Consider the following 230,686-nt stretch of genomic DNA (forward strand, 5'->3'; position numbering starts at 1 on the left):
GATGGTAAGATGGATTGTGTGTCAGGATTCCCAGTATCGCCGTTAGGCATTGCCGTTTCTACCCCGTTTGTCGAATCCAATCCTGAACTAGCAGCTGTCTTTGAAAAGGTGCAATTTACCTCTGATGAGCTCAACGGTGCTATCTTGGAGATGAGCGAAAGTAAACGCACTGGCGATGAGCAAGCCATGGTGTTTTTGCGTGACAACCCAGAGGTTTGGCAAGCATGGTTATCCGATGAGGCCGCTACCAACCTCGCTACCAAGTTAGGTCTTAGCTCAACGGGTGCTACCTCTACCGGTACAACTGCATCTAATATCAATGCGTCAGCGCTTGCATCAAGCTTTCCTTCATGGTCGCTTGAGACCCCACTTAATAATGCTTTAGCAAATGTTGTCCAAAACTATGGCGATGTATTCCGTACTATTAGCACGATGGCACTTACTTACCTGCTATTACCTATTGAGAGATTATTAACGGTTATCCCGCCTTGGCTGATTATTGCATTTGTGACTGTGCTTGGCTGGTTTGGTGTCCGCAAGATTTGGTTCGCGCTGGCATGTGGTGCAGGGCTGTTTTTGATTGGCGCTTTTGGTTTATGGGGCGCACTGATTGATACTTTAGCGCTGCTTATCGTATCGGTACTGGTCACGGTAGTGATTGGTATTCCTATTGGTATCGCTATGTCAGGTAGCAAACTGCTACGCAAGATAGTGACGCCAGTGCTAGATATCATGCAGACCATGCCGAGTTTTGTATATCTCATACCAGTGCTGATGCTGTTTGGTATTGGTAAAGTGCCTGCATTATTCGCGACTGTGATTTATGCGCTGCCACCCTTGATTCGTCTGACGACATTAGGGATTACACAAGTCAATCATGAAATGGTTGAGGCAGGACGCTCTTTTGGTAGTACGCATTTACAGCTACTTCTCTGGATTAAATTGCCACAAGCGTTGCCCAGTATTATGGCAGGTATCAATCAGGCTGTGATGATGTCACTTGCCATGGTGGTACTGGCCTCAATGATTGGTGCTCCGGGGCTTGGTGAAGATGTATTGCAGTCTATCCAAACGCTCAATATCGGTCAGGGTTTACAAGCAGGTACGGCCATCGTTATCGTTGCTATTATTATTGACCGTATCACGCAAGCATTCGGTCAAGGTAAGCGTACCCGTCAAAAAACCATCGAAGCAGGCAGACGTCCGATTGGGTAGAAGGTTGTGTAATGGTGGTATACGATTGAACCCATGGTAATCGACCGAAGCCCTAATAATAAAAACCACGTGAATAGTGAGATCACCGATGAATCATATCCAATTAAAAAATATCAGTAAGATTTATAATGCCAGTAGTACGCAAGCACAGTCTGCATTGGCATTGCTGGCTGAGGGTATGGATAGCATCAAAGTAAAAGAGCAAACGGGCTATTCAGTGGGTCTTTATGATATCAATCTAGATATCAAGGCAGGCGAGTTGCATTGCATCATGGGTCTATCAGGCTCTGGCAAATCAACGCTGATACGCCATATTAACCGTTTGATTGATCCAACCAGTGGCGAGATATGGGTAGATACTGCTCTGAATAGAGAACATGCGACTCATACAATGACTGATAGGCAATCAGCGACAGCTAATATGAGTACGGTAGTAGAAGAGCGTTCTGCTACGGCTATTAATATTTTAGCGCTCAACGATAAGCAGTTGCAGTATTATCGTCAGCAGACCGTCAGTATGGTTTTTCAGCATTTCGGCTTAGTGCCGCACATGACAGTCATACAAAACGTCGCTTATGGGCTGCGTGTCCGAAAAATGAGCGTAAACGGGCGACATGAAACGGCTCGGCATTGGCTCAATGAAGTAGGGCTATCAAATTTGGAAAACAGCTACCCTGACGAGTTGTCAGGGGTATGCAGCAGCGCGTCGGTCTGGCTCGTGCTTTAGCGACGGATAACCCAATTTTGCTAATGGATGAAGCGTTCTCTGCACTTGATCCGCTCATTCGCGCTCAACTGCAAGACCAACTACTTGAACTACAAGATCGATTGAACAAGACCATTGTATTTATTACCCATGACATCGATGAAGCTGTCAAAGTAGGTCAGCGTATCAGTATGCTAAATGGCGGTCGACTCATACAAACGGGGACGCCAAGCGAGTTGCGGCATAATCCTGCTGATGACTACGTCGAGCAGTTTATGAGTGCAAAATCATAGGTTGTGCTAACCATTTATGAATAGATTTTCTGGATAGACTTGTGCGTTGTCTTTATAAATATTCAACAGACCCTATTAATCGTAATCGTTTTATTAGCATTTCACTGTCATTTCACTGCAATCAAAAGTGAACTCTGAAATAAATACCAAACTTCGTTATACTGAACGGCTTATCGATGGCTCATAATGAATGAGCGTGTATTGTTTATCGTCCACATATGATGTCGCTTTGTCTATCAAATGACGTTTGTTTCTTATTTTGCACTTTTAAGGCCATAGCATGACCGTTTCTTATGCACCTATTATTACTTCATTACTTGATAATGATTTGTACAAATTTACGATGTTACAAGCTATGCTGCATCAGTTCCCGCAAACCCATGGTGTTTATCGCTTTCGCTGCCGTAATAACAAAGATGCAGCCTATCCATTGGCTGATATCCAAAAAGATCTAGAGCAGCAACTAGACAGCTTATGCGAATTGCGCTTTTTGCCAGATGAGCTAGAGTACTTACGTAGCCTACGCTTTATTCGCTCAGATTTCGTTGATTATCTAGAATTATTTAAGCTAAAACGTCGTTTTATTACGGTAAGTACAGACGATAAAGGTCGCCTGTTTATCGATATCGAAGGGCCAATGATTCAAGCGATGTTCTTTGAAGTATTTGTACTAGCCATTGTCAATGAGCTGTATTTTAATGCGCTATCTAATGACAGCGTGATTGAAGAAGGACAACGTCGCCTCGATGCAAAAGTAGCGCTATTACATCAGTATGCCGAAGAGCAAACCCAGTACGATCAGGATACACCGCCATTTATCGTCGCTGATTTTGGCACGCGTAGACGCTTTAGTCGACGCTGGCAAGCACATGTTGTAGAGACACTACATAAAGCTGAGCCAAAGATAGTCGGTGGTACATCTAACGTGTATTTGGCCAAGCAGTTAGGAATGACGCCAATAGGCACGATGGCGCACGAGTTTATGCAAGCATTTCAGGCATTAGATGTGCGTCTGCGTGACTCACAAAAGGCCGCGCTTGAAGCATGGGTGCATGAGTACCGTGGCGACTTAGGTATTGCATTGACAGATGTAGTCGGCATGGATGCGTTCTTACGTGATTTCGACTTGTATTTTGCTAAGCTGTTTGACGGTCTGCGTCATGATAGCGGTGACCCTTACATCTGGGGTGATAAGGCGATTGCCCATTATGAGAAGCTAAAAATAGATCCAAAAACCAAGATTCTAACTTTTAGCGATGGGTTAAATCTAGAGAAGGCGTGGGAGCTGCATCAATATTTCAAAGGTCGCATTAGAACGAGCTTTGGTATTGGCACTAATTTGACTAATGATATGGGCATTACACCGATTAATATCGTGCTTAAATTGGTAGAGTGCAATGGTCAGCCAGTGGCCAAGCTGTCTGATAGCCCAGGCAAGACCATGATCAATAATGATACGTATCTTGCCTATCTGCGCCAAGTCTTTGAGGTTGATGAACCAGAGTAAACAGAATATCAAACTGTTGCGTTGCCAAATGAGCTTGATGCGCTTGATTTGACTACTCAACTGCTATTTATTGGCTGCTTTTCGTTTAACTATCAACACTGCTGGTAGATTTTTCTTCGGCAAAGGCCGCATCTAGTGCTTGCTGTACAGCATTGATACGAGTCTCGCAAACGCGATAAGCGGCAATAGATTCTTCGACCGTTGTCATTAGATTATCAATATCAGGCTCATCCTGTTGCTGTAGTTCAGCTGCATTGGTTTTTAAGATATCGTAAGCCGCCTTAAAGGTTTTTGGGGCGGCTTTTTTGCGTCTGCGAGTAGGGGTAGTCATAAAATTTCCTAATTTTTAAAGGTAAGTCGGTGAATAATCGTTAGATATTATTATTTGGTTAATTTAGAGTGTCTGAGTTTTTCGTCGCTTCTTTATCCATATTGACATCGATAATCTGTGCTTTTGCGTTGCCATCTTTTAAAATAATATTGACGGTTTGCTCAGGATACAGTTGGGTACTACTAGTGAGTGTTTGCTTGTTTTTAGCATCCGTGAGCATGGTGTAGCCTTGCTTGAGCACGCGAGCGGGGCGATGTAATAGCACGATGTCACGTAGATGTTCGCTATCGCGCTGTGCTTGCACAATTTTCTGCTGTGCGTTTTGCATGATTGATTCTTGATAACTTTTGCTATTGGTAGCGACTTTTGCGAGCTGTTGATGCGCTAAGGTTTGCGTTTGTGTGTATCGCTCAGCCGTCAGTCTGACTGCTTGCTTTACTTGGCGCTGGGCACTTTGTTGAATACTGCGCCATGCATAGTCACTGTCTTTTCGTAGAGCGGTGAGCTGCCCAATCGTTTGCGACTGTATTTGGCTCAATTGGCGTGCGGTTTGTTGCTCAGCAGTATTCAATTGACGCTGAGCCGCTTGCTTAATTTGTGCTTGATATTGTAGCGTCTGAGTGACGAGCTGGGCCAAGTAGCTATGAATAGCAGCAATCACCTTTGAGGGTGTGTCAAAACTGGTATGTGCCACTTCATCTAAGATGACTTTGTCACGCTCATGACCGATACCTACCCAGACAGGAATAGGCTGCTCGGCAACCAAAGCTGCCAACTCATAATCATTGAGATAAGCCAAATCACCAACCGCACCGCCACCACGAATAATAACCAACAAGTCTGGTAGACGCTGATAAGTATCGTAAAACTGCTGCTGGGCGCTAACGATTGCTTGACGGATTTCAGCGGGTGCATGATTGCCCTGAAAAGTCGCACTATGGTAGTGGAAGTGACACGCACCTGTACTGGCTAAGCGATCGGCATCTGCTTGAAAATCACCCAAGCCTGCTGCTTTTTCAGGGGCGATGACTAGCACATGCTCGATATCAAAAGGGGCAGGTAGCTGTTGATTAAGATGTAATAGCCCTTCACCTGTTAGGCGGTCAACCATTTCTGCATATTGCCGTGCCAAGTCGCCTAGCGTATAGCTGGGATCAATATCTTCAATGGTGATTGAAAAGCCGTACTGAGCATGGAACCCTGCCGATACTTTAAGAAGTACGGTCAAATCACGCTCAAGCGGCATACCAGTCGCACGTTCAAACTTAGCTAATACACGAGCAGCTTTAAAGCGCCAGAGATTGCCACGGCAGCTGGCGACTACTTTGCCATCGTCGTCTTTTTCTGCCAGTTCAAAGTAGTAATGACCACCTTTACTCGACAGATTACGGATTTCAGCTTTTACCCAGACACGGTGGTCAAAAGTTTGTTTGATGACCATCTCAACTGCTGATAAATAATCACTTAGGCGTAGGACGGTATCCTCTAGATGGTCTTCCTGCTCAGCGAGTTCCGCCTCTAGAGTGGCCAAATCTTTGGCAGGTGCTAATACTTTGGCCTGTTTAATATTTGAAAGATTGGGTTTGCGCATAATATTAGACCAAAGATAATGAAAATATAAAGACTGACGAGGATGTGCTGAATACGATAGCGGATAGTTTAACTTAAAAAGGAGAGCACAAAAGCGAAGCCAACAAGCTTTGATTGATATATTATCTATATCGCAGTTTGTTGGCTGTTCAATCAGAGAAGAATTGTATCTCACTTAATGTTAGCGGTTAGATCGTAAACCTGTTTCCGTCTAACAGAGATTGTCGTGTAGAGAAAAGTAGATAGATATTTTTAGCTAGATATAGTCGGTTCGAGATAATTTAGATACCAGGAAGGCAAGTGAAAGTGCTACAAATATTAGGCTGAGTGAGCCTGACACTGTATCTGATTTATATGGTATTGATGATGTTTATTGGCAACGGAAGTTAACGGTGTATTCATAATCATCGCTACGTGACAAATCTGGTGTACCCGTGCCAAATATCGAGCCAACGACAGCACCTACTTGGCCAACCATACGGCCAGTGCGTTCGTTTAAGATACCGTTATATTTTACGTTGTCATCAACGATAATCACTTGCTTGCTTCGACAAGTTTTTTGAGCACTATCGATCGCATTTTGTTGTGCTTTGACCTTGGTATCAGCGATACCGGTTGTCTCATAGATAGAGTTGGCACGCTGAATCACGGGTGAGGAAGGCGTACTTTGACAGGCGCTCAAAGCAAGTGCAGCCACTAACGTTGCCGTCAAACTGGCAGTTTTATTAAAAGTATTCATAAATAATTCCTGATTTATATAAGCAGAACGTCTTAGCTATAGGCAAAGCTTTATGAATGTAGCTTATCTAGATATTACCTGTCTAGACAGTTATTGTGTGCTGTATTACCGGTATATTGCCGATGAACCATGCACTAGATATAAACAAGTTTAATATCTTAAGAACAGCAATATTCCAAAACGGCAGACAACCGTTATTGACCAAAAATAAAACAAGTCGCATCCGTACACAGCAAATCACTTGAAATATAAATTGTATCTAGGATAATTGAGCCATTCATTTTTTATTAATAAGTAATACTATGCAATTGATTCCTGCTCCTGCTGGCGTGCTCGAGGTTGACGCACTGTGGCAAAATGACAATCCTAATGACCCAAATACAGACACGGTGGCGCTGCTGTGCCATCCCAATCCGTTGTTTGATGGTACGATGAATAACAAGGTGGTCACCACCATGTATCGCTTTGCCCGTGATAATGGTATGCATGTGGTGCGCTTTAACTTTCGCGGCGTTGGTCAATCGACAGGCGAGCATGATTATGCGGAAGGTGAAGTGGTCGATGCAATGACCGTGCTACAATGGATTGCTGAAAAAACCAACGCTCGAAAGCTATGGCTGGGTGGTTTTTCTTTTGGTGGCTATGTTACTGCACGAGTGGCTGAGCAAGTGCTTGAAGCCTCACATATATGGGGATTGGGTGACTTTGAAGTAACGAAAATCGCCCTTATCGCACCATCAGTCGAAAAAAATGACAGTACTGATATTAATTTGCCTGCGGATAGAACTTTTGAGATTTATGGTAATGCGGATGAGGTGATTGAACCTGATAATATGCAGGCATTTGCAGACCGATTAGGCATTGAAGTCAGCGTGGTCGATGGCGCGGGTCATTTCTTCCATGGTCGCTTATCAGAGCTCAAGGGTTTATTAGACAAGCATAGCTTTGGGCAGGACAGCTAAGTTTATTCATAGCTAACTTAGCTTGATGGTTTCCGTTTTGATATGGTTTAGCATGGTTTGCTTGGTAGCACTAGCATTATGCTAAATTATCCTACTATTTTGATATTTATTTAATCCAACGATGAGTCGTATTATGAGTTTATCTCCATTGCAACGTTACGAGAAAGCCGTCAGTACAGATGAGTTTACTCGGGATGAGCAGCAATTTCAGGCCATGAGCTATCTTGATGAGATATACCATCAGCTCATCAATAGCGCACCGCAAAAGAAAGGTTTTTTGGCTTTTTAAAATCTAAGCCAGTCGCGCCAACGGGTCTTTATATGTGGGGCGGTGTCGGCCGCGGGAAAACCTGGATGATGGACATGTTTTATGACTCGTTGACGATCGAGCGCAAGATGCGTCTGCATTTCCATCATTTTATGCAGCGTGTCCATAGAGAGCTTAACAAACTACAAGGTGAGAGCGATCCGTTAGAGAAAGTCGCTGATATTATTTATAAAGAAGCGGTTATCATCTGTTTTGATGAGTTTTTCGTTTCTAATGTCTCTGATGCCATGATATTGGGCGATTTGTTCACTATGTTGTTCAATCGCGGTATAACTTTGGTTGCCACCTCAAACATTGAGCCAGCTGGACTGTATAAAGATGGCTTACATCGTGACCGTTTTATGCCTGCCATTGCGGAAGTTGAGCGTCATACGACGGTCATGAATATCGACTCGGGAATTGATTATCGTCTGCGCGTATTGCAGCAAGCAGAGCTATACGAAGCGCCGCTTACTAAGGCGAACTACCATTGGTTAGCCAACCGTTTTGCGAGCTTGTCGAATAATCAGAAAATTAGTAAAGAGCCCATTACTATCAATGGACGAGAAGTAAAAATCAACGCTTGTACCGAAGATATCTTATTCTGTGACTTCCGTCATCTCTGTATGGCACCGCGTTCAGCCGCTGATTTTATTGAGCTTGCCAAACGCTTTAGCACCGTTTTAGTTGACTCTGTGCCAGCACTAGATGACGACTTGCGTGATCCAACGCGCCGTTTCATTTATCTCGTCGATGAATTTTATGATCGCCGTGTGAAATTATTGGTACGGGCAGAGCAGCCGATTCTAGATTTGTATCAAGGAGAAAAATTGGCGTTTGAGATTGAACGTACTCGTTCACGCCTGCTTGAGATGCAGTCAGAGGACTATCTACGCATGGACCACCGAGTCGAAGATGTTGCGTAGTTTATCGCTGAATTGAGACTGCCTATGTGTAGCTCTCAACTGCTCTATAACTGTTAAAAAATAAGAGAATAATATTATAAATAATAAGTAGTGATAGATAATAATAAATAAGGATAAAACAATGACTACAACTGACAATGCTGATAATGAAAGCCAAGAAATAGAAGGCAAAAAACTGCCTGTGAAGAACGTAGCAGCGAATGATATCTCATCTACCAGTGATGAGCTGATAGGTTGGATAAATTCAAGACGCAGCATGGGCAATCTAGATGAGCCAGCACCGACGCGTGCGCAGATTGAATCTGCCATTGAATGTGCGGCAACTGCGCCAGATCATAAAAAATTGCGTCCTCGGCGCTTCATCGTGACGCAAGGTGAGGCGCGCCATGACTTAGGCCGTGCCTTGCTCGAAGCGGCCCAAGCAAAAGCGCTAGAAGATGGCGAAGAGTTGTCTGAAAAGACCATCACTAAAACTCAAAATATGCCGCTGCGAGCGCCGTTGATCATAACGGCTGTGACTCAAATGCAAGAACACAAAAAAGTGCCACCTTTTGAGCAGATGCTCAGTGCGGGCGCTGCTGTACAAAACCTAATTTTAGCATTAAAAGCCCAAGGGTTTAGTACCGTTTGGCGCACTGGGCTGTTATGCAATGAGCCTGCGGTAAAAGCGTATTTTGGTGTAGGCGCAGATGATTATGTGACCGCTTTTGTTTATACTGGCACAAGTCCCAAGGATGAGTCCAAACGCAAACCTATTGATATCGAGCCGCTAGTTCGCTTCGAGTCGTAATGTAGCTCAGTATTGTCTATTATCAATATTATAATTGCACAAAGTTGTAATTCAAAGATAATAAGGCCAGTAGCTGAGCACGATAGATTCTATTGATAATACGTCAGTCAACACGGATAAAAGAACATGACAAGCCCTAACAATAGTAATAAAAACAACACCAGTGCTAATAATGAAACGGACAAAGAGTCGTCTGAAAAGCAGAATGGTATGCTTGCAGGTATTCTTGAGCGAGCAACCAAGTCAGGCCTCGGCCGTAAAAGTCAAATCCTAGTCCTGTTGAATCAGCTGTGGCAAAGGATATGGCCGACATTCATAGCAATCCAACCAAGCTGCGTTTGGCGTTTTTAGGTGGTGGTAGCTTCGGTACGGCAATGGCAAATTTAGCCGCACGTAATGGCTGTGATACTACGCTGTGGGTACGTAATAAACGTACCGTAAAAGCGATGGCGAAAACACAGACCAATAAAAAGTATCTACCAGGCTATAAGCTTGATGATCGACTGAAATACAGCCATGATTTGGCGGCAAGCGTCAAAGATAAAGACATTATTTTTATTGCTGTGCCAGGTTTGGCCTTTCGCGAAACGCTAAAAAATATCGCACCTTTTATCAGTGGTCAGTCTATTGTATCGTTGACCAAAGGTATGGAAAAAGATACCTTTGCGATGATGAGTGACATCATCAAAGAAGTGCTGCCAGAAGTGAACTTTGGCGTCATGTCAGGGCCGAACCTCGCTATCGAAATCATGAAAAATATGCCGTCTGCTACGGTTATCGCAAGTGAATCGGAACCATTACGTCATGCCGTACAAGCAGCGTTACACAGTGCCTTCTTTAGAGTATTTGCTAGTGATGATATACGCGGCGTCGAGCTTGGCGGCGCGCTAAAAAACATCTACGCAATTGCCATGGGTATGGCGGCAGCTTATGAAGTAGGTGAAAATACTAAAGCGATGATTCTTACTCGTGCTTTGGCAGAAATGAGTCGTTTTGGTGTTGAAGAAGGCGCCAATCCGCTCACTTTCTTGGGCTTATCAGGGGTAGGCGACTTATATGCTACTTGTAGCTCAGAGCTAAGTCGTAACTATCGTATCGGTAATATGCTTGGACGCGGCATGAGTATTGATGCCGCGGTCAAAAAGCTTGGCCAAACTGCTGAAGGGGTAAATACTATTCAGCAAGTTCATGAAAAAGCGACCAAAGCGGGTATCTATATGCCAATTACCCATGCGCTCTATGCCGTCATTTATGAAGACAAGGCCGCTCTAGGCGTTGCGCTACATCTAATGGAAGCTGGGTTCCGTAGCGATGTTGAGTTTGTCATGGCGCATGATCATAGCAATGCAGCACTTACCGCTCATATGAAAACCTCGGGCAGTAATACCAAAAACAAAGACAGCGATGCTGATAAGTAAGATATATTACTAGAAGACAGTATTGAGACAGTCGAACTCAGCGCTCCAAGGAAGGTTATGAAAATTATATTAGTACGTCATGGTCAAGCAGAATACGAGACACGTCCAGATAGTGCACGTCAGCTGACGGACTTTGGTCAGCATCAAGCAGCGCAAACGGCAGAGTATGTGACCACTCACTATAGCCCAGATCGTTTTGTGGTTAGCCCTTATACGAGAGCGCAGCAAACTTTATCTGCGTTCCAGTCGCGAGCGCCGCAAGTACCATCATCTGTGCAGGACAATATCACGCCATCGGATGACGCTCGCCAAGCTTTGATAGATATTGCCAATATTGAAGCTGAGTGTTTGGTTGTTGTTTGTCATATGTCTATCGTCGCCTATATCGCGGGATTGCTGACAGGTGATTATCCTGAGTCATTTCTCTAGCGGAAGCCAGAGTGTTTGACATGGAGTTTGTGATGACTGGCATGGCAACGGAAGTTGATCGTTTTGTTCCTGACCAGCCGTACTAGACTAGATATTCTAATATTTTGCTTAGGAACGCTTTGCTAGAGCATAGTTGATTGAATATAACGGATTTAAAATGGTATTGGTACAAAGTTCAGCCCTTTATTAATCATATAAAATCATCCAGCTGTTTCAAAAACCGCATCAATCCTTAACGATATTTTGATAACCGCAGCAATAATTGAGGACACGTTTAGTGTTACATGTTTGGTTACGAGCGCAGCATAGCCCGCTAGCTGTCTGGCACGAAGATGTACAGCAATGGCAAATGGTTGACGGTTGGCAACAGCTGCAAACAATCTATGGTAACTATAAGTCCAATAGCCAAAAGGCACTTTGTCTATATTTTCCATCAAGTCACGCATTACAAGTGGATACGGCGCTCAATGCTGCTCAGCTTAAACAGCTGGGTAATAGCGGCAAGCAATATTTATTTGAAGAAACTTCATTAACGCCTATTGAGCAATTAAACATCCGTCAATTGAGCCATACTGATACGACGCAACTGTACGCACTGGCACAAAACGACATTGAATCCTGGCAACAAAGCGCGCAGCTAGCCGGTATGAATATAGTAGCGTTACTGCCAGACTTTTTATTGTTGCCACCGCCAGAAGAGGGCGCAGGTCAACAAGTGACCCTTTATCAAGATTCACAGACTATACTGCTGAGCCAATCATTGCATCAGGGTATGGCCGTCAGCTATTTACCACTAATGTTTGAGCGTTTCCCGCATTTAAGTGAGGTAATGGTGTTGCCTTCTATTGAGGCAGCTATTGACGTATCGCTTGACTCGCTAGATTCCTCATCATCCACGGATTTAGTGGCGCAAACTAAAGCGTTGATCGCTGATCATCAGCTGCTACTGACGATCCTACCTACAGTACCTAAGCCAATTGACAGTCCCGAACGTCACGCGCTTAATTTCTTTATGAAATCTACTGACTCACAATTATCACCATACCTACGGGTGGCGATGATGGTTGCGCTATCAGCGTTAGTACTGCAAATGGCAACCGATGGTGTGCAGTGGTACAAGTATAATCAAGCAACCGCAGCAACCAAGACTGCAATTGCAGCACAGTATCAATCTTGGTTTGCCGATGAGCCACTGAGTACGCGCACCAAACTGCAAGTACAGCTGCAACCAAAACTACGTAGCGATAGCCAAGCGCCTGCATCACATATGGCCGCACTGTCACGCATATCACCATTAATCAAGCAGTCTTCATTGCATGCACAATCATTAGTAATGCAACCATCGGCGCTCAGTTTTACCTTGATTGCTCCAGATCGCGGTAGCCTTGATAAATTTACGAGCACACTGGTAGCACAAGGCTTAAATGCCAAACTTGCGCAAGTGAATAGTAATGAGCAAGGTCAGTTTAGTGGTCAAGTCACTGTCAACGTAGTAGAAAATAATATTGTAGAAAGCAGCGACATGGCAAATAATGCGGCAGCGTCGTAACTCATCAAGGTATTGGTAATAAAGGTCAAAACATGAAACGATTACAACGCCGTACCAAACGTAATGCAGCTATTTCTGCAACCAGTACTAAGGCTCAAGTATTGTCAGAGCGTATGAACAATTATCAAAATGTACTAATGACGCGCTGGCAAACATTGCCTCCCGTGATCAGCTAGCATTAGCTATATTGTCTATATTTTTACTGTTGTTTATTGGCGGCTATGGTGGCTATAGCGTTCATCAAGCAGCGAGCGATAGTAAAAACGACTATCAGGAGCAAGTGGCGGATTATTTTTGGTTGCGTGCTCAAGCAGGTAATATTGATAGTAGTGCATTGAATACTGGGAATAACGCTACTGGAGAGGCTGATATGCTGCCTGCTAGTCGTATCAATGCGCTGCTCAATAACTCAGGTATAGCAGGTGCTCAGGTGATTGCGACTGGCGATGCAGTGCAACTGAGCTTTACGCACCCTAGTCAAGCGGTTGTCAGCACTGCACTGGGTAAGCTTGAACAGCAAGGTTGGCAATTTACACAGCTATCTATGCAGCAAGACCTGACCAATAAATCTATTCAGGTACAAGCAACGGTCACTTCTTAAAACGCGTCAGACTGTGATAGAAATTTTAGATACTTATAACACTGTGTGCCTTTTACTCGACACTCAATCCTCGACAGCAAAATAATGCTTTATCGTTGGTATCATTGAAAAGCCATTTATCTGGCTCCATTAAATAGTTAATCATATGACTATTGAATAAAAATATTACCAGTAAGGAAAACCTCACATAATGCGGGACAGTATGAGCAACGATAAGCGCCGTTCTTTAATTACTTATAACCACATCACTTATTTCTTATATGTGATCAGCTACTTTACTGCAGGTCTGTTGTGGGTTGTGCCGATTGTCATGAACTATGCCAAGCGCCATGATGCTAGTGGGTCATGGTTGGCCACGCATTTCGATTGGCAAATCAAGACCTTTTGGTACAGTGTTGTTTGTTTCGTCATTGGCATTATTTTGATTACCTTTGCATTAGGCGGCTTTGGCGTTAGCTTATTGGCGGATAGTGGCAATATCGCTATTGGCTCAATATTATTGGCTGGTCTTGGTTTGCTGATTATGACCTTTACCTTTATCTGGCATTTATATCGCATTATACGTGGTTGGATTGCGTTGACTGATGGGCGTCCAGTACCGTAGATGTTTAAGAGTACCTTCGTGCTATGTCTTCAACTTAGAAAGCTGCAGCTTATCGTTACGTAGTAGAGACTCATCAGTATTGGTTACTGCTTAAATGTAGAAATTTAGCGACTGAAACTTTGCTCTTATTTCTGTTAAGCTGATATAATCGCTGCGCTCGATTTCATTCGCATTTTTTATTCACTATTTCTTCCAAGCAGGGTCTGCCATCACTATGTCTTATGCCTTACTTCGTCCTTTTTTGTTTAATATGGATCCCGAACACGCCCATGAGATGACGCTATCTTTATTGGATAAAGCGCATAAAGCGCGTGTTTTAGGCTTGGCGTATGGTCAGTCAATGCAACCAACAGACTGTATGGGTTTGCAGTTCTCTAACCCAGTCGGTCTGGCAGCAGGCTTGGACAAAAACGGCGATTATATTGATGCGCTGGCTGAGTTAGGATTTGGTTTTATAGAAGTAGGAACCGTCACGCCAAGACCGCAAGTAGGCAACGACAAGCCAAGGCTGTTTAGAATCAAGCAAGCAGACGCGATTATCAATCGTATGGGCTTTAACAATGAAGGCGTTGATTATCTGATCGACAATGTCAAACGCTGTAAATATAAAGGCAATATTGGTATTAATATTGGTAAAAATGCCGATACGCCAGTAGAGCAAGCCGCTGATGATTATGTGTATTGCTTAGAGCGTGTGTATCCGCATGCCTCATACATTACGGTCAACATCTCCTCGCCAAACACTAAAAACTTACGTGATTTGCAAAGTGGTGAAGCACTGACTCAGTTAATGGATACGATTAAAAATCGTCATAGTCAGCTGGCTACTGAATATGGTTTTTATGTCCCATTAGTGCTTAAAGTTGCTCCAGATCTAGAGCCATTACAAGTTGATTATATCTCGCAGCAATTAATAGACTTTGAGATTGATGGTTTGATTGCGACCAATACAACACTAAGCCGCATAGGTGTCGAAGACTTGCGTGATGGGGACCAAATGGGCGGCTTATCTGGTCGTCCTGTGAGTCATATTAGTACCCAGATTTTGCAACAATTCTCTGATCAGTTAGATGGTAAAGTCGCTTTGATAGGCGTAGGCGGTATTGATAGTGGTGCTAAAGCCGTCAAAAAATCGAAGCAGGCGCAGACATGGTACAGCTCTATACGGGGCTTATCTATCGTGGCCCTGGGCTGGTGCAGTCTTGCATTCAGGCAATCGGTGGCTATTACGATGCCATGGAAAGCTAATCCAATAAACAAGGTAATAAGGCGTAAAGCATGAGTGGTTTAGATATTGTGATTGCTATCGTTGTCTTGATTGGCTTATGGCGAGGCTTTCAAGTAGGACTGATTAAAACAGCAATAGGTTTGGTAGGTTGGTTTATCGCTCTTATCACTGCTACTAGGCTGGCGGGAGTAGTGTCACCCCAATTGACGGGTATCGTACAAAACCCTGTGTTACAGATGGCCATGGCCTTTTTATTGGTAGTGATTGCCATATTGGCAGTCATGCATCTGATGGCGTTTGTATTCTCAGGCGTGCTCAAAACCTTACGTTTGGGCGTCTTGGACAAAATGGCGGGCGGCGTATTGGGTGCTGCCAAAAACGTATTGATGGTCTTGGTTGTACTGAGCGTCAGTGCGCCATTGCTAGTACAGATGCCGCAGTGGCAAACCTCAGTACTAGCGCCAGAGCTAATGCCATATGCACCGATGGGCAAGGCGTTGGTATCAGATGTGTTAGGCATGGCTTGGGATCAGGTCAATCAGTCGTAATTGTTTAATTGCCTATTATTTTATCTAATTGTCTATTATTTTACTTCTTTTTATACTTCTAAATGTTTGCACGTGTCATTGATAATCAAAAACAGATTATCGAAAAATCTCGTTAAGTTTCTTACAATATCATCAGGTTAGCGGCGTGCGACAGTGAGTGATTTTAGCAATATACTGTCGTTAAGTTTGCCGTTATTGTCGTACTAATGTATGAGTCAAAATAGGATATAGCTATTATGTGTGGAGTCATTGGAGTTGCAGCTCACGAACCAGTCAATCAGATTCTTTATGACGGTTTGACGATGCTACAGCATCGCGGGCAAGATGCAGCAGGTATTGTCACTTTGCAAGATGGGCGACTCTATCTACGTAAAGAAAACGGCATGGTACGTGACGTATTTATGAATCGTCATATGATGAAACTGGTTGGTAAGTTCGGTATTGGTCACGTTCGTTACCCGACAGCTGGTACTTCTAGCAGTGCCGAAGCTCAGCCATTCTATGTCAACTCACCATATGGTATTACCCTTGCGCATAATGGTAACTTGACCAATGCTGAGAGTTTGGCCAAATCTTTGTACATCGAAGATCGCCGCCACCTTAATACTGACTCAGATTCTGAAGTACTGTTAAATGTACTGGCACATGAGATGCAGAATCTAGGCAAAACACATCCAACGGCTGATGATATCTTTGAAGCGGTCAAAGCTGTATATAAACGCTGTGAAGGCGCTTATGGCGTAGTTGCTTTGATTACTGGTCATGGCCTGCTAGCATTCCGCGATCCAAATGGTATCCGTCCACTTATCTTTGGTAAGCGTATGGCACCGAATGGCGGCACTGAGTATATGGTTGCCTCTGAATCAGTTGCATTGACAGGTTCTGGCTTTACTATCGTTCGTGATGTAAAACCAGGCGAAGCAATCTTTATCGATTTAAACCATAAACTACATACGCATCAGTGCGTCGAGCAAAAAGAATACACGCCTTGTATCTTTGAATATGTTTACTTTGCTCGTCCAGATTCGATTATGGACAATATCTCAGTTTATAAATCACGCCTACGTATGGGTGAAAAACTGGCAGATAAAATCCTTGCTGAATGGGGTGATGATCATGATATCGATGTGGTCATTCCAATTCCAGACACCTCGCGTACTTCAGCGATGGAGCTGGCGCTAAAAATGAACGTCAAGTACCGTGAAGGGTTTATGAAAAACCGCTACATCGGTCGTACGTTTATTATGCCAGGTCAGCAGCAACGCAAAAATCAGTTCGCCAAAAGCTGAGCGCTGTGCCGTTAGAGTTCAAAGGCAAGAACGTCCTATTGGTTGATGATTCTATCGTTCGTGGTACGACCTGTCATGAAATTATTCAAATGGCACGAGATGCTGGTGCTAACAAGGTGTTTTTTGCCAGCGCTGCGCCACCGGTGAAATTTCCAAACGTATATGGCATTGATATGCCAGTACGTAGCGAGCTTATTGCTTCGGGCAATAGTGTTGAAGAAGTGCGTGATATCATCGGCGCAGATCGTTTGATCTTCCAAGATTTGGATGATTTGATCGACGCAGTAAAAGATACTAAACATAGCCGAGTGGAAGGTTTTGATTGTGCGGTATTTAACGGCTGCTACATCACTGGTCAGATCAATGAAGCGTATCTTGATCACTTGCAAGAGCAGCGTAATGATACTGCCAAAACTGGTAAAAAAGGCGTACAAATAGTGGCTGATACCCCAGTTGATATGATGGGTGTAGAAGAACTTTAAGTAGTATTGAAGTCATTATTTTCAGATAACAAAAAGCTAGATTCTATTTAGAATCTAGCTTTTTTATGTTTAAGGTATAGCTAAGAGTACTGACGTTTATATAAATGGTCAAAACAGTTTTAGCCTAAGAAGCTGTTAAATAACCAAAACAGACCATTGATTGCTGCTATACCAACAACCATACTGACCAAAAGCTGACGGCTGATATGATAGATAAATAATACCAAAATAAGTGCACCGACTTGTGCCATTAATAGATGTAATTCGGTATCGCTGAAAGCAACAGTCGTCGATATGTCTTGATAGGAGAGGCTAGTCAAAATAAGCAGCACCATCACTGATAATGGCAAACTCTCATTTAATCGATGTAGCCAAGGTGTATCGAGCAGCTTTCTAGGTATCAGTGCGGGTAGCGCACGAGTGATAAAGGTCACTGCTGCCATGGCAAGCGTAGCAAAAATAAGATAACTACTGGTCATAAGAGTCTCCCGTCTTTTGACGCTCTATCCAAAACCCACGTACCAAAATCATAAACATACAGATAGTGATGGCTACTAGTAGCAACCAGTCACTGGTAAATAGTGAAGCAATGATTAAGCCAAGCACGGCAATACCAATTGGGAAGTAGCGTTTGATACTTTGAAATTGCTCATACGCGAGAATTGCAAACAGACAAACCAAAGCAAAATCTAAATTTGGCACCAAATCACTGAGCGTACTGCCAATCATGACGCCAACCGTACTCGCCAGTACCCACCAGCTTTGGTTAAATAGGCTGATAGGAAGTATCAGGGCTCGTCGCGACTCATTTGGCAAGCTGGTCATGATCGAAAAAGTCTCATCAGTCAAAGCGAACAGACAATACGTCTTGGCCAGCTTATTTTTCGGTAAATACTGTAATAACGGCATACCATAGAATACATGACGTAGATTAATCGCAGCAATATTGGTGGCGATATTGCCAATCGGTAGGCCCGCGCTCAGCATTGGCAGACAAGCATACTGAGCTGCACCAGCATAGAGAACGATACTGAGCATAATCGTTGCCCATATCGGGATACCTGCTACCTGTGCGAGTACACCAAAGGCAATACCGGCAGGCAAATAGCCCATAGCAACTGGCAAGCTTTTCTTAAAGCCCTCAGCCCAGTGGTAACGGTTTTCATGTTGATGGCTTAATTCATTTGAATGAGTATTCACATAACATCCTAAATTTTTCTTATGATATTTTTATAAATCTATTGATATAAAAATTATTGATTCAAACGGTATTGCTGCAAAATTAAAAAGTGCAAAACGAGCTTAATAAAAACGTTCTATCGAAAATTGATAGAGCAAATATAATATAAAACTAACTAAGCTTCAGGTTGTAGTTTCTCATAACTGCCAGTCTGATTAGCACGGTACAAAAACCCACCTAGGATGACTAGTCTCAATAATAATAGACACCACACGCTAAGCCAAATACCAGTCATATACCATTGCTGATAGAGCAACCAGCTTAACGGAAAGAAAATAGCAGCCAGTATCAGCGCCGCATTACGGATCACGCTACCAGCCGTCAAACCGAAAAATATCCCATCCAGCCAATAGGCACCAACACCGACAAGAGGCAATAATACGGCATATAAATGGTAGTCATAGGCGAGGGTAAACACCGACTCAATATTGGTCATAAATCCTAAATAAGTAGGCATTGCAAGCCACCAAATGGCGCTCAACATGATAGCAAGACCATAACTAACTATGCCTGTACGCTTTATGATAATACGAAAACGTGGCCAATCACGTCGCCCTGCAGCTTGTCCACTTAACGTTTCAGCAGAAACAGCGACGCCATCTAAAGCGAAGGCAGATATGCTTAATACTTGCAATAAAATAGCGTTAGCAGCCAGTATGACATCTCCGCTTTGCGCAGACAGTCGAGTAATCCAAGCAAAGCTTAGCGTTAAGATGAGGGTGCGTACAAAGATATCTTTGTTTAAAGAAAATAGCCTAAGCATTTTTTCTTTCGTAAAATACTGTCGATCCGCTTTGAATAATACAGTCCATGATATTTTTAAATGTTGGCGGCTCAACCATAATGCCATCATTATCCCAAACCAAAATGCGATAGTGGTTCCTAGTGCGACACCAGCCAATCCCATCTGCATTGCAAATACAAAAAACAGAGTCAGTACGATATTAAGTACGGCAATAAAACCCTGCTGGTAAAGCATATAACGGGTCTTGCCTTGTCCTGCAAACCAACCAATAAATGCAAAATTCATCAGCTCTGCGATCACACCCCAAAAGCGTACGTCTAAATAGGTTTTCGCCGCGCGTCCACTCTCAGGATTGGCTGACAGTGCTTGTAAGCCAAAATCAATCAGCCATGGCTTTGCGAGTAGCAATATTGCTCCGATAACAAATGCCAATAGCAACGCGCGCTGTAAGATAGACAGCAAAGGCGTGGGCACTGTTACGGCTGATGTATTGCTATTATTAGCTAATTGTCCCAATGCCTGCGCAGCAAGTCCAGATGATGCATATTGCAAAAAGTTAAAGCTAACAAGCAATAGCGACAGCAGTTGTATGGCTAGACCCATGCCAGCAAGTTTCGCCGTGTTATTCATATTGCCTACAATGGCCGTATCAATCACGCTTTGCAATGGCATAGCCAAATTAGCCAGCAGTACAGGCAATGCAATCGCGACAATACGTTTATAGCTTGTATCAATAGGTGGCATCGCGTGAGAAGTTGCGGAATTAGCTGACATGGGTAACTCGTTTATACGTGAACGATAAAGAGGTGTGTTCGTTATATGATAATAAAACTGTAATGCAGTATATTTAATATAAGAGACAAAATAGCTATAAAGACAAAAGCACCTAGACTCATTATTCATGAGTCAGGTGCTCTTATTTAAACGTTGTAGCTGTGCACTCAGTAATTATATAAAAAGTGATAACAAGCTAGTTCAACGTAACAATCCATCTAATATACCTTACTAAACGTTGTCTTGCTCAAACATTTTTGGATCACTGAAAGTAACGATTTCTTCTTCAAACTCTGGTTTTACCTTTACGATAAAGTCATCACGCGATAGACCCATGCGTAGCGGAATCGAACTGGCGATATAAGTCGATGAGTAAGTACCCGCAAGCAAACCAATAAACAGAGCTACTGAGAACCAGTATAATCCATCACCGCCCAAGAAGAGCATGGCTAGTACGACCAACAAAACAGTTGAAATGGTCATAATCGTACGGCGTAGCGTCTCGGTCAATGACAAATCAATCGTCTGTTCTGGCGTAATTCCACGAACACGGCGGAAGTTTTCACGAATACGGTCATAGACAACGATGGTATCGTTCAATGAATAACCAATCAATGCCAATACCGCAGCCAATACCGTCAAATCAAACGGGAAGCCGAATAACGCAAATACACCGATGGTTACGACAGCATCATGGAATAGTGACAGTACAGCACCTAGAGACAGTTTGAACTGGAAGCGTAGGGCAACATAGCCAAGCATACATACTAGTGCCAATACCAATGCCATGACTGAGTTTAAATAAACCTCATTACCAACTTGGCTACCAATGATATTTACGTTGCTAATCGTAGCGGTGTTGCTAGGTAATGCCAGTGCTTGCGTCAGATTTGCGCTTAGTCCATCGACGTTATCAGACTGAGGGGCAGACGTACGAGTAGCTCTTCACGCGTACCTAGGTACTGTACAACTGCATCATCGAAGCCATTGTCTGCCAGCGCTTGTACAACAGCAACTTGCTCAACAGGCTGCTCATAACGGACATCAGCAGATACACCACCAGTGAAATCGAGGCCTAAGTTCAGACCATTTACCGCGATAGCAATGATACTACCGATCACCATAAACAAAGATAGTAGGGCCATCGGCTTTTCTATCTTCATAAATGGAATGATACGCTGGTTACCAACCGCTTTGATGCCACCTTCAGCGACAGCTGCGGCATCATCAGCGGCGTCACCTGATATTACGTCAGAATCAACAGCGGTAGACAGTGCTTGACTGTCTTTGGCATTTTGACCTTTACCACCGCGATGACTAGAGCTTTTGCCTGACTTTGCGGTAGTAGGGTTATTGGTTTTAGTATTGCTACCTTTACCATCACGACGCGGTTTGTTACGGCGACGCGTACTTGCATTGGTCATGTCACCGTTTGAGCCATTTCGATCAGGATTATTCTGCTGTTCTAAAGGGTTGTTATTATCGATCGCCATAATATTCTCCTAACCGATGCTCAGACTTTTGATGGATTTACGCTTACCATAAGCAATTTGTACCAGTGCACGTGTCACCAAAATTGCGGTGAATAGCGAGCTGACAATACCAATAGCTAGCGTAATCGCAAAGCCTTTAATCGGACCAGTACCAATCGCAAATAGGATAAACGCGACCAATAAGGTTGTAATGTTGGCATCAAAAATACTGCTAAATGCGCGATCAAAACCTGCCACGATGGCTGATTTTGGCCGTACACCGTTGGCAATCTCTTCTCGTATTCGCTCAAAAATCAGTACGTTGGCATCAACCGCCATACCAATGGTCAAAACGATACCTGCGATACCCGGTAGGGTAAGTGATGAACCCAAAATTGACATAATCGCAATGATAATAATAACATTAACGGCTAGCGCAACGTTGGCAATCACACCAAACAGACGATAGAAGATAATCATAAACGCGAAGACTAATAGATAGCCGACTTGCGTAGAGAACAATCCTTTATCAATGTTTTCTTGACCGAGTGATGGACCAATAGTGCGCTCTTCTACGAAGTACATCGGTGCGGCAAGTGCGCCTGAACGTAGCAATAGCGCAAGCTCGGCAGCTTCAGCACTACTGTCTAGACCAGTAATACGGAATGATGAACCCAATACCGCTTGAATGTTGGCGCGGTTGATGACTTTGGTTTCAGCATAAGGTGTGCGTACTTCAGTCGTCTCACCAGTGGCTGGATCTTCTTCGTAAGTGATTCTTTGTTTGTTTTCTATGAACAATACAGCCATCTGTTGACCAACCGCTGTACGAGTGGCGTTCTGCATGAGCTTACCGCCAGCACTATCCAAGGTAATACTTACTTCAGGTAGACCGCTTTCATCCAAGCCAGTTTGCGCGTTGGTTACTTTGTCCCCGGTAACGATCGCTTGACGATCTAACAATACAGGCGGGCCATCGAGTGTTTCGAATGGGAATGCTTCTGTGCCCGCTGGTGGTATGCCACCAGTATAGGTATCGGCATCTTCTGCTACCATACGGAACTCAAGGTTAGCAGTACGACCAAGCACACGTTTTGCTTCAGCAGTATCTTGTACACCAGGTAGCTCAACGACGATACGGCTAGCACCTTGCGACTGTACCAAAGCTTCGGTAACACCCAACTCAGCAATACGGTTACGTAAAGTCGTTAAGTTCTGGTTGACCGCGTAGCTATTGATTTCGTCAAGTGTCGCATCGTTATACGATAAGACCAATGCAGGACCTTGATCATCAATAGAAGACTGCAAGTTAAACGTATTGCTCATTGAGCCTTGTAATACGTTTTGGGCACGGTTACGAGTATCAGTATCAGCAAAATGCAATACCACGCCGCGATCTTCGGTCTTGATACCTTTAATTGCTACTCGCTCAGCACGTAGCTCACGTCGCATATCACGACTGGCACTGGTCAAACGCTGTTCAAGCGCCTTGTCCATATCGACTTCGAGTACAAAGCGTACACCACCACGCAAATCGAGACCAAGCTTCATCGGTCTTGCACCGATATCGCGTAGCCACTGCGGGGTAGTCTGTGCTAGGTTAAGGGCAACGACATAGTCTTCGCCCAAGTTTTGACGTAGCACTTCTTGCGCTTTTAGCTGATCGACTGGGTTGTTGAGGCGTACCAGCGCGCTGTTGCCCTCAAACGTACCATCGTGGTTATCTAGACCTGCCTCTTCGAGTAAGCTTTGAGACTCGGTTAAGATACCTTCAGATAGCTGAGTTCCTGCGGCTGCGCTCGTAATCTGCACAGCAGGTTCGTCAGGATAAAGGTTGGGGGCAGCATATAGACCGGCAACGAGTAGCACGACGGCAATTAGTAAGTATTTCCAAGCGGGATATTGCATAATCACTTCTTTAAGTTGATAAACGACTGGCGACGTAGGCCACAAGTTAGCAGATGGGAAGTTAGCGATAGCAACGGTCGAGTGCTATGTTCAGCAGCCGTCATCATGCACCATTGCGATCATCCGCGATGATAGTAACGCATAAAACAGTAAAGCAAATAATACAGATGTCTGTTTATCTGGTCACCTAAAATCATAGGGCTAGATTGGATAAAGATAGGACATCTAAACAGTAAGCCTAATTTATATAGCAATTTTACCTTACTGTGTTAATAGTGAAAAATGACCGTAAATTATATACGGTCATTTTTTAGTCATTACATTCATTAATGTGACGACTATCGAATGTTCACTAATAAATTTTCACTAATAAAAGCTAGTGAACATTCTAATTAGACGCTTTCGATCGTGCCAGCAGGCAATACTGAAATAACAGAAGCACGTTGTACTTTCACGTCAGTATTGTTGTTTAGGCTCACAACGGCATAATCGCCTTCGATTGCTTTGATACGACCCATTAAACCACCAGCGAAAATGATTTCACTACCAACGGTTAATGCGTTAACCATGGCACGGTGTTCTTTGGTACGCTTAGACTGCGGGCGAATGACCAAGAAGTAAAAAATCGCAAAAAACGCAACAGGCAGTAAAATCTGACCGAATAGACCTGCAGCACCTGCAGTCTCTGGTGCAGCATGGGCAGCTTGAATAAATAAGCTCATAATATCTCTCAGTAAGTCATAGACAATAATAAAATTAGACGCATAGTAACAAAAAATCCCAGACTTGGTAACTGTTAATCATAGGCTGAGCGTGTTTTTCTTAGCGTAAGGCATACTATCAGCCAACGGATAGGACAACAATGTTTTTACTACATTCAGATAACCTATATAAAGCGTCAGGCTAAATAGCTGTCATGAATTGGCTAGTAAAGATGTCGTCATACAACCGTTAATAGTAGGGCAATAAAAGTCATCAAAAAACAAAAACTTAAAAATGGTGACTTATTGTGAAATGGTATCATCAATGCTACTATCAAATGGCAATGATTGCATGGATTTAGTATGCTACATATTGAACCATATTACGGCTTATTGAAGCATAGTATGGCTTTGAAATAGCGATTAAATCAGCTTTGAGTAACTATTTATACGATAGACAGATGTCTTTTATTACTTTGTTAAAGATAATCTAAAAATCAATATAAATTGCTCATGACATTATCTTCCTTTTACTCTTTTTAGGTTACCTAACTTGTTCACCACTTTTATGTTTGTACCTCGTTTATGTCGTCCGCGCGCTCATCGTAAAGACGCATCTGCAGAACCTCCCCGAGAATGACTACTAGTTCTCGATTTGGTTATACTTCTTTTTCAGCACTATCTGCATTGGCAATTCTTATGCTACCGCAGGCAGTGTGGGCAGCTGGTGCTGTATCAACATCCAGCGAGGCGGCAGCACCAACTGCGCTTAGCGTTTCTTTATTGATATTTTTTGTCTTACTCGCTATTGGCGTTTCTTTTGTCTGTTCATTAGCAGAGTCTGTTTTGCTGAGCATGACGCCATCGTTTATTGCGGATGTGCAAGAGACCAGTCCCAAAAAGCAGAAATGCTTAAAAGCCTGAAAGTGGACAATATCGACCAGTCACTAGCCGCTATTTTAACGTTGAATACCGTTGCCCATACACTTGGCTCTATCGGTGCGGGTGCACAGGCCACAATCGTCTTTGGTAGTGCGTGGTTTGGTCTGTTTTCTGCCCTCATGACGCTTGCTATCTTATTCTTGTCTGAGATTATCCCAAAAACTTTGGGTACAGTTTACTGGCGTCAACTAAGTGGTCTGGTTGCTTACTTCGTTCGCGGCATCATCATGCTCTTGTATCCATTAATCTGGTTCTCAGAGCGTCTGACGAAACTATTAGTACGCGGTAAAGAGCCGCAAACATTTAGCCGCCGTGAGTTTGCTGCTCTTGCTAGTATCGGTGAAGAGTCGGGTCAAATTGACCCACTAGAGTCGCGTATCATTCGTAACTTGCTCGCGTTTGGCGCTATTAAAGTCGAAGATATCATGACACCGCGCTCGGTGATGCTCGCATTCGAAGAGAATAAGACCGTCGCTGAGCTATTGGTTGATCGTCCAAAGCTGACGTTTTCTCGCTTGCCAATCTATGATGGTGATTTGGATAACATTACAGGCTTTGTCCTAAAAACGGACATGCTACTGGCTAAAGTTAATCATGCTATGCACAAGCCGTTGACGCAGTTTCAACGAGACATCACTTTTGTCTTCTCTAAAATGAAGCTGTTTGACTTGTTAGAGTTGATGCTAAAAAACCGTATTCATATTGCGATTACAGTCGGCGAATATGGTGAAGTTAAAGGCTTAGTCACGCTAGAAGATGTGTTTGAGACATTATTAGGTCTTGAGATTGTTGATGAGATAGACCGCGTCGAAGACATGCAGGCCTTGGCTCGTCAGATGATGGATAGACGGGTAGAGCGTTTAGGCATGAAGCTCAGCGATGATGAACAGTATGAAGACAGTAACAGCGAACCTAAGTCCTAACGAAGCTTTAACGATGCCTTCATGAAGCCAAACTATAACGTTGACAGTTTAACCATAAGTATTGATGGTTCTAAAGATTGATGGTTCTAAAGATTGATGGTTTAAAAATGGTCAGCTCATTATGGGCTGACTATCAAGCTAGAGCCACAAAGTATATAGTTATTATGGCTAGAGTCTGCAGTATAAATGCTTATGGATATTTGATTTGATAGCCTGTGTTTTTATTCGCAATAATTACACAGGGTGTCACATGGCTGTGAGAATTCGATGATAGGCTCGGCATATGATATGAGTATACTTATATAGATATATCTATACAGACACACTGCCAAAATAAATGATAAAAGAGCGTTAATCGTCACTATATGACACTAACGAAAAAATATCGCTAAGGATTATCATGAAAAAATTATTGGGAAATAGGCTATTAGCTCTATTGGTGAAAAGCGCCAGCATCACTGCAATCGTAGCAGTAGCCAGCACCATCAGTATCAATGCACAAGCGGCAACTATGACCGAAGGTTTGGTACAGAATTATGCCGCCGCAATGAAAGCATCAGCGAATAGCCAAAGTATCAATCAGGTATCGCGCCTTGTATCAGATGACGCGCTTATTTCTTTATCTAGAAAAGGCAAATCTACCAGTCTAGACAAAGACGCGTACTTAAAGCTGCTTCAAAACAGCTGGAATGATACGTCTAATTATCGCTATGATATTTCGGTAGATAATGTGGTGATTACTGGTTCACAAGCCAAAGCCAATGTGACGACCAATGAGAGCTGGGTAAAAAATGGTCAGCAAGTATCATTTGTTACCACATCTCGTGTGACCTTAACCTTGTCTACTGGTAATGCAGTGCTCTTGCGCGCAGTATCACAGGTGGCTATTAATTAAGTCATCATCGATCAAGCAAGACTCAAAATACAATAAGTCATATAAGCAATAGCTAATCTAACTGGCTGAGATTCTAACTTATAAAGGGTTTTAGTTGGTTAAACAGTTCTTACTTAATTTTATAGGCTACTTGAGCGTCTATTATTATCTTTTATATTAGGCTAGTCTTTGCTTTACATTGCATACTATACTATCCATCAACTTTATCTTATTAATTTCTGTCGTTAGGAAACCTCCAATATCATGTCTACTGTGCTATCACACTCTCGCTCATTTATTGCGTTGCCATTGACGCTTGCGGTATCCACTTTACTGATTAGTGCGTGTAGCAATACATCAGCGGTAAAAAACAAAGGTGCGACCAATAGCTCATCTGTCATCACCAAAAGTCCTGCCAATCAAGGGGCTAATACAGGTAGTGCAGACTACTCAACTGCGTTTTTGGACGCAGAGAGTTTGGATGAGTTGGCTGACTTGTTAGAAGCCACTGACATGACCATGGTAGAAGGTAACCAGCTTGCTATTCAGCAATATGGTGATTTGTGGAATCGTCTACGCGCAGGCTACCGCATGAATGGTGGTAAGCCAATCTACAATCAGCGTATTGAAGGTCAAAAAAGCTGGTTTACCAGTAGACAGGATTATCTAAATCGCCTAACTGCACGTGCCAGTCGTTATATCTATCATACGGTACGAGAGGCAGAGCGTCGCAATATCCCAACAGAGCTTGCCTTGTTACCAGTTATCGAGAGCTCTTACGATCCAAGTGGTACGAGTAGTGCGGCAGCTGCGGGTTTATGGCAGTTTATCCCAAGTACAGGCCGTATCTATGGCTTGAACCAAAGCAGCACTTATGACGGTCGCCGCGATGTTATCGAGTCGACACGTGCTGCCTATGACTTTTTAACAGCATTGCACAACCAGTTCGGTAGTTGGGAGCTAGCATTGGCTGCCTATAACGCTGGACCTGGCCGTGTACAGAAAGCAATCGATGCCAACGCAGCGCGCGGACTACCAACAGATTATTGGTCGCTTCAACTGCCGACTGAAACGATGAACTATGTGCCGCGTTTCTTAGCTGTAGCCGAAATCGTCGCTAAGCCTGAGCAGTATGGTGTGTATCTACCAGCTATCGCTAACCGTCAGCATTTCCGTAGTGTACCAGTTAACTATGGTGTGAGCTTGGCAGAAGTATCGCAGTTAACTGGAGTCAGCTATGATGAGCTAGAGCGTCTAAACACTGCACTGACATCAGGCCGCGTTGATTCTTCAGGTCCACAGCGTGTCATCATTCCTAACGACGTCAGCCTCAATGCTGATGCCAAATTAAGTGGGCTCAGAGGTAACGGTACAGGCAATGTACTCGCCTTAAACAACGCAGGTAGCTCAAGCACGACAGCGACTACGCCAATCTATAATAACAAACCCTATACTGCCTCATCACTACCGTCTACTGGTAGTGCATTGGCTGATTATGCCGCTAACGCAAGTGTACCTCAGCAGACTACCAGCTACATCTCACCATCTGCGACGCCAACTAGCAGCTCGGTATACAGTGGCAATTCTTCAGCTCGTACTGAGCCACCACTGACCACAGCAGAGACTAACAAAATCAATGCTGAGCTTAAGAGCAGTAACAGTCTACCGACTACCTCAGCTCAGATTACTCAGAACAATACGATTGTCCAAGAGCCACCGCTTAGCAAAGAAGAGCGTGATTTCATCGCCAATCAAATCCGGAGAAATACCTCTGAGACCAATGTTATCAATGCTGATGGCAACATTAATCTATCAGCCGTACAAACACAGCAGTCTATCTTAGAAGCGAGTGGTGCAGATAAGAAACTTAGCTTTGCTAAAACCTCGGTAAGTAAGCCAAAACCTCAAGGCACTCGTACCACTTATACGGTCAAACGTGGCGATACGCTCTCGAACATTGCGAGTCGAGCAGGGGTTAGCTGGCGTGATATCGCAGAATGGAACCAGATAGATGCCAGTGCCAATTTGCTCTCTGGCAGTACGTTATATCTATATAATGCCAAGACTATCGAGCCATTGAGTACTGCTAATAACGCCGCCGCTAGTCAGCCTGACAGTTACGTCGTACAAGGCGGTGATACGCTTATCGGTACGGCTAATCGTTTTGGCTTATCGGTCACTCAGCTAGCCAGCTATAACAACCTGAGCAGCCGTGCTGATCTGCTCAGAGGTCAGAAACTATGGCTCATACCGGGTAAAGTGACTACACCTGCGACGACACCTGCAGCGCCTTCTACCAAGCCGAGTAAATCAAGCACTGCGACCAAAAACTATAAAGTAAAAGCAGGGGACGGATTAATTGCATTGGCACGTCAATTCAATGTGTCGACAGATACTTTAGCCAGTCTCAACGGTATCAACAGCACAAGTTCGCTATATGTTGGTCAGACGCTTAAAGTGCCAGCCAGTGTTGATTTCGATGCTACAAGTACGACAAGTGCGAGCAGTAGTAACAGCTCAAGCTCGGTCGCGACCACCAATTACAAAGTAAAATCAGGTGATACGCTGATTGGTATTGCGAACAGCATCGGAGTGAGTGCAACGGAGCTGGCTGCAGTAAATAGCAATTTTGATGCAAAGGCTCGCCTGCAACGTGGTCAAACGATTAAAGTACCTGCTTCTAAAGAATTGGTCGACCGTCAGTTAAATGACAAAGCGGTCAGCTACAAAGTAAAATCAGGTGATACATTAACGGGTGTCGCTAAACGTTACAATATTGGCTTAAGTGATTTGGCATCAGCGAATAACTTGAATACCAATTCGAATCTGATACTGGGCCGTACTATCACCATCCCTGCTAGCGGCAGTGTGGCAAGTGCATCTAGTAGCAGTCAAAGCAGCAGCTCTGCTGCTAGTAGCAATAGTAGCTCAGCAAGTAGTGGTACGAAATTAGGTAACACTGAAAGCTACAAAGTTAAATCTGGCGATGGTTTGATTGCTTTGGCACGTCAGTTTGGCATCTCAGTAGAGGATTTGGCGGCGACCAATGATCTAGCGACCAATGCTCAGCTACAACGCGGCCAAACACTTAAAGTACCAAAAGCGACAGTAAGCTACACGGTTGGTTCGGGCGACAGCTTGATTGGTCTAGCACGTAAATATGGTGTCTCAACCCAAGAGCTGGCTGATATGAACAATATCGCCGCTGATACTATGTTGCAGCGCGGTCAGCGTCTGACTGTACCTAATCGTTAATGAATAAAGTATTAATGAATGCTGTTTACATAAGACGTCGTTAATATTAACTATTAATCGTATCGCACAAAAAAAGCTGCTCTTTATAAGAGCAGCTTTTTTTATTTAACAAGAATAAATAACTGTGAAGGTTTAGCTTGCAAATCGCCTAATAATAGCTACAAATTAGACCGTCTGAGTTTTAATAGTTTCAAGATAGCTTCGGATATTACTGACATAGTGCATGGCTTGACCATAGCGGCTATTCGACGCTCTATTATCTGCTAAATAAGCATAGACGTTCGCCCAACTCTTATCATCGATACCTTGAGCTCGTAGTTCGCGTTGGATTCTTTTTACCGCATTGGGACCCATGTTATAACCTGCAAGGGCAAACCAAATACGGTCAGTTTTTGGCACGTCAGAGAAGTCTGCTTTCACTTGCTCTAGATAGCGTGCACCGCCACCAATACTTTGGTAAGGATCAACGCGGTCTGAGACGCCCATCGCTTTTGCAGTGTTGTTGGTCAGCATCATTAACCCGCGTACGCCAGTCGGCGAGACAGCGTTGGCATCAAGATGTGACTCTTGATAACCCATCGCGACCAGTAGTTCCCAATCATGATTATAATTACGTGCTTGCTCTTCAAACGAAGATTGATAGTCCGGTAACTTTTCCGTCAACGTCTTCTGGAAATGATCCTGACTATAGGCGTCTTTAAGCAAGTTTTGATTGTAGAACGCGGCAAGTTTTTGTGTGTTTTTTAGCTTGATGCTATCGCACAAAAAGTAACTGGCCTTTCTTGATAGTGGGTCATTGGATGAGCTAAACGTCCAACTTACCTTAGGATGTAGACCATTCTTAGTCAGACTAGAGTCATAACCACAGCTGACATTGATAGACGATAGGTTCAGCTGGCTTTTTAGCTTGGTGCTAGCCGTAGTCAATGCCATGTCAGCGTTGCCGGTTCTTAGTGCTTTTAGTGCCGCTTCTTCACTGGCGTAGGCTTTTAGATTGATATCGACACCGAGCTCGTCGGCATAAGTGCGCACCAGATCAAACCCAAAACCATGTTGGAAGCCATCGGTAGCAAAGTAAGTGCTATCGCCTGGTACCGCAGCAATGGTCAAGGTATTTTCCAGCATGACATTGTCATAGGCTGGTACCGATGTGTTCATGGTCGTCAAACTCTCAGCGGGCAACGAGAGTAGAGCGATGCTAGAGATTTGTGCCAGCTTCTTGGTTCTGGCAAAACGATTAGACGCAATAGGGGTAACGGATGAAACGATGTTACTTTTGGTGTTTAGTAGGCGTTTAGATGGACGCAGTAAATAAGAAATACGGCGTCTGGCCCCTTGCGCAGATACTTTTACACGATAAGTAATACGCTGCATGGATGTCTCCTGATTTTAGCCATCCTTCTTACCGCAAAAACACGTATACATATATGTGCATAATATTGACATATATCGATATCGTATCTTAAATAGAGTGGCATTTTTAATAGGATAAATGCCGCTCTATCTTGTTTGACTATAGCGCCACTAGCGTACTCTCTCTAAGAGTTAGTGGGATAGTTTGTCGTCAGCCAGCTATCAATATGTCATAAAAGCGTTCTAAACCGTATTTATTAGTACTGGTTTAAAATACTGAACGCACAACAACGCGAAGGATATAAATCAGATGATTCCTTCATCGATAACTAAATATGGCTAGTGGCCAAACAACTATATATCAAACATAGGTAAGGTCATGATTAAGTTATTGAGACAAAGACATCGCTTGAAACATTGATGTAAGGTTTTGCCAATGAGGCAAATACATTCATCTGTTTTAACTATGCTAACTTTGATGGCTGGCTATACTTTGAATCACTAATATTAAGTTACTAGTAATAGGATAGCTGGCTACTAAAGTTGTTTGTCCAGCAATGAGGGTAAGCAAAATAACCAGAATTGATAGTTTATAGCTGTCTATCAAACTGGCTAGGTCATACCGTCATCGCGACACCAAAAATAAAAAATACCATGCTGCTAACATATATAGTGCAAACATAGTATTTCAATGGGTAGCGGTTTAAAACCTCATCACTGATATAGCATGATAAAGTCTTAAACAACTACCAGCATTATTTTAGTGCCATAACCGGAAGCTGTAATAATGGGAAGTTTCATGACAAAACGTTCTTTCTTACGAGTAGTAATATGCGGTTACTAATTGCATTATTCAAGTGGAGTTAAGAAAAAAGCGATAAAACTTAACAATTGAGATATAAACGGTTAATTTTCCAGATATTTGGTACATAATAATCAAAAATAGAATAACAAAGTTTAAATAGTAGTCAAACTAGACTTTATGCTTATGGTGTGACTATAGTATTAGCAAGTCTAGTTTGGCTTTTAAATTATCATTTCCTTTATAAGTTTTTCTCTATCAATGACAACCGTTTAAAATGGCTTTTTAAGTGGTTAGTTTATGCTGGATTTTCGATATCGATAAAAGTAACTGGCAGACCAAATTTTTGAGCGACTATCTCTCCTAACGCCTGAATACCGCCACGCTCCGTTGCATGATGACCACAAGCAAAATAATCAATCCCAAGCTCACGCGCGCTATGCGTGGTACGCTCAGATATCTCACCAGATATAAATGCATCACAGCCCATAGTAGCCGCTTGTTCAATCATATCCTGCGCACCGCCCGTACATATACCCACACGTTCTATCAGCCTACCATTTGTCTGAGTAGAAGAGTCTGCATGATACTCAGCTGAGATATGTAATGGCGCGCGACCTAAAGCTTGAGTAATGGTGGCAATGAGATCGTCAGCAGTTTGCGGTGTGCAAGTAGCGATATTGCCCACAGGATTTGACTCGGTAGGATAGAGAGCACCGTTGATCGTCATGCCGAGCATGTCAGCAAGTTTTGCGTTATTGCCAGAGATTGGGTGTGCATCAAGCGGTAGATGATAGCCAAGCATAGAGATACCGTGTTGCATCAGCTTGCGCACGCGTCGACCTTTCATACCAGTAAGCGTAGCAGGTTCGCCTTTCCAGAAGTATCCATGATGCACCATAATCGCATCGGCATTGTCAGCGACCGCAGCATCTATCAAGGCTTCACAAGCCGTGACACCAGTGACAATACGTTGAATCGGTTGTCCACCATCGACTTGTAGGCCATTTGGCGCATAGTCTTTAAACGCACTAGTAGATAAGTAGTCGTCACAGAACTGTGTCAATGCCTGGGCGCTGATGCTTTGAGTATTGGATTCAGCTGTCGTATGATTTGCAGTCATTATGTTTTCCTGTCATCAATAAAATGTAGGTCGTAAGGTGCTATAGATTAACTAAGCAAAAATTATGTATTATCTATCATGTTTGAGAATATTTGGTTTTGAGCTTCTATCTTTATGTTCAATTCTCGAAATGCTGAAGTGTCGAGTATCGTAAAAGCTATTTTAACATGCCGTTGTAAGCAAGCAGACAAGCTGGATAACTGAAATGGTACACGATACGTTACTATTTACTGGTATTGCGGTTATAATTTATATACGTGAGTCTGCCTAGCTGTATAGCATTTGACCATCTGATGAATGGGTCAACACTAGCTAAGCGGTCGCCATTATCTCACTTCGTTTTTCACTGTCTGTTTGCAATAAATTTATAGAGGTTTTATATGTCGTCATCCCGGAACACCAATAACAAGACGTCTTTATTAAAATGGTTACCTTGGGTCTTATTGCTGCTAGTGTTGGCAGCGTTTATCTGGTTGTTCACGAGTATGAAATCGACGTCGGAGGCCACATGGGAGCCGCCGAGAACCCCGCCTGCGGAGCAGCAGGCAGCAGAGCCAGTGTCGGACACGCCAGCGCCTATTTCTTCTTATCATAATGCGGTGGCGCGTGCATCGCAGTCTGTGGTCAATATCTATACGACGCAAACGATGACCGAGCATCCTTATATGGATGATCCTGTACTGCGCCGGTTTTTTGAATATCATGGTGGTCCATCACAAGAGCAGGGCAATACCAATTTAGGCTCTGGTGTGATCGTATCAGAAGACGGCTATATCGTGACCAATGCCCATGTGATCGAAAAAGCAGATGAGATCACAGTCGCGTTCAATGATGGTCGTAAGAGCCGTGCCAGAATCATTGGTACAGATCCTGATAGCGACTTAGCTGTGATCAAGGTCGATATGACAGGGCTGACACCACTTGGCTTCCGCGAAGATCCGATTCGTGTGGGTGATTTAGCCTTAGCGATTGGTAATCCATTTGGTGTGGGTCAGACAGTGACGCAGGGGATTATCTCAGCGACTGGTCGTACTGGACTGGGCGTCAATAAATTTGAAGACTTTATCCAGACTGATGCGGCGATCAATCCCGGTAACTCAGGCGGCGCACTGGTCGATGCTCATGGCGAGCTAGTCGGTATCAATACCGTCATATTCTCGCGCTCTGGTGGCTCGATGGGCATTGGCTTTGCGATTCCAACCGCGTTGGTTGAGCAAGTGATGAATGCCTTGATCAAAGACGGCCGTGTCAGTCGTGGTTGGTTGGGTATCGAGATTCAGTCACAGCTACGTGACCCAACACAGTTAGAGACGTCAACAGGCGTAGAAGTATTAAACGTCATTGATAACAGTCCAGCGGCAAAAAGTGGTCTACGCGTCGGTGATATCGTCCTAACCATCGACGATGTCGAGATGACAGATGCCAATACTTTGATTCAGTATGTTGCTCGTAAGCCACCAAACACTGAACTGGATGCGCAGATATTGCGTCAAGGTAAAAATGCTCAAGTAAAAATCACGCTAGAAGAGCGTCCAGCACAAGAGCCACTTGAGCGTCCTGTCGTACTACAAAACGAGAGCATGGGCGGAATGGAGCAGCCAACCATCCAAGGCGATGAAGAAACGCCAATGATGTCAAAAGCAGAGCGTGATCGTATGCGCGAAGAGCTGATGAAACTGTTTGAACAAGATGCCGCGTCGCAGTAAGTCGTGGTGGTTCTTATCACTAGGTGCTGACTCATAATGTATATATGAGTCAGCATTTTTATTTAGCTGATAACAACAAAAAGCGCGCTCCTTATATAAAGGAGCGCGCTTTTTGTTGGAATTGATTTTTCTAAATTTTAAAGGCTAATTTTACTTACTTATAATCCTTCTTGCTTATAACCCTGCTATAACTTTTCAATAGGGTCATGATTGATATAAATAACACCTTGCACACGGCAACAGCAGGGCAGGATTTCATCTTCTTCAATCATCGCCAATGGGTCAAATGGATAGTCGACCGTATGCGAGCTAGCAATACGTTTGACTCTGCAACTACCACAGTAGCCTTCGCGGCATTGATAGTTTACCTCGTGTCCGGTGCGTAGCAGTCCATCTAGCAGACTCTCGTCATCATGCAGATAGAACTGCTTTTTACTGGTCATTACCCAAGTCATCGTGAATCCTATTGGGATATGTCTGTGCTATTGCTATCCCTACTATTAACCCATAAGACGATTACCGCGATAGAAATTTTATAACTTCAAATCTTTACCGCTCAAGCCTTTATCATATAAAGTCTTTCTAGCTCAAAGCTCTTACAACTCAGCTCTTATAATTCAAAGTCATCAAAATCACTGTCTGACAAATCAGAGTCAATCTGACCGACCAAGTATGAGCTAATCTCAGTCTCTTGCGGTGCTACTTGCACATTGTCAGACGATAGCCACGTGTTAATCCACGGGATTGGGTTTGATTTTGAGTTCGGGAACGCTGCTGGCAAGCCGACAGTTTCCATACGTAAGTTAGTGATGTATTCGATATATTGGCAGAGAATGTCTTTGTTTAGACCAATCATTGAGCCATCTTTGAACAGATAGCCTGCCCATTCTTTTTCTTGCTCAGCAGCTTTGCGGAAGATTTCAATACTTTCTTCATAGCACTCTGCGGCAATCTCGACCATTTCAGGATCGTCACGACCATTGCGCATCAGGTTTAGCATGTGCTGTGTACCAGTCAAATGTAGCGCTTCATCACGAGCGATTAGCTTAATGATTTTGGCATTACCTTCCATCAACTTACGCTCAGCAAAGGCAAACGAGCAAGCAAACGACACATAGAAACGAATCGCTTCTAAGACGTTGACCGCCATGATGCACAAGTACATTTGCTTTTTCAGCGATCGTAAATCAACCGTCACTTGCTCGCCATTGATATTGTGTGTACCTGGACCGTACAAGCTATATAGCTGCGAGTTGCGATACAGCTCATCATAGTACTGGGCGATATCAGAGGCACGACCTAAGATGTGCTCGTTTTGCATAATGTCGTCAAAGATAATATTTGGGTCATTGACGATATTACGAATGATATGCGTATAGCTGCGTGAGTGAATGGTCTCGCTAAACGACCATGTCTCAATCCACGTCTCAAGCTCAGGGATAGACACCAGCGGCAGTAACACCACGTTTGGACTACGACCTTGGATAGAGTCGAGTAGGGTCTGGTACTTGAGGTTGCTCAAAAATATGTGCTGCTCATGCGAGGACAGATTGCTAAAGTCGATACGATCGCGTGATACATCGACTTCTTCTGGACGCCAAAAGAACGATAGCTGCTTTTCAATCAATTGCTCAAAGATAGGGTGTTTTTGTTGGTCATAGCGCGCCACGTTGACGGGCTGACCAAAGAACATCGGCTCTGTTAGCGCATTGTTTGGCGTTTGCGAAAAAATCGAGTAAGTCATGGGACTGCCTTTATCATTGATACGGTTATGAAATTATATAAATTGGATATGATTATATTATAAATTTTGGTCAATGGCTTTTTGGGTTAAAGATTCTCTAGCGATATCTGTGAAGGCTCTTTGCCATCGTTCATATAGGCTTTGAATATCTCGCTCAGCTCACTATCATCGAGTGCTTCTAATTCATCAAGTGCGCTTTTGCGTAGGGTACTCACATCAGACTCTTCTGCTGCTGTTTTTAAGTCTTTTTTAGCCGCTCTCGATACGGGTTTTTTGGCTGCTTTTGCCACGCTTTTTTGGCGACAGTTGTCTTTGGTGCTTCATCCACACCTAACTGCTGACGCACCTCTGCAATATCAACCTCGACTTGTACGATATGCGAGCCACCATCGTTTAGGTCTGAAAATACGTTTGGGATAAACAAACCACCGTCTTTGATGATTGCGGTATATTGCACATGACCTCCGTCGTTTTAATTCTATCTGTATGTTTTAATTATAACAGTAGCCAATCCCGCCTACCGCTTGTATCTGCCTTGCCGCTGGCGTGCAGTCTATCGTGTCTGACCGCATTCCTGTTGTCTCGATACTACGTTCAGCCTCAGACTGCATCGCCATCGTCGTCAGCAGGATACCGCTATAGTCGGGGCTAAACGACCGTGTTAAAGCGGCTTTCTTTTTTCTTTAATGATTTTTCCGTTTGGGCGTACCCTACAACTAAGCTTACGCTCGTTAGTCCGACTTCTTATTAAAGAGACCTATCATTCCAGTCAATTGTTCAATTCCGTCAAATGTCGATGGCATTTGGTCTTCAGTAGCTACGATAGGAGCGAAAATGACACTCTCGAACCTTTCGAAGCTTTCTTTCATACCTTCTCTTAACCCCTTAGTGTCAGAGTCGTAGTTATGTATAAACTGACAGAGAGTGAGACGTAAGTCTATTTGTAATATTTGTGATTTGATAGACCTAACGTTAACCAATGATATTTTAAAGAAATAAAGAAGTATGAAAAGAAACAAGATAGTCGAGATAGTAACTATGATAAATATTGGGTTCTCAAAACTATTGGAACTTAAATAATAAGCCGACCAGACAGATTTTAAGACTATAAGTAAAACTATTACAGCCATCAGACCATAATATATATAGCCTTGACTGTTCAATTCTTTTTTCTTCTGCTCTCTAAGTGTTCTAAAACCATTGGACAAGCCGACAAAGTTATATTCACTTTTTTGGTTGTTCAGAGTTTCTTGTATTTCTATAATATCCTTTTTCAGTAGAATGTTTTTTCTATTTTCTTCCTCAATGATGTCTTGATGTTCATGCAACTTATTAATAGTTTGGATGACCGAACTATTAAGACGTCGATTTAAATGTCTTGAGAATACTTCTTGTGGAATGATATACCACAAATAGCAAAGTTTATTTAGACTGTCATATGTCAATGTATAAGAGTAAGACTGTAAGCTTACTACTGCCTGCTCAAAAAAGATCTATGTGTTTCAACAGTAGTTATTAATGAAGCCTCATATATGTCTGCTAGCAATACTATATATATAGACTCTATAACTTTTCTAACTAAACTAGCTCGAGGTTTCTCTTGTTTAGAGAAATCATACAAGCATTTATTGTCTTCCGCTAAGGCGTTATCATTCAGTGCAACACCTATTTTTTCCCAGTTGTGATACTTAAGATTAATACTATCTAAAATAGATAAGTTTTTTTTGTTCTTACTGTCTAATATATTGAGTACGGCTTTAACTAGGTCATTTGTCTCTGTACTCAAATCTAAATATTCAGAATGCTTATGTATCTGGTTTTCAAACCTTCGCTTTAGGTTTTCAAATTGAGGACTTTTATAAGGGAAGATCATAGTTATCTCGATATTAGTAGATAAATATATGATAACAACGCACAGCGGGTCTAACCTAAAAGCCAAACCCGCAACCCGTCAGAAATTCTATTTAAAGAATTTCTCTTGCGAACCTAAAATTGCAATGCAATTTTTTAACGGTTCTTAAATCTTACACGCACCGCCAGCACAATCATCTTCCATATCCGCTTGGGCATCGTTCGCACCATCACGAGTGTTATGGTAGTACAACGTCTTCACACCCATTTTATAAGCGTTTAGCAAGTCTTTTAGCAATATCTTCATCGGTACACGGCCACCAGCATAACGAACTGGATCGTAGTTGGTGTTGGCAGAGATACTTTGATCGACGAACTTCTGCATGATAGCGACCAGCTTTAGGTAACCATCATTGTTTGGCATTTGCCATAGTAGCTCGTACTGATCTTTTAGGGTAGCAATCTCAGGCACGACTTGCTTTAAGATACCGTCTTTTGACGCTTTGATAGAGACCAGACCACGTGGTGGCTCGATACCATTGGTCGCATTGGCGATCTGACTAGAGGTCTCAGACGGCATCAAGGCGGTTAGGGTAGAGTTGCGTAGACCGTGCTCAGTGATCTCGCCGCGTAGCGTTTCCCAATCGAGATGTAGCGGCTCTTGGCAGATTTTGTCCAAGTCGGCTTTGTACGTATCAATCGGCAAGATGCCTTGTGAGTACGTGGTCTCATTGAACGCAGGGCACGCGCCTTGCTCTTTTGCCAATTTGTTTGACGCTTTCAAGAGATAGAACTGCAACGCTTCAAACGTCTGATGGGTCAGACCAAGTGCGCTGTCGTCAGAGTAGCGTGCGCCATTCTTAGCTAAGTAGTAAGCATAGTTGATTACGCCTACACCGAGCGTACGACGACGCATGCTGCCGTTTTGAGCCGCTTTTACTGGATAGTCTTGATAGTCGAGCAGGGCATCAAGCGCCCGCACGATTAGCTCAGCTGGCTCTTCGATGTCGCTAACGTTTTCGACTTTACCCAAGTTGACCGCTGATAGCGTACAAAGGGCGATTTCGCCTTCTTCGTCATTGATGTTGTCCAGTGGCTTGGTCGGTAGCGCGATTTCCATACATAGGTTTGACTGGCGAATCGGGGCAACCGTCGCGTCAAATGGGCTATGCGTGTTGCAATGATCGACGTTTTGGATGTAGATACGACCTGTGCTCGCGCGCTCTTGCATCATTAGGCTGAACAAATCAGCTGCTGGGATCTGACGGCTACGTACGTTAGGATCATTTTCGTACTTGGTATATAACTCTTCGAATTTGTCTTGATCTTCAAAGAATGCATCATATAGGCCTGGCGTGTCACCTGGTGAGAATAGCGAGATATCTTGGCCTTTGATTAGGCGCGTGTACATCGTTTTGTTTAACTGTACGCCGTAATCCATATGACGGACACGGTTGTCTTCGACGCCGCGGTTGTTTTTCAGTACCAGTAATGACTCAACTTCTAAATGCCATAGTGGGTAGAAAAGAGTCGCAGCACCGCCACGGACGCCACCTTGTGAGCAGCATTTAACAGCAGTCTGGAATAATTTGTAGAACGGGATACAGCCAGTATGCTGTGCTTCACCGCCACGGATAGGGCTACCAAGGGCACGGATGCGACCTGCGTTGATGCCGATACCAGCACGCTGTGACACATAGCGTACGATGGCGCTGGTGGTCGCGTTGATAGAGTCTAGGCTGTCACCACATTCGATCAATACGCACGAGCTAAACTGACGCGATGGCGTACGCACACCTGACATGATAGGCGTCGGTAGTGAGATTTTGAATTGTGAGGTCGCATCATAGAAGCGCTTCACATAGTTCATACGCTCTGATTTTTCGTAACGGCTAAACAAGCACATACCGACCAGCATGTACAAGAACTGCGGGCTTTCATAGACAGTCTTGCTCACACGATCCTGTACCAAGTACTTACCAGCCATTTGCTCAACAGCGGCATAAGCAAGGTTCATATCGCGCCAGTGATCAAGATACTCTTCTAACTCATCAAATTCAGCACGGCTATAGTCAGCTAGGATGTGCTGATCGTATTTGCCAGCGTCAGTCAAAGTTTTGACATGGTCATATAGGTGCGGCGGGGTAAATTTGTTATAAGCAATCTTACGTAGATGGAAGATGGCCAAACGCGCAGCCAGATATTGATAGTCAGGCGTGGTCTCAGAGATGAGGTCAGCGGCAGATTTGATGATGGTTTCGTGAATGTCACGCGTCTTGATACCTTCATAAAACTGGATGTGTGACTTTAGCTCAACTTGCGATACCGACACGTTGTCCAAGCCATCCGCAGCCCATGCGATTACCTTGTGAATTTTGTCTAAATCAATAGGCTCTAAACGTCCATCACGTTTGGTTACTTGGATTTTGTCAATATGTGTCATGCTGGCCTCTATTGTGATTGCTTATAGTGATGCTACGCGCCGAGTGGGCGGCAGACATTCTTTATAACGCTATTATGCGGGATTGTGATAGGTCGTTTTTTGGACAAAAGACTGCCACTACTCATAGTGATGGTTAAAATCACTGAGTACTACATATAGCGTGTTTGTTAATTGGTAGGCACAATATAGCGGGAAAATTTTGAAAATACTATATTGATTTTAGAATAAAACTATGTTGCTACAAGGTTGTAGGCAGTCCAAATTTTGGCAAAGGACGATGGGATAAGGGTTAGACGCAAATGCGGTCAATAATAAAATTTTTGTAAAAATTTCGTGACGATTTACTTTTCATTCTCTCGGTTATTGTCGACTGATACTGGGAGTCATAGCGGCAATAATGCGGGCGCAGATTGTACATCAAACCACAAAAAATCGCCACCCATAACTTATTACTAGCGAGTGACGATTTGGACTAAAAAGGCGTGAAAGTTTTCTATGCGACTTATAAAACAATACGAACCGTTTTTGCATTATCGAGTGCCGCATAAAGCGCATTCACTTGCTCAGCAGCCGTTAGGTACAAATTAACCCGTGCTGAGTGAAAACGACCCGTTTTAGACGGCTTAACTTCGATAGACGCCAAATCAAAATCAGGGAACTGGCTACCCAAAATTAGCTTTACTTCATTAAGCAAACTCTCACGCTCGCCTTCATGACCGATGATGCTTAATGGGTAGTTCATCGGGAACTCCCAAAGCTCTGGGTTTTGAATATCAGTCTTTTTGCCTACCAATGCGCCTTTATTTGGCGTCAGGTCAGTGACTTTAACTGACGGCTGATTGCTGGTTGGGTTATTTGTGCTGTTGTCGTTGTTGTCTTTTGAATCATCACTCATGATATGAGCCTCGCTTATATAGGTAAATAGAAAAAGTTAATCAGTCATTAGCGGTAAATAAGTAACTAACATTAAGTCATTCGAAAATCGCTGCTTGCTATAGACATTTAGTTAGTTAGACATCTGCTCAAATCATGCCAAAAGCATAACGCCAGAAACTGAGACAGGCTCAGTATGGTCGTAAGTGGCATTTAAATCGGTCAAGCTATAGTCGATTCAATTTAAAAGTAGTACAAGGCAACCGAGTGTAGATGTACATGTGATACTTCAAGCGAGGTTAACGCTGTCATACTTTTATAGTGGAATGGCTATATTAGGCAGAGAATATATGCACTGTTTATAGTGGTCTATGGACGATTATTCAAGTAAAGTCTGTATTTAGTCCGTTTCATCTTAAAGTAGTAAGTTAAGTGGCTTTTATTAAAACTATTAATGGAAGCTATTATTGCAAATAACCATTGATAGGAGTGATATCAGGCGGAATATCCGTCTCTCCCAATGCCTCTCGTAGATTAATCTCGATAGTGCGTGACAAGGCAGTCAAAGGTAACTGGTTAGCCGCTAAGCCAAAAGGCTCTTCTAACTCTTCACTAAGCGCGTCCAAACCAAAAAAGGTATAAGCAATCACCGCACAAACCAACGGGGTTGCCCAACCGAGTGATGCCACCAAACCGAAGGGCAACATAATGCAATATAAATAGGTCGTGCGATGTACCAGCAGCATGTAAGCAAAGGGCAGTGGTGTGTTATGAATGCGCTCGCACGCTGCCAGTACAATTGTCATAGAGGTCAGGCGTTCATCCATATTTTGTATGACTTGTTCCGATACCAGTCCTTGACGCCGAATATCGCCAAGCTGTTTACCCATTAGGCGCATTATATAATCAGGTACGTTTTTCGCTTGGCGCATACGGTCATGGTGTATCGCTGCAACAAGAGGCTCGATATCCGCCCAAGGTGGCGTACCACGCAATCGGTGGCGCACCGCATGGGCAAACGCAATGGTCAGATATACCATCGTTCGCTGAGTATCGTGTGCAGTCGCATTGTTATCCTCGCTATCATCTATGGCAGTCGCATCGTCCTCATCTATAAAAGACAGTACTTGGCGCGTTAAGCTACGAGAGTCATATACCAGCTGACCCCATAGTCCGCGCGCTTCCCACCAACGCTGATAACTGGCATTGTTTCGAAACCCAAGAAACAACGATAAGGCAATCCCGAGCAAGGTAAACGTTGCCATACCATAATAAGGAAACGAGTCAGGCATCCAGTGCTGAATAATCGTGATGAGCGTACTAAGAATAGTAATCAGCAAAATTTGCGGATAAATTTTTGGAATGATTGATCCACGTAGAGTGAAAAATATCTTAAGGGCATTGGGTGTTTGCCGGACAATCATGTCAGTTTCCTAGCGATGGGGTATATGGAGACACTATTAAATGTCTCGTGTGATTCTAATACAGAATCGAGATCTGTAAAGCCCAAAAGGCTATAAATTTATTCAAACAAAAGAGTAAGGTGATTACTTAAGCTCGGTAATTGGGATAGCTAAAGGAGTTGAATGCTCGGCAAAAAGGGAAATGTTTTTATTAATCTACTTTATGTATGTTAAAATGACGCCAAATATCACTTCTTAACTCTATAAAAGCTGTCACCACAGAGATGAATACGCCACCCTAGCTGTACCCCTCCTCAGTAATGATTGCTTCCTATAGCAATTACTCTCATAAAGCGTCTGACGCTTTTTCTTGTGCGCATGCACTGCTTTAACGTTTGTATCACTATTCGATATATCTAATGGATCGTAAAGATTACCCCACTAAAAGTACGTTATGACGATCACTCGCTAACTATGAACGTTCACATTTTTATATTTGTCATTTGATAGGCAATGGGCAAAGTATCTAGATAAAGATGTACCTAGATCGAGATGCGTCAAACTTTTCATGTGAGCTGATTTTTAACTACTTTTTAGATGCTTTCCAAATAGATGCTTTCTAAATAGTGATTAGATACTTCGTTTATTGACAGACTAAAGCAGTTACCCAAAACTGAGTTAAATACGTTAAATACAATTAAAGAGCATTGGCTATCCAATGCGCGCGGCGATGTCTTGGCTGGCATGGTCGTCGCTTTGGCGCTTATTCCTGAAGCGATTGCGTTTTCTATCATTGCTGGTGTCGATCCCCAAGTAGGGCTTTATGCCTCATTTTGTATCGCAGTAGTGATTGCGTTTGTCGGCGGTCGTCCAGCGATGATTTCGGCGGCGACGGGTGCGATGGCGTTACTAATGGTGACGCTGGTCAAGGATTATGGATTGCAGTACTTGTTAGCAGCCAGTGTGCTGACAGGTGTTATACAGATTATATTTGGCTTCTTAAAGCTGGGGAATCTGATGAAATATGTGTCGCAATCTGTGGTACTGGGCTTTATCAATGCCTTGGCTATTTTGATTTTTATGTCACAGGTTCCTGAGCTGATGCCGCAGGCAGGTTCAAACCTAGTACACGTATACGGTCTTGTGGCGCTAGGTCTAGTCATTATCTATGGCTATCCATATATTCCAAAGATCGGTAAAGTGATTCCATCGCCATTGGTCAGTATTGTGCTGGTTACGGCTATAGCTATCTTATTAGGTGCAGAGGCTCGAACCATCAATGATATGGGTCAGCTACCTGATACCCTGCCGATGTTTTTGATACCTGATATCCTGTTGAACTTAGATACGTTGATCATTATTTTCCCGTACTCTATCAGTTTGGCGATAGTGGGCTTACTTGAGTCTATGATGACCATGACTATCGTAGATGATTTAACTGATACCAAAGGCGACCGTACGCAAGAGTGCAAAGGCCAAGGTATTGCCAATGTTGTTAGCAGTTTTTTTGGCGGGATGGCAGGCTGTGCGATGATTGGCCAGTCGATCATCAACGTCAAATCAGGTGGTTATACGCGTCTTTCTACTTTAGTAGCAGGTGTATTTTTATTATTAATGGTGGTGTTTTTAAGCGATTGGCTAAAGATTATTCCAATGGCCGCATTGGTCGCTGTAATGATTATGGTGTCTATCGGTACTTTTAACTGGGGTTCCTTTAAAGAGCTAAAAACCAAGCCGCTGCAAAGTAATGTGGTCATGATTACGACCGTTGCTGTGGTGGTCGCAACGCATAACTTGGCCTATGGCGTATTGATTGGCGTGCTGCTGTCAGCATTGTTCTTTGCCAATAAGATTGAGCGCTGTATGAGTGTGCATAGTCACATGAATGAAGCAGCGCAAACGCGTTATTATCGAGTGGACGGACAAGTATTTTTCTCATCAGCAGAGCGTATGATTGACTCCTTTGATATTAAAGAATCTGTCTCTAACGTGGTCATTGACGTGTCGCGCGCGCATTTTTGGGACGTGACAGCAGTCGCTGCCATAGATAAAGTGATTATTAAATTTCGCCGTGAAGGCACTGAGGTAGAGCTCATCGGTTTGAACGAGGCGAGCCAGGCGATGATAGACAATTTCGGTGTGCATGATAAGCCAGATGCTGAGCAAAGCTTAGGCGCGCATTAAATTAGCTATGTATCAATAGTGTCATATTGATAAATACAAAAAGGCTGAGTATATCTCGGCTTTTTTTATGCAGATTAAAACCTGATTAGAAGACTATATTCTTTTATGGATAAAGTTTTTACAAGCTAATAGGATGGCAGAAGAGAAGGAATAGCTAGAAGGGAAGAAGTACTGGTTTGGATGATGCGGTATGAAGATAGTTAATCGTTATATTGAAATATCTAGATGTTTTTTAACAAAGAAAAATAGCTCTAAAGATTATGAGAAATTTTTAAAGCTTCAACAGCTCTTTTTCAACTTCATTGAGAAATGCTTCGATGTTAGCTTCATGACGCTGATAAAACGTCCATTGTCCATGGCGTTCGGACGTAACCAATCCTGCTTTTTTAACACACCCATATAGTTTGAAATGGTTGATTGCGACAATCCAGTTTTTTCTTGGATGTAGCTGACGCATACCCCATCCAGATTAGCATGCTCTGGTAATGACGCTGGAAAGTTCGACCTGTCCTTCAACCACTTTATGATTTGACGACGCATGGGGTTGTTAAGTGCAGATATTATGTTTTCTGTATTCATAAAATGTGTGATATCGATACCTAGTTAATAATCAACAACTGTCAGAGTGGAACATTAGATTTTTAGTTTACTCATTATGAGTATAAACACTAAAGCGGAGTAGAATCTATTTACCGCCAATGTGCCAACCATATACAAATAAACGGCTACTAGTAGGATACTGCTTATAACTAGCGTTTATATTCTGACTATACGTTTCTATAACAGTAGAGTATACAGCCAAAACTAGATTAATTATGACAGTTGTACTGTCTAGTCATCGGAATATTGTCGAATAGTAACAATATATGACGGGTAAAAAAGATTGTTTTAAATCGAATCTAACAGTAAACGTTGTTACGACTGACTTATTAAATACACGTTAGTTCTTTGCCAAACCAGCAGTAAAATAGTATTAGAAAGCTTCTGACATGACAAGGGCGTGTTGAATATTCAACACGCCCTTAATGCTTTATGTTCTTAAATTTTATTAAACTTTTTTATTAATCTGGTTAGCGTCGCGGCAGAGTGCCAAAAAATCTAATAAGCATCGTCGTGATATTTTAGCTTTTTAGAAATGCCTCAATTTTTGGTTTAATAGTCATAGAGACAATAACCATTAAAGTCAATCCTACTGGTAATGCAACTAGAAACCCTTCTAACCAACCGTTTAAAAATGCTGTTTGATTAGCAAAACCAATTGTCTTTGTGGCAGTACTAAAGGCCAACATAGACTCCATTATACAAGCCATCAATATACCTGTAATGAGATTGCGCTTGTACGCTTTGGTATTAGGTAACTTATGATTAATAAATTTTGTGACCAGACCCATCGGTAAGAAGCCAATCGGCATAATCGCATACGCTGCTATTAGCGCTCTAGACCAGTCTATAAAAAATGTATCGGAATATCCGACATTCATATAGGTCATCACACCTGTTAAGAGACCACCTATGACAGTCATTAAGGCAAGTATTAATAACACTTTGTAGAGCAACGGTGTTTTTTAGTGCCATCATTCTTAGCGCCACCACTTTTAGAACCATCAATGAGCAGGGTCTCGGTATTTACTGGCATAGTATTTGGAGCCATCGTTATTTTCCTATCATAAAGAGCAATTACTTAGTCGGTGTTTTTTTCTGCTTGTCGATCGCTTACAGACTGGTCTTCTGCAACACCTGCTTTCCAGTAAGAAAAGGCATATAGCTCATCCTTAGACCACTGTTGCTCGACCTTTAGGTAATGGCGTAGCGCTTTGACAGATGAGAGTTCGCTAGCGATATAAGCAAAACGGCTCTGTTCTGCAGTTGGCAAATCGAGAGATTTTACTGTGTCGATTAATTGGCTGCCTTGTGTTGGATCTGGGTTATGTAACCATGTCATGATGATATTGGCTGCTGTCGACAACTTTTGTTCATCTTCTACACCGTGTACTTCGATGATGCATTGACCAGTCGCGCTGGCAGGCAAGGTTTCTAGTATTGAGCCGAGCACAGGTATCGCTGTGGCATCGCCAATCAGTAGAAAATTATCTGCATCAGGACAAAGCGCTTTGGTTTTAGGCTTCATTAAGATACCAATCTCGTCGCCAACCTCAGCATGAGTAGCCCAACCTGAAGCAGGCGCCTCGTCACCATGAGCGACAAAATCAATCCAGATCTGTTGTTTTGCTACATCAGCGCCGCGATGAGTATAAGTGCGAACAACGAATGTAGTATTGTCATTTAGGTCAATTGGCTGAGCTTTATCGACAGGAATAAGTACTTTGTTATTTGCGCCAACTGTCATAGTCGCGATATTGGCAATAGTATCTGTTTGCCCTGTGAGGTATATACGGATGTAGTGCGGAGTAATCATTTGCTTATGAGCAACGGTCATGATTTCGCGTACTGGTTTTTGATTTATTGTGTTATTCATACGGATCTTTCCTTACTTATTTATCGGTAGTCTTGCTGCTGCTAACGTTGTCTATCATGGTGCGACTGACACGGAAAAATAACGCAAGCTCTACGAGGCTTAAATCTTTTGTTAATTGCTGTCTTGTCCATTCTTCCGCTGCATCAAGCTTTGTCATAATCTCTTCACCTTTAGGGGTCAGCTGTAGTAATTGGCTGCGACCATCAAGCGGATTATCTGTCTTCAAGATTAGCTCAGCCGCCAATAGGTCATTTAAGGCACGAGTGATTTGCGCTTTGTCTCGCTGTATATGTTTAGAGATAGATAGCGCAGTGCTATTCGGGTTATAGCAGACACCTTTTAAGGTTCTGATATTGGTTACTGACAACTCTACCCCTTGCTGACGAATGCCTTCTAACAGTAGATTGGTATAGGTATGCATCAATTGATGTAGTGTTTCGCTCAATGAATTGTTAGACATAAAAACTCTTTGATATAGTTGATAGAAGCAACTATATATAATAAAGTTGATAGTGTCAACTATAAAGTGATTTTTGAAGGAGCGTCTGTATCTATAGTTAGATAATTTTCAATGAAATAAGTTATTAGGAAGTAAGAAAAATAAGGGTATATCTTGAAGGAGGAGCTCTTGGATTAAAGGGATTTATGACTAGGACGCTATGCAATTAAGGAGCTTTGTAATTAATAAGCTTTGTAATTAACAAATGCTGTGATTAATAAGTTCTAGAATTAAAAAGCAGGCATAAAAAAGCTGAGATATACTCAGCTTTTTTATTTTTAACGATTATCAAAAGCCTATTAGCTAGGCTCAATATTTTTCTGAAAATTTAGTCATTTTCAAGGAAAGAGCGCAAGTGTTCAGAACGTGATGGATGACGCAATTTACGCAATGCTTTCGCCTCAATCTGACGAATACGCTCACGCGTTACATCGAACTGTTTACCGACTTCTTCTAGAGTATGATCGGTTGGCATATCGATACCGAAACGCATTTTTAGGACACGCGCTTCACGCTCAGTCAGGTTGCCCAATACATCACGAGTCGCTTCTTGCAGACCAGCAGCAGTCGCATCATCGACAGGGCTTGAGATCGTACCATCTTCGATAAAATCACCTAGGTGCGAATCTTCATCATCACCGATCGGAGTTTCCATAGAGATAGGTTCTTTGGCAATTTTCAGTACTTTACGGACTTTAACTTCGTCCATCTCTAAGCGTTCGCCTAATTCCTCAGGTGTTGGCTCGCGCCCCATTTCTTGTAGCAATTGACGTGAGACACGGTTGATTTTGTTGATGGTCTCAATCATATGCACAGGAATACGAATGGTGCGCGCTTGGTCAGCAATAGAGCGGGTAATCGCCTGACGAATCCACCATGTGGCATAGGTCGAGAACTTGTAACCACGGCGATATTCAAATTTATCGACCGCTTTCATCAGACCGATGTTACCTTCTTGGATGAGATCCAAGAACTGTAGGCCACGGTTAGTATATTTTTTCGCGATAGAGATAACCAGACGTAGGTTGGCTTCGACCATTTCTTTCTTAGCACGGCGAGCTTTCGCTTCACCAACTGCCATACGACGTGCCACATCTTTCATATCGTGGATTTTCATGTCGAGCTGCTGCTCATAATCACGAATGCGGCGTTGAAGTAAAATGACGTCGTCTGTGACTTTTTCTAAGGTACCAGCAAAGGCAGGCTTACCTTTGATACGTTCAATCAACCAATCAACATTGGTTTCATTGCTAGGGAAGGTCTTACGGAACTCTTCACGCGGCATACGACCACGGCGAATCACTAAACGCATGATTTGACGCTCTTGCTTACGCACGTCATCATAGACGTCATGCATGATAGCCATGACTTGATCTGACAAGCGGTTGTTTAGCTTCAACATCATAAAGCGTTCAGCAAGTAGGGCATACGCGGTATCAGCCTGTACGCTACCACGGCCATAATCAAGCAATGCTTGCTTGGCTTTAATGAATAGATGCTCGATCTCTTCTAGGCGTAAACGAACTTCTTCTGGATCAAGACCGCTGGTTTCTTCTTCAGCTTCGTCTTCAACGTCATCTTCATCTTCGTCGTCATTATCAAGCGCGGCTGCTTTCGCATTGACCTTAGCTTTGATAACCGGTGGGTTTTCTTTTTCTTCTTTGATGCGTTCACGCTCTTCTTTCGCCGCTTCCTTTGCTTCTTGAGCTGCGATTTTGTCTTCTTCGGTTTCAGGGTCTAAGAAACCTGTGATGACGTCAGATAGCTTTTTTCGCCGTCTTGGACTTTTTGATACTCGTCAAGGACAAACTGTACGGTACCAGGCCAGTAAGACATGGCATGCTGTACATCACGAATACCTTCTTCGATACGCTTAGCAATGGCAATTTCGCCTTCGCGAGTTAGTAGGTCAACCGTACCCATTTCACGCATATACATACGTACAGGATCAGTGGTACGACCAGGCTCAGTTTCAACAGAGGCGAGTACTGCCGCTGCCTCATCTGCTGCCATATCATCATCACTTGAATCATCGTTCATCAAGATGTCATCGGCATCAGGAGCTGATTCAAAGATTTTGATACCGACATCGGTCAGCATTTGCACAATGTCTTCGATCTGATCGCTTTCGGTAATAGAGTCGGGCAGCTGGTCATTCACCTCAGCGTAGGTAAGATACCCTTGCTCTTTGCCCATTTGGATTAAGGTGGCCAGTTGAGATGTGGACTTAGAAACTGACTTATCGTTCATAAATACTCGCTTACTTGCATCGGACATTTTTATATTGTGACACGCTATCGCTCGCTCTTTGCGTTGATCTTATCAATCGATTGATCAAAATATGGCGTAGAGGTTGTCAATAATATCAAAAATGAGTTGATATGAATAAAGGCTCAAAACACTACAATAACAATGCTGATAAACAGCTAAAAATTAGAAAAGCTAAAAAGACTTCAATACAGTACCCAAAAAATATAGTACTTAAAATTTAATACTCAAAAATAGTATCTAAAAGCTGATACGTAAAAATAATACCTAAAATTTGTGCTTAACGATGCATGCTCACAATCATTCACCAAGCAGTGCTGTCAATATACAGCGATACAGTTTAACACAGACCACAGTCGTCAAGCACGAGCTAGTGATAGCTACCGACCATTTTTTACTGATTATTTAATATCAGCTAAATGATTTGGGAGCGACTCATGCTACTGGGCATAATCATTAGTAGTGGGGGCAGCTGCTAGACTTTTAAAGGGTCAACATTTGAAATTAAACATTAAGACTGCACAGTGACCATCTGTGCCGATTGCTCTGCCTGCTGTGCGCGTAGCCAATCATTTAATAATTGGGTTTGTTTACGGACGATCGCAAGCTTAATATGATCAGGGTTCTGTATCAGCTCTTGTATTTTTTCTTCATATTGCGCTCAAGCAGCTGGCTGACTAGCTCTTCGATTAGGCCATCAAGCCCCAGAATATTGCGTGCGGTTAGCGCTTTTATAGAAGCCGCCCCAGTTACGGCTAAGCATATCTTGGGTGGCAGGCTTTACGTTTGATAAGATAAAATGCGCCGCTGCATTGACATCTTTTGGTAGGTAATTAAGACAGCGCTTGATAGTACTTACGATATCTAGCAGAGCAGCATCTTGCAAGTCTTCCCACGCAAGAGGACGCAGCGTATCAGGCGATGCTTTTTGTTTGATATGAGCAGGTAGGTGTAAGCCATTAATACCTGACTGTTGCCAAATCGACTCAATAGGGTCATCGATTAACGCGCGCGGCTGAAACAAAAAGCACAGCTGCAATTGCTGACTGATGGTCATATCACCATCAAAATCTAGCAGCGCATCTTTGGCCTCGACATTCTGACTGCGCCTGCCGCCAAGCTTTTGATAAACGTCATTGTTGAGCAAATAGCGAAAGCTACTGCCTTTGGGTAAGGCGGTCGTCAACGAGCGTACTTGAGACATGAGCTTGGCTTTGCCTTCAGCCAGACTCATGTCATAACGCTCACTCAAATACGCAAAGATATACTGTGATAGCGGCATGGCATTAGCGATTTGCTCACGCATGGCATCGCTGCCCTGACTCTTAATAAAAGTATCAGGATCATGATTGTTCGGCAGGGTTAAAAACCGCAGCTCTTTGTCATCGGCCAGTACAGGCAGCGCAACTTCAAGTGTACGCCAAGCGGCTTTTTGTCCTGCACTATCTCCATCAAAGCTCAAGGTAAGCGTTGGATTGAGTGTCAGTAGACGCGATATTTGGCTTTCATTAATCGCTGTACCCATCGAGGCGATTGCCCCATAAATACCTGCTTGATACAGGGCAATCACATCCATATAGCCTTCGACCACCAGCCAGCTGTCTGCGCGCTGCTGACGTGATTCATAATAGCCGTATAGTACATGCTGCTTATGAAAGACGGGTGAGTCTGAGGAGTTGATATATTTAGGCTTTACTTCGTCATCGAGCGCTCGACCACCAAAACCGATAGTACGACCTTGGTTGTCACGAATTGGGAAGATGACTCGGTCGCGCAATAGATCGTAGTCACGGCCAGACTCTGATTGACGTACCAATCCTAAGGCTTTTAGACCCTCAATATCCTGCGGAAATTGATGTTCAAGATGCTGCCAACCAAATGGCGCATAGCCCAGACCAAAGGTCTCAAAGATATCTTCTGTAATACCGCGCGATAAAAAGTAGTGTTTGGCATGGGGATGCGTGGTCAGATTGTGCTGATAGAACTGCTGGATTTGCTCTAGCAGCTCATACAGGTTGCCATCTTTATCATCGCTTTGCTCAATGTTATGAGCATCATGCATACCAGCGCTAGTATCGGTATCTGTCAGCCATGCTGGCGGATAGCCACTGTCATCTGAATGGTTTGGTGAATACGGCTCTGAGGAATACGAGTCTATCGAATAGGGCGCTGAATCATACGCCTCTAATGGTGGAAAGTTCTCGTAGCCCTGATTGTCATCGTAGCCCTGATTGTCATTATAAATGGGCTGGTCGATGTAGTTTTGGTCACTTTGGACGACATTATTTTGATGACTGTCTTGATAAATGCCTTGACGATTATTTTGATGATTGTCTTTATTTGTACCGTCTTGGCTTACTTTGCTATGTTCTACAGTTGGGCTAGGCACATTGTGAACTGGTGGCGGTGCAATAGGTTTGGGTGCGCGACGTTGATAACTAACGTTTTGCTGTTCTTCTTTGGGTACTTCAATGCCTGTTTGCTTTGATAGTTCATTAACAGCTTCAATAAATGTCAAATTTTCATAATCACGCAAAAAACTGATGGCATTGCCACCGACGCTACAGCCAAAGCAGTGATAGATGTTTTTTGTGGATTGACATAAAAGGAAGGCGATTTTTCACCATGAAAAGGGCAGCAGCCTTTATATTCACTACCAGCGCGTTTAAGCGTGGTGTGTTTGCCAATGATGCTGATCAGGTCAGCTTGGCTATTTAGTTGTTCAAGAATATGGTTAGGAATGCTCATACAAAAAACAGTTTACCATAGGTCGATTATGTTGGGGCAGAGGTAATAAGGTGCTGCTAGAAAAATAAGGCCAACATAATGTTGACCTTATTATCAATGAATACAGACTGTGTTAGTTAGGCTAAAAGACTTAACGTAATCAATTATTATCCATATCATTCACACTGTCGTCATTTAGTGTAGTGCGACGTGTCGGATTGGTATTTAGTGGATCGACGTTGGCTTCTCTTGCAGTTGAGCCAGTACTTGATTGACTGGTTACGCGCTCAGCTGACGCTTCAGGCAGACCTAAGCCTACGCTAATACCATTACGTGCAGCAGCATTATTGGCGACTGGAGTATTGGCAGGCGTCGTGTTAGCCCCTGCTAATCTCAACTGGGCTGCATTACGAATCATTTGTGTCTTGGTGGCGCCGTTATACTCGCCAGATGCGACTGATTTGTCAGTTGTGTTCGAACGACCAAGCTTGCCAAAGGTAATCTTATTGAGCCAAGTACGGTCACGTTTGGTGCTTAATTTCACACTACCGTTGCTGGTTAGCATTTCTGGGTAGTTGATCTGCAATAGCGTTTTGTACTCATTGGCCAAATCGGTTAGACCAAGTTTTTCATGGCTATAAGCTAATACCGCAAGAGCATCTGGCGTTGACTCACTAAGCGGGTAGTACTGGAATACCCATTTGGCACGGTTGACCGCTGCTACATAAGCTTCACGCTCGATATACCAATTGGCTGCACTCATTTCGCTCTCAGCAAACTGGTTATAGATGAACGTCATACGCTGAGCGGCATCTGGTGCATACGGGCTGTTTGGATATTTATTGATAAGCTCTTGGAAGTTGGCAAAGGCAATACGCAAATACGCGGTATCACGCTCAGCTTGGTTCAGTTTAAAGAGCTTTAGGCTCTCAGATGAACCTTCCATATTGGCAACGCCGCGCACATAGTAGGCATAGCTGACTTGTGGATTAGACGGATACAGACGGATAAACTGCTCAGCACTAGCTGCCGCCATCTCATACTTGTCGCCTTCGTATTGTGCATACATCATATCAAGCAAGGCTTGCTCAGCGTACTGTCCGGTTGGGTAGAATGTGCGCAGATTGGTCAGCTCTTCGATACCTTGGATATAGTGACCTTTGTCAATCTGATTGACGGCCTCGTTATAATACCCTTGCTCTGATTTTTCAGCTGTTTCTACTGCCTCACCATCTTTGGCGCCAGTTAGATTTTTGAAAGTCTGGCAACCCACTAGATTGACGCTAAGCGCCAGTAGGGTTATTGAGGACAGTTTGATAAACGTATTGCCAACAGCTTGCATACTTCTTCTCCGACACAAGACGCATAATAGCAGCGGCGCTATCATGCTATATAAAGGTTAGTGATAAAAAACGACGCTAAATAGTCAGCGATCCACCAGCAAAAATTTTTTATCGAATGCAGTTTTTGTTATGACGTATTGTACTGATAGATTGGGTCTGATACATAGTGCTTGTATAGTAAGTCAGTCATAGACCACATGCATTCAACCATAATCAAACGGTTTAAATGGCAAACACGGTCAACAAAACCCAATGCTATTTTCATACTGTATCTAAGTATGGCATTCGCATACGGTGCCATAGCATACAGCAAAACATGGCTATACTTTATAGAATAACATTTGCTACGTCTATTTTTTCGCCATCTATATTGTATAGGCAGTTTAACATGAGCGGCTGTCACGAGCGATATCGAATGTCGCTAGCGTGAGTAAATATACAGTAAATTACAGCAATGTCATGTTCTAGAGAGTTAAGCGAGACGTCTTACAGCCTAAAAGCATGCTCAAAAATTAACAGATAGCATGCAGCTTCTATAGGGCTTATGCCTGCAACATGATACACTAGAGCGGTATTGTCTTCGCTTTTTTGTACCTTGAAGGTGGTTATCTGCCGTTTATAGGCAAAAAACGATAATCAGAAAACGACAATTTTTTATACTGCTATTTATAATACTATCTTCGAAGTCACCTCACAAAACACTGTTAGGGGCTTTGCCACGTATCAATGTATCAATCCGCTATGAATAATGATGCCATGACTACCAATTTATCACCGAATCAATCGCTAGATACTGATTCATCAGCACAAGAGTCACCAATGCCAAATGATGTTTTGAACAATAATGAGCTACCTGATAATCAACCAATGATGAGTGAGCAAGTGCATGATGATGCGCTTGATAATGAAGAGTTGCTCATCGATGATGGTAATGATCTGAACGATAGCGACATTGATGATAATGATATTGATGACAGCGACATGGACGGCGACGACGATGAAGCCCCAGTAGCGGGTCAAGCTGTACCAGTGATTGTAGATATGACGCATGTGGTCACAGAAGATCAAGCTGGTCTGCGTATTGATAAGGTCGCCTCACAAGCGTTTTCAGACTTTTCACGTGTGCAACTCCAGAACTGGATTACTGACGGCAGTTTGCTCTATAACGGCAGTGTTCAAAAACCGAAAGTCCGTGTCAAAGCAGATGACGTATTGCATCTATCAACGACGTTACAGCAGCATGGCGAAGACCAACCAGAAAATATAGATATCGATGTTGTCTATGAAGACGACGACGTATTGGTAATCAACAAACCTGTCGGTATGGTGGTTCACCCAGGCGCGGGTAATCAAAACGGCACTTTGGTCAATGCATTGCTATATCATTATCCTCAGCAGCATCATTTACCGCGTGCAGGTCTCGTGCACCGTATTGATAAAGACACCTCTGGATTGCTATTGATTGGCAAAACCAAACCTGCTCAGATGGCACTAATGGAACAACTAAAAGACAAGTCTGTTTATCGTCACTATAAGTGTGTGGTGGCAGGGGACCAAGCAAGTTTATCTCGTCATCGTCGTATCGATGCACCGATTGGTCGACATCGCAACCAGCGTACTAAGATGACGGTGATGACTGCTGGTCGCGAAGCGGTAACGCATCTACTAAATGTCACACCATTGAACGAAAACTACTGTCTGCTAGATGTTGGACTTGAGACTGGACGTACGCATCAAATTCGTGTGCATCTAAGTCACATTACTTATCCACTAGTCGGTGACCGTGTCTATGGTGGCCGTCGTCAGTTGCGCTCTGGATTGACAGAGGCTCAGCGCCAAGCTATCAATAATTTCCGCGCCAAGCATTGCATGCCTATACGTTAGGATTTGTGCATCCGACGACAGGTGAAGACATTGAAGTAACGACGCCACTACCTGAAGATATGCAAAAACTCATGGCAGTACTAAGCGACGGTTATTATGAAGAGTAAACGCTAACGTTTACTAGATGAGAGGTGAGAGCGAGCAGCCATGACGAACACGTTCCCGATGACAATGATTGCGCAAATTGATGATGTGGCTGTTTTTCAGACGGCTGCTTTTGTGTATGATGATATTGATGATTCTGCTGCTAAAAATCAGCGTACAGGGTATGAGGGTCAGTCAAATTACGGTGAGCTAAATCTAGGTCTGCATGTCAATGATAATGCACTACAAGTATTAGATAACCGCATGAGTCTATTGGCTGCTATCAATGAGCAACTGACAGATAAGTCTGTACAAAATGAGCAGCATGAGGCTATTAATCGCTTGCATTGGGTCAGTCAGGTTCATGGTAAACATATTCATGATGTCGATGCTACTACACTGAATATGGCGCCACTGTCTGCTGATGCGATGGTCAGTCAACAAAATGGTCGCGGTCTGGCAATCATGACGGCAGATTGTGTGCCTATCGTGTTATATCAACCTACCAGTGGCAAAATCGCAGCGATTCATGCAGGCTGGCAAGGATTGGCCTGCGGTGTGATACAAGAAACTGTTAATCGCTTTACCGATTCAGGCCCTATACAAGCTTGGATAGGCGTTTGTATCAGTCAGGAAAACTATGAAGTAAATACAGACGTTCGCGATAAACTATTATCTGGGTGTATAGCTAACCAGACGTTATCACAGGCACATATCGATAACTTTGTGTCGCTATTTTCTATATCGTCTTATGATGACAAGATAAAGTTGGATTTACCGAAGCTTGCTGCCATGCAGTTAGAAGCTGCTGGTGCTACAGTCATGAATGACTTACCTGTTGACTGTAGTTACGCTGATACTCACTATTACTCGTATCGCCGTCAGACTCATATGCAGCAACCTGCAACGGGTCGGATGGCACTGGTCATCGTTCGTCGTTAGCAGCTTTATAGTCAGCGAACTACTAAACCGCTACGGTGTTACCCTCCCTAGATGTACTATATGTACAATCTACGGTCGGCTGCCTTGTAGCTGTTTTAGATTTCTTTGACTATATAATAATGAATAGTAGAAACAAAGTGATAAACAATAAAAAAACAGCAGATTATTCTGCTGTTTTTTATTTGAATGCTACATTTGTATTAATACAAGGTCTGTATTGGTACAAAATCTGTATTAACAAACAGAGTCGCTAGATTTTGGTACTGATAAGCCAAATAGAGGACGTAAATACAGTGCCAAGAACGTACCTGCCATTGCCAGTATGCCCCAGATATAACCATGTAAGCTAAAAGAAGCGATACCACCGAAGTAAGCGCCGATATTACAACCGAACGCGAGACGTGCACCGTACCCCATCATCAATCCGCCAATGACTGACGCTGCAAAGTTACCTGCAGTAATCTTAGTAAACTTGAACAAGCCACCCGCAGCAGAGGCGATAAACGCGCCAATGATAATGCCGATATTTAATACAGTGGTCGAATCTGCAAATATAGAAGCCTCAAGCACTGCTGCATTAGCGCCTTGCCAATAGCTCCAGCTAGCCACATCCATGCCAAAGCCACTTGCAATTTTAGAGCCCCATAATGTGAATGCTGACGTAATGCCCCACGGTTGACCACGTGTAAGTAATGTCAGACCGTTAAGTAAAGCTAAGACGATTGCGGCAGCAAATAGTGGCCAAGAACCACGGAAGATTCGTTTCCAGCCAGACTCAGAAGGTACAGGCGCCATCTTTGGTGCGTTTCTTTTTTCTCAACGACTAACGTCACCCATGCGATAATGCCGAATATTGCCAGCGACACCAGCCACGCCCCTGTATAGCCAAGACCTGTAGAGGTTGCCAAAGAGAAAGGCGCATAAGCGGGCATTTCTTCTGTCCAGAATGGCAAGTGATAAGCACCAATCGTGGCGCCCACTATGAAGAAGATAAAGGTGATGAACATAACAGAGCGTCCACCGCCTACTGCATAGAGCGTACCAGAGGCACAGCCGCCACCAAGTTGCATGCCGATACCAAATACAAATGCGCCTACAACTAGACTGACCCCTAATGGCGCGACATAACCTGCGACAGGACCGCCAAATAGCGTCGTGCCATAAGCAAGGATTGGCGCAAACAGCGTGACAGCAACCGCCAACATTAGCATGTGTGAGCGCATCGCTTGACCGTTGCCCACTGCCATCATACGTCTAAAAGCAGAGGTAAAGCCAAAGCGAGCATGAAAAAGGGTATAGCCTAACAAAAGACCTATGCCAAGTAGCAATGATTGAGAGATATGTTGAGTGACCAGTAGGTACGCAAGCACCATCAATCCTACGATGCCACCACCCATAATCAAGGATTTTTGTGGTGCATTTAAGGCCAAATCATCTCTGATGATAGGATTTTTTGTGTCATTTACAGGTTGAACGAGAGTAGTCAAGGTAATAGCTTCCTTATCCGATGATGTTATCAGATATCATTTTTATAAGAATTTATATGAGTATAGTTGCGCAGGTTTGCAGAATTGGAAACTGTATTTCTGTTAATTCGATTGATTTGGTTAAGCAGTAAGAAGCGTTACATCATAATCCTATTGTCATTAATGTAAATACGAAGTAGTTAGAAAAAGTAGAATTATTATATGATGATATGGAATAAATAAACTGCTGTGTATATGACCTGGTATCAATAGTTGTCTATAGTGCTGATATTTACAGGATTATCAGTTATCACAGAATGGTTTTTACTATTTCAACAGTTAATGCGACTTACCCATTTATACAAAATATATTAAAAGTATATGTGCTCTGATTAGTCAGACTTTAAGAAATAACTTAAAAACAAAAATACGTCTGATACAATGGACTTGAATTCAATGAAGGTCGTCGCATATATACTGGTATGTATACGCTGACGTATAGAGACTATGTAATTAAAGACAGTGCAGTTAAAGACTATGCGATTGCTCTATCATTATTGATGTTTTTACCAGTTAAATTGACTCAAAGAAGCGTTGCTTGATTCTGTTATATCGCCTGAAAGCTTAAGAGCTTGAGCTATCGATAAGCATTTATCGTGAAAGTGAAGTCACTAGCTATCGACTGTGGCTAAGTATCCAATATTTTGTAAGTTTTATATTCAATCAATTATTTATTATTAGAGTACGTATGAATACACCTGCTAAATCGTCTGACACCTCTACATCTACTGATAACGCGCCTAATGTCTCAATCGCTGTTATCTTCCATAGTAATTATGGTCATACCAAGCGTGTCGCTGAGGCGATAGTACAAGGTGCGCATCAGCAATTGCCAGAAGCGCAAGCCAAGGCTGTCGATGTGTATGATGTTGATTGGGATTATTTAGATCAGGCAGATTTGCTGGTTTTCGGTAGTGCAGTGTATATGGGTAGCGTGACAGCTGAATTTAAGACCTTTATGGATGAGACATCCAAGCGTTGGTATCATCGTAAATGGGAAGGCAAGTGGGCAGCAGCGTTTGCCAATTCGGGCGGCCTGAGCGGTGATAAACTTGCTGTATTGCAGCAGATTTCTCTATATGCAATGCAACATGGTATGAATTGGATTGGTCTGCCATTGATGCCGACAGGTCATGAGGCTCACGACTTAAACCGTCTGTCTAGCTTTTTGGGTCTAATGACTCAGTCGCTTGATGGGCCACCTGAAGAGACACCAGGTTCAGGGGATATTGATACTGCTATTTGGTTTGGTGATCATCTAGCCAAAACGATTATTAAGCATCAACCAGCTGATGCTAAGCTATAAAAACAGCTAGAACCGACAGAGCGATCGAATAAAAAAGCAGACATTATTGATGTCTGCTTTTTTGTGCTAATTTTTATTGAGCGGTAAGTGCGATTAAGCGCTAGGCTTTTTATGAAGCAACAAGTTTAGTGGGAGCAGGCTTCACGGGGATAGGACTGTCAACGAATTGAAACGACTGACAACCTCCTAACAGCATCGTTGCTACTAGCAAATAGGTAAAAGCGAATGACTTCATAGTAATATCTCAAAAACGATTTTAGCCCAACGATATGTCACGATTGCTTATCATTAGAAGTCACAACAGTAAAGAGTCAGGCTTATTTGTAGACATTATATATAAAAATCAGCTGCTGATAGCAGTTTAAAGGCGATATATGTATTCGGTACTGTTCTTACGCAGGCTATCTCGCTGTTTGTAATATGGCTTATCTAACGCTTCGTTTGATTTGTCATGTATAAAATTAGAAATATTTATAAAAACAGTGTCTGATTTTGAGTGGCTGAGTAACGAATAAAATCTACAAAACGTATAGGTATTTACTTAGATTTAAATTATTCACCAATTATTTGCCAACTGTTCGATAGTATCTATAGGCATTTTAACGGGTTGTGTTATAAATAAGAATAGTGATAATATGTTGAAAGCTGACCAAATAGTCAAGTATCCTATAGTACGAGTTTTCTAACAAATTTGTTCGATGAATGCTCATATTTGCAACCAGCTTACTTGATATAAAAAAGTGCGTTGTGCTGATTTTTTTATCTCTTAAGAATGTGTTAGCAAGATACAAACCAAGTGCTTACGTTCAGCATTTGAGCCATCAAATTCTTTAAGCCTTATGCTTATCTTCATTATTTTATTTTAGCCGAGTCTTGCTATGATTAGTTTTTACTTAAATGGGAAACGCCACGAGCTAACCCAGCTTAACCCTAATACGACGGTGCTTGAGTATCTACGATTGCATGAAGGCCAAACGGATACGAAGGAAGGCTGCGGCAGTGGTGACTGCGGTGCCTGTACTGTGATGGTTCAGCGCCTGCCTAACGCTAGCCAGCCAGCGCTTAATGATGAAAATGCCGACGAAAAAATGCTACGCCACCGTTCTATACGATTAACTCCTGTATTACGCTAGTGTCGCTCATGAATGGTTATCATCTGATGACGGCTTCTTATTTAGCAGATAATCCTGAGCATCATCCAGAACGTGCTCTGCTGCATCCAGCGCAGCAAGCGATGGTTGAATGTCACGGATCACAGTGCGGTTTTTGTACGCCTGGGTTTGTAATGTCGCTGGCTTGTGTTTACGAAAACAATCGTATGCAGACAAGTCCAGAAGCAGCAAGTCAGAACGATGCAAAGCAGCTGAGCTATGATGAAGTGGTTGCATCAATATCTGGCAACCTATGCCGCTGTACAGGTTATCGTCCAATTATCGAGGCGGGCCTACTGATGAGCGATATCGGTCAGCAGAGAGAAGCAGAGCAGTCGGCGGTGAAAGACTTGACTATCAGTCTAGCCACAGACGCGATGGGTAGTACAAAGGAATCAGCAGTATCTGCAAATGCGCCAGCTGAAGCCGAGTCGGACAATGTAGAGTCAACAGCTATTGCCCCTGCACTCAATGATGCTGGGCGACGGTTATATATACCCAAGTCACTAGACGAGCTTAATCAAATATTAGCAGACAATCCAAAAGCAACGATTTGGGCAGGCGGTACGGATTTGGGATTGAGTGTAACCCAGCATTTGGTTGATCATGAGGTCATTATCCAGCTTTCAGGTGTTGAGGCATTAAAGTCATGGTCATTATTTGACGCCAAGTCTGACTCAAGCAATGAAGAGTCGGATAACGAGCAAGCTTCTAACCAAACACTAGTACTGGGTGCTGGCATGAGCTATCAGCAAATGTTGCCTGTGCTTGAACAGTACTTTCCAAGTTTCGCGCAAGTGTTTGAGCGTATTGCTTCTCCGCAAATCCGTAATATGGGCACCATCGGCGGCAATATAGCCAACGCATCGCCGATTGGTGACTTGCCACCGATTTTATTGGCATTAGATGCGTCAATTCATCTGCGTCATTGCGCGCCTAATCGTAAAGAATCAGGTGAAAATTTAGATAATAGCGATTCGATTTATACGGATGAAATCATACCGTTATCAGAATTTTTCTTAGATTATAAAAAGACCAAACTGCAAGCAGGCAGTTACGTAGTCGCTATCCATATTCCTCTGATGCATGACAATCAGCACTTATTTATTCATAAAATTAGCAAACGCTACGAAGATGATATTTCAGCGTGTCTATTGGCTGCGCGAATCGATGTATCAGCAGATGGCATGATGATAGAGAATGCAAAGCTTGGGCTTGGTGGCATGGCTGCCATACCGTTATTAGCCACAACCTGTCAGCAAGCGCTCGTGGGACAATCTGCTAAAGTTGCGAGTTTTGAGCAAGCAGCACAAGTCTTGTCTGCAGACGTTACGCCTATGACCGATGTCAGAGCCAGCCGTGAATATCGCTCACATGTGGTACAGCGTCTACTGGTGAAGTGCGGTAAGCAATTGGTAGCAGGTAGACAGACCAAGACCGCTTAACTAGCAGAGTTGTAAATTGCTAATACCGCCTAATCGTTATATTTGCCAAGAATAAAAGAGCATTAATCAAAGCGTCCTAATAAAAGAGATCCGCCATGAGCCATCATTCGTCCTTATTTGACAGTTATAGTATCCGCCGCGTGCGTCCGCCAAAAAACAAAATTGGCACCTCGGCTAAGCATGATAGTGCGATCAGCCATGTCATGGGGACGGCGACTTATGTGGATGATATTGCAAAACCGCAAGGCACGCTACATCTGGCAGTAGGTAAAAGCAGCCACGCTCACGCACGTGTATTGAGTATGGATTTGAGCGCTGTCAGAGATGCGGATGGGGTGGTAGATGTTTTAAGTTTTAAAGACTTACCAGCCAAAACAGATATCGGTGCGGTGTTTGATGGTGAGCCACTGATGGTGAATGATATCACAGAGTATGTGGGTCAGACGCTATTCGTGGTGGTGGCGACCAGCCATCGCGCTGCCAAAAAGCCGCCACTAAAGCAGTGGTAGAATATGAGCCATTGCCAGCGGTACTTAGTATTGATAAGGCACTAGAGCAAGAGTTCTTTGTACGTCCGAGTCACTTCATGAAGCGTGGTGACGCGGCGACTACGCTTGAGAACGCACCGATTCGCATTGAAGGTCATATTCATATGCGCGGGCAAGAGCACTTTTATCTCGAAGGCCAAGTATCTTATGTGGTGCCTTGCGATGATGGCGGGTTAGAGGTGTACACGTCGTCACAGCATCCAAGCGAAGTACAGCAGCTCGTCGCCGAAGTGACAGACTTGCCATTTCATGCGGTCAACACAGTCGTGCGCCGTATGGGTGGGGGCTTTGGGGGTAAAGAGACGCAAGCCGCTGCATGGGCATGTCTGTGCGGTATTGTTGCCAAGCGCCACAATGTGCCTGTTAGTATGCGTCTAGATCGTCAAGATGATATGGTGGTGACGGGTAAGCGTCATGAGTTTGCCAACCGTTACGAAGTTGGTTTAGACGAGTCTGGTCGTATATTGGGCGTCGATATGCAATTGGCTGGCTTATGTGGCTATGCACCAGATTTGTCTGATGCCATCGTTGATAGAGCGATGTTCCATTGTGATAATGCCTACTATTACCCAGCAGCTCATGTGGCAGGGCATCGCTGCAAAACGCATACCGTATCCAATACTGCCTATCGAGGATTTGGTGGTCCGCAAGGCCTGATGACCGCTGAATATATGATGGATCATATTGCCTATACCTTGGGGCAAGATCCGCTACAAGTGCGCTTGGCAAACTTATATCAAGATGGTCAAAGCACCCATTACGGTCAGACCATTGAGCATTTCGATTTGGCCACCATCATGACCAAGTTGGCAGATGATTGCGATTATGACAACCGCCGTCAACAAATTATAGAAGCCAATCAAAAAGCTGCCGCTGAAGGCAGTGATAAACGTTTGGGTCTTGCGTTGACGCCCGTAAAATTCGGTATTTCATTTACGGTGCAAACGCTCAATCAGGCAGGTGCATTGGTACATATTTACACTGATGGCAGTATCCACCTCAATCACGGCGGTACGGAGATGGGGCAAGGCCTATATATAAAAATCGCCCAGATTGTTGCCAATGAATTCGATGTTGACTTAGAGACAGTCAAAGTATCAGCGACACGTACAGACAAAGTGCCTAATACCTCACCAACCGCCGCGTCATCAGGGACAGATATTAATGGTAAGGCAGCTCAAAATGCTTGTTTAAGCATTAAAGCTCGCATACTTGAATTTGCCGCTGAGCATTTCGAAGTAGCGCAAGAAGACATACGCTTTGAAAAGAACCATGTCTATATCGGCGATAAAGAAACGCTGACCTTTGCTGAGATGATTCAACTGTCGTACCAGAACCGTATCAGTCTATCGTCTACTGGCTACTATAAAACGCCTAAGATATTTTACGATCGCTCTAAAGCGTGGGGTCGCCCGTTCTTCTACTTTGCTTTGGGTGCTGCCTGCGCTGAGGTTGAGATTGATATCTTGACGGGCGAGTATCAAGTGCTGCGCTGTGATGTGCTACATGACGCAGGGCAGTCGATCAACCCTGCCATTGATATTGGGCAGATTGAAGGTGGTTTTGTGCAAGGTATGGGTTGGCTTACAGCAGAAGAGCTAATCTGGAATGATAAAGGTAAGCTGGCATCTGACAGTCCTGCTAATTATAAAATCCCAACCGCGCATGACTTGCCTAAGCAGTGGAATGTCAAACTGTACGATCGCAAAAACGAAGAACAAACGATTTATAACTCTAAAGCCGTTGGCGAGCCGCCGTTTATGTTGGCAGCCAGTGTTTGGTGTGCCCTTAATAATGCAGTCGCGAGCCTTGGGGAGTATAAGAAGAATCCAGAACTGACTATGCCTGCGACGCCAGAAGCGGTATTAAAAGCAGTCATGCGTATGCAAGGCATGCCGTGGGATTTAACAACTAAAGCAGATACAGATACGGTTGATAGTTTAGTAAAAGGCGCAGAAGAGAACAGTGACCTTTACAACGAAAAAGCAATGCCACAAGACGTACGTCATGCCAAAGACATCGATCCAAAAGAAGTTAAAGGGAAACAAACTGATGACCAGCCTAACGCGATAGAGCATCCAAATGTAGCAGGGGCAAGAGGTCCTGCGCACAGTGAATGAGTCGTTAGCACCGCCAGTCGTTTGGTATGAAGGTCTAGCGCGATATCAGCAGCGAGGTATCGCTCACGTGTTGGCGACGGTCGTGGCTGTGAATGGATCTGCTCCTCGAGCGCTACAGGCAAAGATGATCATCACGCAAGATGGCATCGTAGATACGCTAGGCGGCGGCGGTCTAGAGCACGATGTGATTACCACTGCTCGTCAGCTATTAAATGGCGAGATATCCGCCACGGTATCCAAACAAGTCAAACCAAAAGTCGCTGAAACTGACGGTGAAAGCGCATCAGTACCTTCTAAAGGGGTACGCCGTGATGCTGTCTATACTAAGCACTACCCGCTAGGTGCGAAATTGGCACAGTGTTGCGGCGGTAGCGTCACCGTTATGTTCGAATGCTTCAATGTAACGCCGCCGATGTCAGTACTAGTGTTTGGTGCAGGGCATGTAGCATCAGCGCTAATGACCATCCTCGCTGAGCTACCTTGTCAGGTAGATTGGGTGGACAGTCGCCCAGAGATGTTTAAGCGTCACTTAGTTGATGAATCTACTACTAATCAATCCAAACGTTATAACTTACCAGCGCATATCCGTCCGCATATCGATGATGAGCCTGTAGATTTTGTGCGCCCATTTATCGAGCAGGGTGGTCAGCGTTTTATTCTGGTTATGACTCATGACCATAGTGTTGATTTTGAGTTAGTGCGGGCGGCATTAGATACTATTTCTGACACTAGCTCACCTCATGATAAAAGCTCAGATATTTCAGCACCTTACATAGGCTGCATTGCCTCGGCAACCAAAGCCAAGCGTTTTAGAGATCGTTTGATTCAGCGTGGCTACAGTGAGCAACTGGTGAATCGGTTGGTCATGCCAATTGGATTGCAAATTGGCGGCAAAGAGCCGATGGCAGTGGCAGTTTCTATCGTGGCACAGCTCCTACAACAGTATCATCAGGCTACTCTTTGAACGGCTCACTCCATATAACTTTGACACTTTTCATTAAATCATTAAAGCGCTCAGTACTATTTATCAAAACGCTCAGGACTACTAAGCCATTGTGAGATCTACGAATGCTACATATTTATCAAGCTCGACTGCTGCACTACTTGACCGAAAGCGATCGTACTGAGCGTACAACCTCTGATCATTCACAGACATTAGCTGTGGAACGAGACATTACGTTGCTACCAGTGATTGAAGGTGTACAGGTTTATCCTGAATATATCGCTGATGGTGCATTAGTGGTTGACGATGTGACAAGATGCGTGGTCGAGTACGGTCATAGTGAGACCATACTGCCAAAGTACGCCAATGCAGAGGGCAAGCCAGCAATTAAAGTGCACGACTATCGCGACAAACTTATCATGCCAGGCTTTATTGACACTCATGTGCATTATCCACAGATAGATATGATTGCTGCTTACGGTGAGCAATTACTTGACTGGCTTAACAATTATACTTTCGTCACCGAGGCCAATTTTGGCAATCCAAAAGTAGCACATGATACGGCGCAGTTCTTCTTAAACCAATTGCTAGCTAATGGTACGACGAGTGCCATGGTGTTTTCTACCAGTCACCCTGAATCAGTGAACACATTTTTTACGGAAAGCCACGAGCTCAATACTCGTATGATCACAGGCAATGTACTGATGGATCAAAATGCGCCTGATAATTTGTGTGTGCCTGCTGAGCAAGGCATTCGAGATACCCAGAACATCATTGATAATTGGCATGAGCGCGGACGTCAGCATGTGGCGATTACCCCGCGCTTTGCTATTACTTCGACACCCAAGCAACTACAAATGGCAGGTGAGCTGTATGCCAGTTACGAGAGTGTTTATCTGCAAACGCATCTAGCAGAAAACCATGATGAAATTGCGTTTGTAAAACAATTGTATCCCAATCATAAAGGCTATCTCGATGTCTATGATACGATGGGATTACTGGGTCGACGCACCACCTTGGCACATGGTATTCACCTTGAAATATCTGAGTATGAGCGTCTGCGTGCGACTGGTACGCAGATATCACACTGTCCGACGTCCAATCTGTTTCTGGGAAGTGGACTATTCGATTTGCCCAAGACGTTAAGTTATACCGGTGTCAGTATCGCCACTGACGTTGGAGCAGGGACAAGTCTGTCGATGCTGACGACTCTGTCAGAAGCGTATAAAATCCAACAACTACAAAGCAATCAACTATCCGCTCATCAAGGGCTATATCAAATTACGTTGGGTAATGCCCAGTCGCTATTATTGGACGATAAAATCGGTAACTTTATGCCAAATAAAGAAGCGGATTTTGTGATCATCGATATGGGTGCAACGGCATTGCTTGAGCGACGTATGGCGCAGACCAAAACACTGGAAGAGCAGTTGTTTGTACTAATGATGCTAGGCGATGACAGAGTAATTGATCAGACAGTCATCGCAGGCGTGAGTCGTTATCGTAAATCAACTGCTTAATAAATTAGCGAAAAATATGAATAAAGAAAAAGCCCTGTTTATGTTAAACATAAACAGGGCTTTATCAAATTGATTTGTGCTTAATGACAGCTTAGTTGCATTCGCCTTTTAACTCAATAAACACATGCCAATCCGTGATATCAATCTCATAACAGTTATTACCCTCGCCATTGATACGATCAATAACTAAGAAATCACTGTCACACCCAAGCGCGAGTAGAGGGTGATGCCAGACGTTGGCATCATACTGTACGCCCTGATGAGACATGGCATAAAATACGGCTAGATCGTTAGGAGTTTTCGGCGATGTGCCAGCTTTAGCAACGACAACGATATAATCTTGACCTTCCATAGATACAAACGCCTGTGTTCCAAGCGGATGGTATTCCATGATCGAGAGCGCAATAGGATTGTCACGTTTTTAGCTCGAAAGATACTCATACCGACTGAGCCACCATCAAGCTTGCTTTCGGCAAGTGCATGATGGCGAACCGCGTAGCCATTGTTAATTTCATAAGTATTGTCAGCGGTTTGTTCATCAATACTATAGCGCTCAATGACCGAGCCGTAAGGTGCAAAATTTGCCTTGGTCAAAGGCTTGGCTGTCAGAGTGACACTCATTATTTTGCCTCTTTACTATCAACATCAGTACCAGTATCAATATTAGCCTCAGCAATTTTGCCATATACGCGAACACGGCTAATGCCACCATCTGGGAAGATGTTGACCCGAATATGAGTAATGGGTGTATCAAGTTGAAGCTTGTCTTTGCCAAAGTGATGAACGTCGTCAGCACTGGTTTTTTGTGGTTCAAGCAAGGTATCCCAAAACATGCTTTGAGTCACTAAGGTTTGCTCTGGTGTATTTGGTGAGTAGACGGCTTGAATCGAGACTTTATCAGGATAATTGCCTTTAAAATGAGCAGTATCTATCTCGATAGAATCAACGATACCTGCTTGGCCTAGCGCAATGATACTCCAATCGTTACCTGGTTCACGGCGACGACGAGTCTCCCAGCCATCTCCCATATTAGGCGCTTTAGTCGGCAATAGTAAATTACTAGCAGCACCAAAATGCGCGTCGTTACTGGCAATAGCACGACCACCGTTTAACGCGCCAGCCAAGTCAAGCGTCTCGCCTTGTATGTTTAGGCTGGCATCAAGTTGGATATCACCATAGACACGTATTCGGGCAACGCCGCCATCTGGATAAATGTTTAAACGAATATGGGTCACCGTTGGCTCATGATCAATCTCGATAAGCTCATGATTGTGACCTTGTAACGGGGTCATACCCACTAGCGCCTGCCATTTTTTACCATCCCAGTCTTCTTTGTTTAGACCAGCAAGCTCAGCTTCATCTTGCTGCAGCAGCTCGGGCGCGTATAATGCATCGACACTGGCAGAAGATGGAAAGTTACCCGTAAAATGACTGGTATCAATATCGAGACCGGCTATTTTGGTTGGGCGGGCCAGTTGGATAACCAAGTAATCGTAACCCAAATGACGCTTACGACGTGTTTCCCAGCCGTCCATCCATTTACCATTATTATCGAATTTACCCACAACAAAAATAGGCGCATCAGGGTTTAGAATACGGCTTTTATCTGCAAAGAAATCATCGGTAGCGAATAGGGATTTTGCACCCAAGCGACTGTCGGCTACGTTTGATTTTTTGGTGAATGCTGGCAGAGTATCAGGTAGATTGTTTGCGGAGATAATTTGTCCAACTTCTGAAGTGTTTTGACTCACAATGATTCCTTTTTTAATAATGGTGTTTATTAATAACGTATGGCTTATTTATATATTAACCTATGCTCATTAGTACTCGATTAGCTAAGCAGAACTAGAACAATAGCCTAAGCTTACATCCAGTTGGCAGTATTGTCTGAGGTGGCAGGATGATTTTCGTACCAGTGCTTGGCAATGTCATCACGGCGGCATATCCATACGTCAGGCTTGCTGGTGATATATTGCAAAAACTGCTTTAGCGCTTTGATGCGTCCTGCACGCCCGATAATGCGACAATGCAAGCCAATGGTCAGCATCTTAGGGGTGTGCTCGCCTTCTTCGTATAAGGTGTCAAAGCTGTCTTTGAGATACTGATAAAATGGTTCAGCGTGGGTGAATCCTGGGCTAGAAGAAAAACGCATGTCATTGGTCTCGAGGCTATAAGGGATGACCAAGTGCGGTTTACGCGTGATCAGATTGCCGTCTTGGACCTTTACATTGAGCCAATACGGTAACTCATCACCGTACGAGTCAGAGTCATAGGTATAGCCGCCTTGCTCGGCAACCAGTTCACGAGTATTTGGACTATCGCGTCCTGTATACCAGCCGAGAGGTTGTCCGCCTAGCATACGTTTAAATATTTGGGTAGCACAGCGAATGTGTTCGCGCTCCGTCTCACGGTACATATCCTGATAAGTAATCCAGCGTAGACCATGACTGGCAATTTCATGACCATCTTCTAATACACGCTCGATGATATGCGGGGTCTTTTCAGCAGCGGCAGCACAGGTAAACGTGGTGATTGGCACGCCGTACTCTTTGAATACATCTAATACACGCCATACACCGACACGGCTACCGTATTCGAATGCAGATTCAATAGACTGGTGACGGTTGTTAAATTCTGGTGTGCCTAAGATATCAGACAAGAAACGCTCTGATTGCCCATCGCCATGGATGACGCTATTTTCTGCACCTTCTTCGATGTTTAATACAAATTGTACGGCGATTTTTGCGCCACCTGGCCAGTTCGCTTTTGGTGGGTTGCCAGCATAGCCTTTTAGGTCGCGGGGATACGTACTGATATCAAAGTCACTGGTAATTTTTTTGCTCATTATCTATATTCCTATATCGCTAGAGCCTTAGATATTTATTTAAATATTGCTCATAAAGGACAGTTATTTTTTATCAAAAATTAAAGTGATGATGCATAGGCCACGAGCTGCTGGCGCTCCGCATCCGTCAGCTGAGTAATATTACCAAGCGGCATATAGCCAGTCTGTACCGCAGTGACGATTTTCGCTTTATGAATTTTTAAGTCTTCTGGTGTTTGCAAAATGATTCCTGCTGGCGGCGCGGCAAAGCCTTGCTGTGTCGGTTGTACCGCATGACAGGTGCTACAGCGCGTATGCACGACATCCATCATGGCGTCATCTGCTGACGCGCTCACTGGTACGGCTTCAGCAATAGCGGCATCATTGTTAACGCTATTAGTAGCATTACTATTAGAATTGGTATTAGCGTTAGCAACAGCATCAGTGCTTGAGTTAGTAGTCGCGCTTGTAGCTGGCGGCGTGCTATCAGTTGTCGTAGGCGCTACTGAAGTAGTAGCAGGCATTGCTGGCGCTGGCTCAATCGGCTCAGGTCGCATCCAGATAATTAATAATACAGTTAATACGGCTGGAATGACCAAGTAGCGCGGTTTTTTATGACCCAAATGCTTTTGGTTAAAGTAATGACGGGCAGTCGCGGTGATGATACCGACGAAGACCAATACCAACCAACCTTTCTCATGAGCATACATCATTGGGTAATGGTTGCTGATCATGGTAAAAATCAGCGGTAGGGTAAAGTAGTTATTCATCAGTGAGCGATTTTTGGCTTGTAATGCCAATTCAGCCACTTCTTTACCTGGTTTTTCGCCGCGACGCACACAGTCAACGAGCGCACGCTGAGCCGGCATGATACCGAAGAATACGTTACCTACCATCACCGTGCCCAAGATGGCACCGATATGAATAAACGAAGCGCGATCACTAAACAGCTGATAAGAGCCCCAGCTCGCGATGACCAGCAAGATAAAAATCAAGGTACTAAAGATAAACGCGTTTTTACCCAAATGACTGCGTACGATCACTTCATAAATGAAGTAACTGCCAAATAAGAAAAGCAAGCTGGTGGCAATGGCACCGATACTGGTAAAAGGCACTTTGCTTGGGTCAATTAGGTAGGCAGTTGCATTGGCATAATAGACGATAGACATCATCGCCGCACCCGTCAGCCAAGTGGTATAAGCTTCCCATTTAAACCAATGTAGCGTCTTTGGCATCTCTTCTGGTTCGAGTTTGTATTTGGCAATTTCATAAAACCCGCCGCCATGGACAGCCCAAAGATCACCTGAAATGCCTTTGTCTGTTTTCCACTGTGGCGGTTTGCGTAGGCTTAGATCTAGCCACACAAAATAAAACGATGCACCAATCCATGCTACCCCAGCGATAACATGAAACCAGCGGAAAAATAAACTCAACCATTCGAGAAGATAGGCGCCCATGTAATAAATGTCCTTTAATATGACAGTGTCTTAATAAAATGTCTTGGTAATTTCTTTTGATAGTATTTCTTGCAAGCTAAAAACAAAGCAGAGAGCTAAACAGCACCAAAGCTACGATCCGCGATAAGTGCTATAACCGTGCGCACTAAGCAGAAGCGGCACGTGATAATGACTGGCATCGTTTACTACAAAGTCGATAACCACTTGCGGGTAAAATGCTGTTAGCTGCTGAGCATCAAAATAAGACTGAGTATCGAACGTTACGGTATAGCGTCCGGTATTTAGCTGATGCTCTGTGCTATCGATGGCTGTATCAAATTGCCAAGCATCTGGTATGACACGGCCATCACTATTGGTTGTGCCATGTGCCAATAATGTGGCGACACCATTGTCTTGTACGCGGTGTAAGGTAACGGCGACATCAGCCGCAGGTTTGCCAAGATGAGTGTCTAGGATATGTGATGATAGGGTGGCAGACATAATGCTTCCTTTAAATTTGTGAGAAATATAAATCGGGTAAAAATGCTAGTCTAACTTTGCGACTACTATTTGCTTGTCGAAGCATTACCTAGCAATTTAGTTAAACGTAGACGCGTAATTTTATTTTGTTCAGCGGCTGCATTTGCCAGTTCAGTAGCGCGATCATTAGGCAAGCGCGCTAATAGCAGATCTAGCATTTGCTGCGCGCTTTTACCGGTCGCAAAGACAATAAAAATAAAACCAAATTTATCAAGATAGTCGCGATTGCCTTTGGCAAGTGCTTCGAGGACTTCATCTGCTGCATCATTAGCGCCTGATTGTTCGTGTGCAGCGCTACTTTGTGTGTTGCGATATTTTTCTTTTAGAGATGCCACGTTACCGATTTGCGGATGCCCATCAAACGCTTCTAATAGGCTAGCCTCATCGTTTTGTACTTTGTCCCAGATAGCGTCGCTACTTGCTAACAGTACATCAAAGTCTGCAAAAGGGCGGGCGACTGCAAGCTTATAGGCCCAGCTTTTACTGGTGCAGCAAGTCAATAGCTGAGCGATGGCGACTTCTTGTGATAGGTCGTTGAATTGCGCTAAGGTTAAGCTCACGATGACATCCTTTTCTAATAGGGTAGCCCGTTATCTGTATTGGGCGATAAATGTTTGATAGAGGTTTATACCTTATGATTATTTGCATAAACTTATAGGTACAAGCAGTAATTTTGATAAGTAGCGGTTGCTTCAGCTTCATAGATGATTTGATTAAGCTAGCAGCTATTAATTGGCTTGAAAACAAAAGCCAGTAATCTATGTGTTCGTAGTCAGATCTTTAGCGCTTATATACGCTTTGCATAATTTCAAGTTATAGTGAACTGACAATATGAAACAGATTTGCTAAGGAAACACTGATATTTTAGCCGTCCAAAACGTATGGCAAGAAGTGATTAATGACGGCGTAATTGATTTACAGTTCCCATTTTGCTAAAACCTGACTAATTGGTCAACTGTTTTATGCGAAATATTTTTATTTAACAGGTTATGCTGATCAAATCTATGTATTTATACAAGAATACACAGCAAAATATAGCGACTATTTTGTCGAACCTGTCTCTTAAAGTGAGATACCACTGCTATGACTCAAAATAATCAAAAGGAAGAAACCTCAGTGACTGATACGCCCTCGCACCGTAGCCAACAAGCCATTCGCGCACAGAACCAAGCGCTTATCTTAGCGGCAGCTGAAGAAGAGTTTGTGCTCCAAAGCTATCGCGGCGCTACGATGCAGGGTATTGCCGATAGAGCAGGCTTGCCTAAAGCCAATGTTCACTACTACTTTAAAAACAAAAAGAATCTCTACATGGCAGTGCTACGCTCGATCATTCAAGAATGGAATGAAGGCTTGGTAACCATGACAGTAGATAGCGACCCAAAAACAGTCATCGAAAAATTCGTCCGTACCAAGCTACATCAGGCATTTGTCAATCCAAGTCGCCATAAATTATTTGCGATTGAAGTCATCGGTGGTGCACCGCATTTGCATGAATTTATGTCCACTACGATGAAGGAGTGGGTACACGATAAAGCGCAGGTAATGAAAGAGTGGCACAAGCAAGGAAAAATTGGGATTACTGATCCTCTACAACTACTGATTTTGATTTGGGCGACTACCCAACGTTATGCTGAATTCGAGATTGAAATCGTTGGATTGATGGATAAGACGGCGTATGACGCAGCAGATGAAGCGCGTGCGGCAGACTTTCTGGTGCCTTTTATTTTAAAAGGCTGTGGCCTTGAATGATGACAAGGTGGCTGTTTGATAAGTGAGGTGCATAAACTGTTGCTATTTGCCTGTTTACGCACCTCGTTTACGGCGAAACACTTCGATATGTTCAGCCCTAGCTTACACTTAGCCTTATGCTACTTCTTGCGTTGGTTCCAAGTTGTCTTTTGCATGCTGTGCTTTGGTATCAAACTCGATGCCATAGTTTTTGGGTAAAATCATATCAAGGGTGATAGCCACAATCCCTGCCATCGTTACCGCTGAGCCAAAGATATTCTGAAAGAACTGCGGCGTTTGTGACAGTACGTCAGGGACAAAGGCGATACCCGTTGCCAGACCCAGTGAGGTGGCAATGATTAAGACATTACGATGCGTAAATTGCACGGTAGATAAGATACGAATACCAGCAGTCGCTACCGTCGCAAACATCAGTAGCGTGACGCCGCCAACGACAGGCTTCGGTAACTGCGTAAAAATAGCACCAAGGACAGGGAATAGTCCCATCAGGCATAGAATGCCGCCAACATAGAAACCCACGTAGCGACTGGCAATACCCGTCATTTGGATCACACCGTTGTTTTGGCTAAAGGTTGTCACAGGGAAGGTATTGAATACCGCCGCAATCAGAGAGTTAACACCATCTCCTAGTACGCCGCCTTTGATGCGTTTCTCATAGAGAGGGCCTTTGATCGGTTCACCTGATATCATCGAGGTAGCTGTCAAATCGCCTGAGGTCTCGATACTGGTAATGATATACATAAAGGCAATAGGAATAAAAGCTTGCCAATCAAAACCAAAGCCATATTTAAAAGGGATCGGCACCGTAAAAAAGCCGCTTCAGAAACCAATGAGAAATCGATATGTCCCATAAATACGGCCGCGATAAGGCCAAGCATCAAACCGATAAAGATGGCGCTTGAGCGAATGACTTTATTATTGATGATGCTAATCAGTACGACACTTGCCAGCACACCACCGCCCAAAAGTAAGTTCGGAATGCTACCAAAATCCTTCAGCACCAAACCCGCCTGCTAAGTCAGTCAGACCTACCTTGGTTAATGACAAACCAATCGTGACAATCACGCAGCCTGTAACAATAGGGCTCATAAAAGATTTGAGTTTGGTAATAAATTGACTCAAAAATATCTCAACAAATGCACCGAGAAATGAAACACCAAAAATAACTGATAGAATCTCTTCTGGGCCACCGCCGCGGTTTTTTACCACAAACCCTGCTGTCAGTACCGCTGCCAGAAATCCAAAGCTGGTGCCTTGTAACGCCATGAGACCAGAGCCGATGGGACCGATTTTTCGAGTTTGAATAAAAGTCGCTACCCCAGATACGATCAACGACATGCTAAGAAGATAGGGGATATGCTCTCCTAAACCTAATGTGCCACCTATAATAAGAGAGGGTGTGATGATATCTACAAACGCTGCAAGTACGTGCTGTATAGCACCTAAAAATGCTTTGATGGGGGTAGGACGGTCATGCAGTCTATACAGTAAATCGGTATTCGCTGGAACGTTTTCACTCATGGTGGTTTCCTCCTAAACTAACTGCTTAGTACCCGCTTGACTGTAGATATCAGACAATGTGGTAAATCACGAGATCAAAGTTTTAACCCAATCTTTGACTTGTTTTTTATCGATGTAAACAATAGGGGTACGCATCCGTCTGTAAGATAAACAATGAAAATGACTAATATATGTTGGCTAATATTTGAACAACCTGACCAATTAGTCAGGTCTATTTAGGGTGTAGGTAAAATACAAGTTATTGCAATGTTTTTTTGGTACTAGTGCGTTTACAGGTTTGTTACGAAAGAGGGAGGGTTAGGTAACATTGGAAGGTAGATCAAAGACGAGGGGTGCTGACTATTGAAAGTAAATAAATACTAAGATCTATCGCCAGCTCTATTGCTGTTTTTTAATCAAAAAAGCTCCAACCATAACGAATATGATTGGGGCATTTCAATTTTGCTTACTTGATATTTATTCTACTATAACCAAAATTGCTACTTTGGGCTTGATGACCATACGGGTGAGCGGATAACGCCTTGCCCTGATTTACCAAACGCTTCGCCACCATTGAGAGATTTGATGGTCAGCACCCCTTTGCCGCCTTGGGTCGAGGCGTAGACCACGCGTTTACCGTTTGGTGAGAAGCTTGGAGCTTCGTCGATACCTGTATTGCCAAGATTGGTAGTGATAGCACCATTGCTATTCATAATAGCCGCTGAGCGTCCACTCAAAAAGGCAATTTGTGTACCGTCACTGCTAAACTGTGGACTGGTCGCATAACCTCCATTTGAAACTTTAATGGTTTGTCCCGTGGCAAACTCGTAGCGATAGACTTGCGGCTTGTTAAAGCCAGTTTTATCACTGACAAAAACGAAAGATTTGCCGTCTGGTGCATAGCTTGGTTGTACTTCACTGCTTGGTAAATTGGTAAGCCTTCTAGGTGTACCGCCGCTGGCACTCATCTCATAGATATCAGCGCTACCTTCAAAACTACTAGAGAATAATATCTTGCTACCATCAGGAGAGAACGAGGGGCTTAGGTTACTACCTGAAAAAGGCGTCAGAGCAGTTGCACCGCCGCCACTGACGTTTTGCACGTAGATAACAGGATATGATTTCTCACGTTGTACCGAGTAGGCGATACGGTTGCCATCAGGTGACCATGCTGGTGAGAAGATAGAGCCTGCCACTTCAGTAATGGTTCTAGCGTTTTCGCCATCAGCATCCATTACTTTGAGACGAGAGATCTTTTGTTTGCCAGTTCCTGTTTCTTCAATATAAGCAATGCGTCCTGAGAAATCCCCTGGAATACCAGTAATCAGCTCGTACACTTTGTCTGCGATGACATGACCGGCATAACGCATACTTTCCCTATTATTGTCGGCGGTTAGGCTTTGCTTGCCTTCTATCACACGACCAGATTTGACATCGATGACTTCATAATCGGTGATTATTTTGCCACGATTGGTACGCGTACTGCCGACAACCAGATACGGTATGCCCATGCTTTGCCAAACGGGTAATGTACCTGTCAGCTCTTTACTGCTGTGCGGCTGCTGTGGTAGATCTTGATTGGTTACTTTTAGCTCGGTTTTACTCAAGTCATTTAATACAATCGGTGATAAGACAGAGTCACCCGCAAACGATACAAACGCAACTTGGTTTTGCTGAACAGGAATCTCATAGTCCAATTCTAGTACAACAGGTGCAGCGAGCACGCTTTGCGATATTAGCAATGCTGAGGTACTGGCGAATAATGAGACTAGTAGTTTTTTGTGGGTACGCATGAGTAAAGGGAGCTCCTAAAATTAGTATGATATTCATTTTTTATTTAATGAGACAAGCATCTAGATGAGGCAGCAACCTATGCGAGACAAGCCGCTTAACGTCACGTTACCAATATTATAAGAACCTAGCAACTGATTAATTGCTGCCTTTAAACTGTATGGTAAAAGTCGGGTATTTAGGGTCATCAGCATCAATCGGGAGACTGCCAGTATTGAGTACCGCTTGTTTTGCCGCTTCGTTGACCGTGTTATCAGGTCCAGAGGCGGACACATTGATCACATCGCCATTTGCATTGACAGTGATGGTCAGGGTGGCGCGTTGAGTAGAACCCCGCGCGGCGGTAGGCGGCGTATAGTTGCGCTTAATTAAGTTGATAATTTCGCTGTTGCTGGCACCGCGACTGCCACTGGATGCAGAGCGGCTACTGCCCTTGGACGTACTAGAGGTTGACGTATCACCAGACATAGTAGACTGCCCATCTGATAGGCTAAAGGTTTTTCCTGCATTGCCAGAGCCAGCAGTATCAATCTCAATATTGCGATCGCTAGCAGTGGGACGTTTTATCTTTGGTGGATTGTTTTGCTTCTGACGAAACTCTCCCAGTCTTTTTGTTCTTCTATAAGCTGATCGCGTTTGCTTTGATCGACTTGGTCAAGCTCTTCCATGGCTGACTCGTCTAATTGTGCTGCCCACTCAGCCATTTTTTGCTCATATTCTTGATTTTGCTCAAGCAGACGTTGTTGATGGTCTTCGCTCATCAGTATGGGTTGACCAGTGGGTTCCTCAGATCGTGTAAATACAGGCACGCGCTGAGAGCTTGACTGACTTTGATTTTGCGCACTTACGCTACTACCAGATATTTCTGGCTGGGCACTACTAGACGAGTCGCTAGTGCTACTATCCATCTGCATTGCGCTAGCTGCTGCACGGTTGGCCAATATTTGTCCTTGCATTTCAGCAAGTTGCTCAGGAGATACCATGACCGTCTCAATACTACCAGCAGTCTCGACCTCAATGGTTTGATAGTTGTAAACCAGTATGCCGATGATAAGACCATGCGCCAGTAAGCTTAGCAACGTCGGCAGTCTTAGCCCGTTGCTTTCTGGTTCGGTAGGTACATAGACGGCAGGAGCATTATGCATGGTAAGGATACTCATGAACGTGATTTGTCAGATGGATTACTAGGATTGGCTATTATGATATGAAACGTTTACTAAAGGATATTTATCACTATAAAGAAGGCGTGGGTAGAGGCGCACCGGTCAGTAATCCAACTTTTTCGATACCTGCTTGCTGCAAAGTTGCCATGAGCGTCATGATGGCACCATACTGATTGTTTTGATCGGCATTGATCATCACCTGTACTGGCTCAGCATTACTATTATCGCTCTGAGACTGCAGGTTAGATAATGTATTAATCAGCTCAGACTCACTTACTGGCACGTCAATATTACTTTCATAACTGATAAAAATATCACCCTTGTCAGTCAAAGAAACAATCACAGGTAGTTGGCTTTGATTCATATTATTGGTTTGCTCTTTTGGCAAATCAACATCGACGCCTGTAATCAGCATCGGCGCTGTCACCATAAATATCACCAGTAGCACCAGCATGACGTCAATGTAAGGTACGACGTTCATTTCCGCATTAAGGGTTTTTTTTCACGGCCGTAGGGGTTTGGTTTCATAGCCCTGTCACCTGACCTGCATTAACTTGGGTTTCTTTACTAATAGGCGCTTGTACGCTGGTCTCACGCTGTAGCATGCCTGTCATTTCATCACAAAATAAGGCACGCGAGTCATATAATCGGCTCGATTTTGCTGTGAAGTGGTTGTATGCCAATACCGCAGGGATAGCGGCAAACAAACCCATGGCTGTGGCAATCAGTGCTTCGGCGATACCGGGAGCGACAGAGGCGAGGGTAGCTTGCTCAGTTTGAGACAGTCCCAAAAAGGCATTCATAATGCCCCACACTGTACCGAACAATCCGATGTACGGAGCAACGGAGCCAATGCTGGCTAGCGTCGTCAGTCCCGACTCTAGCAATTGCTGCTGGCGACCTAGGCCGACGCGTAGCTTGCGTTCAACACCATCGATAATGTCGTCTTTAGGTTGACGCTTTTTATGCATTCTTAGGTATTCTGAAAAGCCCACATAAAAAATCTGCTCAAGTCCCTGACGATCAGGAGAGCCTTGAATGCCTTGATATAGTTTGGCCAAGTCTTCGCCTGACCAAAACCAAGTCTCAAACTGTTGATCAAAGTTTTTGGCTGTACCAAGTCGAGCACTCATGCGAAAGATAATAACCCAGCTGAGTAAAGAGGCTAATAACAATAGTGCCATCACAATCTGCACCAATAGACTGGCTTGGGTAATAAGATCGACAATATTTAATGATTCAGGCATGTAATGGACTCACGAATAATTGATAACAGCTGGCTGGAATAGTGGTATCCGAACCAGACAACCCCTAAACAAACACTATTTACTTTTTATTATTTAATACGCAGCACGTTTCTTCACTAAAAATTTGTAACTGTGCTTAGAAAAATGCTGCAACAGTAAGTATCGCGATTTAGGTATCGGTATAATAACCCCTAGTTTACTTCTAAATGAAAGAAACGTCATTATTAATGTGTTAAACGACTATTTGGTTGGGCTACTACTGATTCATTCAATAGTTAGTTGGATAACATGGATAATGACCGAGCAAATACTTATTACCTAAAACTTATGACTCAAACCGAATATTTCCTCAATGACGAGTAGAAAGTAGTTTTTCGAATAGCGTCGAGCAGCATGACTATATATAGCTTTTCATGTGGCTTTTCTGGCCAATAGTCTTGAAGTCTCTCAAAATCCTATTTTGTACGAGATAGATATTATCAACGATTGAGTTTGTAAGATAACTGGTCTAATATGTTACGCTTTGTTACTACATTATTCTTATTGTGGCATCGTTATTTTTTCGCTGAGGTCATGTTTAATTTTAGGTAATGATGACTTTTTATTATCCAGTCGGGGGCGACACTTATGAATGCAATTGAACGCTATTTTGGGATTAATGGTGAAAATACCACGATCAAAACAGAAATCATCGCTGGTATAACCACGTTCTTGACGATGGCTTATATTATCTTTGTCAACCCTAACGTCTTAGCCGATGCGGGTATGGATAAAGGGGCCGTATTTGTAGCGACCTGTATAGCAGCAGCAGTAGGTTGTTTCATCATGGGTATCTACGCCCGACTACCAGTTGCGCTTGCACCAGGTATGGGTCTTAATGCCTTCTTTACCTATGGTGTGGTGCTTGGTATGGGCTACGCATGGCAGACAGCGCTAGGTGCGGTGTTCTTGTCTGGTTGTATCTTCGTACTACTGAGTCTATTTAAGATTCGTGAAGCAATCATTAATGCCATTCCAACGTCTCTTAAAAACGGCGTAGTCGCTGGTATTGGTGCGTTCTTGGCGTTTATTGCATTGCAAAGTGCAGGTATCATCGTCAATCATGATGCAACCTTAGTTGGCCTTGGTGACATGACGTCATTTGGTCCTGTCATGGCTTCATTAGGTTTTGTTGTTATCATTGGCCTGTCTTACAAGAGAGTCCCAGGTGCGGTAACCATTGGTATTTTATTGGTTGCACTGATTAGCTTATTAATGGGCTATACGCAGTTCACAGGTATCCTCTCTTCACCGCCTTCTATTGCACCGACGCTGATGCAGTTAGACATTGCTGGTGCATTTGATGTGGGCATGATCAGTGTTATCTTTGCTTTCTTATTTGTCGATTTGTTTGATACTGCTGGTACTTTGATTGCTACCACTAGCCAAGCAAAGCTAACGGACAAAGATGGCAATATCCCGAACATGGGTAAAGCACTACTCGCTGATTCAACAGCGACAGTAGCAGGTTCTTTACTGGGTACTTCATCGACGACCAGTTATATTGAGAGTATCTCTGGTATCGCTCAGGTGGCCGTACAGGCTTGATGGCTGTTACGGTAGGTGTGTTATTCCTGTTCAGTATCTTCTTCTCGCCACTAGCAGGTATGATTCCAGCTTATGCAACGGCTGGCGCTATCTTTTATGTAGCCGTACTTATGATGGGTACCCTAAAGGACATTAACTGGAGCGACTTAACAGAAGCGGCACCAGTGGTCGTGGTATTGCTATTCACACCGCTTACATACTCTATCGCTGACGGTATCGCACTTGGTTTTATTACCTTTACAGCTGTAAAAGCAATTGCAGGCAAGTTTGCAGATATCAGTATCGCTGTCTGGATTTTGACTGCTATATTGTTGTTCAAGATTATCTTCCTATAATGCAAAGTGTAGTAAGACATTAATAGTGTCTTAAACAAGAAACCCTCCTTATCAGCTGATGATAAGGAGGGTTTTTTTGTCAGCATTATAAGACTATCGTCTTAATTTAATCCCGATATTCTTATGGTTAATGTTTAGTATTTCTGATACCAGTATTAAGTAGGGTGATGCCAAACTATAGACAATAGCAAACAAAAAACGTAACCAAAGAGTCATAGTCAGTAAATTGCTTGTAAGTTATTGTTATTTAGATAGAAATTAATTATTTGAAAATGATTAATTTCGTTAGTTTGAAAAAAATTTCGTGATATTATAGCCGAGTTAAGCGCATCACCTCAATCAACGCCGTAGAGGTTTTTCTTACAGTGAATTAGCATCATCAAAGATGACAGATTTGTAATTATTAGAGCGATTTTTCGGTTCAATAAGGCGATATTTGGTCATCACACTCCTTTCACTACTAACAAGAAGAAGGCACTAATGCCGCTTAGCTTTTCGTTGTTGCCTTTGTATTGTTAACGTAGCCCGTTTAACAGTCGAACGACCTACTTAACCGTCTCCAGCCTATGCTGGATTTTTAGTTTTGTGATGGCGCCGTTTGGTCTTTTGATTATTGCTGTGAATATCCGTCAATAACCACTATTTTTTTGATAGCGGTTATGAGCAGTTATACAGGACGATCAGACTTCCTAAAGCACCATTTATTATGGTTTTTAAACGATAGTTATGGAGTTATTATGAACCCAGTAGACCAGTTTACCCCGCAAGAGCCGATCTTGTTTAATCCTGTTGATATGCTGTCGCCTGAGTATCTCGCCCAGTCAGCAGAAGCGCTAAATGAGCGTATCTCACCGCTATATAGCGCCGATGAAGAACGTTGGTTGTCTGAGTTATTGCCACTTGCCAAACCCAGTATAGAAGAACGCGATGCTGCTGCTGAGCAAACGCGCAAACTGGTCGAGCACGTGCGTAATGATGGTAAAGCCGTCAAGATGGTTGACTCATTATTGCTTGAGTATAGCCTTGATACCCAAGAAGGTATCTTGCTAATGAGCTTGGCAGAAGCCTTGATTCGTGTGCCAGACAACTATACGGCTGATGCGTTGATTCATGACAAAATGAGTGTGGCTGACTGGAAAAAGCACATTAAAAATGACAATGGCTTTATGGTCAATGCCTCTACTTGGGGCATGATGATGACTGGTCGCGTTGTCAGTATTGACAGCAGCATCACTGCATCAGGTTTCTTGGATCGCATGACTAAAAAGATGGGCGAGCCTGTCATTCGTAGTGCGATGCAAAAAGCCATGCGTATCATGGGCCATCAGTTTGTATTGGGCGAGACCATCGAAGACGCCAATAAAAACAGCCAACCATATCGTAATAGAGGCTATACCTATTCATTTGATATGTTAGGTGAAGCGGCGATCACGCATAAAGATGCGGAAAAATACTTCAACGACTATCTACATGCGATCAGAGCTACGGCCAACGTAAAAGTCAAAGAAGGCATGCCAAAGCCGTCAGTGTCTATCAAATTATCAGCACTGCATCCTCGCTATGAAGCCACGCAAGAAGCGCAAGTAATGGGATTATTGCGTCAGCGCTGCCTACTATTGATTGAAGCGGCACGTGAAGTCAATGTCGATATCAGTATTGATGCTGAAGAAGCAGATCGTCTTGAGATTTCTCTAAAACTGTTTGAGTCTTTGTACCGTGATAATTTAACGGCGGACTGGGATGGTTTAGGTATCGTTGTACAAGGGTACTCTAAACGCGCAATCGCTGTATTAGCATGGCTTGCTCGTTTGTCTACTGAAGTCGGTGATCGTATTCCAGTACGTCTAGTAAAAGGCGCTTACTGGGATACTGAGATCAAACTTGCTCAGCAAAAAGGCCTATCAGGCTATCCAGTTTGGACACGTAAAGAAGGTACGGATACTGCATACCTTGCTTGTGCGCGCTTCTTATTGTCAGACCATCTGCGCGGGCTAATCTGGCCACAGTTTGCAACGCATAATGCGCATACACTGTCTTCAATCATGACCATGAGTGCACATAGAGATTTTGAATTCCAACGTCTGCACGGCATGGGCGATGCACTTTACGATCATATTTTGCAAGCTTATGAGATTCCTGTACGTATCTATGCGCCAGTAGGTGCACATAAGGACTTGCTACCGTACTTGGTACGCCGCTTGCTTGAGAACGGTGCCAACAGCTCGTTTGTTCATCAGTTGCTAGATAAGTCTTATCCAATCGAAAAGCTAACAGTGCATCCATACGACAAGCTGCTTGGTAATGCAACATTGCACAATCCAGACATCCCGTTACCGTTAGAGATTTACGGTGAACGTCGTGCAAGTTTTGGCCCTAATATCTTTGTAGAGTCACAATGGTTGCCGTTCAAATCAGCTATTGATAGCCATCTACACAAAACATGGTCAGCAACCTCTATCATTAATGGTAAAGCTGTTGATACCTACGAAGTAGATGGTCAAACGAATCAGCTTGATACGCAGACTGTACTTGCGCCTTGGAACCATGAAGTTAGTGCTGGTGAAGTAACTTATGCCAACGCTGAAGTGGCGCGCCAAGCGATTGATGTGGCTGTAGCGGGTCAAAGCATGTGGCAAAACGTAGCCGTGACCAAGCGTGCGGCAATACTGCGTAAAATCGCTGAGCTATTTGAAGAGAACTATGCTGAGCTGATGGCATTGTGCCAAGTCGAAGCTGGTAAGACCATGCAAGACAGCATCGATGAAATCAAAGAAGCCGTTGATTTCTGTCGTTTTTACGCTGATGAAGCAGAGCGCCTAGACGATGTCGTGCATGAGTTTACAGATTTGTCTGGTAAGCAATCGCGTCAAGTTTATAAACCACGTGGCACTTTTGTGTGTATTAGCCCATGGAACTTCCCATTGGCTATCTATACGGGTCAAATCGTGGCGGCACTGGCAGCAGGTAATACGGTAGTCGCTAAGCCTGCTGAACAAACCAGTTTGGTAGCTCACTTTGGTGCCCAGTTGATGTATCAAGCGGGTATACCTGCAGAAGCACTGCAATTAGTCATTGGTGCAGGCGACGTAGGTGGTGCTTTGACGGCTGCTGATAATATCGCAGGTGTGATATTTACAGGTTCTACTCAAACAGCCCAACGTATCAACCAAAGCCTAAACGACCATGCACAAACCAGTGGCGAATTGCCTGTCTTTATCGCTGAGACTGGCGGTCAAAATGCGATGATCGTTGACTCAACGGCATTGCCAGAGCAAGTCGTTAGAGATGCGGTACTATCAGCATTTGGTTCAGCAGGTCAGCGTTGTTCAGCTTGTCGCATATTGTGCGTACAAGAAGAGATGGCGGATGATTTAATCGAGCTATTACAAGGTAATATGGCTGAGCTGTCTGTAGGTAATCCTTTATATGCTGCGACAGATGTAGGTCCAGTGATTGATGCAGATGCTAAGCATGGTTTAGAGGCGCACATCGAACGTATGAGTGCTGAGCCGACTGCTACTATCTTGGCACAGACGCCGATGAGCTCAAGCTCAGTCGTCAGTCAAGAGAAGTCTACTTTTGTATTGCCAACCGCAATCGAAGTGAAAAGCATTGATGTGATCGGTGGTGAGCACTTTGGCCCAATTCTACACGTACTGCGTTATCAAGCGCGTGATTTGAATAAGCTGATTGATGCTATCAACAATACAGGCTTTGGTTTGACGTTAGGTATCCATAGCCGTATCGAAAATACCGTTGAGCACATTGAGCGCCGTGCATTTGTCGGTAACACTTACATCAACCGTAACCAAATCGGCGCGGTCGTAAACGTACAGCCATTCGGTGGTTGTGGTCTGTCTGGTACTGGCCCTAAAGCTGGTGGCCCGCACTATGTCGCGCGTCTCATGCAACTTAGCTCAGAATCAGTCAATGCTGAACAGTCAGCTGCTCATATGACAGCAACCGAAACCCAAACTACCACTCAAACAGAACTCGCATAAGGAGTAGCAACATGGCGACTGAATTCAAAAAAATCATGCCCAGGTTTGTGAATCTTGGCGATTACTCGGCGCAGTCAACCGCGCAACGTATCTACAAGCAGCCATTCCAAAACTGGCATTGCTCACTGGTGATGCCAATAAAGCAAAGCGTTTATTCAACCATTTGTTGAGCGCTGCGCCTAGCTTGGATGAGATGCATCGTATGACAGGGGCAACAGGCGAGTCTAATGACTTGTATGTGACTGGTCGTGGTAAGACGATGGTCATCGGCGGCGAAACTGCTAGAGCCATGGCAGTATTAGGTCAGCTTATCGCGGCACTCCTAACAGGTAATGAAGTTATATTGCATTGCCCAAGCCAAGATGAGATGTGTAATGAAGCTGCTAAGATATTGCACGATACAGGTATCAGCGAAGATGTATTAAGTGTGGCTAATGATTCGCAAACTGTGACGCTTTTATATATCGATCGTCTAGCGCAAGTGGCTGTCTCTGGTAGCCGCAGCGAAGTGCAAGCCGTCAGTCAAGAGCTTGCCAATACTGACGGTATTTTGACGCAGGTTATTAGTGTTACTGATATGGAAGGCTTGTCAGAAATGCTAACGCCTGACTACCTACATCGTTTTGTTACTGAGCGAGTCAAGACTATCAATACCACAGCAATCGGTGGTAACGCGAGCTTGCTTGAGCTTGGTACAGAGTAGAATCACTGCATTAATTACGAATCCGCTTCGCTTTTATATCAACTTTTATAAAGGCTAAGCGGTGTTTGGTAGCGCTATAACTACCAAACTAGTGATTGCATAAGATGTATAAGAAAAAACCGCTATCTGAGTCATTATCAGTTAGCGGTTTTTTTGTTTGCGTTATTTAGCTGAAGATTGATTATAGAATGTTATTCAGCAATATCAATCCATACCCAGCCGTTCTCTAGCCATTCGCTCAAATCATCTGCATCAACATCGGTGACGTCGCTATGTTGTAATGCTTCACCATTGGCCAAGCGTACTAGTACTGCTATCGCCGATTCATCAAGCCCATCGATACGTTGACCATTAGCATACAGTACAGTGCCATCATCGGTCTGGCTATAGAGTAGGCGGTTGCTATAGTCCGCCTGCAATGTGGCCCCTTCTGATAGGGCCTGTATTAGCTCATCGGTATCTAACGTCTCTTCTGGCATCAGCGCATCATATTGGCGTTTACTAACTACTTCAGAAACTGCTTGGCGAATCATATCATCACCGCGATCAGATTGTAGCATCTCTAGTAATTGCGCCTTGATAGCGGCAATACTATCTGCTTGCAATTCACCTGACGCTTGTAGCGCTTGCGGTAGTAGCATCGGGATAAATAGCTTGCTGTCGTTAGTCGCAATATCGGCCACACTATCGATGATTTGCATCAGGTTTGGACGGCGGCAACCAAAAGAAAAAGTCAGACAGTCATCTTGTGCTACACCGAAATGTGATAATTTAGGCGGTACATAAAGCACATCACCCGCTTCTAGTATCTCATCAAAGATAAGCTCACCCATATCGTCAAACAAGCGCAGAGGCTCATCAGCCACAAACTCTGTCTGCTCATCACAGAATTTGCCCAACTGCCAACGTCTAGAGCCGTATCCCTGTGCCAAAAATACATCATAATCGTCATAATGCTTACCGACCGAACCACCTGCTGGTGCATAAGAGACCATGATATCATCACGCTGCCACTGAGGAATAAAGTCAAACGCTTGCCATAATTGACCTAGCTCTGGTGACCACTGTTCCAGATTCTGCACTAATACAGTCCATTGCTCTGGTAGGTTTTCAAAATCAGTCTCATTCAGTGGGCTTTTTTGAGTTGCCACTGTGCCTGACCTTCTTTCTTACTGGCTGCTTGGGTCAGCAGTCTTGCACTAGCATCTTCTTCAAGTGCAAGACCAATCATGTCATCTGGCTCAAACATATCAACTAGCTGCGGCAACCCTTGCTTAATAAGCAGTGGCTTCTTTTGCCAGTATTCAGATAAGAATTGCTCAGGCGTGATAGAGTCGGGTAAACAAAGAGGAATAGAAGTCATTGATAAATCCATATTTTGGCGGTGTACAAGATTAATAATAAGGGATGCTTTATAGGAAGGTTTTAATAGTTTAAGATTGTCATCTATTTGATGTCTATTATTTTGGTGACGTTTATATAGTACATATAAACAATAACGATTATCAAAATAATAGCTGTCATCAGAGCATCCACTCAATCGTAGGAACGTTATGAAAAAGCTGCATTTTGTTGTCATTATCGCTAGCGTGTTTTTGCTACAAGCCTGTGTCCATAAAATCGTCACAGTACCCGCAAAAATCGCTTATAAAACTACCAAAGGCGTGGTCAAAGGAACCGTTGCTGTGGGTAAAGCCATCATACCGGGCGACAGTGATGACGATGATGATAAAAATAAAACCTTACTTATCAACTATGGGTTTTGAATCAAAAGCAATCGAATCAAAACCAATCATAGCGTTCAAAGTAAGGTTACTGTTTATTCAGATAATAGCTATTAAGATAATAAGTGAATAAGATAAAATTACTATCAAGATAGGAGCGAGTAAATAATACTAGGCGCTCCTACCTTTCTAGACTGATTCCATTATCAGTATGCTCTTATTAGCTATTAAAGCTTGGCAATCCATTCTTTAATAGCGCGTGCTTGCTCAGCGGCATTACCGATATAAGTAGCAGGCGTCAATGCACGCAAGCGTTCTTTATCCGCATCACTAACTGCCGATAGCTCATCGCTTTCGACAAACGTTAGCATGGCTTCACGAGTCATGGCATTACCACGAGTCAAAGCTTTTAGTTTCTCGTACGGATTTTCAACACGATAGCGACGCATGACTGTTTGAATTGGTTCTGCCAACACTTCTTGCGCTTGATTCAAGTCATCATTTAAACGCTGTGCATTTAGCTCAAGTTTACCCACACCTTTTAGGCAAGCATCAAACGCAATCATGCTCTGTGCTAGGCCAACACCGATGTTACGCAACACCGTTGAGTCCGATAGGTCACGCTGCATACGTGAAATTGGTAGCTTCTCACCCAAATGGGCTAGCATCGCATTGGCAACGCCTAAGTTACCTTCAGAGTTTTCAAAGTCGATTGGATTAACTTTATGCGGCATGGTAGAAGAACCAACTTCACCGTCTTTTAGACGCTGTTTAAAATAGCCTAAGCTAATATACTGCCAAATATCACGGTTAAAATCGATCAAGATTGTATTGAAGCGTTTAACAGCATCAAACAACTCAGCGATATAGTCGTGTGGCTCGATTTGAGTCGTATAAGGGTTAAACGTTAGCTCAAGACGCTGATTGATAAACGCTTCAGCATGGCTCTGCCAGTCGACGTCAGGGTACGCTGAAAAATGCGCATTATAGTTACCGACTGCGCCGTTGATTTTACCTAATAGCTCTACTTGATTGATTTGCTTGATTTGGCGGGCTAGGCGATAGGCTACGTTTGCCATCTCTTTACCCAATGTCGTTGGACTGGCTGTCTGACCATGTGTGCGTGATAACATTGGCTGATCAGCGTGAGCAATAGATAAGTCAACGATGCTATCAGTCACTTGCTGCATTTTGGCAACGACTAGCTCGCGGCTGTCTTTGAGCATCAATGCATATGATAGGTTGTTAATATCTTCACTGGTACAAGCAAAGTGAATGAACTCAAGTGAGTCAATCAAGGCATCCTGACCACGGAACTTGTCTTTGATAAAGTACTCAACCGCTTTTACATCGTGATTGGTCGTCGCTTCGATGTCTTTGATAGCTTGAGCATCCGCTTCGCTAAAGTCATCAACGATTGCATTCAAAAAAGCGTTGGTCTGGTCATCAAATGCTGCTAATTCACCAATTGCGCTGTTGTCAGCTAAAGACTGCAACCAGCGAATCTCTACCGTAACGCGAGCTTTGATTAGACCAAATTCAGATAAATAAGGACGTAAGCTGTCAGCCTTTGATGCGTAACGACCATCAATTGGAGAGAGAGCGGTAAGTGGGGTCATGGTTATGCCTCAGTAGTTATGAAATAAAAAACTGCAAGAGTCTAGATAAAAAATTACCATATAATAAACGACGTCGAAATCGTTGCGCGTAATATAGCAGAAATATGATATTAAAAAAGCGGTCTATGCAAATAAAGCGATTTTGACGCTCGTTAAAATTATGTTATTCACTGCATCAACATCTGTACCTTAAGTTGGGTCTTAAGAAGTAATTAAAATCCGCAAGGTGCATCGATAGATTCAATCACGCCGCCGCCTAGACATACTTCATCGATATAAAATACGGCTGACTGACCAGGGGTGACGGCGCGCTGTGGCTCATCAAATACCACGCGCACTTCGCTGCCATCGGCATTGGTCGCAAATACGCGACACGCTTGGTCTGGCTGGCGATAGCGAGACTTTTCCATACAGGCTAGACCTTCGTCGCTAAACACATCCGCATGTGGTAAACCATTAACCCAATCGAGTTTATAGGCTTTTAGCTCGTTGCTCATTAGCATGGGATGTTCATGCCCTTGACCGACGATTAAACGGTTTTTCTCTAAGTCTTTTGCCAATACAAACCACGGCTCCTCGGGACGGTCTTTGACACCGCCAATGCCGATGCCGCCGCGCTGACCCAATGTGTAATACATGAGGCCATCATGAGTACCGATGACTTTATTGTCATCAGTAAGTATCTCGCCTTTTTGGGCAGGCAGATATTGCTGTAAGAAGTCTTTAAAACGGCGCTCACCAATAAAGCAAATACCCGTAGAGTCTTTTTTCTTAGCCGTCGCTAGGTCATGCTTTTCAGCAATCTGACGTACCACCGGCTTTTCAAGCTCACCAACTGGGAATAGCGTTTTGGCGATTTTGTCACCGCCAACCGCATGTAAGAAATAGCTTTGGTCTTTATTATTATCAAGACCGCGTAAGAGCTGAGCAACCTCAGTGCCGTCGTCATTTTTGTAATTCACACTGCGACGCGTATAGTGACCTGTAGCGATATAATCAGCACCAAGGGTCAACGCATAGTCCAAAAACGCCTTAAACTTAATTTCTTTGTTGCACAAGATATCAGGGTTTGGAGTGCGTCCTGCTTTATATTCTGCCAAAAAGTGCTCGAATACGCGATCCCAGTATTCCATAGCAAAGTTGGCCGTGTGCAGCTTCATACCGATTTTGTCACATACGGCTTGCGCGTCTGCTAAATCATCCATCGCCGTACAGTATTCGGTGCCGTCATCTTCTTCCCAGTTCTTCATAAACAAGCCTTCGACCTTGAAGCCTGCCTGTTGAAGTAGAACGGCCGATACAGAAGAATCGACCCCGCCTGACATACCGACAATCACATGCTTGGTACTAGGATTTTCGACATCAGCAAGTGTTAAAGGGCGATGAGCATTAAAAGACTCAGAAACGGTTGTGCTTGAGGTATTTTGTATGGCTGACATAAAACGGCTCAACTATTTATACGTTATCCAAAGTACATGCCGACGCCAAGCGTTATGCAATCACTACAATACGTAGTCTCAGCACAGCAACGTCAGCTTGTCTTTTGGATCTGGTATTATGATAAAATAAACGTCATATTATACCAGTTAATTGAAACTGGTGGCGACCGATGGTGTCTGGCTACTAGTAAAACCACTTTGAAAATTCAGATAGTGGTTTTGAATTATTTTAATCACCTTTAACTCATCTTGGAATAATAATGATAAAAATTGGTCAAGGTATCGACGTTCATGCTTTTCATAATAATGGTCAGCAGCAACAATATGTCATTCTAGCGGGCGTGCCTATTGAGCATACTCACAGTTTGCTCGCACACTCTGATGGGGATGTGGTCTTGCACGCACTTGCTGATGCGCTTCTTGGTGCTTTAGCACTTGGCGATATCGGGCAGCATTTTCCCGATACCGATGCGGCACATGCTGGATTGGATTCACGAGTATTGCTGCGTTATGTTTATAGTAAAGTGCAAGAGGCTGGTTATAGCCTAGGCAATGCTGATATTACCGTGATGTGTGAACGTCCAAAGTTAGCGCCGCATAATCTAGCCATGCGCGCTAATATCGCTAGTGACCTGCAAACGGATATTAGCGATATAAGTGTGAAAGCCACCACAACTGAAAAATTGGGATTTACGGGTCGTCAAGAGGGCATCATGGCCAATGCCGTGGTATTATTAGTCCCTAATGCTGTTGAACCTACATAGATCGTAATTCGTGCTTGTAATACAGCGGCAGTCGCCCCATGTATCAGCCACGTCTTTACACAATTATTTTATATAAATAATCATTTTAATGAACCGCTTTATCAATAGGAGCTTTTATGAGTGAGCAAACCCCAAACACTGCTGCAAACGACGTTGAACAATTGATCCGTGATCAAATCCGTGACAATAAAGTCATTATCTACATGAAAGGCACACCGCAATTTCCACAGTGTGGCTTTTCAGCGCGCTCTATTGAAGTGTTGACTCAGATTGGTCGTCCATTTGCGTTTGTAAACATTTTAGAAAACCCAGAAATCCGTGCAACGTTGCCAAAAATCGCGAATTGGCCAACGTTCCCGCAATTATGGATTGATGGTGAGTTAATGGGCGGATCAGACATCATCTTACAAATGTATCAGTCAGGCGAGCTAAAGCCATTGGTTGAAGCAAACAGCCCTGCTGCTTAATACTTAAAAGTGTGAATTGGATGTCTTTGATGTCTAATTAGCCTTTGTAAGATACGAGCATAGCAAACCCAGATAGTCATTTGATGGCTATTTGGGTTTTTTTATTGTCGCTATTAATGTCGCTAGTAGCGTATCTATTCTTGTCCCTACTAGTATTTCCACGCGCCTATGTCATTATGTCTCGTTGTTTTTATAGGATTTACCCCCATATAGTGTCCAAGATACCAGCGATATAAATAATAATTATCAGATGAGTAAGAGAGCTTTATGAATAACCAAACCAGCGAACAGTCAAACGAGCAAAGAGAAGCGGCTGAGCAGGCAGCGATTGAAAAGCGCCGTGAGCGTCTAAAAAATGAATCTACACGCATTATTGAAATTGCTAACAACGAGTCATATTCAGCACTCAAGTGTATTCATCAGCTTAGTGTGGCGGGCGGTGCAACTGAAGCGACGTATATCGCTATTGAACAGCGCATTGTTGTGGACCAAGATCCTGCAGGTGCTTATCACTTGGCATTATTGGCTCAAAACACGCCAGATTTGCCAATCGATGCTCGTCAGCTTATCGAATTAGTCGTTAATAAAGGTGATAATCATCAGCGCTTGGCCTTGCTCAAAAACTTACCATTACCGCCAGTTGAGCTTATCAAAGCGCAGATTTTAGCGAGTGATGATGGTGAGGCGATTGGTCAAATGAATGCCTATCTACAGATAAACCCAGAAGGATATGGTAGCCATCATATGCTGTCTAGCGGTCAATCGGATCAGATCGTACCCTTGAGCCGTGGAAACAGTAATAACTAAGAGATCATTACGAACTCAAAAGCTAACAACCAAAGTGATGCTGGCGTAAGTATCTTTGCGCTTAATTATAATAGTTTTTATCCTAGCGTTTTTTAAGCGTGAAAAAATTGTTATAATGATGGGTTATTCAGGGCGTGTCCTTAATCTGAACAAAAGCATCTGAATGGGCTAAAAATGGTTAAATATTGCCAAACTATGTCAAATAGCTGGTTGATATCCTGATATTATCTGCGCTACTTTCCTTGTTTGGCTGCAATTTACCTCATTTTTATCACCATTTTCAAAATAAGAACCCGCCCTAACCAATTATGAACGACTTATCTGAGTCGTTATCTTTTTTATAAATACGACTGACGTTTATTTGCTGATTGTTTTCTTATTTGAACATAGGATATGGCAATCAGCAGCGTTATGAGTCAAGTGAGGCACACATGCAATACCCAAAACATTACGACGTGATAGTGATCGGCGGTGGTCATGCTGGTACAGAAGCTGCACTAGCGGCTGCACGTATGGGCGCACAGACCTTATTGTTGACGCATAATATTGAGACGCTCGGGCAGATGAGTTGTAACCCTGCGATTGGTGGTATCGGTAAATCGCATCTAGTACGTGAGATTGATGCGCTAGGCGGTGCAATGGCGCTGGCAACGGACAAGGCTGGTATTCAGTTTCGCGTACTAAACAGCCGTAAAGGGGCTGCCGTTCGTGCCACGCGTGCGCAAGCAGACCGCATTTTGTATAAAGCGGCTATCCGTCATACGTTAGAAAATCAGCCAAATCTGGATATATTTCAACAAGCTGCTGATGATATCTTGGTTGAAAACGGTCGTGCGACGGCAGTCGTTACTTCTACAGGTATTGTCTTTAAGACCGAAACAGTGGTATTGACTTCAGGAACTTTCTTGGGTGGCGTTATCCATATTGGTTTAGAGAACTCAAAGGGTGGCCGCGCAGGGATCAGCCTTCTATCAAGTTGGCAGATCGTTTACGTGAGCTTAAGCTGCCAGTTGGTCGTTTAAAGACAGGTACACCAGCACGTATTGATGCGCGTAGCGTTGATTTTAGTGTAATGACGGTACAGCCAGGTGATACGCCATTGCCAGTGATGAGTTATATGGGTGACGTCTCTATGCATCCTGAGCAGGTCAACTGTTATATCACGCATACCAATGCGCGTACTCATGACATCATTCGTGAAAACCTTGACCGTTCGCCAATGTTCTCTGGCAAAATCGAAGGCGTAGGCCCGCGTTATTGCCCATCTATCGAAGATAAAATTCATCGCTTTGCGGATAAAGACAGCCATCAGATTTTCATCGAGCCAGAAGGTCTGACCACACATGAGTTGTATCCAAATGGTATCTCAACCAGTTTGCCATTTGATGTGCAGTTAGACTTTATTCATAGTATGAAAGGCTTAGAAAACGCCCATATTACTCGTCCAGGTTATGCGATTGAGTATGATTACTTTGATCCACAAAACCTCAAGCCAACGCTTGAGACTAAGTCGATTGATCGTCTGTACTTTGCGGGTCAGATTAATGGTACGACAGGCTATGAAGAAGCGGGCGTACAAGGTTTGCTAGCAGGTACTAATGCGGCATTGGTCACTACTAACAATAGCGAGTTTGATACATGGACACCGCGCCGCGATGAAGCATATCTTGGCGTGCTTGTCGATGACTTGATTACCCACGGTACTACCGAGCCATATCGTATGTTTACGAGCCGTGCAGAATATCGTTTATTGCTACGTGAAGACAATGCCGATCAGCGTTTGACTGAGACTGGTCGTAAGCTAGGTCTAGTAGACGATGTACGCTGGCAAGCCTATCAAGAGAAAATAGAAGCTATCGCGACAGAAACTTCACGCCTAAAAGATATGTGGGCCACGCCTGCTAATGCTTTAGGTAAGCAAGTAGCCGAGCAAACAGGTGAAGTGCTGTCTAAAGAGTCGACTGCCTTTGATTTGCTAAAGCGTCCGCAAATACATTTTGCTGATATCGCCGCTATCACTGACTCAACGGTTGATACACAAGTAGGTGAGCAGATAGAGATTTCTGTTAAATATGCAGGCTATATCGATCGCCAGCAAGAAGACATCGATCAGATGAAACGTCTCGAGAATACCGCACTACCGATGGACTTTGACTATAGCGTCGTATCTGGACTATCAAATGAGATAGTACAGAAACTTACGCAAGTTCGTCCTGCGACGCTAGCTCAAGCGGGACGCGTAAGCGGTGTAACCCCTGCTGCTATTCAGTTGTTGGCGATGACGGTTAAAAAGCATAAAAAAGCAAAAGCTGCATTGGACTCATAACAGCTATGCAATAAAGCCTTTTATAATAAAGCACTTATAGTATAAGAAGCCCGTAACGATGTTTCGTTACGGGCTTTTGTTTATCAAAAAAATAGTCAGTTCTAAAAGAAAGTCACATGTAACCTTGTCCTACCTGCTACTTTGTCTCTATACTAGGTCAGTAAATTTTCTTAATACTTGTTAATTTTTCTCGCTGATGTCCATATATTGATGGGCTTGTCACCGAACTGAGTCTACTTATGATTGATGCTATTGTTTTTGCTATTACTATTGTCTTACCCAACCTTGCCTTAATGTGGTTGGGTTTTTTATGCAAAGACGGGGTGAAGCAAGCCAAACTTTTATCGATCAGGCATCAAGTTTTGTCTTTAATTATTGCTTGCCGTGTTTATTGTTTTTTAGCGTGGTCGATAGCGACGTCGATTATGGTAAGCAAATTACGCTTATTCTTGTTGGTATCTTGGTGACGTTTATATTATTTATTGGCGCAGAGTTTTATGCCAAACGCTTCGTCAAGCGTCCTGAAGACCAAGGTGTGTTTGTACAAGGCGTATTCCGTAGCAACATGGCCATCATTGGCCTTGCAACCGTGGCCAACGCTTACGGCGCGCAAGGGTTAAGTATCGGTGCTGTCTATATGGGCGTGGTGACGATACTGTTTAATATCTTAGCGGTCATTACCCTAAGCCGCGTATCCAAAAGCGTGGATGACACATGGGTTAGTCGCGGCACGATGATTGTGAAAAAATTACTGACCAACCCTCTAATTTTGGCATTGGTTGGGGCATTCGTCTATAAAGCACTGCCATTGCCACCACTTACAGGGGTGATTCATACGACTGGCGACTTATTAGCAGCGGTGGCTCTGCCGTTAGCCCTGATCTGTGCGGGTGCTAGTATTAACCTAAAGTCTATGTTGCACCCTTCGGGCTTATCCATGCAGGCGAGCATTGGGCGAATTGTCATTGCGCCATTGATTGCTATCGCTGTTGGACTTGGGTTCGGGTTGTCAGGCGTGCATATGGGGGTTTTGTTTTTGATGGTCGCATCACCAACAGCTGCAGCCAGCTATGTCATGGCAAAAGCAATGGGTGGCAATGACGTATTAGCGGCTAATATTTTGGCATTTACTACCGTCGTCGGTATGTTTGGTATGGCGATTGGGGCAGCGACGTTACGTGCGCTTGGATTGATGTAATGCAGATTTTATACTATCTTTAAATAAGCAAGTACTTTCGCTTTATCTAATTTTGATAGTCTTAAAAAAGCCCTCTTTTCAAATAAGAAAAGAGGGCTTTTGGTATTAATCTAGCGTTCGCTATTACGCTTGTCTTCACTGCGCTGCTTGCGCTTTGGGCTAGTACGATAGGTCAGATAACCACCGATAGCCATAACGGCAAGAAAGGCGACGATATACATAAATATCGACGAGCCAATCATGAGCGATGCACCGATAATGGGAGTTGCTTCCATGTCAAAAATCCAGTTAAGGTTCATCAATAATTATGCAAGTGTCTCATTTCATTGTAAAGTAAATAAGTTTAGCTCCGGTGTAAGTTCAAGTGAACGGATACGGGCAGCTTGGTCATATATATTGGCCGTCACAATCAGCTCATCTGGCTGATAGGTTGCCAAAAACGCAGCGAGTCTTGGTTTGACCGTGTCGACAGAGCCAATGAATGATACTGACAATGCATTGTCTACCATCATTTTCTCTGCTTGACTCCAGATACTGTCCATATCGTGGGTAGGCTTAGGCATTTGACCTGTTTCGCCACGACGCAGACGTACAAAACTCTGCTGTGCTGAAGTAAAATGATACTCGGCGGTCGCATCATCATCAGCCAGCAATAAGTTTGCAGCTAGCATCACATAAGGCTTATCTAGATAGACAGACGGTTTAAACTGTTCACGGTAAGCCTCAATTGCTTGCCCTAGCATTTGCGGAGCAAAGTGAGAGGCAAACACATAGGGTAGTCCTAAATGTGCAGCCAAGGTCGCACCAAATAGAGAAGAGCCTAATATCCAAATCGGTATGCCTGATTTTGCGCCAGGAAATGCTTGTACAGGACTACCATCTGTATCATTACCTAAGAAATACATCAGCTCTTGCACATCTTGTGGAAAGCGTTCAGCGTCTTTCATTTGTCGACGAAGTGCCTGAAACGTCGCTCCATCAGTACCAGGCGCACGGCCTAGACCTAAGTCTACACGGTCGCCATATAATGCCTGCAAAGTACCAAACTGCTCGGCAATCACGAGAGGGGCATGGTTCGGTAGCATAACGCCGCCCGCACCAATACGGATACGGTCGGTTTGACTACCGATATGCGATAGTAGTACTGAAGTAGCTGCACTGGCGATGCCCGGCATATTGTGATGCTCTGCCATCCAGTAGCGGTTTAAGCCTGACTTTTCTGCTTGCTGCGCGGTTTCGACCGTTTGGGCGATGCCTTCAGCGATGGTTTTGCCTTGAGGTACAGGCGCAAGATCTAAAAAGATAAAGGGATTTTGTTACTCATAAATGTTCCAGTAGTGTGTAAATTATTTTCTACTGATATGCTTATAGACAGTGGTAGTTTCAAGTGCCGCTAGTCACTGTTAATGAATCATAACAAAGTCAGTTAACTATGTTTTTAAGCTCGCTTAACAATTATTAAGGTGTATTTATAAAGGTTGTCGTTTGTCAAAATAAGCGATAAATAAACCATAAGTAAGGTCATAAAAGGATTTAGCAGCATTATACTATGGCATTAAAAAAAGATGGCATTAAAAAAAGCAGGCAACCTAAGTTACCTGCTTCTCTAATTATAAGATTATAATATAATGATAAATTAAATAATCATTATCTTAAGAACCAAATGCAACATTATTTATCTTGGTCGCTAAGTTTGTAAGCTAAGACATAATCACCGATGGTTGTTCCAACTGAACCATGACCACCTGCAACCAATACGACCATTTGCTCACCTTTAGAGTTTAAGTAAGTCATTGGCGTGGCTTGACCACCTGCTGGAATACGGACATTCCATAGCACGTCGCCATTTTTCAAGTCATAAGCTCGGAAGTTGTTTTCTGTCGCCGCTGACAAGAATGCGACGCCGCCTTTAGTGATGATAGGTCCACCGATACCAGGTACGCCCAGTTCCAGTTTGATAGGAATAGGAGACAAGTCTTGTACCGTACCATTTTTGCGTTGATAAGCGATATCACCTGTGGCTAGGTCAGCACCAGCGATCGTGCCCCATGGTGGCTGCTGACAAGGTACGCCTAATGGTGACAAGAAGGGCCCCAATTCTACTGCATAATCTGCACCTTCATTGGCATTGACGCCTTGCTCGCCTTTATTGGTTTCTGCATCGCCCAACGTGTCTCTAGGAATGAGTTTTGAGGTAAATGCCAAGTAAGTCGGCATACCAAACATCACGCCATTCTCAGGATCGACTGCAATACCGCCCCAATTAAAGGTACCAAAGTTACCAGGATAGACCAAGCTACCATTGGTTGATGGCGGGGTATAGCGACCATCATAGTTGAGCTGATTGAACTCAATACGGCACATCATTTGATCGACGAGACTGGCACCCCACATGTCTTTTTCAGTCAGTGGTTCAGGCTCAAAGCTCAAGCCAGAATAAGGCTGAGTTGGCGCTGCGTGCTCTCCCGCTATGAGATAGCCTTGCGGTGCAGGACGTTCTTTAATCGGTACAATAGGCTCACCCGTTGCGCGGTTCAAGACGTATACATCACCTTGTTTGGTTGGTACAACCAGCGCGGGCTGTACACCGTCGGCCGTATCTAGATCAAGTAAGGTCGGTTGAGCAGGTGTATCCATATCCCAAAGGTCATGATGGACAAACTGCTGAACCCAGCGTGCTTCACCAGTTTCGATATCTAGAGCGACAACAGACGTTGCATATTTTTCTTCAGCAGCATTTCGGTAGCTACCTAGCTGATCCGGTGTGCGGTTGCCCATAGGGAAGTACGCTAATCCAAGCTCTTCATCGGCAGTAGCGACTGACCATGAATTTGGTGAGCTGGTCTTGTAAGTTTGAGTTGGATCATTGACATCAAAAGGCGCTGTATTATCAGGATCACCTGAGTCCCAGTTCCAAAGAAGCTCACCGGTATTGACATCATACGCACGGATTACACCAGAAGGCGAGTTGACATCATAGTTGTCATTGACAGCACCAGCTACGATAATGGTATCACCGGCGATGACTGGTGGTGACGTAGAATAATAGTAACCTGCTTGATTGAACGGCATGTTATGCATCAAGTCTAATGCACCATCATCACCAAAGTCTTGGCAGCGTTGCCCAGTATTTGGATCGAGTGCATATAGTTTCGCATCAGAAGTTGGGATAAATATCTTGGCATCACATTGCTTAGATGCGTTTTCAAAGGTATTACCAGCAATTTTTTGTACTTGCACAGGACTGGTTGCTTGACCAGCATAATAAGATACGCCGCGACAGGTTTGGTGCTGACGTTGTAAGTTTTCCTCTACTTGAGGATCAAACTTCCACAGTGTCTCACCAGAGTCGGCATCTAGCGCTAGTACCCAGTTGTGAGGGGTACATAAGTATAAACCGTTGCCAATCTTTAATGGTGTTGCCTGATAAGTGGTCTCACCGACATCGTTAGGACCTTTGACATCACCTGTTTGGATTTGCCATGCTAGCTCTAAATCTTTGACGTTATCAGTATTGATTTTATCTAGAGGTGAGTAGCGCTGACCATAATCAGTACGACCATACGCGCTCCATTCGCCATCTGGCGTTTGCTGACCGTTTGATAATGGGTCACCAAGGTTGGCTGACGCCTCATCTGAGCTGACGTTTTGCTCGTCATCATTTGCAGCAATCAAGTTAAGCTCACCGAGTTTGTCGGTGGCATTGTTGGCTAGACTACCAAAAGAGAGCAGTGCACCTACGACTACGCTTACGAGCAGTCCCCAATAGTACAGAGGACTTTTCTTAACATTGTTTGTGGTTGGTGTGCTATTTGCGGCTATTTGAGTTTTAGGCCCACGCATTTTGTTGGATATCCATGGCAGTAGCATGAGCAAACCAAATATAAGCGGGAAGCCAACTCGAGGTGCTAACGCCCACCAATAGAACCCAGATTCCCAAAGTGCCCAAGCCATGGTCGCTACGATAAATAGCGCATATAACCCGTAAGCACTCCAGTGTTTTTTGAACAATAAAAAAGCTGTCGTTAGTATAATGACGCCAGCAATGAGGTAGTAAGGACTACCGCCTAAGGACAATAAATAAGCGCCGCCAATGAGTAGAGGGGCGGCAAAAATTGCCATAATGATCGCTACGAATTTTTCCATGAGCGGTATCACCTGTTTACAGAAGAGCAAGTTAATATGTATTGATATTTAGTCGCTAATCAATTTCATTCGACCAAATATCAATACAAGTGTGAATAATATATAAAAGAAACATTGAATAACGTTCTAGAATCTATTTTATCATCCACAGCTCAGTCTAGTAAGGGTGAGCAAGTCTGAGATACTTTATTTAACAAATGCTCATTAATTTGCAAATTGCTTTTGGCATAGCTCCATGAACGCGCGACCATACTGACGGATTTCTGCATCATCGCGTACCGCCATCCAACTGGTAAAGCGACCAAAATGATCGACGGGGATGGCCGTCAGGTTTTGATAATGGCTTGGCTCAAATGCCATTTCTGCGATGATACCAATACCTAGGCCTAGACCGACATAGGTGCTAATTACATCGGCATCGAGCGCCGCTAATACGATATCTGGCTCCAGTCCTGCTTCGTCGAACGTCTTGTCAATCGCGCCGCGTCCTGTAAAACCACCGTGATAAGTCACAATCGGATAGCTGGCAAGCGTGGGCAGATCAATAGACTCTTGACTAGCCAGTTCGTGATCACTTGGTACGATAACGCGATGCGTCCAGTCATAGTAACGATAGCATCTAAGATAATTATTATGCAGCAAGGACTCAGTGGCAATACCGATATCGGCTTGACCACGGATGACCATCTGAGCGATGGTCTCAGGATCTGCCTGTTGTAAAATCAAATTTACTTTTGGGAAACGATCTTTGAATTCTTTAACCACTTGCGGCAGTACATAACGCGCTTGCGTATGGGTGGTGGCAATCGTCAACGTACCGATATTAGGATTATTAAAGTCTAAACTTAGGTTTTCAATGGTACGAATTTCAGCAAAGATAGACTCGATATGCGGCATGAGCGCTGTGCCCATAGTGGTCAGTCCCGTCAGGCGTTTGCCTTGACGCACAAACACTTCCGTCTTTAACTGGTTTTCTAGTGCAGCAATATGCTTTGATAAGCTTGATTGACTGGTATGTAGCACGGTCGCCGCTTGGCTTAAGTTATAACCGTTAATCACCGTATGCCATACTGTTTCTAGCTGTTTGAGCTGAATCTGCAAATGCCGTTGGTTGACCACTACGTCGATTGCCATAACTTAATCCTATTGTATAAATATACAAACCTCGTCTGTATATGAAAGTAAAAATGTCTGAACATACAGTAATAAAGTAGTGTAAAACAAAGCTATTATTCTTGTATATAATAAATAGCTATCAATTTATGATAATTATGAATATAGAATTTGTATTTTGCAATGCTAAAAAATTATTCGTTCCGTAAACGCTGTCTAGTCAGTGAAGCCATTTGACCTAACAACTCATAAAGAGCGGTCATTATTAAGCATAAAAAACTAAGCATAAAAAACTAAGCATAAAAAACTAAGCATAAAAAAACAGCTACCTTCTAAAAGATAGCTGTTCATTGATTATAAAGTTATTTATTACTATTAATTAGTGGGTATTGACCAACTTCAAACTTGGTTTATTTAGCAATATCGAAGCGATCTGCATTCATAACCTTGTTCCAAGCGCGGACAAAGTCACGAACAAATTTCTCTAAGTTATCATCTTGCGCGTATAGCTCAGCATAAGCACGTAATATAGAGTTAGAGCCAAATACCAAGTCTACACGGCTTGCTTGCCATTTGACGTTTCCTGTACCACGCTCACGTACTTCGTAGCTATTAGCAGTATTGTCGGCTGCTTTTACAGGATGCCATGTGTAGTTCATGTCTGTTAAATTGACAAAGAAGTCATTGGTAAGCACGCCAGCACGTTCAGTAAAGACGCCATGTTGGCTCTGACCGTGGTTGGTATCAAGCACTCGCATACCACCAAGCAATACGACCATCTCAGGTGCTGTCAATCCCATTAACTGCGTGCGATCAAGTAGCATCTCTTCTGGTGATACCGCGTAGTCGCCCTGAATCCAGTTACGATAGCCATCATGTAGCGGCTCTAAATCAGCGAAAGATTCGGCGTCAGTCATTTCAGCGTCAGCATCACCGCGACCTGGATTAAACGGTACAGTAATATCTACGCCTGCATCGTTTGCTGCTTGTTCAATAGCGGCATTACCGGCCAATACAATAAGGTCTGCTAGGCTAACTTCTTTATCAAAGCCAGATTGAATGCTAGTCAATGTCTCAAGTACACGTTGTAGCTGTTCTGGCTCGTTGCCTGCCCAGTCTTTCTGTGGGGCTAAACGGATACGTGCACCATTGGCACCGCCGCGATAGTCCGAAGCGCGGAAAGTACGAGCGCTGTCCCATGCTGTGATGATTAACTCACGACGACTAAGGTCACTGTCTAATATTTGCGATTTTAGCGTTGCAATATCATCAGCAGTCAAGTTTGCATTACCTGTAGGAATAGGGTCTTGCCATACAAAGTCTTCGCTTGGTACATCGGCACCTAAATAACGAGATTTTGGTCCCAAATCACGGTGAGTCAGTTTGAACCACGCTCTAGCGAATACTTCATCAAAGTACTCTGGGTTGTTATGGAACTTCTCTGAAATCTCACGATAGATAGGGTCTTTGCTCAACGCCATATCTGCATCGGTCATGATTGGGTTACGACGGACACTTGGATCATGAGCATCTAACGGACGATCTTCTTCTTTGATGTCAGTTGGTTCCCACTGCCATGCGCCCGCTGGACTTTTGGTTAGTGCCCATTCATGGTTTAATAGTAACTCGAAATAACCGTGGTCCCACTGGGTAGGATTGGTGGTCCATGCGCCTTCGATACCACTTGAAACGGTATCGCCTGCATTACCACGACCTTTAGGATTGCGCCAGCCTAGACCTTGCTCTTTAATGTCAGCGGCTTCTGGCTCGTCTTCTAGTATCGTCGCATCACCATTACCGTGACATTTACCAACGGTGTGTCCACCAGCGGTTAGAGCGACAGTCTCTTCATCGTTCATTGACATACGAGCAAAGGTAGTACGCATATCTTGAGCAGTTTTTAGTGGGTCAGGGTTACCATCGACACCTTCAGGGTTGACATAAATCAAGCCCATTTGTACTGCTGCTAGTGGGTTTTCTAGTGACGCGCGATCTTCGTCACTATCATAACGGTTTTTGGTAGCGGCTAACCATTCGCGCTCAGAACCCCAATAGATGTCTTTTTCTGGATGCCAGATATCAGCACGACCACCGGCAAATCCTAGGGTTTTGAAGCCCATAGATTCATAAGCCATGTTACCTGCCAAAATCATCAAATCGGCCCATGACAATTTATTGCCGTATTTTTTCTTAATTGGCCACAATAGACGACGGGCTTTATCAAGGTTGACGTTGTCAGGCCAGCTGTTCAATGGTGCAAAGCGTTGGTTACCAGTATTAGAGCCGCCGCGACCATCAGCACCGCGATACGTACCAGCTGAATGCCAAGCCATACGAATCATCAAGCCGCCATAGTGACCCCAATCCGCTGGCCCCCATTCTTGCGACTCAGTCATTAGGTTTTTTAAGTCAGTTTTGACCGCTTCTAGATCTAGCTGTTTAAAAGCTTCAGCATAATCAAAGTCTTCACCCATTGGGTCAGTCTTTTTGTCTTGCTGATGCAATATGTCTAAGTTCAATGCGTTTGGCCACCAATCTGTCGCAGCAGAAGCAGTGGTAGTATGTGCCTAATGCATAACAGGGCAGCCACCCATGCTTGGGCGCTGAGGCTCGTGCGAGTTATCGACGTTTTCGCTATGGATCGTTGGGCCTTGACCATCACCCTGATCATAGGTTGTGTTAGTAGGCGCATTATTATTGCTTTCGTGATCTACAGGACAACGAGCAGCATCTGGGGCAGTGTTTTTGTCGGTGGTGTTATTGGTTGAGTTGGACATGGTATAACTCCTAGGCTATGATAATCGAAAGAACAAACCGTGAATCTCGGTATTCGTTGTTTATGTACAAAGCACAACTAAGCTGAGTGGATTTATAAAACTAATATATAAGAATTATAAGTTTTAAATTACCAATCATAAAATACTTGATGTTTTGTTTATCTCAATCATTATTAACGCCCTTGCTTATCATCGCCAGTTAAGAGTAAACCAATAGAGTGCACCTAACCAATCAAGCCTGCGTCAGTTTTACTACTACCTTTATATTACCTATAAATAATGTCATTGTCAGACATCCTTCAAAATAGAAATTAGCAATAAAAAAGAGAGCTAAGATAACCTTGGTAAAACACTGCGGTTTTTTGCGTTACTATTAAGAAATATAAGCGATTGTACATGGCCTGCAATCGCTAAGTTAATGCAAAAACATCTAGTCAAGATAAAGGTTCTCAAGTACCATAACTGGATTTTGTTGTAATCATAATATTGGTGCAACGTAGAGCAATTTTTATCGATCCTTTTGTCGATAACTGATTCTAAAGATTGATAAAAATTGTGCGCGGTTGTGTTCTTTGTCTGAATTGTTGGTGAGTTATTATGTCTGCTGTCAAATCTGTACCGCCCAATCAACCAATTGCCAAAAAGTCATGGGGCGAGGCTACAAAAGCTTATCTCGATCCTCGTGTCATTATTATGCTGTTTTTGGGGTTTTCAGCGGGTATACCTATTCTGCTGATTTTCTCAAGTCTGTCGCTATGGCTGAGAGAAGCAGGCATTGATCGTAGTGTCGTCACTATGTTCAGCTGGGCGGCACTGGGGTATTCGTTCAAGTTTATTTGGGCGCCATTGATTGATGCGCTCCCTGTACCGTTTTTGACCAAGTGGCTAGGGCGTCGTCGTAGTTGGATGGTGGTATCACAGCTGCTTATCGTGCTGGCAATCTTTTTGATGGCAAGGGTAAATCCTGTTAGCGAAGATGTCTTGGTTTATATGGCAGGCGCGGCCGTGCTGCTTGGGTTCTCTTCTGCGACGCAAGATATCGTGATTGATGCGTACCGTATTGAGCTTGCGCCGCCGTCTATGCAGTCTATCTTGTCCTCTATCTATGTGTCAGGCTACCGTATCGGTATGATTGTCGCAGGGGCAGGCGCGTTATATTTGGCTGATTATTTCGGCTCAAATGAGGCGTTTTATAGTTATGAAGCATGGCGCAATACCTATTACATCATGGCAGGAGTCATGACGTTAGGGGTATTAACGACGTTTGCTAGTTATGAGCCAACCGCTGAGACCCTGCAAAGTAAAAAGCAGAAGGGTAACTTAAAAGTATTCCTAATTTATTCGGCGTTACTGCTTATCCCAGGTCTGCTGTTTGGTGTTATTTACCTGATTAATATTTTGATCAATACAGTATTTGATAGCACAGTGGCCTTGATACCACTAATGGTAATGCCAGCGATTAAATTTTACTTTTTAGCATTGGTCGCGTGCGCGCCATTGTTATTACTTTACTTTATTATTAATCAACCAAAAATCATTAACAAAGCCCCGTTGGTCGCTGAAACTCGTGAAGACTACGTCAGACTGGTAGCGTTGTTTGTATTTTCAGTGATTGCCTTTATCGCTGCTTATATATTGATGGGACAAGTCTTACCAGAGTTCGAAGGCGCGTTTTCTAGTTTCTTTGTAGAAACCTTGCACTTGTTAGTAAGCCTAGGCGCGGCAATGGCAGCAGGTTATGCACTAGTACAAGTAGGACTGGTGAAAAAGAAGTGGCCATGGCAACATGGATCGAGCCTGTCTTAGATTTTTTCCGACGTTATGGCAAAAAAGCCCTGCTACTCTTAGCCTTGATTGGTCTATACCGTATCTCAGATATCGTCGCAGGCGTGATCTCCAACGTCTTTTATCAAGATATGGGCTTTAGCAAAACAGATATCGCCAATGCCGTAAAACTGGTCGGTGTGATTATGGCAATTGCAGGTGGCTTCTTGGGCGGGATTTTGGCTCAGCGTTTCCGTATCATGCATGCCATGATGATAGGCGCGATTTTAGCGTGTGCGACCAACCTGTTGTTTGTGGTATTGACATATAACCCAGGTAGCCTGCCAATCATGTATATGGCAGTGATATTTGATAACTTGGCTGCGGGCCTTGCAAGCGCTGTATTTATCGCTTTCTTATCAGCACTGACATCGATTCGCTTTACCGCGGTACAGTATGCGATTTTTTCCTCATTGATGACCCTGATACCAAAAGTAATGGGTGGTTATTCTGGTGCTATCGTCGATAATATGGGTTATCCGTTTTTCTTTATCTTTACCTTTGCTATTGGTATTCCAATTTTGGCACTGATTTACTTTGTTGATAGACATATTGTCATTGGTGATAACGATGATATTTATGGCGATGATAATAATGATGGCAGCGGTGGTAACGGGATAGGTGACAAGCTGAGCAAAACCAATCATAACCAATCATAACCTGACCGATACCAAAGAGCCACCACGCGCATCAGAGTAGGCTCAGCAGCATTTTACCTTTATCCATCCACTGTTTTTTAAGAGCTATCTATGACCGTATCAACCATTCGTCAAATCAAGCAGCAGATTCAACAACTGACGAATGGTGAGTCAAATAATCGGCTACCGTCATTTTGGCTAACGGATTGGTTGTTGTGTGTCATTGATAAGCCTGCGATAGCGTTGATGACTGATGAAGATTATCAGCTAACTGATAGTGAGGTCGCACGGTTCAATGACGGCGTGGTAAAAATGCAGCAAGGCATACCGCTTGCGTACCTGACTGGGCAGCAGGAGTTTTGGTCGCTTAACTTTAGGGTAAACGAGCATACCTTGATTCCTAGACCCGATACCGAGGTATTGGTTGAGCAAGTATTGAACTGGATAAACGCTCATTCAGCGCAACTTTGTAACAAACGATTGCTAGATTTGGGAACAGGGTCAGGTTGTATCGCTATTAGTCTTGCTCATGAACTCAAGCAAGCTAATTGGCAGGTCGTGGCAGTTGATTTATCGTCAGAGGCGCTTAAAGTTGCTCAGCATAACGCCGTGAGCAATAGCGTTGCCAATGTTGAGTTTGTCCAAAGCAGTTGGTATCAAACGTTACCTACTAACGATGAGCGGCAGTTTGATATCATCGTCTCTAACCCTCCTTATATTGACGAGACAGACGAGCATTTGGCAGGACTAACAGCTGAACCGATCAGTGCGCTCAGTGCACCCAATCAGGGTTTGGCTGATATCGAGCATATCGTCCAGCAAGCAACAAAGTATTTACGTACAGGTGGGCTATTAACTATCGAGCATGGATATGATCAAGGTGATGCTGTTCGCAAGTTGTTTTTGGATAATGGTTTTGAGTCAGTACATACCGTAAAAGATTACGGTGGTAATGATCGCGTCACGCTAGGGCAAGTCCAGTAGATGGTTTTTTGATAGTAGATTTCTTTGGTTATAGGTTGTAGATGAATATGGTAGAAGAGATGGTACAGCTATCAGATGACGAGCTGCTCCGTTATGCTCGGCAAGTATTATTAGATGGTTGGGATATGGACGCTCAGCTGCGATTAAAGACAGCACGTGTGGTCATAATAGGGGCAGGCGGCCTTGGTTGTCCTGCGTCTGAGACACTGGTACGGGCTGGGGTGGGTCATGTCCATCTGATTGATGATGACGAGATTGAAGCGAGTAACTTACAACGGCAAACGCTGTTTTTGCCAGAAGATATTGGTAAGTCTAAAGCACTGACCGCAGCGCATATGTTAGCGCGCATCAATCCTTTGATAAAGACTCGCGGCACAGTCGCACGATTAGATGAAGATAACGCTTATGAATTGCTCGATATGGCAGCAGGCAAGCCTGACTTACTCTTAGACTGTACGGATAATTTTGCCACGCGTGACATCATCAATCGTATTAGTGTACGCTACCAGATTCCCCTGTTATCTGCCTCAGCGATTGCGATGCAAGGGCAGTTAGCACTGTTCGAACCTCAGCTCGACACTGGTTGCTATCATTGCGTGTTTGGATCAGTAGTGCTCGACGAAGCCGCTGACGAACGTACGTGTGCCAATTCAGGAGTGCTGGCTAGTACCACTGCTGTTATGGGTAACCTACAAGCCAATGCTGCACTGCAATATCTAGGATTAACCAAAAATCCGCTGACAAACAAGCTGCTCATATGGGATGGTAGTCAGATGCAGCAGCGGCTGATGGGCTATCGAAAAGACCCGCAGTGTCCTGTCTGTAGTAGTCCTATAGTCAACTCACTATAAATTGGATACGGTGTCAGGCTTGCTTATTCTACGACTTGTAGTACTTTCACTCGCCTTCCTTGTATCCAAATTATATTGAACCTACTATAACTGAGTAATCTGATTTTAACGCATTTTTATATTGTATTGCCTATCTTCAAACATTCTTCTTATTACCATAGTTGTTTTTTATGAAAATTCATCGTCCGCATTTATTAAAACATACTTTTAATGTCGTTAATCGTGTTCGCCAAACAGCGAGCGTGGCAGGTCTGTCTGCGCTAAGAGTGGCAAAAGGTGAGAAACCTGACGCGATGCTACTCAAAGAAACTTTTGAGCAGTTAGGCACGACTTATATCAAAATCGGTCAATTTATCGCCAGTACACCGTCATTGTTTCCACGTGATTATGTCAAGGCTTTCCAGAGTTGCTTGGATCAAACCACGCCATTGTCTTATGCTTATATCGAGCAAGTGCTAAAAGAAGAGCTGGCGACTGATGACATGACCCTTGATGATACGTTTGCGCATATTGACTCAGAGCCATTGGCATCAGCTTCTATCGCTCAAGTGCATGCAGCACGGTTGCACAATGGTGATGAAGTAGTGCTAAAGGTACAAAAGCCTGGCGTCGAGACCATCATGCAGACCGATTTGGGTGTATTACATGGCGTAACTAAGCTACTTGAAATATTGATGCCATCGATGAAATTTGCGAGTATTGCACCGATTATTGATGAGATTCGCCTGCGTATGCTTGCCGAGACTGACTTTATCGCCGAAGCACAGAACATCCGCGATTTTCAGCAGTTCTTAGCGGTATCAGGCAATACTCGTGTCGTTGCACCAACCGTCTATGAGGATCTGACCACCAAGCGTGTACTGACGATGAGCCGTCTATATGGCGTCTCTATGGTCGATGAGTCGCTCATGCGCCAATACTGTGCTGATCCTGCACAAGTCATGGCAGACACTTTAAATACATGGTTTGCCAGTCTCATGTTATGCAATAGTTTCCATGCGGATTTACACGCTGGTAATTTGATGCTATTGACTGATGGTCGTATTGGATTTTTGGATTTTGGTATTGTCGGTAAACTCAAAGCTGAGAGCTGGCGTGCGTGCATGGGCATGATGCAAGCCATGCAAGACAGCGACTATCAAGCCATGGCTCGCCATATGATTGATATGGAAATGACACATGGTGGCAATAAAGTCGATGTGGCTGCATTGGGGAATGATTTGCAGCGTATGATGACAACCATCATGGCAGAAGATAAGACCTTTACGAGCGGTGTACCTTTCAATAGTAAAGAGCAAGCCGATGAGCTTAATAAAATGATGCTGGAGATTGTCGAAGTTGGCAAACGTCATGGTATCCATTTCCCACGCGACTTTGCTCTATTGACCAAACAGATGTTGTATTTTGATCGGTTTATGCGTACGCTAGCTCCAGATATGGATATGTTTAGCGATCAGCGGGTACAAATGCTAGGGCAGGATACAGTAGAGACGACAACGTTAGACGTATCATAGTTTTCGCTAATAACTTTATGCTGGCCTAATATATCTAATAACCTCTCTATTTCTGCGTTTATTTATTACTGCTTTTGACTGTCTAACACAAAGGATTGTGTGCTAATTGCCGCAAAAATGGCTCTGTCATGATGACTGCTTTTAGAAGCCGTATGGTCCCGACAATTACCAACGAAGCTGCCATTGCCTGTATCGGTATGTACTGCATGGCAGTCGTCATGGGTTATGGCCGCTTTCTTTTTACCGCCACCTTACCTGATATTATGGTGCAATTGTCGCTATCAACGACGATTGCAGGCTGGCTGGCATCAATCAATTATATTGGTTACTTTATTGGCGCTCTTATCGCTATGTTTGTACCTCAGCGCTCGACATGGCAGGCGATGACGCTGTGGGCGATTATCAGTGTTGTCACCACGATGTTACTCGTCATACCAAATATGTCGCTCACGCTATGGTATATCATTCGCTTAATTGCAGGTATTGCAAGTGGCGTGGCGATGATTCTAAGCTCATCTTTTGTTATTCAAAATCTTAGCCCTGAGCGCCGTTCTGTATTGTCAGCAGTCCACTATGCAGGTATTGGTGTCGGCATCAGCGCTTCTGCCATCGTGACATGGTGGCTATTAAAACTAGGCTATCACTTCGATGTAATTTGGCTAGTCGCAGGTGTCACCAGTTTGCCACTTGTATGGCTACTTTATGCGATAAAGCCAAGAACAATACAGAGTCTGGACTCGCAACAGATTGATGCCAAACAACACGTGTCAGTGCACCAAACCTATTTAAACTTTAAACGCTCCTTATACGAAGCAATTTCTGGACATCATAAAGCGCTTGCTTTACTTTTTGTCAGCTACGTACTGGCAGGGTTTGGTTATATTAGCTCGGCAACTTTTTTGCCCGTTATGGCAGCACAACGTCTAACAACACAGACGTATGCTGGACTCATGGTTTGGTTGGTCGTTGGTATTTTTGCGATGTTGTCAAACCCCTATGGGGCGCGCTTGCCAAACGTATCGGTGAGATAAAAACCTTAATGGGGCTGACGGTATTGCAAGCATTTGGCATGTGCTTGCCGATATGGTTTGATGGGGCGCTTGGATTATATGGCAATGCTGCGATTTTAGGATTGACCTTCGTCGGTATGGTATCAATGACACTAACGCTGTTTAAAAATATCAATCCGGCCTATTCTAATTTACTGATTGCCCTAGCGACGTTGGCTTATGCATTGGGGCAGTTTTTGGGACCTTTGGTGACAGTGGCACTGGCAGGGAAGGATGGTAATTTCAACGCAGGGTTGCTTGTCGCTGCTATCGGATTAATGATCGGATTTGTACTATTGGTATGGTTTCGTCGACAGTCGCCAAAGACAGCTAAGCTCGTCTAAACCACGCTACGGCTAAATACTTCTCGTAATTCAAAACTGGTATGAACTTGGGCCACGCCTTCGATACGATTGAGGCGATGCAATAAAAACTCTTCGTAATGTGTCATATCACGTACCCTGACCTTAATCAGATAGTCTTCCGTGCGTCCTGTGACAATACTACAGCTAATAACTTCCTCAAAGCTCTGAACTTTGCGTTCAAACTGCTCAAAACGTTCTGCTGTATGTTGATCCATACTAATAGCGATAAACACGGCTAGCGGATAGCCAAGTTTTTGCGCATCGGTTTTGGTGTGGTAGCCAGTGATAATGTTCGCATCCTCTAAGCGTTTGATACGACGTGCGCAAGGGGTGGCAGACAGGTGGACGCGTTCAGCAAGTTCAGTAATACTCATGCGCGCCTGCGTTTGCAGTAAGCGTAGCAACTGTTTATCTATCTCGTCTATATCTGCAGTTCCTGTACTATCAATATAATTGTCTGGCATTTCTCAAGCCTTAATAGTGAATTAATTCGATTATAATGTCTAAATTGTGTTTTTCCACTAAAATAACAGAAAATAAAGTAAAAGAAAGCAGGTTTCTCTCTGTGAAACTTTGATATTATTATGGTATGAACACTAGTTATCTCGTATGATAAATACTGATCTAATCAACAGCTAATCGCCTAGCTAAATATATAAATAACCATATCATCTAAGGATTGATTATGTCTGACCAAGCCACGCACACTGCAGCCACAGGGACTGCAAAGATTACACCAAAAAGTGCCGCTTTTGACTTCCGTAAATACCGTCCATTTGCATTTGCGCCATCGCTGCCAGATCGTACTTGGCCAAGCAAGACGATTGAGAAGTCACCGATATGGGCAAGTGTGGATCTGCGTGATGGTAACCAAGCACTGATTGATCCGATGACCATTGAACAAAAAATGCGCTTCTTTAAGACTTTAGTAGATGTTGGTTTTAAAGAGATTGAGATTGGTTTTCCATCAGCGGCGCAGGTAGAATTTGACTTTGCTCGTAAGCTTATCGAAGAAAACCACGTACCTGAAGATGTAACGCTACAAGTATTGGTACAAGCGCGCGAGCATTTGATTGCCCGTACTTTTGAATCATTAAAAGGTGCGAAACGTGCGGTTGTCCATGTCTATAACTCAACCAGCCGTGTACAACGCGAAAAAGTCTATGGCAAAGATAAAGCCGAAATCAAAGAAATTGCTATTGCAGGCGCCAAGCTATTACAAGAATATGCAGCAAAATACCCTGAGACAGATTGGGTATTTCAGTACTCGCCAGAGAGCTTTAGCCAGACAGAAACTGAATATGCTGTAGAGGTTTGCGATGCAGTGTGTGATGTGTGGCAACCACAGCAAGGTCAGGAAGTTATTTTTAACTTGCCAGCGACGGTCGAGGCTTCTATGCCCAATGTCTTTGCTGATCAAGTAGAGTACTTCTGCCGCAATCTAGCGCAGCGTGAGCATGTGATTGTGAGCTTGCATACTCATAATGACCGTGGCTGTGCGGTAGCAGCAGCTGAATTGGGCGTACTTGCAGGTGCGGATCGTATCGAAGGCACATTGCTTGGTAATGGTGAGCGTACAGGTAACATGGACATCATGGTCATGGCCATGAACTTGTTTAGCCAAGGTATTGATCCTGAGCTTGATTTTAGCAACATGAGTGAAATCGTACAGGTTGTGAGCGAATGCAATAATTTACCATTGCACCCACGTCATCCTTATGTAGGCGAGTTGGTCTTTACGGCCTTTAGTGGCTCACATCAAGATGCTATCAAAAAATCTCTCGATTACAATGAAAGCAATCAGAGCGAAACGGATAACGTCTGGGACGTGGCTTATCTACCCATCGATCCTGCGCATATTGGCCGTAGCTACCAAGATGTAGTACGTATCAATAGCCAGTCAGGCAAAGGCGGCGTCGCATATATCTTGCAGCGTAACTATGGCTTTAACTTGCCACGTTGGATGCAGATTGACTTTAGCCGTGTGGTACAAAAGCAAGCTGAAGCAGCAGCACGAGAATTGCAGAATGATGAAATCCTGCAGACCTTTGAGGATACTTACTTGCAGCAGGGCAAGTTTGAACTACTAGATTATAGCGTCAACAATAAAGGCGGCGCGGTTTACTTTAGTGGTCAAGTACAAATGAATAGCGATACCATCGATATTGATGGCACGGGTAACGGCCCATTGTCATCGTTTATTGATGGACTTGCGCAGCATACGGGCAAATCCTTGCATATTATTAACTATGCAGAGCATGCGATTAACCCGCATCATAACAGCGGAAATGGTATCGATGATGATACCAATAGTGATAACAAAACCAATGCCAATGCCGCCGCTTATATACAGCTTAATGTAGATGGCGAGGTATACTCTGGCATCGGTACTTGTAGCAGTACGGTATCAGCCATGTTAAAAGGGGCGTTATCAGCCTTTGCTCAAGCGCTAAATACAGAAGCTGCTTAATATTAAGTAGTCATTAATATCACGCAAAATTCTGTATGCTAATAACGCCATCGCTCCTTGTCTCTAGCAAGTAAAGCGATGGCGTTATTTTTTGCTATAAATACCTATGACATTCCGACTATAGGTTTATGAGCAATAGCATAATGTTACTTGTGTTTTTAGTGTCTAAGACTTACGCTAATGTATATATTAAAATATTATAAATAAAAGGTTAATTATGGAACCTATCTCATTTGCTTCATTCACGCTAGCATCTATTTTGGCTTCGTTGCCCGCGAACGGTGAGGCTACCAAGCCGACCATTACCACTCATATTAGTCCAGCCATTGCCGGACAGTGGGAAATAGACTTGGACAGCAGCGTTCATTCTACTCACGCCATGATGACCAAGGAAGCGGAAGCTAATCAGTCGGCAAATACTGCGCAACAGCCTAGCAGTGTAGAACCCAAGGTGATAACAGGCATGGACGGCGGCGTACTGACTCAAAGTGAAGAGCGGGTTCTAAACATTCAACCAGCTACTAGTAAGAACTTACTTGCGTCAGTTGATAAGTCTGACCAGTGCCGTGAGCTATATAACTTTGGTGCGGATAATGAGATGTGGTCTGTTAGTGGTAAAGAGTGGACATACGGCCGCTATCTGGTCACTCACCGTGAAGAAGGGCTGCCAGTTATTGCGATCAAGACCGTTTATGACAATAATGAAGTGGATTGCTCAGGCAATCAGATCGACCAGACTGATGAAGCGTTGATTGCATTTATCAATCATGATGGTAATCAGATGCAATGGTGCGCTGATCCTGATGGTAACGAATGCTTTATGAACTTCAATAGAGTGTTGCCATAATTAGAGATGCTCGTTGCACTTTATGTATGATTGATAGCATATTGATGACATAAAAAAACCGCTATATTAATAGCGGTTTTTTTATGTCTGTTTTAATCAAAGTCGCGACTAAATTTAATAAACTTAGCGAACTCTACAAGTATTTTAGCCTACGAGTCTTTTTTGGCTTTATTCGCAGTCAGCAGCTCTCTTTCGAGATAGTGAATATTTTGCGCTTCACGAGTAAAGTTATCATCCGCCAAAATCACATCACGATGCAAAGGTATATTGGTTTTGATACCTTCGATAATCAGCTCATCAAGGGCATGTACTGTCTTAGCAATAGCTTGCTGACGAGTTTGACCATGACAGATAAGCTTACCAATCAACGAATCATAATAGGTTGGTATCTCATAGCCAGGGTATAGATGAGAGTCAAAACGGATACCAGAACCACTTGGCGTGAACAGTTGGCTGATAGTGCCTGGGCAAGGTACAAAAGTTGCTGCATCTTCGGCATTGATACGACATTCGATCGCATGACCTTGGATCTCAATCTCGCTTTGACGATAAGATAGGCCGTAACCGGCAGCAATTTTGAGCTGCTCGACAACAACATCAATACCAGTAATCATCTCAGTCACTGGATGCTCAACCTGTACACGAGTGTTCATTTCAATAAAGAAAAACTCGTTATTTTCAAACAAAAATTCAAACGTACCAGCACCGCGATACTTAACAAGCTCACACGCTTTTACGCAAGCTTTTAAGATTGGCTCACGTACATCATCTGGGATATCTGGGGCAGGTGCTTCTTCTAGGACTTTTTGATGGCGACGCTGTAATGAGCAATCACGATCATATAGATGGATAGCATTACCATTACCATCACCTAGCACCTGTACTTCTACGTGACGCGGGTTTTGTAGATAGCGCTCCATATAGACAGTGTCATCACCGAACCATAGCTCAGCTTCTTGTTTGGCGGCTTGTACCTGACCAATTAGTTCGTCAAAGCGTTCAACCACACGCATACCGCGTCCACCGCCGCCAGAGGCCGCTTTAATCAATAGTGGAAAGCCGATATTGCGTGCTTGCTCTTCAGCATTATGCAGGGTCACAGCGCCAACTGAACCAGGTACAGTTGGTACGCCAGCTTTTTCATAGCGTTGATGGCAGAAACTTTGTTGCCCATAAGGCGAATATGATCAGCATTAGGACCAACGAAGGTCAATCCTGCTTCTTCTACTTGTTCAGCAAATTCAGCATTCTCAGACAAAAAGCCATAACCAGGATGGATAGCATCTGCACCAGTGATTTCAGCAGCAGTTAAGATGGTATTGATATCAAGGTAGCTTTGGTTAGCATTAGGCTTGCCAATACAAATTGCCTCATCAACAAAGCGCAAGTGCATCAAGTTGGCATCCGCAGTAGAGTAGACACCTACCGTTTCGATACCTAGCGCTTTACAGGCGCGGACGATGCGCAGGGCAATTTCACCTCTGTTGGCAATGAGCAATTTTTTTATCATGGGTTCATCCTTGTCGAAGCGTCAGTCATTGACTGAGTTTCGATACATAGCATCATGTTATTTAGCAGTGACGCGGTATATATACCAAAAGTCAGCCATAATGAAATAAAGTATGGCAAATATCGTTACGCTTTATAGCGTATGACAGGTTGACCGAACTGTACGACTTCAGAGTTATCTACCAAGATTTCGTCAACAATACCACTTTGAGTCGCTTCAAGCGGGTTCATGATTTTCATAGCTTCGATGATACCTAAGGTATCACCTGCCTGAACCTTTTGACCGACTTTTACAAATGGTGGGTCATTAGGACTTGGTGCTGAATAGAAAACACCAACCATTGGTGAAGATTCAACGCTACCCGCTTTTTCTGCAGGTTTGCCTTCGACAGCGGCAGCAGGAGCAGCGCTCGCAGCTGGGGCGGCCATCATAGTTGGCGCAGGCGCGTCATAGTGACGAGTTAAGCTAATATGCTCGTCGTCAGAACTGATTTCTAAATTAACCAGTTCACTTTCTTCCATAAGGGCGATGAGGGTGCGTATTTTTTCAATATCCATAGTTTTTATCTGGCCTTGTACTAAATTCGAGAAATAGTGTAACTAAATATTGTCTAATTAATTGCTAATGATACCTAGATTCAGGGCAATGAGCAATCAATGTACAGTTGTTAACTGAGAATTTTTACATATTTTGACGTAAGCCATCTTTTTAGTAAGAAAATCTCCACGATTTTTCATAGTCTGTATGATCAAATGACGCTAACAATGACTATAAAATTCAATCAATAAGCAATTGGCTTAACCCCATAGCATAGTTAAGCGTTTTTGCTGATAGCGTAGACGCAAAGTAAGTAAAATAGATGATAAGAACAAACCTGTAATCAACGCCATCCAAAACCCTTGTGCACCAACGTCAGTGAAACGCACTAGATAGACGCCAAGTGGTAGGGCAACTAACCAATAGCAAAAGAGCGTTACCCACATCGGTATGGTGGTGTCTTGCATACCGCGCAATATACCAGCGACGTTAACCTGCCAGCCATCAAATAACTGATAGGCGAGTGCAAAGATAAGCAAATGCATAGACTGGGCTCTAACTTCTGGATTATCAGTGAATGCTGCTGCCAGTTCTGGTCTGAATAGCCATATCCCAACCATACAGGTTAAAGCGATCAATACGGTCCATACCAGTCCAGTAGCTTGCACTTGGCGCAGTGCCAATAGGTTTTTTGGCCAAATCGATTGGAGACCATGATAGTGAGCGCCATGGCGACCGATATCGGTATCATAAATAGCTGTGAGGTCACTGACAGCGCCACTTGATGCGATGCTGTTGCTAGCTCACCCAATGGACTGATAACGAGTGCGCCTAAGCTAAATAAACTGGCTTCAAAGAAGATAGAGATACCAATAGGGATACCAAGTTTTAACAGCTTTTTGATCTGTGTACGATTAGGGCTAGAGAAGCCATAAAAGAATCGCGTGCTCACAAATTCGCGACGTTTCGTGAAGCTAGTATAGGCTGCAAGCAATAGGACATTTATCCATAACACCAATGCTGTTGCCACCCCGCAACCTGCACCGCCCATTTCCGGCATGCCAAATAACCCATGAATAAAAATATAGTTCAAAGGGATATCTGCGAGCAGGCCAATGATACTAATGACAGTTACAGGCTCAGGACGACCCAATGCCTCACAATAACTGCGCAGGACGGCATATACAGCGAGCGCTGGGAAACCAAATGAGACACCATGTAAATACTGCGTCGCTATCGGCTGAATGTTTTCTGGGACACCCATAATGCCAAGAACATTGGGAGCCAAATTGACAATGATAAAACCGATAATGCCAATGACACCTGCGGTCCATAAGGACTGCTGCGTGATATGCGGTACTTGGCCATGCTGGTCTTGACCAATGGCTTCACCAATTAGAGGCGTGGTTGCGATAAGCACACCTGTGGCCAATAGAAATAGTGGTAGCCAAATGCCAGACCCAACGGCTACTGCAGCCAAATCAAGCGCCGAAACTTGACCTGCCATGATGGCATCGACCACGCCAAGTGCGGCTTGGCAAAACTGAGTGATTAAAATAGGGAGGGCGAGTATGCCTAGACGTAAGCTGTAGCTTTTAAAATCTTTGAAAGACAATGGAAAAACCATGGTAAGCAACTTTTTATTCTTTGCGGTAATTGTTATTAAGGTTATTATTAATAAACAAACACTGCTATCAATCGATTAAGGTTGACGCAGCAAGGAGAGCGTAGTGCCGACGATAATACTCCGATAAATAATATGAGCAAGCTTATAATGTTGCATAAGTAGATAGACAGAGTATGAAAATAAAAGTAAAGACACTAAAATAAAAATAACCCGTCGATCCAAGTAGTGGATTGACAGGTCATATACATAGTAAGATGGTAAAGAAGCCACACTATGATGTCAACGCTTTAGCGCCGCTATACAGGTATTAATCTTAGGTTTTTTGTACTCTATTTTATAGTTGATGGACAACAGCTAATAGCCAATTTAATAAGTTTGCTCCGGTAACAACTCAAGTGTCTCTGCCATATTCATAATCGCCCGCCAATGTTTGGGCTCTAATGGAATCACTGTTAATTGCTGACAGCCTTTCCTTAGTAATAACGAATCTTCCAAAGCTGGCAAAAATTTTAGCTCTGATAGTGGCAATATCTCTGTAAAAGCTTGTTCAAAAGTAAGATCGACCATATACCAGCGAGGTTCCTCTTCAGTCGCAATAGGATCATAATGACGGTGTTCAGGGTGAAACTGAGTAGGATCAGGATACCCTGCTGTAGTAACTGTCATAGTACCAGCGACTCCAGACGGCTTGGCGCTAGAGTGATAAAAGAACACTTTGTCACCAACTTTCATATCATCACGCATAAAATTACGTGCACGATAGTTGCGAACGCCGTCCCAACCGTCGGTGCCCAGGCGCTGCAAATCTTCGATACCAAAAAATTTAGGGTTAGATTTCATTAACCAATACGCCATATACCTATCCTTCGATTTTTTATTTATTTTTCAATTTGTTCTTAAAATTATCAGAGTTAGTTTCTCTTAACTCATTCTCAAACCCGTTTTTAATAGTTTCTGTTCTTAGTAGAAGCTGTTTTTAACATATTCTCTATATATTGCCCATAAGTTGCCATGGTGAATAGGGCGTTTATACGTGTTTTTGTTAATAGTTTTATGATAGATAGGCTTTTCTTTATCTCATCTAGTCGCTATCCTAGCGTTACTTTTGATATCGATCATTATTGCTCACTACAAAATAAGTTTATTTATGCCCAAAGTGAATACAGACAGTATGCCAAATGACCTGAATACGTTAAGTCTTACTGAACCAACGACGGATACTATCGAGGTCAATGTGACAGACATTCCATTGTCTCTTTACATTCACATCCCGTGGTGTGTGAAAAAGTGTCCTTATTGCGATTTTAATTCGCATGAGCTACCGATGGACAGTGAGCTATCCATGTATGAAGAATACGTCGATGCGTTACTGCTAGACGCCGCAATGCAGCAGCCTTTAACTCAGGGCCGAAAAATTGGTTCGATATTTATTGGTGGTGGTACGCCATCTTTGCTACCCATTGCTCAGTATCAGCGACTGTTTACTGGTTTACGGTCATGTTTTGAATTTGCAGAAGACATCGAAGTCACGATGGAGGCGAACCCTGGCACGCTTGAGTATGCACCATTTTCTCAGTATTTAGAGGTCGGTATCAATCGTCTGTCTATCGGCGTACAGAGCTTTGCCGCCGATAAGCTAAAGGTACTGGGGCGTATCCACGATCCTGTGCAAGCGTTATCAGCAATTCGAGCTGCCAAAGCGGCTGGATTTGTACGGGTTAATGTCGACCTGATGCACGGTCTACCGCAGCAAACCATGAATGAAGCGCTAGAAGATATCCAAATGGCGCATGATGCTGGCGCAACGCATATCTCTTGGTATCAACTGACTATTGAACCAAATACCGTGTTTTACCGTAGCCAGCCTATTTTACCCGATGAAGACAATTTGGCAGATATCGAACAAGCAGGGCAATCGTTATTGCAGCAATTAGGCTATAGTAATTATGAGGTGTCGGCATGGACAGGTGCGTCAGATAAACCATGTCGTCATAATATCAACTATTGGCAGTTTGGCGACTATTTAGCAATCGGCGCTGGGGCACATGGTAAAGTAACGATTGGTCGTAACGATAGCAATGGTAGTAACTCGTCAGACGTAAAAGATAAAATGGAAGATGACTTTTTAATAGCGTCAGGTATCTATCGCTTTAGCAAATCACGTTTGCCAAAAGATTATGTAGTAATAAATCCAGATGCCACAGAGAAATCTGACATACGCCAAATCACACCAAAGATGGTTGGCTGGCAAGCGATTGATCAAGAGGAGTTAGTGAGTGAATTTATGCTAAACGCGCTGCGCTTACATGGCGGCGTCGCTTGGTCACTGTTTGAAGAGAGAACTGGATTAACCATTGATAGTATTGCTGAACAAGTAAACAGTCTGGTCAAACAAGGGTTGTTGGTAGATAGTGATACGCAGTTGCAACCGACGGTATTAGGTCAGCGTTATCTCAATCAGATATTACGCGCGTTTTTATAAAATCGTGCTTGAGTAATTGTTTAACAGCAGCGAAGTAAGAACACAAAAAAGGCTTATCAAATGAATGATAAGCCTTTTTAAAAATCTAAAAAAGCAGACCTTAGATTTTATCTTGTACGTCTTGTGCGCCGCCAGTTACAGCATTTCCGGCGCTTGATACGTCTTGGCCAAGGCCTTTGAACGTGTTGCAACCAGTTAGAACGAACATAGCAGTTAAAGATGCGATGATTACTTTTTCATAATAGTATCCTCAAAGATAAATGAATGGTTATAAATAACAACAGTGACGCTAAGCATCGTGCTCAAGCTTCACTGAAGGGGTATTGGATGAGACAGTCATACATAAATGCTATCGCGTTATCCATTACAGACATCATAGTGAAAGTTAAAAACGCTGCACAGTATCAAAATGTAATTATTGGCAGTAAACTGTAACTTTCGATTACCTACCGCTCATAAATTTAAATAATAGAGCGCTGAATATTTGTGGAGTAAGAATGACCATCCATATCGTGCTAGTAGCACCAAAAATGCCAAGTAACACTGGCAATATTATTCGACTGTGTGCCAATAGCGGGGCACAGCTACATTTGGTCAGACCGTTAGGGTTTGAGCTTGATGATAAAAAGCTACGCCGTGCAGGTCTCGATTATCATGAATATGCTCATTTGCAAGTGCATGATGATTGGACGGCTGCGAGACAAGCTCTAAAAACTGCTGATTGCAATGTCGTTACCGCATTGACAACCAAACTGAGCAAACCGTTTTATGATTATGACTTTGGTAAAAACTCAGAATCTGAAGCATCTGATAATGCTGCTATGCCCAATATCGCGCTAGTATTTGGTTCTGAGACAGCAGGTCTGGCAGATGATATACGTGAAGATATCGGTGCGGATAACTGGTTAAGACTACCCATGCTAGCTGACTCACGCAGTTTGAACTTATCAAATAGCGTAGCCATTTGTTTGTACGAAATATGGCGACAGCAAGGATTTACAGGCGATGAGGGTCGTAGTATTGGGTATGAGACATTAACAGTCTATGACCCAAAATAGCGATTTGTTTAAACAATAGCTATAGACTTATTTTGCGTACTTAATGAGCAGTTATACACTGCTCAAAGCATATGATGAGTTTCTAGTGCGACATCGAGCATATCTTATCGTTTATAAAGCACTTATAAAGTACTTATAAACAATTTGGTGGTTTGGGTAATCCTGCCAAGCGATTGACATGACGCGCGACTAAACCTGTATTAAACAATTGCTGTAGCTTTTGATTGCTAATATCGAGTTCTGGCAAAGTCTTTTGTAGCCATTTGATTAATGGACGGGTTGCTGGCGCGTGATTGAATTTGTCAAAAAACGCGCGCACTTGTTGCAAAATTTCTAAATGCTCATCGCTTAGATCAACCTCTAGTGTGTCTGCCAATTGCTGCGCGATAACAGGTGTCCAAATCGTATGGTCACACAGATGACCGTCTTGATCTAATTCGATATTAGCCGCTGATAATGCAGCGTTGTGAGTGGTCATGTCATTACTCATAGGGCAATTGTCACCACTTTATCAAACTGACTGCTCTGAGTCAGTTCGACCCATTCTGCGTCGGTTAAAACAGCAGTCAACTTAGTCTCTAAATTAAGTTTGCCAGTTGTATTTGTTGTGAGCTGGGCTATGTCATCTGCCAATGCGTAAATACCAGCAATATCCTCGATATCGCTATCATTTAAATAAGCATTGAGCCAGTCGATAAAAGCAGGAGTGCTGCCAAGTAGAAGGATACTATCACCTGTGCGCCAAGTGCGAGACATCTCTTCGGTGCTGCGTCTAAGGGTAGCCATCGTGCTATGCAATTGATATAAAGTTGCCATAAAGGTGTCCGATTACGTGCTTTATTATTTTATAAATCTAAGTTATACAGCGTCTTAAAAGGTAAGTATCTGCTCAAAGTCTTGCGAGTTAATGACCTCTGGCACGAGTGTGAGCTGTGATGCCAGATCTGTCGGCAACATACCAGTGACCCAGCCACTAAAGACGTCGTCAGGTAGCCAAGCTGCAGGCATATCGTAAAGCTCAAGTGACTGAATCATGCCATGCAGTCGCGAGTCAGATTGCATCAACAAGCCAAAGACTGGCGCATCTAAGAACAATTGCACCTCATGACCAAATGTCGCTAGAGTTAGCGCAAGCGCACAACCTTCGTAGCTTGCTGCTTCAGTGGGCGTGTGCAGCTGAATTAATAATCTCATTATGTATTCCTAAAAATATTTACCGCTACCAGTGATGTTAATAGACAAACTATCAAACGACATGCTATCAAAACTGTATCAAACGACTGTCATCTTGCATCATCATCGCAAGTTCACTGAGTCCCACTAAGGTAAACCCTGTTGCAAGATTGGCACCGTCAAGCTGATGGCGTGAGCTGTTGTCTACATCACTCACGCCGCGGCTAAGGGCTGTACTGACACAGACAGGTAGGAGTAATTGATACTGCTCAGCCAATGACTGCCATTCTTTGGTCAAGTCTAATTGATCGGCTGACTGCCAACGCAATCGATTGGCTATGTGAGCCGAGTCGCCATAAAAGAAGACATTGAGCAGGGGTTGTTCAGAGGTAGCATTATCGCTTCTGCCTGTACCTGTACTATTAGTGTCATTGTGATCAATATCATGACTATTCGCTGCGCCCTTCAGGTAAGCGCGTGCATAGCGTAACGCCAAGTGTGCCAATGGGTGACTAGGGTCAGCAGTAATCAGTAGTAACGGGGAGTGGTCGTCATAAGGCGCAGTATCACATATTATAAATAAGAGTTTAGAAATTATGGCCGAGTTGCTATAAATGCTTTGTATAAAGTCATTTGGTCGTTATTATTATAGTGCTTGTGTGCAAATTTGCGTGACAGAAAACAGACTTTATACTGATAATGAGACATGCAGCGGATCATACTGTCACATCAAATATCGTTATGTCATAAAAAGAGCGGCGCGTCGTCTCTATCAAAGTTGTTTATGCTAACATAAAGCGCCGCAAACCAAGTAGAGTCACTGTTATTTAACGTGGTTTTATCTCAAGTGTAGGCACATTGAGTATTATTATTTGATGCTGTGACTGCCTCGTAAGAAAAAACAATAAACTTATGAGCTAGGTTCACGTAGTCTTACCATTCTATGTAAGGAGTTTTTGTCACTATGTTACCTGCTATGCCCTCACGTGTGAACAATGGTACAGATTATCAGCCTACCGTAGAACAACTGCAAGTCCTGCAGACAGCGAGCGAATTTGCTTATCAGATTTGGGAGAGTCGGACCGTCTCATGTCAGACGTTTTTGCGTAGCTATCCATTGAATAGTACGCTGACCCGTCAGCAAATCGATGATCTGATACAAGATTATACGCTAGATGAGAACTATCAACTTGCTGATGAAATCAAGGTCATGAGTGGTCTGCGTCACTTGCGCACGCTACTAATGATGCGCTGGATTTGGCAAGACGCCTTGCAAGCGATCAGTCTAGAGCAGCTGACCGATGAGTTGTCTGAATTTGCAGATGGTTGTATCTCTTTTGCTAAGGATTATACCTATCAGCACTTGGTTGCTAAATATGGCGAGCCGACCTTTATCAATGAACAAGGCAATATACAAATCGATGATATGGCAATCATGGCCATGGGTAAACTTGGTGCGCAAGAGCTGAATTTATCAAGTGATATTGACCTAATATTTGTGCATCAAGCACGCGGCGAGACCAATGGCAATAAGGCAAAAGGCACACGTAGCATAGACAACAAACGCTTTATGACCAGATTGGGTCAAGGCATTATTAAACTGCTTGATAACAAGACCGCTGACGGTTTTGTCTTTCGAGTAGATATGCGCTTACGTCCATGGGGTGATGGAAGTGATTTGGCCATTCATCTGTCTGCATTACAAAAATATTTTACGATGCATGGGCGTGCATGGGAGCGTTTTGCTTGGTTAAAAGCGCGCGTAGTCGGACAAATAGACCAGCCATTTTATGAAGAGATACAAGCGCTGATTAAGCCATTTGTGTTTCGTTATTACGTGGACTACAGTGCGTTTTCAGCATTGAGAGAGATGAAGTCTCTTATCCAAAACCAAGTTGCACAGCGTGAAGATCTGGATAATATCAAGCTTGGTGCGGGCGGTATTAGAGATATCGAGTTTATCGTACAGGCTTTTCAGCTTATCTATGGTGGCCGGCATCCACAGTTGCAAATCAAACCTTGCTTGAAAGCGATGCAAGTATTGTGTGAGCTTGGCTATCTGGAGCACTCAACTTATGAGCAGCTACAGGCAGCGTATCGGTTCTTACGCCGGCTTGAGCATGCTATTCAAGCGATTAATGATCAGCAGACCCAGCGCTTACCACACGATGAGCAATGGCAGCATAATCTAGCAGTGACGCTGAATTTTGAAAACTGGCATGCCTTATTAGATCAGCTTAATCGTCATCGCGAAAGTGTCAATGTGCCGTTTGAGCGTATGGTCACTGAGCGCCAAGTACCTGATAACGAAGACACCGACCTAGAACCAGAGCACTTAGATGAGCAAATTGCCCGTTTAAAAGAAGTGCTGACAGAAGAAAATCGCGAGTTACTACAGAACTTTTGGCAATCAAAAATGGTGGCTAACTTAAGTGATGAGGCCAGAGAGCGTTTAGACGACGCATATCCTGTCATTGTCCATGCGTTGTTAGCGCATCAAGAACAGCAGCAACTTGCCAATACTGCTTTACCAAGATTGATCTCACTGCTTGAAGCGATTTGCCGCCGTTCTATCTACTTGGTCATGATTGCTGAAAACCCCAATGCAACGATTGAGCTGATTCCAATGCTATCTGCCAGCCCGTGGATCGCAAAAGAGTTGGCCCAGTATCCTGTATTATTGGATACTTTTTTGCAGCAGCGTTATCGTCATCTGCCAGATAAGCGTGAGCTGCGTGATATCTTGCGCCAACAGTTGCTACGCGTCGAGCCAAACGATGAAGAAGAGCTGTTAAGCGTCCTGCGACTGTTCAAAAAGAATCAAGTGTTGGCGGTTGCTGCTAGCGATGTATTGGCGGAACGCCCGATTATGAAAGTGTCGGATTCATTGACTTATATCGCTGAGGTCGTACTAGAAGCAGCATTAGAGCGCGCTTTTGCAGAGATTGTTAACCGTTATGGATATCCTATTGGCCAAGATGGCGACCCAGTCACTGAAGCGGACTGCGGCTTTGCAATTATTGGTTATGGCAAGCTTGGTGGCTTAGAGCTATCGTATTCTTCAGATTTGGACTTGGTATTCTTACACAAGATAAAAGAGCAAGGTATGACCACTGGTGAAAAATCAGTCAGTGGTATGAAGTTTGCCGCGCGTCTTGTACAAAAGCTAATGAATTATCTCAATACTCAAACCCGTGATGGCCGTGCCTATGAGATTGATATGCGTCTGCGGCCTTCAGGAAATGCTGGCATGATGGTGGTGTCTTGTCATGCGTTTGAAACCTATCAAATGGATAAAGCATGGTCATGGGAGCATCAAGCGCTGGTACGTGCTCGCGCGATTTGTGGAGACAAGCGAGTCACTGCACGTTTTTGTGATATTCGCCGCGATGTCTTGTCGTTGCCACGGACACTGGATCAAGTACGTAGTGAAGTCACTAGCATGCGTATCAAAATGCAAAAGCATCTAGGCACGAGCCAATGGCAGCAGGAGGCGGGCAAGTTTCATCTTAAACAAGATGCAGGCGGGATTGTAGACATTGAGTTTTTAGCACAGTTTGCCGTATTGGCTTACTCACATGAATATCCGAGTTTGACGAAATGGAGCGATAATGTGCGAATTTTTGCAGAAGTTGCCTTGCTTGGTATTTGGGATGACCAAGTCTGTCAGGATTTGACCGATGCCTATCTAAGAATACGTGCTGCCACGCATCAATTGGCACTATCAGAGCAGTCTTTGCTCGTTGATGAGTCATTGTGGCAGGAGACGCGAGCGTTAGTACAGTCACAATGGCAGCATCTTATGGGTGTGGAGACAGACGACGAGTAATATCGTAACTTGTATGATTCAGGCCTTGCCGATAGTCCAAGAGACGCTTAAACTGTAAGGCCTTGTGATAATTAAAAAGCGTAATTAAAAACTATAGGGTCTCAAACCAAAAGATTTCATTTGCCAATACGGCCAGTGATATAATCGGTCACACATCATCTTAATACTGTTAGCTGTTCGTCATAATCAAGCTGTGCTTTAAGCAATAAAAATGGGCACTGCGGTGTTATCATACGATGTTGATCACTACTGTTAAATAAAACCTACCTAAAAAAGTTAGACGTCAGTGCTAGCATAAGGATTATAAAATGAATATGGCAACACAAGATGGTAAGCTTTGGATGAATGGCACAATGATCGAACAGCCAGATGCCAAAATCCATGTGCTTACCCATAGCTTGCATTATGGCATGGCAGTATTTGAAGGTGTGCGTGCTTACCAAACTGCTGACAACCGCACGGCGATTTTTCGCCTAAAAGAACACACTGAGCGTTTGCTAGGGTCTGCAAAGATTTTTCAAATGAGTGTGCCTTTTGATGCAGCGGCACTTGAACAAGCACAAAAAGATGTGGTCAAACAAAATAACTTAGCAGAAGCTTATATCCGTCCGCTGATTTGGTTTGGTGCTGAAAAACTGGGTCTGTCATCGCGTGATAATAGTGTTAATGCGATGGTCGCAGCATGGCATTGGGGTGCATACCTAGGTGAAGACGGTATCAAAAATGGTATTCGTGTGAAAACCTCATCATTTACGCATCACATGACCAATGTGACCATGTGCAAAGCAAAAGCATCTAGTAACTATCCTGTGTCTATTATGGCCAATCAAGAAGTCACGCGTAATGGCTATGACGAAGCCATCCTGATGGATCCGCAAGGTTATGTTTGCCAAGGTGCTGGCGAGAACTTATTCTTAGTCAAAGACGGTGTACTGCATACGCCGGACTTAGGTGGCGGCGCGCTAGATGGTATCACCCGTCGTACTATTATTCAGTTTGCTGAAGACTTAGGTATCAAAGTCGTTGAACGCCGTATCACTCGTGATGAGTTCTACTTAGCAGATGAAATCTTTATGACTGGTACGGCAGCTGAGGTCACACCAATTCGTGAATACGATGATCGTACTATCGGCAATGGTGGCCGTGGTCCGTTGACTGAGAAATTGCAAACCTTGTACTTTGACGTAGTACATGGCCGTAATGAGCAGTATATGGATTGGTTAAGTTTTATCGACTGATAATAAAGTTACTTTAAAGACCAAAAAGGCTGAACATAATTGTTCAGTCTTTTTTGTGCTAATATAGCCATCATATTTATTCATACGATCAAAGTGAGCAGTCAATGCCAATAGATTCTAGTACAGCCGATAATAAAAACCTCAAACAAATTATTTGTATTAAATGGGGTACAAAATACGGTGCTCATTATGCCAATAAGCTATACGGCATGGTTTCTCGAAATATTACGCCACCGTTTCGTTTTATCTGCTTTACAGATGACCCTACCGATGTCAGACCTGAAGTTGAATGTCAGGAATTACCGCTATTAGATGTGACTATGCCCACTAATACGTTAGGCAAGTGGCCCAAGTCTCGTTTGTGGGGTGAGAAGCTAGGTGATGTCACAGGTGTTGTTTTGTTCTTAGATTTGGATGTGGTGATAGTCGATAGTCTTGATCCATTCTTTGAGTATGGTGTGCCAGATGACGTTATCTTGTCATACAATCCAAGTAATCCTTTAGAGAAACTTGGACAGACCTCATGCTTTAGATTTCAAGTGGGTTCAATGGTTTCTTTACAAGAGAAATTTAAGGCAGATCCGCAAGGTATTGCTGATAAATATCGTTTTGAACAACGCTTTGTGACTCGTAATGTGCCGGGGGTGTAAAGATATTTCCAAAAAAGTGGGTCGCTCATTTTAGACGTAAATGTCGCCAACCTTTCCCTCTAAACTATTTTATCCCACCTAAAATCCCTAAAGGTGCCAGAATAGTTATTTTCCCAGGTGGTTTGTATCCGACAAATGCTATCAATGGACAATATACCTCTAAATCTGCTGATAATGCTGCTGACCATTTAAGACAGCTAAAAGACTCTAAAAACCTTAAGCATCCAATACGTCATTTACGTCACTTTATATTGCCAGTAGGTTGGGTTAAAGAGAACTGGAAAGAATAAAAAATTATTGGTACTGATAAACTGTACAACATCCACATATGGCAGGAGAACCTATGAGTAATGAAATTGTAAAAGTGTTTGTTGGCTGCGATCCTAACAATAGTGATCTAGAGCAGATGATGGTGCTAGATCACAGTATAAAAAGCACACGAGTATGGCGGTTGAAATCGTATGGATGCAGCTTTCTCGTGATCCTGACAGCTTTTGGTATTCGAACCCAGAAAAGGGCGAGGGATGGGATACTCGAAAATGGGCAACGCCTTTTTCGGGGTTCCGCTGGGCAATCCCTGAGTATTGTGATTTTAAAGGCCGTGCAATCTATATGGATGCCGATATGGTTGTGCTTAGCGACTTAAAAGAACTGTGGAATCACCCTATCCAAGGTGAGGGTGTAGTCGCGGCTAAAACAAAGGATGCCATTGCCCGTCTTTGTACTTGCGTATGGGATTGCCAAAAATCTCAGAAGGTTTTAACGCCTGTCAGTCAGTTAAAAGCTGATCCAGAAGGGCATAACAAGCTGATGAAACAGTTTAAAGAGCATCCAGAGCTAATCACTCCTTATATAGATAGTTATAACTGTATCGATGGTGAGGATTTAGATATTGAAGATATTAAAATTCTTCATTATTCTGACATGGGAACGCAGTTCAGTCATAAATACTCCATACCACGGTTAGAGAAAGAAGAAGGGAGGCATTGGTTTGATGGTGCAATTATGCCTCACCCCAGGCAAGAGCTTAGCGATTTGTTTGATACTTACTATAATGAAGCTATAGCGGCAGATTATAATTTAGAAGACTATCGTGTAGAGCCATTTGGTGTCATACCCAAGAAGTCACATAAGCGATATAAAGGTAATAAAATAACTCGACCAATAAAGAGTGGATTCTTATCTAAGTTGTTTAATAGATAAGCTTTTATAAAAACTCGCTCTATTGTTAAGTAGAGCGGGTTTTTAGAATGAATGTTATAGTAAAGAAGATAGTTAGTTAAGAGTAGAAATCAATAATCGCTTGTATAACACTTTTCTGCTCATCCCGAGTCAAACCATAAAAAATAGGTAGTCTAAGTAGTCTCTCGCTGTGGTTGGTTGTATAAGTATCTTCACCATGCATCCTGCCACTTTTTCTCCAGCTACTGATGTATGCAGAGGTATGTAATGAAAGACAGCAACTATCTCGCAGTCCTTTAAATGATTTATTAAGTCAGAGCGGGTCTGCATGTCTGATACTTTCATGTAAAACATATGAGCATTACATTTACAGTGGCTTGGTATAATAGCTAGTTCAATTTTACCTTTAGACTCAAGCATCTTAAGGTTTTCGAAGTAATAAGACCAGGAGTCTAGACGATTATTGTTTATCTCATTAGCTTTTTCAAGCTGTCCCCAAAGGTAAGCAGCTTGAATATCACTGGGCAGATAACTGCTGCCAATATCAACCCACGAGTACTTATCTACCATACCTCTAAAAAACTGACTTCGGTTGGTGCCTTTTTCTCTAATTATCTCGGCTCTTTCTTTAAACTGATCATCATTAATAATTAATAAGCCACCTTCGCCACCGCTTGTATAGTTCTTAGTCTCATGAAAACTATAAGTGCCTATATGTCCAATAGTTCCTAAAGCCTGACCTTTATAAGTACTCATCATGCCTTGGGCAGCATCTTCTATAACATAGATATTATGGCGGCTTGCTATATCCATGATGGTGTCCATCTCACAGGCAACCCCTGCATAATGAACAGGAACAATAGCTTTGGTCTTAGAGTTAATAGCTGATTCTATTTTAGATTCATCGATATTCATCGTATCAGGACGGACATCAACAAAAACCACTTTCGCTCCACGTAAGACAAAAGCATTTGCCGTGCTAACAAAGGTGTAGCTAGGCATAATCACTTCATCACCTGGCTGGATGTCTATCAAGAGGGCAGCCATTTCTAATGCAGCTGTGCAAGAAGGGGTAAGTAGCGCTTTTTTACAAGAAAGCTCTTTTTCAAACCAAGAGTGACAGCGCTTAGTAAAGTCCCCATCACCAGACATTTTCTCACTGCGCATGGCTTGTAAAACGTACTGGTCTTCATTACCAGTATATGGGGGTTTATTAAATGGAATCATTAATACTTTCTTCTTCTAAAAATGTCTTTTCTAATAGTAGTAAGTCCTGCTTTCTATCTTTAACTCTTCTAGCAGGGTTTCCTACGTATATACCCCATGCTTCTGTGCTTTTATTAACCAGCGTCATAGCACCAATTGAGCAGCCTTCAGCAATAGTGACACCAGGCATAATAATACTACCAGCACCCACAATTACTTGACGTTTAAGAGTTACCTTCTCCATTTTCTCATTCTTATATTTTTTGGAATGAGAGAGTTTACCATTGTCTCTCCGCTATAGTCGTCAGACTGTGAAAAAACTTTAACACCATATGCAAGCGTACAAAAGTCCTCAAGTTGAATTCCTTTTATGCCACCTGCTAGTAAGCACATAGGGGTGATATGGCAGTATGAACCAATTTGGATATGTCCAGATATGATACAAAAGTCATCAATTCTTGAGTTATCACCGATTTCAATTTGATCGGCATTATAAATACTAGCTTTATCGCTAATTTTTACATTTTTACCAAGAGACTTAAATCCCATCTCTCTTAATTGCTCAGAGTTTAAATAAGCCATCTTAGAAAAGTTCCGTAAGTTGTTGAATTAAAGTCTCTTTGGAAAAATACTGTTTAACTAATAAAACATTGTTTTCATGGTGACGGTAGTTTATATTATTGAAATCTTGAATATTGTAGATTTTTAAGCCTTTGTCCTTAAATAATCTCCATTGGCTGGTATCATCACGCATATATACTGTTTTTCCCAGGCCTAGTAAAGTAATGATATTACCTAATGCCTGCTGTCTACTGTTATTAAAAATCCCAATATCGACAGAACCTTGAAACTTTAGGTAATCATCAAATGGCATGAAGTCTGTCATTGGATAAAACTTATCGCTGAGCAACTCATTTCCTATTTTAATAACTTTTTGGCATGATTTTGGTCGCTATAGGAGAGTGGTGTGTATACTCGAAAATTATTGTCTTCAAATCGGGCTAGTTTTTCAATTATCTCTATATGATTGTTTGTACTATTAGCGGAGTTTCCCAGTTGAATGCTAACCTGGCTATTGGCTGACTTTTTAATTTCAACTGATTTATAGATATTACTGGTATACATTAAGCACTCTTTATACTCGCCCTGAGCGCCATACCACTCCCTAGCTAAATTGATATCACCTTGCATATAGGTAACGAGATAGCCCATTTTCTTAATGACAGGTCGTCTATATACCTCTCTGACACGCCATCTGCGATTGCGCTTGTCAAATTTATAAGTGTATAAGTCGTTTCCCCAAATTACCCAGTAACATTTCTTTAATAGCCAAGGAGATAAAAAAAGTAGTTTCACGATGCTAATATCAACCAGACTATGCAGTATTACTTTGTCGGCTTGATGCATCTTTATTAAAATCTGAGAATAATGCTTTAACTTAGACAGTCTTTTTTGTTAGGAAGTAAGTGTATGTTATCTGATTGAGGTAAGTCTTTTTCAGCCATACCTTTAGACAAATAGAACTCATGGCAATTAAAATCGAAGTTCTCTTTTACCAGCTCTATGAAACTTGGCATAAACTTTTCAGCTGAGCCTATATGTAATATCTTATGACTCATTATTGTGTCACCAGGTCTAATAAATATTGACCATAGCTGTTTTTGCTAAGTGCCTTGCCAATTCTTTCTAAGTCTTCTTTTTTAGCCAGCCATTGTGATAAGCAATTTCTTCTAAGCAAGCAATCTTGAACCCTTGACGCTTTTCAATGGTTTGCACGAACATCCCAGCCTCAATTAAACTTTCATGAGTGCCTGTGTCTAACCAAGCAAAGCCACGTCTTAGCAGTTCAACCTTTAGATCTCCACGCCGCATATACATTTGATTAATAGTGGTGATTTCAAGCTCACCTCTATCTGAGGGTTTTACCTGTTTAGCAAACTCTATAACATCATTGTCATAAAAGTATAGGCCAGTCACTGCGAAGTTCGACTTAGGGTTGGTAGGCTTTTCTTCTATTGAAATTGCTCTTTTATTGTCATCAAACTCGACCACTCCAAAACGTTCAGGATCTTTCACCTGGTAGCCAAATACAGTAGCCCCAGACTTCTGATTCACCGCATTTCGTAATAAGGGAGTTAGACCGGGTCCATAAAAAATATTATCTCCCAGTACTAAACACACGTTACTGTCGCCGATAAAATCTTCACCAATAATAAATGCTTGTGCTAACCCATCTGGGCTCGGCTGCACTTTGTATGTAATTTCAATGCCTAACTGGCTACCGTCTCCTAACAAGCGCTTAAACCCATCGATATCCTCGGGTGTACTGATAACCAGTATCTCTCGAATGCCTGCTAGCATTAAGACAGATAGTGGATAATAGATCATCGGTTTATCATAGATTGGCAAAAGCTGTTTTGAGACACCTTGAGTGATTGGATAGAGTCGAGTGCCTGAACCACCTGCTAAGATAATTCCTTTAGTAGCCATTAAGTTTTTACTCCCAGTCTTTCGCGTTGATAGCTGCCATCTTGAACACGGCGACACCAATCTAAATTGTTTAAATACCACTCAACTGTTTTACGAATACCACTTTCAAAGCTTTCTACTGGAGTCCAACCCAAATCATTCTTAATCTTGGAGGCATCAATAGCATAACGTAAATCATGCCCAGGACGATCTTCAACAAAAGTAATTAATTCTTCATAAGATTGATTGTTCGATTGAGGCTTTAACTCATCTAAGATGTGGCAAATCGTTTTTACGACTTCAATATTCTGCATTTCATTGTGGCCACCAATATTATAAGTTTCGCCAATAGCTCCTTCAGTCACAACTTTATAAAGTGCTTTTGCATGATCTTCAACATAAAGCCAGTCACGTATTTGGTTACCTTTACCATAGATAGGGAGTGCTTTTCCATCTAATGCGTTCAAGATAACTAGAGGTATCAGTTTTTCTGGAAAGTGGTAAGGGCCATAGTTGTTAGAGCAGTTAGTGATAACAATAGGCAGACCATAGGTTCGATACCAAACACGAACCAAGTGATCTGAACTGGCTTTTGAGGCAGAGTAGGGAGAGCTTGGAGCGTAAGGAGTCAACTCAGTAAATAAATCAGTAGTACCTTCTAAATCCCCATACACTTCATCAGTAGATATGTGATGAAATCTAAATTGAGATTTCTTATGCTGGTCTAAGCTTTGCCAGTACTTCCGACTAGCTTCTAGAAGCGTATATGTACCAACGATATTAGTGTTTATAAATTCAGAAGGGCCATCAATTGAGCGATCAACATGTGACTCAGCAGCAAGATGCATGATTAGATCAGGCTGGAATTCACTAAAGGACTGCTCGATAGCTGCCGCATCACATATATCTATTTTTTGAAAAGTATAGTTGGGATTGCTTTCAACTTCGACCAGTGATTCTAAGTTTCCTGCATAGGTTAATTTATCAATATTTAAAATCTGATGGTCAGTATTCTTGATTAAGTAGCGTATAAGAGCGGACCCGATAAAGCCTGCTCCGCCTGTAATGAGAATATGCATATAATATCTTTTAAAATTTAGTTGATATGAAGTTACGTAATCAGTTGCTGTGCAAGAATTTGCAAGACTAAGCAAAGAAGCTTCTTATCAAGAATCTAATTAATCACAGAATATAGGGCAATACCAATGGTAGCGATAAGAACGACACCCGCTATTCTATTACGACGACGAATTTTCTGACGTCTTAATTTAGTTTGCCCGCGGCTGGCTTGATATTGCTCGATATATATCTCACCCTCATAGTCCTTATCAAAGATTTTGATATAGCCAGCAGGTAAAGGCTCAACTGAAATTTTATTTTCAAATTTAATCATTGCTTCATCAAGGCTGTCTTGATCAACCTGAGTTTCTTTGCCATCTACTTGCTCAGCGATCCATTGCTTTACTAACGCTTTGGTTAGCTTAGTGTTTCTAAAGAACATAGTACTAGCTAGGTAGTCGTGCGACATACCTGGCATACCTTTGGTTTTATAAAATGCAACATCTGCAGTTATGTCATTAAAGTAGTCAATCGGTTTTTTAACAATAGCATCTGCATCTAAATACAAGATATCCTTGTTTGTGAACTTGTCTAAACACTCTAGTACAAAATGTGGTTTAAGACATGTGTTAGCTTCCCAATAGCCCGCATCCTCAACTTCACTAAAGTAGTAGCTAATATTAAACTCATCTAGAGAGGACTTTAAACGCATAGCATGCTCTTGATAGCTTGCAGTATAAAAGCAGCAGACAATGAAGCTTTGATTATCGCTAACATTAGTAATAGAGTCGGTTTGAACTAATTCGCTCATAAAATTCTCGATAAGTTAAAAACAAATTGAATGGTTATTTGATAAACTATTAGATGAATAAGGTGGCAGAGTTTCTCTACTAGGTTTTTATACCCACCATTGTGATTTTTCATCTTTATGTAAACTTTTTACTAAAGAAAAGGCGGTGCCTAAGGCCTGAACTTTATCAAATACAAATAATAAAATTTTTGCTGCTAACGGGTCTAACTTTTTAAAACCCTCATAACGTTCTCGCATATTTCTAAGCGTATCGTCTTTACCAATACGGAAGTACGTTAACCCATTATATAAGGTCAAATGCTCGGCATATAGAGCATTTATATTTTCCTCATGGGTGGTCTTTATGTCTTTCAATCCGCACAAGTATGTTTGCGTTTCATATACTTTAAGTGTATTTACCAGTGTAGTCACATTGAGCAAAATCGCAGAGCGTAGAGGATCCGTTGAATGGTCGACAAAAGTATCGCATGCAGATACTATCCAGCGTAAAGATAGACTGTTCAATAAAAATCAGACTCAGCCTCCCATAACCTTTCAAACTCTTTAAAAGTTTCTTGCAGTTTGTATCCACGGCGTAAAAGAATAATTAATGTGGCATGATAAAAACAGATTTCTGGCTGATTAATAAACTCTGCCTTGACCTTATTAAGATGATCAGATAGATTTTTAAACGCGGTTTGTGAGCATCTTCTACCAATTCAACTTCGTTTTCTGTTAGGATTTTGGCTTTCATATCTGCATAGAATTTATTAGAGTAACTCGATAGAGCTTCGCTGGCACCCAACTTTTTTCACTAGCAAATAGTAGAACTGCTTTTCTTTTCCATCCAGACAACTCTTTCATTGAGTCATCACTCCTCTTGTTTATTTTAAAGTTCTATATGTTTCTAAATAAACCCTTAGATACAGGAGACTTATTAGTAACTTTAACCCCATGCTGATTATACACTTTACCCATCAAGTCAAATGAGGGTACGATACGATCGGTGATGGCCTTATCAAGTTTACAAGGGGCAACCTCATCTTTACTTTCATAAAATCTAGGTTGGCTGCTATTAATTAAGTCAATGCCGTATAAGTTAATGTGTTTGGCTCCCAAAGTATAAGCCAATTGGGCAGCGACAAAAGCTACCGTGCCAGCTTCAACAAAGCCATTTTCTATATTTAAAGAAACGCCAATAGGTTTAGGGTAGCTTGTAGAGTCGATTACAAAGTCTTGATGGTCTTTAAACTTATTCAAAGAAAGTTTTTTCTTAGCTACTTTGTCCAGTATAGGAAGAGACTTTAAAAGGCTAGTTTTATTATTAACAAGTAACGGTCTATCTACAGGGTAGATTATATTAATAAAATCGTGATATTTTTCTATGAGTTCAGGTAAGCTCTCTGCAAGCGAATATAGAACTGGCTTAGTAATGAACAAGGGTTGACCAGAATATATATTCTCTATGATTTTGGGATTATGTTTAATGAATCTATCATCACTAATCACATAGCCAATTATTTTAGCAAAGTTAAAATTTTCGAGTAGAGTAATACTGCCATTAACAAAAATAGTAGGGCTATCTAGAAAGTCCTTGTCATAATTCATATTACTTATTGAAGGGCCAGAGGCTATTATATTGACAGACAAATCCTTATAGCTAACTAAATCGTTTTTCTGTGTAAATCTGACAATAGAATATGAATTATTAAAGGCTTTAATTTCAACATACTTTGGAGGTTTCATAAGATAGACTTTTATTCACAGTTTGGCAATCAAATATATTGTTTAGTATATATAAAAGCATTAAGTATAATTATAGTTCCAGTCTACTTTTTAATAAAACTATTGATCGTTACCAAATAAATCTCTGGTAAATACTTTATCAGCCACGTCATTTAGCTCATCTGCCCTACGGTTAGCGACAATGATATCACTGATAGACTTAAATTCTTCTAGATCCCGAATGACTCTTGAGTTGTAAAATAGATCTTCTTGTAAAGCGGGCTCATATACAACTACCTCAATTCCCTTGGCCTTGATTCGCTTCATCACACCTTGAATAGATGAAGCTCTAAAATTATCTGAGCCACTTTTCATTGTCAATCTATGTACACCGACGATCTTAGGGTTTTTAGAAATTATAGTATTGGCTATAAAGTCTTTACGAGTCTTATTAGAGTCAACAATAGCTTTAATTAGATTGCTTGGAACTTCATCGTAATTGGCCAATAACTGCTTGGTATCTTTTGGTAGGCAGTAGCCACCATAACCAAATGAGGGGTTGTTGTAATGACTACCAATACGTGGGTCTAGCCCTACACCTTCAATAATTTGTCTGGTATCAAGTCCGTAAGTTTGAGCATAAGTATCGAGTTCGTTAAAGTAAGCCACACGCATTGCGAGATAGGTATTTGAAAACAGCTTAATAGCTTCCGCCTCAGTTGATTCAGTATAAAGAATAGGAACATCTTTTTAATAGCACCCTCAAGCAATAGCGTAGCAAATTGCTTAGCTTTTTCTAGCTGACCACCGATAATAATTCGAGAAGGGTAGAGGTTATCATGTAGAGCTTGACCCTCTCTCAAAAATTCAGGTGAAAATATAATGTTTTTTGTAGATAGACGATCTTTTAGATTTTCGGTGAATCCAACAGGAACCGTAGATTTAATAACGATTAATGCATTTTTATTGACTGCGAGCACCTCATCGATAACTGATTCAACACTTTTGGTGTTAAAAAAATTTGTCTCAGGGTCATAATCGGTTGGAGTAGCAATAATTATGATATCAGCATGTTTATATGCTACTTTTGCCTCTAAAGTTGCATTAAAGTTAATGCTTTTGTTGGCTAAGAAGTCTTCAATATCTTTATCTTCAAGAGGTGATTGCTTGAGGTTAAGCAGGTCAGCTCTTTCAGGAACAATATCAACAGCTATGACCTCGTTATGTTGTGCAAGCAACATAGCGTTAGATAATCCGACATAACCTGTACCTACTACGGTGATATTCATGAAGAGTCCAATGTTATAGGTGGTTGATTGTTTTCAAGAAGTTATGACTTAACCTGCAGCATCTATTGGCATAGTTTCTTATTTAAACTCATTGCCAATGCTCCTTCAACCAAGGGCTTGGCTTGACATGACGATACCATTTACCACCGTCTCCAGCTATCGCATCTGGTGGATTAATCTCCCCGTGGAAGATGACGATTTTTGCGCCGTCAGGAAGTTTTGGTGCTCGTATCAAATTAAAAGGAAGGGGTGCAATACACTGATATTTAAAGCTGACGCACCATTCCTTATTCCAGTATTCTAAATGGTGATGTTCACGTAAATAGTTTGATAGATAAGCCTGTTCATGGCGTACTTCTGAGCTGATTTTAGCAAAGTTTTGCTCAAAGTTATTTAGCAAATTGGGGTAGGTGTTTTGACCAATTTTAAATCGGTACACTGAGCTGTTACCCACCATGCGCCATGGCTTTTTCCAGTCACGGATAATGACGACACTATCATCATGCTTGGCTTCATAAGTGAAAAAGCATCTATATTATCGACGATAACAATATCAATATCTAAAAATAGTGCGATACCTTTTAGACCATATAATTCAGTTTTAAAGGTAGTAGCTTTTTCCAGCCGCGTTCAGGTAGCCCAGCTGGTAGATTAAGCTCAGGAATAGGATAGCATTGAACGGCAGGGTCAATACCAGTGCTGTCATCGGTGAGACAGAGCATTTGAAAGTCTAAAGTCAAATGTCTGCTGACCATATTGTATAAGCGATTGACATATTCAGGACCATACTTGTCACCCCATTTCATACAGATGATATAACGCTGTTCAGCAGCATTTGTACTGGTTTGCTTAGGGCCTATAGATGAGGTCTTAGTTACGTCAGATGTCATAATGCACTCGTATTGAGATAATAGTCAGATAAATGAAGGACTAATAAAAATAAAAAAATATAGAGTTCAGCCAATATTAACATAGCTGTGACTGATGGTATGTCTAAATAGTGCAACGTTAGGTTAGTGATGACTAATGATTGTCGAGCTTAGTGTTATTATTTTTAACATTGTCGCTTTTAACGTTGTCATTTTTAATGCTATCGTTGATATCGCTAGCAGAACGATTAGAAACGTTAGAATGGTGAGATTGGATAAAGGCTGCTAAAGTCTCTTTATTTTTTCGGTAAGGATTGCCTAAGTTTGGTATACGCTTAAAACGTCGATAGCCCCACATATAATGACTGTAATTGTCTGTAATCATACGCTCCATGGCCTGATTGAGAGCATGAGTCGCCACTTCAGCATTGCGGTCATACAAGGCTGGATCATCGAGTTTGTAGCAGTAAATGTCAAAACCGCGTCCATCGGTACGGCGAATACAAGATAAGCCAACCAGCGCACATTTGGTTTTACTTGCCAACTTGGAGGCAAGGGTACTAGTCAATGTTTTGATACCAAAGAACGGAACGACAACGCCGCCTGATGGCTCTGGAACGTGGTCGGGCAGTACAATACTAAAACCACCTTGCTTGAGTGTTTTAAACACGGCTTTGACGCCGCTCCCATCAGTAGGTACTAAAGTCGCGTTAAGTCGCGCTCGACCCTGAAGGATAAACTCATTAGCGAATTTGCCATCAACTGGCTTATACATAATGGTTGGCGCACCAAACTGGTTGAGCCAAGCATTCATCATCTCCCAAGTGCCGAGATGCGGTACGATAGCAAGCATACCATTTGGATTGGCAAGACCTTCTAAAAAATGTCTTTATTATGGACATCACTAATCTGAGCGATACTCCACTCAGGAGGCATCGCCCAGCTTTTTATAGATTCAATACTGGTCAAACATTGATGATAAATAATGTCTTTGGTCAACGCGCGCTTTTGCTGCTCAGACAGTGTATGAGTAATCAGCGCCATATTGATCTGAATGGTACGCATGATACTTAGACTGGGTATCTTAATGATAACCCACGCAACAAAACGTGCCAGCATCTGCAATACAGACAATGGCACGACTTTGAAAATATGATACGGATTCATGACCACTCACATGGTAATGAATCACGTAACAGGCATTGTAGACAGCAACCGCGCATCATCAAACGATTTATTCAGCAGGCTTGTTGGTATCAGCCTGTGCTTTTTCACGCACACGGATACCAAGCTCACGTAGTTGTTTGCTATCAACGCCAGCAGGTGCTTGGGTCAATGGGCAGTCAGCTGTTTTGGTTTTTGGGAAGGCGATAACGTCACGGATAGAGCTTGCGCCTACCATCAACATAATCAAACGATCCAAACCAAACGCTAGGCCGCCATGCGGTGGCGCACCGAATTTTAGAGCATCAAGTAAGAAACCGAATTTGTCTTCAGCTTCTTGCTCACCAATACCCAAGGCTTCAAGTACAGCTTGCTGCATATCGTAAGTATTGATACGTAAGCTACCACCACCAATCTCAGTACCGTTCAATACCATGTCATAAGCGATAGAAAGGGCAGATTCTGGGTTGTTTTTCAACTCTTCAACTGAGCCTTTAGGCTTAGTGAACGGATGATGCATTGACGTCCAACGACCATCGTCAGTCTCTTCAAACATTGGGAAGTCAGTTACCCAAAGTGGTGCCCATTCACAAGTCGTCATTTCAAGATCTAGACCGATTTTTTGGCGTAATGCACCAATCGCATCATTCACGACACTTGCTTTGTCCGCACCAAAGAAGATAATGTCGCCATCTTCTGCAGCAGTACGCTCGATCAAGCTCACAAGCACATCATCAGTCATGTTTTTGATAATTGGAGACTGTAGGCCAGACTCTTTATCCACACCGTTGTTGATGCTGCTAGCGTCATTGACTTTGATATAAGCCAAACCGCGTGCGCCATAAATACCAACAAACTTGGTATAAGCATCAATTTGCTTACGGCTTAATGATGCGCCACCAGGGATGCGTAGGGCAGCCACACGACCTTTAGGATCGTTCGCAGGGCCAGCAAATACCTTAAAGTCAACGTCTTTCATCAAATCTGCAACATCAACCAACTTTAGAGGAATACGTAAGTCAGGCTTGTCTGATGCATAGTCGCGCATGGCTTCTGCGTAAGTCATACGCGGGAACTGCTTGAACTCAACGTCCATCATTGTCTTAAACAAATGCTTGATAAGACCTTCGTTGATGTTCATGATTTCTTCCTCATTTAAGAAAGAAGTCTCAATATCAACCTGAGTAAATTCAGGTTGACGATCGGCACGTAAATCTTCATCACGGAAGCATTTAGCAATTTGATAATAACGGTCAAAACCTGACACCATCAATAATTGCTTAAATAGCTGTGGTGACTGCGGCAAGGCAAAGAAGTTACCTGGACGAGTGCGTGATGGTACAAGATAATCACGCGCACCTTCAGGCGTTGCACGAGTCAAGATAGGCGTCTCAACATCCAAGAAGCCATGATCATCTAAATAACGGCGAATCGCTGACGTTGCCTTGGCACGGAATACCATACGCTCTTGCATTTGCGGACGACGCATATCAAGATAACGATACTTTAGACGCAGGTCTTCAGATACAGTCGTTTTTCGTCATTCAATGGGAATGGCGGCGTTTCAGACTTAGCCAGTACTTCAATTTCTTTGCCCAATAGCTCAATCTGGCCACTGGTCATATTATTATTTTCAGTACCTTCATAACGGCGACGTACACGGCCAGTTATCTTTAGCACGTATTCAGGACGTACAGCATCAGCAGCTGCGAAAGCTTCTGGGGTATCAGGGTCGACCACGACCTGTAAGATACCTGCGCGGTCACGCATGTCTAAGAAAATCACGCCACCGTGATCGCGACGACGATGTACCCAGCCTACGATACTAATGGTTTGCTCAAGCAAGCTCTCGGTTACGGCTCCGCAATACTCGTCTCGGTATTCGCTATGCGTCATAGTGCTTTGCGTCATAATATGGTTATCCAGTTATCAGCCCAATTCGAAGTACAATAATGCAGCCATTGTTGTGCGTTTCAAGCTATTTGCCAAAAAACACACAAACAACGCGATCAAGACAAAGGGTCATCACGTTGGCTGCAGAAAATTTGATATAAACGCATATTATGCCTAATCTGTCTTTGTTATACAACCGGCTGAGGTCAATCAAAGAACGGGAGTCTGCAAGTATCTGACGTATTTATTCAGTGATATTTATATTGGGTTAAATATTGTCATCATGCTTGAAAACACCGCTTAGTGTGCACATATCAACCGCACGCTAATAAAAACAGCCATATCAATATATTTACTGACTTGAGGATTTGTAACCATGCTATTTCATCCCCTAAAAACCCTGTCGAGCTTAAAATACGCCACTTAAATGATGCTCAAAAGCAGCGCCGTGAAGATTTGATGGAAGCCACCCAAGGCAAAGCTGCCCTCAAACAGTTCAAAAAAGTCATGGCCAAAAAAGCTAAGCAAGCATTGAAAGCAAAAACTAAAAATAAGAAAAAACATACTGATGATAAAGCACAAGTTTTTGTGCTCGATTTTGATGGTGATATCAAAGCAACTGCGGTCAAACATTTGCGTGAAGAAATCAGTACTTTAATTAGTACCGCAAATAAAGGTGACGAAGTTATCGTCCGTCTTGAATCAGGCGGCGGCTTGGTACACGGTTATGGTTTGGCCGCAGCGCAATTGGTTCGCCTAAAGGATGCTGGCTTAAAATTGACGGTCTGTGTCGATAAAGTGGCGGCAAGCGGTGGTTATATGATGGCCTGCGTTGCAGACAAGGTAATAGCCGCACCATTCGCTATCATTGGTTCAATCGGCGTGGTGTCGCAGCTGCCAAACTTTCATAAATGGCTAAAAACCATGACGTTGATTATGAGATGTTTACCGCTGGTGACTACAAGCGTACGGTAACTGTATTTGGTGAAAATGATGCCGAAGACCGTGCCAAATACCAAGAAGAGCTAGAGCAGACGCATGAGCTATTTAAGCATTTCGTTAACACGTATCGTCCAGAACTCGATGTTGCCAAAGTAGCTACGGGTGAGCATTGGTATGGCGAAGATGCATTAAAGCTTAACCTGATTGATAGTCTACAGACTTCAGACAGCTATATTTTAGAGCGTATGGAAGACAACGAAGTGTATGCACTATATTCACGTCAGAAGCCGACGTTAGCAGAAAAGTTAGGATTGCGCTCAAGCAGCAGAAGCGACACTGAGCATGGCCGTAGATAAATTACCTGATGCACTTGCACGTTTTGATTTGAACAGCCGCCTAAATATTCTGAAATAATGTTAGTTATCATTATGATAGTTAAATAATGGTATTTCAGCGCTCAGAAGTTTTTGGATACATTGTTTATATTTTGTAAAAGGCGTGGCCTAGCTGGTCGCGCCTTTTTGCTGTTTATTGACAATTGCTGTGTTATAAATGTAGCACACGGAAAACAGTATACGTGCGTACACTAAAGCTCTAGTAGAGCTTTTTATCAACATTTGATTTAGACAATCAATAAAGAAAAGGAAGTCATTTATGTCTAACGACAATTTAATGTTTACCGCAACAGAACATGGTCAAGCCATGCATGCCAAAGTCAAAGCGTTCATTGAAACGAATATTGAGCCTATCGAAGCCCAATTCTGGGAAGATTGTCATAAGAAAAACCCTGATGGTAATTGGGAAAACTGGGAATGGCCAGAAGCCTACGAAAACCTGCGCAAACAAGCACGTGAAGAAGGCTTATGGAATTTATTCCTGCCAGATGACACACTAGGTGCAGGACTGTCAGTCACTGATTATGCGCCTATTGCAGAATTGACTGGTCGTAGTTTGCTAGCACCTCATGTATTTAATTGTAATGCACCTGATAGCGGTAACATGGAGCTGTTATGGCGCTACGGTACTCAAGAGCAGCAAGACAAGTGGCTTACCCCAATCCTAGAAGGTAAGACACGCTCTGTATTCTGTATGACTGAGCCTGACGTGGCGTCAAGTGATGCAACCAATATGCAAGCAACCGCCGTAGTAGATGGTGATGAGATTGTCATCAATGGTAGCAAGTGGTGGTCATCTGGTCTTGGTGATCCAGCGGTTGATGTCTTGATTGTGATGGCATATACCGCTGATGAAAGTGCAGACCGTCATCATCAGCATTCGATGGTGCTTGTACCAGTCAACACTCCGGGTGTGAACATCAAACGTATGCTGAAAGTGTTTGGTGATTATGATGCACCGCACGGGCACGGTGAAATTAGCTTCGAGAATGTGCGTGTGCCAGTCAGCCACTTTATTGGTGGACCTGGTAAAGGCTTTGAGATTGCACAGGGTCGTCTAGGGCCAGGCCGTATCCATCATTGCATGCGCTGTATCGGTGCTGCCGAAAAATCTCTTGAATTAGCAGTCAAGCGTGGCATGTCACGTACTGCCTTTGGTAAGCCGTTACTACAACTGGGTGGTAACTTTGAGCGTATCAGCGAGGCCCGTATCAAAATCGACCAAGCACGCTTGCTGACATTGTACGCCGCTCAAAAAATGGATGCTCAGGGCACCAAAGCCGCATTGACGGAAATCTCTGCTATTAAAGTAGTGGCGCCAACTGTGCTACAAGAAGTCGTCGATATGGCGATTCAGATTCATGGTGGTATGGGCGTCTGCCAAGATACCTTGTTACCAAACTTTTATGCGCAAGCACGTGTACTACGTTTAGCAGATGGTCCAGATGAAGTACATAAAACCATGATTGCCAAACTAGAATTGAAACGTCAGGGTTTTAGTCGTTCTGCTAAATCTGACAAAGCTTAGTCTTAAGTTTGATCTTAACAAACGGTTGTGTGAGTTAGTTTCGATTTGCTCACGCAACTATCAAGAATAAGCCAATCAACATGCTAATTAAGAATTCACTATTAACGACTTAGTAGTGAATTTTTCATCACTAGAGCGAGTCCTCATCTCCAAAATAGTAAGAAGAATGAGATAAACTGAATTGAGAACTAGCTCTCATATCTGTTATAAAAATAAATGACCACATGATAAGGAATGTCTCATGGCAACTGATAATAAAGTACTAGACAAAGGCGGTGCCGTACGCGAGGGTGAAGAGCTTGATGCCAAAGCAGTCAGTGAATGGCTTCGCGATCAAGGTGTCGACGTGGTAGGCAAGCCTACGGTCACTCAGTTCTCAGGCGGCGCATCAAACTGGACGTATCGACTACAATATGAAGGTGAAGATAAAAACCAAGATCTCATATTACGTCGTCCACCAAAAGGTACCAAAGCAAAATCTGCCCATGATATGGTGCGTGAGTACACCGTTCAAAAAGCGTTAAAAGATGCTTATCCTTATGTACCTGAGATGATTGCGCTATGTACGGATGAAGCTGTTATCGGCGCTGATTTCTATGTGATGGAGCGTATGGAGGGTATTATCCCTCGTGCAGAATTACCAGAAGGTATCGATCTAAATCCTGAGCAAACGCGTCTGCTTTGCACCAATGTATTAGACGCTTTGGTAGAGTTACATCAGATAGACTATACCGAACATCCTGATTTGGTCAATTTGGGCCGCGGTGAAGGTTACTGTGAACGCCAGATTAGTGGTTGGGATAAACGTTATGTCAAAGCAAAGACGCCAAACGTACCGAGCTTTGCACTGGTCAGACAATGGCTTGCTAAGCACACACCAGCTGATAGTAAAACCTGTATTATTCATAATGATTGGCGTTTTGATAACGTCATACTTGACGCAGATGAGCCGACCAAAGTTATTGGCGTGCTTGACTGGGAGATGGCAACCCTTGGCGATCCATTAATGGACTTGGGTAGTGCGTTAGCTTACTGGATTGAAGAAGATGACAATATCATCATGCAGCAATTCCGTCGTCAGCCAACACATTTAGAAGGCATGATGACACGTGATGAAGTGGTTGAATATTATCTAAAACAGTCAGGTTTAGAGATAGATAACTGGACCTTTTATGAAGTGTTCGGATTGTTCCGCCTCTCAGGCATTATTCAGCAAATCTACTATCGTTATTATCATAAGCAAACCACCAATCCAGCTTTCAAAAATGCTTGGCTCGTTATACATGTCATGCATGCTAAATGTTTGAAACTAATTGCGCAATATGAAGGCGAAGCCTTATTCAATGCGTATGTTCAGCCGCATTTAGAAGACATAGGTGTAGATGCTGCTGCTATCGAGCAGTTGCCAAGCCCTGTTCAAAAAGTGGTCAAAAGTATTTTACCAAAAGGTTATTTTGCAAAAGCACCTGACTCTCCTGAAGCGTAAGCATTCAGCAAACTGTACTTTAGCAAATATGATAAAAGGTAATAATTTATGACAACCATACTTTTAGCACGTCATGGCCAAGCGTCTTTTGGACAAGAAAACTATGATCAACTCTCAGAACTAGGCACTGTTCAGGCACAAATGTTAGGTCAGCACTATGCAGCTACGCAGCGCCGTATTGATGCCATATTTACTGGTAGGTTGGTTCGGCAGCAAGACTCAGCACGTCATTTTTGGGAGCGTTACCAATCGTCTGTACATGCCAATAATAGCGATGGCACAGCTACTGCGCCCGCAATCAACTTTGATCAGCCTGATAGTTATATTCTGCCGCAATTTGATGAATTTAATCATAAAGACGTGTTCGTTAAGTCAGCATCGGCATCGGGCAATCGATCTGACATCTCAGCTGAAATTGCCAAAGCAGAATCGCCAGCCACACGACTGGCTGAGCTATTTGATCAAGCGATGCAGCGCTGGCATGCTGGTGACAATGACCAAGATTATCTTGAAAGTTGGCCACAGTTTAATGATCGTGCACAGCAAGCCCTTGAACAAGTACGTACAAAAGTAGCAAGTATGAGCTTAGATCAGGACAGCACCGTACTCGTATTCACTTCAGGCGGCGTCATCGCTGCAATCACTGCACAGTTATTGCGACAAGGCAGTCAGACCGCTTATCAGCTGAATAAAAGCTTGGTTAATACGGGTGTGACCTCTATTACTTTAAAAAATCAAAGTTCTCGCTTATTGTCTTTAAATGAATACAGTCATTTATTCTCTGATGGTAAACCGTTTGTGACATGGCGATAAACTTGCGTGTAATTTTGCGAATAATGTAGTGTCATATCTGCTTAAAGTATAAGCACTATCAGCGTTTATACTAAGAAATACCGATTTGATTCTGTGCAATATCGATATACAAAGGACTGTACATGCAAAACAAATTAATAAAATTGGTTGCTAAAAGTGCGCGCCATAGCAAAAACCAGATAGTAGGCGCGGTTCGACCTGCAAGCTATCTAAAAGGCTTGAGTAAGCAGCAAGTAGGCAACGGTAAAACGGTGCTTATCACAGGTGCCAGTTCAGGTCTGGGCGAGGGTATGGCAAGACTGTTTGCTAGCCTTGGCTACAACTTGGCAATATGTGCGCGTCGCACTGATCGTTTAGAGCATTTAAAATCGGAGATGATGAAGAAATATCCTGATATCCGAGTCGAATACCAAGCACTAGATGTGAGTGATTATGATACGGTTTTTCAAGTATTTGATGCTTTTGCAGATGATTTCGGTAGCATTGAGCGAGTAGTGGTCAATGCTGGCATTGGTGATAGTCGCCGCATTGGTAAAGGGCATTTTGAAACCAATCGTCGCACTGCCGATGTCAATTTTGTCGCCGCACTGGCACAGTGTGAAGCCGCCATGAATATCTTCCGTGCTCAGAACAATGGCCATTTGGTCGTGATATCGAGCATGTCAGCCATGCGTGGATTGCCTAGGCATCTGACAACCTATGGGGCAAGTAAAGCTGGCTTGGCTCATTTAGCAGAAGGCATTCGTGCTGATATGCTTTTGACCAATCTTCCTATCAAAGTTTCTACAATTTACCCGGGCTATATTCGCACCGAAATCAATGAAGGGTCTAAGCCATTACCATTTGAAGTCGATACAGATACTGGTACTAAAGCCATTGTCGCAGCTATCGAAGCGGGCGTAGATGAAGCCTGTGTACCGAGCCTGCCTTGGTCTATGGTCAGTCATGCGATGAAGCACTTGCCATTACAAGTAATGAATAAACTAAGCTAATCAAATTGGTTTTCCTAAGGTAGAAAAGGAGAAGCCTACTACAATAATAGTAGGCTTCTTCTATTTGCTCTGAAATAGCAGAGCAAGTATTACAACGTTTGAGGATTATTTGACATATGCTGTTCACGCAGCTTTTGACGTAGTACTTTACCAACATTACTCTTTGGTAGTTCACTAACAAACTCAATATGACGTGGACACTTATAACCAGTCAAATTGTCCAGCGCGAATTCTTTGATGACTTCTTTAGTGACGTTATTATCGGCAGGTACGATATAAATTTTAACCGCTTCACCTTGATTTTCATCAGGAATACCGATCACAGCACAATCGACAATACCATCACAATCAAGCATGACAGATTCGATCTCATTCGGAAATACATTGAAGCCTGAAACTAAGATCATGTCTTTCTTACGATCTAGTAGAGTAAAGTAGCCTTTCTCATCCATGCTAACGATATCACCTGTGCGGAAGTAGCCATCGCGAGTAAAGTCATTGCTATTGTCTTTATTAAAGTATCCTGACATTACGTTTGGACCTTTGATACACATCTCGCCTGATTGATGCATGCCAACACGCTCACCATTTTCGTCAACCACGATAATATCGACACTCGGTACAGGTATACCAATAGTACCGTTGAACTTGCGATCAGTGATAACGTTGGCAGTACCGCCAGCCACACCTTCAGTCATACCCCAACCTTCAACCATAGGGCAGCCAGTCACTTCTAACCAACGTGCTGCGGTTTGCTCGGTTGCCGCCATACCACCTGCTTGCGTAATACGTAGCGAGCTAAAGTCCAAGTCTTTAAAGTTTGGTTGGTCAAGTAACCCTTTAAATAGAGTGTTGACTGCAGGGAAGATGTGGAACGGTTGTTTTGATAAGGTTTTGACAAACCCTGGCATATCGCGCGGATTAGGCACTAGGATAAAGGTATAACCTGAACGCATACCGAGCAAACTCAGCATAAAGGCAAAAATATGATACAGCGGTAAAGCCATAACCATATTGATGTATACTTCGTTGATACCTGAGGTCACAGGGCGATACCATGCCTCTGATTGCATAGCCGCAGCAACGACATTACGTTGAGTTAGTACAGCACCTTTAGATAATCCAGTCGTACCACCTGTATATTGCAAAATCGCTTTTTGTTGTAGGGTAGTCTTTGGTGCTTGAATAGGTAGGTTTTTTCCCTTTTTTAATACTTCAGGGAATTTAGTGACATTGTACTTAGGGTCATTCAGGTTGTATTTTGGAACCAAGCGTTTAACCTGACGAATCACCGTATTGACCAAAATACCTTTCAGACCCATCATATCGCCCATTTTCGATAGCACGATACGTTTGATATTGGTCTCTTCAATAACTTGCTCAAGCGCTTGGGCAAAGTTGTCAACAACAAAGATAACCTGAGCGCCCGAGTCATTCAATTGGTGACGCAGTTCACGACCCGTATATAGTGGGTTTATCGGCGTACAAACATAACCTGCACGCAGAATACCAATCATAGTCGGTAGGTATTGTGGAACGTTCGGCATCATAAGAGCTACTACGCTGCCTTTAGGTAAACCTTGAGCCTGTAACCATGCTGCGACTGCCAGTGAAGCGTTATCAACATCACCATAAGTATGCGTAACACCCATACAGATAGTCATCGGATGCATACGAAAGCGGTTAAAACACTCTTCATATAACTCTATGAGGCTTTCATACTGATCCGGATTAATCGTCTTAGGTACATTTTCTGGGTATTGAGCAAGCCAAGGTTTATCTACAGTCATGATTAGCGTCCTTAAATATTAAAATAAATTAAGGCTCTATAAAAAAGTAGTCACATCCATGTCAACAATTTAAATCGCTGTTCCGTTAGCAAGAAATTGTCGAGTGCTATCCTATATGTTCACATACTGCTAAAATACGGGGCCCTTATAAAGTTTGATTTAATCACAGAGCATAAATAGCTCATCAGATTAAAAAACCAATTAATGTTTTGGTAATGAAAATAGCTACTAGTAATGCTGCTAATCAATCGATATGAATCATAATTATATAAGATCAAAATAACAGAAAGTATAGTGACACATTTTGGCAATACATTAACATAACTACAACCGTGCCTGTTATTCTTATACAAGAACTTGATAGTTTACAGTTAAATTTGATAAATGAAATAATATATGTTGAATAATCAGAAAATGACTAGACAAATAATTTACTTTCTTATCAAGTAATTAACATGAAATTTATTCAAAAAATGTCATATAACTGAATATAAAAGTAGATTTGCAGTAATTATAGTAGGGTAGTTTCATAATTGGATGACATAAAGTGAATATATAAAAAGAGCATCCTACATTAAATGTAAAATGCTCTTGAGTGAAAATAAAATCATATTTTTGAAAAATTAAAACTTTGGTGTTCGTTTATCTTTGTGGATGGTCTGCATTGTGTTTTTCACGCAATTTTTGACGAAGCACTTTACCGACATTACTCTTTGGTAGGTCACTCACAAACTCGATGTGACGTGGACACTTATAACCCGTTAGATTGTCTAGCGCAAAATCTGTAATGACTTCTTTGGTAACATTATTGTCCTCAGGTACTACATATATTTTGACCGCTTCACCTTGATGACTATCAGGAATGCCAATCACCGCGCAGTCAAGAATGCCGTCACAGTCAAGCATCACAGACTCAATTTCGTTCGGGAATACGTTAAATCCTGAAACCAAAATCATGTCTTTTTTACGATCTAATAATTTGATGTAGCCTTGATCATTCATACTGACGATATCACCAGTACGGAAATAACCATCACTAGTAAAGTCAGCACTACTGTCTCTATTCAGATATCCAGAGGTTACGTTAGGGCCTTTAATACATAGCTCGCCCCCTTCGTTTAAACCTACATGCTTGCCATCTTCATCAATAATGATGACATCGACACCAGGTGCTGGTACACCGATAGTACCGTTAAACTCACGATTGGTAATAACGTTGGCGGTACCAACTGCAACGCCTTCTGTCATACCCCAACCTTCGATCATCGCGCAGCCCGTCGCTTCTAACCAGCGATTCGCGGTTTGCTCAGTAGCCGCCATACCACCAGCTTGTGAGATACGTAACGAGCTAAAGTCCAAATCTTTAAAGTTTGGATTATCGAGCAGTCCTTTAAAGAGGGTATTAACGGCAGGGAAAATATGGAACGGCTGTTTTGACAAGGTTTTAACAAATCCAGGAATATCACGTGGATTAGGTACTAGTATAAAGGTATAGCCTGAACGCATACCAAGTAAACTCAACATAAATGCAAAAATATGATACAACGGCAGTGCCATCACCATATTGATATATACTTCGTTGATTTCTGACGTGATAGGGCGAGTCCATGCTTCTGATTGCATCGCTGCTGCTACGATATTACGCTGTGACAGAATAGCGCCTTTCGAAAGTCCTGTGGTACCACCTGTGTATTGTAAAAATGCTTTTTGATCCAAAGACATTTTTGGTTGCTGAAAAGGTAGATTTTTACCTTTTTCAATACTTCAGGAAGCTTAGTGACATGGTATTTAGGGTCGTTAAGATTGTACTTGGGTACTAAGCGTTTGACCTGACGAATAATCGTATTGACCAAAATGCCTTTCAAACCCATCATATCGCCCATTTTCGATAGGATGACACGTTTGATAGCTGTTTCTTCAATGACTTGCTCAAGCGCTTGGGCAAAGTTATCAACCACAAAAATTGCTTGAGCACCAGAATCGTTCAGCTGATGGCGTAATTCTCGGCCAGTATATAGTGGGTTGACAGGGGTGCACACATAGCCTGCACGCAGTATCCCAATCATGGTTGGTAGATACTGTGGAACGTTTGGCATCATGAGAGCGACGACACTACCTTTTGGCAAGCCTTGATTCTGTAGCCAAGCAGCGACTGCCATTGAAGCGTTATCAATATCACCATAGGTATGAGTCACTCCCATACAGATGCTCATTGGGTGCCCACGGAAGCGATCGAAGCATTCTTCGTACAGCTCCATAATGCTGCTATATCTATCGGGATTAATGGTTTTTGGCACACCGGCTGGATATTGAGAAAGCCAAGGTTTGTTCGATATCATAGTTAGCATCCTTGCGATTTGATATAGGCTAAAGTATTTTGAAAAGGTAGTTATCAATCTATCAATGGTACAAACCACTACTTATTTAAGTGGTATCTACCGTAATCAATAGCATCCCTGTCTCTTGATTAATAGCTAGTTTTTTGCTGCTGTCACAGCATTTTATTCAATGAGTATTTATATAAAGCATTAAATAGAACAAATAAATAAAAAGTTCAGTAATAAAAATAATGCTCGTTCTAAAACTATTTATCTATAGCTTACAAATAGAGTATCAAAAAAACGATACATTTGAGCAATACATTAGCATGAATTTAGTCTAAAACAATAACAGTAAGCAATACTGATCAGTACATATATTAACTTATAAGAATATAGTAACTTTGCTGGCTGACAAAAGAAGGATTAGATAATTAATATTGGTGAGCTGACAAAAAACACAGGAATGTAGATGCTAAGATTATTGCGGTAAAATGAATTGATCTTTTTTATTAAAGAATCTTCGATAAATAAGTAAGGCACTGATGGTGCAGCCAAGCGTGCTGCTGACACATATCAGGAACATAGTGACTATTTGATAGCGTACGGCTTGAGTGGGATCGGCGCCCGCTAGGATTTGACCCGTCATCATGCCTGGTAAACTAACAATACCGACGACTAGCATAGAGTTTAAAGTTGAGTCATGCCATTAGTAATAGCTGCTTTTATCTGCTCATGGACGGCTTCGAATGGCTTAGCAGATAGACTGAGCATCATTTCGATACGTCCAGATTGCTCATGAAAGGATTCAATCAATTGATTGCTTGTCAACGAAATGGCAGTCAGAGAGTTCCCTAATATCAGACCCAATATAGGAATAATGAATTGCGGTGTATACCAAGGGTGAACATTCAAAATCGCTATAATTGCGATCGTCGTTACCAGTATTGCTGAGATACTGACTGCCAATAACGTATCTGTTAATAACCCTTTATAGCTGCGTTTAACGCGATTTTTGGCCGCACTTCCTGCAATTAAAGTCATGACTGTTAAGATAAGTAGCACTTCATACCATTGTTCACGTGCAAAAATCCACGCCAGTATCAGCCCAATAAAGCTAAGCTGTATGATCGTACGAAATGCCGCTATTAAAAGCGTCTTGCTTAGCTTTAAACGTAAGCGCCAAGAGATGAGCAATACGATGATAATTAGGCTGCTAGCAAGAGCGATATCACTATAAGTGAGAAAAATTTGCATATCATTCGTACCACTCATATGAGCTTATTTAGGAAGTAATTACGGTAATAATATAAGGTGGGAATTGAGGTTATTAACGTGCTAAATTGTCTGAGCAACTATACGAAGACTTACGCATTTGATTAAATATTGCCAATCAAGAAGATGTCAAGAGTCTGCAGTGAGCACACCGGCTTGCATGTGCCAATGTCTATTTGCCAAAGGCATGATATCTTTTGTGTCGTGAGTTACCCATAAGAGTGTGCGCTGCGCATCTGCGTGCAACCAGCTGATAAGTAAGTTGACTAGCTGTGCTGAAGTGTCCATGTCCAAAGCAGCAGTTGGTTCATCTAACAATAGAACTTGTGGACTGAGTTGCAATAGACGCAATGTATTGACCAGTTGGCGCTCGCCACCAGATAAGTGCTTGGCGTCTTGTTGCAAAAAATCTGCACTTCTATCCAAATGTTCAAGCTGAGCAACATGCCAGTCTGTGTCAAAAGTCTGCGATTGATGAGCATGCAATTGATAAGGCATTTGTAAGTTTTCAAGGACACTGCCGTCTAGCAATTGTGGATGCTGAGCGAGTAGGGCAACTTGCTTGCGCCACCGTATAGGTGCAGTCTCATGAATATCGTGATAAACATTACTTGACGTGTCATCGCTCAAATGAACAGTGCCGCTGCTCATTGGCAATAATCCTGCCAATACTCGCAGCAGTAATGATTTACCGCTACCAGACGCTCCTGTCAAAACAGTGACTTGCCCTGACAGTAGTGTGCCGCTTGCACCATTTATTAGTGCTCGAGCAGGAGTTGATAGCTCTTTATTCAGTGAAGCGTCTGCGGTTAGCTTGCTTGCCCATTTTTGATAAATGCTAGACGGCATAGAAGGTTTTTTCAGTGCTTCTTTGCTATTTTTAATGCTTTGAGCATTTATCGTCCGTTGGCTATGTACCCATAGGTTATCAAATTCAAGCAACACTCTACCCGTATCTATGCTCATAGCGCTCTACTGCTGACCATTCACTTGCTCGTCGATAGCTTGTTTAATCGTAACGCGCAGTTTTTTTGGTACACGAATAGGACGCATTGGTGGGGTTGTCGCTGCAGTATCTGGTTTATCGCTGTCTATTTCGTCATTACTCATTGGCTCTGGTTTGACGAGGTTTTGTACGCAGGCAATAACGATTTTGGTGCTGCTTAGTAGCTGGCTATTATCTGTTTCGGTAGAGCCATGATTTGGTAAATTGCGATAGATACTTTGGTAAAATATGATGCTGGCAGGTTTTAGCTCCACTTTATCAATACGTACGCTGATCACCTCATCTAATAGAATGGCTCTTTTGTATTGCAAGTCTGCCTGACTCACGACAAAATGCTGTACTTCACCACTGTCAGTCTGCAAAAATATCCATTTAAGCCAAGCTTAGTAAACCAGTCGCGTCGGCAGTTTTCAAAAAACACCAAGTGATTGGCGTGATAGACTATACCGCCAGCATCAGTATGGTTAATATAGACGTTATAATCTTTAGCAAATAATGGTTTGGTGTCATCATTCATGGCTGATGTCGTATTTTTTTGCTTAATTGTTGTCATAGTGATGCTCGATATTCTTAATAAGTATTGTTGAATAAAAGTGTTTCAGATAGACCAATAATAGATAGTGCTTATAATAGAGTTACTCTAGCTCAAGATATCAGGCCATGCAACCGCTAGAACCGCCTACATTTGTTATCATAGCCGTTTATATTTCCCCCATTTATAGAGCGCTATATTCTAACCAATCAGTATAGGACAGTTTATGACCCGTTTTGTCAGTTTTAACATCAATGGTATCCGTGCACGTCAGCATCAGCTCGAGGCGGTGCGCGAGGTAATCGATCCTGATGTCATGGGCCTACAAGAAACCAAGGTTCATGATGATCAATTTCCGCTTAGCGATATCGAAGGACTGGGCTACCACGTCGAGTACTTTGGACAAAAAGGGCATTACGGCGTTGCACTATTATCCAAAGCTGCACCTGTATTTGTACAAAAAGGCTTTCCTGGCGAAGATGAAGAAGCCCAAAAGCGCTTTATCCATGCACGTTATGAGTTTGAAGGTCGTGAAGTGGACGTGCTCAATGGTTACTTTCCGCAAGGAGAAAGCCAAGATCACCCGACCAAATTTCCAATGAAGCGCGCTTATTATGCCAATTTGATGGCTTATATCGATACGCTAAAATCTGAAGGTCGTTCGATTATCGTCATGGGTGATATGAATATTGCACCAGAAGATATCGATATTGGTATTGGTGAAGTTAATGCCAAGCGTTGGCTGAAAAACAGAAAAACCTCATTTCTGCCGGAAGAGCGCGAATGGTATTCAGCATTGATGTCACGTGAGCTGACAGATACTTACCGTCTGCATTATCCAGAGAGTACCGAGTTATACAGTTGGTTTGATTATCGCAGTCGCGGCTTCAATGATGAACCTAAGCGCGGGTTACGTATTGATCATATTCTATGTACCTCAGACTTAATCGATAAATGTATCGATGCTGGTATCAGTTATGAGCTACGTGCTATGGAAAAACCATCTGACCATGCACCGATTTGGTCAGCATTTGACTTAAAGAAACCGTAATACTTATATACTGTAATACCCTATATATAGTCAATCTCATGTCAATTAGAGACGATGCTGAGTTCGCTAATTCTGTTGGTTGTAATGCTGCAGCTAGTTCTTCTTGTATCTGAACTGTCTTGAACTGACTATATATTTATCACTTCGTACTCCGTAAACAACAATAAAAATTGAGAAATAAGGATTTTATTATGGCTGTTGGAAATGTATCAGTACCTGACGTTATCTATCCTATCGATGGTATCAAACTCAGTGCCACAGCGGCAGGTGTCCGTTATAAGGACCGCGATGATCTAGTAGTTATCGAAATATCTGACAAAGCTACTACTGCAGTTGTCACCACTAAAAACACCTTTTGTGCCGCGCCAGTGCGAGTATTGCGTGAGCACTTTGCTAAGGTCAGTCCGCGCTATTTAGTCACCAATACTGGTAACGCAAATGCAGGTACGGGCGCTGATGGAAAGCGCCGAGCCATTGATATCTGTACAGCATTGGCTGACAAGGCTGGTGTAGATAGCAATACGATATTGCCATTCTCTACTGGTGTGATTGGTGAACCGTTAAATAGTGATGCGGTCATCGCAGGTCTGGATAATGCATTGGCTAACCTAGCGTCTGATAGCTGGCTAGCCGCTGCTAATGGCATTCGCACAACAGATACCATTCCTAAATTGGCCAGCCAAAAAATTGATGTAGCAGGTACTAGCTATCATGTTACTGGTATGTCTAAAGGCTCAGGAATGATACGCCCGAATATGGCAACTATGCTAGGCTATGTGGCGACAGATGCTAATATCGCTGCTGATCTACTGCAAGAGATGCTAAGCGCTATCAATGAGCAGTCTTTCAACCGCATTACTGTCGATGGCGATACCTCAACCAATGACTGTTGTGTGTTAATCGCAACAGGTGCTGCTAGCTCAGAGGTGATTGATAGTCCAGAGCATCCACATTATCAGCCTGTATTTGATGCATTGGCTGATGTGTTTGTTCGTCTGGCACAACTGATTGTACGTGATGGCGAAGGCGCTACTAAATTCATGACGGTCAAGGTGACTGGCGGTCAAACCACGCAAGAATGCTGCGATGTGGCTTATGCAGTCGCACATTCACCTTTAGTAAAAACGGCATTCTTTGCTAGTGATGCTAACTGGGGTCGCATATTAGCAGCAGTGGGCTATGCTGGTATCGAAGATCTAGACACAGAGCAAGTCGATGTGTATCTAGACGAGGTAATGATTTGCCAAAATGGCGGTATTGCACCTGACTATACAGAAGAGGCGGGCAAAACAGTCATGAGCCGACCTGAGATTACCATTCATATCGACCTTGCACGTGGTGATGCTAGCGATACCGTATATACCTGCGATCTATCATACGATTACGTCAAAATAAACGCTGATTATCGTAGCTAGTCATTCTTAACAAAACAGAATGTGCATAGTTATATAAGAGCCAGAACAATATTTGTTCTGGCTTTTTAATGTCAAACTTCTGCTCAGTAGCAAATAACTCTGCTATTCAATACGCTTCATTAACATCAGTTGCAAAAGCTGACGTTAATTTACAAAGTAGTCATAGAGGGGAAGACGACTAGCGACCTATACTGGTTTCAGTAAGAAGCAAACAACCTTATTAGCTTGTAGCAAAGCAAGATAAGGTGTTCAAAATAATAATTTTATCTAAGCAACCATAAGTTAGTAGTTAAGCCAGTAACTAAACTATTAATAAAGAATTAATAACAATTATCTGAGGATTGAATAATGAAGAAATTAGCACTTGCAGCATTGATGACAACTTTTGCCCTTTCTGGTTGCTCTACGATGAGTATGGATGATGAGCGCACGATGGTCGTTGAAGGACAACCTATGAATGTAAAAGTAGTTAATATTCCAAGCTTTGAAGTGGAAATTGCACCGCGTAAAGCAGTATGTGACTTGACTGCTACTGATGGCAGCATGGTTGAATCACAGTGCTTGCAGTATCGTCAGACCTATCAGAAAAACTACACCACGCTAAACGGTAATATTCAAGGCTTTACCTATGAGCCGAACTATCGTTATGTGCTAGATGTACGCCAAGAAGCAGTAACCGCAGAAGGCTCAAATGTAGTGCAGCCAGTTTGGATTCTAAATGAAGTGGTATCAAAAACTGCTGAATAATATTGATAGCAATATATAGACAATAAAGCAGTTATACATGACAAAAAGGCCTCTAATTCGTTAGAGGCCTTTTTGTTGTTTTTGTTGTTTTTGTTGTCAGTAAATCATTTTTAAGGGAGTCAACCTAGCACTGACTATAATTAACACTGACACCGCGTGTTGCCGTAGGGATTCTATTATCAGCATAGACCGCCAGACCGCCTCGTGCTGTTTCTTTATATTTATCAGACATATCGGCACCTGTTTGCTTCATCGTCTCTATCGCTTTGTCTAAAGAGACAAAGTGTTGACCATTACCTCTACAGGCTAGGCGCGCTGCATTGATTGCCTTGACTGCGCCCATCGCATTACGCTCGATACAAGGCACTTGTACCAGTCCGCCAATAGGATCACAAGTAAGACCTAGATTGTGCTCAATGCCAATCTCTGCCGCATTTAAACATTTGGCTGGTGTGCCATTCATGATTTCTGCCAGTGCAGAGCCTGCCATTGCACACGCAGAACCAACTTCACCTTGGCAACCGACTTCAGCACCAGAGATTGAAGCATTTTGCTTGATAAGGCTACCGATAGCAGTGGCGTTTAGCAAAAACTTACGAACGCCATCTTGGCTGTAGTTGGGCAAAAAATCACGATAGTAGTGCAGTACGGCAGGAATGATACCTGCTGCGCCATTGGTTGGAGCCGTGACTACTTTGCCGCCATTGGCGTTTTCTTCATTGACGGCAAGCGCGTACAAATCGACCCAGTCCATAGCGGCTAACTTATCAGTTTTGGTGATAGGTTGGTCTTTTTCAGCGCACAGCTGTGTATGTAAATCTTGGGCACGACGCTTTACATCTAATCCGCCCGGCAGGATACCGCCATTTTCACAGCCTTGCTTGACACAGTCTTGCATCACTTCCCAAATGCTATCTAGATAAGCAAAAACTTCTTCTTTGGCATGGAAGTGACATTCGTTTGCCAGTACCAATTCGCTGATGCTCAAGTCATGCTCACGACATTGCTCTAGTAGCTCTGCTGCGTTATTGAACGGGTAGGGAACTCTATCGATGGTCGGGCTGGCATGATCTTCGTTTGGGTTAGTCGCATCTTCTTCATTAATGACAAAACCGCCACCGACTGAATAATACGTCTGCTGATAGCGAACGCCTTCAGTTGAGATAGCGCGTAGCGTCAATGCATTAGGGTGATAAGGTAGCACAGTATCGTCATACCAGTAGATGTCTTGCTCTGTATCAAAAGCAATCGTATGCGTGCCTGATACATTGAGAATTTTGTCAGAGAAGATAGGAGATAGGTAGCTGCTGGTCATGCGTGTGTCTATCGTGCTAGGCGTATGTCCAAGCAGTCCTAACAATATAGCCGTATCTGTTGCATGGCCTTTTCCAGTCGCCGCCAAAGAGCCATACAGTTCAATCTCAATGGTCTTAATTGCAGTCAGTTCCATCTGCTCAGTTAGCGAGGTCAAAAATAAGTTTGCAGCGACCATCGGTCCGACTGTATGCGAACTGGATGGGCCGATGCCGATTTTAAATAAATCAAAAACACTGATCATAATAAGTCACCAAAAATTTTAAGCGCTTTAGCCTATTTTATCTATGGCATTGGGCGCTTTTGTGAAAAATATAATAGACAGCCATCGCTCCTAGTCACCATTGATAGGTGGGCGCGAGACACTATTTATGAAGGTTATAAGGTAAATGAGCACTGAGGGCAGTTGAATAATAACTTTTATTTATTTTGAAACTCCGTTATCATGCTCGCAGTCAACAACTATGTAACATCCTGTAAGTTGGTTATCATCGTAAAATAATACGGATATGTCTGACTGAATTTTCAGTCAGACATATCCGTATTCATACATCTAGCAAGATATGGCTATCATACCAAATAATACTTTTGGTTTGTCATATTACAACATAAATGAATGAATTAGGATGACATATTATAGATAGAAAGACTTAACGTTTTGCTATTTATACAAGCCCTTAGAAATATGTCCATTTATTAATATTCTTATTTTATCAGTTATTCTAGCCTATTACTTTAGCTTAGCTCACATAGGACAAGCGCGCATGCCATCTCAAAAAGACCCTTCATCAGCGTCAGACAATAGCGCTCAAGATCTATCGACTCAAAATGCCTTGGAGTCTGCAGGCATTGATTCAGCCGCTATTAATTATCCGCATAATCCAGATTTTGAAAATGGCCGTTGGTTTCCGACATGGCGTCCTTATAAGGGTGACTTGGATCGTGATCCAGTCGGTATCAACGACTATTTACCTCCATCAAAAAGCGTATTGCTCGGCATACAGCATACGTTTGCCATGTTTGGTGCAACTGTGCTTGCACCTTTATTGATGGGGTTTGATCCTAACTTAGCTATCTTGATGTCTGGTATCTGTACGGTAATGTTCTTTATGATTACCGGTGGGCGCATGCCGAGCTACTTGGGATCAAGCTTTGCTTTTATTGGTCCAGTCATCGCGGTGACCGCTTATGCAGGCGCAGGGTTCAATGACAATCTAAATGTTGCGCTAGGCGGTATTATGGCCTGCGGTATTATTTACGCATTGATTGGTCTGCTAGTGATGAAGACAGGTACAGGTTGGATTGAGCGTTTGATGCCGCCTATCGTGACAGGTGCGATTGTCATGATTATCGGTCTTAACTTGGCGCCAGTGACCATTCAAGGGGTGTCTGCCAATCAGTTTGATGCTTGGATGGCCACCTTGACCGTACTGCTCATTAGTGGTGTGGCAGTATTTACTCGCGGTATGTTGCGTCGTCTGTTGCTACTCGTCGGTCTGGTTCTATCATACGTTGCTTACTTTGTCATGACCAATATTCTAGGCTTTGGTACTGCGATTGATTTTAGTACAGTAGCTGCCGCTTCATGGTTTGGACTACCAAGCATTCATACGCCGCGCTTTGAGATGAGCGCTATTATCCTAATTGCACCTGTGGCCTTTATTTTGGTGGCTGAAAATCTAGGGCACTTTAAGGCAGTAGAGGGCATGACCAAGGCTCGTGTGACCCCTTATATGGGCCGAGCATTTTTGGCGGACGGTTTAGCCACGACTTTTTCAGCAGGATTTGGTGGCACAGGTGTCACTACGTATGCTGAAAACATTGGAGTCATGGCGGTTACCAAAGTGTATAGCACGACGATATTTGTCGTAGCAGGTTTGGTTGCTATCATATTGGGACTGTCACCAAAGTTTGGTGCGATCATTCAGACCATACCAGCGGCTCTATTGGGCGGTGCTTCTATTGTTGTCTTTGGGCTTATCACGGTTGCTGGGATAAAAATCTGGATCGATAGCCATATTGATTTTAGTAAAAACAGCAATCTAATCATCGCGGCAGTGACGGTCATTATGGGTACTGGTAATTTTAGCTTGCACTTAGGCGGCTTTGATTTAGGCGGTATCGGTACTGCTACTTTAGCCGCTATCGTATTGAATGCTTTGTTTAACCAAAGCTCTGAAGCGAAATAAGTAATACTGATGAGATTGAAGTTTGAGCTTATCAAATAAAGATAGTCAAAGCATATCTCATCTAACAAAAAGCGCCCATGCTACCGATAGCATGGGCGCTTTTTTATGGCAGTGTTGAGCAACAGTAGTATAGAACAACAGTATCGGAACTATTTATAATCTCGCTTATAAAATCTTGAAAAAAACGATAGCGGCGAAGTGCACGTGGTTTTGGTTTCAATGAGCCTAAGTAAATAGCAAACATCGTTAATAGTGCGCCACTCCACTGCAAAGTACTAATCGGCTTGTCCAGCCAGCTATAGTCAATGACAAGGGCTGCAATAGGCTCAGTCAACAATAGCAGTCCAGTCAGTGCCAGAGATAGCTTAGGAATAGAGTAGGCAATCAATCCCCATGCTAAGCACTGCATCACCGTACCGTAGATAAGTACCCAGCCAATCTCAGACCATGTATTGGGTAGGATATTACCTGTGTCAAATACAAACATCGGTATAATCATGGCTAAGACGCCGCCGATACTGATTAGCTGCATTAGCATAAATATAGGCGTCGGTTCAGTGTCGTGCGTTTTGCGGATAAATGTCATTGATGCAGCTAACATGGCACCCGATACAATACCAGTGACAAAGCCCCAAGTCGCAGCGGTGTTGTGTGCGAATTCAGGGCTACCTATCATCGCCACGCCTATCATGGCTAAGAACAAACTAATAAGCTGCACGATAGACTGACGCTCATTAAAATACATAAACCCAATCGCAGCCAAGAAAAATATTTGCAGACTATTAAGCAGCGTCGAAATACCAGGCCCAACTGCATAAATACTCTCATGCCACAGCGCCAAATCTAATCCTAAAAACGCCCCTGATAGTAGCGCATAAAAAATGGCGCGTCTTGATTTGGGCATACGTTGGCCCATTATCTTAGCCAATACCGCAAATACAATACCAGAAACAGCCAATCGCCAAAACGACATGGCCCAACCACCAATATCGACGTGAGCGACAATTAAGCTGCCCAATCCAAAAATGATACAACCAATGACTAAGCCAATAGGTGCAGATCGCGTTGAAGCAATAGCCATAATTTATCCTTATAACAGTATTTGAATAACAGCACTCTTATTATCATTGCATCATGTCAGAACTTATGTTGACATAGAGCCATATTGTCGTGGTTTTAAACGCAAAATGAAATGGCAAAACCACAATTTATTATGCTGAATGCAGATGCTATCGCTGTAAGGAAAATTATTGGGCACGTTAGACGCAAATAAATGACCAAAGTATCTGATATAGTTACGTTTTTCACAATAGGATTATGATAATTGGGTAATAGTATTTATATCAAAATATTTGTATCAGGGCGACGATTCGTAGGAGTATGAAAGCGCATAATGTATGCAAGTGATATTTCTGTACGGAGGATATGTGTGTAGCACTTTAAGCGACATTAACGCTGCAACACATGTATAGTAGATTGACGATATAATGTACTTGACGTCTGATTTGTTATACCAAACAATCTATATTATTTGTCTAGGTTTATTTATGCTTCAACGATTGCTATCAAAAAAACAGCCACATACACTGTCTAGTTTGCTACCAAAAATATCGCAATACAGTGTCGTCGTGACGATGCTATCTAGCGCATTGTTTTTAATGCCTAGCGCACATGCGGCTAGTTGTAAAATCCCAAAAAGTTATTACAAAAACGTCTCCTGCACGGCCAGTAGTAATTATTTTTTGGCGATTAAAGACTTTGGTGCGCCGGTGGCGTTAATCGATAAAAAAGGCAAACGAGTCGTGGATTTGTCACGTTATCAAAAAGTCGATGCCGATAAGCTATCGGGCGGTCTGTTGCCTGTACTGCGCAACAGTCGCGTTGGTTATCTTAATATGCAGGGCCGCGAAGTCGTGCCTGCCATGTACGATATATTGACAGAGAGTCAAGGTTGGGCGCGCCCTGTATCGGATGGGCGTATCGTGGTAAAAAAGAGGGTAACTATGGTGTGATTAACACAGCCAATAGTACTGTTGTCTCATTTTCTGCAGCGATTGATGATATTGATAATTATCGTAATGGGGTGGCGCGTGTACGCAAAGGCCGTGCAACCAGTTGGGTGGATAAAAACGGTAATGCAGCGAATGATCCAAATGCCCAGAACGACACTCAGGCAGTGAATAAATCTACTTCTTCTAACGAAAAACCTAGCGCAGCATCACAGTCTGCACCAGCGCGTTTTACGACACTTCAATCGCGTCAGCAAGATGGTAAATGGGGTTTCGTCGATGACAATAATGTCACGATGATTACGTATTCATTTGATGAAGTGCGTCCGTTTTCTGAGGAATATGCTGGCGTGCGTATCGGTGAAGAGTGGGGCTTTGTCAATTTAGGCGGTGAGCTGGTGATTCCTTTTCGCTTTGCTAATAATGGTGTGAACGCTAACGATAGCTATCAGGGCAAACCATCCTTCGTATTTATAGGTGGTAAGGCGTGGATTGGCAACCTAAAGAATGGGAATAAAATGTGTATTGATAAGGAAGGCGCTGGCGTTGCTTGTGATTGATGCAATTGCTAGGGCGTGTCCTCATTTTTAACCCATTTAGATAACTATCGATTGAATTGAGGACACGCCCTAGGATTAAATAAGCAATAAAAAGAGTGTAAAACCTGTGAGTTAGCGATAGGTTTTACACTCTTTTTTAACACTAATGCTTTTAGCTCACTTAGATGACTATCGATTGAATCGAAGACAAGGCTTAGTCTTCTACAGCTATTTGCTCGATAAATGATTACTGATTAAGTCGACCATATAAGGCTGATAATACTCTGGAATATCGTGTGCCATACCTTCGATGAGATGGAACGTAGCATTAGGGATGGTCTTGGCAACGACTCGGCCCTGTGAGGCAGGCAGGAGTCCATCAGCGCTACCATGTAATACAATCGTCGGTGCTTTGACTTGCTTACTAAACCGACTGATAGAGCCTGATGCTAAGATAGCATTGAGCTGCTGTACTGTACCAAGCGGGTGAAAATTGCGCTGATAGCGAATCTTGGCGATTTCACGGACCATACGCACATTCACATGACCTGGTGTACCAACGGTCTTCATAAACCAAACACTATGACGCACGATATCACGCTCAGAGTGGCTCTCTGGACGATTGATAAGGGTGTATAGCTGTTTGGGCTTTGGCGGCTTTAAAAACGCACGATTGGTCGTGGTAAACATAAGCGCCATTCGCTGCACTAAGCTTGGATAACGTGCCGCCACGATTTGTGCAATCATACCGCCCATCGAAGCCCCAAGCAGGTGTGTCTTACCAAGCTTGAGTGCTTTAATCAAACGTGCGGTGTCTTCAGCCATATCCGTCAAGTTATAAGCAACCTGTGTGCTTTTGTTAGACAGCCCTGTCTGTAGACGAACCATCATTTTGAGCTGGCTAATACGCGGCAAGCCTTCTATCTGTACTTTAGAAGACAAGCCGATATCACGATTATCAAAACGAATCACAAAAAAACCAGCATCGATAAAGCGCTTAATAAAATTGTCTGGCCAAAATATCATTTGTGAGCCTAGCCCCATGATCATCAGCAGCGGCGGATTATTGGGATTACCGCCAGCTTCGACACACAACTCAATACCATCACCGATGTCAATCATTGCTTGACGAAGGTGCTTACTCAAGTCAGAGTCGCGCCATTGATGCTCCCCAAACTTGCGCCACTCAGGAGTAGGGTAGTTATTCAGATGATCTTCTAGATTGTTATCTAGCGTTTCAGGCAATTTGGCACTATTGATGTCATTTGATTTTGTCATGAAGTGTCCTAATTAGAGGGTCATCTACTACAGCTCAAGCATCTCAAAATCAAGCTTACCGACACCGCACTCAGGGCAAGTCCAGTCATCAGGGATGTCTTCCCACTTAGTGCCAGGTGCGATACCTTCTTCTGGGCAGCCAAGCGCCTCATCATATATCCAGCCGCAGACAATACATTCATAACGTTTCATAAATAGTCCTATCGATCATTACCAGTATTACAGTTACAGCGTGCTATAAACGCTCATTTTTAATATTACAGCTATTATATTAGACTGCAAAAACGCACGTAGTTTAGCATATAACCGCAATTTTCATAGTTAAGTTTACACTTGTATATTGAGATGACTTTTCTTTTATCAAGTCAATCACATATGTGACCTTATTAGTGCTTAATAACAAGACTGGACGCCAGCCCGCCATACGAAAACCAATTATGCTATAATAATCGCCGCTAAATTCACAGTAATGCTTAGCATTTATCGCTGATATATCATCCAGTTGTTGTCTTATCTAAACTAACTAAACCATCTAAATACATAAGCTAAGGGTCATCATGAGTACCAATGCCGCCGCCACATCCGCCACCAACAATGAGACGTCTCGTGTGCTCAATACTGACCATCCGTTTTGGCAGATTATTCGCACAGTACCAGACTTTCCAAAAGCTGGCATTGATTTTTATGACATTACCCCGTTACTGCGCAGTCATATTGACGCTGTCATTGACGCGCTACTTGCTGCATTGCCAGAAGGGCTTATGGACGAGGTAGATTGTCTGGGTGCAGTGGAAGCGCGCGGTTTTGTATTTGCCAGTATGCTAGCAGGTCGTCTGGGCAAAGGCATGATCTTGCTACGTAAACCAGGTAAGCTACCGCCACCAGTTGCCAACAAAGCCTATGCACTGGAGTATGGTAAAGACACGCTTGAGATGCAAAACAATCTACCGCCTGAGCGCGTACTATTGGTTGATGATATCTTGGCGACTGGTGGTACGTTGACCACTGCCTACGAGCTGTGTCAATCAGCTGACCATACTGTGGTCGGTGCGTTAGTGTTACTGGACTTGGTCGACTTGCATGGCGAGTTCCCAGTACCTGTTTATACGGTACTAAAAGCTTAAACTGAATTGCTATGTTTTTGACTACTAGACAGGTTGTATTGTCGATATAGTTAAACGATTCTCCAAATAAAAAAGCGCCCTGACATAGTATCAGGGCGCTTTTTTAGTACTGTGTTAAGGTATTTTCAATACTGTGTTGAGTAGGCTGTATTTATTGCTCTTCGTCTTGTTCGTAGTCTTTACAAGACTGCTCTATCACCGTACGACCAACTGTCTTTGGTGTGGTGACTTTAAAGTCTTTTGTAGTCAATATTGGTTTTTCTGACTGCCATGACTTGGTTACTTTGCCTTCAGCACCGTAGTTAACAAAGGCTCGTCTATAGTAACTGGCATCTTTGCATGAAATGAGTAGTTGCTGCTCACTATGGTCAATACTGTTTTTTCTTCCTTCGAGTCATCTTTATCGGCATCTTTGTCTTTAGGATAGGTTCTAAGGATAGATACCGTGATATTTTCGAAGTCTTTTTCATCTATGATACTGATGTCAGAGCTTTCAATAGAATCCAAATCTATACTAAAAATTGATCCAGAGCTGCTCTCGGACACCTCTACCCAGTTGACTGCCTGGGCGCTGATTGCTAAAGCACTGCCTGCCAATAATATTGATAGCCGTTTCATATAAGCCTTGCTTCTTGTCATTTGAAGTAGGTAATGATAGCCAACTTACTATTAGTAGGCAAATATCTTTTGTGCCAGCCCAGTATCCGTCGTGTGGCTATTATTGTCCGCGAATGGCTGCTAATGTCTTAGCCAGCTCGTCACGCGCTCCGATAAAACCATCAATACCCTTAGGTAATAAGTCCTGTGTAACCTTGTCTTGCTGATACGCAGCACTAAACTCTTCGTGCGTTAAGCTTACTTGAGTCATCGCCTTCATATCCATCGACATACTCGGAGACAGTTGGCGAGTTACCTCGGTATCCATGGCTGCCAACTCATCAATGAGGTTGGGAGCTATCGTCAATAAGTCGCAACCTGCCAATGCCAAAATCTGCTCGGTAGAGCGGAAACTAGCGCCCATTACTTGTGTCTCGTAACCGTGCTGTTTGTAATACTGGTAAATGAGCTTGACTGACTGTACGCCCATGTCATCAGAAGCCGGTACGTTTTGACGACTTTGTTGTCGTTTTTGCCAATCTAGAATACGGCCGACGAAAGGTGATATCAGGGTCACACCAGCATCTGCACAGGCAATAGCTTGGTGTTGTCCAAACAGTAGGGTCAGGTTGCAGTGAATATTTTGAGTCTCAAGATAGCGCGCCGCCTCAATACCTTGCCAAGTTGCCGCCATCTTGATTAATACTCGCTCTGAATCGACGCCCGCTTTTTGGTAAGCATCCATAAAAGCCAGTGCCTTATCTATCGTCGCTTGAGTATCATAAGATAAGCGAGCATCCACTTCGGTAGAGACTCGGCCTTCGATCAGCTCTAAAATATCGCAGCCAACCTGAATGGTCAGCGCATCGATTACGGCATCCACGTCACCATTGTGACGACTCATGGTCTCTGACAACATGCCTTGATTATCAGGATGAATCAGAGCCTTGGTAATAAGGCTTGGGTTGGTGGTTGCATCGATAGGTTTTAAACGGGCGATAGCGGCAAGGTCACCAGTATCAGCAACAATCGTGGTCATAGTGCGTAGCTGTTGTAATGCGCTCATCAGGTATCCTTTTTCTTATTAATCACATGATGCTCCTCTTATATATAACAGGGTAGGGAGCTGAACTGGAACTGTAACACAGTTTTGGGCAGGTGTTGCCTCATAGTTATGCTATGCATCGCTGTTATCTGGCTCAACTGTGCTAATATTAATAACAGTTGGTATATTTATACGCATTTACGAATGGGCACTGACCTTAGTTTTTGCTATAGTAGAGCCGGCTATGTATCAAGCTGCTGTATTTGGCAGTAAATATAGCATTAACGCCAAATGGCACTAGCAATATAAGGTGTTTTTGATAGACTGTTTTGAGGTTGATTTTGAATATAGTTTCTATTATCAGGCTTAGCCTTTAACTAAAAACAGCAAACAGTCAGATTTGGCAATAGTGCTACCTAAGTAATAGCAATGTAATAGCAGAATTTAAATAATAGTAATATCTAACAGCGATAAAATCTAAAAAGGATGGGCGGTAATGAGCGAGCAGTCACCAGAGCAAACAATGGATAATCTAAATCAAACCACTACAGGCGCTAGCGATACCGCAACTGAAAAAGAGTTTTTAGACAATATTCGCCAAAATATTGACGCAGTAGACTGTGAGATCCAAACGTTAATCAATAACCGTGCAAAGCTGGCTCAGCAAGTAGCCATGGTAAAGAAAAATCATACTGCTGCTGATGACAATAGCAACCCTATCTTTTACCGCCCTGAGCGTGAAGCACAGGTATTAAAAGCTGTCATGGAGCGTAATGCAGGTCCAATCGCTGATGAGAAAATGGCGCGCTTGTTCCGTGAAATCATGTCAGTATGCTTGGATTTAGAAGCGCCGCAGCGTATTGCCTTCTTGGGCCCTGTCGGTACCTTTACGCATGCCGCTGCGCTCAAGCATTTTGGTAAAGCCGCGGATACCGTACCGATGACAACCATTACTGATGTGTTCCGCGAAGTCGAAGCGGGGACAGCGATGTATGGCGTGGTTCCTGTCGAAAACTCTTCAGAAGGCGTCGTCAACCATACTCTAGATGGCTTCTTATCTTCTACTTTGAAAATCATTGGCGAAGTTGAATTGCCAATTCATCAAAACTTCTTGGTTGCTGAACATACTAAGATTGATGGCTTGAGCCGTATTTATTCGCATCAGCAGTCGCTTGCTCAGTGCCGTCATTGGCTAGATGTAAACTTCCCTAATGTTGAACGTGTGGCAGTATCAAGCAATGGTGAAGCCGCTCGCCGCCTCAAAAACGAATGGCATTCAGCTGCGATTGCAGGTGATGTTGCTGTTGCGGAGTACGGCTTGCATAAGCTTTACTCAAACATCGAAGACAATCCAAGTAACACCACACGCTTCCTTATTATCGGTCATGAAGCAATTGCGCCATCTGGTCAAGATAAAACCTCTATCGTCGTCTCAGCTCATGATAAAGCCGGCGCATTGATCGAAATATTGAAACCTTTGTCATATCATGGCGTATCGATGACCAGTATTGAGACGCGTCCTGAGCGTCCTAACAAATGGGCATACGTATTCTTTATCGATATGAATGGTCATGTTAATGATCCAAACGTTAGCGCTGCTATCAATGATATTCGTCCATTAGTCAAAGATTTGCGCATATTGGGCTCATATCCAAAAGCTGTCCTATAGACGATCACCTATAGATAATTACAGGCTTACTCACTGGTATTCATACATAATAGATGGGTCTTAGCTTTTGCAGATAGCATTAAAAAAGCATTTACAGACACCATCTAAGGATAAATCATGCAGACTACTCAATTGACCGCGTCAGATCTATCGCCGTTAACGCCAGCTTACGACAGTATTTTGGCATTGGCACCTTATCAAACTGGTAAGCCAATTGAGGAGCTGACACGTGAGTACGGTGTCTCAGATGTGGTCAAGCTGGCTAGCAATGAGAATCCAATGGGATGCTCACCACGAGTGACGCTAGCAGTGACTGAGCAGCTAGGGCAATTGTCGCGCTATCCTGATGGCAATGGCTACTATCTAAAGCAAGCGCTGGCTGACTTTAACGATGTCAATGCCAATCAAATTACCTTGGGTAATGGCTCTGATGATTTGCTCGATATTTTAGCACGCAGCTTTGTGGGTGCTGATGATGCCATCGTCTATAGCCAGTATGCTTTTGTGGTATATCCTATGCTAGCGAAGATGCAAGGTGCCACGGGATTGGAAGTGCCTGCTCAGCGCTTCGGCCACAATCTAAAAGCCATGAGCCAAGCGGTACAAGATAATCCAAATACCAAAATTGCCTTTATTGCCAATCCGAATAATCCAACGGGTACGCAGCTAGAGCAAAAAGAGCTGCGTCAATTTGTTGCCAGTGTACCAAGCTCAGTCTTGGTGGTACTAGATGAAGCTTATATCGAGTATAGTCCTGAGAGTAACAACCGCGCATTATTGGATGAGTTTGATAATGTCATTATTGTACGTACTTTTTCTAAAGCTTATGGGCTAGCAGGTTTACGCGTCGGTTATGCTCTAAGCTCGGTGGCAGTGGCGGATTTATTGAACCGAATTCGTCAGCCATTTAACGTCAGCCGTGTCGGTTTGGCTGCTGCTGCTGCTGCACTTGCCGATCAAGACTTTATCGAAAAACTCGTCTGATAAACGATGAGCAAATGCGTTGGTTAGAAAAGCAGTTTGACGCGCTAGGATTGGGTTTTGTGAAGTCGCATGCCAATTTTATTATGGTCGAAGTGCAGGTTGAGATGGAAGATATAACCGCTGCTTCTATCCATCAGGCACTACTTGAACAAGGCGTTATTGTCCGCCCGTTGGATGCTTATGGATTGCCTAACTGGCTGCGTATCACAGTAGGTGTGGCTGAAGACAACCTACGTTTGATTGATACTTTGCGTTCTATTTTGACTGAAGACTAAGCGCATCCATTAATATTTTTTAACTTAAAAATTGTTCTTTATTAGCCATTAAAATTTATAACACTAAGACTGGCTCTATCTATGTCTTAGTGTGTCCAACGAGAAAAGCCGTGAGTAGTCAGAAAAATAATAAACTTCAATCGTCTCTAAATATTACGCCACCTATATTTAAACAAGTTTGTGTGATTGGACTTGGGCTGATTGGTGCCAGTTTTGCGCAAGCCATTAAAGATAATGGCTTAAGCGCGCGTCTGGTAGCAGTCGATAGACATGCGCCAAGTATTGCAGAAGCTATGGAGCATGGTCTGCTAGATGCAGGTAGTGCAGACTTACAGGACGTCATCGCTGGCAGTGATTTAATCATTATTGCAGTGCCAGTACAGGCAGTCCAAGCAGTGTTTGTTGATATCAAGCAAGCGATGGATAACGGACAGCTTGCCAGTGACTGCATCATGACGGATGTCTGTAGTACTAAGGTCAATATCATTGATGCCGCTAAAGCAGTGTTCGGCTCGCTGCCGACAGGATTAGTGCCAGCGCATCCAATTGCTGGGGCTGAAAATTCAGGGTATCATGCGCGCCGCGCCAGTTTATTTGTCAATCATAGCGTCATTATTTGCGAGCTACCGACAACCAGTGCAACTGCTATTGCAAAGTTGCGACTATTGTGGGAATCGGTGGGCGCAAATGTCATGTCAATGGATGCTGAGCATCATGACCGCATACTAGCGCACACCAGTCATTTGCCACATTTACTTGCCTTTAATTTGGTTGAGCAATTGGCAAGCCATGATGACAATTTAGATATGTTTCGTTATGCCGCTGGTGGATTCCGCGATTTTACGCGTATCGCTGCCAGTGACCCTAAAATGTGGCATGATATATTTTTTGCCAACCAAAGCGCGATTGTCAGCGCACTTGATGAGTATGGTGTCTATTTACAGACAATGCGCCAGCTTATCATTGATAAAGATTCAACCGCCCTGATGGGACTTTTGGGCCGCGCGCAAGCCGCACGGCGACATTTCGGCCATATGTTAGCCAGCACCCCTTATACGGATACTTCTGCTATGTCAGCTTCTTATAATATTACCCCTAGCAACACTGTTTCTGGCACCATCGCGATTCCTGGTGACAAATCTATCTCGCATCGCAGCATTATGCTGGGTAGTCTTGCCACAGGCGTGACAAATGTTACTGGGTTTTTGGAAGGGGAGGATGCGTTAGCGACGCTGCAAGCATTCCGTGATATGGGTGTGACTATCGAAGGACCTGACAATGGCAACTTGACCATTCATGGTGTCGGTATGAATGGTTTAAAACCTAGCAAGACCCCACTGTACATGGGTAACTCTGGTACCAGTATGCGTCTGCTGTCTGGTATTTTAGCTGCGCAATCTTTTGATAGTGTATTGACAGGTGATACTAGCTTGAATAAACGCCCAATGGAGCGCGTGGCGGCACCGCTACGCACGATGGGAGCTGTGATTCAGAGCACTGGGCACAGTGGTACCGCACCGCTGAGTATCACTGGTCGTGATACAGCTGGTAAGCCATTACAAGGTGCTGAATATGATATGCCAGTTGCTTCAGCGCAGGTCAAGTCTTGCTTGCTCCTAGCAGGTCTATGGGCCGAGGGCACAACAACCGTCACGCAGCCTGAGATCAGCCGTGACCATACCGAGCGTATGTTATCGGCTTTTGGCTATCCTGTGACTGTAGATGGCAATCGTATCAGTGTCACTGGCGGCGGCACGCTAACAGGCGGCGATATCGCGGTTCCTGCTGATATCTCATCTGCAGCGTTTTTTATGGTGGCAGCGGCCATCAGTCAAAACAGTGAGCTGACCTTGACCCAAGTAGGTATCAACCCTACGCGTACTGGCGTCATTGATATTCTAAAATTAATGAATGCAGATATTAGCCTAAGCAATGAGACACATGTGGGCGGCGAGCCAGTTGCTGATATTACGATTCGCAGCTCAAACCTAGTCGGTATTGAAATACCAGAGCATCTCGTACCGTTGGCGATTGATGAATTCCCTGTGCTATTTATCGCAGCTAGCTGTGCAAAAGGCCGTACGGTATTGACTGGTGCTAAAGAGCTGCGTGTCAAAGAGTCAGATCGTATCGCTGTGATGGCAGAAGGGTTACATACGCTTGGTATTGATTGTACTGTGACTGATGATGGTCTCATTATTGAAGGTAAAGGCGTAGCTACCGAAAACGATGAAGTCAACAATGACCAGCCTGTCTTTGGTGGCGGTCATATTGTCTCGCATCATGATCACCGTATTGCGATGAGCTTCTCTGTTGCCAGTCTGCGTGCATCCAAGAAAATTACGATTGAAGGGGTTGAAACGGTTAATACCAGCTTCCCAGGATTTGCTGAACTTGCCAACCAAATTGGTATGTCTATCCAAGTGGATACTGGTGCTGAGTAAGTCGCTAAGCTGCCATTAACTCTTAAAAATTTAATCTAACATCGTTAGCAATGTATTCATGTCACTATTGGCATGAGTACATTGCTTTTTACCTTATAATCTCACTGTAGTAACCCTGCGCTTTCACTATTCAATTGACAATAATAATTAGAATTAGGTGAGAGCGCGCTTTGCTCTAAAAAGTTGTCCTATATTATGACTACCCAAAATGTCATCAAAAACCCCGTTGCCCCGATAACCACAACCAGACGCGGCATTATTACTGCGCTTATCGCGTTCTTTATTTGGGGCGGATTTCCGTTATACTTCAAACAGCTATCTGATTATGATGCAACGGAGATCATTGGTCACCGTATCGTTTGGACGTTTTGTTGCCTATTGATTGTATTAGTGGCTACCAAACGCTGGGGGTGGATAGAAACACTCAAGCAAACCCAAGATGGATTGCACTATCTCTATTGTCCAGTGTGATTATCGCAACCAACTGGCTGACTTATGTATGGGCGGTCAATCAAGACCGTATCCTTGAGGCCAGTTTGGGCTATTTTATTGGGCCATTGGTTGGCGTTGCACTATCCATGATTTTATTCAAAGAGCGTTTGCGTCCTTTGCAATGGGTAGCCATTGGCTTTGCATTACTGTCTGTGGTCATTCAAGTGGTGATGCTTGGTAGTCTGCCGTGGATATCGTTGATTTTGGCATTTAGCTTTAGTACTTACGGGACTATTCAACGACAAACGCCATTGACTGCTGTCGATGCTATGTTTGTCGAGACCGCAATGCTAGTACCGTTATGTCTGTGGTGGTTTTGGCAATCTGATGTAGCAAGTCATCAACTGAGCTTTTGGTTTAGCTCAAATATTTGGCTGCTTATGATCGCAGGTCCGATTACGCTAATACCACTTTTATTATTCAATAAATCTACCAAGCTCGTGGCATACAGTATTCTGAGCTTTATGAATTATCTGACGCCGACCTTTATTTTCTTTTGGCGGTGTTCTATTATAAAGAACCGTTCGATTTGCATCGTCTGGCGGTATTTGGTCTGATTTGGTTAGGTCTGCTATTATTTAGCATCGACCTGTGGCGCCATCGTCCAAGTAAAGTGTTAAAAGCGGCGCGCCTACGTGAAGAAGCGCTAAAATCGGTTAAGTAAACATTAAAAACACGAAAAAATTAGCAAACAAGGATGAAAGCATGTTTCATACTCAGTCTGATGTTGTATTTATAAAAGGTCTAAAAGTCGATGCAGTAATTGGTGTTTATGATTGGGAGCGTGCTATCACTCAGCCATTACTCATTGATATCGTGCTTGAAACGGATATTAGCCGTGCTACTGTGTCAGATGATGTCAGCGATGCGCTGAGCTATAAAGAAGTCTGCGATGATGTGAGCGAGTGGTGCAAAGAGATTCAAGCAAAGCTGCTTGAGCATTTGGCTGGTCAGATCTCTGATAAGATATTTGCAAAATATGACTGTCAAAAAATAACGTTGAGCATTGCTAAGCCTACCGCTATTGCTCAAGCTGATGCGGTAGGGGTGCAAATAACGCGCTATGCGCCAGCATCAACCGACGAGCTAGCTACTAAAGAAGCTGCCAAAGAAGTTAATGACAGCCAAGTCAATGATGCATAAAACGTCAGTGGATTTGAATTTGGCAACGTTCACACAATGCGCACCTGAGACTGTGCAAGCACAGCCCGTGGTAGAGGTAGTGTTAGCGCTAGGTAGTAACTATCAAGCCGACAAGTATCTACCGCTTGCTCGGCAGCGCTTGGCAGCGCTAGGTGAGGTGCGATTGTCTACGGCTTTTCAAAATCCTGATTTTACTGCGACTACCCAATTACCAAAGCCTGATTATACCAATCAGTGTGTACATCTAACATTGATCACACCGATAAGCCTGCAGCAACTACAGCAAACCTTCAAAACGCTTGAAGGAGATTGTCATAGATGTCGACAGACTAAGCCGAATCAAGTACGGCGAGTGACAATGGATATTGATATTTTGATGATTAAATTGGCTAATATAGAAAATAGCCTAAGCAAAGATTCGATATTTAAATCAATGTCTGATTGGATAGTAATGGCAGATCGTTATCCGTTTAAAGCGCATGAGGAAGCGGGAGTTAAAGAATTGATTTTAACCAAGCTCTAATTTGGCTGGTAAGTGACAGTATCTTAATCACAATTGTATCTTGTTATCTGAAACCATCGCTGTTCAGTACTCACTCTGCCTTAACCCATCAGTTTCCTAGACAAAAATCTAATAAAAACTATGCGATTATCTAAGCAGTTGTTAGTATAAGTGACGATGTAATCTTCAAGATACTACTACCTATGCAAAAACCAATGAACTTTTTGAATAGAAAAATAATCAAGAGTTTAGTAGCAATAATCATTATATCTACTTTACCTGCCTGCGATAAAACGCCTTCCGAGCATCTTCAATCTCTTACCGAAGACAAATACCCTGTGGCAAATATGCCAGACGAGCCGTTAGAAACCCCACTTGAGATTAACATTGAACCTAAGCGCCTTGCGATGACCAGCTCATGGAGTGCAGGAGTAAAAGACGATGGTACGCTTTGGACATGGGGTACAGACGGTTTATTGCGTGATACTAAGACAGGACAAGATCCAACGCCTAGGCAAGTCGAGGGTGTCAATGATGCGGTGGCTGTGTCAGGTGCTGGTCATATGTTACTACTACGAAAAGATGGCACAGTGTGGGGTTGGGGTAGTAACTCTCATGGAGAGATAGACCCTAGTGATGGTGACATCTTTATTGAAGAATTGAGACAGATTAAAGGGATTGAGAATGTTGTAGATATCGCTGCTGGTGAAATGGACTCCATATTCTTAACTAATAACGGTGAAGTCTATGTATTAGGCAGTAATGAAGGTGGTTGGGTTAATGAAATCCCAAAGCAACTTATTATCCCAACTAAAGTTCCTAATCTTTCAGATATAATCCGTATTGAATTTAGAAATGGAGTTCTATTAGCGTTAGATAAAAAAGGCGAGTTGTACTCTACAGGAAAATCAGAACGTGCGTTAGGACGTCTTCTCTATCAATCACAAGAACCTGAAATAGAATATCATCCTGCTGCTAAAGTCGCATTACCTAAAAAAACTATCGATTTCTCAGTAACCTCTACAAGCGCAATGGCAGTTCTTGAAGATGGAAGCGTATGGAACTGGGGAAGCAATAGCTCTGCTAACCTAGCCTTATCAGATTCTGAAGATATTAAAATGCCAGAAAAAATCCATATTTACATAAGGTTGTAAATATTGGAATACATGCTGCTGTAACTTCTCAAGGTGACTTATATACTTGGAGTAAATACGGGTTTGGGAAGAATAAAAACTCTATTTCAGCGTATACATATAATAAACCTTTTTTAATAATGCAAAATATTGATCCAGACCAAATAGTTTATGGGTACTTATCATATGCTGTGGTCACAAATGATGGCAATGTCTGGTTTTGGAATTGGAATGAAAATGGGCAACGCGGCACGGGTGAAATTGTAGAAAGCATGGAAAAAGATTATGTATTAACCCCCGAAAAATCACTATTTACGTTAAATTAAACTTCTTAATTATCAGGAAACTTACTATGTCACAGTCCATCAAAGATATCTTTTATCATGCGCTACTAACTCGTGCTGCTTATGAAGACATGGATGAAAATAGTGATAGTAGCTGTTCAAACTAAAAATAAGAGAATCTATGTCTTTTCAAAACCTTACTATGCATAAGTATTCGTCCACACTCTCTGTAGTGGCTTTGATATTATCTTTGACAATGCTGATTGCCTGCGATAAAACGCCTTCCGAACATATCAAGACATTGACCGAAGATAACTACCCTGTGGCAAATATGCCAGATGAGCCGTTAGAAACTCTGCTTGAGATAAATATTGAACCCAAGCGCTTAGCCATGACCAGCTCATGGAGTGCAGGGGTAAAAGACGACGGTACGCTTTGGACATGGGGTACAGATGGTCTACTGCGCGAGACTAAGACAGGACAAGACCCAACGCCTAGGCAAGTCGAGGGTGTCAATGATGCGGTGGCTGTGTCAGGTGATGGGAGTCATATGTTATTACTCCGTAAAGATGGCACAGTATGGGGCTGGGGTAGCAATAACGAACATCAGATAGATCCTAACGATAAAGATACTTTTATTGAAGAGCTAAGAGAGATCAAGGAGATTAAAGATGTAGTAGATATCGTAGCTGGATCTGACAATTCGCTATTCGTTCTAGCCAATGGTGATGTGTATGCATTAGGTAGTAATAATTTTGGTTTAATCAATGGTAGAACTGCTAAGCACTTAGATAAACCGACTAGAATTAATGGGTTTCAAAGTATTGTATCTATTGATTTAACTATTGGATCAATATTAGCTTTAAGTGAAGAGGGTGAAGTATTTACGACTGGATTAAGAACGACTCAAACGGGAATTCTAGATATTGAACCCAAGAGGAACGATAGAGGTGAACTATATTACCCACCTAATAAAGTAGAACTTCCAAGTAAAGCAGTGAGTTTAGCAGATAGTAATGGCAGAGTAGTATTGCTTGATAATGGTTCAGTTTATAGCTGGGGAAATAGTGTAAACGGTGAAACTGCACAGGGTACAACAAGTAAAGATTTTTCAGTGCCAACAAAAATACAAGGTCTGAATAAAGTTGTTGCTATTAGTGATAGTGCTGCAAATACAGTAAATGGAAAACTATTTATTTGGGGAGCATATGCGACTCGTTCAAATAATGGTAGTTCGATGAATTATTATACTAACCCTATAGAAATAATGAATAATATTCATGTTGAGCAGTTTGTAAGAGGAAATAGTTTTCATGGGTTTATTGATAATAACGGATATGCATGGTTCTGGGGCAACAATAGATACGGAGAGAAAGGCACTGGGAAAGTTCAGACTGAAGAGTATATAACCGAAGAAAAACTACTCACTCCTGAAAGATCGCTATTCAATATTCATGCTAATAGATAACTAAATTTTAAAATAGGAAGAATACTATGTCACAGTCGATTAAAGACATCTTTTATCACGCGCTACTAGCTCGTGCTGCTTACTCTGAGATGAAAAGCAACGACTCGCAAGATTGACATTTTCTAGAGAGTTAAGCAGGATTGGATAGAATCTACCATGTATGCGGACATGGTAGATTCTATCCAATCCTGCTTTAATTTCATTGTTTCTTCACTAAAATCTATATAAGCATTTGTTATCAGTCTATACGGCAATAGTACTGCCTACATTTAACGACTGTCTTAGCGATTTTTCTCATTATCTACGTCATTGATATCAGCACGACCAATCACATCTAAATCCTCTAGACACAGCTTATCGTATTTTTTCTTGCAGAAGCTAGGGTCGATATCGCACATTGCTGACTGCAATTGATCTAGGCGATTCTCTGATTGTTGAATGTGCTCAAGCATTTTAGCAAATGCTTCTGCGACAGGGTCTTGTGAATAAGGATCGATACCATAAGCACGGAAGGTATTGGTACGTTTGGCAGTAGGGGTAGTGTCGTTAGTTTGATCGCTGTTCTCGCCAGCTTGCGCAACTTTTTCTTGTTGCTTAGCGTCTTGTACTTTTGTCGCGATTGGGTTGCCTTTTTCATCGTGATGATCTGAGATCATACGCGCGGCACTGCCGACCATTGTGGCGCCTGCTGGTACTGGTTTGACTACCACTGCATTCGAGCCGATTTTAGCGTTTTTACCGACAGTGAATGGCCCCAGTACTTTGGCCCCAGCGCCGACTGTTACACCATCTTCTAGTGTTGGATGTCGCTTGCCATTGTTCCAAGACACCCCGCCTAAAGTGACACCGTGGTATAAGGTCACATCGTTGCCAATCTCAGCGGTCTCACCGATAACGACACCGACACCGTGATCGATAAAAAGCGTCTACCAATCTTAGCAGCAGGGTGAATCTCGATACCTGTCATGATGCGCGAGCCGTAGGAGATCACGCGAGCGGCTAGTTTTTGTTCATTGTTCCAAAGACAGTGTGCACCGCGATGCAAAACAAGCGCATGTATCCCCGGATAAGTTAGGATCACTTCCAGACTATTACGCGCCGCAGGATCTCGGGTGAATACTGCATCAATATCTTCTTTCAAATCGTTCTTGATGGTAACAAGTGATTTGAACAATTTGGATGGCAATGACATAAAGCGTCCTATCTATTCGTCGGTAGAGTGTCGTTGCGAAAACAGCGATGTCTCTAATCTGTGGTCATAAAGTTCGGATAATCAGGAATATATATTTTCGCTAAGCTTCTGCAAGTTATAACAGCTTTATACCGCAAAATATAGTAAAAAGCTGTCAAATAAAAGCGAGCTGATAAGCAATGGCTTGTTTTAGTCTTTTGATAGTTTTGCAATCAAAGCGCTTAATAGCTGATATTCTTTTTGATCAAGCTGTAGGCGTGACCCAAGTCTAGACAAGCGTGATGGCAATGACTTCAGATGTTCGCTATTTGCTAGGCCACGCTGTACCATAAGGTCAGTGGTGCGCTGAGTGAGCTGTTGCAGCTGCTGCTGATTAATAGCAGGCTCATCCCATTGCTGACGCAAATTCACATTGATTGTCGATTGGGCGTCTGTGCCTGTATCCGAATCTAGACTATCAGCTGTCTGAGTGTGCGTTTGAGCATAAGCAAAAATAAAACTGGCGATGACTTGCACCGCTGATGCGACATTTAGCACAGGGTAAGCAGGATTGGCATCGATTTGAATGTGATAATCGGCATAAGCCAATTCTTCATTGGTCAATCCACGGTCTTCACGTCCAAACAGTATAGCAATATTTGGTTTGTTAGAAGTAGCAGCAGATGAGGTATCAACATTACTATCGTCTGCACTTAAAGCTGCCTGTGCATCGATAAAGTCAAACATAATCTTAGCGGCTTGTGTAGGTGTCACGACAGGGCGAGGTAAGTGACGGCTACGACTGCTAGCAGCAAATACCAACTGACACTCTGAGATAGCAGACTCTAAGGTTGGTGCAATCAAAGCTGACGATAATAATTCACTGCCACCCGCTGCATGAGACACACTGGTTTCATCAATCGGTAATTTGGGATCGACCACCGTTAAGCGAGAAAAGCCCATGGTATGCATCGCGCGGGCAGCCGAACCAATATTGGCAGGTAAAGTGGTATTAACCATGACCACTTGTAGGCAATCAAGGTAGTCGTTCACTGTGCGTGATGATACTGCTAATGAAGCGTCGTTACTCATTGTTATCCCAGTCTCTGATTGATTTCTTGTTCAGCACGGTGTAATGCAATGGCAATCTCTTCGATCAGGACGGCTTGCTCATTGATACGGCGCTCACGGCAATATTCTTGTAACTGGCTGCTAAGACGGACTAATTGAGTCGTACCCAAGTTGGCGCTGGCACCTTTTAAAGCATGAGCAGTTTCAAAACCATTGGCATTATCGTCTTTTTGATGAGCAATTCGCAGCGCTGCAACTCTTTGCTTGCTATCAGTAAAATATACTTGTATCAAATCAACAAAGTCTTCTTCGAGCAGGTCACGCATGTCCTCGAACTGTTCATGATTGATAATTTCTTCATCAGTTTGTCCGAGCATATTATTATTTGTAGTGTCATCCATCGTGGTTGTCCAATTTATAAAAGTTAAAGCAATAAGATTACTATAATGAATTTTTAAAACGTAATGTACGTCTTAGCTGTAATGGAAATGTAAGTTCTCTTCACTGACCAAAGTCTTTAATGTCTGCAGGTTGTCGTCATTTGGGTAAACACGCCAGTGCTCAGACAGTCCGACATTTGCGATGCCATAGACCTCATAAATGCTTAGCCCAAGTGGCAGACAATTATCATTGATAGAAGCGTCAGTATTACTCAGGGCGTTATTGGCATAACTGGCTGACATACCGTTTTGATTGGCCGCATCATGGTTCATGTCGCTCTCTAATGCCAATAAATCATTGCCGTTCTCATCATACAAGCTACCACCCATTGCAGGGTCGTAGACATTGTTACTGCTGCTACCTTGCTCGTCTTGCTCTTGGTTATAAGCCAGACGCGGCTCAGGAATAATGTCAGCTTGGGCTGATTTGAGTAATGGCTGTAGACGTGTGAGCAGATTAATATCACTACCGTGAACTTTGATACTGATTTTTTTGAGCCAACGTAGTCTCGCATCTACCATGCTCATGGCACTATCAAGACGTGCAAACAAACGTCCATCACGCTCACGGATACTGCCTTTGATGATGACGACTTCATCGATTTTCAACTGCTCTTTGACACGGTTAAAACGCTCAGCATAACAGCTGACCTCGAGTCTCGATGTACCGTCATCTAAAGTAATCACGTTACGATTACCAAAGTTGGCAATATCTATAATAAGCCCTGAGAAATAGCAACTGCCGTTATAGCCTGTATCGGTTAACTTATCGAGACGCGCACCAGAGGTATAGCGTTTTAACTCATCCAAATACTCATTGATTGGATGTCCCGTTAAGTACAGTCCCAAGGTGTTTTTTTCCGCTTTTAGACGGTGCTTGTCACCCCAGATTAGTTCTGGCGTCATCACTAACGGCGGCGCTGCGACCACACCGTCCATTTCACCAAACAAATCCATCATACCGATTTCGCGGTTTTGACGGTCTTGCTCAGCGGCTTGTACGGCGCTTGGCAATTGACTCATCAAGGCACCGCGAATCTCGTAAGCTTCGTCGGCTGGCAAGTCAGGTCGTAGCGTGGCGGCAAAGTCATCAAAACAGCCAGCACTGACCAACGCTTCAAGCGTGCGCTTATTGACTTTCTTGATGTCCACACGGCGGCAGAAGTCGTATAAATCTTTAAAAGGGCCATCCGTGCGGCGGGCATCTACGATAGACTCTACCGCACCTTCACCCACGCCTTTGATTGCGCCAAGACCATAGATGATATTGGTTGGAGTATCGGCAACGAAGTGCCATTCACTACGATTGACCGAAGGATTGACTACGGTTAACCCAAAGTTTTCACGGCAGTCATTGATAAAGAACACGACGTTGTCGGTGTTGTTCATATCAGAAGTTAAGACCGCTGCCATAAATTCAGCAGGGTAGTATTGCTTTAGATAAGCCGTTTGATAAGCCAATACGCCATAAGCAGCAGAATGCGAGCGGTTAAAACCGTAACCTGCGAACTTTTCCATCAAGTCAAACACACCGCCTGACGTGACTTCATCAATGCCTTGTGAGGTGGCACCCGTGACAAAAATATCGCGCTGCTTCGCCATCTCTTCAGGTTTCTTTTACCCATCGCACGGCGTAGCATATCAGCACCGCCCAAACTATAGCCTGCCATCACCTGCGAGATTTGCATCACCTGTTCTTGATAGACAATAACGCCATTGGTGTTTTCTAAAATCGGCTCAAGATTGGGATGGTCATAAATGACTTCTTCGCGACCATGCTTACGGTCGATATACATTTCTACCATGCCTGCATCGAGTGGGCCAGGACGATACAGCGCACACATGGCGATGACATCTTCGATATTGGTCGGTTGTAATTTGGCCAGATACTTTTTCATGCCCATACTTTCTAGCTGAAAGACTGCTGTGGTTTTGGCATCTTGCAGCAGCTTATAGGCTTTGCTGTCATCTAGTGGCAAACCTTCCAAAACTAAGGCAGGTACGTTTTCTTTTGCACGGCGCAAATTGATGTTTTCAACTGCCGCATTAATGACGGTTAAGTTGCGTAGACCCAAAAAGTCAAACTTTACCAAACCAACAGCTTCTACATCGTCTTTATCAAACTGGCTGACACGGTGACCTTCATCATCACAGTAAATGGCGCTAAAGTCAGTGATCTTGTGCGGAGCAATCAATACACCACCGGCATGTTTACCGACGTTTCGGCAGACGCCTTCCAGCTTAATCGCCATCTCCCAAATCTCGATGGCATCTTCATAATCCATATTATCGGGATTAGAGATCAAGTCTTTGAGCTGTGGCTCTTGCTCAAGCGCTTGGCTCAGTGTGATGCCAGGCGTTTTTGGAATCAGCTTGGATATTTTATTGGCTAAAAAGTACGATTTGCTTTGTACACGTGCCACATCTCGCACGACCGCTTTTGCGGCCATCGTACCAAAGGTAATAATCTGTGAGACGGCATCACGGCCATAGGTTTGCGCGACATAATCAATAACGCGGTCACGACCTTCGATACAAAAGTCGATATCGAAATCGGGCATCGATACCCGCTCAGGGTTCAAGAAGCGCTCGAATAGTAGATCGTAATGAATCGGGTCAAGGTCGGTAATGTTTAATGCGTATGCGACCAATGAACCTGCACCAGAACCACGTCCAGGGCCTACTGGTACACCATTGGCTTTTGCCCAACGGATAAAGTCCATGACGATTAGGAAGTAACCAGGGAAGCCCATGGATAGAATAATATCTAATTCATATGCAAGGCGTTCATCGTATCTCTGACGGAAATCGCTCCAATTATCAGTACGCGCTTCGACAGGAAACAGCTTGTCTAAGCGCTGCTCAAGACCGCGTTGTGACTCGGCACGGAAAAACGATTCAATCGTCTCGCCTTCAGGCACAGGAAAGTCAGGTAGGACGTTAATACCAAGCGTTAAGGTGACATTGCAACGTGTAGCGAGGCGCAAGGTATTATCAATTACTTGCGGAATATCAGCAAATAATTGCTCCATCTGAGCTTGTGTTTTTAGATACTGCTCATCCGAGTAAGTCTGCGGACGGTTTGGGTCAGCAAGAACATAAGAGCCTGCAATACAAACGCGGGCTTCATGAGCATCAAAATCATCCTGCTCTAAGAAACGCACGTCATTATGCGCAATGATAGGGATGTTGTGTTTGGCACCTGAATGGATGGCTGCTCTAATAAAAGCATCTTCGCCTGAACGATTGGTACGCTTGATCGCAAAGTATAAACGATCATCAAATTTTGCCTGCCATTCAGTAAGTAGTTCATCGGCTTTTTCTGGCATCGAGCCGACCAATGCTTGACCCACGTCTGACTTTTCGGTGAGCAGTACAATCACACCTGCTGCATGCTCTAAGATATGACTGCGCTTGATAACTGGCGTGCCATGATTGACAGGATCAGCACGACCTTCGGTAAACCCGAGCGATACGATACGGGTAATGTTTTGATACCCTTCGTTATTCATCGCAAGTAAGGTAAGGCGTGTGTCTTCATTATCCATGATGACTTCACTGCCAATGATAGGCTTGATACCCGCACCTAAGCAGGCACGATAAAATTTCACCGTGGCATATAAATTGGACAAATCAGTCAATGCCAACGCGCGCTGGTTATCAGCCGCAGCAGCTTTTACCAGCGGCTTGATACGCACGATAGAATCGGTAATGGAATATTCGCTGTGGATGCCAAGGTGTACAAATGCCATAGAAGACTCTTACTGGTACGATCAAAGAAATAAGCTACCGATAAAATAATTGATTATTATCAATCAATTATGCTGATATCTAGTGGCCGACAAGACCTCGATAGCTATATTGATACGTTTTAAATGGGGTCGTCAATAATAGCATTATTTGCCGCAGACAGCCACAGGTTCAAAGGGTTTAATCTGAGAGAGTTAAGTCATTAAGGTATAAAAACTCGGTTATAGACAACAGCAAAAAGCCCTCAATACAACGAGGTATAGAGGGCTATGTGATTGATAATTAAAGGCAGTTTTTTAGTAACCAACCACTGCCGCATCGACAATACGTGGATCAGACGATCCATAAACACCGTTTGGTGTGAGCATGATCGATTGCGTAGATCCCATCGCGGATTTTGGACTGACGGTATGACCCATTGATTCGAGCTTTTTGACAGTATCAAGATTCAGTGCTTTTTCGACTCGAATCTCATCAGGTAACCATTGATCGTGGATACGCGGCGCATGTGTTGCCTCAGCGATATTCATATCATGGTCGATGACGTTAGATATAATTTGAGTGACAGTCGTGATGATACGACTACCACCTGGGCTACCAGTAACGATATAAGGTTTGCTGTCTTTGAATACGAGCGTCGGACTCATAGAAGACAGTGGACGCTTATTAGCTTCCACAGCATTGGCATCGCCACCAAGTAAGCCGTAGCCATTTGGTACGCCCGGTTTGGCAGAGAAATCGTCCATTTCATTGTTGAGCAAAATGCCCGTGCCATCCGCAACGAGACCAGTACCATAAGAGAAGTTCAACGTATAGGTGTTGGCTATCGCATTACCATCTTTATCAACGATAGAGAAGTGCGTGGTTTGATCGCTTTCATAAGGTAGCGGGTTGTTCGCTTTGATGGTAGATGCTGGCGTGGCTTTATTGGGGTCAATCAACGTACGCAGTTTGTCAGCATAAGCTTGTGAGGTTAGACCGCTGGCAGGTACATCGATAAAGTCAGCATCACCCAAATACTCAGCACGATCTGCATAAGCCAGTTGCATCGCTTCCGCCATTAAATGAATGGTTTGGGCGCTATTTTGGCCGTAGTCTTTGAGCGGATAGCCTTCTAAGATATTTAAAATCTGCACGATGTGAATACCACCAGAAGAGGGCGGCGGCATAGAGACAATCTCATAGCCACGATAGTCGCCTTTGACAGGTTCGCGAGCGATGGCTTGATAATTGGCTAAATCCTGCAGGCTCATGCTGCCGCCTGCTTCATTGACTGCTTTGACCAGTTTTTGAGCAGTCTCACCCCTATAAAACCCATCCGCACCTTGTGCGGCAATTAGCTTTAGCGAACGTGCAAGCTCTGGCTGTTTTAGACGTTCACCCGGTTGATAGGCGCTGCCATCAGACTTAAAAAACACTTTTTGGTACTTGGCCATTTCTGTAAGCGATCGCTCAGCGCCGTGAGTGACTCTGACAAGCCAGCAGTGACTTCTATACCGTCTTCAGCCAGTGCTATCGCTGGTGCCATAACTTGTCTGCGGCTCATCGTACCATGCTCTTCTAGCGCTTTTAGTAGTCCTGCTACTGTCCCTGGCACGCCAACGGCCAAGCCATGATAGCGAGACAAGTCGCTGACAGCATTGCCTTCTTTATCAAGGTACATATCGCGTGAAGCGCTACTCGGTGCTTTTTCACGGTAATCAAGCGCCACCGTTTTGCCTTGCTTGGCATCATAAATCATCATAAAACCGCCCCCACCGATATTACCTGCGCGCGGCAAGGTCACTGCTAGGGCGAAACCTACTGCAACGCCAGCATCTACCGCATTACCGCCGTCCTTTAAAATCTGTAAACCGATATCAGAGGCAAGCGCTTCTTGGGTAGCGACCATGCCGTTTTTTGCCCAAACTGGATGATGAATGGCGTCTTCAGAATAGATGGCTTGGTCACTATTAGTATTGTTAGCATTGTTCGATGTGGTGTTAAGGGTATTGGCCTTCGCTCGCGTGATGCGCTTGGTTTCAGAGAGTACCGTTGGACTATCAGCCATGATAGCCAAGTTTATGGCACTGGTATTGATTGATGTATTGTTGACTGTCGCATTACTTACTGAGGTCGTTGACTCTACAGCCTGTGCGGATATAGATAGCAGTAGCGTACTGGTAATGAGCACGGCGCTAGATTTGAGTAAGGTATTAGTTTTCGGTTTACGCTGCTGAGCGGTTCGATGGTGGCGAGATAATAACTGTGACATCGCAAAGTCCTTTTTACGCGAGTGGAAAGAATAGAGCTAGGAAATAGATAAGCCTAAATAGTAACGAAAATATGAAATAGTAGAAAGTTGTTTATTATCTTTTGTGGTGTACGCTTTTATAGCGCTTAGCTGTATCAGCTACATTTCAAATAAATGAGGCTAATTTTCAAGTAAATGAAGCTACTGATAAGACAGCAGTTATACAGAGAAAATTATTTATTAATGAAGGAGTTCTTTAAAAATATTCGCTAATATTACTAAATTGTAACGTCTTGTGATATAAATAACGGTACCAATGTACACTCATTATCGACTGTCTATTCATACAAAGAGATTACTATGTCATCACACCATATTAATAACCGCAATCGACAGCGCTACTCTGAGACTGCGCCTGCTTATTTATCTAGCACTGATCATAAAAACTATAATGGTAAAAATAACAATGGTCATCTATATCCAACCAGTAAATTGACTTCTATCGCACTGCTAGTTGGTAGTGCTTCACTTGTACTCGCAGGTTGCCAATCAATTCCAGCCAGCTCAGCTTCCAATCTGTCGTCGAATAGCAGTGCCTCTAGTACCATGATGGACTTTAGTGTTGCAGATGCCGCGCAGAGCCAACGTCAAGGTCAAGCTTTCACTGTCAGTCAAAACGCTCAGGCCGCGCGTTATGAGCAGCTGTTTGATCAAGAGAAGTATCCAAGCACCGAAAACCAAGCCAAATCACACTTGCTTGCAGCCATTCGTCAGCACTTGGCGACCGAGCATGTCGCAGTCGCCACAGCCAATTATCGCTCAGCACCATTCATTGACCCAGATAGTATCGACGCAGGAGCGAGTAGCTTGCTCAGAACGATCATAGAAACCTATGCGTATCAGCCTGAAGGAGTATATAGCGAAAGTGATGATGAGGCGCAAGCTGAGGCTAGAGCAGAAGTAGCAGCGGTAGGTGTAGAGTCGAATAAATGCAATGAAAACGAAGACGATGATGCTTATGAAGTCTGTGTGGTAGAGGGTATTAACTACGATTATGATGACGCAAAAAATTCGATAGAGTCCGGCTATCCTAGTGATTATGATCAATCTAGAGCAGAAGCTGAAGCAGAAAGAAGAGCCATTGCTGCTATATTGGCTGAAGCGGGGAGAATGAGCCGACGAGCAGTGATACCAACAGCGATAACGAGTATGCTTACGATATAGCAGATTATGATAGTAATGACCATGATGAATACAGCAGCAGTGCTGAAGGTATGCTCTCAGGGATGTCAGGGTTAAGTCCCAAGTCAATGGCTGCAAAGTATGAAGCCATGCAAATGGCAAAACAGCAAGCTAAGACAGAGACGGTAAATCGTGGCAGCCTACCAATGTCATCTACAGGTATGATTGGCAATATACTTGATATGTTCCACCGCACTCCTGAGCAAATAGCTGCATCCAATGCTTATCAGTATGAGCATTTAACATTCAATAGTGTCAGTCAATACCGTCCCAAGCAGCGCCAACTACAAAGCGTCTATAGCTACGACTACGCCACACCAACGATTAGCTCATCGATACAGATACCGTTAGCATTTGATTTTAATAGTAGCAGTGTCGTAGTAGATCCATCGGCCATCATGCCGATTGTTGCACTTGTCAACCCTGAGAATACGCCATTACCATCACATATGACCTCGCATACGGTGAGTTTTGGTTTGCCTGAAAGTATCACGGCACAATTGCCACCAACGGTGCTCTACGATGCGGTGCTCAATGCGATACAGAGCAGCATGGCTGAGCTGGCGCCTGAGCATTTTAGCGCAGTAGATATCAGTGGTGACACGTTTGCCAAAGAAGTCGGTGCGACTCGCGCAGTCAAAGTCTATTTTGGTAGTCAGCAAAGCGGTGAAATGATTGGTAAGACGCTCAAATATGTGACGAGATCACTGCAAGAATACGTAGATGCCAATCCAGATAAATATCCTGATGGTGCCGCACTAAAGACAGCACTTGCTAAAGCGCAATTATACAATAAAGGCTATCAAAGCGCGGATGTCGGTTCGCTATTGCAGCTGATCGAAGCTATCGGTCCTATCTCGTTTAATCAAATCAACTACTATTACTTAGACAGCTCAGATCGACTGCTGGCCAAGCAGCAACGTGTCAATATCGGTAGTGATTTTATGGGGTCGACCACAACCATGCTAAACCAAGTACGTTACGATAAAGCCAGCTTCAACCGTCATGCCTTGACTCCATTGCTTGCTCAGTCTTTTGGTCCAGACGCTACGCCTCCTATCGATGGCAATGCATGGATAGCTAAGCAGCGCGAGAAAAAGACAGATTACAAACGGCTCGCTATGCACGCTACGACTATCAAGATAGCGGTGTCGAAGGTGCTTATAGCAGTGATGAGTATGGTAACGATAATGACAATGGCGCAGACGCTGTCGATGAGAGCCGAGTTGACGATGCTCAAGATGATATGAATGAAGAATAGAAGTCAAATGACCTCATCTCATTGCATTTACGCTCATATCTATTAAGGATAAAAAATGAAAACAGTACATCACACCATTGCACAATGTATGCCATTTAAGACTAAAAATAATCTGCTAGTGACCAGCGCATTTTTGACAGGGGCACTGTTGTTAACAGGTTGCCAGTCTACCAGTTTGGGCCAGTCCAACACGGCGGCTGTAAAACAAGCACCTAGCATTGCCAAAAAACACTAGAGACAGCCCTGAAAAAACAGCGACGTCAGTCCTTTAGCTATCATAGCAATCTTGAGATTGGCAATAACCAACAATTTACAGATGCTGATACTGATACTGGTACGGAGAAAATGGCGGTATCAGACTATGTAGATGAACACTGCGAAGAAGCGCATGACCAAGCGTACGCCGCTCTAATCTTGCAAGCCGAACAGCAAAACAAAGATATCTTAGCGGTGGATTACGATACTAAGCGTGACAGCATAAGGCAGTCGTACTTTGAGTGCGTAGATGCCTATCATGCATGGGATGACCATCAATACGATAGCGATGTAAAAGTAGCACCAGATTATCAAGCGCTATTTGATAATTATGAAGATAAACAAAGACCGTTAGATAGGAAGAAAGCACAGTTATTAGATGAGTATCTATTAAAGCCGCTCTCTATCGACTCTCTAGGGATCTACCAACCGATGGCAGGCAAGGCTACGATGCTCGCTAGTGCGCAATATCAAGCACGTAATCATCACAGCAGTATCAACCAGCCTATTTATATGGATTTTAAAAACGGTGATATTTACCTATGGGCAGATAATTTTGCAATTCTAAACTCAGAATTGTTAGATGATAAACTCGGTACAAAATGGCAAAATAAGTGGTTAAAAATAGCCATTGATGATGGTACATTGCCTAAAGGATTTGGTGGTGAAGTGATAAAAAGCCACTTTGCGGCATTAGATGCGACTTATGATGCGGCTCCTGTCAGCCAGTTTAATTATGTTGCCCCTGACTCACTTGCTTCGCTGTCTCCAAAGCTGCCCGCGCACCAGTTATCGGCTATGCTACCAAGCGATCAAATCATTCGCCGAGTACAACGCTTTGGGGATTATCAAGCGTCGCAACAGAAATATATGCAGATTTTCTATGATCGGATCAGTGAAAAATACCCAGAGCTGGTACAAGAACCCGAACCGATGACAGCGTTTGAGTCGATTCAAAATCCAAAGGCATTTACCAGTAAGTCTATTGTACAAAAAATACTGGCTATGATAGAAGATCAAATGAATGAGGAAGCCACGACAGGTGAGGCCGTTGCCAATACAGAAGTACAGGAACTGTACGGGTTTGATAAACGTGGTCAACTCAAATGGGAGCACTTACGTCGTCAGTTGGACAATACTAGCGAAGCGAATAGTAATAAGGGCATGAGGATAGATGTGTTGCAGCAGTATTCTGCTATCAGCACTAAGGACTTGGCGTTTCCTAACTTACCAAGTAATGTGCAGTCGCCGAACGCTAGCAATAGCATTGATTTACGAAAGTATGCTCCAGAGCTGCTGCAATACTACCAAGATGGTAATGGCACGGCAGTAGGTAAAATGGTCTTTAACATGTTGCCGATAGTCAGAGAGCGTATTGGTTCGGTTGAGTAACTGATTAGAGTATTAATAAGTAGATAGAAAGCATTATTAGTTTTTGAACAGGATAATTTTGCATTAAAAAAAGCGCACCTATTAACGGCGCGCTTTTTTAGTTTATACGTATACAGCTGGGTAAAATAACACTTTTCCGGAGTGGTTTATTACATACCTTGCTGTGCACGATCACCACGTTGCTCACGATGGTCTGGACCACGACGGCCTTCGTCGTCACCTTTTCTATCTTCTTTCATTTGTGCAAGTTTTGCACGTTGCTCAGCAGTCAACACTTGAGCGATGGCGTGTTGTGTTTGTACACGTTCGATAAAGCGTTGCTTTTCTTTTGCCGCACGTTGATCAGCCAGACGGTTCAAAGCAGCAGTATTCAAAGTGCTGGCATTGGTCAGTGCTTGTATTTGCTGATCCATTTGCGCGCGTTCTGCTTGATGTTCTGCACGGTCAGCAGTGCGATCGCCACGTTTGTTTTGCATGATGGCTTTGATTTGCGCTTGCTGTGTCGCTGTTAGATCCAATTTTGACATTGGGCCTCTCATCGCGCCATCTTTGTGGTTCTTTTGCATTTGTGCAGTTGGCGTTGTATCAGTGGTTGCGTTAACGCTGGTGCAAGCCGTTACTGTAAATATGCTAGACGCTGCTAATACTGAGCCTAATAGTAATTTTTTCATCATAATATCCTTGATTACATTGAGTTTGGTTTAATAAACACTAAATTTTTATCTCGCAAGTAGCATTTGTTTAACGTTATCGCTCGTTATGGTCAGCCATCTTAGAAATGCAATACTTGCTGTTGATAGGAGTATATTACGACAGTTAAAGGTTACGAACATTTATGAAGTATTAAGAAAGGTAACGTTTCTGGTGAATTGGCAAGTGCTTGCCTGATAATATGGTTAACTACCGTCTACCGACAATAAAAATGCCACGGCGGCAATTTCGCTAACCATATCACAATGACACTTGTACGCGGATTTATTGCGTCATGATTACTATAGAGTGATTGGATTGAGTAAATAGAGATAAATAAAAATTAAAGGAGAGAAGCATGCCAAACATCCTGATAGGCGATGACGACGAAGAGTTGACTCAGTTATTGCAAGAGTACTTGGACAATCACGGTATTCGCTGTGACTGCGTGCATGATGGTGCAGCAGTCATACAACGACTCAAAGCGGTGGCACACGAAGAGACGGTCTATGATTTACTCGTGCTCGATATTATGATGCCAAAACTAGATGGTCTGAGCGTCCTGCGCCAATTACCAAATATTATCGATATCCCAGTCATTATGCTGACAGCAAAAGGGGAAGAGATTGATCGTATCATTGGTCTAGAGCTTGGTGCTGATGATTATATCACCAAACCTTGTAACCCTAGAGAGCTGCTAGCGCGTATCAATGCAGTAATTAAACGTACCAATACGACCGCATCAGAGCATACTCCGTTGCCAGAGAGTCGTTTGCATCTCGATCAAAACCAACGTGCCTGTCAGATAGATGGGGTAACGCTACAAGTCACTGGTACAGAGTTTGATCTGCTCGTGGCTCTGCTCAAACAAAAAGGGGAGGTGGTCAGTAAAGCATGGCTGTCAGAAAATGTCTTGCAGCGTGAGTTGCAGCCATTTGACCGTAGCCTCGATGTACACGTATCTCGCTTACGCAAAAAACTTCAACCTTTTCACGATGAGCCAATAAAAGCGGTGCGTGGTAAAGGTTATCAACTGGTACTGTAATGACGGACATATCGATGAAAGCTTCTGAGCAGACCCTCAAAAAATCACCTAAGTTTAAGGTTCGCATTACTCTGTTTTGGCGTTTGTTCCTGAGCCTATTACTGACGATTTTAATTACCTCTGTACTGTCCATCGTGGTAGAGCGCTGGCTAGCTGAAAAAGAGCTGACCTCTCGTATGGATGTGCAAATCGATAGCCTATTGATAAAGCGTGAAGAGATGGTCGCATCACTACGGGCTGGTGATGTGGAGTCTGTCAGGGAGATGTATCGTCAAGACCGCCAGCTGATGAATCAAATCAGAGTCTATGATGAGCAGGGCGCTATTATATTCCCGCGTTACCGTGACAAAGACGATCGCGCGCAAGGACAACTGCAAAGTGGTCGGCAGCTAATGGATCGTGCAATACAACCGTTGCAGCAAATACCACCTAGAGTAGAGAATAACGCTTATGGTGCAGAAGGTCGCAATGCTGACAATAGACTTCGTGAACACGACAATGAAATACCGAAAATTGAGCCGTCTTTTTGGCAAAAGTTCCTAAGACCAAGAACAGCAAGTAGTGCAGCAGTAGCTGATATCGATACTCGTCCTGAACTGGCCGATATGTCTGTTGAATTACCTGATGGTCAGTCAATTATCATACAGTTGCGTCCGCACTTGCGTTTTTCAGACGTAGTAGAGATACAGCACGGCAATTTTCCAATACGTTTGCTATTGATCGTTATCTTTAGTGTACTGGTCTGCATATGGCTCAGTCGTACGCTAACCCAGCGAATTGGTCGTGTACAACATACCGTACACCGTATGATTGATGGTAATTATCAAGCCAACCCAGAACTGTCCAAGATGGGCGATGATGAGTTGGGGCTACTTGCCAAAGACGTTGCCCATCTCTCGACCAGACTGGTTGACAGTGAGCTGGCACGTAAGCAAATGCTCAGTGATATCTCACATGAGCTGCGTTCGCCACTTGCTCGTCTGGATGTAGCGACTGAGCTGACTCGAGACTTTGCGCCCAATGCCAATCGTTATCTGGACCGTATCGATAAAGAATCTACACGAATGAATGAGCTAATTGAGCAAATCATTCATATTCAGTCTCTACAAATGCAGCAATATACCGTCGATAATTTGGAGAGTGAGGCAGTCGATATATCCGACACTATTAGTAATATCGGAGAGGATGTCTGCTTTGAATTTCAACATAAAGACGTGCATTGGCAATGGCAACCGCCTGTAGCCTCAGCGCTAGATGATTTGGCAGGATTTTGGACAGTCCAAGGTAATGCCGAACAGTTGTATAGTGCACTTGAAAATGTTATTCGCAATGCCTTTATGCACACAGCAGCGGGTTCGACAGTGATTGCGGAAGTCAAAGCAATCAAGATGGACAATAAGGCACCAGCCGTTCAAATTAATATAACAGATGAAGGCGGCGGTGTCGCAGACAAAGACTTAGAACGTATTTTCCATCCCTTTGTGCGGCTCGATACTGCTCGGCATCGTGATACTGGCGGCTATGGTCTTGGATTGGCCATTGTTCATGCTGTGGTCATGGCGCATAAAGGATATATCAATGCTCATAACCGCCAAGATGGTATCCAAGGGTTGGTGGTTCAAATAGTGCTACCTAGCAGATAAAAAGATAAATAATGTAGAAACAAATTATGTAACCAATATGCGCTTATCATGTATTTGCAATGTGTATAAGCGCATATTTAGTAGTAGATAAAAGCTGACTCTTCTTAAAATCGACGTAATTTATTATAAATAGACAAAAATGAAAAGTATTTATATTCGTTTATATGAATATAACCGACGAACGGTATCAAAATACGGATGAACGGCATTGTCTCTCTTTATATATTCGGTAATACTAATATATACAGAGAGTGATAAAGATTATACAAAACAGAACGTCTTATTCCTTAAAGACTAATACAACTGTTATTTGAACAAGGTCTCGTTATTATAAGCATATAACCGTTTTATTTTGTGATATCGACTCTCTGCAAAATGGATTTTAATTCTGATTTTTTAAATCTGACAAGTCTGTAAGGGAGTACGCATCATGAACCGCATCTATAAAGTCATCTGGAATGAAGCCTTAAATTGTTTTACCGCCGTTGGTGAATACGCGAAGGGACGTGGCAAATCTTCCAAATCGAGTGTTAGCTCTAACGCTACCATCAACACAACGTCTAACCTATCCGTTATCCATACGTTACGTCTGAGCACTATAGCGCTTGGGCTACTATCTGCTGGCTTTGGCATGCAGGCAAATGCATTGGGTACTTACTTTGTTGGAGACGACCCAACACCTAGAATACATACCAATTCATTCCTTCATCAAACACTAACGGTGCAGGGTGGAGAAACGGTCATTGGTGATCCAAATACCAAAAATATCAGCGTGACTGCTAATAGGCATGATAAGTCGCTAACGATAAAGCTTGATGAAAATATCGACTTAGGGACTGATGGCAGTCTCAAAACGGGTGATACTTTAGTTGACAATTCAGGTATTAAGATTACAGCCATAAATCCAGCCAATAGTGTCACTTTGAGCAGTAGTGGTCTAAACAATGGTAGTAATAAAATCATTAATGTAGCCGATGGCGACGTTATGGTAGGGAGCAAAGATGCAGTTAATGGCTCGCAACTTCATAGCTTAGCCAGTACGGTTGCGGCTAACAAAACCAAGTACTACAGTGTGAACAGTGGTGCTACAGGAAACAAAAACAACGATGGTGCACAGGCACTAAATGCCATGGCTATGGGTGGTAATGCCTTAGCGACGGGTGGACAAGCCATTGCCATTGGTAGTGGAGAGAGTGGTCAAAATACCGTAGCTAGTGGTGAGCAGTCTATCGCCATCGGTGCCAACGTTGTATCAAGTGGTAACTCGTCTATCGCCATTGGTGGTGATGACTTAGATGACGCCTCAAAGGTAAGTGGGGTTAATGCATTATTCAACACTTATACAGGCAGTACAGGCGGACTTGTTACAGTTGGCGATTACAGTAATCACACTGAATCTAATGGAGCAGCATCTGTTGCTATTGGTGTAAAAGCCCATTCCAAAGGCAATCTTTCTACTGCTGTTGGTGTACGTTCAAGCTCATCAGGACAGGCATCTTCTGCCTTTGGTATGGGATCGTCAGCAAGTAAAGATGGTTCGGTTGCTTTAGGTGCAGGTTCCACCACGCTTAATAATGCCACCTACCAAGAGAAACTTACTATTGGTAATAAAGATTATTTTTATGTTGGTGCGACCAATGATAAAGGAGCACAAGTCTCTGTTGGCTCAAAAGGACGTGAGCGTCAAATCAAGCATGTCGCTAGTGGCGAAGTAAGTTCGGGAAGTACTGATGCAGTGAATGGCAGCCAATTACATGCAACCAATGAGTCTGTTAAAGATTTGAGCACTACGGTTGTGGCTAACAAGACACATTATTATAGTGTTAAAGATGGTGGAACTCCTAAAGCCAACTATAATAATGACGGTGCGATAGGCAATAATGCGATGGCAGCAGGAATAGGTGCTGAAGCGAAAGGTGATCAAGCCACGGCAGTTGGTTATAAGGCGAAAGCAGTCGCTTCAGAGAGCACGGCCATAGGTAGAGAAGCTCTAGCTGAAGGTCATAGATCTGTTGCCTTAGGTTATGCTGCAAAGGCAAAAGGGCATCAAAGTGTCGCAATCGGTGATAATGCAGAGACTCAAGCAAGATCAGCTGTTGCTATCGGTCTTGGTGCAAAAGCTTTCAACGGTAGCTCGACGGCAATAGGTAACGGTGCAGATACAAAGACAGCCACGGACGCCATTGCTTTGGGTACTAACGCTAATGTCGAAAACCGACATGGCATTGCTATGGGTATCGGGGCTACTTCTGTTGGTGACAGTGCTTTAGCTATAGGCAGTGGCTCTCAAGCCAATGGTCTCTATACAGTAGCTATGGGTAAGGATGCGCAAGCATTGCACCGTGAAGCAGTAGCTATCGGTAAAGGCGCAATTGCAAAGAATGGTATAGCCGTTTCTATTGGTTCAGAGAATACCGCTAGTGGTGATGGTGCAGTAGCTATTGGTGATCCAAACGTAGCGACTGGTGCAGGTGCAGTAGCAATAGGTAAGGATAATACGGCCACTGGTATAGGCGCTATAGCACTGGGCAACGAATCTTTAGCAACCAAGGATAGCAATATAGCCTTAGGAAACAAAGCACAGGCGACTGGAAATCAATCCATTGCGCAGGGTAGTCATGCAAAAGCTCTAGGCGACCGTTCAGTGGCTTTAGGTGAACGTGCACAAGCTACTACGTTGACAGGTACTGCTATTGGCTCACGTACGCTCGCTAGTGCAGTACAAAGCACGGCAGTTGGTGTTGGTTCTAAGGCTACTAAGCAGTGGGCAACAGCTACAGGATTTAGTTCAGAAGCAAATGGTATTAGCTCTGTGGCTTTAGGTGATCGAAGCGTAGTGGATGGAAAAGAATCGATTGCGATCGGTAAAGGTAATACAGTGAACGGCACTAATTCAATTGCTGTGGGTACTGGTCATACTATTGCTGGAAATAACTCAGGTGCCTTTGGTGATCCTAATATTATTAGCGGCAGCGGCAGTTATGCGGTTGGTAATAACAACAATATTGCTAATAACAATACTTTTGTTCTAGGTAATAATGTTGGCACAACACAAGACAACAGCGTTGTGCTAGGTAGCTTATCTACTGATCGTGCTGCTACGACTGAAGCTGGCGTTACCATCAACGGAAAAATTACACTTATGTTGGTCAAGGCTCTGCTACAAATGGTGTCATGAGTGTTGGTTTTGTTGGTGGCGAACGTCAGATAATTAACGTAGCTGCAGGTGCTGTGAGTGCAAGTAGTACAGATGCCATCAACGGCAGTCAGTTACATGCCACTAACGAAGCAATTGATGATTTGAGCGGTACAGTTATCGCCAACAAAACCAAGTACTACAGTGTGAACAGTGGTGCTACAGGAAACAAAAACAACGATGGTGCACAGGCACCAAATGCCATGGCTATGGGTGGTAATGCCAGTGCTACAGGTGGTCAAGCCATTGCCATTGGTAGTGGAGAGAGTGGTCAGAACACCGTAGCGAGTGGACAACAGTCTATCGCCATTGGTGCCAACGTTGTATCAAGTGGTAACTCTTCTATCGCCATTGGTGGTGATGATTTAGATGCTGCCTCAAAGGTAAATGGGGTTAATGCATTATTTGACACTTATACAGGCAGCACAGGCGGACTTGTTACAGTTGGCGATTATAGTAATCACACTGAATCTAATGGAGCAGCATCTGTTGCCATTGGTGTCAAAGCCCATTCCAAAGGCAATCTCTCTACGGCTGTTGGTGTGCGTTCAAGCTCATCTGGTGATGCCTCTTCTGCCTTTGGTATGGGATCTTCAGCAACCAAGAAAGGTTCAGTGGCACTTGGTGCGGGTTCAACCACACTCACCGATGCGACTTACCAAGATAAGCTTACTATTGGCAGTAAGGATTATTTATACGCTGGTGAGACAAATGATAAAGGGGCACAGGTCTCTGTTGGCTCAGAAGGAAGTGAGCGTCAAATTAAACATGTTGCTAGTGGTGAGGTGAGTGCATCCAGTACCGATGCGATTAACGGTAGTCAGTTACATGCAACCAATGAGTCTGTTAAAGATTTAAGTACTACGGTTGTGGCTAATAAAACGCACTTCTATAGTGTCAATAGCACGGATTCGACCCGTGGCAATTATAATAATAATGGTGCGACTGGCGTTGATGCGATAGCAGCTGGGGTTAGTGCTGAAGCGGAAGGTGAACAAGCCACGGCAATTGGTTATAAAGCGAAAGCCGAAGGCGACCGTTCAGTGGCTTTAGGTGAACGTGCACAAGCTACTACGTTGACAGGTACTGCTATTGGCTCACGTACGCTCGCTAGTGCAGTACAAAGCACGGCAGTTGGTGTTGGTTCTAAGGCTACTAAGCAGTGGGCAACAGCTACAGGATTTAGTTCAGAAGCAAATGGTATTAGCTCTGTGGCTTTAGGTGATCGAAGCGTAGTGGATGGAAAAGAATCGATTGCGATCGGTAAAGGTAATACAGTGAACGGCACTAATTCAATTGCTGTGGGTACTGGTCATACTATTGCTGGAAATAACTCAGGTGCCTTTGGTGATCCTAATATTATTAGCGGCAGCGGCAGTTATGCGGTTGGTAATAACAACAATATTGCTAATAACAATACTTTTGTTCTAGGTAATAATGTTGGCACAACACAAGACAACAGCGTTGTGCTAGGTAGCTTATCTACTGATCGTGCTGCTACGACTGAAGCTGGCGTTACCATCAACGGAAAAAATTACACTTATGTTGGTCAAGGCTCTGCTACAAATGGTGTCATGAGTGTTGGTTTTGTTGGTGGCGAACGTCAGATAATTAACGTAGCTGCAGGTGCTGTGAGTGCAAGTAGTACAGATGCCATCAACGGCAGTCAGTTACATGCCACTAACGAAGCAATTGATGATTTGAGCGGTACAGTTATCGCCAACAAAACCAAGTACTACAGTGTGAACAGTGGTGCTACAGGAAACAAAAACAACGATGGTGCACAGGCACCAAATGCTATGGCAATGGGTGGTAATGCTAGTGCTACTGGCGGGCAAGCTATTGCTATTGGTAGTGGAGAGAGTGGTCAGAACACCGTAGCGAGTGGACAACAGTCTATCGCCATCGGTGCAAACGTCGTGTCAACAGGGCATTCTTCTATCGCCATTGGCGGCGATGATCTAGATGATGCCTCAAAAGCCAACATCGATGGAACCTCTGTATCCACACTCAATGGTGGTGATGTCAATACTACTTTCTTCTCCTATACAGGTCGTGATTTGGTTGAGACGCCGCGCTACAAGGTAAACACCGAGTCAGGTGGTGCCGCCTCTATAGCTATTGGGGCAAAGTCGTTATCTGAAGGTGCACTATCTACCGCTGTTGGCGTACAGTCCTCTTCATCTGGTGTTGCGTCTTCTGCCTTTGGCATCGGTGCTTCAGCAAGTGAAAAAGGATCAGTCGCACTTGGTGCAGGTTCAGTGGCCAATGTTGCAGGTGGCGCTATAGGTTATGATCCAACAGGTAATAATGATGCTGCAATCATAGCAACCCAAAGTGGCGCAAGTTATGGTGCTGTTTCAGTCGGGACCGGAGAAGCGGGTGGCACTCGTCAGATTGTCAATGTCGCTGCCGGTACCAATGACAGCGATGCAGTGAACGTATCTCAGCTAAAAGTGGTCACAGAAACGGCTAATAGAGGCTGGGATATCAGTGTACAAGGTGACAGTGCTACCGCAAGTACGGTAGAGCCTGGTGACTCAGTGGACTTCAATAGTAAAAATAGCAATATCACCGTCTCCAAAACAGCAAACAGCAATGATGTCTCGTTCGAGCTCAACAACAACCTAGATCTAGGCAATAACGGCAGCGTTACCACTGGTAATACTCAGGTGAATAATGCAGGTGTTACTTTATATAATGGTGATAATAACCAAGTAGCATTGACTAACAATGGTCTGAACAATGGCAACAATAAAATTACTAATGTTGCTGATGGTTTGATTGATGATAATAGTAAGGATGCGGTTAACGGTGGGCAGCTCTTTAAGACTAATAATGAAATTGCCAAAGGTATCAAATTCAACGTCAATAATGGTCTCAATAGAACCTTTGCTTTAGGGGAGGAAATAAAATTTGACACTGATAGCAACTTAATTACAACTCCACTCTCTACAGGCGACGGTATTGAGCTTAGCTTAGCCCCAGTGATGAACATTGGTACTGCTAGTCCAGTACAGATCAATGGTGATACAGGTACGATCTCAGGTCTAACTAATAGAACCTTTGATTCAACGACAACTTACACTGGTGGACAGGCAGCTACTCAAGAGCAGTTATCAGGGCTTAGTGGCACTATCATCGACAAAGGCTTTAGCATCACCGCTGACAACGCTTCATTAGCCCTTGGTGAAACTGAAGACAAAGTCAAACTCAGTGAAACGGTTAAATACACCAGTGCAGATGGCAGTATCGTCACTACAGTGGCAGATAATGAAATCGACTTTGCATTGGGCGACAACCTCAATGTTGGTGGAGCAGGTCAAGACGGTGAAGATGGTGTAGATGGCTTCATCGGTGTGAATGGCGCAGACGGTGCATCTGGCGTGGCGATTAATGGCGCTGATGGCACAATCGGTCTAACGGGTCCTGCAGGGATAGACGGTGTGAGTCCAACGCTGACCATGCGTCCAGAAATCCGGCCTGGCGACGTATTTGATGATGACACAGACGTCACTCGCTTAAGTTACGAAGATGTTGACGGTAACAGTCATACCATAGCGACGTTAGAAGATGATGGTTTACGATTCTCTGGTAATGACAATCCAACTGTTGGTTATGTCACTCGCAACCTAAACAAGGAGATGCAGATTGTTGGTAGTAAAACAGCTATTGGTACATATTCATCAGGCAATATCAATACGATTGCGACACAAGATGGTGGTATTGAGATTCAAATGGCTGATTCACCGAAGTTTGGTGAGGTAGTCATCAATGCTGAAAATACCGGTAAAATCACGGGTCTTGCTGCTGGTGAGGACGATACTGATGCCGTCAATGTCTACCAGCTCAATCAAACCAATTCTACTATCAACCAAGGTCTAGACTTTGGGGGTGACAGTGGTACCGATGTCAACCGTAAACTTGGTCAAAAGCTAACTGTCAAAGGTGGCGATACTATCAATGCTGATCCAGCAACAAAAACATCAGTGTTACCGCTAATGGCGCAGATACCTTGACTATCAGATTGGATAAAGATATTAATCTTGGTAATACAGGCAGTGTTACCACTGGCAATACTCAGGTGAATAATGCAGGTATTACTTTATATAATGGTGATAATAACCAGGTAGCACTGACTAACAATGGTCTGAACAATGGCAAAAACAAAATTACCAATGTTGCTGATGGTTTTTTGAGTGATATTAGTAAAGATGCGGTTAACGGTAGTCAGTTGTTTAAGACCAATAACGAGATTGCTAAAGGTATCAAAATTGGTGACGGCAATAGCGATAATGATCAGCAATTTGCATTAGGCGATACCATAAATGTCACAGGTGATAGTAATCTGACTACTGTCGCTTCTGCGACTGGCATCCAAGTGAAACTGAATAATCAGTTAGACCTCGGAGATGATGGCAGTATACAGATAGGCAATAGCATCATGAGTGATGCAGGCTTTACCTTCGTTGGAAATGGCGTGAATAGAATGGTTTCGCAGGTCTCATTGAGTAGCCGTGGTCTAGACAATGGAGGCAACACCATTCGCAACGTTGGGGAAGGTGTGCTAAATACGGATGCTGTTAATGTTGGGCAGCTAAAAGATGTCGCCATTGCCTTGGATAAAGGTTGGGGCATCACCGCTCAAGGTGATATCGCTACGATGGTAAAACAAGGAGATGCTGTCGACCTTAGTAGTAAAGACGGTAATATCAAGGTATCTCGGAAATCAGTGAGTGATGTGGCTGCTTTCGATAGTAGTCCATCACTACAAGCTGCAGCCATACCTACCAATGCTAATGATATTAGCTTTGATCTGAACCCAGATATTACTTTGAATAGCGTAACCACTGGTGGTACGGTTATGAATGACAATGGACTGACCATTGCAGGTGGTCCAAGTGTTACGAAAAGTGGTATTGATGCCGCTAATACCAAAATTACCAACGTTCAAAATGGGGAAGTTTCGGCGACAAGTCAGGACGCTATAAATGGTGGTCAGCTTTACGCCCAAGGAGCTGGTATCAGTAGTATTATCGGTGGTGACACTGTTTATGATGCCGAAGATGGTACTTTTACCAACAGTGACATTGGTGGAACGGGTGAAAGCAATATCGATGGTGCGATTGCTTCTATCAGACAAGGCACGATTGAAATTAGTGAAAATGTGCAAATTAACACAGAGAGCATTACCACTAATACAACCAATATCGCGACCAATACGACAAATATTGCTACGAATACCAGCAATATCACGACCAATACCACGAATATCAAAACCAATAAAGATAAGCTAGATGCTGGACTCAATTTTGGCGCAGACAGTGGTGCCAATATTAACAAACCAATTGGCGATGAGAGTGTCCTCAGTTTCACTGGTGGCAATAACATCACCACCACAGCAGATGGCAGTAGTATTAAGTTTGATCTAAACGGTAATATCAGCGTTGATAGTGTCACAGTTGGGACAGCGATTATCAATAGTGAGGGCATCAGTATGCAAGATGGGCCAAGTATGACGTCTCAAGGTCTATATGCTGGTAACCAACGTATGACTGGTGTCGCCGATGGGATCGAAGCAACAGACGCCGTCAATTATAGTCAGCTTAGCGCGCTTGATAGTCGACTCAATAACAATATGAGCGATCTTGGCTACAAAATTGACGAAGTAGAAGACGATGCAAACGCAGGTATCTCAGCTGCGATGGCAATGTCGGCAATGCCTCAAGCTTATATCGCAGGTAAGTCATTGATCGGTGGCGGTGTTGGTACCTACAATGGAGAGAGCGCTGTAGCAATTGGTTTCTCTAAATTATCTAATGATGGTCGCTGGGTCATCAAGGTAAATGGTACAGCAGATACTCAAGGCAACGTAGGTGGGGCAGTTGGTGCAGGTTTCCATTTTGATTAACAAAACCTTTCGACTGTAGTTATCGATAGACTATAAAAAAGCAAGACATTGGATGTCTTGCTTTTTACGGCTTGATAAAGGGTGGTTAACTAGGGTATATCATCAATTAGCACATTAATACATTTAGTGGCCTTAAAATAGCAAGTTTTGTCAAACAACGAGTTCTTCTTTGTTTGGCTACAATTCGTCTTATTTTAGGGTCCGTAATCTAAATTATGACATGCCCTAAGAATATAAGTAGCGTGCTGTTCAAAAAACTGTCTCAAATTAGGCATCACGTTTCGGCGCATCAGGTTGCATCATAGGATCCGCATCTGCAAATGCTTTTAGTGTACGGCAATGAGTATCAATAGCGACGATACTAGGATAAGCGCTTAAATCTACTTTGAAGCGGCGAGCAGAAGAGACTTGCGGAATCAAATAACAATCTGCGAGAGTAGGACTGTCCCCATAGCAGAACTGTCCGCGATTGTTATCCGCTGCCAAACGTGTCTCTAAAGCGGCAAAACCTTCACTGATCCAGCGATTGCACCATGCAATCACATCTTTCTCGTCTACTGACAGCTCATTGCGTAGGTACTGTAAAATGCGGCGATTATTAATTGGGTGGATGTCGCAACCAATCATGGCACTCAGCGCGCGCACCTGCATACGCCCAACAGCATCGTTAGGTAATAGTACGTGCTCAGGGTAGACCTCTTCTAACCACTCCAAGATAGCTGGACTTTGATATAATAATAAATCGTCAGCTTGTAGGACAGGTACTAATCCTTGCGGGTTAATCGCTTTAAAGGCAGACTCTAACTGTTCATCCTGTGCCAGATTGATCGTGATATCATTGTAATCTAAGCCTTTTAGATTCATAGCGATACGAGTACGGTAAGACGTGCTACTACGAAAGTAGCCATAAAGTGTCATCATGATTCATGTCCTTATGTAGATGTGTTTTATAAAGATAAACATTATGAAGTAGGATCTGTATCTCATCGATATTTGATCGGGTAAACCCTTATTGAACAAACCACTAACAAGCAAAATTAAAAAATAACCAAGCACACCAGAATCGAGCAAATCATGCCAGCAGACAAACCCCTTATAGACAGTTCTATCAGCAGTAAAAACCAAAGTGGGGTTCAGTCGCTTGAGATTGGGTTGTCGATTCTAGATGTGTTGATCGATCGCAATGAGCCTATGATGCTAAAGGATATCGCTGAAGCCATGCAAATGCATCCAGCAAAATCCCATCGTTACTTGGTCAGTCTCATCCGCAAAAACTACGCGCGTAAGCTTGATGATGGTCGCTATGGGCTTGGCGATAGAGTCAATGCATTGGCATCACTAGGACATACTGGACTCAACCAAAACAATCTTTTGGCACGTCTCACGCAAGTGGCTAACGAAATCAAAGACACGTTAAATTGCGGTGTGCAAATTGCCAAATGGTTTAGCGAAGGCCCAATTATCATTCAGTCCGTTGAGCCAGACAGTCCGATTAGCATCATTACTCGCATCGGCTCACGTATGCCTCTGACAACATCGGCCACAGGGCAGTTATTTGCCAGTTATCAACCTGATGCTGTCATTCAACCATTGGTCACAGCTGAATGGCATGCGAGTAATACCGCCGCAGATATGGCCGAGAAGTGGCAGCACTTTACCCAGCTACAGGCCAAAATTCGTACTCAAGGCTATGCGACAGTGACGGGCGATATGCTTATGGGGATTAACGCTATTACGATTCCTGTTATATTGCCACAGCTTGCCAGTAGTGCTGATAAACCATCTACGAGTAGTGACAAAATTGCTAGTGAAGATCTATTGCTAGAATATGCTATTACTATCATTGGGACGATAGAGCAATTGCCTATGAGTGAGCAACATAACGTGATTAAGCAAATACTGGCGATAGCACAGCGTTATCAAATTGCATAATTAGAGTATCTTTAGAGAATTTATTTCTAAAGATGCTCTAATGTTCTGTGTCACTCGCCGACAGGGGCAACTTCGCGTGCTTCAGCTAACTCATCACTATGCAAAAACTGTGTATGTGCAGGAGCGCGTTTGGTACGAGACCACTCATCTAGCATGTCTTGCTTGATGGCATCTGTAATCATCGAGACTTTATCTTCTGAAGTTGGATCGTCATAGGTTAGCTCTAGACGATGACCATTAGGGTCAAAGAAGTAAATCGAGTGGAATATACCGTGATTGGTCACGCCAATGACATCGATGCCTGCATTTTCTAAATGCTCTTTGGCAACGATTAGCTCGTCACGGTCCTTAACCTTTAACGCTAAATGTTGCACCCAGCTTGGGGTATTCGGGTCAAAGCCCATCTCAGGTTGGTTGGGTACTTCGAAAAATGCTAAGACATTGCCATTACCAGCGTCCAAAAAGACGTGCATATAGGGGTCAAAGGCTTTGGTCGAAGGCACATGGTCTTCTGCGAATGCTAAGATGAAATCCATGTTTAGATTTTTTTATACCATTCGACGGTTTCTTTGGCATCTTTGCAGCGGTAAGCCACATGATGGATTTTCTCAATTTGAAAGCTCATATCAATGTCCTTTTGATAAGTCGTGTCACTCATTTAGCTTTATTCACATAACGATGAGTAGGTGAATGCGTTTGTTTTCCTATCCGCCTGCATGAGAATTTTCACGCCTATTTTGCTATTTCTCTATCTATGTTATTTCTTAAATGCTATTTATCAGTCATTACTTTTCAAATACTACTTGTCAAAATCAAAGCTCAGTGCTGGTAATACCTTGCCGCGTACTTCACCAAAGCCAACACGGATGCCGTCTTTTTCGCTATAGCCTTTCATGATGACCGTGTCACCATCTTCGATGAAGCTGCGCGTCTCACCGCCTTCAAGCGTGACTGGTTTGGTAGCGTTCCAAGCAATCTCTAGCATTGAGCCATAAGAGTCAGGTGTTGGGCCTGAAATCGTACCTGAGCCCATCATGTCACCGACTTCAACTTTGCAACCAGTGATGGTGTGGTGGGTAAGCTGCTGTGTCATTGACCAGTACATGTACTTAAAGTTAGTCTCGCAAATGACCGTCGCTGTCTCTGCATCTTTAGGTAGTAACTCAACCGATAGATTGATGTCAAAGCTGTTGTCGCTCGCTTTTCCGTTTAGATAAGCAAGTGGCTTGGGTTCTTGTGTTGGACAAGCTGTTTTGAACGGTGCCAATGCATCCATAGTGACAATCCAAGGCGACACCTCGGAGGCAAACGTTTTGGCATTGAATGGACCTAAAGGCACATATTCCCACTTTTGGATATCTCGAGCTGACCAATCATTGAGCAAAACCATACCAAAGATATGATCAGCGGCATCATCTACGGCGATTGGCTGACCGATATGATTGCCTTTGCCAACGACAAATGCGGTCTCTAGCTCAAAATCCAAGCGCTTACAGGCTGAGAAGATAGGACGCTCATCAGGGCTAGGCTTTAGCTGACCTGATGGACGCACGATATCAGTTCCACTGACGATGACGGTGCTGGCGCGTCCGTTATAACCGACAGGCATTTCAGTCCAGTTAGGCAATAGGGCGTTGTTTGGATCGCGGAACATGGTGCCGACGTTGGTCGCGTGCTCTTTCGATGAATAGAAATCGGTAAATCCCGGTACTTGCACTGGCAAATGCATGGTGACGTCTGCCTGCTTAAACAGGGCTTTGTTCTGAAAGTCTGCATTGTCACGTAAGGTGTCAGTGTCGCTAGACAGCAGTGTCTGAATGGTCGTGCGTGCCTGCGTCCAATTGTCTCGACCAGAATCAATAAAAGCATTTAGCGTAGATTGGTTAAAATAAGGACCACCGTCTAAACTTAATAGTCCTTCTGTCTCTAATACAGACAAGTCGAGTACATGCTTACCAATGGCAACACCTGCACGGCGCTTGTTATTATCAGCAGCGTCTTTAGTCTCGCTAAAGATACCATAAGGGAGATTGTGAATAGAAAAGTCAGAGTCAGCAGCGATATCGATAAAAGAGGTGAGGGTGCTGTCAGTCATTGACATGATTTGCTCCTTGCTAATATAAATTATGAATTACGTTATAATTAATTACTTACGTATAATGTAATTTATTGATATATGGATTGCAAGTTTTTTGTGCAACGTCTTTTGTGAAAAGGCTGCTTTGAAAAGTTGTTGCCGTTGTTTGACTAAAGGGTTTTAGCTAAACGGTTCTGACTAGATGGTTTTGATTAAATGCTAGGCGCAAAAAAGGCCGCGCAATCGCTCAGCCTTTCTTATCTATGTTTATTTTTTATAAAGTTACATATTGAGGAACATGTTAAGTAACTTGGACTAATTAATCTTTTAAGACGTCTGCCATGGCATTGGCCACATAGTCGATGTTGCTGGTATTTAGGCCAGCCACACACATACGTGAGTTAGATACCATATAGATACCAAACTCAGTCTGTAAACGCTCGACTTGCTCAGGCGTCAAGCCAGTAAAGCTAAACATACCGTTTTGACGAGTGATGTAATCAAAGTTACGGTGAGGGATTTTGGCTTCTAACACTGACTTTAGCTTTAGGCGCATGGCTTTGATACGGTCGCGCATCGCATAAACTTCGCCAACCCACTGCTCATGTAGTGCTTCATCATTCATGACGATATCGACCACGCGTCCACCATGTGATGGGGGCTTGAGTAAATACGGCGTACGGTTGCGTTAAGTTGACCGAATACGCGCTCGGTTTCGTCTACGGCTGGGCAGACGACTGATAGGCCGCCGACGCGCTCGCCGTATAGCGATAAGTTTTTAGAGAATGAGTTGCTAACAAACAATGGGAGGCCCATCTCAACGGCTTTACGAATAGCGTAAGCGTCGCTGTCCATGTCTTCGCCAAACCCTTGATAAGCGATGTCCATGAATGGAATCAGCTCACGTGCCTTCACGACGTTGAGTACAGTATCCCATTGCGCTTGGGTCAAATCCATACCGGTTGGGTTATGACAGCATGGGTGTAGCAAGATGACGTCGTTTTTGTTCAATGTCTCAAAAAACGCAATCATTTCCTCAAATTTGATACTGCTGTTGGCTTTGTCGTAGTACGGGTATTTACCGACTTCTACATCAGAGCCTTCAAAGATAGCAATATGGTTGCCCCATGTTGGATCGCTCACATAGCACTTAGCTTGTGGGAACCAGTCATGGATAAACTCAGCACCAACTTTCAATGCGCCAGAACCACCGATTGTAGCGATAGTAGCGACCAAGCCGTCTTTTAAAATCTGGGCGTCTTTACCAAATAGTAATTCCTGACAGCCTTTACGGTGGCCTGGCAGGCCTGCCATTGGCAGGTATGGACGCGGTGCGATAGGATCAGCAATACGCTCTTCGGCTGTTTTTACACAGTCGAGTACAGGCAATACGCCATTCTCATCATAATAAATACCAATGCCTAAATTGACCTTGTTAGGATTGCTATCTGCTGAGTATTTTTCCATAAGACCTAAGATTGGATCACCAGCGTAATAATCGATACGTTCAAACATGCCATTTCCTTATAAAAATATAAATCGAGCAGCCGAAAATCATAGAGCAAATCGCGGCTGAACTCAACACGAGAGTGGGTTATATGAGGCAATTAATAAAATAAATAGCCAAATAGATTGTTTATCCATCTATCAAGCGCATTTGACATGCTATACGTCATTCGCTAGACGATGATTCAGAGTGATGTAGGTCGTTATAATGAGTCGCAAAATAGGTTTGCAAGAACTGCTTAAAAGCAATGGTCGCCGGAGAGAGCGCCCGTGAAGCACGTTGATAGATAAAGAATTGCCGCATTTTGACTGGTTGAGTGAGTGGTCGCATCAGTAGACCATTGGCGCTGACCCAATCAATAACTTCAGGCATATAGGGCAGACACAGCGTGATACCAAAGCCTTGACGTGTCATCTCAAGCGCGGTAGACATAAAGTTCACTTTGTAGCGGGCTTGTTGAATGTGAGCGGAGATAGAGTCGTCGAGCTCTGCGGTTACTTGCTCAAGGAACGGACCTTGCAAGGTAATTAGTGGCGTTTCTAATAAATCTTGCCAAGTAATTTCGTCTCTTTGTGCCAGCGCATGATTGTCTGGCATAACCACGCAAAATGGTAGCTGATACAACAGGTCAGCACCGATATCATCTTCAGTTTCTATAAAACCGAGCTCGGTACCAACCCCTAAATCGACTTCGATATCTTGGATATGCTTAAGCAAATTCTCGGCTGAACAGTCCAATAGTGAGACGCCGATATTTGGATATTCTTTGGCAAATTGAGCGATGACAGCAGGTAGGGAAGATGCTGCAAACTGTGATACCGCCAAGCGCACCTGACCTTGGGCCAAGCTGGTCAAGCTACTCGCTTCATTTTCAAACAGCTGCATCTCATTCAAGATGCGCCGCGCTTGCGGTAGTAGGTGCCGTCCTACTGCTGACAGAGACAACTGGCGAGTGGTGCGATCAAACAGCACGATACCGAGGCCAGTCTCTAATTCCTTAATCAATCCACTGACGGCAGATTGGGTCAAATACATCTGTTCGCTGGCGCGAGTAAAGCTGCCGTTGTCAGCGACTTTGATAAATGCGGTCAATTGGCGAATGCTGATATTCATAAGTAAACCTGATAAATAAATCATAAAAAACAATTAGTCTTATAAATAAAGCTAATCTAATATAAATACAACGTCAACAATAAAGATTGATTATTAATCGTTTTATAGACTTTCGCTAATAACCAACTTTTTACCACCAATTGAAATTAAGGATAATTACAATGGCAGATTTATTTGACAACCCAATGGGACTGAATGGATTTGATTTTGTCGAGTTTGCTTCTCCGCAGCCTGATGCGGTCGACGCATTGTTTAAGCAGCTTGGTTTTGCTCATGTCGCCAATCATCGTTCAAAAGATGTTGCTCTATATCGCCAAGGTGACATCAACCTTATCCTAAACCGCGAACCAAAAAGCCAAGCCAGTTACTTCGTTGAAGAGCATGGTGCTGGTGCTTGTAGTATGGGATTTCGTGTACAAGACGCCAAAAAGCATATGAGCGTGCTGTGGAGATGGGTGCGCAGCCAGTAGATGTACCAACTGGTGTGATGGAGCTTAGACTGCCAGCGATCAAAGGCATCGGTGGTTCACTAATCTATCTAATTGACCGTTATAAAGACGGCGAATCTATCTATGATGTCGACTTTGAGTTCTTTGCAGATATCGACAGAAACCCTGTCGGCTATGGTTTCAAAGTTATCGACCATTTAACGCATAACGTCTATCGTGGACGCATGGCGTACTGGGCAAAATTCTATGAGCGTATCTTTAATTTCCGCGAGATTCGTTACTTTGATATCAAAGGTGAGTACACGGGACTAACCAGTAAAGCCATGACCGCACCTGATGGAAAAATCCGTATTCCGCTCAATGAAGAAGCCAAACAGGGCGGTGGTCAAATAGAAGAATATCTAATGCATTTCAATGGCGAAGGTATTCAGCATATTGCGCTAGCCAGTGATGACTTGTTTACCAGCATCGATAAGCTAAAAGCGGCTGGTATTCCGCTTATGACCGCACCAAATGCTGCTTACTATGAAATGCTGAGTGAGCGTTTGCCAAATCATGGTGAAAATGTCGCTGACTTACAAACGCGCGGTATCTTATTAGACGGCACCACAGAAGGCGGCGCACCGCGTCTGCTGCTACAGATTTTCTCTGAGACCATCTTGGGTAGCCCAGTGTTCTTTGAGTTTATTCAGCGTAAAGGCGATTATGCAGATGGCTTTGGTGAAGGTAACTTTAAAGCGTTGTTTGAGTCGATAGAGCGCGACCAAGTACGTCGCGGCACAGTCGGTCAGCCAGAGACTGAAACGCTATAAAACCATCTAAAGCCTAGACCACATCTAACAAACGGACAAGACAAAAGGAGTTTGTGTTGTCCTTAATAGAGTATTACCTACAAGCACGACAGCAAAGGTAATGCTCTCATTGCGATAAAAGGAATACAGGCATGGAACGCCTATCACAGATAGATTCTCTTAATACTGCCATCGGTACCAATAGCGTTGCGACTAATAAGCAAAGTGACGATGCGTCCAGTCATTCTAACGCGACAAATAAAAAACAGCCGTATATCTCACACCAGCCCGATAACCATGGTCGTATTCACTATAGTGATGATGAGCATGCGATGTGGCAAGCGCTGCGGCACGTCAAGCGGAACAAACGCCCAATCGTGCGTGTACTGCATATTTAGAGGGTTTAACTAAGTTAAACCTACCGACCACACGTATTCCTCAGCTACGAGATATTGACGAGGTATTACAAGCGACCACAGGTTGGCAGACCGCCGCTGTGCCTGCATTAATCAGCTTTGGTAAATTTTTCAAACTACTGGCCAATAAGTCCTTTCCTGTGGCGACGTTTATTCGTCGATTTGATGATATGGACTATATTGAAGAGCCTGATATCTTTCATGAAATCGTTGGGCATTGCCCGCTATTGACCCATCCTGCGTTTGCAGCCTTTAATGAAACATATGGTAAGCTTGGTCTTAGCGCAACCAAAGAAGAACGCTGGTTTTTAGCACGGCTGTATTGGTTTACCATCGAGTTTGGATTGGTCGGCAGTCGAATAGAAAATCGTAGAATCTATGGCGGCGGTATATTAAGCTCACCTTCTGAAACGATCTACGCACTTGATCGGACGCCGCAAGAGCTTTCAATCGCTCAAAATAAGCCGCAATCTCAACCTCAGTCTCAACCTGAGCACCGAGCGTTTGATTTGCTCGATGTGTTGCGTACACCCTATCGTATCGATCAGATACAGCCGATCTACTATGTCATTGATGAATTAGATACCTTATTTGATATCGTTGATAGCGACATCATGGGTACGGTCAAAAAGGCAATTTCGCTTGGACTATTTGAGCCGACCTATCCAGAAAAAACTCGTTAAAAACGTCAATTCAAAATTAAACATGAAAACCAACACTTCAGTACGGAATATTGAGATAGCAGCAAAGCTATATCAACATGGATGTACGAGTATTAAAAAATAGCCACTATAAAAGGATTTTATTATGACAGCACTATCACAAAACAGCTGCGAAGCTTGCCGCATTGGCGCACCGAAAGTTGATGAAGCCGAAGCAAAAGAATTATTACCGCAAATTCCTGATTGGTCACTAATTGAGGTGGGTGGTATTCAGCAATTGCAGCGTCAGTATAAATTTAAAAACTTCGTCTCAGCAATGGCATTTGCCAATCAACTGGCAGACATCGCTGAAGCCGAAGGACATCATCCGGGTATATTGGTAGAGTGGGGTAAGGCTACGGTCACTTGGTGGTCGCATAGTATCAAGGGTTTGCATCGCAATGATTTCGTCATGGCAGCTAAGACCGATGACTTAATCGATAAGTAATAGGTTGCTTTACTAACAAGTCAATTTAATCGTACTTCTACCATTAAAATTAAAATTAAAATCAAACCCAATTTAGTGCCAGTATTTACTGGCATTTTAAGGATGTGTCATGCCACCAAAACCCCTCACCTTAATCAGTGCCAAGCTCGCCTTTATCATATCTGCCATCGTCATCGGTATCATGGGCATCACCATGATCGGCTTTGGCTGGGTACCGCACCTGTCTCTTATCTTAGCTATCTGTGTACTACTGGCTATCGGTATGACTAAAGGACTCAGCTTTGATGACATGCAAGCGCAAATGGCCTCAGGTGTCATGCGTGGTATTGGTGCCATCTATTTGTTCTTCTTTATTGGACTGATGGTGGCGGCTCTGATGATGTCAGGAGCAATACCTACACTGATGTATGTAGGCTTTCAGCTTATCTCACCTGAGTACTATTATATCTCTGCCTTTATCTTGACCTCTATTATCGGTATTGCATTGGGTAGTAGTTTGACGACTGCAGCTACCTTGGGCGTAGCCTTTATTGGTATGAGTAATGCCTTTGATGCCAATGTGGCGATAGCAGCAGGGGCAGTAGTATCAGGCGCGTTCTTCGGCGATAAGATGTCACCCTTGTCTGATACGTGTACGATTGCATCCTCTGTCGTTGGTATTGATCTGTTTGAGCATATTCGCAATATGATGTATACAACCGTACCTGCGTGGATACTGACAGTGATCTTGTTTTGGATGTTCTCAGGACAGACGACTAGTGCTGATTTGAGTCAAGTAATCATATTGCAAGGACAACTGATAGACAGTGGTCTAGTACATGGGTATTCGGTATTACCCTTTGTGGTATTAGTCGGATTGGCACTGTTTCGGGTTAATGCGATTTATACGATTATCTGTACGATTGCCGCGGCATTGATCATTACTTATGTACACAGTTCACCAAGTTTTGGTCAATTGGGTGGTTATCTGTTTGCAGGCTATGCCCCTGCTGAGTCATTAGAGTTGGGTGAGGTAGGTGGTATGCTGTCACGCGGCGGTGTACAGAGTATGTTCTTTACTCAGGCAATTGTGATACTGGCATTAAGCTTAGGTGGTCTATTAACGGCACTGGGGATTCTGCCAGCACTGTTATCTGGTATTAAGGATACATTGACGACATCAGGCCGAGCGATATTCGCTGCAGCGATGTCGGCACTAAGCATTAACGTGCTAATCGGTGAGCAGTATTTGAGTATTCTACTGTCGGGTACGGCATTTCGTTCAACGTTTGAGCGCTTACACTTACATCCTAAGAATTTATCTCGGACGATTGAGGATGCGGGAACGGTGATTAATCCATTAGTGCCTTGGAGTGTGTGCGGGGTGTTTATCAGTCAGGCGCTAGGGGTGCCGGTATTAGACTACTTGCCTTATGCATTCTTCTGTTATTTGTCATTGCTGCTGACGCTGCTATTCGGGTTTACGGGGCTGACGATTAGTCGGGTTAAAGAAGGGAAGGTGGTCGAAGCGTGATAGATAATGATTGATAAAAAAGGCGTAGTTCATATGAGCTACGCCTTTTTTGAATATGAAATCTGTATTTACTGATCTTCCATTTGCGCATCCTGACTTTTGACGATTTTATGCTGATCCTCTGTGCTATCGACTTTCCAGTAGCTAGAAACATATAAATGCGTCTTTGGTACCGCGCGCTCAACTTTGAAGTACTGGCGCAGTGTACGCATACTATGAAATTCACACGCAGCCCAAACAGCAAGTTGACCATCAAGCCAGTTCAATGATTTAACACAGCTCAGTAAAGGGCTATCGTCTGCATTTGGATGGGCATTAATCACCCAATGTATCTCGACGTTCTCTGGTTTTTTGAGCGTCTGACGATCTGCCTCAGTCGTCACTTCAAGTACTGCGTAACCACGAGCATCAGTAGGTAACTGTGCTAAGTTGACCGTAATCGCTGGTAGCGCGGTCATATCACCGACTAATAAAAACCAATCTGCTTCATCGTTAATGAGCTTCTTTGGCCCTGGACCACCTATTAGAATTTGATCGCCGACTTGCGCATGTCGTGCCCATGCCGATGCAGGTCCTTCCGTCTCATGTAAAGCAAAATCAACATCTATTTCGCCATCACGTTGCACGCTCACCGTATAAGTACGCATCAGTGGGCGACTATCTACATCTTGAGGAAATATCAGTTTGATATAAGCACTTTCTTGATCGATAGGAAAATCAACCATGCCAGCACCGCCAAGCGTGACACGGCACATATTTGGCGTAATGTATCTAGTGCCAATAACTTCTAGTACTCTTGGAGTAGGTTTTGCCATATTGTGCTTTCCTTCTAACAGCGGGTTAGGGGTTAGGGGTTGGCTTACTAATAGCACCAACCCGCTGCTTGTAAATTTGATTAAAAATTAGCTTTTAGGCTGACTGATATTTGACGTTCAGGTCCCATCCAGCAGTTATTGATGTCGTAACAAGCACCGACATAGGTCTTATCAAACAGATTGTTGATACTAGCACCCACAGCCAGCATAGGGTTTATCTGATAGCTGCCTCCGACATCTACCAGCGTCACACTTGGCAGTTCATCTGAGTTTTGCTTGTCAATCTGCATACCATCTTCATAGCGAACACCAGCATTGAGAGTGAGTTTGTCTGTAGCATAGTAGTCTGCCCATAGCGTGGCTTTGTGTTTGGCAGTTTGAGCAGGGGTATTACCGACTACATCAGGGTTGAACTCATCTTCTGTGATCTCAGCATCGGTGTAGCTGTAGCTTGCCGCGAGATCTACCCAGTCATTAAGCATGCGACTGCCTGATATCTCAAAGCCTTTTGATTCAATTTCACCAGTTTGAACTTTTTGTTGAGAATTAGCGGGGTTGGTTACTATGACATTTTTCTGTGTGATATCAAATATGGAAAGTGTTCCTTGAGTTGCACGGTCTGGAGACAGATATTTGAAGCCAGCTTCGAGCTGATCAGCAGTGCTTGGTTCAAAAGGTTCATTAGTAATAAAGTTGCTACCAACAACGGGCTGAAAAGACTCTGAGTAACTAGCAAACGGTGATAAACCATTGTCAAAATCATAAATGGCAGCAAGACGTCCGCTGGTTTCTGACGCATCATTAATAATAGTTTTAGAGCCTGGTGCACCTAGATAAATTGAATATTGCTCATTAGTACTTTCAAAATCATCATGGCGTAAGCCTGCCACTAGTGTTAAATCTTTCCATTTCATTTCATCTTGTACATAAACACCAAGTTGACTTTGCTCGATATCATCTTTCTGATAATAGGTGTCTAGTGATAGCGTATCAGTGCTAATTTGAGAAAAACTAGGTCTAGATAGGTCAATAGGTAAGTCTTCGCTTTGGAGTGTATCTTGATAAGTAACAGTGCTATCAGTATCTTGGTATTCAACACCAAATAATAAGTTATGAGAAGTGTTTGCAGTATCAAACTTATAGGCCAGTTGGTTATCTGTGGTCCAGTTATTCATGCTCTCATCAGTGGTATAAGCGCTACGTTTCAAAATTTCGTCACTATCATCAAGAAACCCACGGTTATACATATTGCGTTGCTGCGCCTCGGCATCGGTATAGCGCGTAATATGTTTAAAAGTTAACTGGTCATTGATATTCCAGTTCACAGTAACACTTGGCATAAATACTTCTTTACTAAATTTATTCCATTCATCGCCTGCATAGGCATCACTGCCGAGCTTGCCATAGCTTGCCTTGTAGACAGTGCCGACAGCAGGTAAGGGGGTAGATGGTACCATCTCTGGATCATCTTGATAAAACAGATTGGCAAGTACCGAGACATCATCAGTTGCCTGCCATTCAAGCGATGGATTAATCAGCAATCGCTCTTCTTCTGTGGTTTGCATTTGACCGTCTTTTTGGCGTTTTAGCGCGACTAAGCGATAGTTCAAGGTGTCTGTGATAGGCCCCGTGCTATCGACGGCCACTTCTTTTAGGTTTTGATTGCCAAGTCGTAGCTGCACTTCATTTTCTTGAGTGCTCTTAGGGGCTTTGGCTATTTGGTTCACCATACCACCGGGAGCTGCATAGCCATAAAGGGAAGAGGCGGGACCTTTCACGACTTCTACTGCCTCAGTCGCATAAACATCGACTTGTGGCATTAGATTCCAAGCGCCATCGTAGGGCAGTCTTAGTCCGTCATAAAAGTTTGAGTAGGTTTTAAACCCGCGAATATTGTACTCATCAAATATAGACACCGTACCGCGGCTTTCAGAGCTGACACCAGGCTCATAACGCAGAGCAGCGTTGACACTATCAGCCTGACGCTTTTGCAAAAGTTCTTGATCAATTCTGGTATAACTCATTGGCGCATCGTTTGGGTCCAATGCAGTTTTGGTGCCAGTACTACGATAGCCATCTGAGTAGACGGTGATAGCATCTAAGGTGGCTGATGGTGTAGCAGCCTCATCGTTCTCAGTATTGTTTGTCGCCTCTACAGCGTAAGCGGCGTGACTCATACCCATAATCAGGCCAATTTGTACTGCTGTGGTGAGATATTTTTTGCGAATGACGTTAGTGGTTAGATGAGACCGCATCAGATTTCCTCTTGGACTAAAATGATTGAATATTATTTATAACAGTTGAAGCAAATTTATAACGACGCTAATAATAACACTAATGATAATTATTATCATTAAAAAATTACAACGAGACAGTTTTGAGAAGTATTTGCAGAACTTAAAAAGGTAGAGACGCAGTGTTGCAAATGAAGCAGTATTACGAATAGAGTCACGCAGATTTACTATTTGGAGCGATGTATTTTAAACGATGGTTTTTGTCAGATTTTTCTCGTATTATGCAGCAGCATTCTGAATACAATTATTTACAGTAGGATTTTTACATCGCTGTATTGCAGTCATCATACGGCGTCATCCTAGTTCTTTGCGAGACTTTTTAAGATTGGCCTTGCAAGCAGATACATCACTATTATCGATAGGTTTACGTTATTTATTGAGCAACCAAAGATTGTTTAAGGTCACATTTATGGACACACCCTCCAACCAATCCACCAATAACCAACGCTATTTCACAGTGTGGCGTTGGCATTTTTATGCAGGCATTTTTGTTGCTCCCTTTTTAATTGTCTTAGCGATAACGGCGCTCGGTATGCTGTTTATGTCCAACACAGTAGGACGTGATAACGACCGCTTAACGGTTATCGTGCCAGAGTCTACGGTTCAAGCACCTGTCTCTACTCAAGCAAAGAACGCGCTGAGCACCTTGCCTGATAGCACGCTGATTAAATATATCGCCCCTCGTGATACCGATACGGTGGCTTTATTTCAGATAAAATCAGACGACCAAAACAATATGGTGGCAGTCAACCCCTATACAGCCGATATCGTCCAAAGTGTGCCTACCAGTAGTGGTCTTTATAGTACGTTCAATGATATTCACAGTGATTTGCTGATTGGCAAAGTCGGTGATTATTTGTTAGAAACGGCGGCATCATTAACCATTTTAATGATTTTGTCTGGTTGGTATCTGTGGTGGCAAAAACGTAAATCAGTCAAAGCGATGTTGATACCTAATGAGAGGGTAACCAATAAGAAAAAGCGCTCTTTTATCCGTACGATTCATGCGACATTGGGTAGTTGGATATCTGTGCTGCTACTGTTTTTCTGTATATCAGGTATGGCATGGGCAGGTGTATGGGGCGAAAGAGTGGTGCAAGCATGGAGCCAGTTTCCTGCGGGTAAGTGGGGCGTTGCACCTGTTCCTGTATCGATTGATCACAGTCAACACGCTGCTATGCAAGAGTCTACACCAGCGCCGCATGTACATGGTGCGGCAGCGTCTGAAGCGCATACTGAAGCACCCACGCATGGCAGTGCTCTAAACTCAAGCGACACCAAAGAAATTCCTTGGGTGCTTGAGCTGACGCCAATGCCTGTGTCAGGCACGACTATGGGTAAAGATGGTATCGCTGCTAATATCCCGATTATGATTGATACAGTGGATCGCTACGCTCGTGAAATCGGTTTTGTAGGGCGTTATCAATTGAACCTACCACAAGGTAGTACAGGCGTCTGGACCATTAGCCAAGATTCAATGAGCTATGATATGAAAAGTCCGATAGCAGATCGTACGGTACATATCGACCGTTATTCGGGTAATGTCTTAGCTGATATTCATTTTGACGATTATAATGCGTTTGGTAAGTTTATGGCGGCTGGTATCGCGCTGCATATGGGCACGCTCGGATGGTGGAGCGTACTGGCTAATGTACTATTTTGCCTAGCAGTAATCACTATTTGTGTCAGTGGCTATATCATGTGGTGGCAGCGTCGCCCTCGTCAGGCGAGTGATAGCGCGGGATTAAACCCACCAGCTCGCGGCTTAAATGTTTCCGTCTGGTGGCCGCTTGCTATTCCTTTATTAATTGTGGCCATCATATTCCCGACTGCTATTATCGCGATTATAGCTATCGCGCTATTAGACTTCTTGGTGATTTCTCGAGTTGGGTTTTTACAGAAATGGTTAAAATAAGCGAACGGTAAGATATCGTTGTTCTCGATATAGTAAAAGAGCGCCTTATAGTAAGGCGCTCCTTTTTTTGCTTAAAAATTGCTGATTTTAAAAGCTGATTATTTCGAAAAATGCTCAGATTAACTGCTACTTAGCTTAAAGTTGATCAAACGTTTTATGGGCTTGAAATAGCTCGGTTCATGTTAGTAGTTAAAGCATTGCTTACTTGAGCATAGCAATGGCATCTTTACTGGCACGCTGTCGTTCTTCGGCATTTAGCTCAATGAGACGGCCTTCTTTCATCAGTAATAATCGATCAGCATGCTCAAAATAACCGTCATCATGACTAATAATAAACAGTGTCTTACCCATGGCTTTTAGCTCAGGGATTAGCGTTTGGTAAAATACGCGGCGAAAGGCAGGGTCTTGGTCGGCCGCCCACTCATCGAGCAGTAATATGTCCTTTTGTTCGGCGACAGCGATTAGCATAGCCAAGCGTTTTCTCTGACCTTGCGACAGCTTATCTGTAGAGAGTTTATGGTCAGACACACTTACTTTTTCTTGTAGATTGAGCTTATACAGCCAGTCAGACACTAGGTCAGCATCAGGCTCATTGCCTTGAATTCCAATCAGTTGCTTAAATAGATGCTGGTCGCTAAAAATTGCAGAAAACAGCTGTCTAAAATCGGCATTGTTCTCTGAATTAACGCTTTGTCCATCGACTTGTACCGTTCCTGTAGTAGGAGTGAAGATACCAGTAATGACTTTGGCAAGGGTAGATTTGCCGCTACCATTCGCACCGATTAAGAAAACCACGTCACCTCGTTGCAAGGTTAAATTGACGGACTTTAAGATATTATTGGAAGGGTTCTGATTGTTATCACTGTTGTCGCTATTTTGAGCATTATCATTAACCGCTGTGTCTAGTGCATGACTACTACTGCCTACATAGCGATAATTGATATTATTTAAAGTTATGGACTGCCAGTCCTGTGCAACAGTATCTGTCGCAAAGCTTGGCTGATGCTCGGCCAATTCTAAAGACTGTATCTTTTCTAGCGCAACTTGAGCGGTCTGCAATGTTGGGTAAGCGCCAACCGCATGTAGGAGCGGCGACTGCATAAACAAAATCGTCAAAGAAAAAGTAGTAGCAACCCCCATTGGTATATCAAGATAATTGGCTACTGCAAACACGATACCAATCGATGCGAACATCATAATATTGGACCAGTTCACCGCTGATAAATGAAAAGTATCAGATTTGGTTACGGTCTTCTCGTACGATTTAGCATGAGCCAAAAAATCATCTGTATACAGTTTTTCTGCTCGGTGCTGATTAAGTGCCAGCTCTTTACGACCTTCTATTATCGATTGATAATCCTGATATAACGCATCATTAATCTCTCTCAATTCGGTCAAATGGGTATAGACGTGCTTGACCAATATAGTACTTATCCAAATCGTCATCACAATCCAAAACATGACAATAAACAATAATGGCAACGACAACCAGCCCAGATATAGCCCAACGCCAACAGACAAAATAATGCCTTGTACCAGCTCTGGCATACGGACAAAAGCGACAGTAATCGATTGAATGTCTGAAGATAAGCTGGCAAGTAAGCGTGCACTACCCAAATGATCTATCTGAGGAACGGTAGTATCGATGATTTGTTTGACCAGTTTTGTTCTAAGCTCATAGACGAATCGATGTCCCAATCGCGTTAAGGCATATTGCGACAAAAATGTCGTCACTAGCAGTAACAGTACCAGCAGGGAAAACTGCGCCAAGCTGAGCCAAGATAAAGTATCGAATACTGGCTGACTGATAAAGGTGTGGTTGATATAGGCAATTATACCGACGCTGACAGCGGCATTGACCAGATTTAGCAAAATGACTTTGAGAAAAGGCAGACGATAATTCGCCCAAATCATATGATATAAAGACGCTGTGGTATGAGAAGACATAGTAACTCAGTAATAAAATAAATTTTTGATAGCAGAAAAGGGAGTAGGTCGCGCCTAATCCCTTTTATAAAACCTAAGAAAGCCTACTAATAAAGCTTAAAAATCGAACGTTGCCGATACTTTTAAGGCCGTTGGTTCACCTGCATTTAGATAGCCTGCATCTGAATAACCGCCTACTGACTGCCAGTAGTCTTCACCTGTGACATTGGTTACCATGCCTTTTAGAGTAACGTCTTGTCCTGCCAACATAGTGCGATAGCGTGCACCAAGGTCTAAGGTAGTATAACCATCAACCTTTAAGGTATTGGCATTATCCGAATAACGAGAGCCTGTGTGGATAATATCACCCGTCAATGTCAGTCCTTCAACGGCGGCTAAATCATACTCTAGGTTGACATTGCTCTGTAAGGTAGGCACACCAATCACTCGATTGCCATCTAATGCACTATCACCAGTGTCTTTTTGCTTAGCACTTAAGTAAGTAACACCAGCATTGAGGCGCATGTTTTCACTTGGGCTACCAAAGACAGTCAACTCCACACCTTGATGGCGGTTTTCTCCAGCCGCAGTAAACGTATTTGAGTTGTTGATATAAGCACGTGGTTCATCAGTTCGGAAGAGAGCGAGACTACTGCCAATCATACCATTGTCGTATTTCACACCCAGTTCAGTTTGCTCACTCACGTACGGATCTAGATTTTGACCACCATTAGTGACAGCCTCATTATCGTTAGTTAGAGGCGCTCTTTTTCCTGGTGCTAGACTTTCGATATAATTACCATATACAGACCAGTCCATCGTTGGCTGATAAATGATACCGACGCTTGGTGTCCATGCGCTTTCATCATAGCTAGCTGTTTTGGCTTGGGTATTATAGTCATAGCTGGTTGTTTTGATATTTTGATGACGTACGCCTACCGTAGTTTTTAGCTTATCGTTGAACAGTGATATGGTGTCTGCTAGCGCAAAGCTTTGAAACTGCTTTTTGTTGGTTAATTTTGGGTCGTCTAAATTTCCACCGAAGATTGCTGTGCTTGTAAAAGGGACTTCCGTGTAGTCGGTAGGGCGATAAAAATTGGTCGCTAGCTGATTGCCAAAATCATATGCGAATGCACCTTTTTCTTCTTGGTCATAGAGATCAGCTGCTAACACCCAATTATGAGCCACTTCACCCGTTTGCCATTTACCACGCAGACCGAGCTCGGCACTTTGTACTAAATCTTTTCTGGAATTATCAAAGCGATAAATCGTGCCCGCACCATCAACGTTGTTGACAGTTAAAGTGGCTAGTGAGTTTTCTTCCTCGCCACTTCGCACACCGTAAGCACCATAAGCGGTAATGTTATCAGTAAAATCATATTCTCCTCGAATGGTACCAAAGACATCCTCTTCATCGGAGTAGGTCCAAGGTTGCGCCCAATTTTTTGAGCCGTCTGGAGCATTTGGTACACTAGACACCCCACCAAGATTGACACTAGGACGAGTCTCTGACAGCTTATTGTCTTGCCAGCCCAAATCGGCCGATAGGCGATACTGATCCCCTCTATAGTCTAAACCAAGGGCAGCCAAACCCAAAGTCGATGACTCATCGTCGATAGCGCTGTCACCATCTTGATAAGCAGCATTAAAACGAACGCCAATCGCATCATCGCTACCAAAGCGATCACTGACATCTACTGCGACTTTGCCTTGGTCACCTTGACCATAACCAAGCGTCACTTCACGTAATGGCTCATTACCAGCACGTTTCGGTAGCAAATTGATTGTACCACCAGCATTGCCGCCACTAGGTGCGGCACCATTTAGCATGGCAGAAGCGCCGCGTTGGACTTCAACACGCTCAAATAATTCAGTTGCAATATACTGTCTTGGTAAGATGCCGTATAGACCGTTGTACATGGTGTCATCTGATGTGGTGATAAACCCACGCATAAAATACGCTTCTTGAAAATTACCGAAACCTCTAGCCACACGTACAGTAGGATCTTTTTGAGTAGATCGCCCACACTATGTGCTTGTTGATTGGTGATATATTCATTGGTATATGAGGTTGTAGAGAACGGCGTGTCCATGATGTCTTGATTGCCTAAGAGTCCGACTCGGCTGCCTGTCGCCACCTGTCCACCTTCATATGCGCTAGGTAACCCATCTGCTGACGCATCAGCACTGCTGGTGACTACGATAGTATCAAGTACCACATTAGGAGTGGTTTGAGCATCTACATCATCTACTAGCGCCCATGCCGAGTGACTTGTGGTTAGTATGATGACTGAACATAGTGTTTTTAGAGGTAGCGATTTCGTTGATGGCAAACTTGAGGGTATGGACGCCAATCGTAGAGAAGCGCCAGACACATTCAGAGAATTAAGACGAAACAAAGCAGCAGATAAGCGAGACAGTTGCATGAATATTTCCAGCATGTAATTTAAATCGTTATTATAATGATAATCATTTCTATTACAATGAATTACTGAGTCAATTTTAAATATACTAGGTTTGGTAAAGTACGGCTGTTGCTTGATAAGGTGCTAATAGCATCCTCTATAAATAGGGCAGTGCTTTTATATCTGGTGAAGAGTAGGTTTTTTAGGATAAGTAAAAAAGAAGTATAAAGCAGAGGATGGGTTTACCTATTATAAGTAGTCTATATGGACAATTTATTCATTTGAGCCAGTTCATGTATCAATGTATGCTATTGTTTTATTACGGGCATGGAGTACGCTGGTATCGCCCACCAGAGGTGCAGTCAAACGGAATTGACTGATTTATATAATTAAAACGGATTTTTAAGGTGGCGCTTATGTACGCAGTAATTGGAGCAGGTCCAATGGGGCTCGCTGCAGCCCGAAATTTGCAAAAACTCAATATTTCTTTTATCGGCTTTGAGCTACATACAAATGTAGGGGGCCTATGGGATATCGATAATCCGCATAGCACTATGTATGAAAGTGCCCACTTGATTTCGTCCAAGCGTATGACGGAGTTCAAAGAGTTTCCCATGAGTGACTCAGTCGCGGCATATCCTCATCATACCCAGCTCCGTCAGTACTTTCGCGATTTTTCAGATACGTTCAACCTAAAATCATCTTACGAATTCTCCACGCGCGTGATCAGCATGGTGCCTGAAGGGGATGGTTGGCGCTTAGTTAGCGAGTGCAATGGTCAAAAGCAGTCGCGACTGTTTGATGGTGTGCTCATCGCAAATGGCACTTTGCATACTCCCAATATGCCAAGCTTGCCAGGCGAATTTTCAGGCACGTTGATGCATTCTTCTGAATATCGTAGCCCGTCAGCGTTTAATGACAAACGTGTGTTGATCGTCGGCTGCGGTAACTCGGGCGCTGATATTGCAGTTGATGCGGTCCATCATGCCAAATCGGTGGATATCAGTCTGCACCGCGGCTATTACTTTCTGCCCAAATTTATCAAGGGTCAGCCGATTGACACATTAGGCGGAAAACTAAAGTTACCGCGTCCAGTTAAGCAGCGCATGGATGCGGCGATGATTCGTATGGTCATCGGAAAACCTTCTGATTATGGACTGCCAAACCCAAACTATCGCATGTACGAATCACACCCTGTGGTCAATTCATTGGTATTACATCATTTGGGTCATGGTGATATTAAAGCGCGCCGTGATATTCGCCGCATCGATGGGCATACGGTGAGCTTTAATGATGGTGAAAGTCAGGATTATGATTTGATTCTTATGGCGACGGGATACTTGCTTGATTATCCATTTATTGAGCGCGCGCAGCTCAATTGGCCTGCCAATCATGACGCGCCGCAGCTTTATATGAATGTCTTTCATCCTGAGCATGATAATTTATTTATGATGGGCATGGTTGAGGCAGCAGGATTAGGTTGGGAGGGTCGAAATCAACAAGCTAGGCTCGTTGCACTATATATTCAGCAGCGTCAGCAAAATACAGCAGCTGTCAAACAGTTCAATAAAGTGAAACGTAAGTGTGCAGGCAAAACGCTTGATGGTGGCTATGATTATATTAAGCTTGCGCGTATGGCATATTATGTGAACAAAGATGAATACTTAGAGACACTGTCCAAGCATATCGCTGAGCTCGAAACAGAACAGCCTGTATTGGCATCAGAGGTATGATAGCGGCAGTGGCGTTTGAGCCACGGAGCTTGATTCTACTCAATCTCATCTTGGCGCTGATGATGTTTGGCGTGTCATTGAGTTTACGTCTCGAAGATTTTGAGCGTGTCGTTTTGTCTCCCATTGCGCCGATAGCGGGTCTGTTTGCTCAATTCTTTCTATTGCCCCTAGCCACGTGTCTGTTTACGTGGGCGTTGAATATCGATCCCGAGTTGGCGCTAGGAATGATTTTGGTCGCGTCTTGCCCAGGTGGTAGTTTTTCCAACATTATGACTTGGCTGGCACGCGGTAATGTCGCGGTGTCAGTCAGTATGACTGCAGTATCAAGTCTCGCTGCGGCTATATTAACACCAGTCAATTTTGCCTTTTATGGTTGGCTTAACCCATACACACGTGAGTATCTGACAAAGATAACGATTGAGCCTAGCAGTATTCTGATACTGGTTCTATTAGTGTTAGCGTTACCTTTAGTGCTAGGGATGGTAACGGGGCGAAGCTTGCCTGATCTGGTCGTACGTATCCAAAAACCGCTACGTATTTTCTCCTTGCTCGTGCTGATGGCTTTTGTGGCGATCGCTTTTTCTAGCAATTTCGCGCTATTTTTAGAGCGTTTTCATAGCTTTTTTGGCTGGTCGTTGGCCATAATTTATTGGCGCTTTCGTTAGGTTATGGCATGGGGCTGATGCTCAAGTTGCCAGTCGCGGATCGGCGCGCGGTGACTTTGGAAGTAGGAATACAAAACTCAGGGCTAGGACTGGTTATTTTATTTACTTTTTTCCCAGAAGCAGGCGGCATGATGCTGATTACGGCATTCTGGGGCGTATGGCATTTGGTGTCAGGACTGACACTTTCACAAATTTGGGCACGGATACCCTATGAATAAAAGCGCAATTAATAAACGCATAGTGAACAAAAGCATAATGAATAAACGCATATTAATCACTGGTGCAGCAGGTTACATCGGCCATCAGTTGGGCAATCGTCTGGCTGATCATTATCATGTAGTCGGCACAGATATTCGCAAGCGCGATGATCTAGACTTTCCAATTCACGTATTAGATGTGCGTGATGAGGGTTTGGCAACGCTACTAAAAGAAGAGGGCATCACCCATGTCGTGCATCTCGCTTCTATCTTGCAAGCGTCAAAAGATCGTGCTCGTGACTATGATATCGATGTCAATGGTACGCGCAACGTACTTGATTGCTGCATCAAAGCAGGTGTCGCACATATAACGCTCACCAGCTCGGGTGCTGCCTACGGCTATCACGCTGACAATCCTGAATGGATTGATGAGCAAGATGCCCTACGTGGTAACCCTGAGTTTGCTTACTCGGATCACAAAAGGCAGGTCGAGGAAATGCTTGCAGATTTTCGCGAGCAGCATCCACAACTACAGCAGCTAATCTTTCGACCTGGCACCATACTAGGCGCTGATACGCACAATCAAATTACCAGTCTGTTTATGGCGCCGCGTGTACTTGCGCTCAAAGGCAGTGAGTCGCCCTTTGTGTTTATTTGGGATCAAGACGTGATCGGCGCGATGGAAATAGGTATTTGCGAGGATAAAACTGGCATCTACAACATGGCAGGCGATGGCGCACTGACGATGAAGGACATCGCAAGCCGACTTAATAAACCGCTATTGACCCTGCCAGTGGGTTTGGTTAAAGCTGGCTTACAAGTGGCAAAGTGGGCCGGTAAGCCAACTGGACCAGAGCAGGTTAATTTTTGCGTTATCGACCAGTACTGAGTAATAGGCGGCTCAAAGAAGAATTTGGTTACTCTTTGGCAAAAACGTCTGCCGAAAGCTTTGAGTACTTCATCGAATGCAATGGATTGCGTAAACCTTGATAGGGAGAAAGTCATTAATGCCATCAATGCCATCAATGTCATCAACAAATGTTACTTTAATCACTGGCGCTGCATCAGGACTTGGTTGGGCGATGGCACGGCACTGGTATGACGCTGGGCATCACTTAGTACTCGCTGATATAGATGAGCAAGCGCTGATCGCCCGCGCTCGTGAGTTAGAGGACTCTGCTAGAGTCATGACAGTCGTCACTGATATCACTCAAATTGATGATATTGCTGCCCTTATTGAGCAAGTTAGCGAGCGCTTTGGCCGTATTGATTTATTGGTGAATAATGCTGGGATTACCCATCGATCACCAGCACATCAGACTGATCCTGCGGTGTTCCGCAAAGTTATGGCGGTAGATTGGCAAGGAGCAGTGGAGCTGACCATGGCTGCGTTACCGATGCTAAGAGAATCTAAAGGTCAAATTATCTATATCGGCTCAATGGCTGGCTGGATGCCCGTTCCTGGACGGGCTGCATACTGTGCGGCAAAAGGGGCGCTGACACAGTTCTTTGAAGTATTGCGCTTGGAGCTAGAGTCTGAGGGTATACAT

Annotated in this window: 170 protein-coding genes and 32 pseudogenes (2 of these 202 cut by a window edge); 97 read left to right on the top strand and 105 right to left on the bottom strand. The window is 43.3% G+C overall.

Going from position 1 to position 230,686, the window contains the following annotated elements:
* The 3 genes and pseudogenes from ACOBWA_RS05545 to pncB all read left to right on the top strand — a co-directional run.
* Positions 1-1,215, top strand: the 3' portion of a protein-coding gene (locus tag ACOBWA_RS05545; protein WP_420230436.1) for a glycine betaine ABC transporter substrate-binding protein. It extends 714 nt beyond the left edge of the window; only the last 1,215 of its 1,929 coding nucleotides appear in the window; the start codon falls outside the window, past its left edge; the stop codon is at positions 1,213-1,215.
* Positions 1,216-1,303: 88 nt separating this feature from the next.
* Positions 1,304-2,214 (top strand): annotated as a pseudogene (locus ACOBWA_RS05550) (ATP-binding cassette domain-containing protein).
* A gap of 280 nt (positions 2,215-2,494) precedes the next feature.
* Positions 2,495-3,721, top strand: coding sequence for a nicotinate phosphoribosyltransferase (pncB, locus tag ACOBWA_RS05555; protein ID WP_165597307.1), 1,227 nt, complete (start codon positions 2,495-2,497; stop codon positions 3,719-3,721).
* 85 nt (positions 3,722-3,806) lie between these two features.
* On the opposite strand, the gene xseB is transcribed toward pncB, so the two are convergent.
* The 3 genes from xseB to ACOBWA_RS05570 form a co-directional block, all read right to left on the bottom strand.
* Positions 3,807-4,052, bottom strand: coding sequence for an exodeoxyribonuclease VII small subunit (xseB, locus tag ACOBWA_RS05560; protein WP_101205385.1), 246 nt, complete (start codon positions 4,050-4,052; stop codon positions 3,807-3,809).
* Positions 4,053-4,110: 58 nt separating this feature from the next.
* Complete coding sequence (gene xseA, locus ACOBWA_RS05565; RefSeq protein ID WP_420230437.1) at positions 4,111-5,643, bottom strand: exodeoxyribonuclease VII large subunit; 1,533 nt, start codon at positions 5,641-5,643, stop codon at positions 4,111-4,113.
* Positions 5,644-6,012: 369 nt separating this feature from the next.
* Positions 6,013-6,381 carry a hypothetical protein gene (locus ACOBWA_RS05570; RefSeq protein WP_420230438.1) on the bottom strand — a complete coding sequence of 123 codons (369 nt, stop codon included), beginning with the start codon at positions 6,379-6,381 and terminating at the stop codon, positions 6,013-6,015.
* A gap of 302 nt (positions 6,382-6,683) precedes the next feature.
* On the opposite strand from ACOBWA_RS05570, the gene ACOBWA_RS05575 reads away from it, so the two are divergent.
* From ACOBWA_RS05575 to purF, 12 genes and pseudogenes are all read left to right on the top strand, one after another.
* On the top strand, positions 6,684-7,343 hold the full coding sequence (locus ACOBWA_RS05575) for an alpha/beta hydrolase (RefSeq protein ID WP_420230439.1): 660 nt from the start codon (positions 6,684-6,686) through the stop codon (positions 7,341-7,343).
* 133 nt (positions 7,344-7,476) lie between these two features.
* Positions 7,477-8,576: pseudogene (gene zapE, locus ACOBWA_RS05580) on the top strand (cell division protein ZapE).
* Between the two features lie 256 nt (positions 8,577-8,832).
* Positions 8,833-9,366, top strand: coding sequence for a nitroreductase family protein (locus ACOBWA_RS05585; protein WP_420230726.1), 534 nt, complete (start codon positions 8,833-8,835; stop codon positions 9,364-9,366).
* 126 nt (positions 9,367-9,492) lie between these two features.
* Positions 9,493-10,784: pseudogene (locus ACOBWA_RS05590) on the top strand (NAD(P)H-dependent glycerol-3-phosphate dehydrogenase).
* A 57-nt stretch (positions 10,785-10,841) separates the two neighbouring features.
* A complete protein-coding gene (locus tag ACOBWA_RS05595; RefSeq protein ID WP_420230440.1) occupies positions 10,842-11,213 on the top strand; it encodes a SixA phosphatase family protein in 372 nt (123 codons plus the stop codon).
* A 277-nt stretch (positions 11,214-11,490) separates the two neighbouring features.
* Positions 11,491-12,762 carry a type II secretion system protein GspL gene (gene gspL / locus ACOBWA_RS05600; RefSeq protein WP_420230441.1) on the top strand — a complete coding sequence of 424 codons (1,272 nt, stop codon included), beginning with the start codon at positions 11,491-11,493 and terminating at the stop codon, positions 12,760-12,762.
* Between the two features lie 32 nt (positions 12,763-12,794).
* Positions 12,795-12,938: a hypothetical protein gene (locus tag ACOBWA_RS05605; protein ID WP_420230442.1), complete on the top strand. Its 144-nt coding sequence runs from the start codon at positions 12,795-12,797 to the stop codon at positions 12,936-12,938.
* Positions 12,939-12,949: 11 nt separating this feature from the next.
* Positions 12,950-13,363 carry a hypothetical protein gene (locus tag ACOBWA_RS05610; protein ID WP_420230443.1) on the top strand — a complete coding sequence of 138 codons (414 nt, stop codon included), beginning with the start codon at positions 12,950-12,952 and terminating at the stop codon, positions 13,361-13,363.
* A 202-nt stretch (positions 13,364-13,565) separates the two neighbouring features.
* A complete protein-coding gene (locus ACOBWA_RS05615; protein WP_420230444.1) occupies positions 13,566-13,967 on the top strand; it encodes a DUF4870 family protein in 402 nt (133 codons plus the stop codon).
* 214 nt (positions 13,968-14,181) lie between these two features.
* Positions 14,182-15,215, top strand: a pseudogene (locus ACOBWA_RS05620) (quinone-dependent dihydroorotate dehydrogenase).
* 30 nt (positions 15,216-15,245) lie between these two features.
* Complete coding sequence (locus tag ACOBWA_RS05625) at positions 15,246-15,743, top strand: CvpA family protein (protein WP_420230445.1); 498 nt, start codon at positions 15,246-15,248, stop codon at positions 15,741-15,743.
* A gap of 236 nt (positions 15,744-15,979) precedes the next feature.
* Positions 15,980-17,514: pseudogene (gene purF / locus ACOBWA_RS05630) on the top strand (amidophosphoribosyltransferase).
* Between the two features lie 119 nt (positions 17,515-17,633).
* Here purF and ACOBWA_RS05635 read toward each other — a convergent pair.
* The 6 genes and pseudogenes from ACOBWA_RS05635 to yajC form a co-directional block, all read right to left on the bottom strand.
* Positions 17,634-17,993 carry an AzlD domain-containing protein gene (locus ACOBWA_RS05635; RefSeq protein ID WP_420230446.1) on the bottom strand — a complete coding sequence of 120 codons (360 nt, stop codon included), beginning with the start codon at positions 17,991-17,993 and terminating at the stop codon, positions 17,634-17,636.
* Positions 17,983-18,714, bottom strand: a complete 732-nt coding sequence (locus ACOBWA_RS05640) for an AzlC family ABC transporter permease (protein ID WP_114700993.1) — start codon at positions 18,712-18,714, stop codon at positions 17,983-17,985. The genes ACOBWA_RS05635 and ACOBWA_RS05640 overlap by 11 nt, the downstream gene beginning before the upstream one ends.
* Before the next feature lie 155 nt (positions 18,715-18,869).
* On the bottom strand, positions 18,870-20,273 hold the full coding sequence (locus ACOBWA_RS05645) for an MATE family efflux transporter (RefSeq protein WP_420230447.1): 1,404 nt from the start codon (positions 20,271-20,273) through the stop codon (positions 18,870-18,872).
* Between the two features lie 231 nt (positions 20,274-20,504).
* Positions 20,505-21,766, bottom strand: a pseudogene (gene secF / locus ACOBWA_RS05650) (protein translocase subunit SecF).
* Between the two features lie 9 nt (positions 21,767-21,775).
* Positions 21,776-23,653 carry a protein translocase subunit SecD gene (secD, locus tag ACOBWA_RS05655; RefSeq protein ID WP_101205370.1) on the bottom strand — a complete coding sequence of 626 codons (1,878 nt, stop codon included), beginning with the start codon at positions 23,651-23,653 and terminating at the stop codon, positions 21,776-21,778.
* A 392-nt stretch (positions 23,654-24,045) separates the two neighbouring features.
* Entirely contained in the window at positions 24,046-24,375 is a 330-nt protein-coding gene (yajC, locus tag ACOBWA_RS05660; protein WP_057759529.1) for a preprotein translocase subunit YajC, read from the bottom strand.
* A 547-nt stretch (positions 24,376-24,922) separates the two neighbouring features.
* Here yajC and ACOBWA_RS05665 point away from each other — a divergent pair.
* From ACOBWA_RS05665 to ACOBWA_RS05675, 3 genes and pseudogenes are all read left to right on the top strand, one after another.
* A pseudogene (locus ACOBWA_RS05665) lies at positions 24,923-26,219 on the top strand (CNNM domain-containing protein).
* A gap of 400 nt (positions 26,220-26,619) precedes the next feature.
* A complete protein-coding gene (locus ACOBWA_RS05670) occupies positions 26,620-27,114 on the top strand; it encodes a hypothetical protein (RefSeq protein WP_420230448.1) in 495 nt (164 codons plus the stop codon).
* Between the two features lie 243 nt (positions 27,115-27,357).
* The gene (locus ACOBWA_RS05675) at positions 27,358-30,348 is read left to right on the top strand and encodes a LysM peptidoglycan-binding domain-containing protein (protein WP_420230449.1); all 2,991 of its coding nucleotides are present in this window, start codon (positions 27,358-27,360) and stop codon (positions 30,346-30,348) included.
* A gap of 165 nt (positions 30,349-30,513) precedes the next feature.
* Here ACOBWA_RS05675 and ACOBWA_RS05680 read toward each other — a convergent pair whose 3' ends face one another.
* A complete protein-coding gene (locus ACOBWA_RS05680) occupies positions 30,514-31,722 on the bottom strand; it encodes a transglycosylase SLT domain-containing protein (RefSeq protein WP_420230450.1) in 1,209 nt (402 codons plus the stop codon).
* Between the two features lie 1,079 nt (positions 31,723-32,801).
* Positions 32,802-33,626 (bottom strand): Nif3-like dinuclear metal center hexameric protein, encoded by an 825-nt coding sequence (locus ACOBWA_RS05685; RefSeq protein WP_420230451.1) that lies wholly within the window; start codon positions 33,624-33,626, stop codon positions 32,802-32,804.
* A 380-nt stretch (positions 33,627-34,006) separates the two neighbouring features.
* Here ACOBWA_RS05685 and ACOBWA_RS05690 point away from each other — a divergent pair, with 380 nt between their 5' ends.
* The gene (locus ACOBWA_RS05690) at positions 34,007-35,332 is read left to right on the top strand and encodes a S1C family serine protease (protein WP_102094790.1); all 1,326 of its coding nucleotides are present in this window, start codon (positions 34,007-34,009) and stop codon (positions 35,330-35,332) included.
* A gap of 185 nt (positions 35,333-35,517) precedes the next feature.
* On the opposite strand, the gene yfaE is transcribed toward ACOBWA_RS05690, so the two are convergent.
* The 9 genes from yfaE to ACOBWA_RS05735 all read right to left on the bottom strand — a co-directional run bounded on the left by yfaE (position 35,518) and on the right by ACOBWA_RS05735 (position 43,667).
* Positions 35,518-35,787 (bottom strand): class I ribonucleotide reductase maintenance protein YfaE, encoded by a 270-nt coding sequence (gene yfaE / locus ACOBWA_RS05695; RefSeq protein WP_101205363.1) that lies wholly within the window; start codon positions 35,785-35,787, stop codon positions 35,518-35,520.
* 155 nt (positions 35,788-35,942) lie between these two features.
* Entirely contained in the window at positions 35,943-37,076 is a 1,134-nt protein-coding gene (gene nrdB / locus ACOBWA_RS05700; RefSeq protein WP_290176118.1) for a class Ia ribonucleoside-diphosphate reductase subunit beta, read from the bottom strand.
* Positions 37,077-37,162: 86 nt separating this feature from the next.
* A complete protein-coding gene (locus tag ACOBWA_RS05705; RefSeq protein WP_420230452.1) occupies positions 37,163-37,366 on the bottom strand; it encodes a hypothetical protein in 204 nt (67 codons plus the stop codon).
* Complete coding sequence (locus ACOBWA_RS05710) at positions 37,315-37,533, bottom strand: hypothetical protein (protein WP_420230453.1); 219 nt, start codon at positions 37,531-37,533, stop codon at positions 37,315-37,317. Before ACOBWA_RS05710 ends, ACOBWA_RS05705 begins: the two co-directional genes overlap by 52 nt.
* 34 nt (positions 37,534-37,567) lie before the next feature.
* A complete protein-coding gene (locus tag ACOBWA_RS05715; protein ID WP_420230454.1) occupies positions 37,568-37,693 on the bottom strand; it encodes a hypothetical protein in 126 nt (41 codons plus the stop codon).
* An 854-nt stretch (positions 37,694-38,547) separates the two neighbouring features.
* On the bottom strand, positions 38,548-38,949 hold the full coding sequence (locus tag ACOBWA_RS05720) for a hypothetical protein (RefSeq protein ID WP_420230455.1): 402 nt from the start codon (positions 38,947-38,949) through the stop codon (positions 38,548-38,550).
* Positions 38,950-39,093: 144 nt separating this feature from the next.
* Positions 39,094-41,370 (bottom strand): class 1a ribonucleoside-diphosphate reductase subunit alpha, encoded by a 2,277-nt coding sequence (gene nrdA / locus ACOBWA_RS05725; RefSeq protein ID WP_420230456.1) that lies wholly within the window; start codon positions 41,368-41,370, stop codon positions 39,094-39,096.
* Between the two features lie 502 nt (positions 41,371-41,872).
* A complete protein-coding gene (locus ACOBWA_RS05730) occupies positions 41,873-42,163 on the bottom strand; it encodes a YbeD family protein (protein ID WP_420230727.1) in 291 nt (96 codons plus the stop codon).
* A gap of 544 nt (positions 42,164-42,707) precedes the next feature.
* Positions 42,708-43,667 (bottom strand): bestrophin family protein, encoded by a 960-nt coding sequence (locus ACOBWA_RS05735; RefSeq protein ID WP_420230457.1) that lies wholly within the window; start codon positions 43,665-43,667, stop codon positions 42,708-42,710.
* Between the two features lie 723 nt (positions 43,668-44,390).
* Between ACOBWA_RS05735 and ACOBWA_RS05740 the strand changes: the two genes are divergently transcribed.
* Positions 44,391-45,830, top strand: coding sequence for a SulP family inorganic anion transporter (locus tag ACOBWA_RS05740; protein ID WP_420230728.1), 1,440 nt, complete (start codon positions 44,391-44,393; stop codon positions 45,828-45,830).
* 271 nt (positions 45,831-46,101) lie between these two features.
* Here the strand turns inward: ACOBWA_RS05740 and ACOBWA_RS05745 are convergent, their stop codons facing one another.
* From ACOBWA_RS05745 to ACOBWA_RS05775, 7 genes and pseudogenes are all read right to left on the bottom strand, one after another.
* Positions 46,102-46,287 carry a hypothetical protein gene (locus ACOBWA_RS05745; protein ID WP_420230458.1) on the bottom strand — a complete coding sequence of 62 codons (186 nt, stop codon included), beginning with the start codon at positions 46,285-46,287 and terminating at the stop codon, positions 46,102-46,104.
* 664 nt (positions 46,288-46,951) lie between these two features.
* Entirely contained in the window at positions 46,952-47,374 is a 423-nt protein-coding gene (locus ACOBWA_RS05750; protein ID WP_420230459.1) for a DUF2798 domain-containing protein, read from the bottom strand.
* Positions 47,375-47,511: 137 nt separating this feature from the next.
* Positions 47,512-48,306 carry a siderophore-interacting protein gene (locus tag ACOBWA_RS05755; protein WP_420230460.1) on the bottom strand — a complete coding sequence of 265 codons (795 nt, stop codon included), beginning with the start codon at positions 48,304-48,306 and terminating at the stop codon, positions 47,512-47,514.
* Positions 48,307-48,322: 16 nt separating this feature from the next.
* Entirely contained in the window at positions 48,323-48,766 is a 444-nt protein-coding gene (locus tag ACOBWA_RS05760) for a MarR family winged helix-turn-helix transcriptional regulator (protein WP_420230461.1), read from the bottom strand.
* Positions 48,767-49,133: 367 nt separating this feature from the next.
* Positions 49,134-51,055: pseudogene (gene rpoD / locus ACOBWA_RS05765) on the bottom strand (RNA polymerase sigma factor RpoD).
* A gap of 999 nt (positions 51,056-52,054) precedes the next feature.
* Positions 52,055-53,821: pseudogene (locus tag ACOBWA_RS05770) on the bottom strand (DNA primase); the annotation flags it as partial.
* Positions 53,822-53,960: 139 nt separating this feature from the next.
* Entirely contained in the window at positions 53,961-55,142 is a 1,182-nt protein-coding gene (locus ACOBWA_RS05775; protein WP_420230462.1) for an outer membrane protein assembly factor BamD, read from the bottom strand.
* Positions 55,143-55,899: 757 nt separating this feature from the next.
* Here ACOBWA_RS05775 and ACOBWA_RS05780 point away from each other — a divergent pair.
* Positions 55,900-57,134 (top strand): annotated as a pseudogene (locus tag ACOBWA_RS05780) (RluA family pseudouridine synthase).
* Between the two features lie 40 nt (positions 57,135-57,174).
* On the top strand, positions 57,175-58,053 hold the full coding sequence (locus ACOBWA_RS05785) for a polyphenol oxidase family protein (protein WP_420230463.1): 879 nt from the start codon (positions 57,175-57,177) through the stop codon (positions 58,051-58,053).
* A 234-nt stretch (positions 58,054-58,287) separates the two neighbouring features.
* Here the strand turns inward: ACOBWA_RS05785 and ACOBWA_RS05790 are convergent, their stop codons facing one another.
* Both ACOBWA_RS05790 and ACOBWA_RS05795 read right to left on the bottom strand, forming a co-directional pair.
* Positions 58,288-58,848, bottom strand: a complete 561-nt coding sequence (locus ACOBWA_RS05790) for a YeeE/YedE thiosulfate transporter family protein (protein ID WP_420230464.1) — start codon at positions 58,846-58,848, stop codon at positions 58,288-58,290.
* Positions 58,767-59,540, bottom strand: coding sequence for a YeeE/YedE thiosulfate transporter family protein (locus ACOBWA_RS05795; protein WP_420230465.1), 774 nt, complete (start codon positions 59,538-59,540; stop codon positions 58,767-58,769). The genes ACOBWA_RS05790 and ACOBWA_RS05795 overlap by 82 nt, the downstream gene beginning before the upstream one ends.
* Positions 59,541-60,267: 727 nt before the next feature.
* On the opposite strand from ACOBWA_RS05795, the gene ACOBWA_RS05800 reads away from it, so the two are divergent.
* The 7 genes from ACOBWA_RS05800 to guaD all read left to right on the top strand — a co-directional run bounded on the left by ACOBWA_RS05800 (position 60,268) and on the right by guaD (position 68,612).
* Positions 60,268-60,885, top strand: coding sequence for a flavodoxin family protein (locus ACOBWA_RS05800; protein WP_420230466.1), 618 nt, complete (start codon positions 60,268-60,270; stop codon positions 60,883-60,885).
* 878 nt (positions 60,886-61,763) lie between these two features.
* Positions 61,764-62,018, top strand: a complete 255-nt coding sequence (locus tag ACOBWA_RS05805; RefSeq protein WP_420230467.1) for a 2Fe-2S iron-sulfur cluster-binding protein — start codon at positions 61,764-61,766, stop codon at positions 62,016-62,018.
* Between the two features lie 26 nt (positions 62,019-62,044).
* Complete coding sequence (locus ACOBWA_RS05810) at positions 62,045-63,481, top strand: FAD binding domain-containing protein (protein WP_420230468.1); 1,437 nt, start codon at positions 62,045-62,047, stop codon at positions 63,479-63,481.
* A gap of 95 nt (positions 63,482-63,576) precedes the next feature.
* The gene (locus tag ACOBWA_RS05815; protein WP_420230469.1) at positions 63,577-63,990 is read left to right on the top strand and encodes a hypothetical protein; all 414 of its coding nucleotides are present in this window, start codon (positions 63,577-63,579) and stop codon (positions 63,988-63,990) included.
* Positions 63,984-66,149 carry a xanthine dehydrogenase molybdopterin binding subunit gene (xdhB, locus tag ACOBWA_RS05820; protein ID WP_420230470.1) on the top strand — a complete coding sequence of 722 codons (2,166 nt, stop codon included), beginning with the start codon at positions 63,984-63,986 and terminating at the stop codon, positions 66,147-66,149. The genes ACOBWA_RS05815 and xdhB overlap by 7 nt, the downstream gene beginning before the upstream one ends.
* Positions 66,142-67,113: an XdhC family protein gene (locus ACOBWA_RS05825; protein ID WP_420230471.1), complete on the top strand. Its 972-nt coding sequence runs from the start codon at positions 66,142-66,144 to the stop codon at positions 67,111-67,113. The genes xdhB and ACOBWA_RS05825 overlap by 8 nt, the downstream gene beginning before the upstream one ends.
* Before the next feature lie 104 nt (positions 67,114-67,217).
* Positions 67,218-68,612 carry a guanine deaminase gene (gene guaD / locus ACOBWA_RS05830; RefSeq protein ID WP_420230472.1) on the top strand — a complete coding sequence of 465 codons (1,395 nt, stop codon included), beginning with the start codon at positions 67,218-67,220 and terminating at the stop codon, positions 68,610-68,612.
* A 91-nt stretch (positions 68,613-68,703) separates the two neighbouring features.
* Here guaD and ACOBWA_RS05835 read toward each other — a convergent pair.
* From ACOBWA_RS05835 to uraD, 6 genes and pseudogenes are all read right to left on the bottom strand, one after another.
* Positions 68,704-69,233, bottom strand: a pseudogene (locus ACOBWA_RS05835) (ureidoglycolate lyase).
* On the bottom strand, positions 69,233-70,333 hold the full coding sequence (gene alc / locus ACOBWA_RS05840) for an allantoicase (protein ID WP_420230729.1): 1,101 nt from the start codon (positions 70,331-70,333) through the stop codon (positions 69,233-69,235). Before alc ends, ACOBWA_RS05835 begins: the two are co-directional and overlap by 1 nt.
* 143 nt (positions 70,334-70,476) lie before the next feature.
* Positions 70,477-71,457 carry an allantoinase PuuE gene (gene puuE, locus ACOBWA_RS05845; protein ID WP_420230473.1) on the bottom strand — a complete coding sequence of 327 codons (981 nt, stop codon included), beginning with the start codon at positions 71,455-71,457 and terminating at the stop codon, positions 70,477-70,479.
* An 80-nt stretch (positions 71,458-71,537) separates the two neighbouring features.
* Entirely contained in the window at positions 71,538-72,893 is a 1,356-nt protein-coding gene (locus ACOBWA_RS05850) for a urate hydroxylase PuuD (RefSeq protein ID WP_420230474.1), read from the bottom strand.
* Positions 72,894-73,004: 111 nt separating this feature from the next.
* Positions 73,005-73,373, bottom strand: coding sequence for a hydroxyisourate hydrolase (gene uraH / locus ACOBWA_RS05855; protein ID WP_420230475.1), 369 nt, complete (start codon positions 73,371-73,373; stop codon positions 73,005-73,007).
* A gap of 65 nt (positions 73,374-73,438) precedes the next feature.
* Positions 73,439-73,972, bottom strand: coding sequence for a 2-oxo-4-hydroxy-4-carboxy-5-ureidoimidazoline decarboxylase (gene uraD, locus ACOBWA_RS05860; protein ID WP_420230476.1), 534 nt, complete (start codon positions 73,970-73,972; stop codon positions 73,439-73,441).
* A 523-nt stretch (positions 73,973-74,495) separates the two neighbouring features.
* Here uraD and ACOBWA_RS05865 point away from each other — a divergent pair.
* Complete coding sequence (locus ACOBWA_RS05865; protein ID WP_057759606.1) at positions 74,496-75,161, top strand: TetR family transcriptional regulator C-terminal domain-containing protein; 666 nt, start codon at positions 74,496-74,498, stop codon at positions 75,159-75,161.
* A 114-nt stretch (positions 75,162-75,275) separates the two neighbouring features.
* On the opposite strand, the pseudogene ACOBWA_RS05870 reads toward ACOBWA_RS05865, so the two are convergent.
* From ACOBWA_RS05870 to tolQ, 7 genes and pseudogenes are all read right to left on the bottom strand, one after another.
* Positions 75,276-76,162, bottom strand: a pseudogene (locus ACOBWA_RS05870) (solute carrier family 23 protein).
* The gene (locus ACOBWA_RS05875; protein ID WP_420230477.1) at positions 76,143-76,682 is read right to left on the bottom strand and encodes a solute carrier family 23 protein; all 540 of its coding nucleotides are present in this window, start codon (positions 76,680-76,682) and stop codon (positions 76,143-76,145) included. The pseudogene ACOBWA_RS05870 and the gene ACOBWA_RS05875 overlap by 20 nt, the downstream one beginning before the upstream one ends.
* Before the next feature lie 479 nt (positions 76,683-77,161).
* Positions 77,162-78,454: a translocation protein TolB gene (locus tag ACOBWA_RS05880; RefSeq protein ID WP_420230478.1), complete on the bottom strand. Its 1,293-nt coding sequence runs from the start codon at positions 78,452-78,454 to the stop codon at positions 77,162-77,164.
* Between the two features lie 136 nt (positions 78,455-78,590).
* Positions 78,591-78,920, bottom strand: coding sequence for a cell envelope integrity protein TolA (locus tag ACOBWA_RS05885; RefSeq protein WP_420230479.1), 330 nt, complete (start codon positions 78,918-78,920; stop codon positions 78,591-78,593).
* A 95-nt stretch (positions 78,921-79,015) separates the two neighbouring features.
* Positions 79,016-79,612, bottom strand: coding sequence for a hypothetical protein (locus ACOBWA_RS05890; RefSeq protein ID WP_420230480.1), 597 nt, complete (start codon positions 79,610-79,612; stop codon positions 79,016-79,018).
* Positions 79,613-79,685: 73 nt separating this feature from the next.
* A pseudogene (gene tolR / locus ACOBWA_RS05895) lies at positions 79,686-80,143 on the bottom strand (protein TolR).
* The gene (gene tolQ / locus ACOBWA_RS05900) at positions 80,140-80,862 is read right to left on the bottom strand and encodes a protein TolQ (RefSeq protein ID WP_057759620.1); all 723 of its coding nucleotides are present in this window, start codon (positions 80,860-80,862) and stop codon (positions 80,140-80,142) included. Before tolQ ends, tolR begins: the two are co-directional and overlap by 4 nt.
* 627 nt (positions 80,863-81,489) lie before the next feature.
* Between tolQ and ACOBWA_RS05905 the strand changes: the two are divergent.
* The 4 genes and pseudogenes from ACOBWA_RS05905 (at position 81,490) to ACOBWA_RS05920 (ending at position 87,488) form a co-directional block, all read left to right on the top strand.
* A pseudogene (locus tag ACOBWA_RS05905) lies at positions 81,490-82,784 on the top strand (NCS2 family permease).
* A gap of 737 nt (positions 82,785-83,521) precedes the next feature.
* Positions 83,522-86,785: a bifunctional proline dehydrogenase/L-glutamate gamma-semialdehyde dehydrogenase PutA gene (gene putA / locus ACOBWA_RS05910; RefSeq protein WP_420230481.1), complete on the top strand. Its 3,264-nt coding sequence runs from the start codon at positions 83,522-83,524 to the stop codon at positions 86,783-86,785.
* Between the two features lie 11 nt (positions 86,786-86,796).
* Entirely contained in the window at positions 86,797-86,955 is a 159-nt protein-coding gene (locus ACOBWA_RS05915; protein WP_420230482.1) for a hypothetical protein, read from the top strand.
* Positions 86,952-87,488, top strand: a complete 537-nt coding sequence (locus tag ACOBWA_RS05920; RefSeq protein ID WP_420230483.1) for a 1-pyrroline-5-carboxylate dehydrogenase — start codon at positions 86,952-86,954, stop codon at positions 87,486-87,488. The genes ACOBWA_RS05915 and ACOBWA_RS05920 overlap by 4 nt, the downstream gene beginning before the upstream one ends.
* Before the next feature lie 191 nt (positions 87,489-87,679).
* Here ACOBWA_RS05920 and ACOBWA_RS05925 read toward each other — a convergent pair.
* A pseudogene (locus ACOBWA_RS05925) lies at positions 87,680-88,851 on the bottom strand (JmjC domain-containing protein).
* A gap of 190 nt (positions 88,852-89,041) precedes the next feature.
* Here ACOBWA_RS05925 and ACOBWA_RS05930 point away from each other — a divergent pair.
* The gene (locus ACOBWA_RS05930; protein WP_420230484.1) at positions 89,042-89,254 is read left to right on the top strand and encodes an NF038104 family lipoprotein; all 213 of its coding nucleotides are present in this window, start codon (positions 89,042-89,044) and stop codon (positions 89,252-89,254) included.
* Between the two features lie 185 nt (positions 89,255-89,439).
* Here the strand turns inward: ACOBWA_RS05930 and purB are convergent, their stop codons facing one another.
* A complete protein-coding gene (gene purB, locus ACOBWA_RS05935; RefSeq protein WP_057759636.1) occupies positions 89,440-90,831 on the bottom strand; it encodes an adenylosuccinate lyase in 1,392 nt (463 codons plus the stop codon).
* A gap of 212 nt (positions 90,832-91,043) precedes the next feature.
* Complete coding sequence (mnmA, locus tag ACOBWA_RS05940; RefSeq protein ID WP_420230485.1) at positions 91,044-92,270, bottom strand: tRNA 2-thiouridine(34) synthase MnmA; 1,227 nt, start codon at positions 92,268-92,270, stop codon at positions 91,044-91,046.
* 260 nt (positions 92,271-92,530) lie between these two features.
* Here mnmA and ispF point away from each other — a divergent pair, with 260 nt between their 5' ends.
* The 5 genes and pseudogenes from ispF to ACOBWA_RS05965 all read left to right on the top strand — a co-directional run bounded on the left by ispF (position 92,531) and on the right by ACOBWA_RS05965 (position 97,832).
* On the top strand, positions 92,531-93,034 hold the full coding sequence (ispF, locus tag ACOBWA_RS05945; protein ID WP_420230486.1) for a 2-C-methyl-D-erythritol 2,4-cyclodiphosphate synthase: 504 nt from the start codon (positions 92,531-92,533) through the stop codon (positions 93,032-93,034).
* Positions 93,035-93,150: 116 nt separating this feature from the next.
* A complete protein-coding gene (gene grxD, locus ACOBWA_RS05950) occupies positions 93,151-93,501 on the top strand; it encodes a Grx4 family monothiol glutaredoxin (RefSeq protein WP_057759647.1) in 351 nt (116 codons plus the stop codon).
* Positions 93,502-93,768: 267 nt separating this feature from the next.
* Positions 93,769-94,308: a hypothetical protein gene (locus ACOBWA_RS05955; RefSeq protein ID WP_420230487.1), complete on the top strand. Its 540-nt coding sequence runs from the start codon at positions 93,769-93,771 to the stop codon at positions 94,306-94,308.
* Positions 94,309-94,739: 431 nt separating this feature from the next.
* Positions 94,740-96,634 (top strand): annotated as a pseudogene (mnmG, locus tag ACOBWA_RS05960) (tRNA uridine-5-carboxymethylaminomethyl(34) synthesis enzyme MnmG).
* Between the two features lie 310 nt (positions 96,635-96,944).
* Entirely contained in the window at positions 96,945-97,832 is an 888-nt protein-coding gene (locus ACOBWA_RS05965) for an AEC family transporter (protein WP_420230488.1), read from the top strand.
* A 110-nt stretch (positions 97,833-97,942) separates the two neighbouring features.
* On the opposite strand, the gene ACOBWA_RS05970 is transcribed toward ACOBWA_RS05965, so the two are convergent.
* The 6 genes from ACOBWA_RS05970 to ACOBWA_RS05995 all read right to left on the bottom strand — a co-directional run bounded on the left by ACOBWA_RS05970 (position 97,943) and on the right by ACOBWA_RS05995 (position 105,868).
* Complete coding sequence (locus ACOBWA_RS05970; RefSeq protein ID WP_420230489.1) at positions 97,943-98,107, bottom strand: hypothetical protein; 165 nt, start codon at positions 98,105-98,107, stop codon at positions 97,943-97,945.
* 48 nt (positions 98,108-98,155) lie between these two features.
* Positions 98,156-99,136 carry an LLM class flavin-dependent oxidoreductase gene (locus ACOBWA_RS05975; protein ID WP_420230730.1) on the bottom strand — a complete coding sequence of 327 codons (981 nt, stop codon included), beginning with the start codon at positions 99,134-99,136 and terminating at the stop codon, positions 98,156-98,158.
* Positions 99,137-99,503: 367 nt separating this feature from the next.
* A complete protein-coding gene (locus tag ACOBWA_RS05980; RefSeq protein ID WP_420230490.1) occupies positions 99,504-101,978 on the bottom strand; it encodes a glucose/quinate/shikimate family membrane-bound PQQ-dependent dehydrogenase in 2,475 nt (824 codons plus the stop codon).
* Between the two features lie 204 nt (positions 101,979-102,182).
* Entirely contained in the window at positions 102,183-103,112 is a 930-nt protein-coding gene (locus ACOBWA_RS05985; RefSeq protein ID WP_057759664.1) for a LysR substrate-binding domain-containing protein, read from the bottom strand.
* A 389-nt stretch (positions 103,113-103,501) separates the two neighbouring features.
* The gene (gene katG / locus ACOBWA_RS05990; RefSeq protein WP_420230491.1) at positions 103,502-105,610 is read right to left on the bottom strand and encodes a catalase/peroxidase HPI; all 2,109 of its coding nucleotides are present in this window, start codon (positions 105,608-105,610) and stop codon (positions 103,502-103,504) included.
* Positions 105,611-105,658: 48 nt separating this feature from the next.
* Positions 105,659-105,868 carry a hypothetical protein gene (locus ACOBWA_RS05995; RefSeq protein WP_420230492.1) on the bottom strand — a complete coding sequence of 70 codons (210 nt, stop codon included), beginning with the start codon at positions 105,866-105,868 and terminating at the stop codon, positions 105,659-105,661.
* 597 nt (positions 105,869-106,465) lie between these two features.
* Between ACOBWA_RS05995 and ACOBWA_RS06000 the strand changes: the two genes are divergently transcribed.
* The 7 genes from ACOBWA_RS06000 (at position 106,466) to ACOBWA_RS06030 (ending at position 113,072) form a co-directional block, all read left to right on the top strand.
* Positions 106,466-107,674 carry an MFS transporter gene (locus tag ACOBWA_RS06000; protein WP_420230493.1) on the top strand — a complete coding sequence of 403 codons (1,209 nt, stop codon included), beginning with the start codon at positions 106,466-106,468 and terminating at the stop codon, positions 107,672-107,674.
* Positions 107,647-108,351 carry an MFS transporter gene (locus tag ACOBWA_RS06005; RefSeq protein WP_420230494.1) on the top strand — a complete coding sequence of 235 codons (705 nt, stop codon included), beginning with the start codon at positions 107,647-107,649 and terminating at the stop codon, positions 108,349-108,351. The genes ACOBWA_RS06000 and ACOBWA_RS06005 overlap by 28 nt, the downstream gene beginning before the upstream one ends.
* Before the next feature lie 90 nt (positions 108,352-108,441).
* On the top strand, positions 108,442-109,314 hold the full coding sequence (prmC, locus tag ACOBWA_RS06010) for a peptide chain release factor N(5)-glutamine methyltransferase (RefSeq protein ID WP_420230495.1): 873 nt from the start codon (positions 108,442-108,444) through the stop codon (positions 109,312-109,314).
* Between the two features lie 47 nt (positions 109,315-109,361).
* Positions 109,362-110,165, top strand: a complete 804-nt coding sequence (locus tag ACOBWA_RS06015; RefSeq protein ID WP_413775345.1) for a HesA/MoeB/ThiF family protein — start codon at positions 109,362-109,364, stop codon at positions 110,163-110,165.
* Positions 110,166-110,335: 170 nt separating this feature from the next.
* A complete protein-coding gene (locus ACOBWA_RS06020; protein ID WP_420230496.1) occupies positions 110,336-111,679 on the top strand; it encodes an ABC1 kinase family protein in 1,344 nt (447 codons plus the stop codon).
* 152 nt (positions 111,680-111,831) lie between these two features.
* Complete coding sequence (locus tag ACOBWA_RS06025; RefSeq protein ID WP_420230497.1) at positions 111,832-112,710, top strand: YbfB/YjiJ family MFS transporter; 879 nt, start codon at positions 111,832-111,834, stop codon at positions 112,708-112,710.
* Positions 112,635-113,072 (top strand): YbfB/YjiJ family MFS transporter, encoded by a 438-nt coding sequence (locus ACOBWA_RS06030; protein WP_420230498.1) that lies wholly within the window; start codon positions 112,635-112,637, stop codon positions 113,070-113,072. The genes ACOBWA_RS06025 and ACOBWA_RS06030 overlap by 76 nt, the downstream gene beginning before the upstream one ends.
* On the opposite strand, the gene ACOBWA_RS06035 is transcribed toward ACOBWA_RS06030, so the two are convergent.
* Positions 113,069-113,557, bottom strand: coding sequence for an Lrp/AsnC family transcriptional regulator (locus tag ACOBWA_RS06035; protein ID WP_160021917.1), 489 nt, complete (start codon positions 113,555-113,557; stop codon positions 113,069-113,071). The two genes, ACOBWA_RS06030 and ACOBWA_RS06035, sit on opposite strands and share 4 nt — an antisense overlap.
* 221 nt (positions 113,558-113,778) lie before the next feature.
* Here ACOBWA_RS06035 and leuA point away from each other — a divergent pair, with 221 nt between their 5' ends.
* Complete coding sequence (leuA, locus tag ACOBWA_RS06040) at positions 113,779-115,563, top strand: 2-isopropylmalate synthase (RefSeq protein ID WP_160021915.1); 1,785 nt, start codon at positions 113,779-113,781, stop codon at positions 115,561-115,563.
* Between the two features lie 217 nt (positions 115,564-115,780).
* Complete coding sequence (locus tag ACOBWA_RS06045; RefSeq protein ID WP_420230499.1) at positions 115,781-116,410, top strand: hypothetical protein; 630 nt, start codon at positions 115,781-115,783, stop codon at positions 116,408-116,410.
* Between the two features lie 149 nt (positions 116,411-116,559).
* Here ACOBWA_RS06045 and accC read toward each other — a convergent pair.
* From accC to ACOBWA_RS06065, 4 genes and pseudogenes are all read right to left on the bottom strand, one after another.
* A pseudogene (accC, locus tag ACOBWA_RS06050) lies at positions 116,560-117,920 on the bottom strand (acetyl-CoA carboxylase biotin carboxylase subunit).
* 125 nt (positions 117,921-118,045) lie between these two features.
* The gene (gene accB / locus ACOBWA_RS06055; RefSeq protein ID WP_102092842.1) at positions 118,046-118,477 is read right to left on the bottom strand and encodes an acetyl-CoA carboxylase biotin carboxyl carrier protein; all 432 of its coding nucleotides are present in this window, start codon (positions 118,475-118,477) and stop codon (positions 118,046-118,048) included.
* Positions 118,478-118,717: 240 nt separating this feature from the next.
* Positions 118,718-120,084: pseudogene (locus ACOBWA_RS06060) on the bottom strand (MATE family efflux transporter).
* A 366-nt stretch (positions 120,085-120,450) separates the two neighbouring features.
* On the bottom strand, positions 120,451-120,939 hold the full coding sequence (locus ACOBWA_RS06065) for an EVE domain-containing protein (protein ID WP_420230500.1): 489 nt from the start codon (positions 120,937-120,939) through the stop codon (positions 120,451-120,453).
* A gap of 316 nt (positions 120,940-121,255) precedes the next feature.
* On the opposite strand from ACOBWA_RS06065, the gene hemW reads away from it, so the two are divergent.
* A complete protein-coding gene (gene hemW, locus ACOBWA_RS06070; RefSeq protein ID WP_420230731.1) occupies positions 121,256-122,566 on the top strand; it encodes a radical SAM family heme chaperone HemW in 1,311 nt (436 codons plus the stop codon).
* Between the two features lie 100 nt (positions 122,567-122,666).
* On the opposite strand, the gene ACOBWA_RS06075 is transcribed toward hemW, so the two are convergent.
* Positions 122,667-122,774: an entericidin A/B family lipoprotein gene (locus tag ACOBWA_RS06075; RefSeq protein WP_420230501.1), complete on the bottom strand. Its 108-nt coding sequence runs from the start codon at positions 122,772-122,774 to the stop codon at positions 122,667-122,669.
* A gap of 289 nt (positions 122,775-123,063) precedes the next feature.
* Between ACOBWA_RS06075 and ACOBWA_RS06080 the strand changes: the two genes are divergently transcribed.
* Entirely contained in the window at positions 123,064-123,624 is a 561-nt protein-coding gene (locus ACOBWA_RS06080; RefSeq protein WP_420230502.1) for a tRNA (cytidine(34)-2'-O)-methyltransferase, read from the top strand.
* A 133-nt stretch (positions 123,625-123,757) separates the two neighbouring features.
* On the opposite strand, the gene ACOBWA_RS06085 is transcribed toward ACOBWA_RS06080, so the two are convergent.
* From ACOBWA_RS06085 to tusD, 4 genes are all read right to left on the bottom strand, one after another.
* Positions 123,758-124,102, bottom strand: coding sequence for a TusE/DsrC/DsvC family sulfur relay protein (locus ACOBWA_RS06085; RefSeq protein WP_420230503.1), 345 nt, complete (start codon positions 124,100-124,102; stop codon positions 123,758-123,760).
* A gap of 8 nt (positions 124,103-124,110) precedes the next feature.
* Positions 124,111-124,440 (bottom strand): hypothetical protein, encoded by a 330-nt coding sequence (locus ACOBWA_RS06090; RefSeq protein WP_420230504.1) that lies wholly within the window; start codon positions 124,438-124,440, stop codon positions 124,111-124,113.
* Between the two features lie 54 nt (positions 124,441-124,494).
* The gene (locus ACOBWA_RS06095; RefSeq protein ID WP_101204423.1) at positions 124,495-124,818 is read right to left on the bottom strand and encodes a hypothetical protein; all 324 of its coding nucleotides are present in this window, start codon (positions 124,816-124,818) and stop codon (positions 124,495-124,497) included.
* 67 nt (positions 124,819-124,885) lie between these two features.
* Positions 124,886-125,293, bottom strand: a complete 408-nt coding sequence (tusD, locus tag ACOBWA_RS06100; protein ID WP_420230505.1) for a sulfurtransferase complex subunit TusD — start codon at positions 125,291-125,293, stop codon at positions 124,886-124,888.
* 468 nt (positions 125,294-125,761) lie between these two features.
* Between tusD and glnE the strand changes: the two genes are divergently transcribed.
* The 5 genes and pseudogenes from glnE (at position 125,762) to ACOBWA_RS06125 (ending at position 131,717) form a co-directional block, all read left to right on the top strand.
* Positions 125,762-128,626, top strand: coding sequence for a bifunctional [glutamate--ammonia ligase]-adenylyl-L-tyrosine phosphorylase/[glutamate--ammonia-ligase] adenylyltransferase (gene glnE, locus ACOBWA_RS06105; protein ID WP_420230506.1), 2,865 nt, complete (start codon positions 125,762-125,764; stop codon positions 128,624-128,626).
* A gap of 308 nt (positions 128,627-128,934) precedes the next feature.
* On the top strand, positions 128,935-129,864 hold the full coding sequence (locus tag ACOBWA_RS06110) for a branched-chain amino acid transaminase (RefSeq protein WP_420230507.1): 930 nt from the start codon (positions 128,935-128,937) through the stop codon (positions 129,862-129,864).
* Between the two features lie 104 nt (positions 129,865-129,968).
* Positions 129,969-130,514, top strand: coding sequence for a hypothetical protein (locus ACOBWA_RS06115; protein WP_420230508.1), 546 nt, complete (start codon positions 129,969-129,971; stop codon positions 130,512-130,514).
* Positions 130,515-130,636: 122 nt separating this feature from the next.
* On the top strand, positions 130,637-130,804 hold the full coding sequence (locus ACOBWA_RS06120; RefSeq protein WP_420230509.1) for a hypothetical protein: 168 nt from the start codon (positions 130,637-130,639) through the stop codon (positions 130,802-130,804).
* A gap of 53 nt (positions 130,805-130,857) precedes the next feature.
* Positions 130,858-131,717 (top strand): annotated as a pseudogene (locus ACOBWA_RS06125) (glycosyltransferase).
* A 129-nt stretch (positions 131,718-131,846) separates the two neighbouring features.
* On the opposite strand, the gene rffA reads toward ACOBWA_RS06125, so the two are convergent.
* The 14 genes and pseudogenes from rffA to aspS all read right to left on the bottom strand — a co-directional run bounded on the left by rffA (position 131,847) and on the right by aspS (position 144,163).
* Entirely contained in the window at positions 131,847-132,923 is a 1,077-nt protein-coding gene (rffA, locus tag ACOBWA_RS06130) for a dTDP-4-amino-4,6-dideoxygalactose transaminase (protein ID WP_420230510.1), read from the bottom strand.
* Positions 132,910-133,146 carry an acyltransferase gene (locus ACOBWA_RS06135; RefSeq protein WP_420230511.1) on the bottom strand — a complete coding sequence of 79 codons (237 nt, stop codon included), beginning with the start codon at positions 133,144-133,146 and terminating at the stop codon, positions 132,910-132,912. Before ACOBWA_RS06135 ends, rffA begins: the two co-directional genes overlap by 14 nt.
* On the bottom strand, positions 133,134-133,484 hold the full coding sequence (locus tag ACOBWA_RS06140) for an acyltransferase (RefSeq protein WP_420230512.1): 351 nt from the start codon (positions 133,482-133,484) through the stop codon (positions 133,134-133,136). Before ACOBWA_RS06140 ends, ACOBWA_RS06135 begins: the two co-directional genes overlap by 13 nt.
* Position 133,485: 1 nt before the next feature.
* The gene (locus tag ACOBWA_RS06145) at positions 133,486-133,812 is read right to left on the bottom strand and encodes a hypothetical protein (RefSeq protein WP_420230513.1); all 327 of its coding nucleotides are present in this window, start codon (positions 133,810-133,812) and stop codon (positions 133,486-133,488) included.
* Between the two features lie 8 nt (positions 133,813-133,820).
* Entirely contained in the window at positions 133,821-134,309 is a 489-nt protein-coding gene (locus ACOBWA_RS06150; protein ID WP_420230514.1) for a TDP-N-acetylfucosamine:lipid II N-acetylfucosaminyltransferase, read from the bottom strand.
* Between the two features lie 211 nt (positions 134,310-134,520).
* Positions 134,521-135,392: pseudogene (rfbA, locus tag ACOBWA_RS06155) on the bottom strand (glucose-1-phosphate thymidylyltransferase RfbA).
* Positions 135,392-136,450 (bottom strand): dTDP-glucose 4,6-dehydratase, encoded by a 1,059-nt coding sequence (rfbB, locus tag ACOBWA_RS06160; RefSeq protein ID WP_173239630.1) that lies wholly within the window; start codon positions 136,448-136,450, stop codon positions 135,392-135,394. The pseudogene rfbA and the gene rfbB overlap by 1 nt, the downstream one beginning before the upstream one ends.
* 95 nt (positions 136,451-136,545) lie before the next feature.
* A complete protein-coding gene (locus ACOBWA_RS06165; protein WP_173239631.1) occupies positions 136,546-137,241 on the bottom strand; it encodes a putative nucleotide-diphospho-sugar transferase in 696 nt (231 codons plus the stop codon).
* Between the two features lie 87 nt (positions 137,242-137,328).
* A complete protein-coding gene (locus tag ACOBWA_RS06170; protein ID WP_420230515.1) occupies positions 137,329-137,652 on the bottom strand; it encodes a hypothetical protein in 324 nt (107 codons plus the stop codon).
* A 465-nt stretch (positions 137,653-138,117) separates the two neighbouring features.
* Positions 138,118-138,966 (bottom strand): hypothetical protein, encoded by an 849-nt coding sequence (locus tag ACOBWA_RS06175; protein WP_173239633.1) that lies wholly within the window; start codon positions 138,964-138,966, stop codon positions 138,118-138,120.
* Between the two features lie 99 nt (positions 138,967-139,065).
* Positions 139,066-140,234: pseudogene (locus tag ACOBWA_RS06180) on the bottom strand (nucleotide sugar dehydrogenase).
* A gap of 88 nt (positions 140,235-140,322) precedes the next feature.
* Positions 140,323-141,040, bottom strand: a pseudogene (locus ACOBWA_RS06185) (glycosyltransferase).
* A 217-nt stretch (positions 141,041-141,257) separates the two neighbouring features.
* A pseudogene (locus ACOBWA_RS06190) lies at positions 141,258-142,270 on the bottom strand (lysophospholipid acyltransferase family protein).
* 67 nt (positions 142,271-142,337) lie between these two features.
* Positions 142,338-144,163: pseudogene (aspS, locus tag ACOBWA_RS06195) on the bottom strand (aspartate--tRNA ligase).
* A gap of 373 nt (positions 144,164-144,536) precedes the next feature.
* Between aspS and sohB the strand changes: the two are divergent.
* The 5 genes and pseudogenes from sohB to ACOBWA_RS06220 all read left to right on the top strand — a co-directional run bounded on the left by sohB (position 144,537) and on the right by ACOBWA_RS06220 (position 150,316).
* Positions 144,537-145,516 (top strand): annotated as a pseudogene (sohB, locus tag ACOBWA_RS06200) (protease SohB).
* Between the two features lie 258 nt (positions 145,517-145,774).
* Positions 145,775-147,025 (top strand): acyl-CoA dehydrogenase family protein, encoded by a 1,251-nt coding sequence (locus ACOBWA_RS06205; RefSeq protein WP_227526716.1) that lies wholly within the window; start codon positions 145,775-145,777, stop codon positions 147,023-147,025.
* 241 nt (positions 147,026-147,266) lie between these two features.
* The gene (locus ACOBWA_RS06210; RefSeq protein WP_420230516.1) at positions 147,267-148,511 is read left to right on the top strand and encodes a phosphotransferase family protein; all 1,245 of its coding nucleotides are present in this window, start codon (positions 147,267-147,269) and stop codon (positions 148,509-148,511) included.
* Between the two features lie 48 nt (positions 148,512-148,559).
* Complete coding sequence (locus ACOBWA_RS06215) at positions 148,560-149,324, top strand: histidine phosphatase family protein (protein ID WP_420230517.1); 765 nt, start codon at positions 148,560-148,562, stop codon at positions 149,322-149,324.
* A 290-nt stretch (positions 149,325-149,614) separates the two neighbouring features.
* Positions 149,615-150,316, top strand: coding sequence for an SDR family oxidoreductase (locus ACOBWA_RS06220; RefSeq protein ID WP_420230732.1), 702 nt, complete (start codon positions 149,615-149,617; stop codon positions 150,314-150,316).
* 89 nt (positions 150,317-150,405) lie between these two features.
* Here ACOBWA_RS06220 and ACOBWA_RS06225 read toward each other — a convergent pair whose 3' ends face one another.
* From ACOBWA_RS06225 to ACOBWA_RS06260, 8 genes are all read right to left on the bottom strand, one after another.
* Positions 150,406-152,106 carry an AMP-binding protein gene (locus ACOBWA_RS06225; RefSeq protein WP_201566574.1) on the bottom strand — a complete coding sequence of 567 codons (1,701 nt, stop codon included), beginning with the start codon at positions 152,104-152,106 and terminating at the stop codon, positions 150,406-150,408.
* Between the two features lie 642 nt (positions 152,107-152,748).
* On the bottom strand, positions 152,749-153,828 hold the full coding sequence (locus ACOBWA_RS06230; RefSeq protein ID WP_420230518.1) for an AMP-binding protein: 1,080 nt from the start codon (positions 153,826-153,828) through the stop codon (positions 152,749-152,751).
* On the bottom strand, positions 153,738-154,445 hold the full coding sequence (locus tag ACOBWA_RS06235; RefSeq protein ID WP_420230519.1) for an AMP-binding protein: 708 nt from the start codon (positions 154,443-154,445) through the stop codon (positions 153,738-153,740). Before ACOBWA_RS06235 ends, ACOBWA_RS06230 begins: the two co-directional genes overlap by 91 nt.
* Positions 154,446-154,905: 460 nt before the next feature.
* Positions 154,906-155,109 carry an ABC transporter permease gene (locus tag ACOBWA_RS06240; protein WP_420230520.1) on the bottom strand — a complete coding sequence of 68 codons (204 nt, stop codon included), beginning with the start codon at positions 155,107-155,109 and terminating at the stop codon, positions 154,906-154,908.
* A gap of 5 nt (positions 155,110-155,114) precedes the next feature.
* Positions 155,115-155,681 carry an ABC transporter permease gene (locus ACOBWA_RS06245; RefSeq protein ID WP_420230521.1) on the bottom strand — a complete coding sequence of 189 codons (567 nt, stop codon included), beginning with the start codon at positions 155,679-155,681 and terminating at the stop codon, positions 155,115-155,117.
* A gap of 147 nt (positions 155,682-155,828) precedes the next feature.
* Entirely contained in the window at positions 155,829-156,665 is an 837-nt protein-coding gene (locus ACOBWA_RS06250) for an ABC transporter ATP-binding protein (RefSeq protein WP_420230522.1), read from the bottom strand.
* 6 nt (positions 156,666-156,671) lie between these two features.
* Positions 156,672-157,067: a hypothetical protein gene (locus ACOBWA_RS06255; RefSeq protein WP_420230523.1), complete on the bottom strand. Its 396-nt coding sequence runs from the start codon at positions 157,065-157,067 to the stop codon at positions 156,672-156,674.
* Entirely contained in the window at positions 157,028-157,258 is a 231-nt protein-coding gene (locus ACOBWA_RS06260) for a hypothetical protein (protein WP_420230524.1), read from the bottom strand. The genes ACOBWA_RS06255 and ACOBWA_RS06260 overlap by 40 nt, the downstream gene beginning before the upstream one ends.
* Before the next feature lie 205 nt (positions 157,259-157,463).
* Here ACOBWA_RS06260 and xthA point away from each other — a divergent pair, with 205 nt between their 5' ends.
* The 3 genes from xthA to ACOBWA_RS06275 all read left to right on the top strand — a co-directional run bounded on the left by xthA (position 157,464) and on the right by ACOBWA_RS06275 (position 160,450).
* Positions 157,464-158,288: an exodeoxyribonuclease III gene (gene xthA, locus ACOBWA_RS06265; RefSeq protein ID WP_341609109.1), complete on the top strand. Its 825-nt coding sequence runs from the start codon at positions 157,464-157,466 to the stop codon at positions 158,286-158,288.
* Positions 158,289-158,479: 191 nt separating this feature from the next.
* The gene (gene argJ / locus ACOBWA_RS06270; protein WP_420230525.1) at positions 158,480-159,703 is read left to right on the top strand and encodes a bifunctional glutamate N-acetyltransferase/amino-acid acetyltransferase ArgJ; all 1,224 of its coding nucleotides are present in this window, start codon (positions 158,480-158,482) and stop codon (positions 159,701-159,703) included.
* A gap of 348 nt (positions 159,704-160,051) precedes the next feature.
* On the top strand, positions 160,052-160,450 hold the full coding sequence (locus ACOBWA_RS06275; protein WP_101204449.1) for a DUF4377 domain-containing protein: 399 nt from the start codon (positions 160,052-160,054) through the stop codon (positions 160,448-160,450).
* A 124-nt stretch (positions 160,451-160,574) separates the two neighbouring features.
* On the opposite strand, the gene ACOBWA_RS06280 is transcribed toward ACOBWA_RS06275, so the two are convergent.
* Complete coding sequence (locus ACOBWA_RS06280; protein ID WP_420230733.1) at positions 160,575-162,011, bottom strand: L-serine ammonia-lyase; 1,437 nt, start codon at positions 162,009-162,011, stop codon at positions 160,575-160,577.
* A 517-nt stretch (positions 162,012-162,528) separates the two neighbouring features.
* Between ACOBWA_RS06280 and ACOBWA_RS06285 the strand changes: the two genes are divergently transcribed.
* Positions 162,529-163,953 (top strand): solute carrier family 23 protein, encoded by a 1,425-nt coding sequence (locus ACOBWA_RS06285; RefSeq protein ID WP_102092484.1) that lies wholly within the window; start codon positions 162,529-162,531, stop codon positions 163,951-163,953.
* A 103-nt stretch (positions 163,954-164,056) separates the two neighbouring features.
* Here ACOBWA_RS06285 and ACOBWA_RS06290 read toward each other — a convergent pair whose 3' ends face one another.
* Complete coding sequence (locus tag ACOBWA_RS06290) at positions 164,057-165,034, bottom strand: DMT family transporter (RefSeq protein WP_420230526.1); 978 nt, start codon at positions 165,032-165,034, stop codon at positions 164,057-164,059.
* 466 nt (positions 165,035-165,500) lie between these two features.
* On the opposite strand from ACOBWA_RS06290, the gene ACOBWA_RS06295 reads away from it, so the two are divergent.
* Positions 165,501-165,965 carry a WG repeat-containing protein gene (locus ACOBWA_RS06295; protein ID WP_420230527.1) on the top strand — a complete coding sequence of 155 codons (465 nt, stop codon included), beginning with the start codon at positions 165,501-165,503 and terminating at the stop codon, positions 165,963-165,965.
* Positions 165,962-166,522, top strand: a complete 561-nt coding sequence (locus ACOBWA_RS06300) for a WG repeat-containing protein (protein WP_420230528.1) — start codon at positions 165,962-165,964, stop codon at positions 166,520-166,522. The genes ACOBWA_RS06295 and ACOBWA_RS06300 overlap by 4 nt, the downstream gene beginning before the upstream one ends.
* A gap of 207 nt (positions 166,523-166,729) precedes the next feature.
* On the opposite strand, the gene ACOBWA_RS06305 is transcribed toward ACOBWA_RS06300, so the two are convergent.
* Complete coding sequence (locus tag ACOBWA_RS06305) at positions 166,730-167,779, bottom strand: alpha/beta fold hydrolase (RefSeq protein ID WP_102092481.1); 1,050 nt, start codon at positions 167,777-167,779, stop codon at positions 166,730-166,732.
* 27 nt (positions 167,780-167,806) lie between these two features.
* Positions 167,807-167,971 carry a rubredoxin gene (locus ACOBWA_RS06310; protein ID WP_057759803.1) on the bottom strand — a complete coding sequence of 55 codons (165 nt, stop codon included), beginning with the start codon at positions 167,969-167,971 and terminating at the stop codon, positions 167,807-167,809.
* A gap of 365 nt (positions 167,972-168,336) precedes the next feature.
* Between ACOBWA_RS06310 and ACOBWA_RS06315 the strand changes: the two genes are divergently transcribed.
* Positions 168,337-168,903 (top strand): adenine phosphoribosyltransferase, encoded by a 567-nt coding sequence (locus ACOBWA_RS06315; RefSeq protein ID WP_420230529.1) that lies wholly within the window; start codon positions 168,337-168,339, stop codon positions 168,901-168,903.
* Positions 168,904-169,182: 279 nt separating this feature from the next.
* Here the strand turns inward: ACOBWA_RS06315 and ACOBWA_RS06320 are convergent, their stop codons facing one another.
* Positions 169,183-169,521, bottom strand: coding sequence for a hypothetical protein (locus tag ACOBWA_RS06320; protein WP_420230530.1), 339 nt, complete (start codon positions 169,519-169,521; stop codon positions 169,183-169,185).
* Between the two features lie 100 nt (positions 169,522-169,621).
* Positions 169,622-170,566, bottom strand: a complete 945-nt coding sequence (locus ACOBWA_RS06325) for a transaldolase (RefSeq protein ID WP_102092478.1) — start codon at positions 170,564-170,566, stop codon at positions 169,622-169,624.
* A gap of 475 nt (positions 170,567-171,041) precedes the next feature.
* On the opposite strand from ACOBWA_RS06325, the gene pheA reads away from it, so the two are divergent.
* From pheA to ACOBWA_RS06365, 8 genes and pseudogenes are all read left to right on the top strand, one after another.
* A complete protein-coding gene (pheA, locus tag ACOBWA_RS06330) occupies positions 171,042-172,214 on the top strand; it encodes a prephenate dehydratase (protein WP_102092477.1) in 1,173 nt (390 codons plus the stop codon).
* Between the two features lie 117 nt (positions 172,215-172,331).
* Positions 172,332-173,473 (top strand): annotated as a pseudogene (gene hisC / locus ACOBWA_RS06335) (histidinol-phosphate transaminase).
* Between the two features lie 110 nt (positions 173,474-173,583).
* A complete protein-coding gene (locus ACOBWA_RS06340) occupies positions 173,584-175,917 on the top strand; it encodes a bifunctional prephenate dehydrogenase/3-phosphoshikimate 1-carboxyvinyltransferase (RefSeq protein ID WP_420230531.1) in 2,334 nt (777 codons plus the stop codon).
* A gap of 195 nt (positions 175,918-176,112) precedes the next feature.
* Positions 176,113-177,073: pseudogene (gene rarD, locus ACOBWA_RS06345) on the top strand (EamA family transporter RarD).
* 41 nt (positions 177,074-177,114) lie between these two features.
* Positions 177,115-177,552, top strand: a complete 438-nt coding sequence (gene folB / locus ACOBWA_RS06350) for a dihydroneopterin aldolase (protein WP_420230532.1) — start codon at positions 177,115-177,117, stop codon at positions 177,550-177,552.
* A complete protein-coding gene (locus ACOBWA_RS06355; protein ID WP_420230533.1) occupies positions 177,527-178,075 on the top strand; it encodes a 2-amino-4-hydroxy-6-hydroxymethyldihydropteridine diphosphokinase in 549 nt (182 codons plus the stop codon). The genes folB and ACOBWA_RS06355 overlap by 26 nt, the downstream gene beginning before the upstream one ends.
* Before the next feature lie 326 nt (positions 178,076-178,401).
* Positions 178,402-179,208, top strand: a complete 807-nt coding sequence (locus ACOBWA_RS06360; protein WP_420230734.1) for an RCC1 domain-containing protein — start codon at positions 178,402-178,404, stop codon at positions 179,206-179,208.
* Positions 179,209-179,652: 444 nt separating this feature from the next.
* Positions 179,653-180,939, top strand: a complete 1,287-nt coding sequence (locus tag ACOBWA_RS06365; RefSeq protein ID WP_420230534.1) for an RCC1 domain-containing protein — start codon at positions 179,653-179,655, stop codon at positions 180,937-180,939.
* Between the two features lie 281 nt (positions 180,940-181,220).
* Here ACOBWA_RS06365 and cysE read toward each other — a convergent pair.
* The 6 genes and pseudogenes from cysE to ACOBWA_RS06395 form a co-directional block, all read right to left on the bottom strand.
* Positions 181,221-182,131, bottom strand: a pseudogene (cysE, locus tag ACOBWA_RS06370) (serine O-acetyltransferase).
* A 189-nt stretch (positions 182,132-182,320) separates the two neighbouring features.
* On the bottom strand, positions 182,321-183,202 hold the full coding sequence (locus ACOBWA_RS06375) for an RNA methyltransferase (protein WP_420230535.1): 882 nt from the start codon (positions 183,200-183,202) through the stop codon (positions 182,321-182,323).
* A gap of 2 nt (positions 183,203-183,204) precedes the next feature.
* Complete coding sequence (locus ACOBWA_RS06380) at positions 183,205-183,582, bottom strand: Hpt domain-containing protein (protein ID WP_420230536.1); 378 nt, start codon at positions 183,580-183,582, stop codon at positions 183,205-183,207.
* Positions 183,583-183,654: 72 nt separating this feature from the next.
* Positions 183,655-187,373, bottom strand: a pseudogene (gene dnaE, locus ACOBWA_RS06385) (DNA polymerase III subunit alpha).
* A 294-nt stretch (positions 187,374-187,667) separates the two neighbouring features.
* Positions 187,668-188,807, bottom strand: a complete 1,140-nt coding sequence (gene ggt / locus ACOBWA_RS06390) for a gamma-glutamyltransferase (protein ID WP_420230537.1) — start codon at positions 188,805-188,807, stop codon at positions 187,668-187,670.
* A complete protein-coding gene (locus ACOBWA_RS06395) occupies positions 188,741-189,625 on the bottom strand; it encodes a gamma-glutamyltransferase (RefSeq protein ID WP_420230538.1) in 885 nt (294 codons plus the stop codon). The genes ggt and ACOBWA_RS06395 overlap by 67 nt, the downstream gene beginning before the upstream one ends.
* A gap of 339 nt (positions 189,626-189,964) precedes the next feature.
* Here ACOBWA_RS06395 and ACOBWA_RS06400 point away from each other — a divergent pair, with 339 nt between their 5' ends.
* The 4 genes from ACOBWA_RS06400 (at position 189,965) to ACOBWA_RS06415 (ending at position 193,754) form a co-directional block, all read left to right on the top strand.
* The gene (locus ACOBWA_RS06400; RefSeq protein WP_420230539.1) at positions 189,965-190,828 is read left to right on the top strand and encodes a hypothetical protein; all 864 of its coding nucleotides are present in this window, start codon (positions 189,965-189,967) and stop codon (positions 190,826-190,828) included.
* 62 nt (positions 190,829-190,890) lie between these two features.
* Positions 190,891-192,096, top strand: a complete 1,206-nt coding sequence (locus ACOBWA_RS06405; RefSeq protein ID WP_420230540.1) for a hypothetical protein — start codon at positions 190,891-190,893, stop codon at positions 192,094-192,096.
* A gap of 66 nt (positions 192,097-192,162) precedes the next feature.
* Entirely contained in the window at positions 192,163-192,342 is a 180-nt protein-coding gene (locus tag ACOBWA_RS06410) for a hypothetical protein (protein WP_420230541.1), read from the top strand.
* Positions 192,343-192,452: 110 nt separating this feature from the next.
* Entirely contained in the window at positions 192,453-193,754 is a 1,302-nt protein-coding gene (locus ACOBWA_RS06415; RefSeq protein ID WP_420230542.1) for a hypothetical protein, read from the top strand.
* A gap of 149 nt (positions 193,755-193,903) precedes the next feature.
* Here ACOBWA_RS06415 and ACOBWA_RS06420 read toward each other — a convergent pair whose 3' ends face one another.
* Complete coding sequence (locus tag ACOBWA_RS06420; protein ID WP_227543643.1) at positions 193,904-194,428, bottom strand: Spy/CpxP family protein refolding chaperone; 525 nt, start codon at positions 194,426-194,428, stop codon at positions 193,904-193,906.
* A gap of 374 nt (positions 194,429-194,802) precedes the next feature.
* Between ACOBWA_RS06420 and ACOBWA_RS06425 the strand changes: the two genes are divergently transcribed.
* From ACOBWA_RS06425 to ACOBWA_RS06445, 5 genes are all read left to right on the top strand, one after another.
* Positions 194,803-195,489: a response regulator transcription factor gene (locus tag ACOBWA_RS06425; protein ID WP_201566534.1), complete on the top strand. Its 687-nt coding sequence runs from the start codon at positions 194,803-194,805 to the stop codon at positions 195,487-195,489.
* Positions 195,490-195,503: 14 nt separating this feature from the next.
* Entirely contained in the window at positions 195,504-197,132 is a 1,629-nt protein-coding gene (locus tag ACOBWA_RS06430) for a sensor histidine kinase (RefSeq protein WP_420230543.1), read from the top strand.
* Between the two features lie 430 nt (positions 197,133-197,562).
* Positions 197,563-200,310, top strand: coding sequence for an ESPR-type extended signal peptide-containing protein (locus tag ACOBWA_RS06435; protein ID WP_420230544.1), 2,748 nt, complete (start codon positions 197,563-197,565; stop codon positions 200,308-200,310).
* Positions 200,307-204,347 (top strand): hypothetical protein, encoded by a 4,041-nt coding sequence (locus ACOBWA_RS06440; protein WP_420230545.1) that lies wholly within the window; start codon positions 200,307-200,309, stop codon positions 204,345-204,347. The genes ACOBWA_RS06435 and ACOBWA_RS06440 overlap by 4 nt, the downstream gene beginning before the upstream one ends.
* Entirely contained in the window at positions 204,344-206,239 is a 1,896-nt protein-coding gene (locus ACOBWA_RS06445; RefSeq protein ID WP_420230546.1) for a YadA-like family protein, read from the top strand. The genes ACOBWA_RS06440 and ACOBWA_RS06445 overlap by 4 nt, the downstream gene beginning before the upstream one ends.
* Positions 206,240-206,506: 267 nt before the next feature.
* On the opposite strand, the gene maiA is transcribed toward ACOBWA_RS06445, so the two are convergent.
* Positions 206,507-207,157, bottom strand: coding sequence for a maleylacetoacetate isomerase (gene maiA, locus ACOBWA_RS06450; protein WP_420230735.1), 651 nt, complete (start codon positions 207,155-207,157; stop codon positions 206,507-206,509).
* Between the two features lie 156 nt (positions 207,158-207,313).
* On the opposite strand from maiA, the gene ACOBWA_RS06455 reads away from it, so the two are divergent.
* Entirely contained in the window at positions 207,314-208,171 is an 858-nt protein-coding gene (locus ACOBWA_RS06455) for an IclR family transcriptional regulator (RefSeq protein WP_420230547.1), read from the top strand.
* A 50-nt stretch (positions 208,172-208,221) separates the two neighbouring features.
* On the opposite strand, the pseudogene ACOBWA_RS06460 reads toward ACOBWA_RS06455, so the two are convergent.
* The 4 genes and pseudogenes from ACOBWA_RS06460 to ACOBWA_RS06475 all read right to left on the bottom strand — a co-directional run bounded on the left by ACOBWA_RS06460 (position 208,222) and on the right by ACOBWA_RS06475 (position 212,868).
* Positions 208,222-208,796: pseudogene (locus tag ACOBWA_RS06460) on the bottom strand (VOC family protein).
* Between the two features lie 174 nt (positions 208,797-208,970).
* Entirely contained in the window at positions 208,971-210,272 is a 1,302-nt protein-coding gene (gene fahA, locus ACOBWA_RS06465; RefSeq protein WP_420230548.1) for a fumarylacetoacetase, read from the bottom strand.
* A 295-nt stretch (positions 210,273-210,567) separates the two neighbouring features.
* Positions 210,568-211,763: pseudogene (locus ACOBWA_RS06470) on the bottom strand (aromatic amino acid transaminase).
* Positions 211,764-211,920: 157 nt separating this feature from the next.
* On the bottom strand, positions 211,921-212,868 hold the full coding sequence (locus ACOBWA_RS06475) for a LysR family transcriptional regulator (protein ID WP_420230549.1): 948 nt from the start codon (positions 212,866-212,868) through the stop codon (positions 211,921-211,923).
* A gap of 161 nt (positions 212,869-213,029) precedes the next feature.
* Here ACOBWA_RS06475 and hppD point away from each other — a divergent pair.
* The 5 genes and pseudogenes from hppD to ACOBWA_RS06500 all read left to right on the top strand — a co-directional run bounded on the left by hppD (position 213,030) and on the right by ACOBWA_RS06500 (position 217,186).
* Positions 213,030-214,129: pseudogene (gene hppD, locus ACOBWA_RS06480) on the top strand (4-hydroxyphenylpyruvate dioxygenase).
* Positions 214,130-214,260: 131 nt separating this feature from the next.
* Positions 214,261-214,506 carry a hypothetical protein gene (locus ACOBWA_RS06485; protein ID WP_420230550.1) on the top strand — a complete coding sequence of 82 codons (246 nt, stop codon included), beginning with the start codon at positions 214,261-214,263 and terminating at the stop codon, positions 214,504-214,506.
* Positions 214,443-215,207: a phenylalanine 4-monooxygenase gene (phhA, locus tag ACOBWA_RS06490; RefSeq protein WP_420230551.1), complete on the top strand. Its 765-nt coding sequence runs from the start codon at positions 214,443-214,445 to the stop codon at positions 215,205-215,207. Before ACOBWA_RS06485 ends, phhA begins: the two co-directional genes overlap by 64 nt.
* A gap of 124 nt (positions 215,208-215,331) precedes the next feature.
* Complete coding sequence (locus ACOBWA_RS06495) at positions 215,332-215,673, top strand: 4a-hydroxytetrahydrobiopterin dehydratase (RefSeq protein WP_420230552.1); 342 nt, start codon at positions 215,332-215,334, stop codon at positions 215,671-215,673.
* A 109-nt stretch (positions 215,674-215,782) separates the two neighbouring features.
* The gene (locus tag ACOBWA_RS06500) at positions 215,783-217,186 is read left to right on the top strand and encodes a Na+/H+ antiporter NhaC family protein (protein ID WP_420230553.1); all 1,404 of its coding nucleotides are present in this window, start codon (positions 215,783-215,785) and stop codon (positions 217,184-217,186) included.
* 68 nt (positions 217,187-217,254) lie between these two features.
* On the opposite strand, the gene ACOBWA_RS06505 is transcribed toward ACOBWA_RS06500, so the two are convergent.
* Both ACOBWA_RS06505 and ACOBWA_RS06510 read right to left on the bottom strand, forming a co-directional pair.
* Positions 217,255-218,001 carry a siderophore-interacting protein gene (locus ACOBWA_RS06505; RefSeq protein ID WP_420230554.1) on the bottom strand — a complete coding sequence of 249 codons (747 nt, stop codon included), beginning with the start codon at positions 217,999-218,001 and terminating at the stop codon, positions 217,255-217,257.
* An 80-nt stretch (positions 218,002-218,081) separates the two neighbouring features.
* Complete coding sequence (locus ACOBWA_RS06510) at positions 218,082-220,256, bottom strand: TonB-dependent siderophore receptor (protein WP_420230555.1); 2,175 nt, start codon at positions 220,254-220,256, stop codon at positions 218,082-218,084.
* A 448-nt stretch (positions 220,257-220,704) separates the two neighbouring features.
* On the opposite strand from ACOBWA_RS06510, the gene ACOBWA_RS06515 reads away from it, so the two are divergent.
* On the top strand, positions 220,705-222,210 hold the full coding sequence (locus tag ACOBWA_RS06515; protein WP_420230556.1) for a PepSY-associated TM helix domain-containing protein: 1,506 nt from the start codon (positions 220,705-220,707) through the stop codon (positions 222,208-222,210).
* A 201-nt stretch (positions 222,211-222,411) separates the two neighbouring features.
* Here ACOBWA_RS06515 and ACOBWA_RS06520 read toward each other — a convergent pair whose 3' ends face one another.
* Positions 222,412-224,157 (bottom strand): multidrug ABC transporter permease/ATP-binding protein, encoded by a 1,746-nt coding sequence (locus ACOBWA_RS06520; RefSeq protein WP_420230557.1) that lies wholly within the window; start codon positions 224,155-224,157, stop codon positions 222,412-222,414.
* A gap of 96 nt (positions 224,158-224,253) precedes the next feature.
* A complete protein-coding gene (locus ACOBWA_RS06525) occupies positions 224,254-226,089 on the bottom strand; it encodes a TonB-dependent receptor (RefSeq protein WP_420230558.1) in 1,836 nt (611 codons plus the stop codon).
* 868 nt (positions 226,090-226,957) lie between these two features.
* Here ACOBWA_RS06525 and ACOBWA_RS06530 point away from each other — a divergent pair.
* From ACOBWA_RS06530 to ACOBWA_RS06550, 5 genes are all read left to right on the top strand, one after another.
* Positions 226,958-228,274 carry a flavin-containing monooxygenase gene (locus ACOBWA_RS06530; protein ID WP_420230559.1) on the top strand — a complete coding sequence of 439 codons (1,317 nt, stop codon included), beginning with the start codon at positions 226,958-226,960 and terminating at the stop codon, positions 228,272-228,274.
* Positions 228,271-228,939: a bile acid:sodium symporter family protein gene (locus ACOBWA_RS06535; RefSeq protein WP_420230560.1), complete on the top strand. Its 669-nt coding sequence runs from the start codon at positions 228,271-228,273 to the stop codon at positions 228,937-228,939. Before ACOBWA_RS06530 ends, ACOBWA_RS06535 begins: the two co-directional genes overlap by 4 nt.
* Positions 228,924-229,157, top strand: a complete 234-nt coding sequence (locus ACOBWA_RS06540; protein ID WP_420230561.1) for a hypothetical protein — start codon at positions 228,924-228,926, stop codon at positions 229,155-229,157. Before ACOBWA_RS06535 ends, ACOBWA_RS06540 begins: the two co-directional genes overlap by 16 nt.
* Before the next feature lie 37 nt (positions 229,158-229,194).
* Positions 229,195-230,025 carry an NAD-dependent epimerase/dehydratase family protein gene (locus ACOBWA_RS06545; RefSeq protein ID WP_420230562.1) on the top strand — a complete coding sequence of 277 codons (831 nt, stop codon included), beginning with the start codon at positions 229,195-229,197 and terminating at the stop codon, positions 230,023-230,025.
* A gap of 136 nt (positions 230,026-230,161) precedes the next feature.
* A protein-coding gene (locus ACOBWA_RS06550) for an SDR family oxidoreductase (RefSeq protein ID WP_420230563.1) crosses the window boundary here: on the top strand, positions 230,162-230,686 show its 5' portion. Its footprint extends 270 nt past the window's final position; only the first 525 of its 795 coding nucleotides appear in the window; its start codon is at positions 230,162-230,164; its stop codon lies beyond the right edge, outside the window.

It is taken from the genome of Psychrobacter sp. ER1 (assembly GCF_048631835.1).
GTDB lineage: Bacteria > Pseudomonadota > Gammaproteobacteria > Pseudomonadales > Moraxellaceae > Psychrobacter.

Bases quoted from the DNA above. Each gene is read 5' to 3' on its own strand.
- pncB (WP_165597307.1), top strand. From the start codon at position 2,495: ATGACCGTTTCTTATGCACCTATTATTACTTCATTACTTGATAATGAT.
- xseB (WP_101205385.1), bottom strand. From the start codon at position 4,052: ATGACTACCCCTACTCGCAGACGCAAAAAAGCCGCCCCAAAAACCTTT.
- xseA (WP_420230437.1), bottom strand. From the start codon at position 5,643: ATGCGCAAACCCAATCTTTCAAATATTAAACAGGCCAAAGTATTAGCA.
- ACOBWA_RS05570 (WP_420230438.1), bottom strand. From the start codon at position 6,381: ATGAATACTTTTAATAAAACTGCCAGTTTGACGGCAACGTTAGTGGCT.
- ACOBWA_RS05575 (WP_420230439.1), top strand. From the start codon at position 6,684: ATGCAATTGATTCCTGCTCCTGCTGGCGTGCTCGAGGTTGACGCACTG.
- ACOBWA_RS05585 (WP_420230726.1), top strand. From the start codon at position 8,833: ATGGGCAATCTAGATGAGCCAGCACCGACGCGTGCGCAGATTGAATCT.
- ACOBWA_RS05595 (WP_420230440.1), top strand. From the start codon at position 10,842: ATGAAAATTATATTAGTACGTCATGGTCAAGCAGAATACGAGACACGT.
- ACOBWA_RS05605 (WP_420230442.1), top strand. From the start codon at position 12,795: ATGAAACGATTACAACGCCGTACCAAACGTAATGCAGCTATTTCTGCA.
- ACOBWA_RS05615 (WP_420230444.1), top strand. From the start codon at position 13,566: ATGAGCAACGATAAGCGCCGTTCTTTAATTACTTATAACCACATCACT.
- ACOBWA_RS05625 (WP_420230445.1), top strand. From the start codon at position 15,246: ATGAGTGGTTTAGATATTGTGATTGCTATCGTTGTCTTGATTGGCTTA.
- ACOBWA_RS05635 (WP_420230446.1), bottom strand. From the start codon at position 17,993: ATGACCAGTAGTTATCTTATTTTTGCTACGCTTGCCATGGCAGCAGTG.
- ACOBWA_RS05645 (WP_420230447.1), bottom strand. From the start codon at position 20,273: ATGTCAGCTAATTCCGCAACTTCTCACGCGATGCCACCTATTGATACA.
- secD (WP_101205370.1), bottom strand. From the start codon at position 23,653: ATGCAATATCCCGCTTGGAAATACTTACTAATTGCCGTCGTGCTACTC.
- yajC (WP_057759529.1), bottom strand. From the start codon at position 24,375: ATGAGCTTATTTATTCAAGCTGCCCATGCTGCACCAGAGACTGCAGGT.
- ACOBWA_RS05670 (WP_420230448.1), top strand. From the start codon at position 26,620: ATGAAAAAATTATTGGGAAATAGGCTATTAGCTCTATTGGTGAAAAGC.
- ACOBWA_RS05675 (WP_420230449.1), top strand. From the start codon at position 27,358: ATGTCTACTGTGCTATCACACTCTCGCTCATTTATTGCGTTGCCATTG.
- ACOBWA_RS05680 (WP_420230450.1), bottom strand. From the start codon at position 31,722: ATGCAGCGTATTACTTATCGTGTAAAAGTATCTGCGCAAGGGGCCAGA.
- ACOBWA_RS05685 (WP_420230451.1), bottom strand. From the start codon at position 33,626: ATGACTGCAAATCATACGACAGCTGAATCCAATACTCAAAGCATCAGC.
- ACOBWA_RS05690 (WP_102094790.1), top strand. From the start codon at position 34,007: ATGTCGTCATCCCGGAACACCAATAACAAGACGTCTTTATTAAAATGG.
- yfaE (WP_101205363.1), bottom strand. From the start codon at position 35,787: ATGACTTGGGTAATGACCAGTAAAAAGCAGTTCTATCTGCATGATGAC.
- nrdB (WP_290176118.1), bottom strand. From the start codon at position 37,076: ATGACTTACTCGATTTTTTCGCAAACGCCAAACAATGCGCTAACAGAG.
- ACOBWA_RS05715 (WP_420230454.1), bottom strand. From the start codon at position 37,693: ATGGCGATGCAGTCTGAGGCTGAACGTAGTATCGAGACAACAGGAATG.
- ACOBWA_RS05720 (WP_420230455.1), bottom strand. From the start codon at position 38,949: ATGATCTTCCCTTATAAAAGTCCTCAATTTGAAAACCTAAAGCGAAGG.
- nrdA (WP_420230456.1), bottom strand. From the start codon at position 41,370: ATGACACATATTGACAAAATCCAAGTAACCAAACGTGATGGACGTTTA.
- ACOBWA_RS05735 (WP_420230457.1), bottom strand. From the start codon at position 43,667: ATGATTGTCCGGCAAACACCCAATGCCCTTAAGATATTTTTCACTCTA.
- ACOBWA_RS05740 (WP_420230728.1), top strand. From the start codon at position 44,391: ATGGTCGTCGCTTTGGCGCTTATTCCTGAAGCGATTGCGTTTTCTATC.
- ACOBWA_RS05745 (WP_420230458.1), bottom strand. From the start codon at position 46,287: ATGCGTCAGCTACATCCAAGAAAAAACTGGATTGTCGCAATCAACCAT.
- ACOBWA_RS05755 (WP_420230460.1), bottom strand. From the start codon at position 48,306: ATGAATAACACAATAAATCAAAAACCAGTACGCGAAATCATGACCGTT.
- ACOBWA_RS05760 (WP_420230461.1), bottom strand. From the start codon at position 48,766: ATGTCTAACAATTCATTGAGCGAAACACTACATCAATTGATGCATACC.
- ACOBWA_RS05775 (WP_420230462.1), bottom strand. From the start codon at position 55,142: ATGCAAGCTGTTGGCAATACGTTTATCAAACTGTCCTCAATAACCCTA.
- ACOBWA_RS05785 (WP_420230463.1), top strand. From the start codon at position 57,175: ATGACGAACACGTTCCCGATGACAATGATTGCGCAAATTGATGATGTG.
- ACOBWA_RS05790 (WP_420230464.1), bottom strand. From the start codon at position 58,848: ATGGCGCCTGTACCTTCTGAGTCTGGCTGGAAACGAATCTTCCGTGGT.
- ACOBWA_RS05800 (WP_420230466.1), top strand. From the start codon at position 60,268: ATGAATACACCTGCTAAATCGTCTGACACCTCTACATCTACTGATAAC.
- ACOBWA_RS05805 (WP_420230467.1), top strand. From the start codon at position 61,764: ATGATTAGTTTTTACTTAAATGGGAAACGCCACGAGCTAACCCAGCTT.
- ACOBWA_RS05810 (WP_420230468.1), top strand. From the start codon at position 62,045: ATGACGGCTTCTTATTTAGCAGATAATCCTGAGCATCATCCAGAACGT.
- ACOBWA_RS05815 (WP_420230469.1), top strand. From the start codon at position 63,577: ATGAGCCATCATTCGTCCTTATTTGACAGTTATAGTATCCGCCGCGTG.
- guaD (WP_420230472.1), top strand. From the start codon at position 67,218: ATGCTACATATTTATCAAGCTCGACTGCTGCACTACTTGACCGAAAGC.
- puuE (WP_420230473.1), bottom strand. From the start codon at position 71,457: ATGAGCAAAAAAATTACCAGTGACTTTGATATCAGTACGTATCCCCGC.
- ACOBWA_RS05850 (WP_420230474.1), bottom strand. From the start codon at position 72,893: ATGGGCGCCTATCTTCTCGAATGGTTGAGTTTATTTTTCCGCTGGTTT.
- uraH (WP_420230475.1), bottom strand. From the start codon at position 73,373: ATGTCTGCCACCCTATCATCACATATCCTAGACACTCATCTTGGCAAA.
- ACOBWA_RS05865 (WP_057759606.1), top strand. From the start codon at position 74,496: ATGACTCAAAATAATCAAAAGGAAGAAACCTCAGTGACTGATACGCCC.
- ACOBWA_RS05875 (WP_420230477.1), bottom strand. From the start codon at position 76,682: ATGAGTGAAAACGTTCCAGCGAATACCGATTTACTGTATAGACTGCAT.
- ACOBWA_RS05880 (WP_420230478.1), bottom strand. From the start codon at position 78,454: ATGCGTACCCACAAAAAACTACTAGTCTCATTATTCGCCAGTACCTCA.
- ACOBWA_RS05885 (WP_420230479.1), bottom strand. From the start codon at position 78,920: ATGTCTGGTGATACGTCAACCTCTAGTACGTCCAAGGGCAGTAGCCGC.
- ACOBWA_RS05890 (WP_420230480.1), bottom strand. From the start codon at position 79,612: ATGAGTATCCTTACCATGCATAATGCTCCTGCCGTCTATGTACCTACC.
- tolQ (WP_057759620.1), bottom strand. From the start codon at position 80,862: ATGCCTGAATCATTAAATATTGTCGATCTTATTACCCAAGCCAGTCTA.
- putA (WP_420230481.1), top strand. From the start codon at position 83,522: ATGAACCCAGTAGACCAGTTTACCCCGCAAGAGCCGATCTTGTTTAAT.
- ACOBWA_RS05915 (WP_420230482.1), top strand. From the start codon at position 86,797: ATGGCGACTGAATTCAAAAAAATCATGCCCAGGTTTGTGAATCTTGGC.
- ACOBWA_RS05930 (WP_420230484.1), top strand. From the start codon at position 89,042: ATGAAAAAGCTGCATTTTGTTGTCATTATCGCTAGCGTGTTTTTGCTA.
- purB (WP_057759636.1), bottom strand. From the start codon at position 90,831: ATGACCCCACTTACCGCTCTCTCTCCAATTGATGGTCGTTACGCATCA.
- mnmA (WP_420230485.1), bottom strand. From the start codon at position 92,270: ATGTCAGCCATACAAAATACCTCAAGCACAACCGTTTCTGAGTCTTTT.
- ispF (WP_420230486.1), top strand. From the start codon at position 92,531: ATGATAAAAATTGGTCAAGGTATCGACGTTCATGCTTTTCATAATAAT.
- grxD (WP_057759647.1), top strand. From the start codon at position 93,151: ATGAGTGAGCAAACCCCAAACACTGCTGCAAACGACGTTGAACAATTG.
- ACOBWA_RS05955 (WP_420230487.1), top strand. From the start codon at position 93,769: ATGAATAACCAAACCAGCGAACAGTCAAACGAGCAAAGAGAAGCGGCT.
- ACOBWA_RS05965 (WP_420230488.1), top strand. From the start codon at position 96,945: ATGCAAAGACGGGGTGAAGCAAGCCAAACTTTTATCGATCAGGCATCA.
- ACOBWA_RS05970 (WP_420230489.1), bottom strand. From the start codon at position 98,107: ATGGAAGCAACTCCCATTATCGGTGCATCGCTCATGATTGGCTCGTCG.
- ACOBWA_RS05980 (WP_420230490.1), bottom strand. From the start codon at position 101,978: ATGGAAAAATTCGTAGCGATCATTATGGCAATTTTTGCCGCCCCTCTA.
- ACOBWA_RS05985 (WP_057759664.1), bottom strand. From the start codon at position 103,112: ATGGCAATCGACGTAGTGGTCAACCAACGGCATTTGCAGATTCAGCTC.
- ACOBWA_RS05995 (WP_420230492.1), bottom strand. From the start codon at position 105,868: ATGTCCAACTCAACCAATAACACCACCGACAAAAACACTGCCCCAGAT.
- ACOBWA_RS06000 (WP_420230493.1), top strand. From the start codon at position 106,466: ATGTCTGCTGTCAAATCTGTACCGCCCAATCAACCAATTGCCAAAAAG.
- ACOBWA_RS06005 (WP_420230494.1), top strand. From the start codon at position 107,647: ATGGCAACATGGATCGAGCCTGTCTTAGATTTTTTCCGACGTTATGGC.
- prmC (WP_420230495.1), top strand. From the start codon at position 108,442: ATGACCGTATCAACCATTCGTCAAATCAAGCAGCAGATTCAACAACTG.
- ACOBWA_RS06015 (WP_413775345.1), top strand. From the start codon at position 109,362: ATGGTAGAAGAGATGGTACAGCTATCAGATGACGAGCTGCTCCGTTAT.
- ACOBWA_RS06020 (WP_420230496.1), top strand. From the start codon at position 110,336: ATGAAAATTCATCGTCCGCATTTATTAAAACATACTTTTAATGTCGTT.
- ACOBWA_RS06025 (WP_420230497.1), top strand. From the start codon at position 111,832: ATGGTCCCGACAATTACCAACGAAGCTGCCATTGCCTGTATCGGTATG.
- ACOBWA_RS06035 (WP_160021917.1), bottom strand. From the start codon at position 113,557: ATGCCAGACAATTATATTGATAGTACAGGAACTGCAGATATAGACGAG.
- leuA (WP_160021915.1), top strand. From the start codon at position 113,779: ATGTCTGACCAAGCCACGCACACTGCAGCCACAGGGACTGCAAAGATT.
- ACOBWA_RS06045 (WP_420230499.1), top strand. From the start codon at position 115,781: ATGGAACCTATCTCATTTGCTTCATTCACGCTAGCATCTATTTTGGCT.
- accB (WP_102092842.1), bottom strand. From the start codon at position 118,477: ATGGATATTGAAAAAATACGCACCCTCATCGCCCTTATGGAAGAAAGT.
- ACOBWA_RS06065 (WP_420230500.1), bottom strand. From the start codon at position 120,939: ATGGCGTATTGGTTAATGAAATCTAACCCTAAATTTTTTGGTATCGAA.
- hemW (WP_420230731.1), top strand. From the start codon at position 121,256: ATGCCAAATGACCTGAATACGTTAAGTCTTACTGAACCAACGACGGAT.
- ACOBWA_RS06075 (WP_420230501.1), bottom strand. From the start codon at position 122,774: ATGTTCGTTCTAACTGGTTGCAACACGTTCAAAGGCCTTGGCCAAGAC.
- ACOBWA_RS06080 (WP_420230502.1), top strand. From the start codon at position 123,064: ATGACCATCCATATCGTGCTAGTAGCACCAAAAATGCCAAGTAACACT.
- ACOBWA_RS06085 (WP_420230503.1), bottom strand. From the start codon at position 124,102: ATGACCACTCACAACGCTGCATTATCAGCGGCTAATATCGAATTAGAT.
- ACOBWA_RS06090 (WP_420230504.1), bottom strand. From the start codon at position 124,440: ATGGCAACTTTATATCAATTGCATAGCACGATGGCTACCCTTAGACGC.
- ACOBWA_RS06095 (WP_101204423.1), bottom strand. From the start codon at position 124,818: ATGAGATTATTAATTCAGCTGCACACGCCCACTGAAGCAGCAAGCTAC.
- glnE (WP_420230506.1), top strand. From the start codon at position 125,762: ATGTTACCTGCTATGCCCTCACGTGTGAACAATGGTACAGATTATCAG.
- ACOBWA_RS06110 (WP_420230507.1), top strand. From the start codon at position 128,935: ATGAATATGGCAACACAAGATGGTAAGCTTTGGATGAATGGCACAATG.
- ACOBWA_RS06115 (WP_420230508.1), top strand. From the start codon at position 129,969: ATGCCAATAGATTCTAGTACAGCCGATAATAAAAACCTCAAACAAATT.
- rffA (WP_420230510.1), bottom strand. From the start codon at position 132,923: ATGATTCCATTTAATAAACCCCCATATACTGGTAATGAAGACCAGTAC.
- ACOBWA_RS06135 (WP_420230511.1), bottom strand. From the start codon at position 133,146: ATGGAGAAGGTAACTCTTAAACGTCAAGTAATTGTGGGTGCTGGTAGT.
- ACOBWA_RS06140 (WP_420230512.1), bottom strand. From the start codon at position 133,484: ATGGCTTATTTAAACTCTGAGCAATTAAGAGAGATGGGATTTAAGTCT.
- ACOBWA_RS06150 (WP_420230514.1), bottom strand. From the start codon at position 134,309: ATGCATCAAGCCGACAAAGTAATACTGCATAGTCTGGTTGATATTAGC.
- rfbB (WP_173239630.1), bottom strand. From the start codon at position 136,450: ATGCATATTCTCATTACAGGCGGAGCAGGCTTTATCGGGTCCGCTCTT.
- ACOBWA_RS06165 (WP_173239631.1), bottom strand. From the start codon at position 137,241: ATGAGCGAATTAGTTCAAACCGACTCTATTACTAATGTTAGCGATAAT.
- ACOBWA_RS06175 (WP_173239633.1), bottom strand. From the start codon at position 138,966: ATGAAACCTCCAAAGTATGTTGAAATTAAAGCCTTTAATAATTCATAT.
- ACOBWA_RS06205 (WP_227526716.1), top strand. From the start codon at position 145,775: ATGTTTACCGCAACAGAACATGGTCAAGCCATGCATGCCAAAGTCAAA.
- ACOBWA_RS06210 (WP_420230516.1), top strand. From the start codon at position 147,267: ATGGCAACTGATAATAAAGTACTAGACAAAGGCGGTGCCGTACGCGAG.
- ACOBWA_RS06215 (WP_420230517.1), top strand. From the start codon at position 148,560: ATGACAACCATACTTTTAGCACGTCATGGCCAAGCGTCTTTTGGACAA.
- ACOBWA_RS06220 (WP_420230732.1), top strand. From the start codon at position 149,615: ATGGCAAGACTGTTTGCTAGCCTTGGCTACAACTTGGCAATATGTGCG.
- ACOBWA_RS06225 (WP_201566574.1), bottom strand. From the start codon at position 152,106: ATGACTGTAGATAAACCTTGGCTTGCTCAATACCCAGAAAATGTACCT.
- ACOBWA_RS06230 (WP_420230518.1), bottom strand. From the start codon at position 153,828: ATGTCTTTGGATCAAAAAGCATTTTTACAATACACAGGTGGTACCACA.
- ACOBWA_RS06235 (WP_420230519.1), bottom strand. From the start codon at position 154,445: ATGATATCGAACAAACCTTGGCTTTCTCAATATCCAGCCGGTGTGCCA.
- ACOBWA_RS06240 (WP_420230520.1), bottom strand. From the start codon at position 155,109: ATGCTAGTCGTCGGTATTGTTAGTTTACCAGGCATGATGACGGGTCAA.
- ACOBWA_RS06245 (WP_420230521.1), bottom strand. From the start codon at position 155,681: ATGCAAATTTTTCTCACTTATAGTGATATCGCTCTTGCTAGCAGCCTA.
- ACOBWA_RS06250 (WP_420230522.1), bottom strand. From the start codon at position 156,665: ATGAGCATAGATACGGGTAGAGTGTTGCTTGAATTTGATAACCTATGG.
- ACOBWA_RS06260 (WP_420230524.1), bottom strand. From the start codon at position 157,258: ATGACAACAATTAAGCAAAAAAATACGACATCAGCCATGAATGATGAC.
- xthA (WP_341609109.1), top strand. From the start codon at position 157,464: ATGACCCGTTTTGTCAGTTTTAACATCAATGGTATCCGTGCACGTCAG.
- argJ (WP_420230525.1), top strand. From the start codon at position 158,480: ATGGCTGTTGGAAATGTATCAGTACCTGACGTTATCTATCCTATCGAT.
- ACOBWA_RS06275 (WP_101204449.1), top strand. From the start codon at position 160,052: ATGAAGAAATTAGCACTTGCAGCATTGATGACAACTTTTGCCCTTTCT.
- ACOBWA_RS06285 (WP_102092484.1), top strand. From the start codon at position 162,529: ATGCCATCTCAAAAAGACCCTTCATCAGCGTCAGACAATAGCGCTCAA.
- ACOBWA_RS06290 (WP_420230526.1), bottom strand. From the start codon at position 165,034: ATGGCTATTGCTTCAACGCGATCTGCACCTATTGGCTTAGTCATTGGT.
- ACOBWA_RS06295 (WP_420230527.1), top strand. From the start codon at position 165,501: ATGCTTCAACGATTGCTATCAAAAAAACAGCCACATACACTGTCTAGT.
- ACOBWA_RS06305 (WP_102092481.1), bottom strand. From the start codon at position 167,779: ATGACAAAATCAAATGACATCAATAGTGCCAAATTGCCTGAAACGCTA.
- ACOBWA_RS06310 (WP_057759803.1), bottom strand. From the start codon at position 167,971: ATGAAACGTTATGAATGTATTGTCTGCGGCTGGATATATGATGAGGCG.
- ACOBWA_RS06315 (WP_420230529.1), top strand. From the start codon at position 168,337: ATGAGTACCAATGCCGCCGCCACATCCGCCACCAACAATGAGACGTCT.
- ACOBWA_RS06320 (WP_420230530.1), bottom strand. From the start codon at position 169,521: ATGAAACGGCTATCAATATTATTGGCAGGCAGTGCTTTAGCAATCAGC.
- ACOBWA_RS06325 (WP_102092478.1), bottom strand. From the start codon at position 170,566: ATGAGCGCATTACAACAGCTACGCACTATGACCACGATTGTTGCTGAT.
- pheA (WP_102092477.1), top strand. From the start codon at position 171,042: ATGAGCGAGCAGTCACCAGAGCAAACAATGGATAATCTAAATCAAACC.
- folB (WP_420230532.1), top strand. From the start codon at position 177,115: ATGTTTCATACTCAGTCTGATGTTGTATTTATAAAAGGTCTAAAAGTC.
- ACOBWA_RS06355 (WP_420230533.1), top strand. From the start codon at position 177,527: ATGACAGCCAAGTCAATGATGCATAAAACGTCAGTGGATTTGAATTTG.
- ACOBWA_RS06360 (WP_420230734.1), top strand. From the start codon at position 178,402: ATGCCAGACGAGCCGTTAGAAACCCCACTTGAGATTAACATTGAACCT.
- ACOBWA_RS06365 (WP_420230534.1), top strand. From the start codon at position 179,653: ATGTCTTTTCAAAACCTTACTATGCATAAGTATTCGTCCACACTCTCT.
- ACOBWA_RS06375 (WP_420230535.1), bottom strand. From the start codon at position 183,202: ATGAGTAACGACGCTTCATTAGCAGTATCATCACGCACAGTGAACGAC.
- ACOBWA_RS06380 (WP_420230536.1), bottom strand. From the start codon at position 183,582: ATGGATGACACTACAAATAATAATATGCTCGGACAAACTGATGAAGAA.
- ggt (WP_420230537.1), bottom strand. From the start codon at position 188,807: ATGGCCAAGTACCAAAAAGTGTTTTTTAAGTCTGATGGCAGCGCCTAT.
- ACOBWA_RS06395 (WP_420230538.1), bottom strand. From the start codon at position 189,625: ATGTCACAGTTATTATCTCGCCACCATCGAACCGCTCAGCAGCGTAAA.
- ACOBWA_RS06400 (WP_420230539.1), top strand. From the start codon at position 189,965: ATGTCATCACACCATATTAATAACCGCAATCGACAGCGCTACTCTGAG.
- ACOBWA_RS06405 (WP_420230540.1), top strand. From the start codon at position 190,891: ATGTCAGGGTTAAGTCCCAAGTCAATGGCTGCAAAGTATGAAGCCATG.
- ACOBWA_RS06410 (WP_420230541.1), top strand. From the start codon at position 192,163: ATGAAAACAGTACATCACACCATTGCACAATGTATGCCATTTAAGACT.
- ACOBWA_RS06415 (WP_420230542.1), top strand. From the start codon at position 192,453: ATGGCGGTATCAGACTATGTAGATGAACACTGCGAAGAAGCGCATGAC.
- ACOBWA_RS06420 (WP_227543643.1), bottom strand. From the start codon at position 194,428: ATGATGAAAAAATTACTATTAGGCTCAGTATTAGCAGCGTCTAGCATA.
- ACOBWA_RS06425 (WP_201566534.1), top strand. From the start codon at position 194,803: ATGCCAAACATCCTGATAGGCGATGACGACGAAGAGTTGACTCAGTTA.
- ACOBWA_RS06430 (WP_420230543.1), top strand. From the start codon at position 195,504: ATGAAAGCTTCTGAGCAGACCCTCAAAAAATCACCTAAGTTTAAGGTT.
- ACOBWA_RS06435 (WP_420230544.1), top strand. From the start codon at position 197,563: ATGAACCGCATCTATAAAGTCATCTGGAATGAAGCCTTAAATTGTTTT.
- ACOBWA_RS06440 (WP_420230545.1), top strand. From the start codon at position 200,307: ATGAGTGTTGGTTTTGTTGGTGGCGAACGTCAGATAATTAACGTAGCT.
- maiA (WP_420230735.1), bottom strand. From the start codon at position 207,157: ATGACACTTTATGGCTACTTTCGTAGTAGCACGTCTTACCGTACTCGT.
- ACOBWA_RS06455 (WP_420230547.1), top strand. From the start codon at position 207,314: ATGCCAGCAGACAAACCCCTTATAGACAGTTCTATCAGCAGTAAAAAC.
- fahA (WP_420230548.1), bottom strand. From the start codon at position 210,272: ATGTCAATGACTGACAGCACCCTCACCTCTTTTATCGATATCGCTGCT.
- ACOBWA_RS06475 (WP_420230549.1), bottom strand. From the start codon at position 212,868: ATGAATATCAGCATTCGCCAATTGACCGCATTTATCAAAGTCGCTGAC.
- ACOBWA_RS06485 (WP_420230550.1), top strand. From the start codon at position 214,261: ATGGAACGCCTATCACAGATAGATTCTCTTAATACTGCCATCGGTACC.
- ACOBWA_RS06495 (WP_420230552.1), top strand. From the start codon at position 215,332: ATGACAGCACTATCACAAAACAGCTGCGAAGCTTGCCGCATTGGCGCA.
- ACOBWA_RS06500 (WP_420230553.1), top strand. From the start codon at position 215,783: ATGCCACCAAAACCCCTCACCTTAATCAGTGCCAAGCTCGCCTTTATC.
- ACOBWA_RS06505 (WP_420230554.1), bottom strand. From the start codon at position 218,001: ATGGCAAAACCTACTCCAAGAGTACTAGAAGTTATTGGCACTAGATAC.
- ACOBWA_RS06510 (WP_420230555.1), bottom strand. From the start codon at position 220,256: ATGCGGTCTCATCTAACCACTAACGTCATTCGCAAAAAATATCTCACC.
- ACOBWA_RS06515 (WP_420230556.1), top strand. From the start codon at position 220,705: ATGGACACACCCTCCAACCAATCCACCAATAACCAACGCTATTTCACA.
- ACOBWA_RS06520 (WP_420230557.1), bottom strand. From the start codon at position 224,157: ATGTCTTCTCATACCACAGCGTCTTTATATCATATGATTTGGGCGAAT.
- ACOBWA_RS06525 (WP_420230558.1), bottom strand. From the start codon at position 226,089: ATGCGTGGGTTTATCACCACATCAGATGACACCATGTACAACGGTCTA.
- ACOBWA_RS06530 (WP_420230559.1), top strand. From the start codon at position 226,958: ATGTACGCAGTAATTGGAGCAGGTCCAATGGGGCTCGCTGCAGCCCGA.
- ACOBWA_RS06535 (WP_420230560.1), top strand. From the start codon at position 228,271: ATGATAGCGGCAGTGGCGTTTGAGCCACGGAGCTTGATTCTACTCAAT.
- ACOBWA_RS06545 (WP_420230562.1), top strand. From the start codon at position 229,195: ATGAATAAACGCATATTAATCACTGGTGCAGCAGGTTACATCGGCCAT.